This is a genomic window from Amycolatopsis sp. 195334CR (genome assembly GCF_017309385.1).
Taxonomy (GTDB): Bacteria; Actinomycetota; Actinomycetes; order Mycobacteriales; family Pseudonocardiaceae; genus Amycolatopsis.
Map to the genome: position 1 here is coordinate 1,728,694 of NZ_JAFJMJ010000002.1, position 224,462 is coordinate 1,953,155.

Annotated in this window: 220 protein-coding genes and 1 pseudogene (2 of these 221 only partly in view); 120 read left to right on the forward strand and 101 right to left on the reverse strand. The window is 71.5% G+C overall.

What is annotated here, in order from left to right:
* Positions 1-343: pseudogene (locus JYK18_RS31170) on the forward strand (MgtC/SapB family protein) (its annotated part extends 92 nt beyond the left edge of the window); the annotation flags it as partial.
* A gap of 116 nt (positions 344-459) precedes the next feature.
* Here the strand turns inward: JYK18_RS31170 and acnA are convergent.
* The 3 genes from acnA to JYK18_RS31185 all read right to left on the reverse strand — a co-directional run bounded on the left by acnA (position 460) and on the right by JYK18_RS31185 (position 5,633).
* Positions 460-3,267 (reverse strand): aconitate hydratase AcnA, encoded by a 2,808-nt coding sequence (acnA, locus tag JYK18_RS31175; RefSeq protein WP_307796136.1) that lies wholly within the window; start codon positions 3,265-3,267, stop codon positions 460-462.
* Positions 3,268-3,507: 240 nt separating this feature from the next.
* Positions 3,508-5,160, reverse strand: coding sequence for a flagellar basal body protein FliL (locus JYK18_RS31180; RefSeq protein ID WP_242582264.1), 1,653 nt, complete (start codon positions 5,158-5,160; stop codon positions 3,508-3,510).
* Complete coding sequence (locus JYK18_RS31185; protein ID WP_307796137.1) at positions 5,157-5,633, reverse strand: hypothetical protein; 477 nt, start codon at positions 5,631-5,633, stop codon at positions 5,157-5,159. Before JYK18_RS31185 ends, JYK18_RS31180 begins: the two co-directional genes overlap by 4 nt.
* Positions 5,634-5,863: 230 nt before the next feature.
* Here JYK18_RS31185 and JYK18_RS31190 point away from each other — a divergent pair, with 230 nt between their 5' ends.
* From JYK18_RS31190 to JYK18_RS31220, 7 genes are all read left to right on the forward strand, one after another.
* Positions 5,864-7,213, forward strand: a complete 1,350-nt coding sequence (locus JYK18_RS31190) for an NlpC/P60 family protein (protein WP_206807005.1) — start codon at positions 5,864-5,866, stop codon at positions 7,211-7,213.
* Positions 7,214-7,285: 72 nt separating this feature from the next.
* Positions 7,286-7,618 carry an MmcQ/YjbR family DNA-binding protein gene (locus tag JYK18_RS31195; protein WP_206807006.1) on the forward strand — a complete coding sequence of 111 codons (333 nt, stop codon included), beginning with the start codon at positions 7,286-7,288 and terminating at the stop codon, positions 7,616-7,618.
* 331 nt (positions 7,619-7,949) lie between these two features.
* Positions 7,950-9,032: an IS110 family transposase gene (locus JYK18_RS31200; protein ID WP_206807007.1), complete on the forward strand. Its 1,083-nt coding sequence runs from the start codon at positions 7,950-7,952 to the stop codon at positions 9,030-9,032.
* A gap of 25 nt (positions 9,033-9,057) precedes the next feature.
* A complete protein-coding gene (locus tag JYK18_RS31205; protein ID WP_307796138.1) occupies positions 9,058-9,651 on the forward strand; it encodes an NTP transferase domain-containing protein in 594 nt (197 codons plus the stop codon).
* A gap of 84 nt (positions 9,652-9,735) precedes the next feature.
* Positions 9,736-10,806, forward strand: a complete 1,071-nt coding sequence (locus tag JYK18_RS31210) for a MoxR family ATPase (RefSeq protein WP_206807008.1) — start codon at positions 9,736-9,738, stop codon at positions 10,804-10,806.
* 12 nt (positions 10,807-10,818) lie between these two features.
* On the forward strand, positions 10,819-11,769 hold the full coding sequence (locus tag JYK18_RS31215) for a DUF58 domain-containing protein (protein ID WP_206807009.1): 951 nt from the start codon (positions 10,819-10,821) through the stop codon (positions 11,767-11,769).
* On the forward strand, positions 11,766-12,749 hold the full coding sequence (locus tag JYK18_RS31220; RefSeq protein WP_206807010.1) for a VWA domain-containing protein: 984 nt from the start codon (positions 11,766-11,768) through the stop codon (positions 12,747-12,749). The genes JYK18_RS31215 and JYK18_RS31220 overlap by 4 nt, the downstream gene beginning before the upstream one ends.
* 139 nt (positions 12,750-12,888) lie before the next feature.
* Here the strand turns inward: JYK18_RS31220 and JYK18_RS31225 are convergent, their stop codons facing one another.
* The 6 genes from JYK18_RS31225 to JYK18_RS31250 form a co-directional block, all read right to left on the reverse strand.
* Entirely contained in the window at positions 12,889-13,350 is a 462-nt protein-coding gene (locus tag JYK18_RS31225; RefSeq protein WP_206807011.1) for a tRNA (cytidine(34)-2'-O)-methyltransferase, read from the reverse strand.
* Positions 13,351-13,568: 218 nt separating this feature from the next.
* Positions 13,569-14,510 (reverse strand): hypothetical protein, encoded by a 942-nt coding sequence (locus JYK18_RS31230; protein WP_206807012.1) that lies wholly within the window; start codon positions 14,508-14,510, stop codon positions 13,569-13,571.
* Positions 14,511-14,620: 110 nt separating this feature from the next.
* A complete protein-coding gene (locus tag JYK18_RS31235; RefSeq protein ID WP_206807013.1) occupies positions 14,621-15,799 on the reverse strand; it encodes a serine hydrolase in 1,179 nt (392 codons plus the stop codon).
* Positions 15,800-15,836: 37 nt separating this feature from the next.
* Positions 15,837-16,814 carry a TAXI family TRAP transporter solute-binding subunit gene (locus JYK18_RS31240; protein ID WP_206807014.1) on the reverse strand — a complete coding sequence of 326 codons (978 nt, stop codon included), beginning with the start codon at positions 16,812-16,814 and terminating at the stop codon, positions 15,837-15,839.
* A complete protein-coding gene (locus tag JYK18_RS31245; RefSeq protein WP_206807015.1) occupies positions 16,811-18,190 on the reverse strand; it encodes a HAMP domain-containing sensor histidine kinase in 1,380 nt (459 codons plus the stop codon). The genes JYK18_RS31240 and JYK18_RS31245 overlap by 4 nt, the downstream gene beginning before the upstream one ends.
* Positions 18,191-18,194: 4 nt before the next feature.
* Entirely contained in the window at positions 18,195-18,848 is a 654-nt protein-coding gene (locus tag JYK18_RS31250) for a response regulator transcription factor (RefSeq protein ID WP_206807016.1), read from the reverse strand.
* Positions 18,849-18,993: 145 nt separating this feature from the next.
* Here JYK18_RS31250 and fabG point away from each other — a divergent pair, with 145 nt between their 5' ends.
* Together fabG and fabI are read left to right on the forward strand one after the other, a co-directional pair.
* Positions 18,994-19,698: a beta-ketoacyl-ACP reductase gene (gene fabG, locus JYK18_RS31255; protein ID WP_206807017.1), complete on the forward strand. Its 705-nt coding sequence runs from the start codon at positions 18,994-18,996 to the stop codon at positions 19,696-19,698.
* A gap of 28 nt (positions 19,699-19,726) precedes the next feature.
* On the forward strand, positions 19,727-20,494 hold the full coding sequence (gene fabI, locus JYK18_RS31260) for an enoyl-ACP reductase FabI (protein ID WP_206807018.1): 768 nt from the start codon (positions 19,727-19,729) through the stop codon (positions 20,492-20,494).
* 65 nt (positions 20,495-20,559) lie between these two features.
* Here fabI and JYK18_RS31265 read toward each other — a convergent pair whose 3' ends face one another.
* The 3 genes from JYK18_RS31265 to JYK18_RS31275 form a co-directional block, all read right to left on the reverse strand.
* A complete protein-coding gene (locus tag JYK18_RS31265) occupies positions 20,560-20,955 on the reverse strand; it encodes a nuclear transport factor 2 family protein (RefSeq protein ID WP_206807019.1) in 396 nt (131 codons plus the stop codon).
* A gap of 8 nt (positions 20,956-20,963) precedes the next feature.
* Complete coding sequence (locus JYK18_RS31270; RefSeq protein ID WP_206807020.1) at positions 20,964-22,127, reverse strand: Cmx/CmrA family chloramphenicol efflux MFS transporter; 1,164 nt, start codon at positions 22,125-22,127, stop codon at positions 20,964-20,966.
* A gap of 75 nt (positions 22,128-22,202) precedes the next feature.
* Positions 22,203-22,778 (reverse strand): TetR/AcrR family transcriptional regulator, encoded by a 576-nt coding sequence (locus tag JYK18_RS31275; RefSeq protein ID WP_206807021.1) that lies wholly within the window; start codon positions 22,776-22,778, stop codon positions 22,203-22,205.
* A gap of 84 nt (positions 22,779-22,862) precedes the next feature.
* On the opposite strand from JYK18_RS31275, the gene JYK18_RS31280 reads away from it, so the two are divergent.
* From JYK18_RS31280 to JYK18_RS31290, 3 genes are all read left to right on the forward strand, one after another.
* Entirely contained in the window at positions 22,863-23,912 is a 1,050-nt protein-coding gene (locus JYK18_RS31280) for a ferrochelatase (RefSeq protein ID WP_206808226.1), read from the forward strand.
* 71 nt (positions 23,913-23,983) lie between these two features.
* Positions 23,984-24,526 (forward strand): RNA polymerase sigma factor, encoded by a 543-nt coding sequence (locus tag JYK18_RS31285; RefSeq protein WP_206807022.1) that lies wholly within the window; start codon positions 23,984-23,986, stop codon positions 24,524-24,526.
* A 10-nt stretch (positions 24,527-24,536) separates the two neighbouring features.
* The gene (locus tag JYK18_RS31290) at positions 24,537-24,995 is read left to right on the forward strand and encodes a peroxiredoxin (RefSeq protein WP_206807023.1); all 459 of its coding nucleotides are present in this window, start codon (positions 24,537-24,539) and stop codon (positions 24,993-24,995) included.
* Here JYK18_RS31290 and JYK18_RS31295 read toward each other — a convergent pair.
* Positions 24,979-25,716: a metallophosphoesterase gene (locus tag JYK18_RS31295; protein WP_206807024.1), complete on the reverse strand. Its 738-nt coding sequence runs from the start codon at positions 25,714-25,716 to the stop codon at positions 24,979-24,981. The two genes, JYK18_RS31290 and JYK18_RS31295, sit on opposite strands and share 17 nt — an antisense overlap.
* The gene (locus JYK18_RS31300; protein ID WP_206807025.1) at positions 25,713-26,510 is read right to left on the reverse strand and encodes a hypothetical protein; all 798 of its coding nucleotides are present in this window, start codon (positions 26,508-26,510) and stop codon (positions 25,713-25,715) included. Before JYK18_RS31300 ends, JYK18_RS31295 begins: the two co-directional genes overlap by 4 nt.
* Before the next feature lie 73 nt (positions 26,511-26,583).
* On the opposite strand from JYK18_RS31300, the gene JYK18_RS31305 reads away from it, so the two are divergent.
* Both JYK18_RS31305 and JYK18_RS31310 read left to right on the forward strand, forming a co-directional pair.
* Positions 26,584-27,981, forward strand: coding sequence for a sigma 54-interacting transcriptional regulator (locus JYK18_RS31305; RefSeq protein ID WP_206807026.1), 1,398 nt, complete (start codon positions 26,584-26,586; stop codon positions 27,979-27,981).
* Positions 27,978-29,918, forward strand: a complete 1,941-nt coding sequence (locus tag JYK18_RS31310; RefSeq protein WP_206807027.1) for a VWA domain-containing protein — start codon at positions 27,978-27,980, stop codon at positions 29,916-29,918. The genes JYK18_RS31305 and JYK18_RS31310 overlap by 4 nt, the downstream gene beginning before the upstream one ends.
* A 64-nt stretch (positions 29,919-29,982) precedes the next feature.
* Here JYK18_RS31310 and JYK18_RS31315 read toward each other — a convergent pair whose 3' ends face one another.
* The 3 genes from JYK18_RS31315 to JYK18_RS31325 all read right to left on the reverse strand — a co-directional run bounded on the left by JYK18_RS31315 (position 29,983) and on the right by JYK18_RS31325 (position 32,835).
* The gene (locus JYK18_RS31315; RefSeq protein WP_206807028.1) at positions 29,983-30,204 is read right to left on the reverse strand and encodes a hypothetical protein; all 222 of its coding nucleotides are present in this window, start codon (positions 30,202-30,204) and stop codon (positions 29,983-29,985) included.
* 25 nt (positions 30,205-30,229) lie between these two features.
* Positions 30,230-31,414 (reverse strand): S8 family serine peptidase, encoded by a 1,185-nt coding sequence (locus JYK18_RS31320; RefSeq protein ID WP_206807029.1) that lies wholly within the window; start codon positions 31,412-31,414, stop codon positions 30,230-30,232.
* A gap of 92 nt (positions 31,415-31,506) precedes the next feature.
* Complete coding sequence (locus JYK18_RS31325; protein ID WP_206807030.1) at positions 31,507-32,835, reverse strand: cytochrome P450; 1,329 nt, start codon at positions 32,833-32,835, stop codon at positions 31,507-31,509.
* Positions 32,836-32,918: 83 nt separating this feature from the next.
* Between JYK18_RS31325 and JYK18_RS31330 the strand changes: the two genes are divergently transcribed.
* The 3 genes from JYK18_RS31330 to mshC all read left to right on the forward strand — a co-directional run bounded on the left by JYK18_RS31330 (position 32,919) and on the right by mshC (position 35,715).
* Positions 32,919-33,569 carry a TetR/AcrR family transcriptional regulator gene (locus JYK18_RS31330; RefSeq protein ID WP_206807031.1) on the forward strand — a complete coding sequence of 217 codons (651 nt, stop codon included), beginning with the start codon at positions 32,919-32,921 and terminating at the stop codon, positions 33,567-33,569.
* 64 nt (positions 33,570-33,633) lie between these two features.
* Complete coding sequence (locus JYK18_RS31335; RefSeq protein ID WP_206807032.1) at positions 33,634-34,404, forward strand: MerR family transcriptional regulator; 771 nt, start codon at positions 33,634-33,636, stop codon at positions 34,402-34,404.
* A gap of 72 nt (positions 34,405-34,476) precedes the next feature.
* Positions 34,477-35,715 (forward strand): cysteine--1-D-myo-inosityl 2-amino-2-deoxy-alpha-D-glucopyranoside ligase, encoded by a 1,239-nt coding sequence (gene mshC / locus JYK18_RS31340; RefSeq protein WP_206807033.1) that lies wholly within the window; start codon positions 34,477-34,479, stop codon positions 35,713-35,715.
* On the opposite strand, the gene JYK18_RS31345 is transcribed toward mshC, so the two are convergent.
* Entirely contained in the window at positions 35,695-37,353 is a 1,659-nt protein-coding gene (locus JYK18_RS31345) for an ABC-F family ATP-binding cassette domain-containing protein (RefSeq protein WP_374195088.1), read from the reverse strand. The genes mshC and JYK18_RS31345 overlap by 21 nt on opposite strands.
* Positions 37,353-39,023 (reverse strand): ABC-F family ATP-binding cassette domain-containing protein, encoded by a 1,671-nt coding sequence (locus JYK18_RS31350; protein ID WP_206807034.1) that lies wholly within the window; start codon positions 39,021-39,023, stop codon positions 37,353-37,355. The genes JYK18_RS31345 and JYK18_RS31350 overlap by 1 nt, the downstream gene beginning before the upstream one ends.
* Positions 39,024-39,229: 206 nt before the next feature.
* Here JYK18_RS31350 and JYK18_RS31355 point away from each other — a divergent pair, with 206 nt between their 5' ends.
* The 3 genes from JYK18_RS31355 to JYK18_RS31365 are packed head-to-tail and all read left to right on the forward strand — an operon-like array spanning position 39,230 to position 41,843.
* Positions 39,230-39,817: a helix-turn-helix transcriptional regulator gene (locus JYK18_RS31355; RefSeq protein WP_206807035.1), complete on the forward strand. Its 588-nt coding sequence runs from the start codon at positions 39,230-39,232 to the stop codon at positions 39,815-39,817.
* Positions 39,814-41,013 carry an MFS transporter gene (locus tag JYK18_RS31360; protein WP_206807036.1) on the forward strand — a complete coding sequence of 400 codons (1,200 nt, stop codon included), beginning with the start codon at positions 39,814-39,816 and terminating at the stop codon, positions 41,011-41,013. Before JYK18_RS31355 ends, JYK18_RS31360 begins: the two co-directional genes overlap by 4 nt.
* A 5-nt stretch (positions 41,014-41,018) precedes the next feature.
* Positions 41,019-41,843, forward strand: coding sequence for a metallophosphoesterase (locus JYK18_RS31365; RefSeq protein ID WP_206807037.1), 825 nt, complete (start codon positions 41,019-41,021; stop codon positions 41,841-41,843).
* An 18-nt stretch (positions 41,844-41,861) separates the two neighbouring features.
* Here the strand turns inward: JYK18_RS31365 and JYK18_RS31370 are convergent, their stop codons facing one another.
* The 3 genes from JYK18_RS31370 to JYK18_RS31380 all read right to left on the reverse strand — a co-directional run bounded on the left by JYK18_RS31370 (position 41,862) and on the right by JYK18_RS31380 (position 46,629).
* Positions 41,862-44,384 carry a LuxR family transcriptional regulator gene (locus JYK18_RS31370; protein ID WP_206807038.1) on the reverse strand — a complete coding sequence of 841 codons (2,523 nt, stop codon included), beginning with the start codon at positions 44,382-44,384 and terminating at the stop codon, positions 41,862-41,864.
* A complete protein-coding gene (locus JYK18_RS31375) occupies positions 44,381-45,940 on the reverse strand; it encodes a class I adenylate-forming enzyme family protein (protein ID WP_206807039.1) in 1,560 nt (519 codons plus the stop codon). Before JYK18_RS31375 ends, JYK18_RS31370 begins: the two co-directional genes overlap by 4 nt.
* A gap of 98 nt (positions 45,941-46,038) precedes the next feature.
* Positions 46,039-46,629 carry a QsdR family transcriptional regulator gene (locus JYK18_RS31380; protein ID WP_206807040.1) on the reverse strand — a complete coding sequence of 197 codons (591 nt, stop codon included), beginning with the start codon at positions 46,627-46,629 and terminating at the stop codon, positions 46,039-46,041.
* A 148-nt stretch (positions 46,630-46,777) separates the two neighbouring features.
* Between JYK18_RS31380 and JYK18_RS31385 the strand changes: the two genes are divergently transcribed.
* On the forward strand, positions 46,778-47,644 hold the full coding sequence (locus JYK18_RS31385) for an alpha/beta hydrolase (RefSeq protein ID WP_206807041.1): 867 nt from the start codon (positions 46,778-46,780) through the stop codon (positions 47,642-47,644).
* 64 nt (positions 47,645-47,708) lie between these two features.
* The gene (locus tag JYK18_RS31390) at positions 47,709-50,321 is read left to right on the forward strand and encodes a P-loop NTPase fold protein (RefSeq protein WP_206807042.1); all 2,613 of its coding nucleotides are present in this window, start codon (positions 47,709-47,711) and stop codon (positions 50,319-50,321) included.
* On the opposite strand, the gene JYK18_RS31395 is transcribed toward JYK18_RS31390, so the two are convergent.
* The 4 genes from JYK18_RS31395 to JYK18_RS31410 all read right to left on the reverse strand — a co-directional run bounded on the left by JYK18_RS31395 (position 50,309) and on the right by JYK18_RS31410 (position 54,607).
* Entirely contained in the window at positions 50,309-50,881 is a 573-nt protein-coding gene (locus JYK18_RS31395; protein WP_206807043.1) for a class I SAM-dependent methyltransferase, read from the reverse strand. The two genes, JYK18_RS31390 and JYK18_RS31395, sit on opposite strands and share 13 nt — an antisense overlap.
* A complete protein-coding gene (locus JYK18_RS31400; protein ID WP_206807044.1) occupies positions 50,878-52,392 on the reverse strand; it encodes an MFS transporter in 1,515 nt (504 codons plus the stop codon). The genes JYK18_RS31395 and JYK18_RS31400 overlap by 4 nt, the downstream gene beginning before the upstream one ends.
* 93 nt (positions 52,393-52,485) lie before the next feature.
* On the reverse strand, positions 52,486-53,571 hold the full coding sequence (locus JYK18_RS31405) for an MFS transporter (protein ID WP_374195075.1): 1,086 nt from the start codon (positions 53,569-53,571) through the stop codon (positions 52,486-52,488).
* A 148-nt stretch (positions 53,572-53,719) separates the two neighbouring features.
* Positions 53,720-54,607 carry a PAC2 family protein gene (locus JYK18_RS31410; protein WP_206807045.1) on the reverse strand — a complete coding sequence of 296 codons (888 nt, stop codon included), beginning with the start codon at positions 54,605-54,607 and terminating at the stop codon, positions 53,720-53,722.
* A 51-nt stretch (positions 54,608-54,658) separates the two neighbouring features.
* Between JYK18_RS31410 and metH the strand changes: the two genes are divergently transcribed.
* Both metH and JYK18_RS31420 read left to right on the forward strand, forming a co-directional pair.
* Entirely contained in the window at positions 54,659-58,219 is a 3,561-nt protein-coding gene (gene metH, locus JYK18_RS31415) for a methionine synthase (protein WP_206807046.1), read from the forward strand.
* 8 nt (positions 58,220-58,227) lie between these two features.
* Positions 58,228-58,929, forward strand: a complete 702-nt coding sequence (locus JYK18_RS31420) for an HAD family phosphatase (RefSeq protein WP_307796139.1) — start codon at positions 58,228-58,230, stop codon at positions 58,927-58,929.
* A gap of 72 nt (positions 58,930-59,001) precedes the next feature.
* On the opposite strand, the gene JYK18_RS31425 is transcribed toward JYK18_RS31420, so the two are convergent.
* Positions 59,002-59,781 carry a class I SAM-dependent methyltransferase gene (locus JYK18_RS31425; RefSeq protein WP_206807047.1) on the reverse strand — a complete coding sequence of 260 codons (780 nt, stop codon included), beginning with the start codon at positions 59,779-59,781 and terminating at the stop codon, positions 59,002-59,004.
* 174 nt (positions 59,782-59,955) lie between these two features.
* Here JYK18_RS31425 and JYK18_RS31430 point away from each other — a divergent pair, with 174 nt between their 5' ends.
* The 3 genes from JYK18_RS31430 to JYK18_RS48090 are packed head-to-tail and all read left to right on the forward strand — an operon-like array spanning position 59,956 to position 62,044.
* A complete protein-coding gene (locus tag JYK18_RS31430; RefSeq protein WP_206807048.1) occupies positions 59,956-60,219 on the forward strand; it encodes a phosphoribosyl-ATP diphosphatase in 264 nt (87 codons plus the stop codon).
* A 28-nt stretch (positions 60,220-60,247) separates the two neighbouring features.
* Complete coding sequence (hisG, locus tag JYK18_RS31435) at positions 60,248-61,093, forward strand: ATP phosphoribosyltransferase (protein ID WP_206807049.1); 846 nt, start codon at positions 60,248-60,250, stop codon at positions 61,091-61,093.
* 6 nt (positions 61,094-61,099) lie between these two features.
* Entirely contained in the window at positions 61,100-62,044 is a 945-nt protein-coding gene (locus JYK18_RS48090) for an AEC family transporter (RefSeq protein ID WP_206807050.1), read from the forward strand.
* A gap of 164 nt (positions 62,045-62,208) precedes the next feature.
* Here JYK18_RS48090 and JYK18_RS31445 read toward each other — a convergent pair whose 3' ends face one another.
* The 3 genes from JYK18_RS31445 to JYK18_RS31455 form a co-directional block, all read right to left on the reverse strand.
* A complete protein-coding gene (locus JYK18_RS31445) occupies positions 62,209-63,144 on the reverse strand; it encodes a ParA family protein (RefSeq protein WP_206807051.1) in 936 nt (311 codons plus the stop codon).
* Positions 63,145-63,247: 103 nt separating this feature from the next.
* Complete coding sequence (locus tag JYK18_RS31450) at positions 63,248-64,033, reverse strand: thioesterase family protein (protein ID WP_206807052.1); 786 nt, start codon at positions 64,031-64,033, stop codon at positions 63,248-63,250.
* The gene (locus JYK18_RS31455) at positions 64,034-64,921 is read right to left on the reverse strand and encodes a RecB family exonuclease (RefSeq protein WP_206807053.1); all 888 of its coding nucleotides are present in this window, start codon (positions 64,919-64,921) and stop codon (positions 64,034-64,036) included.
* A 164-nt stretch (positions 64,922-65,085) separates the two neighbouring features.
* Between JYK18_RS31455 and JYK18_RS31460 the strand changes: the two genes are divergently transcribed.
* The gene (locus JYK18_RS31460; protein WP_242583412.1) at positions 65,086-66,177 is read left to right on the forward strand and encodes a site-2 protease family protein; all 1,092 of its coding nucleotides are present in this window, start codon (positions 65,086-65,088) and stop codon (positions 66,175-66,177) included.
* A 64-nt stretch (positions 66,178-66,241) separates the two neighbouring features.
* Positions 66,242-67,069, forward strand: a complete 828-nt coding sequence (locus tag JYK18_RS31465; RefSeq protein ID WP_206807054.1) for a tRNA (adenine-N1)-methyltransferase — start codon at positions 66,242-66,244, stop codon at positions 67,067-67,069.
* Between the two features lie 26 nt (positions 67,070-67,095).
* Here the strand turns inward: JYK18_RS31465 and JYK18_RS31470 are convergent, their stop codons facing one another.
* The gene (locus tag JYK18_RS31470) at positions 67,096-67,701 is read right to left on the reverse strand and encodes a hypothetical protein (RefSeq protein WP_206807055.1); all 606 of its coding nucleotides are present in this window, start codon (positions 67,699-67,701) and stop codon (positions 67,096-67,098) included.
* Positions 67,702-67,732: 31 nt separating this feature from the next.
* The gene (locus tag JYK18_RS31475) at positions 67,733-68,527 is read right to left on the reverse strand and encodes a hypothetical protein (protein WP_206807056.1); all 795 of its coding nucleotides are present in this window, start codon (positions 68,525-68,527) and stop codon (positions 67,733-67,735) included.
* Positions 68,528-68,760: 233 nt separating this feature from the next.
* On the opposite strand from JYK18_RS31475, the gene arc reads away from it, so the two are divergent.
* The 6 genes from arc to JYK18_RS31505 all read left to right on the forward strand — a co-directional run bounded on the left by arc (position 68,761) and on the right by JYK18_RS31505 (position 74,938).
* The gene (arc, locus tag JYK18_RS31480; protein WP_206807057.1) at positions 68,761-70,575 is read left to right on the forward strand and encodes a proteasome ATPase; all 1,815 of its coding nucleotides are present in this window, start codon (positions 68,761-68,763) and stop codon (positions 70,573-70,575) included.
* 128 nt (positions 70,576-70,703) lie between these two features.
* Entirely contained in the window at positions 70,704-71,051 is a 348-nt protein-coding gene (locus JYK18_RS31485; protein WP_206807058.1) for a hypothetical protein, read from the forward strand.
* A 29-nt stretch (positions 71,052-71,080) separates the two neighbouring features.
* A complete protein-coding gene (locus JYK18_RS31490; protein WP_206807059.1) occupies positions 71,081-72,097 on the forward strand; it encodes a hypothetical protein in 1,017 nt (338 codons plus the stop codon).
* Between the two features lie 118 nt (positions 72,098-72,215).
* Positions 72,216-73,280: a glycoside hydrolase family 5 protein gene (locus JYK18_RS31495; protein WP_206807060.1), complete on the forward strand. Its 1,065-nt coding sequence runs from the start codon at positions 72,216-72,218 to the stop codon at positions 73,278-73,280.
* Between the two features lie 37 nt (positions 73,281-73,317).
* Positions 73,318-74,262, forward strand: a complete 945-nt coding sequence (locus JYK18_RS31500; protein ID WP_242583414.1) for an aldo/keto reductase — start codon at positions 73,318-73,320, stop codon at positions 74,260-74,262.
* Between the two features lie 55 nt (positions 74,263-74,317).
* Positions 74,318-74,938, forward strand: a complete 621-nt coding sequence (locus JYK18_RS31505; protein ID WP_307796230.1) for a hypothetical protein — start codon at positions 74,318-74,320, stop codon at positions 74,936-74,938.
* A gap of 6 nt (positions 74,939-74,944) precedes the next feature.
* On the opposite strand, the gene JYK18_RS31510 is transcribed toward JYK18_RS31505, so the two are convergent.
* The gene (locus tag JYK18_RS31510; protein WP_307796140.1) at positions 74,945-75,454 is read right to left on the reverse strand and encodes an NUDIX domain-containing protein; all 510 of its coding nucleotides are present in this window, start codon (positions 75,452-75,454) and stop codon (positions 74,945-74,947) included.
* Positions 75,455-75,519: 65 nt separating this feature from the next.
* Between JYK18_RS31510 and dop the strand changes: the two genes are divergently transcribed.
* The 4 genes from dop (at position 75,520) to prcA (ending at position 79,059) form a co-directional block, all read left to right on the forward strand.
* Positions 75,520-77,022, forward strand: a complete 1,503-nt coding sequence (dop, locus tag JYK18_RS31515) for a depupylase/deamidase Dop (protein WP_206807062.1) — start codon at positions 75,520-75,522, stop codon at positions 77,020-77,022.
* 87 nt (positions 77,023-77,109) lie between these two features.
* Complete coding sequence (locus JYK18_RS31520; protein ID WP_113692219.1) at positions 77,110-77,304, forward strand: ubiquitin-like protein Pup; 195 nt, start codon at positions 77,110-77,112, stop codon at positions 77,302-77,304.
* A gap of 56 nt (positions 77,305-77,360) precedes the next feature.
* The gene (gene prcB / locus JYK18_RS31525) at positions 77,361-78,215 is read left to right on the forward strand and encodes a proteasome subunit beta (RefSeq protein ID WP_206807063.1); all 855 of its coding nucleotides are present in this window, start codon (positions 77,361-77,363) and stop codon (positions 78,213-78,215) included.
* Between the two features lie 37 nt (positions 78,216-78,252).
* Positions 78,253-79,059, forward strand: coding sequence for a proteasome subunit alpha (gene prcA, locus JYK18_RS31530; RefSeq protein ID WP_206807064.1), 807 nt, complete (start codon positions 78,253-78,255; stop codon positions 79,057-79,059).
* 68 nt (positions 79,060-79,127) lie between these two features.
* Here prcA and JYK18_RS31535 read toward each other — a convergent pair whose 3' ends face one another.
* On the reverse strand, positions 79,128-80,504 hold the full coding sequence (locus JYK18_RS31535; RefSeq protein ID WP_374195089.1) for a bifunctional phosphatase PAP2/diacylglycerol kinase family protein: 1,377 nt from the start codon (positions 80,502-80,504) through the stop codon (positions 79,128-79,130).
* Between the two features lie 183 nt (positions 80,505-80,687).
* Here JYK18_RS31535 and pafA point away from each other — a divergent pair, with 183 nt between their 5' ends.
* A complete protein-coding gene (pafA, locus tag JYK18_RS31540) occupies positions 80,688-82,046 on the forward strand; it encodes a Pup--protein ligase (RefSeq protein ID WP_153033014.1) in 1,359 nt (452 codons plus the stop codon).
* Between the two features lie 110 nt (positions 82,047-82,156).
* Here the strand turns inward: pafA and JYK18_RS31545 are convergent, their stop codons facing one another.
* The gene (locus JYK18_RS31545) at positions 82,157-82,567 is read right to left on the reverse strand and encodes a DUF6069 family protein (RefSeq protein ID WP_206807066.1); all 411 of its coding nucleotides are present in this window, start codon (positions 82,565-82,567) and stop codon (positions 82,157-82,159) included.
* 149 nt (positions 82,568-82,716) lie between these two features.
* Here JYK18_RS31545 and JYK18_RS31550 point away from each other — a divergent pair, with 149 nt between their 5' ends.
* From JYK18_RS31550 to JYK18_RS31580, 7 genes are all read left to right on the forward strand, one after another.
* Positions 82,717-83,751: an oxidoreductase gene (locus JYK18_RS31550; RefSeq protein ID WP_206807067.1), complete on the forward strand. Its 1,035-nt coding sequence runs from the start codon at positions 82,717-82,719 to the stop codon at positions 83,749-83,751.
* Positions 83,752-83,825: 74 nt separating this feature from the next.
* Complete coding sequence (locus JYK18_RS31555) at positions 83,826-84,809, forward strand: YafY family protein (protein ID WP_206807068.1); 984 nt, start codon at positions 83,826-83,828, stop codon at positions 84,807-84,809.
* A gap of 20 nt (positions 84,810-84,829) precedes the next feature.
* A complete protein-coding gene (locus JYK18_RS31560; protein ID WP_206808233.1) occupies positions 84,830-85,780 on the forward strand; it encodes a YafY family protein in 951 nt (316 codons plus the stop codon).
* Between the two features lie 28 nt (positions 85,781-85,808).
* Complete coding sequence (locus JYK18_RS31565) at positions 85,809-86,024, forward strand: bacteriophage holin (protein WP_242583425.1); 216 nt, start codon at positions 85,809-85,811, stop codon at positions 86,022-86,024.
* Between the two features lie 11 nt (positions 86,025-86,035).
* Entirely contained in the window at positions 86,036-86,359 is a 324-nt protein-coding gene (tatA, locus tag JYK18_RS31570) for a Sec-independent protein translocase subunit TatA (RefSeq protein WP_206807069.1), read from the forward strand.
* A gap of 107 nt (positions 86,360-86,466) precedes the next feature.
* A complete protein-coding gene (tatC, locus tag JYK18_RS31575; protein WP_307796141.1) occupies positions 86,467-87,435 on the forward strand; it encodes a twin-arginine translocase subunit TatC in 969 nt (322 codons plus the stop codon).
* The gene (locus tag JYK18_RS31580) at positions 87,435-88,313 is read left to right on the forward strand and encodes a diacylglycerol kinase family protein (protein WP_206807070.1); all 879 of its coding nucleotides are present in this window, start codon (positions 87,435-87,437) and stop codon (positions 88,311-88,313) included. Before tatC ends, JYK18_RS31580 begins: the two co-directional genes overlap by 1 nt.
* On the opposite strand, the gene JYK18_RS31585 is transcribed toward JYK18_RS31580, so the two are convergent.
* Positions 88,301-88,900 carry a hypothetical protein gene (locus JYK18_RS31585; protein WP_206807071.1) on the reverse strand — a complete coding sequence of 200 codons (600 nt, stop codon included), beginning with the start codon at positions 88,898-88,900 and terminating at the stop codon, positions 88,301-88,303. The two genes, JYK18_RS31580 and JYK18_RS31585, sit on opposite strands and share 13 nt — an antisense overlap.
* 81 nt (positions 88,901-88,981) lie before the next feature.
* Between JYK18_RS31585 and JYK18_RS31590 the strand changes: the two genes are divergently transcribed.
* From JYK18_RS31590 to JYK18_RS31610, 5 genes are all read left to right on the forward strand, one after another.
* Positions 88,982-91,744: an RNA helicase gene (locus tag JYK18_RS31590; RefSeq protein ID WP_206807072.1), complete on the forward strand. Its 2,763-nt coding sequence runs from the start codon at positions 88,982-88,984 to the stop codon at positions 91,742-91,744.
* Between the two features lie 101 nt (positions 91,745-91,845).
* The gene (locus JYK18_RS31595; RefSeq protein ID WP_206807073.1) at positions 91,846-92,586 is read left to right on the forward strand and encodes a DUF4333 domain-containing protein; all 741 of its coding nucleotides are present in this window, start codon (positions 91,846-91,848) and stop codon (positions 92,584-92,586) included.
* A gap of 61 nt (positions 92,587-92,647) precedes the next feature.
* Entirely contained in the window at positions 92,648-93,856 is a 1,209-nt protein-coding gene (locus JYK18_RS31600) for a GNAT family N-acetyltransferase (protein ID WP_206807074.1), read from the forward strand.
* A 33-nt stretch (positions 93,857-93,889) separates the two neighbouring features.
* Entirely contained in the window at positions 93,890-94,279 is a 390-nt protein-coding gene (locus tag JYK18_RS31605) for a DUF4333 domain-containing protein (protein WP_206807075.1), read from the forward strand.
* Positions 94,280-94,450: 171 nt separating this feature from the next.
* The gene (locus JYK18_RS31610) at positions 94,451-95,671 is read left to right on the forward strand and encodes a GNAT family N-acetyltransferase (RefSeq protein WP_206807076.1); all 1,221 of its coding nucleotides are present in this window, start codon (positions 94,451-94,453) and stop codon (positions 95,669-95,671) included.
* A 9-nt stretch (positions 95,672-95,680) separates the two neighbouring features.
* On the opposite strand, the gene JYK18_RS31615 is transcribed toward JYK18_RS31610, so the two are convergent.
* On the reverse strand, positions 95,681-96,628 hold the full coding sequence (locus tag JYK18_RS31615; RefSeq protein WP_206807077.1) for a 5'-3' exonuclease: 948 nt from the start codon (positions 96,626-96,628) through the stop codon (positions 95,681-95,683).
* Between the two features lie 104 nt (positions 96,629-96,732).
* Here JYK18_RS31615 and JYK18_RS31620 point away from each other — a divergent pair, with 104 nt between their 5' ends.
* From JYK18_RS31620 to JYK18_RS31645, 6 genes are read left to right on the forward strand one after another with little or no spacing between them, the layout of a single operon-like run.
* On the forward strand, positions 96,733-97,302 hold the full coding sequence (locus JYK18_RS31620; RefSeq protein WP_242582296.1) for a helix-turn-helix domain-containing protein: 570 nt from the start codon (positions 96,733-96,735) through the stop codon (positions 97,300-97,302).
* Complete coding sequence (locus JYK18_RS31625; protein ID WP_206807079.1) at positions 97,299-98,519, forward strand: MFS transporter; 1,221 nt, start codon at positions 97,299-97,301, stop codon at positions 98,517-98,519. Before JYK18_RS31620 ends, JYK18_RS31625 begins: the two co-directional genes overlap by 4 nt.
* Before the next feature lie 10 nt (positions 98,520-98,529).
* Complete coding sequence (locus JYK18_RS31630) at positions 98,530-99,666, forward strand: Xaa-Pro peptidase family protein (RefSeq protein WP_206807080.1); 1,137 nt, start codon at positions 98,530-98,532, stop codon at positions 99,664-99,666.
* On the forward strand, positions 99,663-100,115 hold the full coding sequence (locus tag JYK18_RS31635) for an Lrp/AsnC family transcriptional regulator (protein WP_206807081.1): 453 nt from the start codon (positions 99,663-99,665) through the stop codon (positions 100,113-100,115). The genes JYK18_RS31630 and JYK18_RS31635 overlap by 4 nt, the downstream gene beginning before the upstream one ends.
* Before the next feature lie 31 nt (positions 100,116-100,146).
* Positions 100,147-100,401, forward strand: a complete 255-nt coding sequence (locus JYK18_RS31640) for a hypothetical protein (RefSeq protein ID WP_206807082.1) — start codon at positions 100,147-100,149, stop codon at positions 100,399-100,401.
* Positions 100,388-100,687, forward strand: coding sequence for a hypothetical protein (locus JYK18_RS31645; protein ID WP_206807083.1), 300 nt, complete (start codon positions 100,388-100,390; stop codon positions 100,685-100,687). Before JYK18_RS31640 ends, JYK18_RS31645 begins: the two co-directional genes overlap by 14 nt.
* Here the strand turns inward: JYK18_RS31645 and JYK18_RS31650 are convergent.
* Together JYK18_RS31650 and JYK18_RS31655 are read right to left on the reverse strand one after the other, a co-directional pair.
* On the reverse strand, positions 100,684-101,034 hold the full coding sequence (locus JYK18_RS31650) for an MmcQ/YjbR family DNA-binding protein (protein ID WP_206808235.1): 351 nt from the start codon (positions 101,032-101,034) through the stop codon (positions 100,684-100,686). The two genes, JYK18_RS31645 and JYK18_RS31650, sit on opposite strands and share 4 nt — an antisense overlap.
* A gap of 41 nt (positions 101,035-101,075) precedes the next feature.
* Entirely contained in the window at positions 101,076-101,675 is a 600-nt protein-coding gene (locus JYK18_RS31655) for a TetR/AcrR family transcriptional regulator (RefSeq protein WP_206807084.1), read from the reverse strand.
* Between the two features lie 61 nt (positions 101,676-101,736).
* Between JYK18_RS31655 and JYK18_RS31660 the strand changes: the two genes are divergently transcribed.
* Entirely contained in the window at positions 101,737-102,399 is a 663-nt protein-coding gene (locus JYK18_RS31660; RefSeq protein ID WP_206807085.1) for an SGNH/GDSL hydrolase family protein, read from the forward strand.
* A 38-nt stretch (positions 102,400-102,437) separates the two neighbouring features.
* Here JYK18_RS31660 and JYK18_RS31665 read toward each other — a convergent pair whose 3' ends face one another.
* Positions 102,438-103,316: a MurR/RpiR family transcriptional regulator gene (locus JYK18_RS31665; RefSeq protein ID WP_206807086.1), complete on the reverse strand. Its 879-nt coding sequence runs from the start codon at positions 103,314-103,316 to the stop codon at positions 102,438-102,440.
* 100 nt (positions 103,317-103,416) lie between these two features.
* Here JYK18_RS31665 and JYK18_RS31670 point away from each other — a divergent pair, with 100 nt between their 5' ends.
* The 4 genes from JYK18_RS31670 (at position 103,417) to JYK18_RS31685 (ending at position 109,546) form a co-directional block, all read left to right on the forward strand.
* Positions 103,417-104,808: an MFS transporter gene (locus JYK18_RS31670; protein ID WP_206807087.1), complete on the forward strand. Its 1,392-nt coding sequence runs from the start codon at positions 103,417-103,419 to the stop codon at positions 104,806-104,808.
* A complete protein-coding gene (locus JYK18_RS31675) occupies positions 104,805-105,239 on the forward strand; it encodes a GAF domain-containing protein (RefSeq protein ID WP_206807088.1) in 435 nt (144 codons plus the stop codon). The genes JYK18_RS31670 and JYK18_RS31675 overlap by 4 nt, the downstream gene beginning before the upstream one ends.
* Positions 105,236-106,441: an amidohydrolase family protein gene (locus JYK18_RS31680; protein ID WP_206807089.1), complete on the forward strand. Its 1,206-nt coding sequence runs from the start codon at positions 105,236-105,238 to the stop codon at positions 106,439-106,441. Before JYK18_RS31675 ends, JYK18_RS31680 begins: the two co-directional genes overlap by 4 nt.
* A gap of 138 nt (positions 106,442-106,579) precedes the next feature.
* On the forward strand, positions 106,580-109,546 hold the full coding sequence (locus JYK18_RS31685) for a family 16 glycoside hydrolase (protein ID WP_206807090.1): 2,967 nt from the start codon (positions 106,580-106,582) through the stop codon (positions 109,544-109,546).
* Between the two features lie 66 nt (positions 109,547-109,612).
* Here JYK18_RS31685 and JYK18_RS31690 read toward each other — a convergent pair whose 3' ends face one another.
* The gene (locus JYK18_RS31690) at positions 109,613-109,987 is read right to left on the reverse strand and encodes a VOC family protein (RefSeq protein ID WP_206807091.1); all 375 of its coding nucleotides are present in this window, start codon (positions 109,985-109,987) and stop codon (positions 109,613-109,615) included.
* A gap of 65 nt (positions 109,988-110,052) precedes the next feature.
* Here JYK18_RS31690 and JYK18_RS31695 point away from each other — a divergent pair, with 65 nt between their 5' ends.
* Positions 110,053-110,400 (forward strand): helix-turn-helix domain-containing protein, encoded by a 348-nt coding sequence (locus tag JYK18_RS31695; protein ID WP_206807092.1) that lies wholly within the window; start codon positions 110,053-110,055, stop codon positions 110,398-110,400.
* 1 nt (position 110,401) lies between these two features.
* On the opposite strand, the gene ssuE is transcribed toward JYK18_RS31695, so the two are convergent.
* The 4 genes from ssuE to JYK18_RS31715 form a co-directional block, all read right to left on the reverse strand.
* Positions 110,402-110,941: an NADPH-dependent FMN reductase gene (gene ssuE, locus JYK18_RS31700; protein ID WP_206807093.1), complete on the reverse strand. Its 540-nt coding sequence runs from the start codon at positions 110,939-110,941 to the stop codon at positions 110,402-110,404.
* A gap of 15 nt (positions 110,942-110,956) precedes the next feature.
* On the reverse strand, positions 110,957-112,177 hold the full coding sequence (locus tag JYK18_RS31705) for an acyl-CoA dehydrogenase family protein (protein ID WP_206807094.1): 1,221 nt from the start codon (positions 112,175-112,177) through the stop codon (positions 110,957-110,959).
* The gene (sfnG, locus tag JYK18_RS31710; protein WP_206807095.1) at positions 112,174-113,298 is read right to left on the reverse strand and encodes a dimethylsulfone monooxygenase SfnG; all 1,125 of its coding nucleotides are present in this window, start codon (positions 113,296-113,298) and stop codon (positions 112,174-112,176) included. Before sfnG ends, JYK18_RS31705 begins: the two co-directional genes overlap by 4 nt.
* 224 nt (positions 113,299-113,522) lie before the next feature.
* Positions 113,523-115,199, reverse strand: coding sequence for a hypothetical protein (locus JYK18_RS31715; RefSeq protein ID WP_206807096.1), 1,677 nt, complete (start codon positions 115,197-115,199; stop codon positions 113,523-113,525).
* Positions 115,200-115,447: 248 nt separating this feature from the next.
* On the opposite strand from JYK18_RS31715, the gene JYK18_RS47045 reads away from it, so the two are divergent.
* The gene (locus JYK18_RS47045; RefSeq protein WP_242582298.1) at positions 115,448-116,311 is read left to right on the forward strand and encodes a thermonuclease family protein; all 864 of its coding nucleotides are present in this window, start codon (positions 115,448-115,450) and stop codon (positions 116,309-116,311) included.
* Here JYK18_RS47045 and JYK18_RS31725 read toward each other — a convergent pair whose 3' ends face one another.
* From JYK18_RS31725 to JYK18_RS31735, 3 genes are all read right to left on the reverse strand, one after another.
* Positions 116,312-117,115, reverse strand: a complete 804-nt coding sequence (locus JYK18_RS31725; RefSeq protein WP_206807097.1) for a family 16 glycosylhydrolase — start codon at positions 117,113-117,115, stop codon at positions 116,312-116,314. It lies immediately after the preceding gene.
* Positions 117,116-117,238: 123 nt separating this feature from the next.
* A complete protein-coding gene (locus tag JYK18_RS31730; RefSeq protein ID WP_206808237.1) occupies positions 117,239-117,889 on the reverse strand; it encodes an SUMF1/EgtB/PvdO family nonheme iron enzyme in 651 nt (216 codons plus the stop codon).
* Positions 117,890-118,074: 185 nt separating this feature from the next.
* On the reverse strand, positions 118,075-118,560 hold the full coding sequence (locus JYK18_RS31735; protein ID WP_206807098.1) for a GNAT family N-acetyltransferase: 486 nt from the start codon (positions 118,558-118,560) through the stop codon (positions 118,075-118,077).
* Between the two features lie 60 nt (positions 118,561-118,620).
* Here JYK18_RS31735 and JYK18_RS31740 point away from each other — a divergent pair, with 60 nt between their 5' ends.
* The 4 genes from JYK18_RS31740 to JYK18_RS31755 all read left to right on the forward strand — a co-directional run bounded on the left by JYK18_RS31740 (position 118,621) and on the right by JYK18_RS31755 (position 122,823).
* On the forward strand, positions 118,621-119,112 hold the full coding sequence (locus tag JYK18_RS31740) for a VOC family protein (protein ID WP_206807099.1): 492 nt from the start codon (positions 118,621-118,623) through the stop codon (positions 119,110-119,112).
* Between the two features lie 32 nt (positions 119,113-119,144).
* A complete protein-coding gene (locus tag JYK18_RS31745) occupies positions 119,145-119,954 on the forward strand; it encodes a MerR family transcriptional regulator (RefSeq protein ID WP_206807100.1) in 810 nt (269 codons plus the stop codon).
* 87 nt (positions 119,955-120,041) lie between these two features.
* On the forward strand, positions 120,042-120,386 hold the full coding sequence (locus JYK18_RS31750; protein WP_242582301.1) for a VOC family protein: 345 nt from the start codon (positions 120,042-120,044) through the stop codon (positions 120,384-120,386).
* Between the two features lie 76 nt (positions 120,387-120,462).
* On the forward strand, positions 120,463-122,823 hold the full coding sequence (locus JYK18_RS31755) for an excinuclease ABC subunit UvrA (protein ID WP_242582304.1): 2,361 nt from the start codon (positions 120,463-120,465) through the stop codon (positions 122,821-122,823).
* Positions 122,824-123,456: 633 nt separating this feature from the next.
* On the opposite strand, the gene JYK18_RS31760 is transcribed toward JYK18_RS31755, so the two are convergent.
* The 3 genes from JYK18_RS31760 to JYK18_RS31770 all read right to left on the reverse strand — a co-directional run bounded on the left by JYK18_RS31760 (position 123,457) and on the right by JYK18_RS31770 (position 125,658).
* Positions 123,457-124,272 (reverse strand): SAM-dependent methyltransferase, encoded by an 816-nt coding sequence (locus JYK18_RS31760; protein ID WP_206807102.1) that lies wholly within the window; start codon positions 124,270-124,272, stop codon positions 123,457-123,459.
* Between the two features lie 98 nt (positions 124,273-124,370).
* Positions 124,371-125,135 carry a hypothetical protein gene (locus tag JYK18_RS31765; protein WP_206807103.1) on the reverse strand — a complete coding sequence of 255 codons (765 nt, stop codon included), beginning with the start codon at positions 125,133-125,135 and terminating at the stop codon, positions 124,371-124,373.
* On the reverse strand, positions 125,125-125,658 hold the full coding sequence (locus tag JYK18_RS31770; RefSeq protein WP_307796142.1) for a SigE family RNA polymerase sigma factor: 534 nt from the start codon (positions 125,656-125,658) through the stop codon (positions 125,125-125,127). The genes JYK18_RS31765 and JYK18_RS31770 overlap by 11 nt, the downstream gene beginning before the upstream one ends.
* Positions 125,659-125,749: 91 nt before the next feature.
* Here JYK18_RS31770 and JYK18_RS31775 point away from each other — a divergent pair, with 91 nt between their 5' ends.
* Positions 125,750-126,169 (forward strand): nuclear transport factor 2 family protein, encoded by a 420-nt coding sequence (locus JYK18_RS31775; RefSeq protein WP_242582305.1) that lies wholly within the window; start codon positions 125,750-125,752, stop codon positions 126,167-126,169.
* Here JYK18_RS31775 and JYK18_RS31780 read toward each other — a convergent pair.
* From JYK18_RS31780 to JYK18_RS31790, 3 genes are read right to left on the reverse strand one after another with little or no spacing between them, the layout of a single operon-like run.
* Complete coding sequence (locus JYK18_RS31780; RefSeq protein WP_307796143.1) at positions 126,166-128,169, reverse strand: acyltransferase family protein; 2,004 nt, start codon at positions 128,167-128,169, stop codon at positions 126,166-126,168. The two genes, JYK18_RS31775 and JYK18_RS31780, sit on opposite strands and share 4 nt — an antisense overlap.
* Entirely contained in the window at positions 128,166-128,813 is a 648-nt protein-coding gene (locus tag JYK18_RS31785; RefSeq protein ID WP_242582307.1) for a response regulator transcription factor, read from the reverse strand. The genes JYK18_RS31780 and JYK18_RS31785 overlap by 4 nt, the downstream gene beginning before the upstream one ends.
* Entirely contained in the window at positions 128,810-129,778 is a 969-nt protein-coding gene (locus JYK18_RS31790) for a histidine kinase (RefSeq protein ID WP_206807105.1), read from the reverse strand. Before JYK18_RS31790 ends, JYK18_RS31785 begins: the two co-directional genes overlap by 4 nt.
* Before the next feature lie 139 nt (positions 129,779-129,917).
* Between JYK18_RS31790 and JYK18_RS31795 the strand changes: the two genes are divergently transcribed.
* Complete coding sequence (locus JYK18_RS31795; protein WP_206807106.1) at positions 129,918-130,376, forward strand: CBS domain-containing protein; 459 nt, start codon at positions 129,918-129,920, stop codon at positions 130,374-130,376.
* 2 nt (positions 130,377-130,378) lie between these two features.
* Positions 130,379-131,665, forward strand: a complete 1,287-nt coding sequence (locus JYK18_RS31800; RefSeq protein WP_206807107.1) for an SLC13 family permease — start codon at positions 130,379-130,381, stop codon at positions 131,663-131,665.
* Here the strand turns inward: JYK18_RS31800 and JYK18_RS31805 are convergent.
* Positions 131,653-132,303 (reverse strand): sterol desaturase family protein, encoded by a 651-nt coding sequence (locus tag JYK18_RS31805; protein ID WP_206807108.1) that lies wholly within the window; start codon positions 132,301-132,303, stop codon positions 131,653-131,655. The genes JYK18_RS31800 and JYK18_RS31805 overlap by 13 nt on opposite strands.
* 94 nt (positions 132,304-132,397) lie before the next feature.
* Between JYK18_RS31805 and JYK18_RS31810 the strand changes: the two genes are divergently transcribed.
* Positions 132,398-133,129 (forward strand): FadR/GntR family transcriptional regulator, encoded by a 732-nt coding sequence (locus JYK18_RS31810; protein ID WP_206807109.1) that lies wholly within the window; start codon positions 132,398-132,400, stop codon positions 133,127-133,129.
* Positions 133,130-133,413: 284 nt separating this feature from the next.
* Here JYK18_RS31810 and JYK18_RS31815 read toward each other — a convergent pair whose 3' ends face one another.
* From JYK18_RS31815 to JYK18_RS31825, 3 genes are read right to left on the reverse strand one after another with little or no spacing between them, the layout of a single operon-like run.
* Positions 133,414-133,764 (reverse strand): MmcQ/YjbR family DNA-binding protein, encoded by a 351-nt coding sequence (locus JYK18_RS31815; RefSeq protein WP_206807110.1) that lies wholly within the window; start codon positions 133,762-133,764, stop codon positions 133,414-133,416.
* An 11-nt stretch (positions 133,765-133,775) separates the two neighbouring features.
* Positions 133,776-134,942 (reverse strand): AAA family ATPase, encoded by a 1,167-nt coding sequence (locus JYK18_RS31820; RefSeq protein ID WP_206807111.1) that lies wholly within the window; start codon positions 134,940-134,942, stop codon positions 133,776-133,778.
* A gap of 37 nt (positions 134,943-134,979) precedes the next feature.
* A complete protein-coding gene (locus JYK18_RS31825; protein WP_206807112.1) occupies positions 134,980-136,299 on the reverse strand; it encodes an SLC13 family permease in 1,320 nt (439 codons plus the stop codon).
* Between the two features lie 214 nt (positions 136,300-136,513).
* Between JYK18_RS31825 and JYK18_RS31830 the strand changes: the two genes are divergently transcribed.
* From JYK18_RS31830 to JYK18_RS31840, 3 genes are all read left to right on the forward strand, one after another.
* A complete protein-coding gene (locus JYK18_RS31830; RefSeq protein ID WP_206807113.1) occupies positions 136,514-137,680 on the forward strand; it encodes an alanine--glyoxylate aminotransferase family protein in 1,167 nt (388 codons plus the stop codon).
* Between the two features lie 130 nt (positions 137,681-137,810).
* Positions 137,811-139,739, forward strand: a complete 1,929-nt coding sequence (locus JYK18_RS31835; protein ID WP_206807114.1) for an enoyl-CoA hydratase — start codon at positions 137,811-137,813, stop codon at positions 139,737-139,739.
* 52 nt (positions 139,740-139,791) lie between these two features.
* Positions 139,792-141,066, forward strand: a complete 1,275-nt coding sequence (locus JYK18_RS31840) for a serine/threonine-protein kinase (RefSeq protein ID WP_206807115.1) — start codon at positions 139,792-139,794, stop codon at positions 141,064-141,066.
* Here the strand turns inward: JYK18_RS31840 and JYK18_RS31845 are convergent.
* Positions 141,057-141,536, reverse strand: coding sequence for a hypothetical protein (locus JYK18_RS31845; protein ID WP_206807116.1), 480 nt, complete (start codon positions 141,534-141,536; stop codon positions 141,057-141,059). The two genes, JYK18_RS31840 and JYK18_RS31845, sit on opposite strands and share 10 nt — an antisense overlap.
* A gap of 7 nt (positions 141,537-141,543) precedes the next feature.
* A complete protein-coding gene (locus JYK18_RS31850; RefSeq protein ID WP_374195076.1) occupies positions 141,544-141,885 on the reverse strand; it encodes a winged helix-turn-helix transcriptional regulator in 342 nt (113 codons plus the stop codon).
* A 109-nt stretch (positions 141,886-141,994) separates the two neighbouring features.
* Between JYK18_RS31850 and JYK18_RS31855 the strand changes: the two genes are divergently transcribed.
* On the forward strand, positions 141,995-143,158 hold the full coding sequence (locus JYK18_RS31855; RefSeq protein ID WP_206807117.1) for an MFS transporter: 1,164 nt from the start codon (positions 141,995-141,997) through the stop codon (positions 143,156-143,158).
* On the opposite strand, the gene JYK18_RS31860 is transcribed toward JYK18_RS31855, so the two are convergent.
* Positions 143,130-143,693, reverse strand: a complete 564-nt coding sequence (locus JYK18_RS31860; protein WP_206807118.1) for a dihydrofolate reductase family protein — start codon at positions 143,691-143,693, stop codon at positions 143,130-143,132. The two genes, JYK18_RS31855 and JYK18_RS31860, sit on opposite strands and share 29 nt — an antisense overlap.
* 82 nt (positions 143,694-143,775) lie before the next feature.
* On the opposite strand from JYK18_RS31860, the gene JYK18_RS31865 reads away from it, so the two are divergent.
* The 3 genes from JYK18_RS31865 to JYK18_RS31875 all read left to right on the forward strand — a co-directional run bounded on the left by JYK18_RS31865 (position 143,776) and on the right by JYK18_RS31875 (position 146,075).
* Entirely contained in the window at positions 143,776-144,612 is an 837-nt protein-coding gene (locus JYK18_RS31865) for a patatin-like phospholipase family protein (protein ID WP_206807119.1), read from the forward strand.
* A 13-nt stretch (positions 144,613-144,625) separates the two neighbouring features.
* Complete coding sequence (locus JYK18_RS31870) at positions 144,626-145,351, forward strand: GAF and ANTAR domain-containing protein (protein WP_206807120.1); 726 nt, start codon at positions 144,626-144,628, stop codon at positions 145,349-145,351.
* Positions 145,352-145,430: 79 nt separating this feature from the next.
* Positions 145,431-146,075: a DUF998 domain-containing protein gene (locus JYK18_RS31875; protein ID WP_206807121.1), complete on the forward strand. Its 645-nt coding sequence runs from the start codon at positions 145,431-145,433 to the stop codon at positions 146,073-146,075.
* Here JYK18_RS31875 and JYK18_RS31880 read toward each other — a convergent pair.
* Positions 146,044-147,234 carry an MFS transporter gene (locus JYK18_RS31880; protein WP_242582309.1) on the reverse strand — a complete coding sequence of 397 codons (1,191 nt, stop codon included), beginning with the start codon at positions 147,232-147,234 and terminating at the stop codon, positions 146,044-146,046. The genes JYK18_RS31875 and JYK18_RS31880 overlap by 32 nt on opposite strands.
* Complete coding sequence (locus JYK18_RS31885) at positions 147,231-147,788, reverse strand: TetR/AcrR family transcriptional regulator (protein ID WP_206807122.1); 558 nt, start codon at positions 147,786-147,788, stop codon at positions 147,231-147,233. The genes JYK18_RS31880 and JYK18_RS31885 overlap by 4 nt, the downstream gene beginning before the upstream one ends.
* Before the next feature lie 152 nt (positions 147,789-147,940).
* Here JYK18_RS31885 and JYK18_RS31890 point away from each other — a divergent pair, with 152 nt between their 5' ends.
* Together JYK18_RS31890 and clpX are read left to right on the forward strand one after the other, a co-directional pair.
* Positions 147,941-149,578, forward strand: a complete 1,638-nt coding sequence (locus JYK18_RS31890) for a sulfatase (RefSeq protein WP_307796144.1) — start codon at positions 147,941-147,943, stop codon at positions 149,576-149,578.
* A gap of 82 nt (positions 149,579-149,660) precedes the next feature.
* Positions 149,661-150,893, forward strand: a complete 1,233-nt coding sequence (gene clpX, locus JYK18_RS31895; protein ID WP_206807123.1) for an ATP-dependent Clp protease ATP-binding subunit ClpX — start codon at positions 149,661-149,663, stop codon at positions 150,891-150,893.
* A 3-nt stretch (positions 150,894-150,896) separates the two neighbouring features.
* On the opposite strand, the gene JYK18_RS31900 is transcribed toward clpX, so the two are convergent.
* Genes JYK18_RS31900 through JYK18_RS31930 form a run of 7 tightly spaced genes read right to left on the reverse strand, consistent with a single transcriptional unit; the run spans position 150,897 to position 156,469 of the window.
* A complete protein-coding gene (locus tag JYK18_RS31900; RefSeq protein ID WP_206807124.1) occupies positions 150,897-151,355 on the reverse strand; it encodes a DUF1232 domain-containing protein in 459 nt (152 codons plus the stop codon).
* Between the two features lie 10 nt (positions 151,356-151,365).
* Positions 151,366-151,935, reverse strand: a complete 570-nt coding sequence (locus JYK18_RS31905) for a hypothetical protein (protein ID WP_206807125.1) — start codon at positions 151,933-151,935, stop codon at positions 151,366-151,368.
* Positions 151,936-151,987: 52 nt separating this feature from the next.
* Positions 151,988-152,407 carry a DUF4326 domain-containing protein gene (locus tag JYK18_RS31910; protein WP_206807126.1) on the reverse strand — a complete coding sequence of 140 codons (420 nt, stop codon included), beginning with the start codon at positions 152,405-152,407 and terminating at the stop codon, positions 151,988-151,990.
* 39 nt (positions 152,408-152,446) lie between these two features.
* A complete protein-coding gene (locus JYK18_RS31915; RefSeq protein ID WP_206807127.1) occupies positions 152,447-153,616 on the reverse strand; it encodes an epoxide hydrolase family protein in 1,170 nt (389 codons plus the stop codon).
* Between the two features lie 16 nt (positions 153,617-153,632).
* Positions 153,633-154,778 carry a serine hydrolase gene (locus JYK18_RS31920; protein WP_206807128.1) on the reverse strand — a complete coding sequence of 382 codons (1,146 nt, stop codon included), beginning with the start codon at positions 154,776-154,778 and terminating at the stop codon, positions 153,633-153,635.
* A gap of 37 nt (positions 154,779-154,815) precedes the next feature.
* A complete protein-coding gene (locus JYK18_RS31925) occupies positions 154,816-155,148 on the reverse strand; it encodes a hypothetical protein (protein WP_206807129.1) in 333 nt (110 codons plus the stop codon).
* Between the two features lie 19 nt (positions 155,149-155,167).
* On the reverse strand, positions 155,168-156,469 hold the full coding sequence (locus JYK18_RS31930) for an MFS transporter (protein ID WP_242582310.1): 1,302 nt from the start codon (positions 156,467-156,469) through the stop codon (positions 155,168-155,170).
* A gap of 360 nt (positions 156,470-156,829) precedes the next feature.
* Here JYK18_RS31930 and JYK18_RS31935 point away from each other — a divergent pair, with 360 nt between their 5' ends.
* Positions 156,830-159,304, forward strand: a complete 2,475-nt coding sequence (locus tag JYK18_RS31935; protein ID WP_307796145.1) for an alpha-L-arabinofuranosidase C-terminal domain-containing protein — start codon at positions 156,830-156,832, stop codon at positions 159,302-159,304.
* Between the two features lie 6 nt (positions 159,305-159,310).
* Here the strand turns inward: JYK18_RS31935 and JYK18_RS31940 are convergent, their stop codons facing one another.
* Positions 159,311-160,330: a glycoside hydrolase family 43 protein gene (locus JYK18_RS31940; RefSeq protein WP_206807130.1), complete on the reverse strand. Its 1,020-nt coding sequence runs from the start codon at positions 160,328-160,330 to the stop codon at positions 159,311-159,313.
* 135 nt (positions 160,331-160,465) lie between these two features.
* On the opposite strand from JYK18_RS31940, the gene JYK18_RS31945 reads away from it, so the two are divergent.
* The 8 genes from JYK18_RS31945 to JYK18_RS31980 all read left to right on the forward strand — a co-directional run bounded on the left by JYK18_RS31945 (position 160,466) and on the right by JYK18_RS31980 (position 169,182).
* Entirely contained in the window at positions 160,466-161,488 is a 1,023-nt protein-coding gene (locus tag JYK18_RS31945; protein WP_307796146.1) for a LacI family DNA-binding transcriptional regulator, read from the forward strand.
* Positions 161,489-161,527: 39 nt separating this feature from the next.
* Positions 161,528-162,562 carry an ABC transporter substrate-binding protein gene (locus JYK18_RS31950; RefSeq protein WP_242582313.1) on the forward strand — a complete coding sequence of 345 codons (1,035 nt, stop codon included), beginning with the start codon at positions 161,528-161,530 and terminating at the stop codon, positions 162,560-162,562.
* A gap of 65 nt (positions 162,563-162,627) precedes the next feature.
* Positions 162,628-164,142, forward strand: coding sequence for a sugar ABC transporter ATP-binding protein (locus JYK18_RS31955; protein ID WP_242582314.1), 1,515 nt, complete (start codon positions 162,628-162,630; stop codon positions 164,140-164,142).
* Positions 164,139-165,176, forward strand: coding sequence for an ABC transporter permease (locus tag JYK18_RS31960; protein WP_206807133.1), 1,038 nt, complete (start codon positions 164,139-164,141; stop codon positions 165,174-165,176). Before JYK18_RS31955 ends, JYK18_RS31960 begins: the two co-directional genes overlap by 4 nt.
* Positions 165,173-166,153, forward strand: a complete 981-nt coding sequence (gene yjfF, locus JYK18_RS31965; RefSeq protein ID WP_206807134.1) for a galactofuranose ABC transporter, permease protein YjfF — start codon at positions 165,173-165,175, stop codon at positions 166,151-166,153. Before JYK18_RS31960 ends, yjfF begins: the two co-directional genes overlap by 4 nt.
* Entirely contained in the window at positions 166,150-167,160 is a 1,011-nt protein-coding gene (locus JYK18_RS31970) for a zinc-binding dehydrogenase (protein WP_206807135.1), read from the forward strand. Before yjfF ends, JYK18_RS31970 begins: the two co-directional genes overlap by 4 nt.
* Before the next feature lie 79 nt (positions 167,161-167,239).
* Positions 167,240-168,010, forward strand: coding sequence for an IclR family transcriptional regulator (locus JYK18_RS31975; protein ID WP_206807136.1), 771 nt, complete (start codon positions 167,240-167,242; stop codon positions 168,008-168,010).
* Between the two features lie 104 nt (positions 168,011-168,114).
* Positions 168,115-169,182 (forward strand): family 43 glycosylhydrolase, encoded by a 1,068-nt coding sequence (locus JYK18_RS31980; protein ID WP_206807137.1) that lies wholly within the window; start codon positions 168,115-168,117, stop codon positions 169,180-169,182.
* Here JYK18_RS31980 and JYK18_RS31985 read toward each other — a convergent pair.
* On the reverse strand, positions 169,179-170,102 hold the full coding sequence (locus JYK18_RS31985) for an aldose 1-epimerase family protein (RefSeq protein ID WP_242582316.1): 924 nt from the start codon (positions 170,100-170,102) through the stop codon (positions 169,179-169,181). The two genes, JYK18_RS31980 and JYK18_RS31985, sit on opposite strands and share 4 nt — an antisense overlap.
* A gap of 106 nt (positions 170,103-170,208) precedes the next feature.
* Here JYK18_RS31985 and JYK18_RS31990 point away from each other — a divergent pair, with 106 nt between their 5' ends.
* The 6 genes from JYK18_RS31990 to JYK18_RS32015 all read left to right on the forward strand — a co-directional run bounded on the left by JYK18_RS31990 (position 170,209) and on the right by JYK18_RS32015 (position 176,093).
* Entirely contained in the window at positions 170,209-170,811 is a 603-nt protein-coding gene (locus tag JYK18_RS31990) for a helix-turn-helix domain-containing protein (RefSeq protein ID WP_206807138.1), read from the forward strand.
* A gap of 39 nt (positions 170,812-170,850) precedes the next feature.
* Positions 170,851-172,239, forward strand: coding sequence for an aldehyde dehydrogenase (NADP(+)) (locus JYK18_RS31995; protein WP_206807139.1), 1,389 nt, complete (start codon positions 170,851-170,853; stop codon positions 172,237-172,239).
* On the forward strand, positions 172,232-173,065 hold the full coding sequence (locus JYK18_RS32000; RefSeq protein ID WP_206807140.1) for an SMP-30/gluconolactonase/LRE family protein: 834 nt from the start codon (positions 172,232-172,234) through the stop codon (positions 173,063-173,065). Before JYK18_RS31995 ends, JYK18_RS32000 begins: the two co-directional genes overlap by 8 nt.
* A 39-nt stretch (positions 173,066-173,104) precedes the next feature.
* Positions 173,105-174,052, forward strand: coding sequence for a U32 family peptidase (locus JYK18_RS32005; protein WP_206807141.1), 948 nt, complete (start codon positions 173,105-173,107; stop codon positions 174,050-174,052).
* Positions 174,049-175,197 carry a mandelate racemase/muconate lactonizing enzyme family protein gene (locus tag JYK18_RS32010; RefSeq protein WP_206807142.1) on the forward strand — a complete coding sequence of 383 codons (1,149 nt, stop codon included), beginning with the start codon at positions 174,049-174,051 and terminating at the stop codon, positions 175,195-175,197. The genes JYK18_RS32005 and JYK18_RS32010 overlap by 4 nt, the downstream gene beginning before the upstream one ends.
* Positions 175,198-175,394: 197 nt before the next feature.
* Positions 175,395-176,093, forward strand: a complete 699-nt coding sequence (locus JYK18_RS32015; RefSeq protein ID WP_242582320.1) for a glycoside hydrolase family 11 protein — start codon at positions 175,395-175,397, stop codon at positions 176,091-176,093.
* On the opposite strand, the gene JYK18_RS32020 is transcribed toward JYK18_RS32015, so the two are convergent.
* Positions 176,094-176,918: an intradiol ring-cleavage dioxygenase gene (locus JYK18_RS32020; protein WP_206807143.1), complete on the reverse strand. Its 825-nt coding sequence runs from the start codon at positions 176,916-176,918 to the stop codon at positions 176,094-176,096.
* Positions 176,919-176,984: 66 nt separating this feature from the next.
* Positions 176,985-177,623 carry a LysE family translocator gene (locus JYK18_RS32025; RefSeq protein ID WP_206807144.1) on the reverse strand — a complete coding sequence of 213 codons (639 nt, stop codon included), beginning with the start codon at positions 177,621-177,623 and terminating at the stop codon, positions 176,985-176,987.
* Positions 177,624-177,763: 140 nt separating this feature from the next.
* Between JYK18_RS32025 and JYK18_RS32030 the strand changes: the two genes are divergently transcribed.
* Positions 177,764-178,900, forward strand: coding sequence for a CdaR family transcriptional regulator (locus JYK18_RS32030; RefSeq protein ID WP_206807145.1), 1,137 nt, complete (start codon positions 177,764-177,766; stop codon positions 178,898-178,900).
* A 79-nt stretch (positions 178,901-178,979) separates the two neighbouring features.
* Here JYK18_RS32030 and JYK18_RS32035 read toward each other — a convergent pair whose 3' ends face one another.
* Positions 178,980-179,387 carry an organic hydroperoxide resistance protein gene (locus JYK18_RS32035; RefSeq protein ID WP_206807146.1) on the reverse strand — a complete coding sequence of 136 codons (408 nt, stop codon included), beginning with the start codon at positions 179,385-179,387 and terminating at the stop codon, positions 178,980-178,982.
* A gap of 84 nt (positions 179,388-179,471) precedes the next feature.
* Here JYK18_RS32035 and JYK18_RS32040 point away from each other — a divergent pair, with 84 nt between their 5' ends.
* Positions 179,472-179,954 (forward strand): MarR family winged helix-turn-helix transcriptional regulator, encoded by a 483-nt coding sequence (locus tag JYK18_RS32040; RefSeq protein ID WP_206807147.1) that lies wholly within the window; start codon positions 179,472-179,474, stop codon positions 179,952-179,954.
* On the opposite strand, the gene JYK18_RS32045 is transcribed toward JYK18_RS32040, so the two are convergent.
* The 6 genes from JYK18_RS32045 to JYK18_RS32070 are packed head-to-tail and all read right to left on the reverse strand — an operon-like array spanning position 179,951 to position 185,221.
* Positions 179,951-181,228, reverse strand: a complete 1,278-nt coding sequence (locus JYK18_RS32045; RefSeq protein ID WP_206807148.1) for an MFS transporter — start codon at positions 181,226-181,228, stop codon at positions 179,951-179,953. The two genes, JYK18_RS32040 and JYK18_RS32045, sit on opposite strands and share 4 nt — an antisense overlap.
* Positions 181,229-181,233: 5 nt before the next feature.
* Entirely contained in the window at positions 181,234-182,262 is a 1,029-nt protein-coding gene (locus JYK18_RS32050; protein WP_206807149.1) for an Ldh family oxidoreductase, read from the reverse strand.
* A 51-nt stretch (positions 182,263-182,313) separates the two neighbouring features.
* Positions 182,314-183,069: an IclR family transcriptional regulator gene (locus JYK18_RS32055; protein ID WP_206807150.1), complete on the reverse strand. Its 756-nt coding sequence runs from the start codon at positions 183,067-183,069 to the stop codon at positions 182,314-182,316.
* A gap of 55 nt (positions 183,070-183,124) precedes the next feature.
* Positions 183,125-183,652 (reverse strand): dihydrofolate reductase family protein, encoded by a 528-nt coding sequence (locus JYK18_RS32060; RefSeq protein ID WP_206807151.1) that lies wholly within the window; start codon positions 183,650-183,652, stop codon positions 183,125-183,127.
* Between the two features lie 23 nt (positions 183,653-183,675).
* Complete coding sequence (locus JYK18_RS32065; protein WP_206807152.1) at positions 183,676-184,695, reverse strand: RNA polymerase subunit sigma-70; 1,020 nt, start codon at positions 184,693-184,695, stop codon at positions 183,676-183,678.
* Positions 184,685-185,221, reverse strand: a complete 537-nt coding sequence (locus JYK18_RS32070) for a helix-turn-helix domain-containing protein (protein ID WP_206807153.1) — start codon at positions 185,219-185,221, stop codon at positions 184,685-184,687. Before JYK18_RS32070 ends, JYK18_RS32065 begins: the two co-directional genes overlap by 11 nt.
* A gap of 56 nt (positions 185,222-185,277) precedes the next feature.
* Here JYK18_RS32070 and JYK18_RS32075 point away from each other — a divergent pair, with 56 nt between their 5' ends.
* Both JYK18_RS32075 and JYK18_RS32080 read left to right on the forward strand, forming a co-directional pair.
* A complete protein-coding gene (locus tag JYK18_RS32075; RefSeq protein WP_307796147.1) occupies positions 185,278-186,207 on the forward strand; it encodes an alpha/beta hydrolase in 930 nt (309 codons plus the stop codon).
* Positions 186,204-186,923, forward strand: coding sequence for a TylF/MycF/NovP-related O-methyltransferase (locus JYK18_RS32080; RefSeq protein ID WP_206807155.1), 720 nt, complete (start codon positions 186,204-186,206; stop codon positions 186,921-186,923). The genes JYK18_RS32075 and JYK18_RS32080 overlap by 4 nt, the downstream gene beginning before the upstream one ends.
* A 66-nt stretch (positions 186,924-186,989) precedes the next feature.
* Here the strand turns inward: JYK18_RS32080 and JYK18_RS32085 are convergent, their stop codons facing one another.
* Positions 186,990-187,787 (reverse strand): SDR family NAD(P)-dependent oxidoreductase, encoded by a 798-nt coding sequence (locus JYK18_RS32085; protein ID WP_206807156.1) that lies wholly within the window; start codon positions 187,785-187,787, stop codon positions 186,990-186,992.
* Between the two features lie 233 nt (positions 187,788-188,020).
* On the opposite strand from JYK18_RS32085, the gene JYK18_RS32090 reads away from it, so the two are divergent.
* Entirely contained in the window at positions 188,021-189,289 is a 1,269-nt protein-coding gene (locus JYK18_RS32090; RefSeq protein ID WP_206807157.1) for an acetyl-CoA carboxylase biotin carboxylase subunit family protein, read from the forward strand.
* On the opposite strand, the gene JYK18_RS32095 is transcribed toward JYK18_RS32090, so the two are convergent.
* The 3 genes from JYK18_RS32095 to JYK18_RS32105 all read right to left on the reverse strand — a co-directional run bounded on the left by JYK18_RS32095 (position 189,290) and on the right by JYK18_RS32105 (position 191,683).
* Positions 189,290-190,147, reverse strand: a complete 858-nt coding sequence (locus tag JYK18_RS32095; protein ID WP_242582323.1) for an alpha/beta hydrolase fold domain-containing protein — start codon at positions 190,145-190,147, stop codon at positions 189,290-189,292.
* 79 nt (positions 190,148-190,226) lie between these two features.
* Positions 190,227-191,204 carry a DNA topoisomerase IB gene (locus JYK18_RS32100; protein WP_206807159.1) on the reverse strand — a complete coding sequence of 326 codons (978 nt, stop codon included), beginning with the start codon at positions 191,202-191,204 and terminating at the stop codon, positions 190,227-190,229.
* A 71-nt stretch (positions 191,205-191,275) separates the two neighbouring features.
* Positions 191,276-191,683 carry a nitroreductase family deazaflavin-dependent oxidoreductase gene (locus JYK18_RS32105; protein WP_206807160.1) on the reverse strand — a complete coding sequence of 136 codons (408 nt, stop codon included), beginning with the start codon at positions 191,681-191,683 and terminating at the stop codon, positions 191,276-191,278.
* Between the two features lie 94 nt (positions 191,684-191,777).
* On the opposite strand from JYK18_RS32105, the gene JYK18_RS32110 reads away from it, so the two are divergent.
* A complete protein-coding gene (locus JYK18_RS32110; RefSeq protein ID WP_206807161.1) occupies positions 191,778-192,965 on the forward strand; it encodes a glycosyltransferase in 1,188 nt (395 codons plus the stop codon).
* On the opposite strand, the gene JYK18_RS32115 is transcribed toward JYK18_RS32110, so the two are convergent.
* Positions 192,962-193,423 carry a hypothetical protein gene (locus JYK18_RS32115; RefSeq protein WP_206807162.1) on the reverse strand — a complete coding sequence of 154 codons (462 nt, stop codon included), beginning with the start codon at positions 193,421-193,423 and terminating at the stop codon, positions 192,962-192,964. The two genes, JYK18_RS32110 and JYK18_RS32115, sit on opposite strands and share 4 nt — an antisense overlap.
* A 90-nt stretch (positions 193,424-193,513) precedes the next feature.
* On the opposite strand from JYK18_RS32115, the gene JYK18_RS32120 reads away from it, so the two are divergent.
* Entirely contained in the window at positions 193,514-194,104 is a 591-nt protein-coding gene (locus tag JYK18_RS32120; RefSeq protein ID WP_206807163.1) for a DUF6506 family protein, read from the forward strand.
* Positions 194,105-194,145: 41 nt separating this feature from the next.
* On the opposite strand, the gene JYK18_RS32125 is transcribed toward JYK18_RS32120, so the two are convergent.
* Complete coding sequence (locus JYK18_RS32125; protein ID WP_206807164.1) at positions 194,146-194,643, reverse strand: MarR family winged helix-turn-helix transcriptional regulator; 498 nt, start codon at positions 194,641-194,643, stop codon at positions 194,146-194,148.
* A 30-nt stretch (positions 194,644-194,673) separates the two neighbouring features.
* On the reverse strand, positions 194,674-195,135 hold the full coding sequence (locus JYK18_RS32130) for a DUF6194 family protein (protein WP_206807165.1): 462 nt from the start codon (positions 195,133-195,135) through the stop codon (positions 194,674-194,676).
* A gap of 63 nt (positions 195,136-195,198) precedes the next feature.
* Here JYK18_RS32130 and JYK18_RS48095 point away from each other — a divergent pair, with 63 nt between their 5' ends.
* Positions 195,199-195,906 carry a MerR family transcriptional regulator gene (locus JYK18_RS48095; protein WP_206807166.1) on the forward strand — a complete coding sequence of 236 codons (708 nt, stop codon included), beginning with the start codon at positions 195,199-195,201 and terminating at the stop codon, positions 195,904-195,906.
* On the opposite strand, the gene JYK18_RS32140 is transcribed toward JYK18_RS48095, so the two are convergent.
* The 3 genes from JYK18_RS32140 to otnK are packed head-to-tail and all read right to left on the reverse strand — an operon-like array spanning position 195,892 to position 198,572.
* A complete protein-coding gene (locus tag JYK18_RS32140) occupies positions 195,892-196,692 on the reverse strand; it encodes a DeoR/GlpR family DNA-binding transcription regulator (protein WP_206807167.1) in 801 nt (266 codons plus the stop codon). The genes JYK18_RS48095 and JYK18_RS32140 overlap by 15 nt on opposite strands.
* Before the next feature lie 3 nt (positions 196,693-196,695).
* Positions 196,696-197,352 carry a class II aldolase/adducin family protein gene (locus tag JYK18_RS32145; RefSeq protein WP_206807168.1) on the reverse strand — a complete coding sequence of 219 codons (657 nt, stop codon included), beginning with the start codon at positions 197,350-197,352 and terminating at the stop codon, positions 196,696-196,698.
* The gene (gene otnK / locus JYK18_RS32150) at positions 197,349-198,572 is read right to left on the reverse strand and encodes a 3-oxo-tetronate kinase (RefSeq protein WP_206807169.1); all 1,224 of its coding nucleotides are present in this window, start codon (positions 198,570-198,572) and stop codon (positions 197,349-197,351) included. The genes JYK18_RS32145 and otnK overlap by 4 nt, the downstream gene beginning before the upstream one ends.
* Before the next feature lie 89 nt (positions 198,573-198,661).
* On the opposite strand from otnK, the gene JYK18_RS32155 reads away from it, so the two are divergent.
* The 5 genes from JYK18_RS32155 (at position 198,662) to JYK18_RS32175 (ending at position 204,317) form a co-directional block, all read left to right on the forward strand.
* The gene (locus tag JYK18_RS32155; protein ID WP_206807170.1) at positions 198,662-199,963 is read left to right on the forward strand and encodes a homoserine dehydrogenase; all 1,302 of its coding nucleotides are present in this window, start codon (positions 198,662-198,664) and stop codon (positions 199,961-199,963) included.
* Positions 199,960-201,249: an SLC13 family permease gene (locus tag JYK18_RS32160; RefSeq protein ID WP_206807171.1), complete on the forward strand. Its 1,290-nt coding sequence runs from the start codon at positions 199,960-199,962 to the stop codon at positions 201,247-201,249. Before JYK18_RS32155 ends, JYK18_RS32160 begins: the two co-directional genes overlap by 4 nt.
* Positions 201,250-201,296: 47 nt before the next feature.
* Positions 201,297-202,174, forward strand: a protein-coding gene (locus JYK18_RS32165) for an IS5 family transposase (protein WP_374195077.1) whose coding sequence is annotated in 2 segments (ribosomal slippage) — positions 201,297-201,689 and positions 201,692-202,174 — 876 coding nt in all. Because the reading frame shifts where the segments join, the coding sequence is not laid out codon by codon here.
* A 51-nt stretch (positions 202,175-202,225) separates the two neighbouring features.
* A complete protein-coding gene (locus JYK18_RS32170) occupies positions 202,226-202,876 on the forward strand; it encodes a response regulator transcription factor (protein ID WP_206807172.1) in 651 nt (216 codons plus the stop codon).
* Positions 202,877-202,991: 115 nt separating this feature from the next.
* A complete protein-coding gene (locus tag JYK18_RS32175) occupies positions 202,992-204,317 on the forward strand; it encodes an Nramp family divalent metal transporter (RefSeq protein ID WP_206807173.1) in 1,326 nt (441 codons plus the stop codon).
* Here the strand turns inward: JYK18_RS32175 and JYK18_RS32180 are convergent.
* The 5 genes from JYK18_RS32180 to JYK18_RS32200 form a co-directional block, all read right to left on the reverse strand.
* Positions 204,289-205,353, reverse strand: a complete 1,065-nt coding sequence (locus JYK18_RS32180; protein WP_206807174.1) for an MAB_1171c family putative transporter — start codon at positions 205,351-205,353, stop codon at positions 204,289-204,291. The genes JYK18_RS32175 and JYK18_RS32180 overlap by 29 nt on opposite strands.
* Positions 205,346-205,822, reverse strand: a complete 477-nt coding sequence (locus tag JYK18_RS32185) for a hypothetical protein (RefSeq protein WP_307796149.1) — start codon at positions 205,820-205,822, stop codon at positions 205,346-205,348. Before JYK18_RS32185 ends, JYK18_RS32180 begins: the two co-directional genes overlap by 8 nt.
* Positions 205,819-206,247, reverse strand: a complete 429-nt coding sequence (locus tag JYK18_RS32190; RefSeq protein ID WP_206807175.1) for a helix-turn-helix domain-containing protein — start codon at positions 206,245-206,247, stop codon at positions 205,819-205,821. The genes JYK18_RS32185 and JYK18_RS32190 overlap by 4 nt, the downstream gene beginning before the upstream one ends.
* Positions 206,248-206,370: 123 nt before the next feature.
* The gene (locus tag JYK18_RS32195; protein ID WP_206807176.1) at positions 206,371-208,833 is read right to left on the reverse strand and encodes an ABC transporter permease; all 2,463 of its coding nucleotides are present in this window, start codon (positions 208,831-208,833) and stop codon (positions 206,371-206,373) included.
* 5 nt (positions 208,834-208,838) lie between these two features.
* Complete coding sequence (locus JYK18_RS32200; RefSeq protein ID WP_206807177.1) at positions 208,839-209,588, reverse strand: ABC transporter ATP-binding protein; 750 nt, start codon at positions 209,586-209,588, stop codon at positions 208,839-208,841.
* 171 nt (positions 209,589-209,759) lie between these two features.
* Here JYK18_RS32200 and JYK18_RS32205 point away from each other — a divergent pair, with 171 nt between their 5' ends.
* Entirely contained in the window at positions 209,760-210,266 is a 507-nt protein-coding gene (locus tag JYK18_RS32205) for a GNAT family N-acetyltransferase (protein ID WP_206807178.1), read from the forward strand.
* Here the strand turns inward: JYK18_RS32205 and JYK18_RS32210 are convergent.
* Positions 210,235-211,359, reverse strand: a complete 1,125-nt coding sequence (locus JYK18_RS32210; RefSeq protein WP_206807179.1) for a hypothetical protein — start codon at positions 211,357-211,359, stop codon at positions 210,235-210,237. The genes JYK18_RS32205 and JYK18_RS32210 overlap by 32 nt on opposite strands.
* A gap of 29 nt (positions 211,360-211,388) precedes the next feature.
* Positions 211,389-212,465 (reverse strand): helix-turn-helix transcriptional regulator, encoded by a 1,077-nt coding sequence (locus JYK18_RS32215; protein WP_307796150.1) that lies wholly within the window; start codon positions 212,463-212,465, stop codon positions 211,389-211,391.
* Positions 212,466-212,815: 350 nt separating this feature from the next.
* Between JYK18_RS32215 and JYK18_RS32220 the strand changes: the two genes are divergently transcribed.
* Positions 212,816-213,574, forward strand: a complete 759-nt coding sequence (locus JYK18_RS32220; protein WP_206807181.1) for a hypothetical protein — start codon at positions 212,816-212,818, stop codon at positions 213,572-213,574.
* 3 nt (positions 213,575-213,577) lie between these two features.
* Here the strand turns inward: JYK18_RS32220 and JYK18_RS32225 are convergent, their stop codons facing one another.
* Both JYK18_RS32225 and JYK18_RS32230 read right to left on the reverse strand, forming a co-directional pair.
* Positions 213,578-214,444: a dihydrodipicolinate synthase family protein gene (locus JYK18_RS32225; RefSeq protein WP_206807182.1), complete on the reverse strand. Its 867-nt coding sequence runs from the start codon at positions 214,442-214,444 to the stop codon at positions 213,578-213,580.
* Between the two features lie 10 nt (positions 214,445-214,454).
* Positions 214,455-215,381 carry a DMT family transporter gene (locus JYK18_RS32230; protein WP_206807183.1) on the reverse strand — a complete coding sequence of 309 codons (927 nt, stop codon included), beginning with the start codon at positions 215,379-215,381 and terminating at the stop codon, positions 214,455-214,457.
* Here JYK18_RS32230 and JYK18_RS32235 point away from each other — a divergent pair.
* A complete protein-coding gene (locus JYK18_RS32235) occupies positions 215,380-216,780 on the forward strand; it encodes a PLP-dependent aminotransferase family protein (protein ID WP_206807184.1) in 1,401 nt (466 codons plus the stop codon). The two genes, JYK18_RS32230 and JYK18_RS32235, sit on opposite strands and share 2 nt — an antisense overlap.
* Positions 216,781-216,838: 58 nt before the next feature.
* Here JYK18_RS32235 and JYK18_RS32240 read toward each other — a convergent pair whose 3' ends face one another.
* On the reverse strand, positions 216,839-217,363 hold the full coding sequence (locus JYK18_RS32240; protein ID WP_242582327.1) for a hypothetical protein: 525 nt from the start codon (positions 217,361-217,363) through the stop codon (positions 216,839-216,841).
* Positions 217,364-217,507: 144 nt separating this feature from the next.
* Here JYK18_RS32240 and JYK18_RS32245 point away from each other — a divergent pair, with 144 nt between their 5' ends.
* From JYK18_RS32245 to JYK18_RS32270, 6 genes are all read left to right on the forward strand, one after another.
* Positions 217,508-218,566 carry an ABC transporter substrate-binding protein gene (locus tag JYK18_RS32245; RefSeq protein ID WP_307796151.1) on the forward strand — a complete coding sequence of 353 codons (1,059 nt, stop codon included), beginning with the start codon at positions 217,508-217,510 and terminating at the stop codon, positions 218,564-218,566.
* Between the two features lie 53 nt (positions 218,567-218,619).
* Positions 218,620-219,642: an iron ABC transporter permease gene (locus JYK18_RS32250; protein WP_307796152.1), complete on the forward strand. Its 1,023-nt coding sequence runs from the start codon at positions 218,620-218,622 to the stop codon at positions 219,640-219,642.
* Positions 219,639-220,412, forward strand: a complete 774-nt coding sequence (locus JYK18_RS32255) for a heme ABC transporter ATP-binding protein (RefSeq protein ID WP_206807187.1) — start codon at positions 219,639-219,641, stop codon at positions 220,410-220,412. The genes JYK18_RS32250 and JYK18_RS32255 overlap by 4 nt, the downstream gene beginning before the upstream one ends.
* Positions 220,413-220,425: 13 nt before the next feature.
* A complete protein-coding gene (locus tag JYK18_RS32260; protein ID WP_206807188.1) occupies positions 220,426-221,505 on the forward strand; it encodes a hypothetical protein in 1,080 nt (359 codons plus the stop codon).
* Between the two features lie 4 nt (positions 221,506-221,509).
* Entirely contained in the window at positions 221,510-223,837 is a 2,328-nt protein-coding gene (locus JYK18_RS32265) for an HtaA domain-containing protein (RefSeq protein WP_206807189.1), read from the forward strand.
* A gap of 74 nt (positions 223,838-223,911) precedes the next feature.
* Positions 223,912-224,462: the 5' portion of a TerC family protein gene (locus JYK18_RS32270; protein ID WP_206807190.1), read on the forward strand. It continues 448 nt past the right edge of the window; the window shows 551 of its 999 coding nt (coding positions 1-551); it begins with the start codon at positions 223,912-223,914; the stop codon falls past the right edge of the window.

A 224,462-nucleotide genomic window follows, 5' to 3' on the forward strand; every position in this document is an offset into this window, starting at 1 on the left:
CGGCCTGCGCACGAACACGCTGGTGGCCGTCGGCTCGACGCTGTTCGTGCTGCTGTCGGCACACGGGTTCGACGGTCTCGGCAACGCGGACCCGACCAGGGTCGCCGCGCAGATCGTGTCCGGCATCGGCTTTCTCGGGGCCGGCGTGATCCTGCGCGACGGCGCCAACATCCGCGGGCTGAACACCGCGGCCACGCTGTGGTGCTCGGCCGCGGTGGGCGCGCTCGCCGGGGCCGGGCTCTACGGCGTCGCGGCCGCCGGGGCGGGCGTCGTGGTGCTGGTCAACGTGGCGCTGCGGGCGCTCGGCCACGCCGTCGACCGCCGCCCGGACGAGGGCCGCGACTGCGCCACCTCACCCGAGGAGTGACCCCAATGCAATGAGTGGGGCATTACTTGCAATCAACGCAAGTAATGCCCCACTCATAGCGGTCAGCCGGGGCGGGCGGAGGCCCGCGTGGCTCAGGCGGTCATCTTGCGCAGCACGTACTGCAGGATGCCACCGTTGCGGTAGTAGTCGGCCTCACCGGGGGTGTCGATGCGGACCACCGCGTCGAACTCCACCTTCGAGCCGTCCTCCTTGGTGGCGGTGACCTTGACCGTGCGCGGGGTCTCGCCGTCGTTCAGCGCGGTGATGCCCTCGATGTCGAAGGTCTCCGTGCCGTCCAGGTGCAGCGTCGAAGCCGACTCGCCCTCCGGGAACTGCAGCGGGATCACGCCCATGCCGATCAGGTTCGACCGGTGGATGCGCTCGAACGACTCGGTGATCACCGCGCGCACGCCCAGCAGCGAGGTGCCCTTGGCCGCCCAGTCACGGGACGAGCCCGAGCCGTACTCCTTGCCGCCGAGCACCACCAGCGGGGTGCCCGCCGCCGCGTAGTTCTGCGCCGCGTCGTAGATGAACGCCTGCGGCGCGCCCTCCTGGGTGAAGTCGCGGGTGTAGCCGCCCTGCACGTCGTCCAGCAGCTGGTTGCGCAGCCGGATGTTGGCGAAGGTGCCGCGGATCATCACCTCGTGGTTGCCGCGCCGGGAACCGTAGGAGTTGAAGTCCTTCTTGTCCACGCCGTTCTCGGTCAGGTACTGCGCGGCCGGGGTGCCCGGCTTGATCGCGCCGGCCGGGGAGATGTGGTCGGTGGTGACCGAGTCGCCCAGCTTGGCCAGCACGCGCGCGCCCGAGATGTCGGTGACCGGCGACGGCTCGGCGGCCATGCCGTCGAAGTACGGCGGCTTCCGCACGTAGGTGGACCGCGCGTCCCAGTCGAAGGTCTTGCCCTCGGGGGTGGGCAGCGACTTCCACCGGTCACCGCCGTCGAACACGTCGGCGTAGTCCTTGGTGAACATCTCCTGCGTGATGGCGAAGTCGATGGTGTCCTGGATCTCCTTGGTGGAGGGCCAGATGTCCTTGAGGAACACGTCGTTGCCGTCACCGTCGGTGCCCAGCGGCTGCGCCTCGAAGTCGAAGTCCATCGTGCCCGCCAGCGCGTAGGCGATCACCAGCGGCGGCGAGGCCAGGTAGTTCATCTTCACGTCCGGGTTGATCCGGCCCTCGAAGTTCCGGTTGCCCGAGAGCACCGACACCACGGTCAGGTCGTTCTCGTTCACCGCCGCGGAGATGTCCTCGGGCAGCGGGCCCGAGTTGCCGATGCAGGTGGTGCAGCCGTAGCCGACCAGGTGGTAGCCGAGCTTCTCCAGGTACGGCCAGAGACCGGCCTTCTCGTAGTAGTCGGTGACCACCTGGGAGCCGGGCGCCATCGAGGTCTTCACCCACGGCTTGACGGTCAGGCCCTTCTCCACCGCGTTGCGGGCGAGCAGGGCCGCGCCCAGCATCACCGACGGGTTGGAGGTGTTGGTGCACGAGGTGATCGAGGCGATCACCACGGCGCCGTGGTCGAGCACGAACTCACCGCGGTCGTCGGACTTGACCCGGACCGGCTTGCTCGGGCGGCCGGAGGCGCCGTTCGCCGCGGAGACCAGGCTGACCGCGTCCTCGTCGGCGAACGACAGCGCCGCCGGGTCGCTGGCCGGGAAGGACTCCTCGACCGCCTCGTCCACGTTGGTGTGCGGGGCGACCTGCTCGCCGTCGACGTAGTCGTGCACCGACTTGCGGAACGAGGACTTCGCGTCGGTCAGCTCGATGCGGTCCTGCGGGCGCTTCGGGCCGGCGATCGAGGGCACCACGGTGGACAGGTCCAGCTCGAGGTACTCGGAGAACTCCGGCTCGTGCGCCGGGTCGTGCCAGAGGCCCTGCTCCTTGGCGTAGGCCTCGACCAGCGCGACCTGCTCGGCGGAGCGGCCGGTCAGCTTGAGGTAGCGCACGGTCTCGTCGTCGATCGGGAAGATCGCCGCGGTGGAGCCGAACTCGGGGCTCATGTTGCCGATGGTGGCGCGGTTGGCCAGCGGCACCTCGGCCACGCTCTCGCCGTAGAACTCGACGAACTTGCCGACCACGCCGTGGCGGCGCAGCATCTCGGTGATGGTGAGCACCACGTCGGTGGCGGTCACGCCGGCCGGGATCTCGCCGGTGAGCTTGAAGCCGACCACGCGGGGGATGAGCATGGAGACCGGCTGGCCCAGCATGGCCGCCTCGGCCTCGATGCCGCCGACGCCCCAGCCCAGCACGCCGAGGCCGTTGACCATGGTGGTGTGCGAGTCGGTGCCCACGCAGGAGTCGGGGTAGGCCTGGCCGTTGCGGGCCATCACCGTGCGGGCCAGGTGCTCGATGTTGACCTGGTGCACGATGCCGGTGCCCGGCGGGACCACCTTGAACTCGTCGAAGGCGCCCTGGCCCCAGCGCAGGAACTGGTAGCGCTCCTTGTTGCGGCCGTACTCGAACTCGACGTTGCGCTCGAAGGCGTCGGCGCTGCCGAACACGTCGATGATCACCGAGTGGTCGATCACCAGCTCGGCCGGGGCCAGCGGGTTGACCTTGTCCGGGTCGCCGCCGAGGTCGGTGACCGCCTCGCGCATGGTGGCCAGGTCCACCACGCAGGGCACGCCGGTGAAGTCCTGCATGATCACCCGGGCGGGGGTGAACTGGATCTCGGTGGACGGGTCGGCCTTCGGGTCCCAGCCGCCGAGCGCGCGGATGTGGTCGGCGGTGATGTTCGCGCCGTCCTCGGTGCGGAGCAGGTTCTCCAGGAGAACCTTCAGGCTGTAGGGCAGGCGCTTCGAGCCGTCGACCTTGTCCAGGCGGAAGATCTCGTACGAGGCGTCGCCGACCTTCAGCGTGTCACGCGCGCCGAAGCTGTCCTTGCTGGCTGGTGCAGTCACGTCTAACTCCATGGGCATGGACGGACCTGTGAGTCGTCCCGGGTCAGTTCGGTGTGTTCGGTGCGGTCGTTCGGGTCGACCACCGCCGAGTCTTGCGTACCGGCGCCGCGCCCGCAGCGGCAGGCTGGCATCGGTGTCCGCCACAAACAGTACGCTTGTCCTTTTTTTGGTTCAAGCCGCCACGCCGGTGGAACGCGAAAAAGCCCCCGCGAGGCTCGCGGGGGCTTTTTCGCGGGAGGCCTACTTGGCCAGGTCGAGCAGCGCCTTGATGTCCTCGGGCTGGAGGCTGCGCAGGATGGTCATGCCCTGCTCGTTCAGCGTGCGGATCGGGCTGACGTAGTGCTTGCCGGAGACCTCGGTGGTGATCACGCCGACGCCCTGCTTGAGGATGCCGGTGCCGAGGCTGGTCAGCGCCTGCTTGACCGCGGGCGGCATCGAGCCGTCGGCCTCGCTCTCGATCAGGTCGGCCAGCTCGGAGGCGCACATCCGCTCGGTGCGGCCCTCCATGGTCACCGAGTAGCAGTCGCTGTCCTTGGACAGCTTGAAGTCCTCGCCGTCGGGGCCCTGCAGTTCGAGCGCGGTCAGCGTGGCGCGCGTCCCGCCGCCGACACTGCTGCTCTCGGTCTCCAGCTTCAGCACCTTGGCGCCGCTGGGCCGCTCCTTGCCCGCGGCTTCGAGGATCGCCGGGCCGGCGTCCTGCAGCGCGCCCATCTCGTCCGGCGGCAGCAGTTCGATCACGCGCTTGATGTCGGCGTCGAGCGCGGCCTGCAGCAGCTCCTTGACCGCGTCGTTCGAGCTGGCCGCGCCGTTGGCCGCGATGCCCTGCGCGGGCCACTCGGTCTTCTCCTCGAGCAGCGCGTAGTCGGCGATCGTGTAGAGCAGGCTGGGGTACCAGGCGTCGTCGACCTTGACCGTGGCGATCCGCACCGGCTCGCCCTTGTTCTTGCGGACCTCCTCGGCGATGTCGATCGTCTCGGTCTCCGGGCCTGAGGGCACGTCGTCGGCGTCGAGCGCGGCGTCGAGGAAGTCCTTGGTCAGCGGGATCTTGGTGAAGTCCGCGGTGACGGTGATCTTGCCGCCGGTCAGCTTGGTGATGGTCAGGTGGTCGTTGACCTGCTGCTGCTGGGACTCGTCGAAGACCAGGTTCTCGGTCTTGATCTCCATGCCGGACAGCGCCTTGGGGTCGGCCTCCGGGCGGATGATCTCCAGCCGCTTGAGCTCGGCGGCGGCCTCTTCGATCGGGTCGGTGAACAGCGAGGCCTCGGCGGGGGCGAGCGTGCCGAGCAGGCCCACCACGTCACCGGAGCTGATCGTGTTGGCCAGGTTCTGCGCGGCCAGGGTGGGCGTCTCGGCGCCACCGGAGGAGCTCTGCGCCAGCGCGAACCAGGTCACCCCGCCGCCGACCGCCACCACCAGGGCGATCACCAGGCCGATGATCAGGCCCTTCTTGGGCTTGGCCGCGCCGGGTCCGCCGGGGCCGCCCGCCGGTGGCACCGGGTAGCCGCCGCTGGCCTGCTGGCCGTAGTACTGCTCCTGGGCGTGCTGCTGGTACTGGCCCTGCTGGGCGTACTGCTCCTGGCCGTACTGCTGGTACGGCTGCTGCCCGGTGGCGTACGGCTGCTGGGCGTACGGCTGCTCGGCCGTCTGCGGCTGCTGGGCGTACTGCTGCTCGGCCGTGTGCTGGTACTGCTGCTGCTCGGCCGTCTGCGGCGGCTGCTGCTGGTACTGCTGCTGCGGCTGCTCACCGGTCTGCGGCGCGTAGAACTGCTGCTCCCCGGTCTGCGGGTAGAAATGCTGTGCCGTCGGCGGGTACTGCTGCGGGTGTTCCTGACCGCCCTGCTGCCCTTCGCCGCCCTGTTGCGGCCACTGGCCGCCCTGTCCTGGACTGGTCACGAGACCCCTCGATTCCTCTGTACCTGGCGCCGGCCCACCGCGGCCGTGATGACCGCGCCGAGCGCCCCGATGACGGCGACCAGCGTGCCGATGGTAGTCGTGACGGGTCCCAGCGGTGTTACGCCGATGGGTCCGCCCTCATCACCCCCTTGGACGGCGGCGAACCCCGCCGCGGTTCCCACGAATATCGCCAGCACCACGGTCACCACCGCGCCGGTGCGGGTGGCCCCGAGCACCAGCAGCGCGATCGCCGCCGCGGCCAGCAGCGGGACCACGATCCACACCCGCAGCGCGAGCAGCACGAAGGTGTTCTCGGTCAGGTCGAACCGGTCGATCAGACCCACCAGCTGGTAGCTGCTGCGGTTCACCGAGCCCGAGCGGAACCAGCTGAGGAAGCTGCCCACCACGGCGAGCACCAGGCCCGCGGCGGCGGAGGCGGCCAGCACCTTGGTGGCCATCGAGCGGTTCGGCACGGGATCTCTCCTCGGGTTCACGGTCGGTGCGGCTTGGACGCGCGAGACCGGGTCCTGGTTCACCCCCGTCCGGGTTCGGCGCATCCCCGGATCGGGGGAAAAGTGATCAACGAGACCCAAGTTTCGCGTGTGACTGGTGGTCATTGTGGGGCTCAGGTGGCACAGTGCTCGCGGGGGCCTGCGTAAGCGCAGGTCACCGGGTGTCGTTTGAGGACGGTCGGAGGTGGCGGGTGAAACGCAGCGGGCGCGCGCGGGCGGGTTGGGCCGCCATCGGCTCACTCAGCGTGGTGCTTTTGCTCGGCGGGACCGGAACGGCCGTGGCCGTGCCGCCGCCCCCGCCGAACCCGAGCGACTCCGAGCTCGACAGCAGCCGCGACGAGGCCGACGCCAGGGCCGGTGAGGTCGGCAAGCTGACCAACCGGCTCGCCGAGGCCGAGTCCCGCCTCGGCGAGCTGCAGGCCGACGTCGAGCTCAAGATGGAGGACGCGAACAAGGCCCGCGTCGACATGGAGACCGCGCAGGACGAGGCGAGCGCGGCCCAGCGGGACGCCGAGTCCGCCGGCGCCGAAGCCGACGCGGCCGCCTCCTCGGTGGACAACGCGCGGGCCGACCTCGACAAGTTCGTCGGCGCGAGCTACCAGCAGGGCAGCACCATCGGCTCGGTCTCGGCCTACATCGGCTCGGACAGCCCGAAGGACCTGCTCGCCCGCGCCCAGTTGCTCGACGCGGTCGGCGGCAGCCAGGTCGACGCGCTGGAGGGCATGCAGCGCGCGCAGACCGACAAGTCCAACAAGGACGCCGAGGCGCGCAAGAAGCTCGAAGTCGCCCGCGAGAAGCAGGAGGCCGCCGAGCGCGCCAAGAGCAACGCCGACGCCGCGCAGAACGAGGCGGTCCGCGCCCAGCAGGACCAGGAAGCCGAGAACGGGCGCCTGGAGTCCGAGAAGTCCGGCGTGGAGAAGCAGCTCTACGAGGCGCAGTCCAAGGTCAGCGGCCTGGAGGGGCAGCGCCAGCGGTACGAGGACTGGCAGGCGCAGAAGAAGGCCGAGGAAGAGGAGCAGGCCCGCAAGGCGGCGCTGGCCCAGCAGCCGGCGCCCGGTGGCGGGTCGAAGAAGAACGGTGGTTCGGCGGGCAGGCCGTCGGCGCCGTCCGCACCCGCCGGGCGGGGCGTCGAATCGGTGGTCGCGCGGGCGATGTCGCAGCTGGGCGTGGTCTACGCCTGGGGCGGTGGCAACCAGAGCGGGCCGACCAGGGGCATCCGCGACGGCGGGGTCGCCGACGCGCACGGCGACTACCGCAAGATCGGCTTCGACTGCTCCGGGCTGATGATCTACGCCTTCGCCGGGGTCAAGGGGCTGCCGCACTACAGCGGGTACCAGTACAACGCCGGGCCCAAGGTGCCGCTGTCGCAGATGCGCCGCGGCGACATGCTGTTCTGGGGCCGCGGTGGCCGGATCCACCACGTGGCCCTCTACCTGGGCAACGGCCAGATGGTCGAGGCACCGCACTCGGGTTCGGTGGTCAAGGTCTCGCCGGTGCGCTACGGCGGCATCATGCCCTACGCCACCCGGCTCATCGGCTGAGCTGTCGATTCCGGGTCTCCCCGTTCGACGTCCGGGCATACGTTGCCCGACCGTGTCGACAGGGGAGATCGAATGCTGGGACCAGCAGAGGTGCGCCGGATCGCGATGGCGCTGCCCGAGGTGACCGAGGCGGGGCAGGGGACCACGCCGAGCTTCCAGGTCCGGGGGCGGACCTTCGCCGCGGTGGTCGCCGACGGCACCCGCGCCCAGCTGCACCTGAAGGAGGCCGACGTCCGCGCCGCGGTGGAGGAGGACCCGGCCGTGTTCAGCGGCCTGCTCCGCCAGCGGCGGCTGCTGCTCGAAGTCGACCTGGCCGCGGTCGACCCGGCGCTGTTCGCCCGGCTCACCGAACGGGCGTGGGCGTGGCGGGCCCCGCGCCGCCTCGCCGACACCGGCGGCCGCTAGCGTCCGGCCCCCGGCCCCCAGCCCCGGCCAAGTGGTGTGAATGTGGCTTTCACAGCGGAATCGGCAGTGAAAGCCACAGTGATGATGGTGTGTATGGACGGGGGCTGCCCCGGGGCTTGGCCCGGAAAGCCACTGATGCCCTGGCCGGGGTTGTCTTGCGAATGATCTGCCGGTTCCGGGGTGGTCTCCGTTCGTGCACGTCACCAGGCCAGGGGATGTGACTTGATAGGAGCCTGTGCCACCAGGACACCCATCACTGTGCTGTCCACCCCTGCTGGCCCGGTACGTGCCCTCCCTGACCACTGAACACCACGGGACGGCAGAGACCAGGATGACTGATCAGCACACCGGCGTCGACACTGCCCAGCACACCGCGGTGATCGCCGGGGTCGATACCCATAAAGACACCCACACCGCCGCCGCGCTCGATCCTGTCGGCCGGGTACTGGGCACGCACACCTTCCCGGCCACCACCGCCGGCTACACCGCGCTGCGCACCTGGCTGGCCGGGTTCGGCACGGTGTCCGCGGCCGGTGTCGAGGGCACCGGTTCCTACGGCGCGGGCCTGGCCCGCTACCTGGCCGGCGAGGGTGTCACGGTGGTGGAGGTCAACCAGCCCGACCGGCATGCCCGCCGCCGCAAGGGAAAGACCGACACCCAGGACGCGATCAACACCGCCCGCGCCGTCCTGGCCGGCCACGCCGAGGCCACCCCCAAAGCCGGCACCGGGCCCGCCGCCGCGATCACCGCCCTGCGCACCGCGCTGACCAGCGCGGTCAAATCCCGCACCGCCGCGCTCAACCAGCTCCACGCCCTGATCGTCACCGCCCCCGCCCCGCTACGCGAATCCTTGTCCGGCCTGACCGGCACAACCCTGATCAGGGCCTGCGCCCGGCTGCGCCCCGGCACCGACCTCACCAGCCCCGTCAACGCCACGAAAACCGCGCTCCGCCGCCTCGCCCGGCGCATCACCGACCTCACCACCGAGATCACCGACGCCAAAACCGACCTGAACACCCTGACCCGCCAGGTCCTGCCCGCCACCACCGCCGTGTTCGGCGTCGGCCCCGACACCGCCGCCCAGCTCCTGGCCACCGCCGGAGACAACCCCGACCGCATCACCACCGAAGCCCAGTTCGCCCACCTCTGCGGCACCGCCCCGATCGACGCCAGCAGCGGCCGCAACAACCGCCACCGCCTCAACCGCGGCGGCGACCGCCACGCCAACGCCGCCCTCCACCGAATAGTGATCGTCCGCCTGCGCCACTGCCCCCGCACCCGCGCCTACCTCGAACGACGCACCCGCGAAGGCCTCCCCAAACGACACATCATCCGCTGCCTCAAACGCTACGTCGCACGCGAAATCCACCGAACCATCACCACAGACATGGCCAACCTCACAACAACCCCTTGACCTCAATAGGAGCATCATTCACAGCGTGCGCCGGGGGCGGTGGGGGCTGTGGCATGCTGGGCCGGTGTTCGCCGGGATCGTGCTCGCGGGTGGTGAAGCCCGGCGCCTGGGGGGCGTGGACAAACCCATGCTCGAGGTCGGCGGCCGGTCGCTGCTCGGCGGCGTGCTGGCCGCGCTCGGCGACGCCGGCGCAGCGGACACCGTGGTCGTCGGACCGCCGCGCGACGGCCTGCCCGGGGTCCGCTGGGCGAGGGAGGACCCGCCCGGCGGTGGTCCCGTCGCGGCGCTCGCGGCCGGGCTCGCCCTGCTCCCGGACGCCACCGAGATCGCCTTGCTGGCCGGGGACCTGACCGGCATCACCTCGTCCACAGTGGACCGGCTGCGCACCGCCCGCGGTGCCGCCGACGGGGCGCTGCTGGTCGACTGCGGGCACCGCCAGTGGCTGGCCGGGGTGTGGCGCGCGGCGGCGCTGCGGGCCGCGGTCCCGGCCGAACCCGCCGGCGCCGCGCTGCGCCGGGCACTGGGCGATTTGTCCATTGTGGAGGTTGCCGCCGCGCCGGGCGAGGCGGCCGACGTGGACACCCCCGAAGACCTGCGCCGGCTGCGCGGCACGCGGTGATCGCGTCTTCACAGCCGTCATACCGCCACCCGGGTTGACTACGGTGGCGGCACCATCTGCAGAGAACTCGTCTAGGAGGCACCCGTGACCGATCCCGGCTACGCCGAGGGCGTGCCCGGTCAGCAACCAGGAACCCCCGCGCGGGACGCCCAGTTGCTGGAGCGCACCGTGTTCGAGGTGAAGCGGATCATCGTCGGGCAGGACCGCCTGGTCGAGCGCATGCTGGTGGGCCTGCTGGCGAAGGGGCACCTGCTGCTCGAAGGCGTGCCGGGCGTGGCCAAGACGCTCGCCGTGGAGACCTTCGCGCGGGTGGTCGGCGGGTCCTTCTCCCGCGTCCAGTTCACCCCCGACCTGGTGCCCGCCGACATCCTCGGCACCCGGATCTACCGCCAGGGCGCCGAGCGCTTCGACGTCGAGCTCGGCCCGGTGGTGGCGAACTTCGTGCTCGCCGACGAGATCAACCGCGCGCCGGCCAAGGTGCAGTCGGCGATGCTCGAGGTGATGGCCGAGCGGCACGTCTCCATCGGCGGCAAGACCTTCCCGATGCCCGACCCGTTCCTGGTGCTGGCCACCCAGAACCCGATCGAGAACGAGGGCGTCTACCCGCTGCCCGAGGCCCAGCGCGACCGCTTCCTGTTCAAGATCGTGGTGGAGTACCCCAGCGCGGAGGAGGAGCGCGAGATCGTCTACCGGATGGGCGTGACCCCGCCGGAACCGCACGAGGTGCTCAGCCCGGCCGAGCTGGTCCGCCTGCAGGGCGTGGCCTCGCAGGTCTTCGTGCACCACGCGCTGGTCGACTACGTGGTCCGGCTGGTGCTGACCACCCGCACCCCGGCCGAGCACGGCCTGACCGACGTGGCCGGCTGGGTGTCCTACGGCGCCTCGCCGCGCGCCAGCCTCGGCATCATCGCCGCCTCGCGGGCGCTCGCGCTGGTCCGTGGCCGCGACTACGTGCTGCCGCAGGACGTGGTGGACGTGGTGCCGGACGTGCTGCGCCACCGGCTGGTGCTCTCCTACGACGCGTTGGCCGACGGCGTGCCGCTGGACCACATCATCACCCGCGTGCTGCAGACGGTGCCGCTGCCGCAGGTCTCGGCCCGGCCGCAGGGCGGCCCGCCGCAGCAGCCGGTGCCGGCGGGCGCGCCGGTCAGGTAAGCGGCGAGGTCGATGTTTTCGGCGAAGGAGACCAACGACGACCGCCCGCGCTGGGCGCCCCCGATCCTCACCGGCGACCGGCTCGAAGCGGGCCTGCGCACGCTGGAGCTGGACGTGCGGCGGCGGCTCGACGGGCTGATGCAGGGCAACCACCTCGGGCTGGTGCCCGGGCCGGGGTCCGAGCCCGGCGAGGCGCGGCCCTACCAGCCCGGTGACGACGTGCGCCGGATGGACTGGGCGGTCACCGCGCGCACCACCGTGCCGCACATCCGCGAGACCGTCGCGGACCGCGAGCTGGAGACCTGGGTGGTGGCCGACCTGTCGGCCAGCCTGGACTTCGGCACCGCGCTGTGCGAGAAGCGGGACCTGGTGGTCTGCGCGATGGCCGCGATCGCGCACCTGACCGGCGGTGGCGGCAACCGGATCGGCGCCATCGTCTCCACCGGCGCGCAGACCCAGCGCATCCCGGCGCGCGGCGGGCTGGCCCACGCGCGCGGCCTGGTCCGCAAGGTGGCCGAGACGCCGCGCGCGGGCGAGGGCACCCGGGGTGACCTGCCCGGCGCGATCGAGCAGTTGCGGCGCCCGCCCCGCCGGCGCGGGCTGGTGGTGGTGATCTCGGACTTCCTCGGCGGGACCGAGTGGCAGCGGCCGCTGCGGGGGCTGTCCGCGCGGCACGAGCTGATCGCGGTCGAGGTGCTCGACCCGCGTGACCTCGACCTGCCGGAGGTGGGCACCGTGGTGCTGGCCGACCCGGAGTCGGGGCGGCAGCGCGAGGTGCACGCGACCCCGTTGCTGCGCAAGGAGTTCGGCGCGGCGGCCAGGGCGCACCGGGCCGAGGTGGCCGCCGGGATCCGGCGGGCCGGGGCCGGGCACCTGGTGCTGCGCACCGATTCGGACTGGATCGCGGACATGGTCCGCTTCGTCGTGGCCCGCAAGCGCGGATGGTCGGGAGGTGTCGCATGAGCTTGACCGGATTCGCCGCGCCGTGGTGGTTCCTGCTGCTGATCGCGGTGGCCGGGGTGGTCGCCGGGTACGTGGTGGTGCAGCGCCTGCGCCGCCGCCGCACGCTGCGGTTCTCCAACCTGGAACTGCTGGAGAAGGTGGCGCCGAAGAGCGAGCGCCGGGTCCGGCACGTGCCCGCCGCGCTGATCACCGTGGCGCTGATCCTGTTCACCGTGGCGCTGGCCGGGCCGACCGCCGAGGCCAAGGTGCCGCGCAACCGCGCCACGGTGATGCTGGTGATCGACGTGTCGCTGTCGATGGAGGCCACCGACGTCGAGCCGAGCCGGATCAAGGCGGCGCAGGAGGCGGCGCGCTCGTTCGCCCAGGGGCTCACGCCCGGGGTGAACCTGGGGCTGATCTCGTTCGCCGGCACCGCGACCGTGCTGGTGGCGCCGACCACCGAGCGGGTCAACGTGGTCAAGTCGATCGACAACCTCAAGCTCGCGCAGTCCACCGCCACCGGCGAGGGCGTGTTCGCCGCGCTGCAGTCGATCGAGGGCTTCTCGTCGGTGATCGCGGGGGCGGAGGGGCCGCCGCCGGCGCGCATCGTGCTGATGACCGACGGCAAGCAGACCGTGCCGACCGACGACCCGTACGGGCCGCGGGGCGGGTTCACCGCCGCACAGGCCGCGCGGCAGGCGCAGGTGCCGATCTCCAGCATCTCGTTCGGCACCTCGCGGGGGACCGTGGAGATCGAGGGCGAGCAGGTCCCGGTCGAGGTGGACGACGAGTCCATGCGGGAGATCGCCAAGCTCTCCGGCGGCGAGTTCTACAAGGCGGCGACGGCCGAGGAACTCAAGCAGGTCTACGCGAACCTCGGTGAGCAGATCGGCTACGAGACCAAGGACGCCGACGCGAGCAGGCCGTGGGTGGTGCTGGGCACGCTGGTGCTCTTCGCCGGGGTGGGCAGTTCACTGTTCATCGGCCAGCGCCTGCCGTAGCCGTCAAGCGGGGAACCCGGGCTGGTGGCTGGCAGGCCCCCGGCCCGGTCGCCCGGCTGCCGTGGCGATGAAGCGCGCGGCCCGGTCCGGGGCCGACCCGAGCCGGTGGATCCACGACCACCGACGAGCCCGCCGTGGTCTAGGAACCGGCGAAGTCGTGCTGGCGCCAGGCTTCGTAGACGGCGATGGCCGCGCTGTTGGACAGGTTGAGCGACCGGTTCGCCGGTCGCATCGGCAGGCGGACGCGGTCGGTGATCTCCGGCGCGTCCCGCACCTCCGGCGGCAGCCCGGCCGACTCCGGCCCGAACATCAGCACGTCACCGGCGGCGAAGTCGACCTGGGTGTGGAGCCTGCTGCCCGCGGTGGTGAAGGCGTACACCTTCGCGGGCAGCAGCGCCGCCCACGCCGCGTCGAGATCGGGGTGCACCCGGACCACCGCCAGATCGTGGTAGTCCAGCCCGGCGCGGCGCAGGTGGCTTTCCTCGAAGTTGAACCCGAGCGGCTCCACCAGGTGCAGCTCGCACCCGGTGTTCGCCGCCAGCCGGATGGCGTTGCCGGTGTTGGGCGGGATCTCCGGCCGGTAGAACAGAATGCGGAACACCCGCCCACCCTAGAGAGTGCTGGACAGTGGTTTGCGTGGCGGTGCGGGTGGCGGAACCTCAGGCGTCTTCTCGCTCCGGGATCTCCACCTCATGAATAACCGATTCACCACGGTGAAGCTGTCCTCGCGAGGAGCCGCCTGAGAACCCGCTGCGGTGCGAGCTGGCGGCCCACAGCAAGCGGCTCCGCCGCTTGAACCGCTTGACTCGCGCCCCGCGATCAGGAGTTGTACGGCATGTTCGGCCACCACAGCACGCCCGCGCGGTAGCCCAGTTTCACGCCCCAGTAGAAGACGAAGAACGTGCCGACGAGGATGAAGGCCGCCGCCGAGATGCGGGCCGCGCGGCCCGGGGAGCGGGTCAGCCACCGCTGGAACCGGCCCCGCGTGGCAAGGGTGACCACCAGGAACAACACCGCCACCCCGGCGATGTTGCCCGCCGACTGCAGCGCGAAGGTCAGGAAACCCAGCAGCGGGTTGTCGGTCGACGCCGCGTACTCGTACAGCTTGCGGAACGGCGGGTACGGCCGCCCGATCAGGAACGCGCCCATCAGCGCGCCGAGGAACACCAGTTCGGCGCCGGGACGGCGGGCGAACAGCCCGGCCAGCGGGTTGCGCGCCATCCCGGCGTAGCTCAGCCCGCGCCACACCATGATCAGCCCGATCAGGCTGAACACGATCCCCGCCTGCAGGATCCGGACCGCCAGCCCGGTCTCCGGGTCCCCGAGCCTGGCCGACGACAACTGCGGCATGCCGTCGCTGAACAGCACGCCGATCGCCCCGTAGAGCCCCGAGACCACCACCGCGCCCGCCAGCAGCAGGCCGATCGGGCGCAGCAGCGCCAAGGCCCGGCTCCGGGTGTCACCCGGCTGCGTGGCCAGCGGCGCGAGCGCGCTGAACACCGCCACGTTGCACGCGGTGAACATGCCCGCGATCCCGGTGACGAAGGCGAACGCGATGGCCATGCCGGACCCGGAGATGGTCACCGCGCCGAGGTCCTCGCCGAAGATCGGGCCGGCGATGCCGCCCGCGATCACCTTGTCCACCAGGTGCGGCGACCACAGCACGGCGAGCACCACCCCGGCCAGCCCGGACAGCAGCACCAGCCGCCACGGTTTCGCTCGGGTCGAGGTGGGATCGGACAGCGGGATCGACTGGGTCATCGCGGTTCCTCCGTGGCCGGTGTGGAATTGTGCCCGGAATACAACCGCCTCCGTTGACCGCTGATCAAGATGCGATCGGCGCAACAGGGGTTGCTCGCCGGGCGCACCCCCTACCCGAGCACGGCCTCGCGCTCCTCGGCGATGATCGCCTCGACGTCGAGGTCGTAGTTGCACAGCACCACACCGGTCCAGTCGCGGTCGAGGTAGATCGACCAGTTCGTGCTGCCACCCGCGATCCCGCCGCCGTGCCCGAGCACGCGTTGCTTGCGGTACAACCCCGCGACCGGGCCGTAAGCGTGGAAACTCTCGCCCCGCAACGGATCCACTGGTCCCATCGGCGCAGCGCTGATCTTCCCGTTGACGTACAGCTCGTGGTACGCGCGGCCGAGCAGCTTGCCCTCGCGCAGCGCGCGGGCGAACGAAAGCAGGTCGGGTGCGGTGGAGAAACCGTTGCCACCGCCCGATCCGATGAACCCGCGAGCCGAGTTCGAACCGGGGGCGCCGCCGAGCACCGCGCCCTTGTCGAGGTGGCGCACACAGTCCACACGCGACCCGTCGGCCTGGAGCGCGTAGGGGTGGGCGATGCGCGGATCGCTGAGCCATTCGGGCCGGGTGTGGTAGGCGGAACGGCCCATCCCCGCCGGGGTGAAGATGTGGTCGAGAACGTAGGTGTGGAACGGTTTCCCGGACACCGTGGCGACGAGCTCGCCGAGGAGGTCGTAGGCCGGGCTGTTGTAGGCCTTCGTGGTGCCGGGCGCGTCCTTGAGCACCATCTCGCGCGTGCGCCGCGCCAGGTACGCGGTGCGTTCCTCGACGCTGGTGAAGATGTGCTCGGGCCCGGCGGGGCCGGGGTGGGCCAGGCCGGAGGTGTGCGTGAGCAGGTGGTGGACGGTGACCTTCCCGGCCACGTCGGCGGCGAACCCGCCGAGGTGCATGCCCAGCGTGTCGTGGAAGCGCAGCTTGTCCTGTTCGGCCAGTTGCACCACGGCCAGTCCGGTGAACGGTTTCGAGGCCGACGCCAGCGCGTACACGGTGTCCGTCCGATTCGGAATGCCCTGCTCCTTATCGGCCATGCCGTAGGAGCGCGTGAGCACCGGGTGGTCCCGGTAGGCGACCTGGACGGTGCCGGAGAACTGGTCGGCGTCGGCGAGCCGGCGCAGGTAGCGGTCGTAGCGGCCACCGGGCAGCATGGCACCGGGAACGGGCGTGGCCGCCGCGGTACCGGGCAGGGCGAGAGCGCCGCCGACGGCGGCCGCCATGCCGAAGAGGGCACGTCGTGAGGGGTTCATGCGGCGATCGAACCGAAGGGCGTGTTTCCCCGGCGTTTCAGCCGTGCAGTTCGCGGTAGGTCCGCACGGCACCGGGGTGCAGCGGGACCTCGCCGGTGCCGATCAGCGTGCGGACGTCGAGGAACTGCGCGCCGACGGCTTCGGCGGGCACCAGGTCGGCGGCGTGGTTGACCAGCACGCGCACCACGGCGGCGGCCACGTCGTCGGGCAGCGCGGGGGAGCAGGCGAGCAGGTTCGCGGTGCCGATGGTGGGCACGTCGCCGACGCCCTCGTAGGCACTGGCCGGGACGCGCACCTGTTCGTAGACCGGGCCGTGCACCGAGCGCAGCACCGGCAGCGCGCGGTCGAGGGCCAGCAGCCGGATCGGGGTTTCGCGGTCGAGTTCGGCGATCGCGGGGGTCGGCACGCCGCCGGACCAGACCAGGGCGTCGACCCGGCGCTCGCGCAGCGCGGCGAGCGCGTCGTCGAGCAGGAGCGTGCTCGGCTGGACCTCGATGCCGGACACGGTGAGCAGGCGCTGTGCGAGGAAGGCGGCGCCGGAAAACCGCGAGCCGATGGCCACCGGGCGCCCGGCGAGTCCGGCCAGGTCGCGGACCGGGCCGTCGGCGCGGACGACGACCTGGAGGTAGTTCTCGTAGACCCGGCCGAGCGCGTGCAGCGGCACGGGGGCGGTGAAGGGCTCCTGCCCGAGCACCGCGGACTGCGCCACGTCGGCCAGCACGAGGCCCAGGTCGACGGTGCCCTCGCGAAGCTGGGTCACGTTGGCGACGCTGGCTTCGGTCACCACCGCTTCACAGTGCAGGTCGGGTTCGGCCTTGGTGATCTCGGCGGCGAGCAACTGCGCGAAGGCGAGGTAGAAGCCACCACGCTCCCCGGCGGCGATGGTCACCTTGCGCTCGGGGCCGCGGTACCCGCCGGTCGCACACCCGGCGGCGAGCAGGGCCACCCCGCCGAGCAGCACGCTGCGGCGCCCGATGGGGCTACCCCCGGCGAGCGGCAGGTCGTGGCGCCTCATGGGGTCACCACCGGAAACTCCACTCGTACCGTCAGGCCGTGCGGGTCGGTGGCGTGCAGGCTCAAGACGCCCCCGTGCGCGGAGGTGAGCCGTTCCGCTATGGCGAGGCCGAGGCCCGTTCCACGCGGGGCGCCGTCGCCGCCGCGGCGCCAGAAGCGTTCGGTGGCCTTCGCCCGCTCCTCTTCGGACAGTCCGGGACCGTTGTCGCGCACCAGGAGTACCGCGCGGTCATCGTGCACCGACGCGCTCAGCGCCACTTCGGGACCACCGTGGCCGATAGCGTTGTCCAGCAGCACGTCCAGGATCTGCGCCAGATCCGATTCGGGACAGCGCAACAACACCGGCGGCAGCACACCCACCTTGATGTCCACATCGGACTGATCGGCCGACGGCCGCCAGGTGTCCACCCGTTCGGCGACCACGTTCCCCAGATCGGCGTGCTCCGGCGAACCCGCGGCCGCCGCCCTCGTCGCCGTGCTTTCGGCGACGGCCAGCGCGAGCAGACCGTCCAACAAGGACTCCAGTCGCTCCACTTCGGTCACCGTGGCGTGGTACGCGCGCTGCCCCTGCTCGTCGACCCGCGGTGCCAGTGAATCCACCCGCAGGCGCAGCGCCGCCATCGGGTTCCGCAGCTGGTGCGAGGCGTCGGCGACCATCCGCCGTTGCTGCTCGGCGGATTCGAGCACGGCGTCGGACATCTGGTTGAACTCCCCGGCCAGCACCCGCAGTTCCTTCGGCCCGGTGCGGGCCGGGACCTGGGCGCGCCGCCCACCGGTCACCGCCAGCACCCCGTCCTCCAGCTGCCGCAACGGTTTGAGCACCCACCGGGCGAACAGCCAGGCGAGCGCCGCGAAGGCGAGTGCGGCGGCGACCGCGCCGAGCCCGGTCAGCAGCCACCGCCGGCCGACGTCGGCCGCGGCGATGTCCACCGACGCCCGCAGCAGCACTACCCCGGCCACCCGCGTGCTCGGGCCGACCGGCCGCGCGAACATCACCGGATCGGCCGACCACGGGCTCAGCGTCTCCGGTGCCGGGGTGGCCTGGTTCCGCAGGGTGGCTTCGACCAGCTCGCGCACCGGCGGCTGGTCGAGGCCCAGGTCCGGGCTCTCCACCAGCGGCCGCCGGTGCGCGTCGACCACCAGCACCGGTTCGTTGTATAACGTCCTATACGCTTCGGCTTCGGTGCGCAGCATGGCCGTGTCGCCGGATTCGACGGCCTGTTGCGCGAGCAGAACGAAGCGGTCGACGTCGGCGTTGCGGCTGATCACCAGCTGCTGCGTGCGCTGCTCGGCGGTCGCCGACAGCAGGGGCACGGCGAAGCCGGCGACCGCGACCAGCGCGAACACCAGCAGCGCGACGAGCAGGCGGGCACGCACCGGCTCAGTCCCCGAGCCGGTAGCCGAAGCCGCGGATGGTGGTGAGCAGGCCGGGCCGGTCGAGCTTCGCGCGCACCTGGGTCAGGTGCACGTCGAGCGAACGCGACACGGCGAGGCTGGCGTCGCCCCACACCTCGTCCATCAGCTGCTGGCGGCTGACCGCCGTGCCCCGGTGCCCGGCGAGCACGGCCAGCAGGGCGAACTCCTTCGTGGTCAGCGTGACCTCGGCACCGCCCGCCCGCACCCGCCGCGCGGCCAGGTCGATCTCCACGTCGGCGACCAGGACCACCTCCGGCCCGGCACCCTCGCGGGCCCGCCGGAGCACCGCGTCGATGCGCGCGAGCAGTTCGGCGAGCCGCACGGGCTTGGTGAGGTAGTCGTCCGCGCCGAGGCGCAGGCCCTGGACCACGGACCGCTCGTCGTCACGGGCGGTGAGCACCACCACCGGGACCGCGGAGACCTGGCGGATCCGGTGCAGCACCTCCAGCCCGTCGGTGTCCGGCAGGCCGAGGTCCAGCAGCAACAGGTCGGCGCCGGCGTGCCGGTCGAGCGCGTCGGCACCGCACGCGGCCCTGGTCACCACGTGCCCGCGGGCGTCGAGCGACTCGGCCAGGGCGTCGGCCATCCCGTCGTCGTCTTCGACGAGCAGCACACGCACGGCCGGTCCCTCCACCTCGAGCTTTCCCGCGCATTGTGCCGTACGGCGGCTACCAGCGAGTAGAGGTGGCGCGGCTGCGGGCGGCGGATCGCGGCTGGATAACCTTCGTGCGTCAGCAACGGCACGAGGGCTAGGGAGTGCATACGTGGGACGGTCCGTTCTGGTCACCGGGGGTAATCGCGGCATCGGCCTGGCGATCGCGCGCGATCTCGCGGCGCAGGGGCACAAGGTCGCGGTGACCCACCGCGGCTCGGGAGCTCCCGACGGCCTGTTCGGCGTGCGCGCCGACGTCACCGACACCGAGCAGGTCGACGCGGCGTTCAAGGAGGTCGAGGAGCACCAGGGCCCGGTCGAGGTGCTGGTGTCGAACGCGGGCATGACCGACGACACGCTGCTCATGCGGATGAGCGAGGAGCAGTTCACCCGGGTGGTCGACGCGAACCTGACCGGCGCGTACCGCGTCGCGAAGCGCGCCAGCCGCGCCATGCTGAAGGCGCGCTGGGGCCGGTTCGTGTTCATCTCCTCGGTGGTGGGGCTGACCGGTTCGGCCGGTCAGGTGAACTACGCGGCGAGCAAGGCGGGGCTGGTCGGCCTGTCCCGGTCGCTGGCCAGGGAGCTGGGTTCGCGCAACATCACCGCCAACGTGATCGCGCCGGGCTTCGTCACCACGGACATGACCGACGAACTGCCCGAGGACCGCCGCAAGGAGATCCTCGCCACGATCCCCTCCGGCCGCTACGCCGAGCCTGCTGAAATCGCCGCGGCGGTGCGCTTCCTCGCGTCCGACGAAGCGGGGTACGTCAACGGTGCGGTGCTGCCCGTCGACGGCGGCCTCGGCATGGGCCACTGACTCTCTTCCCACCAACCTGGAGGTATTTGTGACCGGACTGCTCGAAGGCAAGCGCCTGCTGATCACCGGGGTGATCACCGACGGCTCGATCGCCTTCCACGCCGCGAAGGTGGCGCAGGAGCAGGGCGCGAAGGTGGTGCTCACCGGGTTCGGGCGGATGTCGCTGGTCGAGCGCATCGCCAAGCGCCTGCCCGAGCCCGCGCCGGTGATCGAGCTGGACGTGCAGGACAACGAGCACCTGGCCACCCTGGCCGACCGGGTCCGCGAGCACGTCGACGGGCTGGACGGGGTGCTGCACTCGATCGGGTTCGCGCCGCAGACCTGCCTGGGCGCGCCGTTCCTGGACGCCCCGCGCGAGGACGTCTCGGTGGCGGTGGAGGTCTCGGCGTACTCGTTCAAGTCGCTGACCGCCGCGGTGCTGCCGCTGCTCGGCGAGGGTTCGTCGGTGGTCGGCATGGACTTCGACGCGCGCGTGGCGTGGCCCGCCTACAACTGGATGGGCGTGGCGAAGGCGGCGCTGGAGTCGGTCAACCGCTACCTGGCGCGGGACCTGGGGCCGAAGGGCATCCGGGTGAACCTGGTCTCGGCCGGTCCGGTGAAGACCATGGCGGCGAAGTCGATCCCGGGCTTCGGCGAGCTGGAGGACTCGTGGGGCGAGCGCGCCCCGCTCGGCTGGAACACCGAGGACCCGACGCCGGTGGCGAAGTCCATCTGCGCGGTGCTCTCGGACTGGCTGCCGGCCACCACCGGCTCGATGATCATGGTCGACGGCGGCGTGCACGCACTGGGCCTCTGACCCGACTGTCACGAATGTGGCTTTCGAGACGTTGTGCGTCTCGAAAGCCACATTCGTGACATGGGTCAGGTGCGGGCGGCGTCGGCGACGTGCCAGCTGTCCTCGTGCAGGTGGTACCGGGTGATCCGGCCGTCCACCACGGTCAGTTCGATGGCGAACCGGGTCTCGATCCAGTGGTCGTTCGCCCGGATGCGGGAACGCAGGTGCCCGGTGCGCACCGCTTCCTGACCGTCCACAAAGGTCCGCTCCACTTCGTACACGTCCCGCTCCAGGTAGCGGTCCAGGTCGGCGAAGAACTCGCGGACCTCGGCGCGCGTGGTGCGCTTGCCGATCCACGGCACGGCCGCGGTGTCGCCGGGGATGTCCCAGTCCACGGTGTCCGCGAACAGTCCGGCGATCCGGGCCGGGTCGTAGTCGGCCATCCGGCGGTCCAGTTCCGCCAGCACCTCACGCGTGTTCATCGTTCTCCTCATCCGATCGATACCAGAACTCGTTGCCGCATACGGGAAGCGAGGGCGACCCCGCCGAGGGCCAGCACACCGAGCGCGATGCTCACCCAGGTGACGCTGAGATAACCCAGCCCGGCGTCGATGATCAGCCCGCCCAGCCACGGCGCCAGCACGATGCCCACGTTGAACGCGGACACGTTGCTCGCCCCGGCCAGCGTCGGTGCCGAGGACGCCAGCGCGAACACCCGGACGTTGAGCGCGGGATTGGTGACAAAACTGGTCAATCCCAGCAGGAACGCGGCGGCCACCGCCACCGGCACCGAGGTACCGGCGACCGCGAGCGCGGCGAACACCACCACCGCCGCGCCGAACCCGCCCGCGAGTGTCCTCAGTGGATGGACGTCGGCGAACCGCCCGCCCAGGGTGATGCCGATGACCGCGCCGACGCCGTACAGGCCGAGCACCGCGGGCAGCCAGTCCACCGGCAGCCCGCTCACCTCGGTGAGCAGTGGCGCCAGGTAGCTGAAGGTGGCCATCGCCATCGCGGTGCTGGCCGAGGTGATGCCGAAAGCCAGCCACAGCTCGGGATCGCGGTACGAGCGCAGTTCACCGCGCAGGCTCGGGCGTTCGGCGGACGGCCGGACCGCGGGCACCAGCAGCAGCACACCGATCATCGCCACCGCGGTCAGCGCCGCCACCGCCCAGAACGCCGAGCGCCAGCCCGCGAGCTGGCCCAGCCAGGTGCCCGCCGGCACGCCCAGCACGTTGGCCACGGTCAGCCCGCCCGCCATCACCGCCAGCGCCCGGCCGCGCCGCCGCTCGGGCACCATCGCCACGGTGGTCACCGCGGCGACCGCCCAGAACCCGGCCGCCGCCGCGGCGCTGACCACCCGCGAGGCGAACAGCAGGCCGTAGCCGGGGGAGACCGCGCCGGCCAGGTTGCCCAGCAGGAACACCGCGAGCATGCCGAGCAGGGTGAGCTTGTGCGGCAGCCGGAGCGTGGCCGCGGCCAGCAGCGGCGCGGCGACCAGCATGCCCACCGCGAACGCGGAGATCAGCAGCCCGGCGTCCGGGATGCTCACGCCGAGATCGGCGGCGATCGGCGGCAGCAGCCCGGAGAGCATGAACTCCGAGGTGCCGAGCGCGAAGATGCTCAGCGCCAGCACGTAGACGGCGATCGGCATCGGCGTCCCCTTCGTTTTGGATCGGGCAGTGCAAAATATGGGCAGCAGGAAACCGCCGGGGGCGGGGGAGCGGGGTCAGAGCGTGCTGAGCGCCAGTTCGGCGACGCGTTCGAGAGTGGGGCGATCGGTACCGCTGCGCGCGCTCAGCCGGATCGCGCCGATCTGGCTGTGCACGAAACGGGCGAGCACGGCCGGGTCGTGGTCCGGGCCGATCTCGCCGGCGCGCTGGCCTTCGGTCACCACGGCGTGGATCGCGGCGACGTAGCGTTCGTTGTCCTTTGCCAGCTGCGCGCTAATCTCCGCGTCCTTGCCGCCGAGTTCGGCGACCGTGTTCACCGCGAGGCAGCCGTGGTTGTCGCTGGTGAACTCGTCCTCGACGGTGGACAGCAGCAGGGTGCGCAGCTTCTCGCGCGGCGAGCCCGGCTGCTCGAGGAAGTCGATCTGGTGCTGGGTCGCGGTGTCGCAGTAGTGCTGCAGCGCCCGGACGAACAGCGCGCGCTTGCTGCTGAAGGTGTTGTAGATGCTGCTGCGCCCGAGGCCGGTGGCCTCGCACAGCTGCTGGGTCGACGTGCCTTCGTAGCCGCCTCGCCAGAACGCGTGCATCGCGCGGTCGACGGCGGCGCGCTCGTCGAATTCTCGGGGGCGGGCCATGCCGAGCACCGTACCTGTTTTGGATCGACCGATGCAAAACCCCCGGGCAAGCGTGGCCGGGATCACCGGGGGAAGATGGACACCGTGGGTTACGACGCGCTGTTGTGGTTGTCCTTCGGTGGTCCGGAAGGGCCGGACGAGGTCATGCCGTTCCTGGAGAACGTGACGCGTGGCCGGGGTGTGCCGCGCGAGCGGCTCGAAGAGGTCGCCGAGCACTACCAGCACTTCGGCGGGGTGTCGCCGATCAACCGGCTCAACCGCGACGCGATCGCCGCGGTGGAGAAGGAACTCGCGGCCCAGGGCGTCGGCCTGCCGGTGTACTTCGGCAACCGCAACTGGCGGCCGATGGTGGAGGACACGCTGGCGCGGATGCGGGCCGACGGCGTGCAGCGCGCCTTGGTGTTCCCGACCAGCGCCTACGGTGGTTACTCCGCGTGCCGCCAGTACGACGAGGACATCGAGCGCGCGCGGGCCGCGGTCGGCGAGGACGCGCCGGAACTGACCAAGCTGCGCCAGTTCTTCGACCACCCGCTGTTCATCGGCGCCTTCGCCGACGCCGTGCGCACCGCCATCGCCGGACTCGACGACCCGGCGGGCGCGCGGATCGTGTTCGTGGCGCATTCGGTCCCGGTCAGCGCGGACAAGGCGGCCGGGCCGCCGGAAGAGGGCGGGCACCGGTACTCGCGCCAGATCGCCGAAGCGGCGCGCCTGGTGGCGGCCGAGGTGGGCGTGGCGACCTACGACGTGGTGTGGCAGTCGCGGTCCGGCCCGCCGCAGGTGCCGTGGCTGGAGCCGGACATCGTCGACCACATCGACGCGCTGCACGCCGAGGGCGTGCCCTCGGTGGTCGTCTGCCCGGTGGGCTTTGTCTCCGACCACCTCGAAGTGATCTGGGACCTGGACAACGAAGCCGCCGAACGCGCGCAGGAGCTCGGCATGGGCTTCGCCCGCGCGGCCACGCCCGGCACCGATCCGCGGTTCGCCGAGCTGGTGGTGGAACTGGTCCGCGAGCACGTCGCCACCGCACCGGCGCGCAAGCTGTCGGAGTTCCCGTCGGCGGGCTGCACGGTCAACGGCGCGCCCTGCGCGATCGCCTGCTGCGAACCGGCGAAGCGCCCGGCTCGACAGGGCTGAATCCTTTTCGCCGCACGCCGCCTCTAGTAGGGGCCGGGACGTTCCCGGCGCTGGAGTAGTGGGGGTGGCTCATGACCGAGGCAGGCTGGCCACGGGAAACCCTGGTCGTCGCCGCGCAGGGCGGGGATCCGGAGGCGATCGCCGCCCTGGTCTCCGGTTCGCACCCGCACGTGCAGCGCTTCGCGCGTTCGCTGTGCGCGTCGCCGGAGGACGCGGAGGACTCGGCGCAGGAGGCGCTGATCATCCTGTACCGCAAGATCGGCACGCTGCGGGCGTCCGGGGCGCTTGCGTCGTGGATGTTCCGGATCGTGCGCAACGAGTGCCTCCGCCGGGCGCGCCGGGCGTGGCGCGGCGACGACCTGGTCCGGGCCGGGGCGATGGATTCGGCGGAGGACGACGTCCTGCGCGGGCTGGAGGCGCAACGGGTGGCCGCGGCGATCGCCGAGCTGCCCGCCGACCAGCGGCGCGTGCTGATCATGCGGGACATCCAGGGTTATCCCGGCCGGGCCGTCGCCGACGCGCTCGGCCTGAGCACTGCGGCGATGAAGTCCCGGCTCCACCGGGCCAGGGCCACGGTCCGCGAACTGCTGCTGCTCCGGCTCGACGACCACTAGGAGTTCCCTCGTGCTCGAAACCGGAACCACCGTGCCCGACCTCGCGCTGGAAGACACCGCCGGACGGCCGGTCGACCTCGCGGACTACCGGGGCGCGGACCACGTGCTGCTCTACTTCGCGCGCTCGACCACCTGCCCGGTGTGCAACCTCCACCTCAAGGACCTCACCGGGCGGGCCGCCGAACTGGCGGACGCCGGGGTGCGGCTCCTGGTCGTGGTGCCCGAGGGCCGGGCCGAAGCGGCGGCCTGGCAGGCCAAGCGCGCACTGCCGTTCCCGGTGGTCACCGGACGGCGCGGCAGCCCGCACGAGGCCGTCGGCCTGGTGCGGAAGGTGTTCGGCGCGCTGCAGCAGTCCGGCAGCCTGCTGATCGACCGCGACGGGGTCATCCGCCACGCCCACGCGGCGACCATGCCGGTCAACAGCTACGACCGGAAGGGGATCACCCAGGCCCTCAGCCGGCTGGGATGACGCGGTAGTGCGTGGTCAGCCGCCCGTCGTCGGCCAGGACGTGGAAGGCGATGGCGGGCGGCGCGGCCAGGTCGACGACCTGCTCGCTCTCCCACGGCAGCAGGATCGTCGACACCACACCCGGCGCGACGAGCAGCGGCAGGCCCGCGAACGTGCTCGCCGCGGCGGTGTGCGCGTGGCCGCACAGGATCGCGACCACGTTGGGGTGGCGGGAAAGCAGGGCGGCGAGCCGGTCCTCACCGGACTGCCGGATGCCGTCGACGTACGGGATGTGCAGGTCCACCGGCGGATGGTGGAAGCAGACAAAAACCGGGGCGCCGGCGGCGCCGGTGAGGACCGATTCGAGCCAGGCGAGCGTTTCGTCGTCGAGGTGACCGTCGTCGCGGCCGGGGATGGTCGAGTCGCACAGGGCGAACACGGCACCGCCCACGCGGTGCACCTGGTTGATCGGCTCCTCGGACGCGGGTTCGCCGAGCAGGACCTCGCGGTACGGCCCGCGTGCGTCGTGGTTTCCGGGGCAGTGCAGCGGCCGGCCGCCGAAGAACTTGGCGACGGTGTTGTACTCCTCGGCCAGCCCGTGGTCGGCGAGGTCGCCGGTGACCAGGACCGCGTCGATCTCGTCCCGCAAGCCGTCGAGGTAGGCGAACACGCGGGCCGCCCGCGCCTGGCTGCGCTCGCCGGCGTCGAGGTGGAGGTCGCTCAGGTGGGCCAGGACGATCACGGCAGCGGGTCCGGCTGGTCGGCGAAGACCCGGATGGTCTCGTTGACCGCGGCGAACCGGGCGGTGCGGACGGCGTCGTGCAGCGGGCGGAGCGCGTCCGCGCGGCGGATCGCGGCCGACGCCGACAGCGCGCCACCGGGGTCGTCGGCGTGGGCGATGGCGAGAATGGCGCCGATCTCCTCGGCCCGTTGCAGGACTCGCAGCGCGCGGCCGGGCGTGCCCGACGGCCAGCTCACGTGCGCGGTCCGGCGCAGGCGCTCGGACAGCTCGGCCCGCACGCCGGGCCGGTCCCTGGCCACGTCGAGCTCCTGCAGCGCGCCCGCGCTGCTCCGGGTCGCGCTGGTCAGCGCGTGCTCGGCCTCGCCGAGCGCGATGTACTCCATCGGGGCCGCGGTGGTGATCCGGTGAACCGTCCAGCGGAACAGGCCCTCGGCGATCGCCTCCGGCACCACGCCGTAGCCGATCTCGGCGAACACCACGGCCTCACCCGAGCGCAGCGCGGCTTCGGTCAGCGAGCCGCCACCGCCCAGCCCGCGCACGTCGCCGGGCACCGGGAGGACGAACCGCGCCGGTCCGGCCCCGAGGCGGCGCAACGCGGTGAGGAAACCGGCGAGCCCGGCCGGGCGCTCACCGGCGACCGGGATGTCGAAGGCGTCGGCGCCGAACGGGTCGGCGGCGACCACCTCGTGGTCCTCGCCCCACACGCGCAAGGCGTCGAGGGCGTCGTCGGAGGCCGCGGCACCGTGGAGCCACGCCGAGGACCAGACCGCGAGGGACGCACTGGGACAGCACACGGAGTACAAGCGTACCGGGCCCTGGAGCTGGTCCACGTCGACGCCGGGCCCACGGGTCAGTAGCGTCGGGGAGGTGAACTCCGCACCAGCACACCTTCCCCGCACCGCGGGGGAGCTCCGCGCCGCCGGGTACACCCCGCGCGGCGTGAAAACCGAGATCCACGACAACCTGCTCACCGCCCTGCGGGCCGGGAAAGATCCGTGGCCGGGCATCGTCGGGTTCGGCCGCACCGTGCTGCCGCAGCTGGAGCGCGCGCTGCTGGCGGGCCACGACGTGGTCCTGCTCGGCGAGCGCGGGCAGGGCAAGACCCGGCTCCTGCGCACCCTGGCCGGCCTGCTCGACGAGTGGACGCCGGTGATCGAGGGCGCCGAACTGCCCGAGCACCCGCTCGACCCGATCACCCCGGCCTCGCGGCGCCGGGCTGCCGAACTCGGCGACGCGCTGCCCGTGGCCTGGCTGCACCGCGGCGAGCGCTACACCGAGAAGCTGGCCACGCCGGACACCTCCGTCGGTGACCTCATCGGCGACGTCGACCCGGTGAAGGTGGCCGAGGGCCGCAGCCTGGGCGATCCCGAGACCATCCACTTCGGACTGGTGCCGCGCGCGCACCGCGGCATCGTCGCGGTCAACGAGCTGCCGGACCTGGCCGAGCGCATCCAGGTGGCGCTGCTCAACGTGATGGAGGAGCGCGACATCCAGGTCCGCGGCTACACCCTGCGGCTGCCGCTGGACGTGCTCGTGGTGGCCACCGCGAACCCCGAGGACTACACCAACCGCGGCCGGATCATCACCCCGCTGAAGGACCGCTTCGGCGCCGAGATCCGCACGCACTACCCGCTGGAACTCGATGCCGAGGTCGGCGTCGTCCGCCAGGAGGCCCAGCTGGTCGCCGAAGTGGGTGACCCGCTGCTGGAGGTGCTCGCCCGGTTCGTCCGGAACCTGCGCGAGGCCAGCGTGATCGACCAGCGCTCCGGGGTGTCCGCCCGGTTCGCGGTCGCGGCGGCGGAGACCGTGGCCGCTGCGGCGCTGCGGCGGGCCGCGCTGACCGGCGAGGAGCCCGCGGTCGCCCGCCCGATCGACCTGGAGGCCGTGCCCGCCGTGCTGCGCGGCAAGCTCGAGTTCGAGCCCGGCGAGGAGGGCCGTGAGACCGAGCACCTGGTGCACCTGCTGCGCCGGGCGGTCGCCGAGACCGCGCGCGAGCGGTTCGCCGGTCTCGACCTGCGCCCGCTCGCCGACGTGGTGGCCGACGGCCACCTGGTGGCCACCGGTGACCGCGTCCCGGGCGCCGACGTGCTCGCCGCGCTGCCGGAACTGCCGGTCCTGCACGAGGTCGCCCACCGCGCCGGGGTGTCCGCCGACGACTCGCCCGGCCGCATCGCCGCCGCGGTGGAGCTGGCGCTGGAATCGCTGTACCTCGCCCGCCGGCTGGCCAAGGACGAGGACGGCACCAGCACGGTGTACGGGCCATGACCTACGCGTACGGGCCGTGGCACGACGGTCCCGATCCGCTGGCCCCACCGGCTGATCTCCGCGACGCGCTCGACGAGATCGGCCGGGACGTGCTGGGCGGCTCGTCGCCCCGCGCGGCGCTGGAGGAACTGCTGCGGCGCGGTACCCGGTCCACCACCGGTCTCGACGAGCTGACCCGCCGCGTCTGGCAGCGGCGCTCGGAGATCCAGCGGCGCAACAACCTCGACGGCACGCTCAACGAGGTCCGCCGTCTGCTGGACGAAGCGCTGGACGCGGAGAAGCGCGCCTTGTTCCCGGATCCGTCCGACGACGCGCGCTTCGACGAGGCCCGGCTCGACGCGCTGCCGCCCGGGACCGCCGCGGCGGTGCGTGAGCTGGCCGAGTACTCGTGGCGGTCCGAGCAGGGCCGGGAGAACTACGAGAAGATCCAGGAGCTGCTCGGCAAGGAGCTGCTCGACTCCCGGTTCGAGGGCATGAAGGAGGCCCTGCAGAGCACACGGCCCGAGGACGTCGAGCGGGTCCGGCAGATGCTGGCCGACCTCAACGCGCTGCTCGCCGCGCACGCGCAGGGCTTCTCCGACGTCCACGAGCGCTTCACCGAGTTCATGCGGCGCCACGGCGAGTTCTTCCCGGAGAACCCGAAGAACATCGACGAGCTGATCGACGCGCTGGCCGCCCGTGCCGCGGCCGCCCAGCGCATGCTCAACTCGATGACCCCGGAACAGCGCGCCGAGCTGGCCGAGCTCTCGCAGCAGGCGTTCGGCAGCCCGGAACTGGCCCAGCAGCTGTCCAATTTGGACTCCCAGCTGCGGGCGCTGCGGCCGGGCGAGGACTGGGAGTCGGCGGGCCGGTTCCGCGGGGACAACCCGATGGGGCTCGGCGAGGGCGCGCAGGCGATGGCGGACCTGGCCGAGCTGGACGCGCTGGCCGAGCAGCTCGCGCAGTCCTATCCCGGGGCCAGCATGGACGACCTCGACCTGGAGGCGCTGACCCGGCAGCTCGGCGAGGACGCCGCGGTGGACGCGCGGCGACTGTCCGAACTGGAGCGTGAACTCCGCGGCCAGGGCTTGTTCGAGCGGGCGCCGGACGGTTCGCTTCGCTTGTCGCCCAAGGCATTGCGGCGACTCGGGGAGACCGCGCTGTCGGACGTGGTGCGCACCCTGCGCGGGCGCACCGGCGAACGGGAGACGGCCTCGGCGGGCGCGGCGGGGGAGCCGACCGGCTCGACCCGGCCGTGGCGCTTCGGGGACACCCAGCCGTGGGACGCCTCGCGCACCGTGCGCAACGCCGTGCTGCGGCGGGCTTCCGCCGGTGGCGCGGCGGTGCGGCTGGACGTGTCCGACGTGGAGATCACCGAGACCGAGCACCGGTCGCGGGCGGCGGTCGCGTTGTGCGTGGACACCTCGTGGTCGATGGTGCAGGAGGGGCGCTGGCTGCCGATGAAGCGCACCGCGCTCGCGCTGCACCAGCTGATCTCCACGCGGTTCCGCCACGACGCGCTGCAGCTGATCACCTTCGGGCGCTACGCGGCGCCGGTCGAACTGGGTGACCTGATCGGCCTGGAGGGCACGTGGGAGCAGGGCACCAACGCCCACCACGCGCTGCTGCTGGCCGGACGGCACCTGCGGCGGCACCCCGGCGCGCGGCCGGTGGTGCTGATGGTGACCGACGGGGAGCCGACCGCCCACCTGGAGGCCGACGGGGTGGCGGAGTTCTCCTACCCGCCGCTGCCGCAGACCATCCGCTGGACCATCACCGAGGTGGACCAGCTGGCCAGGCTGGGCGCCGCGGTGACCGTGTTCCGCCTCGGCGACGACCCGCGGCTGACCTCGTTCGTGAACCTGATCGCCCGCCGCTCCGGCGGCCGGGTGGTGGCACCGGACCTGGACGGCCTCGGCGCCGCCGTGGTCGGCGACTACCTGCGCAACCGCGACTGAACACGAATGTGGCTCGGGGGCGTAATCAGCCCCCGAGCCACATTCGTGTCCGGGTCAGAGCGTGTCAGCGTGTATCGACGTCCCGCTGGAGTTCGACGTCCTGGACGCCCGGGATCTCCTGCAGCGCGGCGACATCGCCCTGGCCGATGGAGCCGGTGACGGTGCCGATCGGCTCGAGCACCGAGTCCACCGTGAGCCCCGCTTCCTCCAGTGCGGTCACCACGGCCGGGACCTCGGACAACCGCTCCTCGGCGATGGACACGATCACTTTGCGATTCTCGGTCATCGCGCTCCTCGGGGTCGGGGGCCGCTCAGGGGGCCTGAACCAGTCCAACACCCGAATCCTGCGAAGACAACCCGGTGCGCAGCGAGCACTGCGACAACCTGCCCCACAGCTCCCACCCGCGCGCGCCGTACTTCTGCGCGACCAGCGCGGCCAGCCCGGACACGTGCGGCGTGGCCATGCTGGTGCCGCTGATGCTGCGGTACCGCTTCGGCATCGGCCACGCCGAGTGCACGTTCACGCCCGGCCCGCCGATGTCCACGCCGTGCCCGGGATCCACCGAACCCGAGGAGAAGTCCGCGATCGCGCCCGCCGAGTCCACCGCGCCGACCGCGAGGATCGACGGGCAGTTCGCCGGGTGCCCGATCGGGGCGATCCGGCCGTCGGCACGTTCGCTGGCGTTGCCCGCCGCGGCGATGATCAGCGTGCCGCGGCCGAGCGCGCGCTGGGCGACCTGCTCGTAGACCGGCGAGAACGGGTCGCCCGGGCTGGTGTCCGCGCCCAGCGACATGGAGATGATCGCGCAGCCGTTGCCGATGGCCCAGGAGATCCCGGCCAGGATGCCGCCGTCGGAACCGGAACCGGAGTTGCCGAGCACCTTGCCCGCGTAGATCTCGGCCTCGTAGGCGATCCCGTACCCGGGCCCGCCGTCGACCTTGCGCGGCCCGCACGAGGTGCCGATGCAGTGCGTGCCGTGGCCGTTGCCGTCCTGGACGTCCTCCCCCTCGACGAACGAGTTCGTCACCACGGTGCGCCCGGCGAAGTCCGGGTGGTTGACGTCGAACCCGGTGTCCAGCACGGCCACCCGGATCCCCTTGCCGCTCAGCTGGCTCTCGTGCGCGCGGGTGGCCTGCAGCCCCCAGGTGAACAGCGACTCGTCGACCTGCGCCTGCTCGACCGTCGGTGTGGCGGGCGAGATGGCGAAGACCGTGCGCTCGGCCTCGATCCGCGAGATCGGGCCCGGTGCGTCGGCCGCCGCGGTGAGCGCGGCGACCTGGTCCTCGGCCGCGGTCACCACCGCGACCCCGAGTTCGTGGAACAGCAGCCCGTCGGCGCCGCCGAGCGAACTCGCGCTCGACGCGTCGTACAGATCGGCTGTGCTCGCCGTGCGCAGTCCGGCGACGTCGGCCATGCTCCGGGCCCCCGCCACGGCTGAATCCTCTTCCAGCAGAACCAGATACCGCCCCGTGGTCCTGCTCGCCGCGTCCGTCATGTCGTACCCCTCGTGCTCGTAACTGTGCCTTCTAGGTCAATCGGCATACGGGCACGAGTTGCAACACCGGGGACATCACCGTTTGGTCGCGATCAATTCCGCTCAGTGACAAGGATTTTCGCTCCGCGGGCGGGAACCATGGTGATGTGCCGGGCTTTCGGCTGTTCCGCGCTGAGCCGTTCGGGGGACAGGTGGTAGCGCCGCAGCACCTCGCCCAGCACGACATTGGCTTCCATCAAGGAGAATCCGGCACCGAGGCACCGCCGGACCCCGCCGCCGAACGGGAACCAGGTGCCCGCCGGCGGCGCGCCGTCGACGAACCGCTCCGGCGAGAACCGCTCCGGCTCCGGGAAGTGCTCGGGATCCGACTGCACCAGCGCGATCGACGGCTGCACGGTGAACCCGGCGGGCAGCAGGTAACCACCGACCTCGACGTCCTCGGTGAGCCGGCGGGCGACCTCGTGGATCACCGGGTGCAGCCGCATCGCTTCCTTCGTCACCGCTTCGAGGTATTTTTCGTCGTGGTTGTCGGCCGCCTCGGTCGCGGAGCGCAAGCACCCGGGATCGCGCGCGAGTTCGTGGAAGGCCCAGCCGAGCGTGGTCGCGGTGGTCTCGTGCCCGGCCAGCAGCAGGGTGATCAGCTGGTCGCGCAGTTCCGCGTCGGTCAGCGGATCGTCACCCGGCACGGTGAGCAGGCGGGAGAGCACGTCACCGCGGTCGGCCAGGTCGTCGGCGCGGCGGCGGTCGGCGATCTCGGCGTAGATCAGCTCGTCGATCTCGCGCTGGCGCTGGGCGTTGCGCTTCCACGGGCCGATCTTCTGCAGGTTCGCGTTGTGCCAGCCGAAGATGTCGAGCGGGCCGATGTCGAGCAGGCGGCGCAGCAGCACGCGCAGCCGGTCCAGGCGGGGCCCGTCGGTCACGCCGAAGACCACCCGCAGGATCACCTCCAGGGTGAGCACCTGCATCCGTTCGTGTGACCGGAAAACCCGGCCGGTCGGCCAGCGCTCGACCTCGGCCACGGTCAGTTCGGTGACCATCTCGCGGTAGCCGCGCAGGGCCGAGCCGTTGAACGCGGGCATCAGCAGCTTGCGCGCCCGCATGTGCTCGTCCTCGTCGGTGAGCAGCACCGAGTGCTCGCCCATCAGCGGCTTGAGGATGGCGTTGCCCTCGCCGGCGTGGAAGGTGGTGACCGGGCCGGTGAACACCGCCTTGATGTGCTCGGGGTCCGACAGCGAGACCACGTCCCGCTCGGGGTAGATGCGCAACCGCACCACGTCGCCGTAACGGCGGCGGGCCAGCGGCAGCAGGAACTGGCGGAAGCTGCCGAAGAGCACGGTCTGCACCGCGACCGGCAGGCGCGGGCCGGGTGGCAGCGCCGCGGCCGGGCGGGCGCTGGGACGGGTCGGTGCGGTGCTGGTCATGGCTGGTCCCTCCCGAGGCGTCTGCCCCGATTTATACGCGCGTATAGATCGGCTGTCCAGGAGCGGGGGACTACGCTGTCGGGGTGGGTCACCGCGAAGAACTGCTGGCCGCCGCGCGCCGGCTGCTCGAGGACAAGGGCTACGCGCACATCACCGCGCGCGACCTGGTGGCCGCGTCGGGCACCAACCTGGCCTCGATCGGCTACCACTTCGGCTCCAAGGCGGGCCTGCTCAACGCCGCGATCGGCGAGGTGTTCGAGGAGTGGACCAACCAGCTCGCCGACATCGCGATGGCCGAGCCGGGCGTGCCGCCGATCGAACGCGGGCGGCTGACCTGGGCGACGATGCTGGAGAACCTGGACTCCCGCCGCGCGCTGCTGCTGTCCTATGTGGAGGCTCTGGCGCAGGCCGAGCGCACGCCGTCGCTGCGCGAGCAGTTCGCCGCGCAGTACCGCCGCTGCCGGGTCAGGGTGGCCGGGCTGGTGGCGCAGTCGCTGGGGGAGGGCTGGTCGGCCGACGACCCGCGGTGCGCGGCGGTGGCCAGTTTTGTCATCGCCGTCTGCGACGGGCTTTCCGTGCAGTGGCTGCTCGACCCGGAAGGCTCGCCCAGTGGGGACGACCTGACCGCGGGATTGATCGCGTTGTGGTCCGCGTCCGCAGACTGGACAGCGCGCAGCTCCGTTGAGGGTGGTGGTGGGCCGGCGGGCGGGAGGGTTGACCCTCACGCGACGTGAGGAACCACAGTGGTTCCCGTCAGGGCCGGGAACACACCGGCCGAAGGGAAAAAAGGGGGAAGTCGTGAGCTTTCCGGTCGGCCGGGTGGCCGAACTCGCCGGGGTGACCGTGCGCACGCTGCACCACTACGACGAGATCGGCCTGCTCACCCCGAGCGGCCGCAGCGCCGCCGGGTACCGCCGCTACAGCGACGCGGACCTGGACCGCCTGCAGCGCATCCTGCTGTACCGGGAGCTGGGCTTCCCCCTGGAGACGATCGCGGCCATTGTGGACGAACCGTCGACCGATCCGATCGGGCACCTCAAGCGGCAGCGCGACCTGCTGCACGAGCGGATCGAGCGGTTGCGGCGGATGGCCGCCTCCGTCGAGCACGTGCTGGAGGCGAAGATCATGGGCGAAGCGCTGACCCCGGAGGAGAAGCTGGAGGTGTTCGGCGGCTTCCGCGAGCCGGAGGGCTACGCCGAGCAGGCCGCCGCGCGCTGGGGCGACACGCCCGAGTGGCAGTGGGCCCAGCGGAACCGCAAGCCGATGGGCAAGCAGGACTGGGCCGAGGCCGAGCGGGTCCGCCGGGACTGGGTCGACCGGCTGCTGGCGCTGCTGGACGCGGGGGCGTCCCCCGGTGACGAGGCCGCGATGGACCTGGCCGAGGAGCACCGGCGGATGCTGGGCGCGTTCATGGGGGAGTGCGGGTATGAGATGCATCGCAACGTGACCGCGCTCTACGTGACCGAACCGGTACAGCTGGGCTTCCTGGTGCGCGAACCGGACCAGCGGCCGGGCCTGGCCGAGTTCATCCGGGACGCCGCGGTGGCCAACTCGGCACGGGGGGAGTAGCGGACTCGCCTTCCCGCCCGCACATCCCACCGGGCGGGAAGGCACTCGGCCGGGGAGCTTACGCTGGTGCGTATGCATACTTGGTCTTCGATCGACGTGCCCCGGGTGCCTGGGAGCCCTCGTCCGCTGCGGCTCCACGACACCTCGACCGGCCTGCTGCGGCCGACGGCGCCCGGATCGACGGCCCGGTTGTACGTCTGCGGCATCACCCCGTACGACGCCACCCACCTCGGGCACGCGGCCACCTACCTGGCCTTCGACCTGGTGCACCGGCTGTGGCTGGACGCCGGGCACGAGGTCCACTATGTACAGAACGTGACCGACATCGACGACCCGCTGCTGGAGCGCGCCGAGCGCGACCAGGACGACTGGGTGGTGCTCGGCATGCGGGAGACCGCGTTGTTCCGCGAGGACATGGAGGCGCTGCGCGTGCTGCCGCCCCGCGACTTCGTCGGCGCGGTGGAGAGCATCCCGGAGATCGTCGAGGTGATCGGGAAGCTGCTGGCCAGCGGCCTGGCCTACCGGGTGGACGACCCGGAGTACCCGGACATCTACTTCGCCAAGGACGGCAGCGGCCGGTTCGGCTACGAGTCCGGGTACGACGCCGAGACCATGGCGAAGTTCTTCGCCGAACGCGGCGGGGACCCCGACCGGGCGGGCAAGCGGGATCCGCTGGACGCGCTGCTGTGGCGGATGGCGCGTCCCGGCGAGCCGTCGTGGGAGTCCGAACTGGGCGCGGGCCGCCCCGGCTGGCACATCGAATGCAGCGCGATCGCGGTGAACCGGCTGGGCATGGGCTTCGACGTCCAGGGCGGTGGCTCCGACCTCGCCTTCCCGCACCACGAGTACAGCGCCGCGCACGCGGAGGCGCTGTCGGGCGAGCACCCGTTCGCCCGGCACTACGTGCACGCGGGCATGATCGGGCTCGACGGGGAGAAGATGTCGAAGTCCAAGGGGAACCTGGTGTTCGTTTCCCGGCTGCGGGCGGACAAGGTGGACCCGGGCGCGATCCGGCTCGGGTTGTTCGCCGGGCACTACCGCAGCGATCGCTCGTGGACGGACGAGGTGCTGGAGACCGCGGAGGCGCGGCTGTCGAAGTGGCGCGAGGCCATCTCGCTGCCGGCCGGTCCGGCCGCCGGGAGCACGGTGGACCGGCTGCGCGAGCACCTCGCCGACGACCTCGACACGCCGAAGGCGCTGGCCGCGGTGGACGCCTGGGCGGACGAGGCGCTGACCCGCCGGGGCACCGACAGCGCCGCGCCCGGACTGGTGCGCGACGCCGTCGACGCCCTACTGGGGATCGCCCTGTAGCCGTCCGCCGGAGACGGTCAGCTCCCGGCAGTGTGCTTCGCGGAAGCGGCGCTGCCACAGGCGGTCGTGGGAAACCGTCACGACGGCACCCCGGTAGTCGCGCAGCGCGGCTTCCAGCTGCTCGACGAGCACCGGCGAGAAGTGGTTCGTCGGCTCGTCGAGCAGCAGCACGTCGACCGGGTTCTCCAGCAGCCGGGCGAGCCGGGTCCGCCTGCGCTGCCCGACCGAGAGCGGGCCGCCGCAGCCCGCTTCGTCCTGCGGCAGGTACCTGACACCACCGGTGTCCGGTTCGTTCTGCGGCAGGTACCCGGCACCACCGGTGCCCGCTTCGTCCTGCGGCAGGTACCCGGCACCACCGGTGTCCGGTTCGTCCTGCAGCAGGTAGCCGACACGGCCGGTGTCCGGTTCGTCCTGCGGCAGGTATCCGACGCGCCCGTGTGCCCGCACCGCGCCCGGTGCCAGCTCGCCGGCGAGCACCCGCAGCAGGCTCGACTTGCCCGCCCCGTTCGGCCCGGTGACCAGCAGCCGGTCACCCGGGCGCAAGCTCAGCCCGGACAACGCGATCCGGCCCGGGACGTCCACTTCGGACACTTCGAGCAGTGGTCCGGCCACCGCACCGGTGGTCCGGGCGCTGGTGGTGAACCGCGGTGGGTCGGGCGGCTTCGGCACCGGTTTCGCCCGCAGGCGGGCGAGTCGTTCCCGCGCCGAGCGGGTGCGGGTGGTGATCGACTGCTGCACCCGGCGGCCGTCCCCGTGGTACTTGCACTTGTTGTGGTCGGCCATCGGCCGTCCCGGGGCCACCCGATAGGCGGTGTGCTCGGCGAACTCGGTCCAGCGGGCGATTTCTCCCTTCCAGTCGTCGTACGCCTGCTCCCAGCGCAACCGGGCGGCGCGGCGTTCGGCCAGGTAGCCGTCGTACCCGGTGCCGTACCGCCGCACCGCGCCGGACTCCACTTCCAGCAGGGTGGTGGTGATCGCGGTGAGGAACAGCCGGTCGTGCGAGACGGCCACCACCGTGCCGCGATGCCGCCGGAGGCGGTTCTCCAGCCACGCCAGCGCTTGCGCGTCGAGGTGGTTCGTCGGCTCGTCGAGCAGTAGTAGCTCCGGATCGGCGGCCAGCACCGCCGCTAATGCCAGTCGCGCCCGCTCGCCACCGGACAGCTCACCGAGCCGCCGGTCCGAGGGGAGCCCGGAAAGACCGAGCGTGTCCAGGGTTTCGGCCAGTCGGGCGTCCACTGTGTACCCGTCGCGGCGTTCGAACTCGGCCAGCAGTGCGCCGTACCTCGGCAGGTCCTCTTCGGACAGATCCCGCTCGGCTCGCCGGAGTTCGGCTTCGAGCCAGCGGAGATCGGCCAGCGCGCTGTCGGCCGCATCGGCCACGGTGGCCTCCGGTGGCAGCGCGAGCACCTGGTCGAGGTACCCGACGCCACCGGGGAACCGCACGGTGACCTCACCGGCATCCGGCCGCGTCGTGCCCGCCATCAGCCGGAGCAGGGTCGACTTGCCGGAGCCGTTCTCGCCGACGATCCCGGCGCGTTCGCCGGGGCGCACGGTGAGCGTGACGTCGTGCAGTACGCGGTGGCCGGGAAAGCCCTTCGAGACCGCGTGCAGGCTCAGTTGCGCGATATCGGTGCGTATCAAGCGCTTTCCTCCTTTCCGTTGCGCAGCCTCAGTTCCCGGCCGGTCCAGCCGCGGCGGAGCCAGCGGTCGTGCGAGGCGATCACCACCGCGCCCGGCGCGGTGCCCAGCGCGGCGAACAGTTCCTCGGCCAGGGTGAGGGAGATGTGGTTGGTCGGTTCGTCGAGCAGCAGCACGTGCGGCGGCTCGGTGAGCAGCAGGGCCAGCGCCACCCGGCGGCGCTGCCCGACCGACAGGTGCCCCACCGGCCGATCCAGGTCGCGACGCGCGATCAGCCCGAGCTCGGTCAGAGCGAGCGCGCCGGCGCGGCCAGCGGCGCCGGGAATGGCGCCACCCGAACTGGCGTGGGCAGCGGCGCCGGCGTCGCGGGCTGCGGCCAGTTGGCGGGGGGTGTGGGCCGGGTCCGGGAAGACCACGTCCTGGTCCAGCAGGCCGATGTTGATCCCGCGTCCGCCGCTGACCGTGCCGCGGTCCGGGGTCAGCCGCCCGGCCAGCACGCTGAGCAGGGTGGACTTCCCCGCGCCGTTGCCGCCGGTGATCAGCAGGCGGTCGTCGGTGGTCAGGTCGAGTTGTCCAATGTGGAGCCTCCCGGGGATTTCGATGCCGCGCGCGGTCAGCGCGAGCTTGTCCTCGACCGCGGCCGCGGTCAGGTGCGCCGCGAACCGCAGTGGTACCGGCGGTTTCCGGACCTGGTCGCGCCGCAGTTCCTCGTAGCGCAGCTGCGCGTTGCGCACCCGCCGCGAGATCTGCTTCTGCACGCGCCCGCCCTTGAAGTCGTAGAGCATCTTGGCGTTGTCGCGCTGCGGTCGGTTGTGCGCGACGTTCCGCGCGGTCACCGCGACCGCCTCCTTCAGCTGCTTGAGTTCGTCCTGTTCCTCCGCGTACCGCTGTTCCCAGCGCGCCCGCTCGGCCTTCTTCTGGACCAGGTAGTCGGAATAGGTCCCGCCGTACCGCGTCGGCCCGCCGAGCGCCGGATCGAGGTCGACGATGTCGGTGCACACCGCGTCGAGGAACACGCGGTCGTGCGAGGACAGCACGATCACCCCGGGCAGCACCGCGAGGTGGCGTTCCAGGAACTCCATGCCCGCGTCGTCGAGGTGGTTCGTCGGTTCGTCCAGCAGCAGGGTCTCCGGCTGCCGGATGAGCAACGCGGCCAGGCCCAGCCGCGACCGCTGACCGCCCGAAAGCGTGCCGAGCGGGCGGTCGGGGGAGATCCCGGCCAGGCCGAGCCCGTCGCAGACCAGCTTGGCGCGGCGGTCGGCGTCCCACAGGTCGTGTGCCTGCGCCCACTCCAGCACCCGGCCGTACTCGTCGAGCACCTCGGTGTCCTCCGGCGCCACGGCCAGCTGTGCGGTCAGCCGGTCGAGACGGGCGGCGGCGTCGCGGATCTCGCTGAGCGCGTCGTCGATGACGTCGGAGAACCGGGCGTCGCCGGGGAAGGGCAGTTCCTGCACCAGGAACCCGAGGTCGGCACCGCGCCGCACGCTGCCCGCGTGCGGCTCTTCGAGTCCGGCGAGCAGGCGCAGCAGGGTGGACTTGCCGACGCCGTTCTCGCCGACCAGCCCGAGCCGCTGTCCCGCACTGGCGGTCAGGTCGAGCCCGTCGAACACGACGCGGTCGCCGTAGCTGAAGGTGAGATCCCTGGCTTGCAGGGACAAGGAAACAGACATGGAGCATCACCGGCCCAGGAGCGGAAAGCGGAACACCCGCCGGGCACAGGAGCCTCGGACGCGGATGGGGGCTGGGATCAGTTGTCCATGATGCGACGAGGTTAACGCAACTGGAGTTGGATTAGCAACCCCCTCTTGGTTTTCGGTCCGCGACGTGCAACTCTGAAAGAGAACTTTCGAAAGAAACCTTTCAGAGTGGAGGGCCGATGGCCGAACTGCCGCCGCGCACCCGGGTCCGCGAGGTCGCGCTGCTCAAGGCGCTGGCCCATCCGCTGCGCTCGGAGCTGCTGAACTACCTGATGTCGGTCGGCCCGCGCACGGCCAGCGAATGCGCGGTCGCGATCGGCTCCTCGGCGTCGAACTGCAGCTGGCACCTGCGCCAGCTCGCCGAGTTCGGCCTGGTCGAGCGCGTCGACGGCGGGGACGGGCGCGAACGGCCGTGGCGCGCGAAGCACGTCGGCCTCGACTTCGGCGAACTCGACGACGAGCCGTCCACGCGGTCGGCCCAGCTGGCCGCGTTCGGCACCCGCCTGCGCGAGGAGGAGTTGCTGACCCAGCGCTACCTGGAGACCGCCGAGCAGGCCGAGCCCGAATGGCTCGACGCCTCCGCGATCAGCTTCTACGGCCTGCGGATCACCGCCGCCGAGATGAAAGAGCTGGTGGAAGCGGTGGACGCGCTGATCCGGCCGTACGTCGGCAGCATCCGCCAGGACGCCCCGCCCGACGCGCGCCCGGTGCACGCGAGCCTGCGTGCCTTCCTCCGGATCGAAGCGGACGGGAAGCCGAGCAGATGAACCTGTTGCGGGAACCCAAGTTCGCCCGATTGTCGGCCGCCTCGCTGTTGTCCGAGATCGCCGAGTGGATCCTCCAGGTCTCGCTGCCGCTGTCGCTGTACCAGTTGACCGGCTCGGCGGCGTCCACCGCGGTGATGATGATCATCGGGCTCGTGCCCGCGGTGGTGCTCAGCCCGCTCGCCGGTCCGCTGGCCGACCGCGGCGACCGGCACCGGGTGCTGTGCGCGGTCTCGTTCGCGCAGGCCGCGGTGGCGCTGCCGCTGCTGCTGGCCGAGCACGTCGCCGTGCTGTACGTGGTGATGGCGGCGCAGGCCGGGCTCGCCGCGATCGCCGAACCCGCCCGCAACGCCCTCGTGCCGCAGGTCGTCGGCCAGGACCAGCTCACCGCCGCGAACGGGCTGATGAGCGTGAACGCGAACGTGGCCAGGCTGGCGGGCGGCTGGGCCGGTGGCTGGCTGCTCGGCGCCGGCGGGTTCGGGCTGACCGTCCCCGTCTACGCCGGGGTGCTCGTCCTGGCCGCCGTGTTGTTCGCGCGGCGGTTCTCGATCGACCCGCCGGAGCCGGCGGAGCGGCCGCACGTGCTGCGGCAGTGGGTCGAGGGGCTGGCCGAGGTCCGGCGCAACCCGGCACTGCGGACCATCTCGGTCGCGGTGGTCCTGCTGCAGCTCGCGCAGGGCATGTTCCTGGTGCTTTTCCTGGTTTTCGTGCTCCGGACCCTGGGCGGCGACGAGGCCGACACCGGGTTGCTCCGGGGGGTGCAGGCCGTCGGCGGGCTGGCCGCGGGCGTGCTGGTGGCCACCGCGGCGCGGCGCGTGGACCCGGCGAAGCTGCTCGGCTGGGGCGCGCTGGTGATGGGCCTGTACTCGGCGCTGACCTGGAACGCCGCGCACCTGACCACGTCGATGGCGGTGTTCGCCGGACTGTTCGCGGTGGCCGGTGGGCCCGGGGTGTTTGTCGGCAGCGGGCTGCTGTCGGTGATCCAGCGGGTCACCCCGCCCGAGCTGACCGGGCGGGTGCTGAGCACCGCGTTCGCCGGCATGGCCGCGGCGAACGCGGCCGGGATGCTGGTGGCGGGCGCGCTGGCCGACCGGATCGGGCTGGAGATCTTGCTCGGCGTTCAAGCCGCGCTGTTCCTGCCCGCCGGGCTGGTGGTGCTGCTGCGCTTGGCCCGGCGGCGGGAACCGGCGCTAACGTAGGGGACGTGCCCACCCTTTTCGCCACCAGTGACCTGCACGTGACCCACGAAGGCAATGCCGAGGTCGTCGACACCATCCAGCCGGACGGACCGGAGGACTGGCTGCTGGTGGCCGGGGACGTCGGCGAACAGGTCCCGGCGATCATGAAGACGCTCAAGATGCTGCGCGACCGGTTCGCGAAGGTGATCTGGGTGCCGGGCAACCACGAGCTGTGGACCACCGAACGCGATCCGGTGCAGCTGCGCGGGCAGGCGCGCTACGACGAGCTGGTGCGCCGGTGCCGGGAGATCGACGTGCTCACCCCGGAGGACGAGTTCGCCGTGTGGGAGCACGGGAGCGAGCCGCTGACCATCGCGCCGATGTTCCTGCTCTACGACTACAGCTGGCGCACGCCCGCCGCGCACGGGCGGCCGCTGTCGGTGGCGATGGACCAGGCGCGCGAGGCCGGGGTCATCTGCACCGACGAGTACTTCCTGCACCCGGACCCGTACCCGACGCGCCAGGAGTGGTGCGCGCAGCGGCTGAAGGTGACCGAGCAGCGGCTGCAGGAGATCCCGGCCGACCGCAAGACGATCCTGATGTCGCACTGGCCGCTGCACCGCCACCCGACCGAGCCGCTGTACTGGCCGGAGTTCGCGATGTGGTGCGGGACCACCGAAACCGAGGACTGGCACCTCCGGTTCCGCGCGGAGATCGCGGTGTACGGCCACCTGCACATCCCGCGCTCCACCCAGGCCGACGGCGTCCGGTTCGAGGAGGTCTCGCTCGGTTACCCGCGTGAGTGGCGCAAGCGCGCCCGCGGCCCGGTCCCGCTGCACCGCCTGCTCTGACCGGCGGTCGCGCGGACCTCAGGAGAACCTGACCGTGCCGTCGCCCGGTGGCGCGGTGGCCCGCCTCGCCAGCAGCGCGGCCAGTTCGACGCGGGACCGGACGCCCAGCTTGGTGTAGATGTTGCGCAAGTGGTGGTCCACCGTGCGGTGGCTGATCACCAGCCGCCGCGCGATCTCGCGGTTGGTCTTGCCTCCGGCGACCAGCAGCGAGATCTGCGCCTGCTGCGGGGTGAGCGAGGGCAGGTCGCCGTCGGCCGGTTCGGCCGGATCACCGCCCGCCGCGCGGAGTTCGGCGCGGGCGCGCCCGGCCCAGAACTCGGCGCCATGCCGGTCGAACAGGCGGGCCGCGTCGCCGAGCAGTTCGCGCGCGTCGCGGAACCGGCGGTCGCGGCGCAGGCGCATTGCTTGGCACAGCTGGGTTTTCGCCAGTTCCAGCGGGGTGCGGGCGAGCCGGTGCAGGTCCACCGCGGTGGTGAAGTGCTTGTCCGCGGCGTCCGGGTCGCGGGCCAGCAGGCCGTGGCAGCGCTGGGCCAGTGCCCGCCACTGCACGCTGCCGGTCGCTTCGGCCCAGCCGTCGAGCACGCGCAGCCCGCGCACCGCCTCTTCCGGTTCCTCGCAGCGCACCGCCGCCTCGACCAGCAGCGGGGTGGCGAGCACGGCGATCGCCGGTTGCGCGTAACCGGTGTCGGCGGACAGCGTGCGGAAGCGGGCCAGCGCGTCGGCGGGCCGGTCGGTGGCGAGGTCGACGCACACCTCGGCCCAGGCGGCGATCGCGCGCGGCCGCCCGAGCGACCGGCGGTCGAGATCGGCTTCGTCGAGCCACTTCCGCGCGGCCTTGGTGTCGCCGAGCCGGGCGGCGGACAGCGCGAGCACGGTCATGTTCTCCGCGGCGCAGGTGCGCTGGCCCGTGCTTTCGGCCAGTCCTTCGGTGGCCGCCGCGACGGCGGCGCGGTGCCGGTCGAGCAGCGCCGCGGACATGCCGAGGTGGATCAGCGCCCACGGCAGCGTGGTGACCGCGCCGATCCGCGCGCGGGCCACCGCGGCGGCGGCGTACTCGTGGGCGAGCGCAGTCCGTCCCAGCGCGAGTGCCGCCTCCGCGGCCCAGACCTGGCTGCGCACGTCACCGGGCGCGACACGCAGCGCCTCCTCCAGCGCCGGGATCGCTTCCTCGTGCCGTCCGGCGAAGGTCGCGGCCAGCCCGCGGGTGTGCGCCGCGGCGAGGCGGACCTCCGGTACGCCGGAATCGCGGGCCAGCTGGGCGGTGCGCGCGGCGATGGCGGCGAACCCGCGGAGGTCCCCGCTGATCCGGCGGGCCTCCCCGGCCAGCATCAGCGCGACCGAGGTTTCGGCGGGTGGCAGGGTTTCCGCGGCGGTCAGCAGTTCGTGCGCGGCGACGGCCGGTTCCCCGTCGCGCAGCTCGATCTCGCCCTGCAGCAGCCGATCCCCGGCGCGGCGCAGCAACTGCCGCGCCCAGGTGGTGCGCCCGAGCTCCCAGGCGCCGCGGGCGGCCGGGATCAGCCACTGTGGACCGTCCTCGCCGAGTTCGGCCGCGCGTTCGAAGGCGTGCACGGCTTCCTCGGTGACGCCCGCGCGCAGGGCCGCTTCGGCGAGCGCGGTGGCCATCGCGGGGGCGGCGTCCTCGCGGAGCGTGGCACGCACGGCCGGGCTCGCGAGCAGTCCCGACGCGAGCGCCTCGTCGCGGGCGAGTACGCCGCACCGGTCGAATTCGGCTTGGCTGAGCGGTGTTTCCGCCGCGGCGAGCAACACGAACCGGCGCGCGGCGGCGGAAAGCCCTGCCAGGACACGGCGATAGGCGGCGCGCTGGTGACCGTCGTCGGGCAGGGTTTCGGTGCCGGATGCGGCCAGCTCCAGCAGATCGCGGGGATTGCCGGCGGCTCGCGTGAGCAGCCGGGCCCGCTCGTCGGGAGGCAGGTCCGGCGGGAGCAGGCTCGCCGCCGCGTGGTCGTCGAGCGGGGACAGGCGGAGGGTGGGCAGGCCGTCGAGCGGGTCCGGTCCCGGCGAGGCCGGTGGGCCGGTCGCGAACACCATCACCACCGGCAGTCCGGTGAGCCGCCGGGCCGCGAAGGCCATCGCCTTCAGGGACGGCTGGTCCCACCACTGGGTGTCGTCGGCCCAGCAGAGCACCGGGCCGAGCTCGGCGAGGAGGCGGTGGAGCGCCGCGCAGAGCGCGAATTCCTCCGGTTCTGCCCCGCCCCGCCCGGCGGCGAAGCGCAGTTCCTCCGGCAGGTCGGTGAGGGGGTGGAGGAACCGGTGCAGGGCGCCGAACCGGAGAGACCGCTCGGCCGGGACACCAGCCGCGCCGAGCTTCCGGGGCCGCCCGGCTGGGGAAGCGGTCGTGCCAAGTTGCTCGGCCGGTGAAGCCCTCGTGCCGAAGTGCCGGAGGCCGGTCACCGCGGCGTGGTCGAGCAGCCGGGTTTTGCCGATGCCCGGCGCGCCGGTGACCCGCACGGCCCCACCGCCGGTGGTCAGCAGGCCGCCGAGCACCGCCAGCTCGTGCGCCCGCCCGACCGGGCCGGTCATGTCAGCTGTTCGCGCAGGGCCCGCTTGAGGATCTTCCCGGCGGCGGAAACCGGCAGCTCCGGCACGAACCGCAGCTCCCGCACCCGCTTGTACCCGGGCACCTGCGCGTTCACCGCGTCCAGCACGTCCGCGTCGGACACCGACGCCTTCGCGGGCACCACGAACGCCACCGGCAGCTCGCCGACCGCCGGGTCGGGGCGGCCGACCACCGCGGCCGCGGCCACCTCCGGCAGCGCGACCAGCAGCTCCTCCAGCTCCCGCGGGTAGACGTTGTACCCCTTGTACAGCAGCATGTCCTTCTTGCGGTCCACAATGGACAAGTAGCCGTCGTCGTCGAGCACGCCGATGTCACCGGTGTGCAGCCAGCCGTCCCGCAGCACTTCGGCGGTGGCTTCGGGCCGGTTGTGGTAACCGCGCATCACCTGCGGGCCGCGGACGCAGACCTCCCCGCGTTCCCCCGCCGGCACGGGCGCGTCGTCACCGTCGAGCGAGGCCAGGCGGACCTCGGTGTCGAACACCGGGCGCCCGACCGCGCCCGCCTTGTGCAGTCCCGAACGGTGTGACGGGGTGCTGGTGGCGCCCATGGTCACCTCGGTCAGGCCGTAGCCCTCCAGGATCGGCGCGCCCGGCAGCAGTTCGTTCAGCTGGTGGATCATCTCCAGCGGCATCGGGGCGGCACCCGAACTGATCGAACGGACCGAGCTGAGGTCGCGCGTGCGGACGTCCGGGCACATCAGCAACGCGGCGAACAACGCGGGCGCGCCACCCATCGAGGTGACGCCGAGGCGTTCGACGTCGGCCAGGTAGGCGGCCGGGTCCAGCCGCGAGTGCAGCACGACGGTGAGCCCGCTCAGCACCGGCACGTTCAGCCCGCCGATCGTGCCCATCGCGTGGAACCACGGCGTCAGGTTGATCGCGATCCCGGTACCCAGCCGGGTCGGCCACTCCTCGGGGCCGCCGATCTGGTCGAGCACCAGCCCGCCGTGCTCGTCGAGCGCGGGCATCGAGCCGGTGGCCCAGCAGGCGTACTGGAGGGAGTTCACCACCACGTTGCGGTGCGGCAGCTCGACGCCCTTCGACACGCCGGTGGTGCCGCCGGTGTAGGCGAGGTGGGCCAGGTGGTCGTACAGGTCGACCTCGACCTCCGGCGGCGCCTCGCTCTGCCCGGCGCACAGCTTCGGCACGTCGGCGGCGGTGATCGAGCGCACCGCGCCCGCGTCGGTCAGCTGGGCCCGCGCGGCCGGCTCCGGCAGCAGCGGGCTGACCGGCACGAAGGTGCCCCCGGCCAGCAGCGTGCCGTAGTAGGCGACCGGGTAGGCCAGGCAGTTCGGCATGCGCAGGGCCACCGGGTCGCCGGGGGAGAGGCCGTCGGCGAGCAGGCCGTTGGCGAAGGCGGCGGCCGCCTGGCCGAGTTCGCGGAAGGTGATCCGCTCGCCCTCGTGGACGAAGGCGGGGCGGTCGCCGAAGCGGCGGGCCGAGCCGGCCAGGATGGCGGGCACGCCCACCTCGGGGTAGTCCAGCGACGGGCCGAATCCGGGCAGCCAGGTGTCGGGCATGGGGACACTCCTTTGTGGACAACACCGTCCGGGGAGGCACACACGAGCCTGACCGCATGAAACACCACGGCGATCTGTTTCACAACCACCGCGCCGGCCTACCGGACCGCGACCGGTGTCCCTTCGACGAGGACTCCCAGCAGCTTGGCCGCCGCTTCCAGGTTCGGTTTCCCGGCCGCGACCACGTCGGAGTAGAGGAAGGATTCGCCCAGACGCACCAACGCGAAGCTGAGCGAGTCGAGGTCGACCACCGGGGTGAACCCGCCGTCGGCGACGTCGCGGGCGAGCAGGTCCCGGTAGGCGGCGATCACCCTGGGCTGGACCCGGCCGTGCGGGTCGGTGAGCACCCGGATCGCCGTGGTCGGCTCGTTGTCCAGCAGCACGTGCAGCCCGCTCGCGGTGGCCACGTCCGAGCGGTACCAGCCCATCACGGTCAGGCAGCGCAGGCGGCCCCCGGCGTCGCGCACCACCGGGCCCTCGGTCTGCTCCCACCGGCGGACCGCCCTGGCCAGGGTGCGCTCGGACATCCGCCAGAGCGCGTCGCCGAGCAGGTCCTCGCGGTTGCCGACGCGGCGGAACAGGGTGGCCCGGGAGATGCCCGCCTCGGCGGCGAGCGCGCCCAGGTCCAGCCGTTCCCCGCGCGCCAGCTTGCGCGCGGCCAGGCGGACGAGCTCCTCGGGTGCGGTCACGACCGGAAAGCGTAACCGGCTGCCCGTGCCGGGGCGCGCCGCCGGAAGCCGGGTGGCGGGCTGGCGATTTCACCGATGCCGGGCGGGCGCGCCGGGTGCCACAGTCAGCACGGTCCGTCACCGATCCACCCCGAAGGAGCACAACGAAGTGCGCAGACGACTCACCGGTGCCGCGCTCGCCCTCGCGCTGGGCGCCGCGGCGTTCGCCGCCCCCGCCGCGGGCGCCGCCGAGAACCCGTACGAACGCGGTCCCGCCCCGACCAACTCCAGCATCGAGGCCACCACCGGCCCGTTCGCCACCGCCGAGAGCAGCGTGTCCAGCCTGGTCACCGGGTTCGGCGGCGGCACCGTCTACTACCCGACGAGCACCAGCGAGGGCACCTACGGCGCGCTCGCCATCTCGCCGGGGTTCACCGCCACCCAGTCCAGCATCTCGTGGATGGGCAGGCGGCTGGCCTCGCAGGGGTTCGTGGTGATCACCATCGACACGAACACCATCTACGACCAGCCGGACAGCCGTGGTGACCAGCTGCTCGCCGCGCTGGACTACCTGACCCAGCAGAGCCCCACCACGGTGCGCAGCAAGATCGACCCGACGCGGCTGGCCGTGGCCGGGCACTCGATGGGCGGCGGCGGGTCGCTGGAGGCCTCGGTCAAGCGCCCGAGCCTGCAGGCGGCGATCCCGCTCGCGCCGTGGAACACCGACAAGACGTGGAACACCGACCAGGTGCCCACCTTCATCGTCGGCGGGGAGTCGGACTCGGTGGCGCCGGTGTCCAGCCACGCCGAGCCGTTCTACACCTCGCTGAGCAGTGCGCCGGACAAGGCGTACCTGGAGCTGAACAACGCGAGCCACTTCTTCCCGAACACGCCGAACACCACGCAGGCGAAGTACATGATCTCGTGGCTGAAGCGGTTCGTGGACAACGACACCCGGTACGAGCAGTTCCTCTGCCCCGGCCCGTCGAAGTCCACCCTGGTCGAGGAGTTCCGGAGCAGCTGCCCGAACGGCTGACCGGATCGGCGGGGCCGTGGGCGCGCTCACGGCCCCGCCGGCGTGCCGCTAGAGTTCCTGGCTCATGACCGATCCGAACGAGCACGAGTACCGGCGGCTCGGGGTGATTGGTTCCGTCGCGTGCTCGGTGGCCACGACGAGCCGCCCCTGGGCGCTCAAGATCGATGCGATCGTGGTGCCGGTCGGCGAAGGGCTCGGCGAACTCGGCCAGGCACTCGAGGAGCAGTATCCCACCGCGGCGTGGAGCACCGTCTCGTTCGACAGCGTTGTCCCGCAGCTGCCGAGGGCGATCGAGCTGCCTGGTCCCGGCCCGAGGCTGGCGATCCTGGTTTCGTCGATGTCGGCGGAGGAACAGGACGCCGCGACAGCGGTGATGGGGGCTGTTTCGCTCGCGATCCGCACCGGCGTCACCGCTCTGGGAATGCCGTTGCTCACCGCCGGGCTGATGGGCAATTCGGCGGCGGTGGCGGCCGGGGCGGTGGTGCCCGCGGCCATTGCCTCGCTCGACGGGATGACCGGAACCGTGCTGCGGCGGCTGGTGTTCTTCGCGAAGAGCCGGGAAGACACCGAAGCGATCCGCACCGCGTTCGCCGGCGGTGAACCGGCTGAAGCCGCGCTCGAGCTGGAAGGCGGGGTGAGCCGGGACCTCGTCGACCCCAATCGGAGCATTCCGCTCGAAGACGATCAGCTGGACGTCGCGCCCTACGTTTCGATGCTGGCGACGGTGATCGCCGATCCGGCTACGCCGTTACCGTTGTCGGTGGGGGTGTTCGGCGAATGGGGCAGCGGCAAGAGCTACTTCATGGGCCTGCTCCGCGGCGAGGTGGAACGCCTGACCAGCCAGGACATCGTGCAGATCGGCTTCAACGCCTGGCACTACGCCGACAGCAACCTCTGGGCCAGCCTCGGCGACGAGATCTTCCGGCAGCTCGCCGGCGTCGACGCGAAGTCACCGGAACGCGCCGAGCGGATCCGCGCCGAACTCGCCGAGCGGCTCGACCAGCGACGCCGGCTGGAGGCGGAAACCCAGGAGGCACGCGAAGCCGCGGCCACCCTGCAGTCCGAAGTGGACGCTGCCGCGGCCGGGCGGGAGCGCAGCGCCGAGGTGCTCGTCGCGGCGTTGCGGAACTCCACCGCCTTCCGCGACCGCGTCGACCGGCTGTGGCACCGGCTCGGCGTCACCGCGGAAGCCGAACAGGGGCGGCTGCTGGCCGAGCAGATGCGCGGCTCGCTCGACGACGCGGCCGTGTTGCGGCGGCTGCCCGGCGAACGGCACGGCAAGATCGCGCTCGCCCTGGCCGCAGTGATCCTGGTCGTCGGGCTGGTGGCGCCGCTGGCCCGCGAGTGGCTCGCCGGGGTCGCCGCGTTGTTCACCGTGTTCGCCGGGACCGGCATCACCGTGCTCGCCCGCGTCCGCTCCGGGATGCGCGGCCTGCGCGAACTGAGCGAGGACCTCCACACCGGCATCACCCAGGCCGCCGAGGCCGAACTGCCGGAGAAGCTGGAGGCCCTGCGCGCGGCCGAGGCGCAGCAACGGGTCGCCGAGGCGCAGCTCGCGGAAGTCGTTTCCCAGGTGGGAGAACTCGGCAGGCAGCTCACCCAGCTCACCCCGGGACGGCGCCTGTACACCTTTCTCGCCGACCGCGCGCGCAGCGAGTCCTACGCCGGCAACCTCGGCATCATCTCCACCATCCGCAAGGATTTCGAGCAGCTGGTCAAGCTGATGGCCGAGTGGCGCGAGCACCCGGACGAGGGGAACCCGCGCCCGGTCGACCGGATCGTGCTCTACATCGACGACCTGGACCGCTGCAGCCCGCGGCAGGTGGCCGAGGTGCTGCAGGCGGTGCACCTGCTGCTCGCCTTCGAACTCTTCGTCGTGGTCGTCGGGGTCGACCCGCGCTGGCTGCTGCGCGCGCTGCGGAGCCACTACGCGGAGATACTGGACGACGGGGTCACGCCCGAGGACTACTTGGAGAAGATCGTCAACATCCCGCTGGTGCTGCCGGGCCTGGCCGCGGACGGGATGACCCGGCTGCTCCGGTCGATGGTGCGGACCACGCCGCGCGAGCCGGTGACCTGGTCCTCGCCGAAGCCCGCCGGGGCCGACCAGGCCGCCATCCAGATCGAGGCCGGGTCCGAAGTGGACAGCCAGCGCACGTCGGCGCGCCCGGTGGAACCCCGGCCGCTCACCGAACCCGAGCTGAAACTGCTGTCCACTCTGGACTCGCTGGTGGCCACCCCGCGCGAGGCGAAGCGGCTGGTGAACCTGTACCGCATGGTGCGCTCCACGCGTGACCTCTCGGTGGCTTCCCGGTTCCTCGGCCAGGACGGCGAACCGGGGGAGTACCAGGCCGTCGTGCTGCTGCTGGCCCTGCTCACCGCGCACGCGCGCCTGCTGTGCGACGTGCTCGACACCCGGCCCGACCCGGAAAACGCCATCACCGGCGGGCTGGTGCACCGCGACCCGTCGAGCAGCTGGTACGAGTTCGTCGACGACCTCGAACCGCGTGACGGGCGCAACCGGGTCGCCGGTGCGGTCGGACGGCTCGGGGACTGGCGGCGGCTGCACGCCGGGCTGGTCCGGGTCTCCGCCGAGGTGGACCTGCCCGACGTGTCGGCGTTGCAGCGGTGGGAGCCGCGCATCCGGCGGTTCTCCTACCTGCTTCAGCGGCGGTAGGACAGGCGGATGTTCTGCGGCCCGGCCGAAACCCGCTCCCTGGTGAAGGTCGACTCCAGCAGCTCGAGCACCGGCGCCCGGCGGCGGCGCCCGATCACCGGCCGCCACAGGAACAGGACCAGCTGCCCGCCGGGCCGCAGGACCCGGTGCGCGTCGTGGATGGCGGCCAGCGGGTCGCTGAACTCCTCCAGGCTGTAGCCGTAGAACAACGCGTCCACACTGGACTCCGGCAGCGGCAGGGCGCAGCCGTCCCCGGCCTGGTAGCGCATCCGCGCGCCCGGCGCGCCGGTCAGCCGCTCGCGCAGCACTTCGAGGCTGCCCGCGTCGGGGTCGAGCGCGATCAGCTCGCTGCCCGCGCCGAGGTGCCCGGCCAGCGCGCGGGTGTAGAACCCGCCGCCGCTGCCGACTTCGAGGCAGGTCATGCCCTCGACCGGGCGCACCCAGCGGACGTCGCGGGAGCGCAGGTCCCAGCCGAACGCCGCCCGCAGCGCGGGCGAGCTGATCAGCCGGTAGAACGCCGCCGGGGTGCGCCAGCCCGCCCTGATCTCGGTCGTGGTCATCGTGCGACTCCTGTCTTCGGTAGCAGCCGGGCCGCGGCGATGGCGGCGACGGCGAAGGTGATGAAGCCGGTGGCGAGCGCGACGGTCATGCCGTCGACGAACGCGCCGCGCGCCGCTTCGAGCAGCTGCCCGGCGACCGGCTCCGGAAGGCCCGACGCGGCCTCGGCCGCATCGGTCAGCCCGCGTCCGGCGAGTTCCGCCTCGTGCGGTGGAACGCCCGCGACGGCGGGGAAAGCGGCGGTGTAGACACCGGCGGCGATGCTGCCCAGCACCGCCACGCCGAGCCCGGCACCCAGTTCGTACGCGGTCTCCTCGACCGCCGAGGCGGCACCGGCCTGTTCGGCCGGCGCGGCGGCCAGCAGCGCGTCGGAGGCGGCCGTGAGCGCCACCGAGATGCCGAAGCCGACCGCGACCAGCACCGGCCCGAGCAGCCACAGGTTCTCCGTGGTGTCCAGCCACAGCGCCGCCGCGCCGAGCGCCAGCCCGACCACGGCGAACCCGCCGACGGTCACCGCGCGGCCCTCGAACCAGCGCAGCATCGGGGCCGCGACCAGGCTGCCGACCACCGCCGCGACCATCACGAACAGCAGCCGCAGCGCGGCCTCCATCGGTTCGAGCACCAGCACCAGTTGCAGGTACTGGGCGAACAGCAGGCCGAGCCCGACCAGCGACAGCATCACCAGCAGCACGCTGCCGACCGCCACGCTGAACGCGCGCCGCCGGAACAGCGCGAGGTCGAGCAGCGGCGAGACCAGCCGCCGCTGCCGCCGGACGAACACCACCAGCAGCGCCACCCCGGCCAGCCCGGCCGCCGGGCCGAGCACGGACATCGAACCGCCGTGCGGGGTCTGCTTGATCGCGAACGCCACGCCGAGCACGCCGCCCGCCGCGAGCAGCGCGCTGAGCAGGTCCCACCGGCCCTCGGGCGGATCGGCGGACTCCGGGATCAGCCAGTAGGTCAGCGGCAGCGCGGCCAGCATCACCGGCACGTTGATGGCGAACGCGGCGTGCCAGCTGAACTCCTGCACCAGGAAACCGCCGAGCAGCGGGCCCAGCACCGCGCCGGACCCGGCCACCCCGCTCCAGACGCCGATGGCGGTGCGCCGCTCGGCGCGATCGGGGAAGGCCTGCCGCAGGATGGACAGCGTGGCGGGCATGATCATCGCGCCGCCGACGCCGAGCAGCGCCCGCGCGGCGATCAGCATCGGCACGTTCACCGAGAACACCGCGGCGAACGACGCCAGCCCGAACACCACGTAGCCGAGCACCAGCACGCGCCGCCTGCCGTAGTGGTCGCCGAGCGTGCCGAAGGCCAGCAGCAGCGGCGCGGCCAGCAGCGAGTACACCGCGATGATCCACAGCTGCTCGGTGGCGTCCGGGCGCAGGTCCTCGGCGATCGCGGGCAGCGCCATGTGCAGCACGGTCGCGTCGATCGAGACCAGCAGCAGGCTGGCGCACAGGATCGCGAGCACCGCCCAGCGACGGCGCACCAGCGCCTCGGTCCTCCCCATGCTGATCATCCTCGCTGTTCGGCGCGGTCCGCACGACGGCGTGAAGGCGGATTCGAAGTCATCCTCAAGTCGGACAACCCCTGAGGGGGATGCTCATCGGGCGCGTACCAGGATCGGGGTGGCGAGCACGAGCACCGCCGCCGGCACGAGGAAGCCCAGGCGCGGATCGGCGTGGTAGAGGCCGGTGAAGGCCAGCGGGGAACAGGCCATGCCGAGGAACCGCAGTGCCTGGACCACCGAGATCGCGCCGTTGCGCGCGGTGCCCGCCCGGGTGATCACCAGCGTGTTCGTGCCGACCGAGATCAGCTGGGCGACCACGCCGCCGATCGCCCAGGCCGCGACGAGCACCGGCAGCGACCCGGCCAGCCCGAGCAGCGCGACCACGGCCCCGCCGCCGAGCAGCCCGGTGACCAGCGCGACCACCGGCCCGAACCGGTCGGCGAACGCCCCGCTCAGCCGGGCGGTGAGGAACCCGGCCGCGCCGAACGCGGTGAGCGCGAGCCCGCGCGGCCCCGAGCTGAGCCCGAAGACGTCCTCCAGCCGGAACGCGACCAGGAAGGACAACCCGGCCAGGCAGCCCCAGCCGACGAGCACCAGCACACCCGGCACCACCGACGGCCGGACCACGGACCGCCAGTCCGCGCGGGGACCGGCTTCGGCCTGGCCGGGGGCGGCGGGCAGGGGAGCGGCGGCCAGCGCGAGCGCGGTGACCGCGATCCCGGCGAAGGCCCAGGGCCACGACAGCTCCGCGGCCAGCCCGCCGACCAGCGGCGCGGTGGTGTGCCCGAGCGCCTGCATCGCGGCGAACAGCCCGAGCGAACGGCCCAGCCGGTCACGCGGGGTGACCGCGGCCAGTTGGGCGAGGAGCAGCGGGGTGATGAACGCGTTGGCAGCGCCCTGCAGCCCGCGTGCCGTCAGGAACAGCCAGAACCAGGGCGCGACCAGTGCCAGCAGGGCGGTCGCCGCGTAGGCCGCATAGGCGACGCGCAGGGTGCGGACCACGCCCCAACGCTCACCGAGCGTGCCCGAGACCAGCATGATGGCCGCGAACGGCACGAGGTACACCGTCAGCGAGGAGGCCGCCCCGGCCGGGCTGGTGCCGTAGGTGGCGGCGAGCTCGGGCAGCATCGCCACCACCACACCCGCCCCGAACGGCCCGAGGAGCCCGCCCAGATACACCCCGATCGAACCGTGAGGTCGCGCCGGTGTTCGGGGGTGCGCTGGAAACGGCCCCCCAGGCCGTTTCCAGCGTGCGCCCGAACACCGGCTCAAAAGCGACCTCACCGTTTCGGCGGAGCCGAAACCAACATTACGGAGCCGAAACCAATTAGCCGAGGCCGCCGGGGCGGCGGCGCCGGAGGTAGCGTTCGAACTCGGCGGCGATCTTGTCGCCGCTGGCCTCGTCCACGGTGAGCTCGGTGTCCCGCTCCTCCAGCGACCGCACGTAGTCGCGGATCTCCTCGTCCTCGTCGGCCATCTCCGAGACCGTCCGCTGCCACTCCTCGGCCTGCTCGGGCAGCGCCCCGAGCGGGATCTCCACGTCGAGGATGTCCTCGAGCTTGTGCAGCAGCGCCAGCGTGGCCTTCGGCGACGGCGGGTGCGAGACGTAGTGCGGCACCGCGGCCCACACCGACACCGCCGGGATCCCCGCCTGCACGCACGCGTCCTGCAGCACGCCGACGATGCCGGTCGGGCCCTGGTAGCGGTTGCGCTCCAGGCCGAAGCGCGCGGCGGCGGCCGCGTCGTAGGCCGTGCCGGTGACCGGGACCGGCCGCGTGTGCGGGGTGTCGGCCAGCAGCGCGCCCAGCGTCACCACGGTGGACACCTGGAGGTGCTCCATGTGCTCGAGCAACTCGGTGCAGAACGCGCGCCAGCGCATGTTCGGCTCGGGCCCCTGCACCAGCACCACGTCGCGGCCGAAACCCTCCGGGTGGCATACCGCCAGGCGGGTGGTCGGCCATTCCACCCTTCGAGTGACGCCGTCCACCATGCGGACAGTGGGCCTGCTCACCTGGAAGTCGTAGTACTCGTCGGGGTTGAGCTCGACCAGCGGGGTCGCGTCCCAGTTCAGCTGCAGGTGCTCGATCGCGGTGCTGGCCGCGTCACCTGCGTCGTTCCAGCCCTCGAAGGCGACCACCATGACGGGTTTGCCGTCGTCGGCGGCTTCCGGGGCCGGCTCGGCGTGCGGGCTGTTCGGCTGTTCGGGCTCACTCACTGTGCCAGCCTACGACCTGGCCGAGGCCGCGCTGACCGTAGGCTAAGGAGCATGGCCGAACGACTCTCTTCGCCCTTGCTGGACGCCCTCGCCGAACGGGTTGTGGTGGCCGACGGTGCGATGGGCACCGCGCTTCAGGCCCACGACCTGTCCCTCGACGACTTCGACGGTCTCGAAGGCTGCAACGAGATCCTCAACGTCACCCGCCCCGACGTGGTGCGCGAGATCCACCGCGGCTACCTGGAGGCGGGTGCGGACGCGGTCGAGACCAACACCTTCGGCTGCAACTTCGCCAACCTCGCCGAGTACGACATCGAGGACCGCATCTTCGAGCTGTCCGAGATCGGCGCCCGCCTCGCGCGGGAAACCGCCGACGAGTTCGCCACCCCGGACCAGCCGCGGTTCGTGCTCGGCTCGGTCGGTCCCGGCACCAAGCTGCCCACACTGGGACACGCCCCCTACGCCCGCCTGCGCGACGCCTACGTGCAGGAAGTGCGCGGGCTGCTGGCCGGCGGCGCCGACGCGGTGCTGGTCGAGACCACCCAGGACATCCTCCAGACCAAGGCCTCGATCGTGGCCGCGCACCGCGCGATGGCCGCCGAGGGCAGGCGGGTGCCGATCATCGCCTCGATCACCGTCGAGACCACCGGCACCATGCTGCTCGGCACCGAGGTGGGCGCCGCGCTGCAGGCGCTCGAACCGCTCGGCATCGACCTGATCGGGCTGAACTGCGCCACCGGCCCGGCCGAGATGAGCGAGCACCTGCGCCAGCTGTCCAAGCACGCGAAGGTGCCGCTGACCGTGATGCCGAACGCCGGGCTGCCCGAGCTGGGCCCGAACGGCGCGGTCTACCCGCTCGGCCCGGAGGGGCTCGCCGAGGCGCTGGCCGGGTTCGTCCGGGAGTTCGGCGTCGGCCTGGTCGGCGGCTGCTGCGGCACCACCGACGAGCACATCCGCCAGCTGGTCGCCGCGGTCCGCGAGACCGAGCGCGCCCAGCGCCGCCCGCGCCCCGAGCCCGGCGTGTCCTCGCTGTACCAGGCGGTGCCGTTCGAGCAGGACGCCAGCGTGCTGATGATCGGCGAGCGGACCAACGCCAACGGCTCGAAGGCCTTCCGCGAGGCGATGCTGGAGGGCCGCTGGGAGGACTGCGTCGCGATCGCCCGCGACCAGACCCGCGACGGCGCGCACATGCTCGACGTCTGCGTGGACTACGTGGGCCGCGACGGCGCGGCGGACATGGCCGAGATCGCCTCCCGCTTCGCCACCGCCTCCACCCTGCCGATCATGCTCGACTCCACCGAGATCGACGTGATCCGGACCGGCCTGGAGCACCTCGGCGGGCGCTGCGCGGTCAACTCGGTCAACTACGAGGACGGCGACGGCCCGGAGTCCCGCTTCACCAAGGTGATGGAGCTGGTCGCCGAGTTCGGCGCGGCGGTGGTCGCGCTGACCATCGACGAGGAGGGCCAGGCCCGCACGGCCGAGCACAAGGTGGCCATCGCCGACCGGCTGATCACCGACATCACCACCAACTACGGGCTGGCCGAGTCCGACATCATCATCGACACGCTGACCTTCACCATCGCCACCGGGCAGGAGGAGTCGCGCCGGGACGCCATCGAGACCATCGAGGCCATCCGCGAGCTCAAGCGCCGCCACCCCGAGGTACAGACCACGCTGGGCCTGTCGAACATCTCCTTCGGCCTGAACGCGGCCGCGCGGCAGGTGCTGAACTCGGTGTTCCTGCACGAGTGCGTGCAGGCCGGGCTGGGCACCGCGATCGTGCACGCCTCGAAGATCCTGCCGATGTCGAAGATCCCGGACGAGCAGCGCAAGGTCGCGCTCGACCTGGTCTACGACCGCCGCGCCGACGGCTACGACCCGCTGCAGGCGTTCATGGCGCTGTTCGAGGGCGTCACGGCGTCCTCGTCGAAGGAGTCGCGCGCGCAGGAGCTGGCCAAGCTGCCGCTGTTCGACCGGCTGGAGCGGCGGATCGTCGACGGCGAGCGCAACGGCCTCGACGAGGACCTCGCGGAGGCGCTGCAAACACGCCCGGCGCTGGAGATCATCAACAACACGCTGCTGTCCGGCATGAAGACCGTCGGCGAGCTGTTCGGCTCCGGCCAGATGCAGCTGCCGTTCGTGCTGCAGTCCGCCGAGGTGATGAAGGCGGCGGTGGCCTACCTCGAACCACACATGGAGAAGGACGACTCCGGCGGCAAGGGCCGGATCGTGCTGGCCACGGTCAAGGGCGACGTGCACGACATCGGCAAGAACCTGGTCGACATCATCCTGTCGAACAACGGCTACGAGGTGGTGAACCTGGGCATCAAGCAGCCCATCACCTCGATCCTGGACGCCGCCGAGGAGAACAAGGCCGACGCCATCGGCATGTCCGGCCTGCTGGTCAAGTCCACGGTGATCATGAAGGAGAACCTGGAGGAGATGAACTCCCGCGGGGTCTCCGCCCGCTGGCCGGTGCTGCTCGGCGGCGCCGCGCTGACCAGGTCCTACGTGGAGAACGACCTCACCGAGATGTACCTCGGGGACGTCCGCTACGCCAGGGACGCCTTCGAGGGCCTGCGGCTGATGGACGCGATCATGGCCGCCAAGCGCGGCGAGTCGCCGGTGCTCGACGAGGAGGAGCAGGCCAAGCGCGCCGAGCGCAAGGCGCGGCGCGAACGGTCCCTGCGCATCGCCGAGGCCCGCCGCGCCAAGCAGGAGGCGGCCGAGGAGGAGCCGCCGCCCGCGCGCTCGGACGTGGCCGCCGACGTGGCGCTGCCGACCCCGCCGTTCTGGGGCAGCCGGGTGATCAAGGGCGTGCCGCTGGCCGAGTACTCGGCGATGCTGGACGAGCGCGCCACCTTCATGGGGCAGTGGGGGCTCAAGGGCGCCCGCGGCGGCAGCGGCCCGACCTACGACGAGCTGGTGGAGTCCGAGGGCAGGCCGCGCCTGCGGTACTGGCTGGACAAGCTGACCGCGGACGGCGTGCTGGCGCACGCGGCGGTGGTCTACGGCTACTTTCCGTGCGTGGCCGACGGCGACGACCTGGTGGTGCTCGCCGACGCGAAGCCGGACGCGCCCGAGCGCACCCGGTTCACCTTCCCGCGCCAGCGCCGTGACCGGCGGCTGTGCCTGGCCGACTTCTACCGCCCGCGGGAGCTGGCGCTCGCCGCCGGTGAGGTCGACGTGGTGCCGTTCACCCTGGTCACCATGGGCCAGCCGATCGCCGACTACGCCAACGAGCTGTTCGCGGCGAACGCCTACCGCGACTACCTCGAGGTCCACGGCCTCGGCGTGCAGCTGACCGAGGCGCTGGCCGAGTACTGGCACCGGCGGATCCGCGAGGAGCTGCACTTCGCCAGCGGGGCCGCGGTGGCCGAGGAGGACCCCGAGGAGATCGAGCGGTACTTCAAGCTCGAGTACCGTGGGGCGCGGTTCTCCCTCGGTTACGGCGCCTGCCCCGAGCTGGAGGACCGGTCGAAGATCGTGGAGCTGCTCGGCGCGGAGCGCATCGGGGTCAAGCTGTCCGAGGAGTACCAGTTGCACCCGGAGCAGTCCACCGACGCGATCGTCTGCCACCACCCGGAAGCAAAGTACTTCAACACCTAGGAGAACACGTGACTCACGCGTCCACAGTGGACGGTGCGGTGGCCGGAACCGGGATCGCCGCGGTGCTCTGGGACATGGACGGCACCCTGGTCGACACCGAGAAGCTGTGGGACGTCGCGCTGTACGAGGTGGCCCAGTGGCTCGGCGGCACCCTGACCGAGGCGCAGCGGCTGACCCTGGTGGGGTCCAACATGGAGACCACCACCGGGTTCCTGCTGGGCGCACTGGGCAAACCGGACACCCCGGAGCTGCGCGCGGAGATCGCGCGGTGGATCCGCACCCGCACCGCCGAGCTGTTCGGCGACGCGCTGCCGTGGCGGCCGGGGGCGCACGAGGCGCTGACCGCGGTGCGCGCGGCCGGCATCCCGTCGGCGCTGGTCACCTCCACCGAGCGGGAGCTGACCGAACTCGCGCTGAACACCATCGGCCGCGAGTTCTTCGACGTCACCGTGTGCGGGGACGAGGTCGGCGGCCGCAACAAACCGGACCCGGAGCCGTACCTGCTGGCCGCGCGACTGCTCGAAGTGGACCCCGCGCGCTGCGTGGCCGTGGAGGACTCGCCGCCGGGCACCGAATCCGCGGTGGCCGCCGGCTGCACGGTGCTGGTGGTGCCGAACGACGTCGAGGTCGCCCCGGGACCGCGCCGGGTGTTCAAGGACTCGCTGGTCGGCGTGGAGCCCGCCGCGCTGGTGGCGCTGCTGGCGCCTTGACCTGCCGCGAACGGTCCGTTCCGGTGCCGGTTCTCGCCGCGGAACGGACCGTTCGTGGCCGTACCGGTGGTGCTAGGGGAATTCGGTGAATTCAGCGGGGATGTCGGCGTGCTTGGTGCCGACCACGGCCACGTAGTGCAGTGGCTCGCCGCTGATGTTGAGCCGGTGCCGGTAGCGCTCCGTCGCGCGGACCTCGAGGACGCCGTTGTCCTGGCAGGTCTGGATGAACCCGGCGAAACCGGAGGTGTCCTCTTCGGTGAGGAACCTGTCCTTGATCGTGAAGGCGATCCAGCCGCCGTCGGAGACCAAGTTGAACGCCGCGCGGAACGCGCTCGGCGGGATGTCCGCGTAACCCAGTGCGGCCACGCAGACCAGGGTGTTGAACTTCGCCGCCGCCAGCGCGGCCGCGGTCTCTTCGGACGGAGCGGTCACGTCGCCGACGTGGTAGGCGTCGTAGACCTCGGGCCGTTCCCGGCGCGCGGCCTCGGCCGCCTCCGGGATGATGTCGGCGCCGACCAGGTGGCCGACCCCGATCGTGCGCAACTGCTCGCCGACGAGGCCGTTGCCCGCGCCGAGGTCGAGCACGCGCAGCCCCTCGGCGTCGTAACCGTCGCGCTGCAACTGCTCCTTCAGCAGCTTGGCGATGACGTCGGGGGACCGGCAATCGAGAATTTCGTGGAACAACTGCTCGTACAGCCCGTTAATGCGGTAGATACGGTGGTAGTCGTGAAAGCGGATGTCGACCCATTCACCGTCCAGCAGAACCGAGCAGTACTCGGCGTCCTGGTCGATTTCCTCGGGTCGCTCCGGCAACCTGATCTGCGGCTTGCCCAGTGATCGCTGGTTCTCCATATCACTTCTTCCCGTTGTCTCCCATGTACCGAGGACCATTTGAGATAAGTGGACCCGGCGCCGAACGTCAACATCGACTGGACCATTCGGAGCAGGCTCGCGGTGTGACCGGTCTGGCACCCGGGGCGGCCCCGGTCGGCGGGCGCGCACCTGGGGTGGAAGGATCTGCAGACCGTGAAGACCTTCGATGAGCTGTTCGCGGAGCTGGCCGATCGCGCGCGCACGCGGCCCGCCGGATCGGGCACGGTGACCGCTTTGGACGCCGGTGTGCACGCCCAGGGCAAGAAGGTGCTCGAGGAGGCGGGCGAGGTGTGGATCGCCGCCGAGCACGAGTCCGACGAGCGGCTCGCCGAGGAGATCTCGCAGCTGCTGTACCGCGTCCAGGTGCTGATGCTGGGCCGCGGACTGTCCACTGAGGACGTCTACCGGTACCTGTAGGGCCGGTCCCGCTACAAAGGAGTCGAAAGTGCTGCGTGTCGCTGTGCCGAACAAGGGAGCGCTGGCCGGGGCTGCCTCGGAGATGCTCGGTGAGGCGGGGTACCGGCAGCGACATGAGCAGCGCGACCTGACCGTGCTCGACCCGGCCAACGAGGTCGAGTTCTTCTTCCTCCGCCCGAAGGACATCCCGATCTACGTCGGGTCCGGCGAGCTGGACCTCGGCATCACCGGCCGGGACCTGGCGCTGGACTCGGGCGCGCCGGTGGAGGAGAAGCTGGCGCTCGGCTTCGGCGGGTCGACCTTCCGCTACGCCGCGCCGGCCGGTCGCGACTGGAAGCCCGCCGACCTGCACGGCAAGCGGCTGGCCACCTCCTACCCGCGCCTGGTCCGCGACGACCTGGCCCGCCAGGGCATCGAGGCGCAGGTGATCCGGCTCGACGGCGCGGTGGAGATCTCCATCCAGCTCGGCGTGGCCGACGCGGTGGCCGACGTGGTCGGCTCCGGCCGCACCCTGCGCCAGCACAACCTGGTGGCCTTCGGTGACCCGATCTGCGTGTCCGAGGCGGTGCTGGTGCAGCGCACCGGCGCGGAGGTCACCCGGGCGAAGGACCAGCTGGCGGCCCGGCTGCGCGGGGTGGTCTTCGCCCAGCACTACATGATGCTGGACTACGACTGCCCGCGGACGCTGCTGGAGACCGCGATCGCGATCACCCCCGGCCTGGAGTCGCCGACCGTGGCGCCGCTGGCCGACCAGGACTGGGTGGCGGTGCGCGCGATGGTGCCGCGCAAGGAGGTCAACCTGATCATGGACGAGCTGGCCGAGGCCGGGGCCAAGGCGGTACTGGCCTCGGACATCCGCTCCTGCCGGCTGTAGCCGCGGGTGGGGGGAGCGCTCACCGCGTTCGCGCCGATCTGGGCCCTGACCGGGCTCGGCTACCTGCTGAGCCGGTTCGGGGTGCTCGGTGACCGCGCGGACGCGGTGCTCACCAGGCTCGCCTTCCAGGTGGCGATGCCCGCGGTGCTGTTCAGCACGCTGATCGGCACGCCGTTCTCGGCGCTGGCCGACCGCGGGCTGCTCGCCTTCGTGCTCGGCACGGTGCTGGTCGCGCTGCTCGCGTTCTCGCTGTCGACCTGGGTGTTCAAGCGCCGCCGCGCCGAGCGCACGCTGTCCGCGGCGGCGGCCAGCTACGTCAACGCGGGCAACCTGGGCATCCCGGTGGCGTTGCAGGTGCTGGGCAACTCGTCGTTCATCGTCGCGGTGCTGCTGTTCCAGTCGCTGCTGATGATGCCGTCGATGCTGGCCGCGATCGAGTCGGACGTGCCGCGCGACGACGGCCCGCGCTGGCGGCGGCTGGTCCTGCTGCCGGTGCGGAACCCGGTGATCGCCGCGTCCATGCTCGGCCTGCTGGTCGGCGGGATCGGCCTCGACCTGCCGTCGGTGGTGCTGGAGCCGATCCACACCCTCGGCGACGCCGGGGTGGCGTGCGCGCTGCTGGTGCTGGGCATGTCGCTGCGCGGCGACCAGGTCGCCGCGGGCCCGGCGGGGGAGCGCCGCCGCGCGGAGGCGGTCGTGGTGGTGGTGCTCAAGGCGCTGGTGCAGCCCGGCGTGACGCTCGGGTTCGGGCTGCTGCTCGGGCTGAGCGGGCCGTCGCTGTTCGCCGCGGTGCTCTGCTCGGCGCTGCCCACCGCGCAGAACGTGTTCATCGCGTCGAGCCAGTACACGGTCGACGTCCGGTTCGTCCGGAACTGCGTACTGGTCTCCACGCTGCTGTCGATGGGCTCGCTGACCCTGATCGCCTGGCTGCTCGGTGGAGCCGTGGCCTAGAGGCCTGCGTGGCGGTGCGGGTGGCGGAACCTCAGGCGTCTTCTCGCTCCGGGATCTCCACCTCATGAATGGCCAATTCACCACGGTGAAGCTGTCCTCGCGAGAAGCCGCCTGAGAACCCGCTGCGGTGCGAATGGGCGGCCCACAGCAAGCGGCTTCGCCGCTTAGCGGGGTGGCCTCGGCCGCTTCGGCATCAGGTCGTAGAGCTTCTTCCGCGCGCCGTTGTCGTTGACGCTGCGCGTGTGCGCCACCTCGGTGATGAAGTCCTCGAAGACGAACTCCGTCTCGGCGGGCACCAGCTGGGTCACCGGCTGGCTCTGCCGCCGCTGTTCCAGCGCCCTGGCGATCTGGTGGAACGCCACCGCCTGCGCGGTCTCCGGCGCGAAGGTGGTCACCGGCACGCCGCGGATGGCGGCCTCGTTCATCACCACGCCGAGCGGCACGTGCGCCAGCATCGGGATGCCGAAGGTCTGCAGCTCCTGCATCGCGGTCACCGCGTAGGTCGACATCGGCCGCCGGTACAGGCCCGGGACCAGGCCGAAGTAGGTGATCGGGCCGCGGCCGACGGTCTGCTGCACGTAGTTGAGCTGGTCGTTGAGCAGGCGCAGGGCGCGGATGCTGGTGCGGTCGGGCTGGACCGGCACCAGGATGCCGTGGGTGGCGGTGAGCGCGTTGTTGGTCAGCACGTCCAGCGCCGGCGGGCAGTCGATGATCACGTGCTCGTAGTTGGCGAACTGGATCACCCTGGCCAGCTGCCAGCCCGGCACCCGGAACTGGTCGAGCCGCCGGATCAGGTCGAACATGCCCGGCGAGGTCGGGATGACGTCGAAGGCACCGCCGCGGCCGATGTTGCTGCGCGGGTGGCTGACGATCAGGTCCTCGACCGGGCCCTTCCACATCTTGGTCAGCGCTCTGGCCATGCTCGGCAGGTGGCCCGGCGTCTCGGGCAGCCCCAGCATCTCCGTGGTGGCGTGTCCCTGCGGGTCGAGGTCGATGAGCAGGACCCGGCGGCCCTGCTCGGCGAGCGCGGCCGCCGCGCCGACACTGAGCGCGGTCTTGCCGACCCCGCCTTTCTGGTTGACCACCGAGGTGATCTGCATGCCAGGGGACTCCCGCGTGCTCGTGGTTGGCTCGATGAGGCAGGCTATTGGATCCGCAGGTCCAGCGGTGGGATATCGGCCCCGACCGTGGTGGTGTCGGCGGTCAGCGCGGCCGCACCAGCAGTGCCTGCGCCCCGGTGGCCACCTGCCCGCCCCGGTCGTGCAGGTCGCTGGTGGCGGTGCCGATGCCGTCCGGCCCGACCACCGTGCGCGCGTCCAGCCCGATCCACTCACCAGCGGGTTCGCGCTGGAGGTGCACGGTCAGCTCGGTGTTGATGAACCACCACCGGCGCGGGTCGAGGTAGTTCGACACGCCGTTGCCGGAGTCGGCCACCGCGAACAGCCGCTGCAGCGGGCTCGGCTTCTCCCCGCCGACCAGGTCGACACGCTGGCGGACCCAGACCGCGGCCGGGCCGGGGTCGACCATCGAGCCGCGCACCGCCCGCCACTCGGTGGCCGCGAGGTAACCGCGGTCCGCCCCCAGCCAGTGCTCCGGCCAGGGCGCGGGCTCGGCCTCCTCGGGCGGCACCGGCAGCGGTTCGGCGCCACCGGCGATCACCTCGGTGCTGTCGGAGGTGACCAGCCGCCACGCCGACGCCCTGGCCACCACCTTCCCGCCCGCGCTCAGCTCCGCGGAGAGCAGTTCGACCGAGCGGCCGGGCCGCTCCACCCGCGCCCGCGTGGTCAGCTCGGTCAGCGGCGCCGGGCCGAGGATCTCCACGGTCACCCTGGCCAGCCTGCTCTCGCGGGTGGCTGGCACCTCTTCGAGCGAGCGCACCAGCAGCGCCGACGGCGGCCCGAAGTGCTGCGCGTCGGGCGACCACGGCCCGGCGGTGTGCTCGGTGGGGGCGAAGCGCCCGCCGCCGAGCGGCTCGTAGAACGCCGTCATTCAGTCCGCCCGATCCAACGCCGACTCCTCCCCGGGGTCCGGTTCCGGCCAGCCCGGGTACGCCGGGGGAGTACCGCCGAACTCCGGGCAGTGTGCCTGATGATCGCACCAGGCGCAGAGCTTGCTCGGGTTCGGCCGGAAGTCCCCGGTCTTGCCCGCCTTGAGGATGGCCTGCCAGATGGCCTCCAGCGTGCGCTCGAACCGGCGCAGCTCCGGCTCGTCCGGCGCGTAGGCCAGCGACTGCCCGTCGGTCAGGTACATCAGCTTGAGCTGGCGCGGCACCACCCCGCGCAGCCGCCACAGCACCACGGCGTAGAACTTCATCTGGAACAGGGCCTTGGCCTCGCCGATCTCGCGCGGCGCCGCGCCGGTCTTGTAGTCGACCACCCGGATCTCGCCGGTCGGTGCCACGTCGAGCCGGTCGATGTAACCGCGCAGCAGCACCCCGGAGCCCAGCTCGGTCTCCACGTGCAGCTCGCAGGCCTCCGGTTCGAGCCGGGTCGGGTCCTCCAGCTGGAAGTAGGCGTCGACCAGCTTGCCCGCCGAGCGCAGCCAGGCGTCGACGTCCTTCTGGTCCTCGCCGAACAGCTCCATCCACTCCGGACGCAGCTGCTCGGACACCTCGGTCCAGGCCGGGCCGAGCAGTTCCTGCGCCCGGTCGCGCCGGCGTTCCTCCTGCGGCAGCGCGAACAGCTTTTCCAGCACCGAGTGCACCAGCGTGCCCCGCAACTGGGCTTTGGTCGGCGTCTCCGGCAGCTTGTCCACCGCGCGGAAGCGGTAGAGCAGCGGGCACTGCTTGAAGTCGCTGGCTCTGGACGGGGACAGCGCGGGACGGCGGCGGACCTCGGGTTCGGCTTCGGCGTTCGCGGTCGGCAGGGGCGCTGACATACCCCGCACCCTAGGACAGGGGTACGACAACCTGGGGAACGGGCGCGCGGGAGGGCCCCGGATCACCGCTTTCCCACACCGGGCGTTCTAGGCTGTCCGGCGTGACCACCAACAGCGGTTCGGTGCGGCCGTCCCCGCGCCGCGAGTCGGCGCTGGACGGCGGCCTGCTGCTGTTCCGCGTGGACGGCGTGCCGGTGCTGCTGGCGCCGTCGTGGTGGGTCGGCTCGCTGCTGGTCGTGGTGCTCTACGCGCCGCTGGTCGGGCGGCTGCTGCCGGGCGCGGGCCCGGTCACCTCGTGGACGCTGGCCGCGGCCTTCGCCGTGTTGCTGGGGCTGTCCGTGCTGGCCCACGAACTGGGGCACTGCGTGGTCGCGCTGCGGCTGGGCATCCCGGTCCGGCGGCTGCGGCTGTTCCTGCTCGGCGGGCTGTCCGAAGTGGCCAGGACCCCGCGCAAACCGGGGCAGGAGGGCCTGGTCGCCGCGGCCGGCCCGGTGGTCTCGGTGCTGCTGGCCGGGTTCTGCGCGCTGCTGCTGCTCGCCGTGCCCGAGGGCGGCGCGGCCTGGCTGCTGGTGGCGCAGTGCGCGGTGGCCAACCTCGCGGTCGCGGTGTTCAACCTGCTGCCCGGCCTGCCGCTGGACGGCGGGCGCATGCTGCGCGCCGGGGTCTGGGCGGTCACCGGCACCCGGTCCACCGGCACCAAGGCCGCGGTCTTCGGCGGCGGCGCGGTGGCGGTCGGCCTGCTGGTCTGGGCGATCTGGGGACTGGCGGGCGACAGCGACGACAAGTGGCTGCGGCTGGGCGTGTGCGTGGTGACGGCGTGGTTCGTCGCGATGGGCGCCAGCGCGGAGCTGGCCGCGGAGAGCCGCCGCGGCTGGCCGGACGGGCTGGAGATCGCCGACCTGGTGCGCCCGGTGCTCCAACTGCCCGCGGAGAGCCCGGTGTCCGACGCGCTGGCCGCCTCGGCCGGGCGCGGCGTGGTGCTGGTGCGGGCGGACGGCGTGGCCGCCGGGCTGCTCGACGCGGGTGCCGCCGAGCGGCTGGCCCAGCAGTCACCGCAGTCGCCCGCCGAACTGGCCGCCGAGCCGATCCGGGCCGAGTCGGTGCTGCTGATGTCCGAGCCGGGCGACGACATCGCCGAGCGCGTGCGGGAGACCGCGGCCTGGCAGTTCCTGGTGGTCGACGACGAGGGCAGGCCGGCGGGCGTGCTGCGCCGCGAGGACCTGCGCGCGGCGATGAGCGGGCGGCGTCCCGGCTGATCGCCCGCGGGCGGGGTCTGAAAGGATCTGGCTTCCGCTCTGGGGTGATCAGGAGGTTCGCACGTTGGCGTCGGCAGGGGGCCCGTTTCGGGTTGGTGATCGGGTACAGCTGACGGACCCGAAGGGGCGGCACTACACCATGGTGCTGACCGAGGGCGGCGAGTACCACACCCATCGCGGCGGGCTGGCGCACGACCAGCTCATCGGGCAGCCGGAGGGGTCCATCGTGGTCTCCGCCGGCGGGACCTCGTACCTGGCGCTGCGGCCGCTGCTGCCGGACTACGTGCTGTCCATGCCGCGGGGCGCGCAGGTGATCTACCCGAAGGACGCCGCGCAGATCGTGATGTGGGGCGACATCTTCCCGGGCGCGCGCGTGCTGGAGGCCGGTGCCGGTTCCGGCGCGCTGACCTGCTCGCTGCTGCGCGCCGTCGGGCCGGAGGGCAGCGTCACCTCGTTCGAGGTGCGCGACGACCACGCCGAGCACGCGGTGAAGAACGTCGAGCGGTTCTTCGGGGAGCGCCCGGCGAACTGGCACCTGACCATCGGGGACGTGGCCGGGCACACCGGCGAGGTGGACCGGGTGGTGCTGGACATGCTGGCGCCGTGGGACGTGCTGCCCTCGGTACAGGAGAACCTGGTGCCCGGCGGCGTGCTCACGGTCTACGTGGCCACGGTGACGCAGCTTTCGCGGATCACCGAGGCGCTGCGGGAGCAGCAGTGCTGGACCGAGCCGGAGTCGTGGGAGACGCTGATGCGGCCGTGGCACGTGGTCGGGCTGGCGGTGCGGCCGGACCACCGGATGGTCGCGCACACCGCGTTCCTGCTCACCGCGCGCCGCCTGGCGGACGGCGTCACCCCGCTGAAGCTGAAGCGCCGCCCCAGCAAGGGCTGAGGCGGCGCGGTCCGGTGCGTCCGGGTTCAGCCGGGGATGCACCACTTCTCGCGCTGCTTGACCAGCTTGAACGGGGTCTCCTTGAAGTTGCCCCCGCCTTCCACGCGGACCGTCACGGTGGCGCTGTCGCCGTTGGTCTCCACCGGCTTGGCCAGTTTGGCCGAGATGTCCCCGGCGCGGTCCCAGGTGTCCTGCAGGCCCTTGACGTCGGCTTCCTTCTGGACGTTGCAGGCGATCGTGGCGTACTTCTGCGCGTCCTTGGTGTTCAGCGCCTCGATCACCACCTCACCGGCTTCCTCCGGCGTCTCCGAGCCCCGCCCGGTCGCCGCGCTCGACGACGGCGCGGGCTTCGACGGGGCAGCCGACGAAGACGCGGGCGGCGGCAGCGCGGGAGGCTGCTGCGCCGCGGGCGGCTCCTCCTCGCCACCGGTGAGCACCACGACGAGCGTGACCGCCACGCCGACGAGGAGCACCGCGCCGATCACCAGTCCCGCGATCAAACCGCGGTTCTTCTGCTTTGCGGAGTTCGGTTCGCCGGGCCAGCCGCCGGGCGCCGGATACGGCTGCTGCGGCGGATACTGTCCGTAACCACCGTAGGGCTGCTGCCCGTACGGGTCGTGGGGTTGGTTCATGTCGTTCCCCTGCTCGTCGCGCGGCGACGGCTCAGCTGCCCACGCACCACCGCGAGGCTTCCTTCTTCAGCTTGATCGGCGACTTCTCCGACTGCCCCTGGTAGGACAGTTCGGCGTCGAGGGTAGCGGTGTCCCCGGTGACCACCGGCTCGCCGACGATCTTCGCCTCGACCCCCTGCGGCATCTCGTCGATGTCGGACTGCGAGACCGTTTCCGGGCTGCAGGCGACCTCCTTGGCGAGGTTCACGTCGCGGTCGTTGATCGCGTCGACCGCCTTCTGGCCGGCCGCCTTCACCTCCGACTTGTCCGCCGCGGAACCGGAGTCGCCGGAGTTGCCGCCCGGCTTGCTCGCGCTCGGCTTGCCGGAGTTCGGCGGCGGCACCTGGCCACCCGGCTCCGGCGGCGCTGACGTGGGGTTCTGCTGGGCGACCTGGCTCGGCTCGTCGTCGCCGGTGAGCAGCACGACGGCCGCCACGGCCCCGCCGATCACCACCACCGCGCCGATCACCAGGCCGACGATCAGGCCCGTTTTCTTCTTTTTGGGCGGTTCCTCGCCGAACCCGCCGGGCTGCTGCGGCGCGCCGCCGAAGGCGTCCCACCCCTGTTGCTGCTGCGCGTAGGGGTCGGGTGCCTGCTGCCACCCCTGCTGTCCCCAGCCACCCTGCTGCGGTTGCTGCTGCCCCCCGTCGAAGGCGTTCCAGCCGCCCTGCTGCGGGTACTGCTGGGGCTGCGGTCCGCTCTGCGGGTAGCCCCCGCCCGGTTGTCCCTGGTAGCCCGGCTGGCCGTACGGTCCGGGGCCGCCGGGGTGCTGCGGTGGATAGGTCATTGTTGCCCCCTAGTGTCCTGCGCCGAAGTCCGTGCACCTGGCGGATCGCGGAGCGAGCGATGTAGACGCACGGTAGCGGTTGGGCATCTTTCGCCTTTACCGGGTTGGACCATTGCGCATCGGGGAACCCCGTGATCCCGGTGCGACGCGCCGATCCTGTGATGCGGATAGGGCTTCTCAAGTCGGTGATCGCCGGTACCGTGGACTGAAAAGCACTCCGAGGAGGTGCCGACATGCAACACGACCTTCCCGGAGGTCGGCCGGAGGACGCCGACCCATCAGAAACGAGTGGAGCTGGGAACACGTCGGATGAGCAGGCACGACAGGTCCGTTTCCTGGAAGAGGAAGTCGCCCTGCTGCGCCGTAAGCTGACCGATTCGCCACGGCAGAACCGGGTGCTCGAGCAGCGGCTCGCCGAGGCATCGGAACGGGTCAGTCAGCTGACCGAACGAAATAACAAACTGGTTGAGACGCTTCGTGAAGCGCGCGGCCAGTTGCTCGCTCTCCGTGAGGAGGTCGACAGGCTGGCGCAGCCGCCGAGCGGATATGGAGTATTCCTGGCCGCGTTCGAGGACGGCACGGTCGACGTGTTCACCTCCGGCCGGAAGATGCGCGTGTCGGTTTCCCCCGCGGTCGAGGTGGAAACGCTGCGGCGCGGGCAGGCGCTGCGCCTGAACGAGGCGCTGACCGTGGTCGAGGGCGGCGGCTTCGAGCAGACCGGTGAGGTGTGCGCGCTCCGCGAGGTGCTCGCCCCCGAGGTCACCGGTGGCAGCTCGCGGGCGCTGGTGGTCGGGCACGCGGACGAGGAGCGGGTGGTCTACCTCTCCGACCCGCTGGCCGAGCAGACGCTCAAGCCGGGTGATTCCCTGCTGGTCGACTCCAAGGCCGGCTACGCCTACGAGCGGGTGCCGAAGGCCGAGGTCGAGGACCTCGTGCTGGAGGAGGTCCCCGATGTCAGCTACGAGGACATCGGCGGGCTCGGGCGGCAGATCGAGCAGATCCGCGACGCGGTGGAACTGCCCTTCCTGCACTCGGATCTGTACCTGGAGTACCAGTTGCGGCCGCCGAAGGGCGTGCTGCTCTACGGCCCGCCGGGCTGCGGGAAGACGCTCATCGCCAAGGCGGTGGCGAACTCGCTGGCCAAGAAGGTCGCGCTGGCCAGGGGCGACGATCCGGGCGACGGCTCGGAGGCGAAGTCCTACTTCCTCAACATCAAGGGCCCGGAGCTGCTCAACAAGTTCGTCGGGGAGACCGAGCGGCACATCCGCCTGATCTTCCAGCGGGCGCGCGAGAAGGCCTCCGAGGGCACCCCGGTGATCGTGTTCTTCGACGAGATGGACTCGATCTTCCGCACCCGCGGTTCGGGCGTGTCCTCCGACGTGGAGACCACCATCGTGCCGCAGCTGCTCTCCGAGATCGACGGGGTGGAGGGGCTGGAGAACGTCATCGTCATCGGCGCCTCCAACCGCGAGGACATGATCGACCCGGCGATCCTGCGGCCGGGCCGGCTGGACGTGAAGATCAAGATCGAGCGTCCGGACGCCGAGGGTGCCAAGGACATCTTCTCGAAGTACCTGGCCGAGGGCCTGCCGATCCACGCCGACGACCTGGCGGAGTTCGGCGGCGACCCGAAGGCCACCTTCGACGCGATGATCCAGCACACCGTCGAGCGCATGTACGAGGAGAGCGACGAGAACCGCTTCCTCGAGGTCACCTACGCCAACGGGGACAAGGAGGTGCTCTACTTCCGCGACTTCAACTCGGGCGCGATGATCCAGAACATCGTGGACCGGGCGAAGAAGGCGGCGATCAAGTCGGTGCTGGAGACCAAACAGCCCGGTCTGCGCGTGCAGCACCTGCTGGACGCGATCGTCGACGAGTTCGCGGAGAACGAGGACCTGCCCAACACCACCAACCCGGACGACTGGGCCCGGATCTCCGGCAAGAAGGGCGAGCGGATCGTCTACATCCGCACGCTGGTCACCGGCAAGAACCAGGACTCCGGCCGGGCGATCGACACGGCGACCAACACCGGGCAGTATCTGTAGGGAACTTGCGGTAGCGAAGCTTCCCACCAAGGGCGGTGCCCCCGGAGCGATCCGGGGGCACCGCCCGTCCACGTGTCCGGCGTGTCCGAACCGCCGGATGTTCGTATAACGACCTATACTTCCGGGCCATGAGCGGTGAGGAGTACCCGTCCCCGGAACCACCCGTCACGCCCCGCCAGATCAACGAATGGCTGCGGACGGTAGCCGAATCCGCCCGTCGCGGGGAGTTGAGCGCGGACGAGCTGATCGGCCTTCTCGGCCAGCTGCGGGCCGCCTCCACGGCCTGTGCGAACGCCTCCGACTGGGCCCTGCTGGCGGCCAGGGAAGCGGGCGCGAGCCTGCGTCAGATCGCACCGGTGTTCGGCAAGGGTTATGTTCGCGCGCCCGCCGCGCGGCTGGAAAAACTGCACCGCCAGGTGCTCGACTCCGACCAGTTCCTCGAGCTGATGCGGCGGAAAGAAAGCGGGGAGGCCTGACGCTCGCGCGTTCGAGTGGCGGGCACGGAATGGGAAACTTCTACGAACGCGATCACCGCGACTGGACCGGCGGCCCGGTCGACGCGCGCCGCCGCGAGGGGGTGCGGTCGCTCCCGGGCCGCTTCGCCGCGACCGGGGAGGAACTTCGGCTGACCGTGCCCGGGCGGTGGTCGCTGCTGGTGGCGCCGGACGGCGAGGTGCTGGCCTACGACGGTCCGGTCGCGTCGCTGCCGCCCGGGGCCGATCCGGTGGCGTGGGTGCGCGAGGTCGCCGGCGAGCCGGTCGTGGAGCGCGTGCGCCGGGTGGTGCTGCCGGAGCCGCGTGGCCCGCTTTTCGCCCGTGGTCCCGGGTTCACGGCCGAACTCGACCGCTACGGCCTGCTGCGCCACACCGGCGAACTGGACGTCGAGCCCGACCTGTTCGACCGGCTGCGCGCCCGTCCCGGCGTGGAGCTGACCGAGGGCTGGGTCCTGAAGCCGGGGGAGACCGTGCGGAAGCAGTCGCAACTCGGCGTCGACGCGTCCCGGGGCACCGTCGACGCGCCGCGCTTGCCCGAGCCGGCGGGGGAGCGGCGGGTGGCCCCGCCCGGCCGCGAGGTCCTGATCTCGATGCACGAGCGCGGTTCGACACGCTGGACGGTCCACGTCGGCGCGAACGGCGAGTTCGACGGCCCGCTGCCCGGGGACGGCTTCGCCGAGGCGCCGGAGGCGTGGGCCCGAGCCGAAGCCGCCCGGTTGCGGGACGCCGAGTTCTGGACCTCGGTGCAGGAGGTCGGCAGGTTCCGGATTCCACCGCCCGGCGCGGAGATCGCCGCGCGCGTCGGCGAGTACGTGCTGGAGTTCGCGCGGATCGGCGTCACCGCCGCGGGCGAGGTGACGGTGCTCGGCCGCTACGGGCACGAGGTGACCGCCCTGATGCGCGAGTCGGCCGCCTTCGCCGGGGATCCGGCGCACTGGCTGCGGTACCTGCCCGAACACCTGGTGGACGCGGGCAGCGCGAACTTCCGGCCCGCGCACGACCACCTGTTGCTGACCCACCGCCGCTAGGCCAGACGGGGTGAACTCTTGACGCCCTGTGAAGCAGATCACTACAGTCGGCCTCGCCGTATTAGTAAAGAAAGTTTCCTGTCTATTTCCGCCGCCCTGGTCAGAGAGGAAATCCCGTATGCGTTGGGACAGAATCCGGCTCCGCGTCGCGGCGGTCGCCGCGGCTGCCTTCCTGTTGCCGGTGTCGGTGGCCGGTGGGGCGCAGGCGGCGCCGGAACCGGCGGCGATCACCGCGCTGCCCCCCGGCTCGCCCGCGGCGGTCAACGGCCAGCTCAAGGTCTGCGGCCTGCAGCTGTGCAACCAGTACGGCAAGCCGATCCAGTTGCGCGGCATGAGCACGCACGGCATCCAGTGGTACGCCCAGTGCGTGAAGACCGCCTCGCTGGACGCGCTGGCCAACGACTGGAAGGCCGACGTCCTGCGGATCTCGATGTACATCCAGGAAGGTGGCTACGAGAGCGATCCGGCGAAGTTCACCAACCTGGTGAACAACTACATCGAGGAGGCGACCAAGCGGGGCATGTACGCGCTGGTCGACTGGCACCAGCTCAGCCCCGGTGACCCGAACTACAACCTGGGCCGCGCCAAGACCTTCTTCACCGAGATCGCCAAGCGGCACAAGGACAAGACCAACATCATCTACGACATCGCGAACGAGCCGAACGGGGTGAGCTGGGCCGGCATCAAGAGCTACGCCGAGCAGATGATCCCGGTCATCCGCGCGCAGGACCCGGACGGCGTGGTGCTCGTGGGCACGCACGGCTGGGGCTCGCTGGGCATCTCCGACGGCCGCACCGAGGCCGACATCGTGAACAACCCGATCAAGGCCAGCAACTTCATGTACACGTTCCACTTCTACGCGGCCTCCCACCAGGACGAGTACTTCAACGCGCTCACGCGGGCCGCGTCGAAGCTGCCGCTGTTCGTCACCGAGTTCGGCACCCAGACCTACACCGGCGACGGCGGGAACGACTTCAGCTACTCGCAGAAGTACCTGGACTTCCTGGCCAGCAAGAAGATCAGCTGGACGAACTGGAACTTCTCCGACGACTTCCGGTCGGGCGCGGTGTTCAAGCAGGGCACCTGCGCGGGCAGCAGCTTCACCGGCACCGGTCCGCTGAAGCCGGCCGGGGTGTGGATCCGCGACCGCATCCGGTCCGCGGACAACTTCCCCACCTCATAAGGCGCACCGAGCCCCACCGCGATCTCCGGGTTACCGTCTGACCGTGGCGGAGACACCGGAGATCGCAGTGGGGCTGGCCGCGCTCGGCAGGCCCGCGTACATCAACCTCGGCCGTGAGGGCGCGCTGCCGCCCGAGCGCGACGTGGCGTCCATGCGCGCGGCCACCTGGGAGGTGCTCGACGCGGCCTACGCGGCGGGGGTGCGCTGGGTGGACGTGGCGCGGTCCTACGGCCGTTCCGAGGAGTTCCTGGCCGGGTGGCTCGGCGAACGCGGGCACCAGGACGTCACGGTGTCCAGCAAGTGGGGTTATGCCTACGTCGGTGGCTGGCGCCTCGACGCGCAGGTGCACGAGGAGAAGGAGCATTCGCTCGCCCGCTTCGACCAGCAGGAGGCGGAGAGCGCCGGGCTGCTCGGCTTGTGGATTTCGCTCTACCAGGTGCATTCGCTGACCATCGACAGTCCACTGTTCACCGATGGCGCGCTGCTGGACCGGCTCGCCGAGTACGCCGCCGGCGGGGTCCGCGTCGGGTTCACCACCTCCGGCCCGGCGCAGGCGGAGACCGTGCGCCGCGCGTTCGAGCTGGAGCGTTCGGGGCAGCGGGTGTTCACCGCCGTGCAGTCGACCTGGAACCTGCTGGAGTCCTCGGTCGGCGAGGTGCTCGGTGAAGCCCGCGCGGCGGGAAACCTGGTGATGCTGAAGGAAACCCTGGCGAACGGGCGGCTGGTCGCCGAGCCGCCGGCGCCGGTGGCCGAACTGGCCGCCGCGCGCGGGGTCACCGCCGACGCGGTGGCGATCGCGGCCGCACTGGCGCAGCCGTTCGCCGACGCGGTGCTCGCCGGCCCGGCGAGCGTCGGCCAACTCCGGTCGAACCTCGACGCCACAACACTTTCCCTCGACGACGCCGAACTCGCGCACCTGAGCACCTCGCGCGAATCCCCGGCCGAGTACTGGGCCCACCGCTCCCGCCTCGACTGGAACTAGATAGAGTCTCGCCGGTCACGAACAGCGAACCCGAGGGGGTTGCAGGTTGCGTCAGGTGCAGGTGGCCGCGCTGGCGGCCACGGCGGTCGCGTTCGCCGGGCTGGCGGGGTGCGCCGACCGGCCGAACGACCTCGACACCTACTACGACGACCCGGCTCCCTCGTCGGCGCCGGTCACGCCGTCCGCGCCGCCGCCGTCCACCGCGGCGGCCGCGCCGGCGCCCCAGGCGCGGACCGCGACCACGCCCGCGCTGCTGACCGACGGCGACGTCGCCGCCGAGGAGGTCCGCAAGGCCACCAAGCCCGCCACGCCGTCGAAGTGCCTGGCGCCGCTGGTCGAGCGGATCCCGGAAGACCAGCGCAAGCGGGCCGACTGGCAGTACCCCTCCGGCGCCTCGCTGAGCCACCAGGTGCTGACCAGCAAGGGCGCGGCCGAGGCGGTCAACCGGCTGATCTGCTCGGGCGCCACCCCGGTCCAGCTCACCCCGACCGGCGCCGAGGCGCAGCGGGCGTGGTGCGAGACGGACAAGGGCGCCGCGGTCTGCACCGTGCTGCTCGCCCGCGGGGACGTCATCTCCGCGGTGCAGGTGGCCGCGAGCACCCAGGCCCGCGCCACCGACGCGGCGAAGCGGCTGGCCCCCATCAGCGCCGCCGCGCTGGTCCGCGTGTCCTCCTGAACCCCGTCACGGGTCGAACCGGCGGAACCACTCGAGCACGCCCAGCCTGCCGTCCGGGATGAGCGGGCTGGCCGGGTCCTCGGCCATCCGCCGCAGTTCGGCCAGTTCGATCCACTCGCCGGAGACGATCTCCTCCGGCTGGTGCGTGATCGGCCCGTCCCACCTGGCCTCGAAGGCGAAGTTGTGGCAGCGCATCGGCGGCTGGTCGTAGACGTGGACGAACAGCGGCTCCAGTGGCACGTCCCGGATGCCCAGCTCCTCGGCCAGCTCCCGCCGCGCGCACTCGACCGGCGTCTCACCGGCGGCGATCAGCCCGCCCGCCCAGCAGTCGTAGGTGCCGGGGAAGACGTCCTTGGTGTCCGTGCGCAGGTGCAGGTACACCTTCGCGCCGTCCGGCGAGCGCACCAGGACCACGCCCGCCGCGTGCCACAGCCCCTCGGCCCGCACCCGCGAGCGCGTCGCCTCGCCGACCGCCGCGCCCGACTCGTCGTACACCGCTACCAGTTCGTCGTTCACGACACCCATCCAATCGCGGCCACCTGGGAGGTGTCACGCCGTCCCGTCCCCGTAGGGTGGACGGTATGAGGCGGATCATGGGAACCGAGGTCGAGTACGGCATCGCGGTGCCTGGCGATGCGACGGCCAACCCGGTGTTGACCTCCACCCAGGTGGTGCTGGCCTACGCGGCCGCGGCGGACATCCCGCGCGCCCGGCGGGCCAGGTGGGACTACGAGGTGGAGTCGCCGCTGCGCGACGCCAGGGGGTTCGACCTCGCCGGGCCGGGCACCCCCGGCCACGACCCCGACGTGGAGGACCTCGGCGCGGCCAACGTCATCCTGACCAACGGCGCCCGGCTCTACGTCGACCACGCGCACCCGGAGTACTCCGCGCCCGAGGTCACCAACGCGCGGGACGCGGTCATCTGGGACAAGGCCGGCGAACGGGTGATGGAGGAGGCCGCGATGCGCGCGGCCACCGTGCCCGGCCAGCCCGCGCTGCAGCTGTACAAGAACAACGTCGACGGCAAGGGCGCCAGCTACGGCACCCACGAGAACTACCTGATGGCCCGGTCCACCCCGTTCACCTCGGTGATCTCCGGGCTGACCCCGTTCTTCGTCTCGCGCCAGGTGGTCACCGGCTCCGGCCGGGTGGGCATCGGCCCGCAGGGCGAGGACGCCGGGTTCCAGCTCTCGCAGCGGTCGGACTACATCGAGGTCGAGGTCGGCCTGGAGACCACGCTCAAGCGCGGCATCATCAACACCCGCGACGAGCCGCACGCCGACGCGGACAAGTACCGCAGGCTGCACGTGATCATCGGCGACGCGAACCTGGCCGAGTACTCCACCTACCTCAAGCTCGGCACCACCGCGATCGTGCTGGACATGATCGAGTCCGGGATGCGCTTCGACCAGCTGAAACTGGACGAGCCGGTGCGCGCGGTGCACCAGATCAGCCACGACCCGACGCTCAAGACCAAGGTCGAGGTGGCCGGCGGGCGCAAGTTCACCGGGCTGGACCTCCAGTTCGCCTACCACGAGCTGGCCTCGGAGTTCCTCGACCGCACCGGCGGCGACACCCAGTCCAAGGACGTGCTGCGGATCTGGGGCGAGGTGCTCGACGCGCTGGCCCGCGACCCCGCCGAGTGCGCCGACCGGCTGGACTGGCCGGCCAAGCTGCGCCTGCTGGAGGGCTACCGCGCCCGCGACCAGCTCAACTGGGGCGCGCCGCGCCTGCACCTGGTCGACCTGCAGTACTCGGACGTGCGGCTGGACAAGGGCCTGTACAACCGCCTGGTCACCCGCGGCTCGATGAAGCGGCTGGTCACCGAGGAGGAGGTGCGCGCGGCGATCACCACCCCGCCGTCCGACACGCGGGCCTACTTCCGCGGCCGCACCCTGGAGAAGTACGCGACCTCGATCGCGGCGGCCTCGTGGGATTCGGTGATCTTCGACGTCGGCCGCGAGTCGCTGGTGCGTATTCCCACGCTGGAGCCCCTGCGCGGGACGAAAGCACACGTCGGGAAGCTCCTGGACGACTCGGCCACCGCTGAAGAACTGGTCGAGGCGCTCACCGGTTCGGACTAGAGCGCGACCCAGGAGTGATCCAGTGGTGGCACCGAATGTCGGTTCGAACGGATAGGCTTGAGAACAACGGCCACACCGGGAGGCGAGATGGCTCAGGAAAAGATCGAGCGGCACGGCGGCGGTGACTCCGACGAAGAGGTCGAGGGCGGTGCCCCGGCCGGTCAGGAACGCCGCGAAAAGCTCGGCGAGGACGTGGACACCATCCTCGACGAGATCGACGACGTGCTGGAGGAGAACGCCGAGGACTTCGTCCGCGCCTATGTGCAGAAGGGCGGGGAGTAGTCTCCCGCGCGCACACCGGTCCCGCTGATCTTCGTTGATGGGAAAAACGAGCACGTATGGACAACACCTCGAACCACTCGGGCTTCGCGCTGCCCGCGTCGTACCTGACGACGACCACCTCGTCGTTCACCGACTTCCTGCGCGCGGAGGCCCCGGACCTGCTCCCCGGCCGCCGGGGAGCCGGTGCCCAGCCGGGCGGGCTGGACGTGCCGCACGGCACCACGATCGTCGCGGTGACCTTCGCCGGCGGCGTGCTGATCGCCGGTGACCGGCGGGCGACCACCGGCAACCTGATCGCCACGCGGGACATGGACAAGGTCTACGTCACCGACGAGTACTCCGCGGTCGGCATCGCCGGTACCGCGGGCCTGGCGCTGGAGATGGTCCGGCTGTACGCGGTGGAGCTGGCCCACTACGAGAAGCTCGAGGGCGTCTCGCTGTCGCTGGACGGCAAGACGAACAAGCTGTCGATGATGGTGAAGGCCAACCTGGACGTGGCCATGGCCGGGCTCGCGGTGCTGCCGCTGTTCGTCGGCTACGACACCGAGGCCGCCGACCCCAAGCGCGGCGGGCGCATCGTGTCCTACGACGTCACCGGCGGGCGGTACGAGGAGCACGGCGGGTACCACGCCATCGGCTCCGGGTCGCTGTTCGCCAAGTCGTCGCTGAAGAAGCTGCACGACCCGGACGCGGACCTGGAAGGGGCCGTGCGGGTGGCGGTGGAGGCGCTCTACGACGCCGCCGACGACGACACCGCGACCGGCGGGCCCGACCTGGTGCGCCGGATCTTCCCGACCGCGGTGACCATCACCGCCGAGCACGGCGCGGTGCGGTTGCCCGCCGAGCAGGCCGAGGCCGTGGCCGAAGCGGTGGTCAACGACCGCGCGCAGCGCCCAGGGCGCCAGGGCTGAGTAAGACTTCCAAGCACGAGAGAGTGGAGCCACCGCAGTGACGATGCCGCTGTACGCGTCGCCCGAGCAGCTGATGCGCGAGCGTTCCGAGCTCGCGCGCAAGGGCATTGCCAGGGGACGCAGTGTCGTGGTGCTGAAGTACGCCGGTGGCGTGCTGTTCGTGGCCGAGAACCCGTCGACGACGCTGCACAAGGTGTCCGAGATCTACGACCGCATCGGCTTCGCCGCGGTCGGCCGGTACAGCGAGTTCGAGAGCCTGCGCCGGGGCGGGATCAAGTACGTGGACCTGCAGGGGTACCAGTACGACCGGCGTGACGTGAACTCGCGGGCGCTGGCGAACGTCTACGCCCAGACCCTCGGCGCGATCTTCACCGACCAGCTCAAGCCGTACGAGGTGGAGATCTGCGTGGCCGAGGTGGGCGCGAGCCCGACCGAGGACCAGCTCTACCGGCTGACCTACGACGGGTCCATCGGCGACGAGCCGCGCTTCGTGGCGATGGGCGGCCAGACCGACCCGATCACCTCGAAGCTGAAGGACACCTACGAGGAGGGCCTCGAGCTGTCCGCCGCGGTGGCGGTGGCGGTGGCGGCCCTGCAGGCGAGCGCGCCGAACGCCTCGTCCTCGTCCTCGGCCACCAACGGTGGCGGCGGTGAGGTCGGCAAGCTGGAGGTCGCGGTGCTCGAGCGCGAGCGGCCGGGCCGGGCGTTCCGCCGGATCACCGGGGCCGCGCTGGAAGCACTGCTGCCCAAGCCGGAGCTGGCCGAGGAGTCCGAATCGGACCAGGCCGGGAAGTCCGATGAGGACGGCAAGCCGGACGAGCCAGGCGACGCCCCCAAGAAGTAGCCCGCTCACGCTGTGAATGTGGCTTTCACCGCGTCAGGCGCAGTGAAAGCCACATTCACAGCGTGCTGCTAGAGGCGGTACAACGCCAGCGCGCTCGGCTGCGACTTGAAGACGAAGTGCGAGCCGAGCGGGCCGACCTCGCCGTCGGTGGCCACGCGGCGGTTGCCGTTGAGCAGCTTGACCTCCAGCTCCGGCACGTCGAACTCGCGGTAGACGTGGCTGGTGCCGAGCGTGTTGGTCAGCGCGGCGGCGAGGAACCGGGCGCGCGAGTACGGCACGTCGGCGCGCAGGTACCGCACGTCGAGCAGGCCGGTGTCCAGCGCGGGCCGGTGGGCCGGGGCGAAGCCCTTGGGGATGTACGGGCCGTTGCCGACGAAGATCAGCCAGACCGAGGTCCGCTGCCCGTTCAGCTCCACCTCCAGCGGCCTGGCCTTGCGCAGGCTGCGGGCCATGGCGATGGCCGCGGCGGGCCACTTCGGCAGCTTGTCCTGCAGCTTCTCGCGCATCCGGACCATCTCGGGGTACCCGCCGATGCTGGCCGTGTTGACGAACCAGCGGCGGTCGCTGCCGGTCACCCCGTCCACGGTGACCTCGCCGAGGTCCATGCCGACCGCGGCACCCGCCTCGGTGGCCGCGTCGGCGTCCGGCATGGACCGCACCCCGACGTCGCGGGCGAAGTGGTTGAGCGTGCCCGCCGGGATGAGCGCCAGCGGCAGCTTGTGCTCGGCGGCCACCGAGGCGACCGCGGCCACCGTGCCGTCACCACCGGCCACGCCGAGCGCGCGCACGGTGCCGCGGCGCTCGATCTCGGTGGCGAGCTGCTCGCGGATGTCGCGGTCGGCGTCCGGGTAGATGATGGTCGCCTTGGGCCAGGCGTACCGGACGTCCTCGGTGGGGTCCTGCCCGTCGATCCCGGACCGGGGGTTGACCAGTGCGAGCATGTCCTCGCCGTCCACCATCACCGGGGCTTCGGCGGGGTGCGCGGTGTCGCCGGGCACGGTCGGGTGCACCGGCCACCAGTGCCGGGTGGCGAAGGCCGCGCCGACGCCGATCAGCGCGCCCGCGCCGACGTCGCTTGGCCAGTGCACGCCGGTGTGCACGCGTGAGTAGGCCACCGCCGCCGCCACCGGCGCGATGGCCAGGCCGAGCACGGGGGACTCCATCGCCACGGCGGCGGTGAACGCGGCGGCCGAGGCGGAATGCCCGGACGGGAACGAGGACGACGTGGGCCGCTTGACCAGCCGCCGGTGCTCGGGCACCTCCTCGGCGGCCGGGCGGCGGCGCGGGAACAGCGGCTTGCCGATCAGGTTGGCGGTGAGGCTGGCGCCGCCGATGGCGACCACGCCGCGCATCGCCGCGCGCCTGCCGGTGCCCTTGCGGGAGGCGAGGACGGCCGCGACCACCCACCACAACCTGCCCTTGTTGGCGGACCGGGTCAGCGCCATCAGGGCGTGATCGGCGGAGGACCTGGGGAGCGCGGCGCTGCGGCGGACGAGGGCGCGGTCGGTCTCGCCGACCTGGCGCAGGGGGCGCTTGATGTGCCTGAACACGTGGTGCAACGTAACCGACGCAACGCCGACGCCCGAACGGCGCACCGACTTGGGGGCACTTGCGCATACCCTGGGGGCATGCAGCGGCGGATCTTTGGGATCGAGACAGAGTTCGGGGTGACCTGCACCTTCCACGGACAGCGCAGGTTGTCGCCGGACGAAGTGGCCAGGTACCTGTTCCGGCGGGTGGTTTCGTGGGGGCGTTCGTCCAACGTGTTCCTGTCGAACGGCTCGCGGCTCTACCTGGACGTCGGGTCCCACCCGGAGTACGCGACGGCCGAGTGCGACGACCTCACGCAGCTGGTCACGCACGACAAGGCGGGCGAGCGCATCCTCGAGGACCTGCTGGTCGACGCCGAGCGCAGGCTGGGTGACGAGGGCATCGGCGGCGACATCTTCCTGTTCAAGAACAACACCGACTCGGCGGGCAACTCCTACGGCTGCCACGAGAACTACCTGGTCACCCGGGCCGGGGAGTTCTCCAGGATCGCCGACGTGCTGCTGCCGTTCCTGGTCACCCGGCAGCTGATCTGCGGGGCGGGCAAGGTGCTGCAGACCCCGCGGGGCGCGGTGTACTGCCTGTCCCAGCGCGCCGAGCACATCTGGGAGGGTGTGTCGAGCGCCACAACGCGGTCGCGGCCGATCATCAACACCCGCGACGAGCCGCACGCCGACGCCGAGCGCTACCGCAGGCTGCACGTCATCGTCGGCGACTCCAACATGGCCGAGCCGACCACCCTGCTCAAGGTGGGCGCGGCGAACCTGGTGCTGGAGATGATCGAGCAGGGGGTGCAGTTCCGCGACTTCACCCTGGACAACCCGATCCGGGCGATCCGCGAGATCAGCCACGACCTGACCGGGCGGCGCCAGGTGCGCCTGGCCGGCGGGCGCGAGGCCTCGGCGCTGGAGATCCAGCGCGAGTACTACGCGCGGGCGGCCCAGCACGTGAAGACCAACGGCTCGGGCGCCACCGCCGAGCGCGTGGTGGAGCTGTGGGGCCGCGCGCTGGACGCGGTCGAGACGCAGGACTTCTCGAAGATCGACACCGAGATCGACTGGGCGATCAAGCACCGGCTGGTGGAGCGGTACCGGGCCAAGCACGACCTGGACCTGTCCAGCCCGCGGATCGCCCAGCTCGACCTGGCCTACCACGACATCCGGCGCGGTCGCGGCATCTTCGACCTGCTGCAGCGCAAGGGCCTGGTCCGCCGGGTGACCGACGACGGCGAGATCGAGCTGGCCAAGGACACCCCGCCGCAGACCACCCGGGCCAAGCTGCGCGGGGACTTCATCGCCGCCGCGCAGGCCGCCCAGCGCGACTTCACCGTGGACTGGGTGCACCTGAAGCTGAACGACCAGGCGCAGCGGACCGTGCTGTGCAAGGACCCGTTCCGCGCGGTGGACGAGCGGGTGGAACGGCTCATTAGTTCGCTGTGACAGCACGATGAGCGGGGCCGGGCTCGCCGGGCAAGCGAGCGCGGCCCCGCTCATCGGTAACGGCGACGGCCGGGCGGGGGCGCGGGATGAGCGGGCCCGGCCGCGCCGGGTCAGGCGCCGCGGCGGAACGCGGGGATGACCACGGCGCCGACCACGATGTGCAGCAGGGCGAGCGTGACGCGCGCGTCCACCGGTCCGCTCGCGAGCAGCGGGCTGGCCAGCGAAAGCACCATCACCGCGGCCGCGACGAACGTCCACACCCGGCCCTTGCCGCGGCGTTCGAGCAGGGCCAGCAGGCCCCAGCCGACCAGGGATACCGCCACCGTGGCGATCAGGATGGCCACCAGGTCCACGGTCTGCGGCGCGGTGCCGCCGATGCTGGTCACGGTCAGGTCCACGCCGAGCACCGGGACGGCGAGCGTCCAGACCAGCGACACGGCGATGGCGGCGGCGGCGATCCCGCCGGCCCGGGTGAGCGCCTTGGACCCGCTCCGGGTCGGCTGCGCGGCGGAAGTGGTCATCACGGCCTCCTGAGGGGTAACGCCGGGTTCATTTCGCACCATATGGCCGTCGCGGCGGCCGCACTTCAACTGTTTGGTTGATGCCGCCCGCTTTGCGCGGGCCGTGGTGATCTGGTAACCACCTACCGCCGATCCGATGGGGGTCCCGCATGCGCAAGTCCCGCCTGGCCGTTCTCGCCGCTCTCGTCTTGACCGTCTCGGGGGCGCCCGCCGCCGTCGCCGACGGGCCGCCGGCCTGGCGGCTGACCCCAACGGGCGTGACCGCCCAGCTGCGCGGCCTCGACGCGGTCAGCGCGAAGGTGGCCTGGGCCAGCGGCAGCAAGGGCACCGTGCTGCGCACCACCGACGGTGGCGGTTCGTGGCAGCAGGTCGCGCCCCCGGGCACGGCGACGCTGGACTTCCGCGACATCGAGGCCTTCGACGAGCGGCGCGCGGTGGTGATGTCGGCGGGCACCGGCCCGGCGGCGAAGATCTACCGCACCGACGACGGGGGCGCGAGCTGGCGGTTGTCCTTCGACAACCCCGACGAGCGCGCCTTCTACGACTGCGTCTCGTTCTTCGACCACCGGCGCGGGCTGGCGATGAGCGATCCGGTGGACGGGCGCTTCCGCATCCTGTCCACTGAGGACGGTGGACGGAGCTGGGCCGAGGTGCCGCCGGAAGGCCTGCCGCCCGCGTTGCCCGCCGAGGCCGGGTTCGCCGCGAGCGGCCAGTGCCTGACCACCGAGGGACCGAAGGACGCCTGGTTCGGCACCGGCGGGGACGCCGCGGCGCGGGTGTTCCACTCGCGCGACGGCGGCCGGACGTGGTCGGTCAGCGAGACGCCGTTGCTGAGCAGCCCGTCGGCCGGGGTGTTCGCGCTCGGCTTCCGTGACCGGCTGCGCGGCGTCGCGATCGGCGGCGACTACGCCAAGCCGGGCGATCCGGTGCCCGCGCTGGCGCTGACCGGGGACGGCGGGCGCAGCTGGGAGCGGCCGGTCGCGCCGCCGGTGGGGTACCGCTCGGGCGTGGCGTGGCGGCACCACACGCTGCTGGCCGTCGGCCCAACGGGCAGCGACTACAGCACCGACGGCGGCAGGCACTGGACTTCGTTCGACAGCGGCAGCTTCGACACCGTCGACTGCACGCCGCGCGGAGCCTGCTGGGCCTCGGGCGCCGGCGGCCGCGCCGCCAAACTCGGCTGACGCCCACACGGCGCGCGGGGCGCGAGGGGGCGGACCTCACCAACGGGTGCCGGGCGGCGGGCTACTGTGTCCGGGTGTCCACCGCCCGCGCCGAGCGCCTGGTGAATCTGGTGCTCGCCCTGCTCGCCACCCGGCAGTACCTGACCGCCGAGCGGATTCGCGGCATCGTGCCCGGTTACGCCGATGCCGCGACCGAAGACGCCTTCTTCCGGATGTTCGAGCGGGACAAGACCGAACTGCGCGAGCTGGGCATCCCGCTGGAGACCGGGCGCAACTCCGGGTTCGACCCGGTCGAGGGCTACCGGATCGCCCGCCGCGACTACGAGCTCGGCGAGATCGACCTCGCCCCGGACGAGGCCGCCGCGGTGGCGCTCGCGGTGCGCCTGTGGGACTCCCCGGAGCTGACCGGCCAGGCGCAGGCCGCGCTGGTGAAGCTGCGGGCCGCCGGGGTCGAGGTGGACCAGCAGGCGCAGCCGGTGGTCGAGCCGCGCGTGCGCACCGAGCCCGCGTTCTCCCCGCTGCTGGCCGCGGTGCAGGCCGGGCGGCCGGTGAAGTTCGAGTACCGCCGCAGCGACTCCCCGGAACGCCTGCTGCGCACCGTCGAACCGTGGGGCGTGATCTCCTGGAAGGCGCGCTGGTACGTGGTCGGGTTCGACCGCGACCGCCGCGCCACCCGCTGCTTCCGGCTGTCCAGGATCAGCGGTGAGGTGCGGGCCTTCGGCAAGGCGGGCGAGGTCCGCCGCCCGGAGAACGTGAACCTGCTGGAGTACGTGGCCGGTTCGGCCGGTCCGGAGCCGAGCCCGACCACCCCGGCGCTGCTGTGGGTGGCCGACCAGCGCGCCGCCGGGGTGCGGCGGCGGGCGAAGCCGGTGGACCGGATGACCGTGGACGGCATCGACGGCGACGTGATGGAGATCGAGCTGTACTACCCGGAAAGCGCCGCCGACTGGATCGCCGGGCACGCGCCCGACGTGCTGGTGCTCGAACCGGACGTGCTGGCCAAGGCGGTCCGGGGCAGGCTGGAGGCGATCGCGCACGGGATCGGGGCGGGCCGGTGAGCCGGGGTTCCACCGAGCGCATGCCGCGGCTGCTGGCGCTGGTCCCGTACCTGCTGGCCCGGCCGGGCATCGAGATCGCCGAGGCCGCGCGCGACTTCGGGGTCAGCCCCCGCCAGCTGCGCAAGGACCTCGAACTGCTGTGGATGTGCGGGCTGCCCGGCTACGGCCCCGGCGACCTGATCGACCTGTCCTTCGCCGGCGAGACGGTCACCGTCACCTTCGACGCGGGCATGCGCCGCCCGCTGCGGCTGACCGGGTCCGAGGCCACCTCGATGCTGGTCGCCCTGCGTGCGCTGGCGGAAACCCCCGGGGTGGTCGATAGCGACGCGGTCAACCGCGCCATCGCCAAGATCGAGGCGGCGGCGGGGGAGGCCCGGCCGTCCGGCGTGGTGGTCGGCACCGGGGTGCGCGAGGCGGAGAACACCGCCCGCGCCCGCCGCACGGTCAGCGAGGCGCTCAAGGCGCGCAAGGCGCTGCGGCTGCGCTACTACACCGCGTCGAAGGACCAGATCACCGAGCGCACGGTCGACCCGATGCGCGTGCTGATCGTGCAGACCTTCGGCTACCTGGAGGCCTGGTGCCGCCGCGCCGAGGGCGTGCGGTTGTTCCGGCTGGACCGCATCGACGGCGCCGAGGTGCTCGACGAGCCGGCGGCGCCGCCGCCGGAGGCCCGGCCCACCGACCTCTCGCACGGCGTGTTCGCCGAACGGCCCGGCCAGGGCGAGGCCGATCTGGTGCTCGACCGCGACCTGCGCTGGGTGGCCGAGTACTACCCGTGCGAGGAGCTGGCGGAGCTGGACGGCGGCAGGCTGCGCGTCCGGATGCGCTACGGCGACGAGTCCTGGATGGTGCGCCTGGTGCTCGGCCTCGGCGGCGGGGCGCGGGTGGAGCGGCCGGAGGAACTCGCTTCAGCTGTTCGCCGCCGCGCCGCCGAAGGGCTGGCCAGGGCGCGTCACCTGCCGGCCACCTGATTCCAGTACGGTTGTCCTCGTGTCCTACATGCTGAGCATCGTGCTCGTGGTGATCGGGCTCGTCCTGCTCGCGGCCGTGGCGATTCGCCTGCGTCGAGGCTTGCGCACGCTCCGTCGCACCACCAGCATGGTGACTACGGCTGCCGGTGACCGTGCTGGTTTGCTGCGGGCGCGGTCGGCCGCGCTCGGAGTCGCCTTCGCGCAAAGGCGAGGCCCGCGTAAGATCCACACGATAGAGCGATAGGGAGGCCAGAGATGAACGCTCTGCAGCCGTGGCACCTGATCATCCTGGTTTTGGTCGTCGTCCTGCTGTTCGGTGCCAAGCGCCTGCCGGACGCGGCGCGGTCGATCGGCAAGTCGATGAAGATCTTCAAGGCCGAGACCAAGGACCTCAAGGACAAGGACGCGCCGGAGGCGCAGGCCGAGACCGCCACCCCGGCCACCGAGGCCAAGGCGCTGCCGCAGACCCCGGCGGGCACCGACAAGCAGGTCGCCGACCTGCAGCGGCAGCTCGACGAGCTGAAGAAGCAGCAGCCGGCCACCACCCCGTCGGACAACACGCCGAAGAGCGCGGGCTGACGCCGCGCGCGCGTGGCACCGGCGGAGGCCGCCGTTCGCGGTGCCACGCCGGTGCTGTCCCGTACTTTCTCCAGTCCCTGTTGTAGCGCAGAAGAACGGACCCCGTAGTGGCGGACGAGGGCACCACCCGCAGGAGCAAGCGGCGCCGGCGGAGCCGCCGGCACAACCCCGACGGCACGATGACGCTCATCGAGCACATCTACGAGTTCCGCAGGCGGCTCGGGTACGCGCTGCTGGCCATCCTCGGCGGCGGTGTCTTCGGGTTCATCTGGTTCGCGGTCAAGCTCGGGCCGATCCCGTCCCTCGGTGACATCATCACCGCCCCGTACTGCGCATTGCCCGCCGACGTGCGGATCGAGTTCCAGGACCGCGGCTGCACGCTGCTGCAGACCCAGCCGTTCGAAGCCTTCATGATCCAGTTGAAGGTGGGCATCGTGGCCGGCATGGTGCTGGTCGCGCCGCTGTGGCTGTACCAGCTGTGGGCGTTCATCGCGCCGGGCCTGTACTCGAAGGAACGCAAGTACGCGATGACCTTCGTCGGCTTCGCGAGCATCCTGTTCGCGGCCGGCGCCTACCTCGCGTTCTTCCTCATCCCCGGGGCGCTGGCGCTGCTCGTCGGCTTCGGTGGCGACGAGTTCGCCACCGCGCTGGCCGGTGACAAGTACATCTCGTTCGTGCTCTCGCTGCTGCTCATCTTCGGCGTCAGCTTCGAACTGCCGCTGCTGATCGTGATGCTGAACCAGGTGGGCGTGCTCAAGTACGCCCAGCTGAAGAAGTGGCGCCGCGGCATCATCTTCGCCTTGTTCGTCTTCGCCGCCTTCGCCACGCCGGGCAACGACCCGTTCTCCATGCTGGCGCTGGCCGGGGCGCTGACCCTGCTCTGCGAGGTGGCCATCCAGATCTCGCGGTTCCACGACCGCAAGCTGGACAAGGTCCGCCAGGACGAGGGCTGGGACCAGCTCGACGACGACGAGGCCGCGCCCTTCGAGTACACGCCGAGCAGCATCGACGAGCCGGAGCCGGTGCCCGCCGACAAGGGCAAGCGCGGCAAGTCGGCCACGGACGACATCACGTAGTGGCCGGGCACGCGGCGCTGGCCGTGCACCCGGCCTCCGGTCACGGCGCCGCCGCGCGCATCGCGGGCCGGGTGGCCGAGCGCCTGCGCGCCGGGGTCGACCGGCTGGACCTGCTGGTGGCGACCACGGTCGAGGAGTCGCGGGCGCTGATGCACTCGTCGGCCGCGGCCGGGCTCGACCTGCTGGTGGTGCTCGGCGGGGACGGTGCCGCGCACCAGGGCGTGCAGTTCTGCGCCGGGCGTGAGGTGCGGCTCGGCCTGGTCCCGGCGGGTACCGGCAACGACTTCGCCCGCGCGCTCGGCGTCCCGGACGATCCGCTGGCCGCCGCCGACGCGGTGGTCAGCGGGGGAGAGCGGCGCGTCGACCTCGGCCGGGTGGATGACGCGTGGTTCGGCACGGTGCTGTGCGCCGGGTTCGACGCGCTGGTCAGCGAACGGGCCAACCGGCTGCGCTGGCCGGACGGGCCGCGCCGCTACGACCTGGCGATCGTCGCCGAACTGGCCGCGTTCCGGCCGAAACCGCTCCGGGTGCGCACCGAGCACGTCACGCTGGAGCTCGAAGCGACCATGGTGGCCATCGGCAACACGCCGTTCTACGGCGGCGGCATCCCGATCTGCCCGGATGCGCGGCCGGACGACGGCCTGTTCGACGTGACCGTGGTGGGCCGCGCGAGCCGCGTCGAGCTGGTGCGCATGCTGCCGAAGCTGCGGGCGGGCAAGCACGTCGACCACCCGGCGGTGCAGACACTGCGGGCGAGCGAGGTGGTGCTCGACGGCACGGACTGGCCCGCCTACGCCGACGGGGAACCCCAGGGCGCGCTGCCGCGCACCGTGCGCTGCGTCCCCGGCGCGCTGCGGCTGGCCGGTCAGACGCGGTAGTCGCCGATCTGCCACAGGTACGCGCGGAACGCGTGCAGCGGGATGACCTGGTCGGTCTCCGGGAAGAAGACCATGCCGCAGCGGTGGCAGAACCAGGCGCGCGACCACACGTCGAGCACCCGCTGCGAACCCTGGCGCATCTGCGTGTTCGCCCGGCTTCGGTGGGCGTACTGGAGGAAGCCTAGTACCGACATGCCCAGGCCGAGCGCGGGCCAGATCCAGGTCCAGAACTGGCCGATGACGCTGATGTGCTCGGAGGCCACGGTGAGCGAGAGCGCGACGATGCCGGCCAGGCCGGTGAAGATGGTGGCGAGCACGGCCAGCACCAGGTACCCGCTGGCCCCGCGGATCGGTGGCGCGGGGTTCAGCGCGGACGACACCGCGCTGGTCGCCACCCCGTGGTACGGCGTGGCGTAGCCGGTGGTCCCGGTGTAGGCCGGGCCGAGCCCCTGGTAGGAGACCCGGCCGCCCTGGTGCACCGCGGGCACGTGCTGGACCTGGTCCACCTCGCGGCACTGCGGGCAGGCGAGTGGTGACTGCGCGGTTTCCCCGGTGTCCATCGCGGCGGCCCCTCTCGAAGCGATCATGCCGATGAGATGTCGCGACCCCGCTCCCGGTTCCCGGCCTGCCGAATGCGCGCCGGCCGGGTGGTGTGAAACGCTGAGATCGTGTCCGACAGCTCCGCTCTCTCGCCCGCCGAAGCCTACGGCCGGGCCAGGCGCCGTTCCAGCTTTCCGCAGCTGACCAGGTTCGCCGCAGATTCCGCGTTCGTCTTCGACGACTTCCAGCTCCGCGGCTGCGAAGCACTGGAGGAGGGCCACGGCGTGCTGGTCTGCGCGCCGACCGGGGCCGGGAAGACGGTGGTCGGCGAGTTCGCTGTGCACCTGGCCCTCGCCGAGGGCCGCAAGTGCTTCTACACCACGCCGATCAAGGCGCTGTCGAACCAGAAGTACGCCGACCTGGTGGCCCGGCACGGCAGCGACGCGGTCGGCCTGCTCACCGGCGACACCGCGATCAACGGCAGCGCGCAGATCGTGGTGATGACCACCGAGGTCCTGCGCAACATGCTCTACGCCGGGTCGTCGACCATCGACGAGCTGGCCTACGTGGTGATGGACGAGGTGCACTACCTCGCCGACCGGTTTCGCGGCGCGGTCTGGGAGGAGGTCATCCTGCACCTGCCCGAGCACGTGCGCGTGGTCGGGCTGTCCGCGACGGTGAGCAACGCCGAGGAGTTCGGCGAGTGGCTGGTCGCGGTGCGCGGGGACACCACCGTGGTGGTCGACGAGCACCGCCCGGTGCCGCTGTGGCAGCACATGCTGGTCGGCGGCCGGATGCTGGACCTGTTCGCCGGCGACAGCGGGCGCGACACCGAACTGCAGATGAACCCGACGCTGCTGCGCCGCGTGGAGGACGTCGGCGCGCGGTTCTCCACGCCGTACGCGCTGCGGCACGGACGCGGCCGCCGTGGCGCGCCGCCGCGCGGGCCGCGGTTCCGGCCGCCGTCGCGGGTCGAGGTGGTCGAGCAGCTCGACGGCGCCGGCCTGCTCCCGGCGATCGTGTTCATCTTCTCGCGCGCGGGCTGCGACGCCGCGGTGGCGCAGTGCGCCCGCTCCGGCCTGCGGCTGAACACCCCCGAGGAGGCCGCCGAGGTCCGCCGGGTGATCTCCGCGCGCACCGGCGACCTGCCCGAGGGCGATCTGGGCGTGCTCGGTTTCTGGGAGTGGCGCGAGGCGCTGGAACAGGGCATCGCCGCCCACCACGCGGGCCTGCTCCCGGCGTTCAAGGAAACCGTCGAGGAGCTGTTCGTCCGCGGCCTGGTCAAGGTCGTGTTCGCCACCGAGACGCTGGCGCTGGGCATCAACATGCCCGCGCGCACGGTGGTGCTGGAGAAGCTGGTCAAGTACAACGGCGAAGCCCACGTCGACCTCACGCCCGGCGAGTACACGCAGCTGACCGGCCGCGCCGGCCGCCGCGGGATCGACGTCGAGGGGCACGCGGTGGTGGTGTGGCAGCCCGGCGTGGACCCGAAGCAGGTCGCCGGACTCGCCTCGACCCGGACCTACCCGCTGCGGTCCTCGTTCCGGCCCGGCTACAACATGGCCATCAACCTGGTCGCCCAGCTCGGCGCCGAGGACGCCCGCGCGCTGCTGGAGCAGTCGTTCGCGCAGTTCCAGGCGGACCGGTCGGTGGTCGGCACGGCCCGGCGGATCGAGAAGAACACCGAGGCGCTCAAGGGCTACCGCGAGGCGATCACCGGCGACTTCGACGAGATGCTGTCCTATGTGGAGCTTCGGAAGAAGATCTCCGACCGGGAGAAGGCGCTGGTCCGGCAGAACACCTCGGCCCGTCGCGCGCAAACCACCGCCTCGCTGGAGAAACTGCGCAAGGGCGACGTGATCGCGGTGCCGCAGGGCCGCCGCGCCGGACTGGCCGTGGTGGTCGATCCGGGGCTCGACCCGCTGCGGGAACCGCGGCCGGTGGTGGTCACCGAGGACCGCTGGTCCGGTCCGCTGTCGGTGGCCGACTTCCCGGCGCCGGTGGAGGCGCTGGGCCGGATCCGGCTGCCCAAGCACGTCGAGCTGCGCTCGCCGAAGACCCGCCGCGACATCGCCTCCAGCCTGCGCAACGCCGGGATTTCCCCGCCGGGGCGCGGAAAGCGGCGCGCGGGAGCGAACGACGACGGTGAGCTGGCCGCGTTGCGCCGGGCCCTGCGCGCGCACCCGAGCCACGGTCTCGCCGAGCGCGAGGCGAACCTGCGCTGGGTCGAGCGCTACCAGCGGCTCGCCGCGGAGAACACCCAGCTGGAGCGGAAGGTCGCGGCCACGACGCACTCGCTGGCCCGTGCCTTCGACCGGATCCTGCGGCTGCTCTCGGAACGCGGTTACCTCAGCGACGACAAGGAAGCGCCGGTCAACGAGCACGGCAGGCGGCTGGCGCGGCTCTACAGCGAGTCCGACCTGCTCGCCGCGGAGTGCATCCGCCACGACGTGTGGTCCGGGCTCAACCCGGCCGAACTGGCCGCGGTGGTCTCCACGCTGGTCTTCGAGGCGCGCCGCGATTCCGCCGGTGAGCCGAGGCTGCCGCAGGGCGCGGTGACCAAGGCCTGGCAGGAGACCGTCCGCCTGTGGTCGGACCTGGCCGAGGACGAGCGCAGGCACCGGCTCGACCGCACGCGCGAGCCGGACGCCGGGTTCGCCTGGCCGGTCTACCGGTGGGCGCGCGGGGAATCGCTGGAGAAGGTGCTGACCTCGGCCGAGGCCAACGGCCAGGAACTCTCCGCCGGGGACTTCGTGCGCTGGTCACGGCAGGTCATCGACATCCTGGACCAGATCAGGGTGGTGCTCGGCAAGTCCGATCCGGTGGGCGCCACGGCGGCCGAGGCGGTGCGCGCGGTGCGCCGCGGGGTGGTCGCGGCGGGCGCGGGCTGAGCTCCGGCCTGATCGAGGGGGCCATTCGTTACGTGAATTGCACCCCGGCCTGTGGTTGGATCGCCGGGGACAGGCACACCGGAATTTCGCGGAGGCGAGAGATGAGCACGCCGTACGGCGGCAACGACCCCCAGCAGTGGGCCCAGCAGCAGCCGGGCTATGGCGGGGGAGCACCGCAGGGCACGCCATCGGGCGGCTTCCCCGCCCAGCCACCGCAGCAGCCCGGTTACCCGCAGCAGGGCGGCTACCCGCAGCAGCCCGCCTACGACCCGAACCAGCAGCAGGGCTACCCGCCGCAGTACGGGCAGCAGCCGGGTGGTTATCCGCAGCAGCAGCCCGGGTACGACCCGAACCAGCAGCAACAGCAGCAGCAGCCGTACGACCCGAACCAGCAGCAGTACGCCCAGCCGCAGCAGCCGGGCTACCCGCAGACCGGGCCGCAGCCGCAGTACGGGCAGACCGCGCAGTACGACTTCCAGCAGCAGGGCTACCCCGGCCAGCCGCAGCCGGAGGGGCCGAAGAAGAAGTCCGGCAAGGGCCTGTGGATCGGCCTCGGCGCGGTGGTGGTGATCGCGCTGGTCGCGGTGGCGCTGCTGGTCTGGCCCGCGCCGTTCAACAAGAAGGTCTTCGACAACGTCGCCATGCAGGACGCGGTGAAGAAGGTGCTCACCGACAACTACCAGGTGCAGGGCGTCGAAGGGGTGACCTGCCCGGAGAGCAAGGAAGTCAAGAACGGCACCGGGTTCGACTGCGAGGCCAAGATCGGCGGGGACACCAAGACGGTGCCGATCAAGGTGGTCAACGAGGAGGACGGCACCTACGAGGTCGGCACGCCCAAGTAGCCGGGTGGCGCACGTCTAATTGGGTGGCACCGGCCGCCCGGTGACGACGAGGATCGACCCCATGAGTGACTTCACCCCGCGCGTGCTCGGCGCGGACGAACTGCGGGCGGCGAACCAGCTGTTCCGCGCGGCACTGCACCTGCCACCCTCCGGTGACGAGGAGTGGGAGCGCACCGGGTCCCGGGTCTACCAGCCCGGTCGCACGCTCGGCGTGTTCGGCGCCGGTGACGAGCGGCCGGTCGGCACCGCGCGCTCGATGGACGCCGAGCTGACCGTGCCGGGCGGGCGGCGGCTGCCGTGTGCCGCGGTCACCGGCGTCGGGGTGCGGCAGGACCGCACGCGCCGCGGGGTGCTCAGCGAGCTGATCCGCACGCAGTTCGAGGACTTCACCGCGCGCGGCGTGCCGTTCGCCGGGTTGTACGCCACCGAAGGCCGCATCTACGGCCGGTACGGCTACGGCGTGACCACCGTGGCCCGTTCGTACACAGTGGACACGAAGCGGGCGGCGCTGCGCCAGGAAGTGCCGCGTGGCGGGGAAATCGAGCTGCTGGACGTGGACGCGGCGATCGAGCGCCTGCCGGGGATCTACGCGTCGCTGCCCGCGCACGGGGCCGGGCACCTGACCAGGGGCGACGCGTGGTGGGCCGGTTGCGAGGCCGGTTTCCGCCGCAGTGAGAAGCCGATCGTCACCGTGGTGCACCACGGCGAATCCGGTCCGGACGGGTTCGCCAGCTACTACGCCGACCGCGCCTTCGACAGCGAAAGCGTGCTGCACCTGGAAATGCTGCACGCGGGGAACGACGCGGCGCGCGGCGGGCTCTGGCGCTACCTGACCGGCGTGGACCTGATCGACCAGATCGACGCGCCGTACCGGGGTGCGGGCGATCCGCTGCCGCTGCTGTTCGAGGATCCCCGCAGTGCCAAGGTTTCCGCCGCGCCGGACGAGCTGTGGCTGCGGCTGGTCGACGTGCCCGCCGCGCTGGCCGCGCGGGCCTACGGGCCGGGTTCGCTGGTGCTCGAGGTGACCGACGCGGTGCTCCCGGCGAACGCCGGCCGGTACCTGATCGACGGCGGGGAGGTCACCCGCACCGACCGCCCGGCGCAGCTGCGCGTCGGGGTGGCGGAGCTGGCGATGCTCTACCTCGGCACGTGGACGGCCACCGCGCTCGCGGCGGCGGGCCGGGCCGAGGCGCTGGACGCGACCGGCCCCGCGCTCGCGGACGACCTCTTCGGCACGCGGACCGCCGCCTGGTGCGGTACTTTCTTCTGACCTTGCCGATCATCGAACAGCGGGGGTGCGTGCGTGCGGTTGCGCCTACTCGGATGGGGTCTCGCGGCGGTGCTGCTGGCCGGATCGCAGGCGGGCTGTGAAAGCGCACCCGAGTTACCGCCGACGCCGACCGCCGGCTCGTCCGTTCCACCCGCGGCCGTCACCACCACCTCGCCCACCCCGGTGAGCTTCAGCCCGCAGCCGAAGCTCTTCGACCACGGCGCGGTGGCGCAGGGCGTGCGCCAGGTGCTCACGCAGAGCTTCGAGGTGACCGACCTCGGCGCGGTGATCTGCCCGCCCGCCCAGCCGGTGCGGGCCGGGCACACCTTCGACTGCCAGGCCCAGATCGGTGCGGAACAGCGGACCGTCCCGATCACCGTGAAGACCGACGAGGGCGAATATGAAGTTGGTGCCCCCGGCTAGGCGCAGTCCGGCGAGTCCCGCTCGCGGTCTCCGCGCCCAGGCGGCCCCTGGCGGCACGGGCGGATCGGCCGAGTACGGCCAGTACGAGGCCGACCCGCCCGCACCGCCAGGAACCACCTGGATCACGAAGCCCATCGACCGGACTCACCAGACAGCGCCTAGATTCGGATCATGAACGATCTGAACGTCCGGGCGATCACCGAGGCGGAGCGGCGGGTGGTCTACGGCCTGCTGGTCGAGGCACTGCACGCCGCCCCGCCCGATGACGCCACCTGGGGCAAGGTCGAGGGCTCGTTCCCGGCCGACCGCAAGCTGGCCGCCTTCGACGGCGAAACCCCCGTCGGCTTGACCAGTTCGTTCGCCACCTCGATCGCCGTGCCCGGCGGGAAGACGCTGCCCGCGGCGGCGGTCGACGGGGTGGCCGTGCGGGCCGACCACACCCGCCGCGGGGTGGTCACCTCGCTGCTGACCGAGCAGCTGCGCGACTGCCTGCGCCGCGGTGACCTGATCGCCGCGCTGCACGCCAGCGAGGCGACCATCTACGGGCGGTTCGGCTACGGCGCGGCCGTGCTCGGCCAGAGCCTGCGGATCGTCAACGCCCGGGCGTCCCTGCGCCCCGAAGCGCCGTCCAGCGGCCGGGTGCGGTTGCTCGACGGGGACGAGGCGATCACCCGGATCCCGGAGCTGTACCGGCGGATCGGACCACACCGGCCGGGCATGATCGAGCGCCCGGACCTGTGGTGGCCCGCCTACCACAACCGCCTGGTGCGCGCGGGCGGCGGAGAACACCGCGTCGCCGTGCACACCGGGCCCGGCGGCGAGGACGGCTTCGTCGTCTTCCGCACCAGCAACCAGCAGGCCTACGACGAGCCCGACTTCAAGGTCGTGCTCGAGGTCCGCGACCTGCACGCCGCCGATCCCGCCGCCACGACGGACCTGTGGCGGTTCCTGATCGGCATGGACCTCGTCGCCGAGATCCGCGCGCCGGCGCGTCCGGTCGACGAACCCCTGCGCGCACTCCTCACCGACGCCCGCGCGGTGCAGACGACCGGCGTGGAGGACCACAACTGGCTTCGCCTGCTGGACGCGGGCGCGGCGCTGAACGCGCGTACCTACCGCGACGCGCCGCCCGTGGTGCTCGGCCTCGAAGACAGGCTGCTGCCGGAGAACACCGGCGCTTACCGGATCTCCGCTGACGGCGTCACCAGGACCGATGCCCCCGCGCAGCTCCAGCTGACCGCCGAGGCGCTGGCGATGCTGTACCTGGGGGAGTGGACGGCGAGCGCGCTCGCCGGGGCGGGCCGGATCACCGTCACCGATCCGGCCGCGCTGCCCGCCGCGGACGAACTCTTCCGCGTCGGCGTCCGCCCCTGGTGCGGTACGTACTTCTGACCCGGGGGCCTACTCCTGGCCGGCGGCCACCGGCAGCGCCTTGAGCAGGCGGTCCACCGAGGTGCCCAGGCCCCACCGCTCCGCCAGCTCGGCGACCCTGGCCGGGTCGGCGGGCTCGGCGGGCACGCGGTCCGGGCGCGACATCTTCACCGGCGCGTCCGCGGCCACGCGCACCACGGTCGGCGCGGCGGCCAGGTACTCGGCCGACTCGGTCAGCCGGATGCGGGTCTTGAGCGGCAGGCCCTTGTCCGCGGTGCGCCCGGCCTCGATCAGCGCTTCGAGCGAGCCGTACTGGGTGATCAGCTTCGCCGCGGTCTTCTCGCCGATGCCGGGCACGCCGGGCAGGCCGTCGGACGGGTCGCCGCGCAGGGCGGCCATGTCGGCGTAGGCCGCGCCCGCGTTCTCCACCGGCACGTTGTACTTCGCCGCCAGCGCCGCCGGGTCGAGGATCTCCTTCTTCATCCAGCCGCGCCCGACGTAGACCACCTTCGCCGGGGTCGGCTCGTCGCGCACCAGCTGGAACAGGTCGCGGTCGCCGGTGATCACCTCGACCGGTGACTCGCTCTCGTGCACGGTCAGCGCGCCGATCACGTCGTCGGCCTCGTAACCCGCCGCCTCGGCGGTGGCCAGGCCGACCGCCTCCAGCAGGTCGAGGATGATCGGTACCTGCGGGCTGAGCGTGTCCGGCACCTCCTCGGCGTTGACCTCCTCGTCGGCCACCCGGTGCGTCTTGTAGGTGGGCAGCAGGTCCACCCGGAACTGGGGCCGCCAGTCGGCGTCGAGGCAGGCGACCAGCCGTGACGGCTTCCGCTCGGTCAGGATGCGCGCGACGGTGTCGGTGAACCCGCGCACGGCGTTCACCGGGGTGCCGTCCGGCGCGGTCATCGACTCGGGAACGCCGTAGAAGGCGCGGAAGTAGAGGCTGGCGGAGTCCAGCAGGGCCAGGGGTGCGGTCACCCGCAACAGCCTGCCACGAAACCGCGGCCGGGGTTCTCCCGGATTGCCCGGTTGATCGCAGAGAACTCTTTGCAGAGAATCCTCTGCGGTCTAGCATGGGGCCCATGCCGAGGAAGACCACCGAGCTGACCGCGCGGACGCTGCGCGCGCTGGCGCACCCGCTGCGGATGCGCCTGCTCGAACTGCTCCGCGTCGACGGCCCCGCGACCGCCTCCGGGCTGGGCAAGCGGCTGGGGGAGAGCTCGGGCACCACGAGCTGGCACCTGCGCCAGCTCGCCGAGCACGGGTTCGTCGAGGAGGACACCGAACGCGGCAACCGCCGTGAACGCTGGTGGCGCGCGGTCCACGAGAGCCACCGCCTCAACGCGAACCAGTTCGCCGGCGACCCCGAACTCGCCGGGCCGCTGAACGCGTACCTGATGACTGCGCTCGAACGCCGCTACGAACGGGAGGTCCGCTTCTTCGGCGAGGCCGACAAGTGGCGCGAATCCTGGGGCGACGCACCGAATTTCAGCGACTACAACCTCTCGCTCACCCCGGACGAGGCGCAGGCGCTGTCCGCCGAGGTGGACGCGCTGATCGACCGCTACCGGCGCGAACCGAGGGAGGGCGACAGCACCGCGGTCGCGCACTGGGCCGTCTTCCCGCGCGACCACCACCCGGAGCAGCCGTGAATCGGCCGCTCATCGCGCTGGTCGCGGCCACCGCGGTCTCCTCGGCGGGCGCGGCGATGACCCTGGTCGCCGTGCCGTGGTTCGTGCTGCACACCACCGGCAGCGGCGCGCAGACCGGCATGGTGGCCGCGGCCGAGGCGCTCGGCCTGCTGCTCTCGGTCGCGCTGGCCGGGCCGCTGGTCGACCGGTACGGCGCCCGCCGGATGAGCGCGCTGGCCGACCTGTTCACCGCGGTCTCGGTGGCCGCGATCCCGGTGGTGCACGGCACGCTGGGACTCTCGTTACCGGTGCTGATGTTGCTCTCGCTGGCGATCGGCGCGGGACGGGCCCCGGCGCGCACGGCCAAGCAGGTGCTGCTGCCCGTGACCGGCGCGTCGATCGCACGCGGGGCGAGCGCGCAGGAAGCGGTGCAGCGGCTCGGTGATCTGCTCGGCGCGCCCGCCGGCGGGGTGCTGATCGCCCTGCTGAGCCCGCCGCCGGTGCTGCTGCTCGACGCCGCCACGCTGGTCGCCGCCTCCGCGCTGGTCGGTTTCTTCGTCCCAAAAGGACGGTCGAACGGCACGCGTGACCAACCCGGTTATCTGCGGGAACTGCGGGAATCCGCGGTCGCCCTCCGGCGGGACCGGCTGCTGCTGTCGCTGTGCCTGCTGTGCGCGGGCACGAACGCGCTCGGCATCGGCCTGTTCACCGTGCTGCTGCCCGCCTACGGCACGATGGTGTGGCACGACAGCACGATCGTGGGCCTGGTGATCGCCGCGAGCGGGGCCGGTGGCCTGCTCGGCTCGCTGCTGTTCGGCTGGCTCGGCCCGCGCTGGCGCCGGTGGCCCACCTTCACCGCCTGCTTCCTGCTCTGCGGCCCGCCCGCGTTCGTGCTGGTGGCCGCGGACCTGCCGCCCGCGTTGCTGGTGGCCGCGATCGGGCTGACCGCGCTGGCGAACGGCCCGCTGAACCCGTTGATCGCCGGGGTGAAGTTCGACCGGGTGGCGCCCGAACTGCGCGGCCGGGTGTTCGGCGCGATCAGTTCGGTGGCGCTGGCCGCGATGCCGCTGGGCAACCTGCTCGCCGGCGTGCTGCTCGACGCCGCCGGGCTGCGGACCGCGCTGCTCGTGCTCGGCGGCGCGTACCTGCTGCTCACCTTGTGCCCGTTGCTGTTCCGGGTCTGGCGTCAGCTCGACGCGCCACCGCTGGTGAGCGGTCCGCCGGGTCCCGCAGGATAGGATCCGGGCCATGGCACGCCGATCCCTGCACACCCCAGCCCCCGACGCCCCCGCCCTGCGAGCCCGCCTCGACCGGGCGAAGCGAGCCGCGGCCGCCGCGGACACCGACGCACTGGTGATCGCGCCCGGATCGGACCTGCGGTACCTGATCGGCCAGGCGGGCGGCTCGTTCGAGCGGCTGACCGCGCTCGTGGTGCCCGCCGAGGGCACCCCGGCGCTGGTGGTGCCGAAGCTCGAGGCGCCGGGTTACGCCGACGTGCCCACCGACGCGCTGGGCGTCGAGGTGCACACCTGGGTCGACGGCGAGGACGCCTACCGGCTGGTGGCCGGCCTGCTCGGCAAGCCGGGCCGGGTCGCGGTCAGCGACTTCACCCCGGCGCTGCACGTGCTGGGCCTGCGCGAGGCGATCGCCGGGGCCGACCAGGTGCTGGCCGGTCCGGTGGTCCGCGAGCTGCGGATGCGCAAGGACGCCGCCGAGATCGCGTCGCTGCGCGAGGCGGGCGCGGCGATCGACCGCGTGCACGCGCGGATGGACGAATGGCTCAAGCCGGGCCGGACCGAGGCCGAGGTCGGCGCGGACATCGCCGCGGCGATCGTGGAGGAGGGGCACACCGAGGCGGCGTTCGTCATCGTCGGCTCCGGGCCGAACGGCGCCAGCCCGCACCACGACGTGTCGGACAAGGTGCTCGAGAACGGCGACGTGGTGGTCGTCGACATCGGCGGCCCGCTGCCCGACGGCTACAACTCCGACTCCACCCGCACCTACGTGCTCGGCAAGCCGCGTGACGCCGACGTCGCCGAGACCTACGCGGTGCTGCAGCGGGCGCAGCGGGCGGCCGTCGAAGCGGTGCGCCCCGGCGCGACCGCCGAGTCGATCGACGCCGCGGCCCGCGACCTGATCGCCGACGCCGGGTTCGGCGAGTACTTCATCCACCGCACCGGGCACGGCATCGGGCTCGACGTGCACGAGGAGCCGTACATCATCAAGGGCAACGCGCTGCCGCTGGAGCCGGGCATGGCCTTCAGCGTGGAGCCGGGCATCTACCAGTCCGGCCGCTGGGGCGCGCGCATCGAGGACATCGTGGTGGTCACCGAGACCGGGGTGGAGGCGGTGAACAACCGGCCGCACGAGCTGGTCGTGCTTTGACCGCCCCGCTGGAGCCGCTCGACCAGGCGATCGCGCGCGAACTGGCGGCCGACGGCCGGTGCAGCTTCACCGATCTCGCCGAGCGGGTCGGGTTGTCGGTGTCCGCGGTGCACCAGCGCGTCAAGCGGCTGGAGCAGCGCGGGGTGATCCGGGGGTACTCGGCGCGGCTGGACGGTGAGCAGATCGGCCTGCCGCTGACCGCGCTGATCTCGCTCACCCCGAACGACCCGGCCGCGCCGGACGACTACCCGACCCGCCTGCAGCACATCACCGAGATCGAGTCCTGCTACTCGGTGGCCGGCGACGAGTCCTACATCCTGCTGGTGCGGGTGGCCTCGCCGCTGGGGCTGGAGGACCTGTTGCGCCGGATCCGCGAGTCGGCGAAGGTGTCCACGCGGACCACGGTGGTGCTGTCCACCCCGTTCGAGGGCCGCTCGCCGACGCTATGACCGCCGCCCGCGGGCTGGTACGGTAAAAGGTATGGCAACACGTAAGGTCACCTTGTCGCTCGATGCCGGGGCGCTCGAGTTCGCCGAACGGGCCGCGAAGGCCCACGGCATCTCGGTCTCGTCCTGGCTGTCCAAAGCCGCCCGCCGGGAGGCCGTCCGCACCGGGTACACCCCGCACAGGCCGGCTGATCCGCAGGCCACCCCGACGAACGAGAACGAGGCACTGGCGCTGGCCGACGAGCTGGAGCGCGCCCGTGCGGAGGAGGACCTGCGTGCGGAGGGGTGAAGTCTGGACGTACCACCCCCCGACCGAACCGGCTCGTCAGCGCAACGTCCTGCTGCTGTCCTCGGACGGCGTGAACGACTCCGAGCGGCCGTGGCTGCTCGGCACCGAGCTGCTCGACCGCGATCCCCAGGACATCCTGGGTGTGGCGGTGGACGGGCGGTACTGGATCTCCACGCTCAACCTGACCCGGCTCTACCGGCCCTGGCTCGACGAACGCGTCGCCGAAGTGGGCTTGGACGTGCAGGAGCGCATCGACATCGCCCTGCGAGCCGCGCTGGACCTCTAACCCGCGGTGGGCCAGGGGGTCGCCTCGACGAGTTCCTCGGGGGCGGACAGGCGCCACGCCTCGTAGACCAGCTCGGCCAGCTCGTCGGCCTCGATCCCGGCCAGGTACACCACCACCCAGCCGAAGCCGCCGGTGGTGAACTGCACCTCGAACACCTCCGGCCGCTCGGCGACCAGCGCCTGCTGCTCGGACAGCGTCTGCTTCAGCCCGACCGTCTGCGTGCGCGGCCAGTAGTAACCGAACCGCTTGCCGCGCACGCTGTACGAGGTGTACTCGCTGCCCTTGCCACGCTGGATCTCGGCCAGCGCGTCCACCATGCGCTGGAACTCCTCGCTGCGCACACCCACGTCCCACACACCCCCAATGTCCAAGGGGGACCAGTCTAGGGTCAGGGCGCCTTCAGCAGGCCCGCCACCACCCGGCGGACCTTGTCCACCGCGTCCTCGTCGCCCAGGCGGAGCGCGGTGTTCGCGGCGCAGAGCACGGCGTCGAGCTGGAAGGCGGCGAGATCGGCGTCGAGCTCCTGGATCTCCCCGGCTTCGACGGCGGTCCGGAGTTCGCCGGCGAGCAGGTTCTGCCAGTCGCGCTGGTCGCGGAAGAGCGCGTCGCGGACCGGGCCCGGTTTGCTGTCGAACTCGGCCACGTTCGCGGCGCGGAAGCAGCCGCCGGGGAAGAGCGGCACGGTCACGTACCGGATCCACTGGTCGATCAGCGCCCGCAGCCGGTCGGCGCCCGGGGTGTGCCCGTCGGTGGGGCGGACCACGGCGTCAAGGAACGCTTTCCTGGCTGTCTCGACCGCGGCCAGTTGGAGCTTTTCCTTGGTGCCGAACAGGGTTTGCACCCCGCTCTTGCTCAGCCCGAGCCCGGTGGCGATGCGCCCGATGCTCATCGCGCCGAGCCCGTCGAGCGAGGCCATGTCCACCGCGTGGCGCACGATCATCTGCCGGGTGCGGGTGCCGCGGCGGAGCCGGCCGTCGGAGCTGGTCATCGGCTCATCCTGGCACAAAGCCCCTTGAGGAAACAATACGACCGGTCGTATGTTTAGTTTCATGACCGCCACGCTCACCGAGGGCACCGACCCCTTCTGCCTGTCCACCCCCGACGCGGCACGCCTGCTCGCCGGGGCGCCCTGGCGCCGGTTCGCCGCACTCGGCGACAGCCTGGCCGCGGGCACCGGCGGCCCGACCCCGGGTTACGCGCCCCTGCCCTGGCCCGACCGCGTGGCGGCCGCGCTGCGCGAGGTCCAGCCGTACCTCGTCTACCGCAACACCGGCACGGTCGGCGCCACCACCGGCCGGACGCTCGCGCGCCAACTCGGTGGCCTGCTGGCATTCGAGCCCGATTTGGTTCACCTTTCCTGCGGTGCCAACGATCTGTGGCGCCCGGAGCTGGATTTCGCCGCCGTCGAAGGAAATCTGCGGCAGTTGTTCGAGGCCGCCGCCGGAACCGGTGCGCGCCTGACCACGTTCACGCTCGGCCGAGCCTTCACCGTGCCGGGCGTTCCCGACTTCCCGGACCGAGTCGTGGCGCTCAACGCCCTGACCCGCACCATCGCCACCGACCACGACGCGCTGGTCATCGACATGTGGGACCACCCGGTGAACGACCGGCCCGACCTGCTCAGTGCCGATGGCATCCACTTCGCCGCCGCCGGACAGGCGGTGCTGGCCGCCGAAGTGATCCGAGCCCTGGCGGACCGGGGCTGGGCATGAAGCCGTTTCGCCTTGAAGCGCCGCTGCGAAAGCGCCGCCTAACCCTTGCTGGGCCGCCGGTGTAGTAGGTCGAAGCGGGACCACATGGCCTCCGCCGCTTCGATGGACTCGCTGGTCCGCGCGGCGTCCACCGCCGCCAGCTGGGCGACGATCGCTTGCACCAGCGCCATGCCGGCGGTCAGCGACGGGAAGAAGGTGACCCCCTCCGCCGGCACCATCAGCACCTGGTCCGCCGCCCCCGCCAGGGCCGGGCTCGCCGCGTCGGTGACCGCCAAAACCTTGGCACCGCGCCGTTTCGCCTCGTCGGCGGCGAGCACCGTACTCTCGTACAGGCGCCAGAAGCTGATCGCGACCAGTACATCCTCGGAACTCAGCTTCGCCGTGTGGTTGGCCAGTTCGGCGTCACCCGCCGTCACCGCCTGCACGTCGTAACCGGCGAGCCGCGCGTTGTGCGCGAAGGCGATCCCGACCGCCGCGTAGCTGCCGTCGGCGATGACGACGGTCCGCCGTGCGGCGGCGATCGAAGAAGCCACCGCCTTGATGGCCTCCTCGTCGAACCGGCGGTTCAGCAAAGCCAAACTGTCCAGGTCGCGACGCAACGAAGCCGAAGCGGGCGAGCCGACGCCGTTGTGCTCCTCGGCGACCTGCGGCGCGCTCAACGACGACAGGTACCGCGCCCGCAACTCCTGTTGCAGCGCGGGCCAGCCCGCGAAACCCAGCGCCTGCGCCGTCCGCGTCACCGTGGCCACGTTGACCCCGGCGAGCTGGGCCAGCTCGCCGGTCGAACCGAACGAAGCCCGGCGCGGCTGGGACACCAGGAGTTCCAGCACCGCCGCCGAGCGCGGGCGCAGGCCGCGCTCGGGCAGGCGCCCGCGGAGCCAGCTCTCCAGGCCGTCGTCGGCTTCGGTGTCCGTCACGCTGCCCACGGTAACGCACCGTAGGTTACATGCAACGACCCTTGCAAATATCGAGATATGCAGTATAGCTTGTCGGCACCTCGGACATGAAGGGCGCGCGATGACGCTCCTGGCACGACTCGACCGGCTCCCGCTGAGCCGTCCCCACTACGCGCTGCTGCTGATCGGCGGCCTCGGTTACACCTTCGACGGCATGGACTCGGCCGTGGTCGCCTTCCTGCTGCCGTCGGTCAAGGAGGTCTGGGACCTCACCAACGGCCAACTCGGGCTGATCGGCTCGGCCACCCCGTTCGGCTTCCTCTTCGGTGCGATCGCGGCCGGCCTGCTCGGCGACCGCATCGGCCGCAAGAAGGTGATGATGTACGCGCTCGCCTTCTACGCGGTGTTCTCCGTGGTCGCGGCGTTCTCGCCGAACTACGAGATCTTCCTCGGCGCGCGCGTGCTGGCCGGGATGGGCGCGGGCGCGGAGAGCGCGATCATCGCGCCGTTCCTGTCCGAGTTCGTCCCGGCGAAGCGACGCGGCTGGTTCGTCGGCGCGCTGGCCGGGTTCTTCTCGTTCGGCTTCGTCGCCGCCGCGCTGATCGGCCGGTTCGTCGTGTCGGCCTCACCGGAGGGCTGGCGGATCGCGCAGGTGATCACCGCGCTGCCGATCGTGATGCTGCTGTGGTGGCGGCGGTCCCTGCCGGAATCCCCGCGGTTCCTGATGATCCAGGGCCGCGAGGCCGAAGCCGAGCAGGTGGTGGCCAAGCTCGAACGCGACGTGGAACGCGCCACCGGCCGCCCGCTGCCGCCGCCGGAGGTCACCGAACTGCGGCCCGCCACCGAAACGCCGAAGGTCAACCTGGTCACCGCGCTGCGCTTCCTGTGGAGCAAGGCGATGCGCCGCCGGACGGCGGTGATCTGGACCGTCTGGTTCGTGATCACCTTCTCCTACTACGGCTTCTTCTCCTGGATCCCGACGCTGCTGGTCGAGCGCGGCATCACGGTCACCAAGAGCTTCGAGTTCTCCATCATCATCTACCTGGCCCAGATCCCCGGGTACTTCTCCGCCGCCTGGCTGTCCGAGCGGCTGGACCGCAAGCGCACCATCGCGCTGTACCTGACCGGCTCGGCGGTCAGCGCGTTCTGGCTGAGCCAGATGGACGCGCCGTGGGCGATCACGCTGGCCGGCGCGGTGCTGTCGTTCTTCCTCAACGGCACCTACGCCGGCGTCTACTCCTACACCCCCGAGGTGTTCCCGACCTGGATCCGCGCCACCGGCACCGGGCTGTCCAGCGCCTTCGGCCGGGTCGGCAGCATCCTGGCGCCGACCATCATCGGCCTGTCCGCGGCCAGCCTCGGCTTCGGCGGGGTGTTCGGCCTGACCACCGCGGTGCTCGCGGCCGGGGTGCTGTGCGTGCTGGTGTTCGGGCTGTCCACCGCCGGGCGCTCGCTGGAAGAACTGACCGAGCACGGCGCCGCCGTGTCGACCGCCGAGGAGATGACGAAGTGAGCACACTGTCCACTGTGGAGGAGCGCGTGCGGGCCGCGGTGGGGGTGAAGCTGTTCACCGTGCTGGCCTGGGTGCCCGAGCGGCAGGCGCTGCGGCGGGTGCACAGCAGCCATCCCGGGCAGTACCCGGTCGGCGGGGAGAAGACCGTGGAGGTCGCGCGCGGCTGGCTCGACGAGTGCATCACCGGGCAGCGGCCGTTCTTCGGACCGGACGCGGCTGCCGTGCGCGAGATCTTCGCCGACCACGCACTGATCGAGGAACTCGGCTGCGGCGCGGTGATCAACGTGCCGGTGGTCGACGACGAAGGGACGACGCTCGGCGTGCTCAACCTCCTTGACGCGGAAGGAAGTTACGACCGGTACTCGGTGGAGAAGGCGGTATCGCTGGCTCCGCTGGCGGTGGCCGCGCTGCGTGACGAGGTGGTCCGGTGAGCGCGCTGCTGCTCCGCAACGCCCGCCTGCTCGACCCGGCGGCGGGCGAGTACGTCGAGGGCGACCTGCGCTGCGCCGACGGCCGGATCGTCGAGACCGGCACCGGGCTCAAGGCCGACGACGTGCGGACCATCGACGTGCGCGGCGGCGTGGTGGTGCCGGGCCTGGTCGACGCCCACGTGCACGTCACCGCCTCGACCGCGGACCTCGGTTCGCTGCCCGCGCAGTCACCGTCCTATGTGGCCGCGCACAGCGTGAACATCATGGGGCGCATGCTCGATCGCGGGTTCACCACCGTGCGCGACGCCTCCGGGGCCGACTTCGGCCTCGCCGACGCGCAGGCGGAGGGGCTCTTCCGCGGTCCGCGCCTGCTGTTCTGCGGCCGGGCGCTGAGCCAGACCGGCGGGCACGGCGACAGCCGGGGCCGGGGCACGCACCGCCACGACGACCACCCGTGCTGCGCCGGGCTCGGCCGGATCGCCGACGGCGTGGACGCGGTCCGCGCGGCGGCGCGGGACGAACTCCGCAAGGGCGCGCACCACCTCAAGGTGATGGCGTCCGGGGGAGTGGCCTCACCGACCGACCGGATCGACTCCGTGCAGTACTCCGCCGAGGAACTCCGCGCCATCGTGGAAGAGGCCGAGGGCGCGAACCGGTACGTGGCCGCGCACGCCTACACCGCGCGTGCCGTGAACCGGGCGCTGGAGCTGGGCATCCGGTCGATCGAACACGGCAACCTGCTCGACGACCGCAGCGTGGAGCTGTTCCTCGAACACGACGCTTTCCTGGTGCCCACGCTGGTCACCTACTGGGCGCTCAAGGAGGAGGGCCGCGAGCACGGGTTGCCGGAATCGAGCTGGCGCAAGGTGGACGAGGTGCTCGGCGCCGGGCTGGCGGCGCTGGAGCGCGCGGCCCGCGGCGGGGTGAAGATCGTCTACGGCTCGGACCTGCTCGGCGGCATGCACCGGCACCAGAACCACGAGTTCCGGCTGCGGGCCGAGGTGCAGCGCCCGCTCGACGTGCTGCGGTCGGCCACCTCGGTGGCGGCCGAACTGGTCGGCATGACCGGCGAGATCGGCACGCTGACCCCCGGCGCGCACGCCGACCTGCTGGTGCTCGACGGTGATCCGCTGACCGACATCGGCGTGCTGGCCTCGCCCGAGCGGTTCCGCGCGGTCGTCCAGGGCGGCGTCCCGGTCTGAACAGCCCAGCCCGCTACCGCCGTTCGGCGCACTTTCAACGAGAACGCGCACACTTTCGTTGACTTGTGACGAAAGCTCTCCCTAGTGTCGGCAGGGTCGTGTGACCTGCGCTACACCGGTCCCCAGGGGAGTGAACCCATGCGCCTGTCAGTGCTGTTCGCCGCGTTGCTCGTGGCCGGTTCGGGGCCGTTGCTGGTTCCCGAACCGGCCGCGGCGCAGATCCCGCCCCAGGAACCGGGGGTGACCCTGCGCGTGTACGACGTGCAGGTCGGGCTGAGCAAGTTGTGCGTGCTCAAGGCCGGGCAGACGCCCAACGTGGACAAGCTGATGCCGTCCATCGACTGGTCCACCACGGACCAGTTCGGCATCGCCGACAACTTCGTCTCCGAGGTGACGGCGAACCTCAACGTCCCCGCCGATGGCACCTACAAGTTCCGCCTGACCAGCGACGACGGTTCGCGGTTGAAGATCGGCGACACCGTCGTCGTCGATCACGACGGGCTGCACGAGCCGACCGCCAAGGAAGGCACGGCCGAGCTGACCGCCGGGTACCAGCCCCTGCGCATCGACCACTTCGACGCCTCCTACGACCAGGTGGTCAAGCTCGAATGGCAGCCGCCCGGCGCGGCAGGCTACACCGTGGTGCCGAACTCCGTGCTGAGCACCGACGCCGACGTGGTCAGGGTGACCGCGCCCGGCCGCAAGGAGTGCGAAGCGGGCACCGACTCGCCCGGCGACGGCCTGCCGCTGACCGCCGTGCACCCCGGCCTCACGCTCACCAACCTGCGCCCCGACGGCTTCGAGCCGCAGGTCAGCGCGATGGACTGGCTGCCGGACGGCAGGCTGGCGATCGCCACCTGGGGCGGTACGGACAACGAACTCGGTGAGGTCCACCTGCTCAGCGGCGTCACCGGCACCACCGACCCGTCGAAGGTGCGGACGCAGAAGGTCGCCGAGGGCCTCCGGGAACCGATGGGCATCAAGTTCGTCGACGGCAAGCTCTACGTGTCCGAAAAGGACGGTCTGACCGAGCTGAACGACACCAACGGGGACGGGGTCACCGACGACTACCGGACGGTGGCGACCTGGCCGTACGGCGGCAACTTCCACGAGTTCGCCTTCGGCTTGCTGTACCGGGACGGGGACTTCTACCTCAACCTGTCCGTGGCGATCAACTACGGCGGCGCCACCACCGATCCGCAGCCCGCGCCCAACCGCGGCACCACGATCAAGGTGAACAAGAACACCGGGCAGGTGTCCTACCTGGCCGGTGGGCTGCGCACCCCGCACGGCATCGGCTGGGGCCCCGACGGCGACATCTTCGTCACCGACAACCAGGGCGGCTGGCTGCCCTCGTCGAAGCTGCTGCACGTCAAGCAGGACCGGTTCTTCAACCACTACATGAACCCCGACGGCCCGTTCGACGACCGCGCGGTGACCCAGCCGGTGCTGTGGCTGCCGCAGAACGAGATCGCGAACTCGCCGAGCAACCTGCTGACGCTGCCGGACGGCCCGTTCGCCGGCCAGCTGGTGTTCGGTGACGTGACCTACGGCGGGCTGCAGCGCGCGCACCTGGAGAAGGTCAACGGCGAGTACCAGGGCGCGGTGTTCCGGATGACGCAGGGGCTGGAAGCCGGGGTGAGCCGGATCAGCCTCGGGCCGGACGGCGCCATCTACACCGGCGGCATCGGCGCGGGCGGCAACTGGGGCCAGCCCGGCAAGCTCAGCCACGGCCTGCAGAAGCTGACGCCCAACGGCGAGGCGGGTTTCGACATCCTCGCCATGCGCGCCGTCGAGGGCGGCTTCGAGATGGAGTACACGCAGCCGCTGTCGGCCGAGACCGCGCAGGAACTCGCCTCGAAGTACCAGGCCACGCAATGGCGTTACGTGCCGACCGCGGACTACGGCGGCCCGAAGGTCGACGAGCAGAAGCTGACCGTGTCCTCGGCGACGCTGTCCGCGGACGGCAAGAAGGTCACGCTGGGGATCCCCGGCCTGAAGGCGGGGCACGTGGTGCACGTGCGCTCGCCCCGGCCGTTCGCGGCGGAGTCCGGCGCTCCACTGTGGAGCACCGAGGCGTGGTACACGCTGAACTCGCTGGTCGGCGGTACCGGCCAGGTCACCGAGTACGAGGCGGAGACGGCGGGCCTGAGCGGTGGCGCGGCGGCGAACACCAATCACCCCGGCTACTCCGGCACCGGTTTCGTGGACGGGTACTGGAACCAGGGCGCGTCCACCGCGTTCACCGTGAACGTGCCCGCCGCCGGTGCACACAACGTCGGCCTGCGATACTCGAACGGCCCGGATCCCTTCTCCGGCAGCAAAACCGTGAGCGTTTACGTCAACGGCACGAAAGTCCGGCAGACGAGGCTGGCCAGCACGGTCGACTGGGACACCTGGGCCACGCACACCGAATCGCTTCCGCTCCAGGCGGGGAACAACACGGTGACCTATAAGTTCGACAGCGGCGACGACGGCAACGTCAACCTGGACAAGATCAGCGTCACGCCGGTGCAGCGGATCTCGCTGTTCGACGGGTCCGGACTGGGCGCGTGGGAAGCGAAGTCCGGCGGCGCGGCGACCTGGCCGGTGGCGAACGGTTCGGTGGAATCGCTGGGCGGGGACATCCGCACCAAGCAGAAGTTCGGCGACTTCAAGCTGCACGCGGAATGGCTGGAGCCGCAGTACCCGCCGGAGGTGACCGGGCAGGCCCGCGGCAACAGCGGGGTGTTCCTGCAGGAGCGGTACGAGGTGCAGGTGCTGGATTCCTTCGGTGACACCACCCTGGCGGCGGACGAGGCCGGGGCGATCTACTCGAAGCGGGCACCGGACAGCAACCGGGCGACCGCGCCGAACACCTGGCAGAGCTACGACATCACCTTCCGCGCGGCCCGGTTCGACGGGGCCGGGAACAAGATCGCGAACGCGCGGGTGACGGTGGTGTGGAACGGCGTCGTGGTGCACAACGACGTGGAGATCGACGGGATCACCGGTGGCAACAGCCTGCCGGAGGGCCCGTCGCCGGAATCGGTGCTGCTGCAGGACCACGGGGACGCGGGGGAGAACCCGCGCTTCCGGAACCTGTGGATAGAGCCGCTCGGCTGACCCCGGGCAATGCTATGAGTGGGGCATTACTTGCATTCAACGCAAGTAATGCCCCACTCATAGCATTCAGCTGGCGATCCGCTCGACCAGTTCTGGTGTCCATTCCACGTACTCGACCTCGGCGCCGTCGCGGTGCCGGGCGTAGAGGAAGCGGCCGGTGGGCCCGGCGGTTTCCGGGGTGGTGATGGTGGCCCCCGCCGCGGCCAGGGTGCGTTGCAGTGCGTCGAGATCGGCGACCACCACGGTCGCGCTCGCGTGCGCGTACTTCGCGCGTTCGCGCTCGGGACCGGCGATGACCAGGAAGTCCCCGATCGCGGCCAGTTCCACGGCGTGGAACGCCAGCCGGAGATCGGGTTCGGCGCCGGTAAGTTCGCGCAGCAGGGGCAGGGCTTCGTCGAGGTCCTCGGCCCAGAGGCGGGCGTAGGTTTTCCGGATGCTCACCAGCCCACGGTAGGAACCGGGCGCCGGGCGCGGAAGAACGCACTTTTTGGTGAGAGGGGTGCTCGATGGGAACCGAGCAGGACACAGTGGACACCGTGGCGTACGAGATCTTCCACGGTGTGTCCGGGAAGTGGGCCCTGCCGGTGATGAACCTGCTCGGCGAGCGCACCCTGCGCTTCTCCGAAGTGCACACCGCGATCGAGGGCGTCAGCCACAAGATGCTCACCCAGACGCTGCGGGGTCTCGAACGGGACGGTGTGGTGCACCGGCGCGTACACCCCACCGTCCCGCCGAGAGTCGAGTACTCGCTGACCGAGGCCGGGCAGGCGCTGCGCGGCACGATCAACGGGTTGTGCGGCTGGACCCGCCGCTACCTCGAACAGATCGAGGCCGCCCGCGCCCGCTTCGGCTGACTCACGACGCGCGCACCAGCGTGCGGCCCACCGCGGTCGAGAACCCGTCCACCAGCCGGTACAGCTCGGTGGCCGATTCGAGCCGGACCCCGTCCGGGGTGAGTTCGATGTGCTGGTCCAGCACGAACCAGCCGGGCACGATGTGCGACGCGCCGAGCGAGGACAGCACCGGGCGCAGCGCGTAGTCGATGGCGAGCACGTGCGCGGTGGTGCCGCCGGTGACCACCGGCAGCACCACCTTCCCCGCGAGCGCGAACTGCGGCAGCAGGTCGAGCAGCAGTTTCAGCAACCCGCTGTAGGCCGCCTTGTACACCGGGGAGGCCACCACCAGCCCGTCCGCGGCGGCGATCGCGTCGACCACGCGGGCGATCGCCGGATGCGCCGCGTCCGCGTGCGCCAGCGGTTCGGCGGGCAGGTCGCGGACCCGGACCGCGCCGACCGCGTGCCCGTGGGCCCGCAGCCGGTCGGCGAGGTGGTCGGACAGCGCGGCGGTGCGCGAGGTGGCCGACGGACTGCCGGACAGCACGAGGATCGACGACATGACGGACCCCTCCGCTCAGGTGTACCAGGTGGGCTCGGGCAGTTCGCCGAGCAGTGCGTACCGCCCGACCTCGGCGCGCTTGTAGGCCACCGGGTCGTGCAGGCTGTGCGTGCGGATGTTGCGCCAGAACACGTCCAGCCCGACCGAGTTCGCGCTGGCTCTGGCCCCGGTCACCTCGAACACCCGGCTGCCGATCTCCAGGCCGGTGTCGATGGCCCGCTGCTTGGCCGCGGCGATCAGCACCGCGGCCTCCCCGCGTTCGGCCTCGGTGACCGAGTCGGCGTGCGCGTTGATCGCCTCGATCGCCACCGCCGCGCGTTCGGCCAGCGCCTCGGCGGCCCACAGCTTGGCCTGCAGGTCCCCGTAGGTGTCGAGGATGTAGAACTCCTCGGTGGCCGACTCCTTGTTGTCCCCGCCGTAGGGCCACGGCCGGGTGCGCTCGCGGGTGTAGGCGGTGGCCGTGGTCAGCGCGCCGCGGGCGATGCCGAGGTAGAAGTTGGTGAACACCAACTGGATCAGCGGCACGTTGAGGGTGTTGTAGGTGCGGGGCCGGAACTCCTTGTCCACGTACCCCGCGGCCTGCGCCCACGGCACCCGGACCCCGCGGATCTCCACGCTGCCGCTCTCGGTGAGCCGCTGCCCGAGGTTGTCCCAGTCGTCGTTGAACACGATGCCCTCCTGCGCGGACGGCACGATCGCGAAGATGTGCTTGTCCGTGCCGGTGAGCACGCCCTCCAGCACGGTCACGTCGGAGACCTTGCTGCCGGTGGAGAAGGACTTGCGGCCGGTGAAGACGAGCTCGTCGCCTTCGTCGGTGATGGTGAGGTCGTTGTCGCGCGGGTTGACCGCGCCGCCGAAGAACCAGCGCTCGCGGGTGGCCTGCTCCTCGACCGCGGCGATCTGCGCCGGGGTGGCGACCAGGCGCGCCGCCCACGCCCACAGGTAGTGGTACCCGATGAGCTGGCCGATCGAGCCGTCACCGGCGGCGATCTCGCGGATCACCCGGTAGGCGGTGGTCCAGTCCTGCCCGCCGCCCCCGTGCTCGGCCGGGCCGAGCAGGGTGACCAGTCCGGCGTCCTTGAGCAACCGGACCTCGGCGTGCGGGGTGCGGCCCGCGCGCTCGCGTTCCACCGCGTCGGCGGCGAGTACGGCGGCGACCTCGCTCGCCCTGGCCACCCAGCCGGCGGAGTCGGCCGGTGGCGTGCTCCAGTCGGTGCTGTGCTCGGTGGTGGTCATCGGAGTCCTCCCACGGGTTCCGGGGTGCCCGCGCCGGGCACCAGCTCGGCCTCCAGCGCGCGGACGATGGGCAGCACGTGCGTGCCGAAGTACTCGACCTCTTCGAGGTAGTGCAGGAAACCGAGCAGCAGCAGGTTCACCCCGCGCCGCTTGTACTCGACGATCCGGTGGGCGATCTGCTCCGGGGTGCCGATCAGCTTGCTGCGGAAGCCGTCGTTGTACTGCACCAGGTCCTCGAACGCCGAATCCGCCCACATCCCGCGTTTGTCCGAAGTGGAGCTCCCGGCCTGGCGGACCGCGTCGCGGAACCCGTGCACCGCGTCGACGTCGGCCTTGGCGACGATCTCGCGCAGCGTGTCCTTGGCCTCGGTCTCGCTGTCCCTGGCGATCAGGAAGGCGTTGAGTCCGAATCGGACGGTCCGGCCGTGTTCCCGCGCGGTCCGGCCGACCTCGTCGATCTGCTCGGTGACGCCGTCGAAGTCCTTGCCGTTGCTGAAGTACCAGTCGGAGACCCGGCCGGCCATCGCCCTGGCCGCGGTGGAGTTGCCGCCCTGGAAGACCTCAGGAGTGGAAAGCGGTTTCGGCTTCAGGTCGTACCCGCGCAGGCGGTAGAAGTCGCCGGCGAACTCGGCGTTGGCCTCGGTCCAGCTGGCGCGGAGCACCCGGATGAACTCCTCGGCGCGGCGGTAGCGCTCGTCGTGCTCCAGCCAGTGCTCGCCGAGCGCGGTGAACTCGCCCTTGAACCAGCCGCTGACCACGTTCACCGCGGCGCGGCCGCCGGAGAGGTGGTCGGCGGTGGTGAGCAGTTTGGCCAGTACCGCGGGGTGCCAGAGGCCGGGGTGCACCGCGGCGATCACCTTCAGCCGTTCGGTGGCGAGCAGCAGGGCGAGGCTGAAGCTGGTGGACTCCTGCTGGTAGGCCGCGCCGTAGCTGGCCATGTAGCGGACTTGGGAGAGGGCGTAGTCGAAGCCGTGGTGCTCGGCGAGCACGGCGAGGCGCTTGTTGTAGTCGTAGCTCCAGTCGGTGCGCTGTTCGATCTTGCTGGTGACCAGGCCGCCGCTGACGTTGGGGACCCAGTAGGCGAACCGGAGCGGTTCGTCGAGGTGGTGTGGTGCGGACATGCTGCTCCCGGGTGGCAGGGGTGAAGGGCTGAGCGCTGGGTCAGCGCGGACAACCCTGTCCGGCGATGCGCGCGAAATCGAGGTGGCGCCGCCGGGTGAAGTTCCACCGGTGCAAGGGCATGGGCGGAGTCTAAGCACGCGGGCGGGCGGCGGGCACCGTCCGTCCACGTCCCGGGACGGCGGTATGCGGGGACCGTTCCGGCGCGTACGATTCCGGGCGCGCGTCAGTCCACAGTGGAATGAGTGGCGTCGTGCACGCGCCAGCCGAACAGCAGGGCGCCGACCGCCACCGCACCGAACAACAGGCCGAAGACCGGGCCCGCGCCGCTGAACAAGGCCACCACGGTAACCACCATCAGACACAGGCCGACGACCATCGTCGCGGTACCGGCCCACACCTGCCGCTCACCCACCGATGCCGTCCCGGCAGCCGCTTCGCGAGCCGCCGGAGCCTCCACGATTTCAGGTGGAGCGACGGGTGCCGGGTGGCTCACCCGCCGAGGAGGTGGCTGCGTGGCCGGTACCGGCCGAGGCCGCAGCGCGGGCGGCGTCGGCCCCGCGACCTGAGGCCGCGGCGCAGGCACCGTCCGAGGACGCGGCGTTGGCACCGTCCGTGGACGTGGCGCTGGCACCGTCCGGGGATGTGGCGCAGGCACCGGCCGCGGCGAGGGCACCGTCGACCGCCCGGCTTTCGGCCGCGCCACTTCCGGTCGTGGCACGGGGATCACCGCCGGGGTCTTGGCGCCGGTGGGACCGTCGAGCGAAAGCGGGGGAGTGGTGAGCAGCGAGGCGGCCTCCGCGATCGGGAGCACCTTCGCGCCCAGCTCCCGCGCGCGACCGAGCCGTGGCTCGGCCGGGGGCACACCGTCATCGTGCACCAGGTGGGTCACCGAAGCCGTCAGCTTCCGCGCCAGCTGCACCCCGGCGTCCAGGATCGCCGCCCGCAGGGCATCGGCGTCCGGGGTGGTGCCCAGGACCAGGATCCGCCGCGGCTGCCCGGTGGGCCGCAGGTCCCGCACCGCTTCGGGCACGCCGAGCAGTGTCGCCAGCTGCTTGAGGTCGCGTTCCTCCGCCGCGGTGACCACGCCGTCGGCCTTGGCCAGCGCGACCATCGACTCGACGAAGTCCAGGTGGATCCTGGCCAGCACCGGGCCGGTCAGCCCGGCGGCCGAGGCCTGCCCGGTCAGGATCGCCGCCTCGTCCGGCGAGAGCTGGTGATCGGCGAAGGCGTCGGCGAGCAGGCCGGCGTACGACCGCTCCAGCGCGTCACCGGTCGGCGACGGCAGCCGTTCGACCAGGTCGCCCTCCCAGCCCTGCACGCTCGGCGCGGTGTCCGCCCGCGGCCGCGGCCGTCCCGGCGCGATGATCGGCAGGCGCCGGAAACGCGGCTGCTCACCCAGCGCGAGCCGGTGCCTGTCCAGCAGCGAAACCAGGATCCGGCCGCACAGCCGGGCGCTGCCGAGCGCGGTCTGCGAACCGTCGCTGTCGAGGCCGAGTGCGTGCGCCACGGTGGCCGGCCGGTAGTTCGGCAACCGCAGTGCGCTGCGTGCCGCGTCGAGCGTGCAGACACCGGGCAGCATCGGCATCGGCACGCCGGCCTTGCTCAGCTCGATGGCCAGCAACCGCGTCTCGTGCGAGAGGTCGTGCGTGACCAGCACGCTGCCGCGGCACAGCTCGACGAAGTTCCCGGCGATCTCACTCAGCGTGGGCGCGGGGGCCGCGCCGACGAGCGTGGACAGCTCGCCGAGCACGGTGCCGTCCGCACGCAGCCGCACCGCGGCGAATTCGACGATCCGGCCGGGCAGGCCGGTGCTGGTGAAACCGAGCGCGGTGAATTCGCCGGAATCCGCGGGAAAATGGCCTGACCGGGTCAGCCGGATCGGTTTGACCAGTTCGGACATCATGCCACCGCCTTCCGTCTGTGGAGAGATCGAGCGGTGCCGGAAAACGTGACGGCATTCCCCGCCTTGTCACCCGTTCGCGTCCGCAGGTGTGACTGAGTGCAGAAATATGCCGTGATATGGGGCGAACGGGTGAAGGGGCGGTGATATCGCCCCGGAGCGTAACGAGAGCGTGCCGCCGGACGAGGAAGTGGAGCACAAGCTCCGCGCCGCACGGCGCGTCCGCACCATTTCGAGGAACGATTCTCATGCGCACCACTCCGGGTATTCCCCAGAGCTCGATGGGCCGCCTGCCGAAATGGCTCAAGGTCACCCTTTCCGGCTTCGGGGTGTTATTCGTTTTCGCCCTCATCTTCGGTGAATCACCCGCGGACGAGAGACCCGCGTCCGCGCCGACGGTCACCGTCGCGCCCACGACGACCACTCCGGCGAGCGCGGTCCCGCAGCCCGCCGAGTACGTGGTCGCCGAGATCAGCAACGGCCACACCGTCAGGCTGACCGGCCCCGCCGGACCGAAAACCGCGCGGATCCTCGGCGTGGAAACCCCGCCGCCCTCCGGTGAGAGCTGCTTCCGCACCGAGGCCTACGACTGGGCGAAGCAGATGCTCGCGGGCAAGGAGGTGGTGGCGGTGGTGGACGACACCCGGGACGTGGTGCTCTCGCTGGTGCTGGCCGACGGCACCGACTACGTGGCCAAGGCGCTCGAAACCGGGCACGCCAAGTACGTCACGGACGTGGCACTCGGCAGCGCGGCCGCCGGCCTGCGCTCGGCCGAAGCGGCGGCCAAGGCGGCCGGGCTCGGGCTGTGGGCGGCGCCCTGCGGCGGGGTGATCACCAGCGCGCCGGTGCCGGAACCGCAGCCGGTGCCAGTGCCCGCGCCGCAGCCCGAACCGAAGCCGCAGCCCGAACCGAAGCCGCAGCCCGCGCCCAAGACCGAGGCCAAGCCCGAGCCGGCGGCCCCGCCCAAGACCACCACCAAGGCGCCGCCCGCCGCCGGGTACTACAAGAACTGCGACGCCGCCCGTGCCGCCGGGGCCGCCCCGCTGCACCGGGGCGAGCCCGGCTACCGGCCGCAGCTCGACCGCGACGACGACGGCGTCGCCTGCGAATGATCAGGCGCGCGACCGGCCGACGTAGACGTCGCGCGCGCGGTAGAAGGTGTCGCCGGACGGCCCCGGCGACCCCGACGAGCCCTCCATCTGGAGGTTCAGGATGAGCCACATCGGCTTGTTCACGAAGTTCGCCGCCCGGTGCTGGCCGACCCAGTTGCCGTCGAGGTAGTAGTGGATGTCCGCGTCGGTCGCGCTGACCTTCGCGATCCACGCGCGGTAGGTGTGCCAGCCGCCCGGGTTGCTCACGTTGACGATCGTGTTGGACCAGCCACCGCCGGCGTTCTTGTAGGTGTTGAACCAGTTCCGCGCGTCCCCCTTGTACTCGAGGATGTCGCTCTCCGGCGGCCAGCTGTTCGCGCCGGTGAGCCAGAACGCGGGCCAGGTGCCGCGGGCCGAGGGGGCCTGGAACTCGCCGCGCACCTCCCACTGCGGGAACTGGTCGCTGATCACCACCTGCTGCTTCGCGTGCAGCGCGCCGGAGTGGTAGCGGATCGGCAGGTACGGGTCCTTGCTACTGGTGCCCTCGTCCCAGGTGATCCGGCTCGCCCGGAGCACCAGCACCCCGGAACCCTCCAGGTAGACGTGGTTGTGGTCGGCCGCGCTGCCGTACATGCGCGCCGTTCCGTTGTGGTCGGAGCCCCACGGATAGCCGTAGTGCCAGGCGGATTCCAGTGCGGGGTAACCGGAGAAGCTGCCGTTGAGCACCGTCTCCCAGGTGGCCGCCGCGGCCCGGGGGAGGCCGACCGCGGCCCCCAGCAGGCCGGCCGAACCGGCGATGAGGAAGCGGCGTCTGTCCGTGACCATGACTCGACCTCTCTGTCGAACAGGCAGGGGAACCAGCGTGCGAAAGCGCTTTCAGCGTTGCCCCGAGCCGGCTCCGGCGCAATCCGCCGGTCAGGTGTTAGCGCTCACAGCGAGATTCCCGCGTCACGACCTGGCCAGCCGGAAGCCGACGTCGTCGACCTGGAAGGTGGGGTGGCTGCGCCGCCGGACCGAGGCGCGGCAGCTCCAGTGCTCGTCGAACCAGCCGCCGCCGCGGAGCACCCGGTAGGTGCCGTAGACCTCGGCGTCGTAGACGTCCCAGCACCACTCCCAGACGTTGCCGAGCGTGTCGTGCAGGCCCCACGCGTTCGGGCGCTTGCCGCCGACCTCGTGCACGCGTTCCCCGGAATTGCCGCGGTACCAGGCGATCTGGTCGATCGGGCCGTAGCGGGGCCCGGTGCTGCCCGCGCGGCAGGCGTGCTCCCACTCGGCCTCGGTCGGGAGCCGGTAACCGTCCGCGCCGGTGTCCCACTCGACGTCCTCGGCGTCGGCGGCGTCGGCTTCGAGGTGGTACACCGGCGCCAGCCCGTCCCGCTCGGACAGCGCGTTGCAGAACCGGACGGCGTCGAGCCACGACACGCTTTCGACCGGCAGCCGGTCCCCGCGGGCGGCGCTCGGCCGGGAGCCGGTCACCGCCGCGTACAGCTCCTGGGTCACCGGGACCGCCGAGATCCGGTAGGCCGCCAGCACCACGGCCCAGCTGCGCTGGGTCCGCCGGTCGGACAGGGTCACCCGGCCGGGCGGGATCGCGATCATCGGCTCCACGGGCGGCGACTCTAGTGGTTGCCACCGGGGGTCCTTCGCGGGTATCGGCGGATTCAGGTTTCCGGTGGGTGTGCCGCGCCGAGGCCCTCGTACCGAGTTGTACTCGGGACTTGGCGCGGTGCGTCCACCGGGAAGCTGAATCCGCCGATACCCCGGGGGACTCCCGGTGGTGACCACTAGCGCTCGAGTCGGCGGAAGTAGCGGGCGATGGGGAGTTGGGTGAACCCGGCGTGCTCGTAGGCCGCCCGCGCCGGGGCGTGGCCCGGATCGCCGCCGGTTTCGACCATCGCCAGGGTCATCCCGTTGTCGGTGAACCACCGGAGGGCGTGCTCGGTCAGCGCGGCCGCGATGCCCCGGCGCTGGTGGTCCGGGTCGACCGCGATCATGTGGATCTCGCCCATCCGCTCCTCGTGGTCGAGCTTGACCGTGGCGAACCCCGCCACCACCGAGTCCGCCTCGGCCACCCACGTGGTCAGGTGCTCGTCCGCGCACGCGGCCTCCACCGCCCGCCGCTGGTCACCCCGCCAGTCCTGGTGCATGGTGGCGAAGATCCCGCCGAGCACCTGTTCGAGTGACGCGAACACCGGCGCCCACGCCCGCAGGGCCAGGTCGGTCACCGCGGGCTGGTCGGCCGGTTCGAAGGTCCGGATGCTGAGGTCCATGGCCCCAGCCTCGCATCCCGGCTTGACCCTGACCCCGCAGGAGGCTTGACGATCACGGACATGAGTGAGTACCGCAGTCCCGTGCCCCTGCCCGGTCCCGGGGTGACCCCGCCGGAGGTCTACCGGGAGATCTACCCCATGCCCATGTTCGTCATCCTGCCCACGGCCGATCTCGAGGCCTCGAAGGACTTCTGGATCCGCGGGCTCGGCTTCATCGACCTGTTCTCCGCCCCCGGCCAGGTGACCCACCTGCGGCGGTGGGCGTTCCAGGACGTGCTGCTGGTGCCCGGCGACCAGCCCGCCGAGGCGCCGGGGATGAGCACCAGCTTCTCCTGCGTGCTCGACGAGATCGACCAGATCGCCCGGCGGTGCGAGGACCTCCGGCCGGGCAGCACCGCCGAGCCGGTGGTGAAGCCGTGGAACTCGCTGGAACTGGAGGTGATCACCCCGGAGCACGCGCGCGTGGTGATGACCGCGGCCCGCGTGTTCGATCCCGACGGCCCGGAGGCGGCGAACGTGCGCGCGATGGGCATCGAGGTGCCACGCGGGTGAGCACGTGGTCCGGTGTGCGCGACACTGGGCTGATGATCGATCTGGAACCGCCCGGCCCCGGTGGGCTCACCGTGGGCCGGGCGGCCTCGCTGGTCGGGGTCAGCGTGAAGACGCTGCACCACTGGGACGGCATCGGCCTGGTGCGGCCGAGCGGGCGCACCTACGCCGGTTACCGGGTGTATTCGGACGAGGACATCGCCCGCATCCACCGGGTGCTGGTCTACCGGGAGATCGGCCTGCCGCTCGCCGAGATCGGCCGCATCCTCGACGACCCCGGCGCCGACGCGCGGGAGCACCTGCGCCGCCAGCGCGGGCAGCTGGTCGAGCGCATGGACCGGCTGCGGGAGATGGTCACCGCGGTGGACCGGATGATGTCGGCGTCGGTCAACGGGATGCGGTTGACCGCCGAGGAACAGGTCGAGATCTTCGGCGACCACTGGGAGCCGTCGTGGGCCGAGGAGGCCGAGGAACGCTGGGGCGAGAGCGAGCAGTGGGCGCAGTACGCCGAGCGGGCCGCGGAGCGGACTCCCCAGCAGTGGAAGGAGATCACCGCCGCGGTCAACGCGCTCCACGCCGATCTCGCCGAGGCGAAGCGCGCCGGGATGGAGCCCGGTTCCGAGGCGGCGAACGCGCTCGCCGAACGGCACCGCGCCCAGCAGTCGGAGTACTTCGACTGCACGCTGTCGATGCACGTCTGCCTCGGTCGCACCTTCGCCGGCGACCCCGGGTTCGCCGCGTACTACGACGGGCTCACCCCGGGACTGGCGACCTGGCTGCGTGACGTGATCTTCGCGAACGCCGAGGCGAACGGGGTCGATCCGGCCACGGCCGAGTGGCGTTGAGGGACTGATCAGGAATCGAGAAGCGCGGCGCGCCGGTGCTCACCTAGCGTTACCGGCATCGAGTTCGCCACGACTTCCGGAGTGATCATGACCGAAGGCATCAAGACCGTCCTGCACCCCGTCTCCGACCTGGCCGCGGCCAAGGCCGTCTACACCGCCCTGCTCGGCACCGAGCCCTCGGCCGACTCGGAGTACTACGTCGGTTACGACGTCGCGGGCCAGCACATCGGGCTCGTTCCCGGCGGTGGCCCGCAGGGGATGAAGTCGCCGGTGGCCTACTGGCACGTGCCCGACATCGAGGCGAAGCTGGCCGAGGTGACCGCCGCCGGGGCCACCGTGACCGAGGCCGCGCACAACGTGGGCGGCGGACGCCTGGTGGCGAGCTTCACCGACGCCGACGGCAACGTGCTCGGGCTCGTCCAGGACCAGTAGCACCGGTGCCCCGACCCGGACGTACTGTGTGATCCGCCGGACCAGGCCGGTCGGCAGCAAGATGGAGACAGGAACGATGAGCGAGCACGTTGCCGACAGCCATGACCTGATCCGCGTGCACGGCGCGCGGGTGAACAACCTTCGTGACGTCACGGTGGAGATCCCGAAGCGCCGGTTGACCGTTTTCACCGGAGTTTCGGGGTCTGGCAAGAGTTCACTGGTGTTCAGCACGATCGCCGCCGAGTCGCAGCGGATGATCAACGAGACCTACAGCACCTTCGTCCAGGGCTTCATGCCGACGCTGGCGCGGCCCGAGGTCGACGTGCTGGAGGGCCTCACCACGGCGATCATCGTCGACCAGGAGCGGATGGGGACGAACAACCCGCGGTCCACTGTGGGCACCGCGACCGATGCGAACGCGTTGCTGCGCATCCTGTTCAGCCGACTTGGCAAACCGCACATCGGTTCACCGAACGCGTATTCGTTCAACACGCCGTCGGTGACGGCCAGCGGCGCGATCACCGTCGAACGCGGGAACAAGAAGACCGTGCGGGCCACGTTCAGCCGCACCGGCGGGATGTGCCCGCGTTGTGAGGGCAGGGGAGCGGTGTCCGACATCGACCTCGCCCAGATCTTCGACGACTCCAAGTCCTTGCGCGAGGGCGCCATCACCGTGCCAGGGTACAAAGTGGACGGATGGTGGACGGTCGGCATCTTCATCGAGTCGGGTTTCCTCGACGCGGACAAGCCGATCCGGAAGTACACGAAGCGGGAGATGCAGGACTTCCTGTACAAGGAGCCGACGAAGGTCAAGGTCAACGGGGTCAACCTGACCTACGAGGGGCTGATCCCGAAGATCCAGAAGTCGTTCCTGTCCAAGGACAAGGAAGCGATGCAGCCCCACATCCGCGCCTTCGTCGAGCGGGCGGTCACCTTCACCACCTGCCCGGAATGCGACGGCACGCGGTTAAGCGAGGCCGCGCGGTCGTCGAAGATCAACGGCAAGAGCATCGCGGACCTGTGCGCCATGCAAATCAGCGACCTCGCCGAATGGGTGCGTTCCCTGAAAAAGCCGACCGTCGCACCACTGCTTTCGACGCTGCAACACACTCTCGACTCGTTCACCGAAATCGGCCTGGGTTACCTGTCGCTGGACCGCCCGGCCGGAACCCTGTCCGGCGGTGAAGCCCAGCGCACCAAACTCATCCGCCACCTCGGCTCCGCGCTGACCGACGTCACCTACGTCTTCGACGAACCCACCATCGGCCTGCACCCCCACGACATCCAGCAAATGAACGACCTGCTGCTCCGCCTGCGCGACAAAGGCAACACCGTGCTCGTCGTCGAACACAAACCCGAAACCATCGCCATCGCCGACCACGTCATCGACCTCGGCCCCGGCGCCGGCAGCAACGGCGGCACCATCACCTACCAAGGCCCCCTGAACGGCCTGCGCGCCAGCAACACCCTCACCGGCCGCCACCTCGACGACCGCGCCACCCTCAAACCCGAGGTCCGCCACCCCACCGGCGCCCTCGAAATCCGCAACGCCACCACCCACAACCTCCAGAACGTCAACGTCGACATCCCCCTCGGCGTGCTCTGCGTCATCACCGGCGTCGCCGGCTCCGGCAAAAGCTCCCTCCTGCACCGCTCCCTGCCCGCCGACGCCGGAGTCATCACCGTCGACCAAACCCCCATCCGCGGCTCCCGCCGCAGCAACCCCGCCACCTACACCGGCCTGCTCGACCCCATCCGCAAAGCCTTCGCCAAAACCAACAACGTCAAACCCGCCCTCTTCAGCGCCAACTCCGAAGGCGCCTGCCAAGTCTGCAACGGCGCCGGCGTCCTCTACACCGACCTCGGCATCATGGCCAGCATCACCACCACCTGCGAAGAATGCGACGGCAAACGCTTCCAACCCGCCGTCCTCGACTACCACCTCGCCGGCCGCGACATCAGCGAAGTCCTCGCCATGTCCACCGCCGAAGCCCTCGACTTCTTCGGCGATGGGGAGGCCCGCACCCCCGCCGCCCACACCATCCTCACCCGCCTGGTCGACGTCGGCCTCGGCTACCTCAAACTCGGCCAACCCCTCACCACGCTGTCCGGCGGCGAACGCCAACGCCTCAAACTCGCCACCCACATGAGCGACAACGGCGGCACCTACCTCCTCGACGAACCCACCACCGGCCTCCACCTCGCCGACGTCGAACAACTGCTCGGCCTACTCGACCGCCTCGTCGACAGCGGCAAATCCGTCATCGTCATCGAACACCACCAAGCCGTCATGGCCCACGCCGACTGGCTCATCGACCTAGGCCCCGGCGCCGGCCACGACGGCGGCCGCATCACCTACGAAGGCACCCCCGCCACCCTGGTCGCCAACCCCACCACCCTCACCGGCAAACACCTCGCCGACTACGTCAGCGCCTGAGGGGCCACCGTGCAGTGAATGTGGCTTTCACTGCGGAATCCGCCGTGAAAGCCACATTCACTGCACACGGGCCGAGGCGGCAGGGCTCGAAGGTGGCAGAGGAGGCGGCAACGCCGCGAAAGCCGCCTACGCGTCTTGGTAGCCCGGCTGGGCGGGGCTCCACCGTCACCGTGCTGTGAAAGCCACTTTCACTGCCGAATCCGCCGTGAAAGCGGCTTTCACAGCACCCGGGTTGGGCCGACCACCGGGCGGGCTGGTCCAGACCTCACCAAACCCAGGTCGCCGCGGGCGGGCCGGGGTGATTACTGTGGACAGCGCGTCCGAGGCCTCCTAGCCCGGGCACTGGTCTCCGGTCGCGCTCGCTGCTGGACCCGCCGAACCCCACTGGCGGGTCCAGCAGTCCGGACTCACTGGCGGTCCAGCAGTTCGGGCTCATTGGCGGTCCAGCGGTCCGGGCTCGTTGGCGGTCCAGCGGTCCGGGCTCATTGGCGGTCCAGCAGTTCGGGCTCGTTGGCGGTCCAGCGGTCCGGACTCACTGGCGGTCCAGCAGTCCGGGCTCATTGGCGGTCCAGCGGTCCGGGCTCATTGGCGGGTCCAGCAGGCCGGACTCGCTGGCGGTCCACCAGTCCGGGCTCAGTTCTTCCTGGCCACGCCACCGGTCATGAACCGCACGCCGATGGTGGTGGCGTCGGTGACGATGGTGTCCGGCCGCCACAGCGGCAGCGGCACGATCCCCGGCGCGAGCAGCTCCATGCCGTCGAAGTAGGCGGCCAGCTCGGCCGGGGTGCGCACGCGGCCGGTGCCCAGCTGCGAGAGCAGCACCTCCTCCAGCTGCGCGCTCTCCGGGCTGTCGCTGAGCCGGGTGAAGTTCGTGATGAAGAAGTACGAACCGGGTGCCACCGCGTCACGCAGCGTGCGCACGATGCCGGCCGGGTCCTCCTCGTCGAGCAGGTGGTGCAGGATGCCCACCAGCATCACGCAGACCGGCTTCGAGAAGTCGATCATGGCGTTGACCTCGGGGTGCTCCAGCACCTCACGGGGCTTGCGCAGATCGGCGGTGATCACCCGGGTGTTGTCGTTGTCCTGCAGCAGGGCCCGGCCGTGCGCCAGCACGATCGGGTCGATGTCGACGTAGACCACGCGAGCGTCCGGGTTGGCCTCCTGGGCCACCTCGTGCGTGTTGCGCGCGGTCGGCAGGCCGGAGCCGAGGTCGAGGAACTGGGTGATGCCCTGCTCGGCGGCGAGGTGGGTGACCACCCGGTGCAGGATCGCGCGGTTGTGCGCGGCGATCTCCTTGAGCTCCGGCATCACGCCGAGGCTCGCGTGGGCCACCTGGCGATCGATCTCGTAGTGGTCCTTGCCGTCGAGCATCACGTCGTACACGCGGGCGGCGGTCGGTACCCCGTCGTCGAGGATGACGACATCGGATTCGGTCGACTCGGCAGACATGTGGTGGTCGCACTCCTCACCGCTGGTCGGGAAACGCACCCAGGATAGTCACTCGGGCACATCCTGTCACAGAACGCGAACGTCCATCTGGCGGGGCGTCAATAGCCCAGGCGCACGAAGTCCGCCGGTACCTGGTGGGTGAGCAGGGCCCGGTTCTCCGGGGTGGCGGGCAGCCAGTCGAGGTCGGCGGACCGCCCGGCCGTGCCGACCCGGACCGGCAGGTGGGTGCCGGTGTCCACCCAGATCTCGAACGGTTCGTCCGCCGGACCGTAGAAGCCGGTGAGGTGGTAGGTGTCGCGGTCGCGGACGCGCTCGATCCGGCCGTCCCAGAGTGTGGTGGCGCTGTTCAGCTGCACCTTCGGGTCGAACATGCCCCACGGCATCGCGTAGTGGGCCAGCAGTCCCTCGCTGATCGGGCGGTCGTAGGCCTCCACCGTGCGGTTCCGGTAGTTCACCGCCTCTCGTCGTGAGCCGGTGTAGACCGTGTCGATCGTTTCGTCCCGGGCGTGCTGGCGGGCACGCAGCAGGCGCTCGCCACGGAGGAACCAGGTTTCCCTGCCCTCGTCCCGGATGCGCAGGATCATCCCGTCCGCGGCGTCGAAGGCGGCCCTGGCCTGCGGGACCACCCGGTCCAGCACCGGGGGAGCGGCGGGCGGGGCGGCCGGTCGCACCAGCAGGAACATCGCCGAGAGCAGCGCCGCCACCACCACGACGGCGGTCACGCCGGTGACGATCCGCCCGCGCCGGACGCGGGCGTCGTGCCGCGCGCGGAGGGTGTCGAACAGGTCCTCGCGTGGTTCGAGGTCCTCGGTGCCCAGGTGCAGTTCACGCCGGAGCAGCTCGGGGAACGGGTCATTCGGCATGGTGCACCTCGCGGTCTTCCGCCGCGCCGAGCAGGGCGCGGAGGCGGTTCAGCGCGCGGCTGGTGTGGGATTTGACCACGCCCTCCGAGCAGCCCATGGCCAGTGCGGTCTCGGCCACCGGGAGATCGGCGTAGTACCGCAGCACCACCACCTCGCGCTGGCGTTCCGGAAGCTGCCGCAACGCCGTGAGCAGTGCTTCCCGGTCGGCGATCCGCTGCACGGCGTCGCCGACGGCCGGTGGTTCGGCGGGCGCGGCCTCCTCCCGGACGCGGCGGCCGAGGTTGCGCCGCCGGTCCCGGGACAGGTTGACCAGCACGCGGCGGGCGTAGGCCTCCGGTTGCGCCGACGCTGCCTGCCAGCGCCACGCGGTGCGCAGCAACGTGGTCTGCAGAAGGTCTTCGGCATGCCCGCGGTCGCCGGTGAGCAGGTATGCCGTGCGCAGCAGGGCGGCCGAGCGGGCCGCGACGAAGTCCTCGAACACCGTGTCCAGCTCGTTCCTGGGGCCATTCCCGAACAGGCTCACACCAGCTAGAACTCCACCCGGCCGGCACCGGTTGTCCTGCCACGGCCGATTTCCGCCAGCATCCGGGGGAAAACCGCGGCAGGGTGACGGCATGACCACATCGACCACCCCGGCGCTGGACGTGCTGCGGGGCATGTACGCCGCGGAAGCCGAGTACCTCGCGGCCGGCGGTACCTCCTTCGAGCCACTGGCCCCGTTCTTCGCCCCGGACGTGGTGCTGCACCAGGCCGACGGACTGCCCTACGGCGGAACCTGGCGCGGCCACGACGGCCTGGCCGCCTTCTTCCGGGCGATGGGCCGGACCTGGGCCGCCTTCGACCTGGCCGAGCAGGAGTTCTTGGCCACCACCAGCCCGCTCGTCGTGCTGACCAGGGTGCGAGCCCGGGCCAGGGCGACCGGCCGCGAACTGGAGTTCCCGATCCTGCAGACGATCACCGTGGCGGACGGCCGGATCACCGAGGTCCGGCCGTTCTACTGGGACACCGCGGCCATCGCGGCCGCCTGCGCCTAGGACGGGGCGTCGGCGGTGGCCCAGCCGAGCGCGGTCTCCACCGCCTCCTCGACCATCGGCGCCATGGTGGACATGTAGGTGGCGGTGACGTGGTTGTCGTCCAGGTACAGCAACACGTTGCCGATCACCGGCGGGCACACCACCGGATCGCAGAAGTAGTCGCTGAAGTCGAGGAACGACACCTCCGGCGGCACGTCGTCGAGGCCGAGGTACGGCGGCTCCGGGGCGAAGAGGTCGGCTCGCGGGGTGGCGCATTCGGGTGCGGCCGGGCCGTTGGCGTCCACGCAGGCCGACGGCGAGAAGTTGTACCGCGGGTTGTCCCGCACGGCCAGCACCGGGATGCCCGCCGCGGCGATCTTGCGCCACTGCGCCACGTACCCCGGCGGGGTCCATTCGACCAGGCCCGGCCGCGCGTCCCTGGTTCCGACGGTGAACACCGCGTCCGGGCCGATCTCGGTGATCTCCTCGGCCACCGCGGCGTTCCAGTCCATGCACGGCTGGTCGCCCGGTACGCTCTCGGAGTCGGTGGAGAACGGGCAGCCGCCGCGCAGCATCGAGATGATCTGCCAGTTCTTCTGCTCCGCCACCGGCCGCAGCGCGGCGATGAACTGCTGCGAGTGGGAGTCCCCGGCGACCACGATCCGCTTCGACGGCGGATCGTGGAACTCCGTCGAGCAGACCGACAGCTCCTCGTGCCGGGGTGAGGTCTCGCAGTCGCCGGTGGCCGCGTACTCCTCGGGCAGGGAAAGGAAAGCCGGGGTCAGCGGCGGGTCGGGCGCGCCCCAGTACTCGAAGCCCGGCGTGTGCGCGCGGGCACCGGGATAGTCGGGATCACCGGCGGAAAGCGCGTACGAGTCGGCTTTCCAGCGGGCCGCGACCTGCCAGCCGCCGGTGGCCAGCAGCACCGGCACCATCGCGATCGCGGCGAACCGGTAGGTGCGCACCCGCACCTGGCGAGCCGGGTTCTCGACGAAGTGGTAGGTCAGCACGGCGAGCCCGGCCGACAGGGCGATGATGCCCAGCCCACCGGCGATGCCGATCTCCGTGCGCCCGCGCGCGACCAGGTAGAACACCAGGATCGGCCAGTGCCACAGGTAGAGCGCGTAGCTGATGTCCCCGACGTAGGTCATCGGGCGCGAGGCGAGGAACCGGTCGGCGCCGACGCTGCTGCCGCTCGCCCCGGCCAGCAGCACGGCCACCGCCGACAGCAGCGGCCACAGCGCCACGTACCCGGGGAACTGCTCGCCGACGGTCAGCACCAGACCGCACGAGATCAGCCCGGCGATGCCCAGCCAGCCCAGCAGCACCCGGGCCCACCTGTGCAGCGGCACCTTGTCGATGACCAACGCGAGCAGGCCGCCGAGCGCGAACTCCCACACGCGCGTCAGCGAGTGGAAGTACGCCAGCGGCTGGTCGATCGCGGTGAGCACCACCGAGAAGGCCAGCGAACCGGCGAACACCACGACCAGCGTGGTGGTCAGGAACCGCCGCGCCACCAGCGCGATCAGCAGCGGCCACACCAGGTAGAACTGCCCCTGGATGGACAGCGACCAGAAGTGCTGCACCACGCTGGACTGGTCGTGCTGGGTGAAGTAGTCGGCCGAATCGATCGCCAGGCGCCAGTTCTCCAGGAACAGCGCGCTGGCGAAGACCTCGCGAATGGTCTGGAACCAGCGGGCCTCCGGCAGCAGCAGCACCGAGGCGGCGATCACCGCCAGCAGCACGGTCAGCGCGGCGGGCAGCAGGCGCTTGAGCACCTTGCCCCAGAACTGCCGGAAGCGCACCGGCCCGCGTGCCCGCGCGCGCACCAGCTGGCCGGTCAGCAGGAACCCGGAGATCAGGAAGAACACGTCCACGCCGCCGGAGATGCGGCCGAGCCAGACGTGGTAGACCACCACCAGCACCACGGCGATCGCCCGGAGCCCCTGGAGTTCGGGACGATAACGCCGGGGGGACGCCCCCCGGGCCCCGGCTGGCAGGCGGTCAGGCCGTTCGGTCACAGTTCCACCAGCCCCGCCCTGATCGCGTACCTGGTCAGCGCCACCCGGTCGCGCATGCCGAGCTTCTGCAGGATGTTCGCGCGGTGGCGGTCGACCGTCTTCACGCTGATCACCAGCGTCTCGGCGATCTCCTTGGCGGAATGGCCCTCGGCGATCAGCTTGACGATCTCCTCCTCGCGCGGGGTGAGGATGCTGTCGGGCAGCCGGTCGCCCTGGCGGTCGCGGCGCAGGTAGTCGCGCACCAGCGCGGTCACCGCGCCCTGGTACAGGAACGGTTCCCCGCGCATGGCCGCCCGGCAGGCCTCCATCAGGTCCTGGTCGGCCACCGACTTGAGCACGTACCCCGAGGCCCCGGCCTTGAGCGCCTCGAAGAAGTACCGCTCGTTGTCGTACATCGACAGCATCAGGATGCGGATCTCCGGGGCGCGGCGGGAGATCTCGCGCGCGGCCTGGATGCCGGTCATCCTCGGCATCGCGATGTCCAGGATGGCCAGGTCGACCTCGCCGGCCACGGCCGCGTCGATCGCCTCGGCGCCGTCGGCGGCCTCGGCGACCACGGTCAGATCGGGTTCGGCGTCGAGGATCAGCCGGAGTCCGCGCCGCACCAGTGCGTGGTCGTCGGCGAGCAGGATGCGCGTGGTCAACGGGGCACCCGCAGGCAGACGTCGGTTCCGTCCGGTGTGGACTCCACGGTGAGTTTCGCGCCGATCAGCAGTGCCCGTTCCCGCATCCCGCGGATCCCCGCTCCTTCGTGGTCGATGCCGCCCCGGCCGTTGTCGGTCACGCGCAGCGTCAGCTCGCCGCGGCGGGCGGTCAGTGAAAGGTCCACTTCGGACGCCCCGGCGTGCCTGGCCACGTTGGTCAGGCTCTCCTGGGCGATCCGGTACAGCACCAGCTCGACGTCCGGGCTCAGCTCCGGCAGGTCGTGGTCCACCCACCGGTTCACCCGCAGCTCGCCGAACTCGCCGCTGAGCGAGTGCAGCGCGCTCTGCAGGCCGAGATCGGCCAGCACGCCGGGCCGCAGCCGCCGGGCGACCTGGCGGACCTCGTCCAGGCTGTCCCGCACGGTCTCCTGCATCGCGTGCAGTTCCTCCCGCAGTTCGGCAGGCGCGCGGTCGACGGTGCGCTTGAGCCCGAGCAGCACCACGGTCAGGCTCTGCCCGATCTCGTCGTGCAGTTCGCGGGCGATGCGCTGGCGTTCGGCCTCCTGCGCGGCGAGCGCGTGCGCGCTGCTCTCGCTGCGTTCGGCCTCCAGCCGGTCGAGCATGGTGTTGAAGGTGTGCACGAGGTGCGTCACGTCGCCGTTGCCGCGTTCGCTGAGCCGGTCGCTGGCGCGCAGCAGGTCCACCCGCTGCATCAGCGTGGCCAGCGCGTCGAGCGGGGCGAGGCTGGTCCGCACCAGCACCGCGTTGGCGGCCAGGATCAGCAGCAGGCCGATCACCAGCACCGGCAGCTCGGTGATCTGCACCGGGGAGGACACGGTGGCGGGGGAGAGGGCGAGCACCAGGGTGCCCGCGGTGAACAGCAGCCCGTTGATCACCAGCAGCCGCCGGAACAGAGCCTGGGTGGGGCGCAGTGATCCCTCAGTCGCCACACTGCGGTCGATCATCCCCTCACCCTGACCCGCGGTGGGGCGCCTGTCCATGGGAGTCAACACCCATTCGGGCTAGGGCCGGGCCCGCACCGGTGGCCCCGAATGGGTGCTCGCCCCGATGTTCTTCGCGCGCTGACCAGCGAAAACTCTGGGCATGCAGGTCAAGGACATCGCCGTGAACGTGCCCACGGTCACCGTGGCCGATCCGGTGGCGAAAGCGGTCCGGGTGATGGCGGTGGCCCGCCTCCCCGGCCTCATCGTGGTGGACAACCACGGCCGCCCGCGGATCGTACTGCCGGGGACCCAGGTGCTGCGGCTCGCCGTACCGGGCAGCTACCAGGAGGACCCGGCGCTGGCCAGGGCGGTGGACGAGGACCACGCCGACCGGTTCTGGCAGGAACTGGGCAACCTCACCGTCGGCGACTGCCTGCCCCGGCAGGCGGTCAAACCGGTCACCGTGCCGGAGAACGCCACCCTGCTGGAGGCCGCCGCGCTGATGGCGCGCCTGCACAGCCCGCTGCTGGCGGTGATCGTCCGCGACGGCACGCTGTCCGGCGCGATCACCCTGGAACGACTGCTGACCAGCCTCGCGCTGTCCGGATTCGGGGACTGATCTTGGGGCCCATCCTCGCACTGGCGATCTTCGGGGTCGCCTACTTCTTTATCGCCACCGAGAAGATCAACAAGGTCGCGGTGGTGCTCACCGCGGCGGGCGCGATGGCCGTGCTCGGGCTGATCCCCGGCTCGCAGGTGTTCTACTCCGAGCACGAGGGCATCGACTGGAACGTCATCTTCCTGCTGCTCGGCATGATGGTCATCGTCGGGGTGATCAAGCAGACCGGGCTGTTCGACTACCTGGGCATCTGGGCGGCGAAGAAGTCCAAGGGCAAGCCGTACCGGCTGATGGTGATGCTGATGGGCATCACCGCGGTGGCCTCGCCGTTCCTGGACAACGTCACCACGATCATGCTGGTCGCCCCGGTCACCGTGGTGGTCTGCAACCGGCTGCGCATCGCCGCCCAGCCGTACCTGATCGCCGAGATCCTGGCCTCGAACATCGGCGGCGCGGCCACCCTGATCGGCGACCCGCCGAACATCATCATCGGCAGCCGCGCCGGGCTGACCTTCAACGACTTCCTGGTGCACATGGCGCCGATCGTGGTGGTCATCTTCTTCGTCTTCGTGCTGCTGACCAAGGTGCTGTTCCGCCGGTCCTTCGAGTACCACCCGGAGCGGGTGGCCGAGGTGATGGCGTTGCAGGAGAAGCGCGCCATCACCGACTCGAAGCTGCTGGTGCGGTGCCTGGTGGTGCTGACCGGCGTGGTCGCCGGGTTCTCCCTGCACGCGGTGGTGCACGTGGACCCGTCGATCGTGGCGCTGGTCGGCGCCGGGGTGATGCTGCTGGTCTCGCGGGCCGACGTCGGTGACGCGCTGCGCGAGGTCGAATGGCCCACGCTGGTGTTCTTCATGGGCCTGTTCGTGATGGTGGCGGGCCTGACCCACACCGGGGTCATCTCGACGGTGGGCACCTGGGCGGTGGACGCGCTCGGCGACAACTACTTCGCCGCGGCGACCGCGCTGCTGTTCGGGTCGAGCGTGCTGGGCGCGTTCTTCGACAACATCCCGTACGTGGCCACGATGACGCCGATCGTGGAGGGCGTGGTCGCGCAGGTGCCGGACCCGGCCACCGGGCAGGCGCTGTGGTGGGCGTTCGCGCTCGGCGCCGACTTCGGCGGCAACGGCACGGCGGTGGCGGCCAGCGCGAACGTGGTGGCGATCGGCATCGCCGCGCGCACCGGGCACCGGATCAGCTTCTGGCAGTTCACCAAGTACGGCATCGTGGTGACCCTGCTGAGCACGGTGATGGCCTGGGTCTACGTCTGGCTGCGTTACTTCATGTAGCGGGCGTGGAGTGCTTTGACGGTGGGGGAGCTGGGCACGCCGGCCGGATCCGGGTACGTGCCCAGCACCCGGTCGGCGGTGCCCGAGCTGGTCACGGTGAACCAGTAGTGCTCGTTCTTGAAGTGGTGCAGCCGGTGGTTGCGCCAGATCGCGCGGTAGAGCCGGGTGCGCGGCTTGTAGTCGCTGTGCACCAGGTAGTGCGTCCACTCGTAGCCGAGCCCGAGCAGGCCGAGGCAGGTCAGGAAGGTCAGCCCGGTCTCGAGGCGGGGGAAGGCGAACAGGCCGATCGCGGTGGCCGCGGGCAGCAGCCAGCACAGGGTCTGCCACGGGATGAAGATCAGCGGCACGTCGCGGGGGTCGCCGTGGTGCTCGCGGTGCTTGCGGGCGAGTAGCGAGTCCAGGGTGAGCCCGCCGATCCGGCGTGGCCGCCAGTGCAGCACGGTCACGTGCACCACCCACTCGAACAGCGGGAACACCGCGATCATCAGCGCCGGGACCAGCAGGTCGCTGAGCCGCCAGTCGCCGAGGGTTGCGCGAGTGACCGCGGCGGCGAGCAGCAGCGCGCCGATCATCCACGGCGACGGGCGGCGGCGGAACACGCGGGCGGCGTCGGTGAGCGTCATCTGTTCGCGGGGCATCGGTGACCTCCTCGGCGATGGGCCCCGAACGTAGGTCGCTGATTGGTCAGAGGTCAAGTGGTAAGACCAATTAACCTTTTGCTAGGGTGGCGGCATGACCGCGTTCAAACGGGTGGAACGCCGCTCGGTGCCCGACGAGGTGTTCCAGCAGCTGGTGGACGGGGTGGTCGGCGGTGAGCTGGGGGCGGGCGCCAGCCTGCCCGCCGAACGGCAGCTCGCCGAGGTGCTCGGGGTTTCCCGGCCCGCGGTCCGCGAAGCGTTGCAGCGGCTCGCGCAGACGGGCTTGGTGGAAGTGCGCCAGGGCGGTGGCACCACCGTGCGCGACTACCGCAGTCACGCCGGGCTGGATCTGTTGCCGCGCCTGCTGATCCGCGGCGGTCAGCTCGACACGGCGGTGGTCAGGAGCATCATGGAGGCGCGGCTGGCGGTGGGGCAGGAGGTCGCCGCCCTGGCCGCGACGCGAGCCGGTGCGCGCCTGGAAAGCGTGCTGGGGGAAGCCATTTCGGCGCTTTCGGTGACCGAGGACCCGGTGGAGCAGCAGCGGCACGCGCTGGAGTTCTGGAGCCACGTGGTCGATGGCGCCGACTCGATCGTCTTCCGGTTGATGTTCAACAACCTGCGCGCCGCCTACGAGCCGGCGCTGGACGCACTGTCCACTGTGCTCGGTGCCGAAGTCGGGCGGGTGGGCCACTACCGGTCGGTCGCCGCTGCGATCGTGGCGGGGGAGGCGGCGGGAGCCAAGCAGCGGGCGGCGGAGTTGCTGCAGTTGGCTACCGATGAGATGGATGGGGTGTTGCGGGCGCTCGAAGCGTCAGCCGAGGCGTAGGCGGACGGCTTTGGGCAAACCGGCGAGGACGCGTTAGTAGGGTGGTCGATCAGGTCGCGCACCCGCCGGTCGCTCGTTGACGCGGTCGTGGTGGGGGAGGCCGTGGCGGGGGAAGTTGCGGCGGCTAAGTGGCGGGCGGCGGAGTTGTTGCAGTTGGCTACCGATGAGATGGATGGGGTGTTGCGGGCGCTCGAAGCGTCAGCCGAGGTGTAGGCGGACGGCTTTGGGCAGGCCGGTGACCACGTGTTCGTTGGCGTGGCGGGTGGGCCCGCGCGCTCGAAGCGTCAGCCGAGGCGTAGGCGCACCGCCTTGGGGAGGCCGGCGACTACGCGTTCGTAGGAGTGGTCGATCAGGTCGCGTACCTCGTCGTCCGGGACGGTGCCGTCGAGGACGATGGTGTTCCAGTGCCGTTTGTTCAGGTGGTAGCCCGGCGTGATGGCGGGGTGTTCGTGCCGCAGGTGCAGGGCCAGCTCCGGCTCGCACTTGAGCGAGACCGCGGCGGTTCTGTCCCGTGTGGACAACAGGGCGAAGATCTTGCCCTCCACCTTGTAGACGTCCAGGTCCGGGCCGAACGGGTGGTCCTCCACGGCAGCGGGCAGCGACAGCGCGTGCTCGCTCACCTCCTGTGGTCCCACGTGCTCTCCTTTCAGCGCTTCGGCCAGTGCCAGGCCGGGCGGTCCAGCCTGCCCTGCCCTTCCAGCACGGTCGCCCCGAATTCCTTCTCCAGTTCGAGCGAAGCCACGTCCCCGGAGATCTGCTCCAGTGCGCGCACCAGCGGCTGGGCGTGCGAGACCACCACGATCTGCGCTTCCTTCGCGGCGGTGGCGACCAGCGCGGCGAGCGCGGGCAGCAGCTCCGGGTGCAGGCTCGTCTCGGGTTCGTTGAGCACCAGCAGTTCCGGCGGGCGCGGGCTGAGCAGGGCGGCCACCCAGAGCAGGTAACGCAGCGTGCCGTCGGACAGTTCGGCGGCGCTGAGCGGGCGCAGCAGCCCGTGCTGGTGGAAGCGCAGCTCGAAGCGGCCGTCGGTGTTGTGCACGCTCAACGTCGAGCCCGGGAACGCGTCGTCGATGGCGGTGGCCAGTGCGGTGGCGTCGCCGAACTCCTGGATGGTGCGCAACGCGGCGGCCAGGTCACCACCGTCGTGGTCGAGCACCGGGGTCCGCGTGCCGATGCGCGGCTGTCGCGCCGGGGCGTCGGCGTCGGTGCGGAAGTGGTCGTAGAACCGCCACGACCGGATGCGCTCGCGCACCAGCAGCAGTTCGGGGCAGGCCCGGGGATCGGCGTACTCGCTGAGCATGCTGTCGGTCAGCCCGATGCGGTGCGGGTCCTCGGTCCAGCCACCACCCGGCTCGCGGGTGCGCACCACCGGCCCGGCGCGATCGGCCAGCAGCGCCGCCGGGCGCAGCACCGGACCGTGCCAGACGGCTTCCCGCTTGAACTCCGGGTCCAGGTTGAACGCCGATTCGCCGGGCACCGGCAGGCCGAGGTCGAGCGCGTACCCGAACTCGTCCCCGGCGAACCCGAGCCGCAACCCGACCGGCTTCGTGCGGCGCGTGCCCTGCACCGGCGCGCGCCCTTCGCGGACCGCCTTGCCGTGCACCTCCGGCCCCGCCCACAACGTGGACGGCAACCCGCCCTCGCGCGCGAGCGCGGCCACGGCACCGTTGCGCGCGGTGTCGGCGAGCAACCGCAGCGCGCGGTACAAACTGGACTTGCCGCTGCCGTTGGCGCCGGTGACCACGGTCAGCTTGGCCAGCGGCAGCACCAGGTCCCGCAGCGAGCGGTAGTTCTCGACGGCCAAGGTGGTGAGCACACCCCGACGCTAACCCACACCCCCGACAGAATCGGCGCTACAGCCACCCGGGGGCCACGAAGATCAGCCAGGTCAGCACGGGCGCCACCAGGATCATGCTGAACCCCCACCGCATGAGCTTGCCGAACACCTGCTCCCGCGTGTCTTCGGTGGCGTTGGCGACCACCAGCGCCCCACTGGTCGAGAACGGCGAAGAGTCGACCACCGACGAGGACAGCGACAGCGCGATGATCAGCCCGACCGCGCCCACCTCACCGGCCAGCAGGAACGGCACGGCCAGCGGGATCAGCGCGCCGAGGATGCCGGTGGTGGAAGCGAAAGCCGAGACCGCGGCGCCGATCAGGCAGATGATCATCGCGGCCAGCAGCGGGATGCCGATCCCGGCCACCTGGTCGCCGAGGAAGGTGATCGTGCCCGCGCGTTCCATCAGGCTGACGAAGGTGACGATGCCGCAGATCAGCAACACGGTCGGCCACGCGACCTGGGCCACCGCGCCCTTCGCGCTCTTCGGCGAGGCCAGCGAGAGCAGGACCGCCACGGTGATCGCGGTGAACCCGACGTCCAGGTCGAAGAACAGCACGCCGACGGTCAGCGCGACCAGTCCGGCCAGGGTGAGCGCGCGGTCCACGGTGAGGCGACCGGCCTCCTCGGCTTCGGCGTCGGTGGTGCCGGTGCCGCCGGTGGCCGGCGGCGGGGTGTCGCCGGTGGACGGACCGCCGACCGCCGCCAGTTCCGCCGTTTCCCGGCCGCGCGCGAGCAGTTTCCGCCCGCCGAAGAGGAAGAACACCACCACGCTGAGCGCCACGTTGAACACGAACGAGCTGACGAACAGCAGGAACGGGTTGCCCGGCAGGTTGTTCCGGGTGACCACGCCGTTGACGATGCCGCCGAAGATGCTCATCGGGGAGAACCCACCGGCACTGGCACCGTTGATGATGAACAAGCCCATCATCGCCGGGTTGATCCGGTACCGGATGGCGAAGCCCATGCCGATCGGCGCGATGATCGCCACCGCCGCGGGCACCACCGCGCCGACCGCCGTCAGCACCGCGGTGACCAGGAACATCATCCACGGCACCAGCGCGATCCGGCCCTGCACCAGCCGGACCGCGCGGTGCACCAGCCAGGTGACCGTGCCGTTGTTGGTGGCGATGGCGAACAGGTAGGTGACGCCGACCAGGATGACGAAGAGGTCGCCGGGGAAGCCGCCGACGATGTCGTCGCTGGACTCGCCGAGCACCAGGGTGCCGACCGCGAACGCGGCGACGAAGGCGAGCGCGCCCATGTGCACCGGGAGCACCGTGGCGATCAGGAACACCGCCACCAGCGTGGCGATCATGATGAGCTGGACCGACATGCGTACTCCCAGTGATCGGTGAGGACAGCCGGGCATTAGTTCCGCATTACGGAATCTCGGTTCCGTAAGGAGCGAGTATGGTCTCGGTCACACTGGTCGTCAAGGCTTGGCGGGTGTGGGACTTCTCGACTCGACCCCACCACCGCGGCCGGGCTAGAGTTCACATGGCGGTAGCTGGATTCCGGTATGCGGACACGTCCGAGAGGACCTGCCAATGAGTTTCGCGGGCGGCAGGCATTTCCTGCAGATCCCCGGCCCCACCAACGTGCCCGACTCGGTGCTCCGGGCGATGGCCGCGCCGACGATCGACCACAGAGGACCGGAGTTCGGCGAACTCGGCCGCGCCGTGCTCGCCGGGCTGAAGCCGGTTTTCGGCACCACGAACCCGGTGGTGATCTACCCGGCGTCCGGCACCGGCGCCTGGGAAGCCGCGCTGGTCAACACGCTCAGCCCCGGCGATCGGGTGCTCTGCTTCGAAACCGGGCACTTCGCCACGCTGTGGCAGGACATGGCGCGCAAGCTCGGGCTGACCGTCGACTTCGTGCCGGGGGACTGGCGCCACGGCGTCGATCCGGCGGAGGTGGCCGACCGGCTCGGCCGCGACACCGCACACGAGATCCAGGCCGTTTGCGTGGTGCACAACGAAACCTCGACCGGGGTGACCAGCCGGATCGCCGAGATCCGCGCGGCGATCGACGCCGCCGGGCACCCGGCGCTGCTGCTCGTGGACACCATCTCCTCACTCGGTTCCATCGACTACCGGCACGACGAATGGGGTGTCGACGTCACCGTCGCCGGTTCGCAGAAGGGACTGATGCTGCCACCGGGCCTGAGCTTCACCGCGATCAGCGACAAAGCCCTTGCCGCGTCGGAGAAAGCGAAGTTGCCACGGTCCTTCTGGGACTGGCGGCCGATGCTCGATGCCGGTGCTCGCGGCTACTTTCCCTACACCCCGGCCACCAACCTGCTCTACGGTCTGCGGGAAGCGTTGCGGTTGCTGGAAGCCGAGGGCCTGCCGAACGTCTTCGCGCGCCACATCCGCCACGCCGAGGCGACGCGTGCGGCGGTGGCGGGCTGGGGGCTGGAGGTGCTGTGCGCCGACGAACGCGAGCACTCCGCCGCGCTGACCGCGGTGATCGTGCCCGAAGGCCATGACGCGGACAAGATCCGCGCGCTCATCCTGGACCGCTTCGACATGTCGCTCGGCGCCGGGCTGGGCAAGCTCGCCGGGCGCGTCTTCCGGATCGGGCACCTCGGCTCGTTCAACGACCTGAGCCTGGCGGGCACGCTCTCGGGCGTGCAGATGGGCTTGGCCCTGTCCGGCGTGCCGATCCGGCCCGAGGGCGTCAACGCCGCGCTCGACCGGCTTTCGGTGGCGTGATGGTGCCTGTACTCGATCACGCCGCGAGCGGTGGTGTTCCCGAAGCACACCGCGGACGTGGTGGCCGGCAGATTTTCCACGGAGCCCGCCGCACGGCGTGGCATCCGGTCGAACTGATCGGGGAGGCAAGGTGACGGGCCCGCTCCACGGCATCACGGTGCTCGAGGTCGGTGTGTTCATGGCGGCGCCGTTCGCCACGGCGCAGCTGGCCGATCTGGGTGCCAGGGTGATCAAGGTCGAATCCCGCGAGGCCCGTGACCCGGTGCGCGCCACCGGACCGTTCGTCGGCGGGGTGAGCAGCACCTTCCTGCGGCTCAACCGGAACAAGGAAGCCGTCGAACTGGATCTGAAGTCCGAAGCCGGGCGGACGGCGTTCCTCCGGCTGGCCGCCGCGGCGGACGTGGTGGTGGAGAACCTGCGCCCGGGCGCGATGCGGCGGCTGGGCCTCGGGCCGGACGAGCTGCTCGCCGAGAACCCCGGGCTGGTCTACGCCTCGGCGTCGGGATGGGGGCAGGACGGTCCGCTGGCCGACCAGCCGGGGCTGGACATCATGGCGCAGGCCCGGTCCGGGCTGATGTCGGTGACCGGCGACCCCGGCGCGGGGCCGGCGAAGGTCGGCGTGCCGGTGTGCGACCTGACCTGCGGGCTGTACGTGGCGCTGGCCGTGACCGCCGCGCTGCGTCACCGCGACCGGACCGGTGAAGGCCAGCACGTGGACGTTTCCCTGCTGGAGTCCGGGGTTTCACTCGCGGTCTGGGAGGTCGGGCGCTACTTCGCCACCGGCGAGGCGGGGGAGCGGCACGGCACCGCGCACCAGTCGCAGGCGCCGTACCAGGCGGTGGCGGCGGCCGACGGCTGGGTGACCGTCGGCGCGATCACGCCGAACACCTGGGCCGCGTTCACCAAGGCGCTCGGCCGCGAGGACCTGTACGACGACCCGCGGTACGAGAGCAGCACCTCGCGGCTGGAATTGCGTGGCGAGCTGATCCCGGACATCGAGCGCACGACGCGCGAGCACACCACGGCGGACCTGGTGGCGACGCTGACCGCGGCCGGGGTGCCGTGCGCGCCGATCTCCGATTACACCGAGGTGTTCACCGACGACCACCTCACCCAGCGCGAGTTCTTCTGGGACACCGAGCACCCGGTCGCCGGGCCGGTGCGCCAGCTCGGCTCGCCCATGCGCTTCTCCCGCACCCCGGCGCGGCGGGACACCGCCGGACCGGATTTCGGGCAGCACACGGAAAAGGTGCTCGCGGAGTTCGCGCCGGAGCCGGTGGCCGACCCCGGCGACGACCTCCTCGTCGAACTCGAGGACGACGTGCTGACGGTGACGTTCAACCGGCCGGAGTCCCGCAACGCGCTCACCTTCGCCATGTACGAGGGCCTGTACGCGGCCTGCGAACGGGCGGACGCCGATCCGGCCGTCCGGGTGCTGGTGCTGCGGGGAACCGGGGACAAGGCGTTCGTCGCGGGCACGGACATCCGGCAGTTCGCCGAATTCCGCACGGGCCAGGACGGGGTGGACTACGAGGCTTCGATCGCGCGAGTGGTGGACCGGCTGGAAGCGGTCCGGAAACCGACGGTGGCGGTGGTGCGCGGAGCCTGCACGGGTGGCGGGCTGGCGCTCGCGGCGGCGTGCGATCTGCGGGTCGCGGACACCAGGGCCCGGTTCGGCGTGCCGATCGCCAGGACGCTCGGGAACTGCTTGTCCGCCAACACGATCTCCCTCCTGGTGGGCCACGTGGGCCCGGGCCCGGCGCTGGACCTGCTGTTGCGCGGCCGTCTGCTCGACGCGGAGGCGGCCCAGCGCGCCGGGTTGCTGAGCGAACTCGTGGCTCCGGAGGAACTGGACGAGGCGGTTCAAGGTGTGCTGGCGGATCTCCGGCGGAACGCGCCGCTGACCCAGTGGGCGAGCAAGGAGATCGTCCGCCGGATGCGGCGGCGGATGCTGGTGCCCGACGAGGACGTGGTGGCGAAGGTGTGGGGCAGCGAGGATTTCGCCTGCGGCGTGCGCTCGTTCGTGGCCGGGGAGAAGCCCACCTGGACGGGCCGCTGAGAAATCCCGAGATCGGGTTGAACCATTCCGTGTGCTGATCCGTGTGCCCGGCGTGACGGACAGCGGAGTGGTGATCGCGGGACGCTACCGGCTGGCGGACCGTGCGGGTGAAGGTGCGATGGGCGCGGTGTGGCGCGCCACGGACGAGCGGCTGGGCCGGGTGGTCGCCGTCAAGCAACTGGGGACCGATGATCCCCGTGCGATGCGCGAGGCGCGCGTCGCGGCCAGGCTGCGGCACCCCCACGCGGTGACCGTGCACGACGTGGTGGACAGCCCCGAGGGCACCTACCTGGTGATGGAGTACGTGCCGTTGAGCCTGGCCACGCTGCTGCGGGGCGGGCGGCGGCCCGCGGTGGCGCAGGTGGCCAGGATCGGCGCGCAGGTGGCGTCGGCACTGGCCGCGGCGCACGAACTCGGCATCGTGCACCGGGATGTCACCCCGGGCAACATCCTGCTCGGGCCGGGGCAGACCGCGAAGATCGCCGACTTCGGGATTTCACGGGCGCCGGGGGAGGAGATGGTGACCGCGGCCGGGTTCATCGCGGGCACCCCGGCCTACCTCGCGCCGGAGGTCGCCGCGGGCGGGCAGGCCACGCCGGCCTCCGACGTGTTCTCGCTGGGCGCGACGCTGTACACGGCGATGGAGGGAAAACCGCCGTACGGCAAGGAACCGACGACGCTGGCGATGCTGATGCGGATCGTCGAGGGCGAGCTGGAGCCGCCGCGCCGCAGCGGGCCGCTGACCGGGATCCTGCTGCACATGCTCCGGCGAGACCCGGGCGAACGGCCGACCATGGCGCAGGTGCACGCGGAACTCTCCCCGCCACGGCCGCGTCCGGTGGCGTTGCCGGTCCTTTCGCCGGTGGCGGCTTCGGGTGCCGGGGACCCGTGGCAGCCCGCGCGGCGTCCTCGGTGGCGCGTGGCGGTGGTGCTGGGGCTGGCGGCGGCGGGGTTGGCCGGCGGGGGTGTGCTGGCCGGGTACGCGACGAGCGGGGGTGGGGCGGTGACCGGGTCGGCGGAGCTGGTCGCCGCGCCCAGCGCCTGCGAGGCCCGGCTGGAGGTGACCAACTCGTGGCCCGGCGGCTACCAGGCGCGGGTGGTGGTGCGGAACGTGCACCCGGCCGCCATCGACGGCTGGGCGGTGCACTGGGCGCAGCCCGCCGGGCACGCGCTGAACGACCTGTGGAACGGCCGCCTGGACCAACGCGGTGACGAGATCACCGTGACGGGCGGGGTGCTCGGTGCCGGGAGCAGCACGGATTTCGGCTTGATCGCGGGGGTGCACTCCGACAACCCGGTGCTGCCCGCGGTGACCTGTCAGGCCTGAAGCGTGCTGGGCATGCTCACCGAGAGCAGCACGACCACCTCCCCGGGCGGCACGTTCCGGGGATGGCTGGTCCCGCCTTGGCAGGTGATCCTGGCGACGCCCGTTCTCGCGAAGTAGACCGACAGCTCGCGCGCCCCGTCGTGGGCGGCGAGCTTGCTCAGGCCGGGGTGCCCCGGATCCTGGAAGGCGTTTTGGACGCGGTAGGGGTTCGGGTCCACGGGCTCGAGGCGGAATCCCACCCGCGCGGCCGCGTCGCGCAACACGGGTTCGGGGTCCGGGACGAGCGGCAGGGTGAAGGTGACCTCGTGCCACGGCCGGTCGTTGTCCATGCCGTAGCCGCTGTCCCCGTTGTCGCACCAGATGTTGGGGGTCAGCTGGTCCAGCACGGAGGCGGTCACCGGCTTGGCCGCGTTCGCGCAGCCGGTGGCCAGCAGCAGCACCGGCGCCGGCCAGAGCCATTTCCCGCGCATCGCGGCATTATCCCGCGCCGCGGATTTCTTCGAGGCGCTCTTTTCGGTCACAACCCCACGCGCCGAGCGGGCGGAGTGCTTCGATCAGCGTGGTGCCCGAGCCGGTCAGCGAGTATTCCACCTTGGGCGGCACGACGTGGTGGACCTCCCGGTGCACCACCTCATCGCGTTCCAGTTCGCGCAGGTGCTGGATGAGCATCTTCTCGCTCACCCCGGTCAGTTCGCGCTTGAGCTGCCCGAACCGGCGCGGGCCCTGCCCGAGCGCCCACAGGATGAGCACCTTCCACTTCCCGCCGACCACGTCGATCCCGGCGTCCAGTCCGGACACGAACTTCTGGCAGGAGGCCACCGCGCACACACCTTCCGGTAAGTACCCCACAAAATAGTGGGTTCTTGATCATCGGTAACCGGGGAACGACGATCGAAGTGCTGGTATTCCCCCATTCCCGGACGTGAACATGCACCTGTTCCCCTTGCTGCTGGTCGTTTTCGGCCTCACCACCGGCGAGTTCGTCATCGCCGGGCTCCTGCCCGACGTGGCCGCCGGGCTGACCGTGCCGATCCCGTCGGCGGGCCTGCTGGTCAGCGCCTACGCGCTGGGCATGATCGTCGGCGGGCCGGTGGTCACCGTGCTCACCGCCCGCGTCGCGCGCAAACCGCTGATCACCGGGTTGATCGTGGTCGCCGTGCTGGGCAACCTCGGTTCGGCGGTGGCCCCCGGTTACGCCCTCCTGCTGTTCTCCCGCTTCGTCGCCGGGCTGGTGGTGGCCACCTTCTTCGCGGTGGGCATCGCGATCGCGGTGTCGCTGGCCGAACCCGGCAAGCAGGCCTCGGCGGTGGCGAAGCTGACCCTGGGCCTGAACCTCGGCATCGTGCTGGGCACCCCGCTGGGCACCTTCGTCGGGCACCACTTCGGCTGGCGGGCCACCTTCGCCGCGGTGGCCCTGATCAGCCTGGTCGCGCTGCCCTTGGTACTGCGGTTCGTGCCCGCGCAACCCGCCGCCGCCACCGGCTCCGTGCTCGGCGAACTCCGCGTCTTCGCCAGTCGCGAGCTGCGCTGGGCGTTACTGCTCACCGCAGCCGGAAACCTCGGTGTGGTCACGGTTTTTGTCTACATCACCCCGTTGCTCACCGAACTCAGCGGCTTCGGCACCGAGGCCGTGCCGTGGCTGCTGCTGGTCTACGGCGCCGGCGCGGTCGCGGGCAACTTCCTCGGCGGGCGGCTGGCGGACCGGGCGCTGCTGCCCTCGGTGGCCGCCCTGCTCGCCGCGCTCGCGGGTGTGCTCGTGGTGTGCTGGCTGCTCAGCGCGCACCGCCCGGCCGCGGCGGTGCTCACCTTCGTGCTCGGCCTGCTGGCCTTCGCGATCATTCCCGGGATGCAGACCCGGGTGGTGACCACCGCCGGTGCCGCGCCGACGCTCGCCGTCGCGGTCAACGCCTCGGGGTTCCAGCTCGCCTCCGCGTTCGCGGGCTGGCTCGGCGGCTGGCTCATCGAGGACGGGCCGGGGCTGGGCTCGCTCTACCTCGTCGGCGCCGCGCTGACCGTGGCGGGCCTGGGCGTCGCCCTCCACTCGCTGCGCCGGGACCGGGCGCTCACCCCCGCCCCACCGGCCGGTACCTGAGGTCCACCGACAGCGCCGGGTCGCCGTCACCGATCCGTTGCCAGAGCACGGGTTTCACCCCCGGAGCGTCGAACAGCCGGACCCCGTCGCCGAGCATGACCGGCACCAGGTGCACGAAGAACTCGTCGATCAGGTCGAGTTCGAGGCACTGACGGGCCAGGTCGGCACCGAAGACCTCCAGGTTCTTGCCCCGCGCGGCGGCCAACCCGGTGGCCACCGCCGAGCCGAGGTCGCAGTCGAGAAAGGTGAGGCCCGGTTCGGGCACGGTGTCTTCGGGGTGGTGGGTCAGCACGAAGACCGGGCCGTCGAACGCGCCGCCGTAGGCCTGTTTGGCGGTGTTGCCCGCGCCGACCTGCTTCACCCCAGCGTCGTACCCGCGGCGGCCGGAGAGAATGGCGCCGGTCGCCGCGACCATCTCCTCGAACAGCCCCGGCCGCAGCGCCGCCCCGGTCGCCCAGCCCATGCCGTGCCCGGTGTCGGCGATGAACCCGTCCAGCGACATCGTCACGTGCCAAAGGACCTTGCCGTCGGTCATCTCGTTCTCCTCGCCCTCGTGCGTACTGCCGTTGAGACGACGGGGTGCGGCGAAACTCATCGGTGCGCGGCATGATGGGCCGATGACGCGGCGCGCACTGGTCCTCGGCGGCGGTGGGATCACCGGGATCGCCTGGGAATGGGGAATGCTGACGGGGCTGGCCGAGGCCGGCGTGGACCTCACCGGGGCGGATCTGGTGGTCGGCACCTCGGCCGGTTCGGTGGTGGGTGCGCAGGTCGCGGCCGGGATCGAGCCCGCGGTCCGGTACCGCGCCCAGCTCGAACCGCCGGACGGTGAACTCGCCGCGACGCTCGGCCGCGGGCTGATGCTGCGCTTCGCGCTGGCCCTGCTCGGCCCGCCGTCGGGGGAGCGGTTCCGCGCCCGCGTCGGCCGGGTCGCGCTGCGGGCCCGCACCGAGGCGACCGAGGCGGATCGCATCGCGGTGATCGAATCGCGGCTGCCGGTCCACGACTGGCCGGAGCGGCAACTGCTGATCACCGCGGTGGACGCGGTCACCGGCCGGTTCCGCGTGTTCGACCGGCACGACGGCGTGCCGCTGGTGCACGCGGTCGCGGCGAGCTGCGCGGTGCCGGGGGTTTGGCCGCCGGTGACCATCGACGGCCGCCGCTACATCGACGGCGGCGTGCGCTCCGGCTCGAACGCGGACCTGGCCGCCGGTGCGGACCGGGTGGTGGTGCTCGCGCCGCTGCCCCGCGGGGTCGGCCCGATGACCCCGGTCGCCAAGCAGGTCGAGGCGCTGAAGGAAGAGGCGGAGGCCGTGCTGGTGAGCCCGGACCGGGCCGCGCTCGAGGCGTTCGGGCGCAACGTGCTCGATCCGGCGGCCCGCGCGTCGGCCGCGCGCGCCGGTTACGCGCAGGCGGGATCGGCGGTCGACCGGATCCGGTCGGTCTGGGGTTAGGGTCGGTGGTCTGATGGCTGAAACCGAGAACGTGGACTTCGCGAAGCTGACCCGGCTCCTGATGGACGCCGACACCACCGCGGGCGTGCTGGAACGGGTGGTCGAGGCGGCACACCGGGTGGTGCCGGGCGCCGAACTGGTGTCGATCACCCTGCGCTCCCCGGACGGGCGGTTCCACACCCCGATCGAGACCGCGCCGATCGCGCTCGAACTCGACCAGGTGCAGTACGACACCGGCGAAGGACCGTGCCTGGACGCCGCGCGTCCCGAAGGACCCGCGTACGCGCACAGCGCCGACCTCGCCAAGAACTCGCCGTGGCCCCGGTTCGGCCCGGCGGCGGCCCGGCACGGCTACCACGCCGTGCTGTCCACCGCGCTGGTGCCGGACGCCAAGCCCCCTCGGCTTTCCGGCGCGCTCAACATCTACCGCACTTCCGACGGCGATTTCGGCGACGACGCGTGGCGGATGGCGCTGCTGCTCGCGACCCACGGGTCGCTGGCGCTGGCGCGCACCGAGGCCGTCACCCGCGCTGAACTCGAAGCCGCCCAACTGCGCGACGCGATCGCCACCCGTGACGTGATCGGCCAGGCGAAGGGCATCCTGATGGAGCGACGCGGGATGTCGGCCGACGAGGCCTTCGGCTTCCTTCGCGGCGCCTCGCAGTCACTCAACGTGAGGTTGGCGGAATTGGCGGAAACGCTGGTCACGCGGCGATCGGAGCTGGATCCGCCGCGTTGATCGCACGGAGGGTCAGCGTTCGGCAACAATTCGTGTTCGCGTCGCTCGGTCGCCCGTTCGGGGTGTTTCACTGATCTGCATGCACCCGACGGCTTCGGTCCAGACGCCCCAGATGAGCTTCGTGCACTCCTACCTGTTCCTCCGCCGGGCGGTCGGGGTGATCGGGCTGGCGCTCCCGGTGGTGCTCATCGTCGGGAAGATCGTGCTGGAGGGCGGTGGCACGCTCTCCTCGATCAGCGGCTACTACCACAGCGTGATGCGCGGCGTTTTCGTCGGCAGCATGTGCGCGGTCGGCACCTTCCTGCTGTCCTACCGCGGGTACAACCGGCTGGACGACATCTGCGGCGACATCGCCGCCGTGGCCGCGATCGGCGTCGGGCTGTTCCCGGTCGCCGGGCCCGATCCCACGCCGACCCAGCGCCTGGTGGAAACCGTGCACGTGGCCTGCGCCGCGGTGTTCTTCGTGACGCTGGCGGTGTTCTGCCTGTTCCTGTTCACCAGGACCGGCGGGGAGCCGACGCGGCACAAGACCTGGCGCAACCGGGTCTACCGCACCTGCGGTCTGGTCATGCTGGCCTGCCTGGTGCTCATCGCGGCCGAGGGCCTGTGGCTGGCCGACGAGCTGGCCGCGCTGAATCCCGTGCTGTGGCTGGAATCCGCGGCCATCTTCGCCTTCGGGGTGGCGTGGTGGATCAAGGGCGAGACGCTGCTGCGCGATCCCTGACCGCCGGCGCGCAGGCACCGGCGACCGCCAGCATCACCAGCACCACAACGAGCGCGTTGCGCAGCCCGGCGTACTCGCCGAGCAGGCCCAGCAGCGGCGGCCCGACCAGGAACGCCAGGTACCCGATGGTCGCCACCGCGCTGACCCGCGCCGCCGCGTTCTCCGGTTCGTCCCCGGCGGCCGACAACGCGACCGGGAAGCCCAGCGAGGTGCCGAGTCCCCACAGCACCACGCCCACCGCGGCGAGTTCGATGCCGGGCGCGAGCACCACCAGCGCGACCCCGGCGGTGGCGATCACCGCACTGCCGCGCATCGCGGTGGTGCGGCCGAACCGGTCGAGCACCCGGCTCCCGCTGAACCGGCCGACCGACATCGCCAGGCCGAACAGGGCGTAGGCGACCGAGCCGATGGTCGCGGTGGCGCTGAAGCCGTCCACGGTGATCAGCGGCAGCCAGTCGTTGGCCGAGCCCTCGGCCAGCGCCATGCCCAGGACGATCACGCCGATCAGCACCACGCGGGGTTCCCGCCACACCTTCGTTTTCGCCGTCGACGCGCTCTCGTCCTCGGCGGCGGCGTGTGCCGGGATGCCGCGCACCGCCCAGACCGACACCGCCGCCATCAACGCGGCCGAGGTGCCCACGTGCAGGGCCACCGGCACGGCCAGCGCGTTCAGCGCGATCCCGGCCAGTGCCCCGGCGAAGGTGCCGATGCTGAAGCAGCCGTGCATCGCGGGCAGGACCGAAGCCGCCAGCGCGCGTTCGATCTCCGCGCCTTCGACGTTCTGCGCGACCTCCGAGGCACCCATGCCCAGGCCGAAGAACGCCAGCCCGCCGCAGACCAGCCAGCCCGCGCCGATCGCCGCGCCCGCCGCGATCAGCAGCAGCCCGCCGACCATGGCCGCGGCACCGAGCGCGATCACGAACCGCCCGCCCCTGGCCACCACGAGCTTCCCGGCGACCGCGATGCCGAACAGCGAGCCCACCGACAACCCGGCGATGATCACGCCCATCTGCGCGGTGGAGGCACCGACCGAGTCGCGGATCGCCGGGGTCCTGGTCACCCAGGACGCGAAGGTGATGCCGGTGAGCAGGAACATCGCGAACAGGGCAGCCCGCCACCGCCGGATCTCCGGGGTCGCCACCATCGGCCGCGCGGTCATCGGGCGGTGATCCGGTGCACCGCGCGCCGCACCCGGTCGGCGTCGAAGGGTTCGGTGGACAGGTGGCTGTGCAGCACCATGCCCTCGATCAACGCGTCGATCTCCGGCGCCGTGTCCTCGGGGAAGTGCCGCGCCAGCGACCGGCGGCTGGCGTTCATCCAGTCCTGGATCAGTTCGCGGAAGGCGGGCTTGCGGATGGCGAGCACGTACAACTCGACCATCAGCAGCAGATCGCGGTCGAAGCCGAGACCCTCGTCGCAGATGATCCGGACCACGCCCTCGCGGCCGTCGCCGCCTTCTCCGATCGCGGCGAGCGCGGCGTCGAACCGGCCGTGCATGCGCTCGGCGAGCCGGGTGAAGGCGAGGCGCAGCAGTTCGTCGAGGCTCTCGAAGTGGTAGGTGAGCGAGCCGAGCGGCACGTCGGCGGCCTCGGCCACGGTCCGGTGGGAGGTACCGGCGACCCCGCGTTCGGCGATCACGTCGATGGCCGCTTCGATGATGCGCTCGCGCCGCTCCGGGTCGAACCGCCTGCGGCGCGCGGGTTGTGCGGTCATGCTGCTCCACTGTCCGGGGCCGGGTGATCACTGCGGTCGATGCGTACGACTGTACACATCGACGCGGGCGAAGGTGAACCACCGGCGGCCCCGGGCCGTGTAACCCGGAGAAGACCCCGAAGATTCCGCCACAGGAAAGGACTTCCGGTCACGTGAGCGAGGAAACGGTGCACCCCGCGCGCCCGGTGCGGCGGGTGCTGGCCCGCGCCGGGCTGGTGCTGGGCGCGGTGCTGGTGTTCGCCGCGCTGGTGGTGCCGGACGAACTGGACCGGCTGACGCCCGGCGCGTTCGCCCGGCTCCCGGTCGAGGCGCTGGCCGGGGTCGCGCTGGTGCTCGTGCTGCCGCCGCGCCCGCGCCGCGTGCTCGCCGCGCTGGCCGGTGCCGTGCTCGGGCTGCTGACCATCGTGAAGCTGATCAACATGGGCTTCCGGGTCGCGCTCGACCGGCCGTTCAACCCGGTGTTCGACTGGGACCTGTTCGGTCCGGCGCAGGACCTGCTGGCCACCTCGATCGGCGAAGCGGGCGCGATCGCCGCGGTCTGCGGCATCGTGCTGGCGGCACTGGCGCTGGTGGTGTCGCTGACATTGTCGGCCGTGCGCCTGGCCCGGCTGGTGGCCGGGCACCGCACCACCTCGACCCGCGTGGTCGCGGTGCTCGGCGTGGTCTGGATCGCGTGCGCGGCGCTCGGCGTGCAGTTCGTGCCGAACGTGCCGGTGGCGGCCAACAGCGCGGTCGCGTTCGCCTACGAGGACCTGCGGAAGGTGCGGGCGGATCTGCTCGACCAGGACGTCTTCGCCGCCGAACTGGCCGCGCCGGACCCGTTCGCCGCGGTGCCCGGCGACCAGCTGCTGACCGCGTTGCGCGGCAAGGACGTGGTGCTCACCTTCGTCGAGAGCTACGGCCGGTTCGCCGTGCAGGGTTCCGACGTCGCCGCCCGGATCGGCCCGTTGCTCGACCAGGGCACCGAGCGGCTGCGCGCGGCCGGGTTCGGCGCCCGCAGCGCGTACCTCACCTCGCCGACCACTGGCGGCGGCAGCTGGCTCGCGCACTCGACCCTGCAGTCCGGGCTGGAGGTCAAGAACGAGCAGCGCTACGACACCGCGCTCGCGAGCGACCGGCTCACCCTCGGCGGCGCGTTCGGACGAGCGGGCTGGCGCACGGTCGGTGACGTCCCGGCGCACACGAAGGACTGGCCGGAGGGCGCCTTCTACGGTTACGAGGGCTACTACGACGCGCGCAACGTCGGGTACCAGGGCCCGTCCGCGTCGTACGTGACCATGCCCGACCAGTTCACCCTGTCCGCCTTCCACCGCAACGAGCGCGCGGTCCCCGGCGACCGCCCGGTGATGGCGGAGATCGACCTGGTGTCGAGCCACTTCCCGTGGGCACCACCGCCCCCGGTGCTGGACTGGAACGCGGTCGGCGACGGTTCGGTCTACCACTCGCTGGGCCGGCCGCCGGTGCCGGGCATGTGGTCGGACCCGGCGCTGATCCGCGGTGCCTACGCCGAATCCGTGGAGTACTCGCTGGCCACGCTGCTGTCCTATGTGGAGACCCACGGCGGCGACGACCTGGTGCTGGTCTTCCTCGGTGACCACCAGCCCTCGACCATGGTCACCGGCGAAGGGGCCGACTGGGACGTGCCGGTGACCATCGTGGCGCGGGACCAGGCGGTGCTCGACCGGGTCGCGGGCTGGGGCTGGGACGAGGGCCTGCGGCCGGGACCGCAGGCGCCGGTGAAGCCCATGCAGGAGTTCCGCGACCAGTTCCTGACCGCGTTCTCGAGGTGACCTCCTTGCCGAGCACGGCCGATTCGACATACTCTCATCATCGAGATGGTGGGAACATTTGAAATGCGGGGAGTACTTCCGGATGGCAGCCGGTGAGCAGGCACCGAGGTGCTCCTTCTGCGGGCGCGCGCAGCACCTGGTCGGACGGCTGATCGCCGGCCCGTCCGGGGTCTACATCTGCGACGAGTGCGTCGGGGAGTGCACCGAACTGATCGAGGAACCCGAGACCAGGGAAACCGCCGAACTCCCGCGCCCGCGGGAGATCTGCGCCTACCTCGACCGGTACGTGGTCGGCCAGCCCGGTGCGAAGCGGGCGCTGTCGGTGGCGGTCTACAACCACTACAAGCGGATCGAGCGCGGGGGAGCGGGCACCGGGCGCCACGCCAGGGAAACCGAGGAGCCGGTCGAACTGGGCAAGTCGAACGTCCTGCTGCTGGGGCCGACCGGCTGCGGCAAGACCCACCTCGCCCGCACCCTCGCGCGGATGCTGGACGTGCCGTTCGCGATCGCCGACGCGACCACGCTGACCGAGGCCGGGTACGTCGGCGAGGACGTGGAGAACATCCTGCTCAAGCTGATCCAGGCGGCCGACTACGACCTGGCCCGCGCCCAGACCGGCATCATCTACCTCGACGAGGTGGACAAGATCGCGCGCAAGTCGGAGCACCCGTCGATCACCAGGGACGTCTCGGGTGAGGGCGTGCAGCAGGCGCTGCTGAAGATCCTCGAAGGCAACGTCGTCTCGGTGCCGCCGCAGGGCGGGCGCAAGCACCCGCACCAGGAAGCGCTGCGGTTCGACACGACGAACGTGCTGTTCATCGCCGCGGGCGCGTTCGACGGGCTGGACCGGCTCGCCGGGGACCGGGCCGCCCGGCGCGGCATCGGCTTCGGCGCGGAACCGCGGGCGGCCGTGGTGCCGCGGGTGCAGCCCCAGGACCTGGTGCGGTACGGGCTGATCCCGGAGTTCGTCGGCAGGCTGCCGGTGGTTTCCGCGGTGCGGCCGCTCGACCGGGCGACGCTGGCGCGCATCCTCACCGAACCGCGGGACGCGCTGATCAAGCAGTACCGGCGGCTGCTCGCGCTCGACGGCGTCGAACTCCGGTTCACCGACGACGCGGTCGACGCGATCGCCGAGCAGGCGCTGCTCCGCGGCACCGGGGCGCGCGCGGCGCGTGCCGTGCTCGAAACGGTGCTGCTGCCGGTGATGTACGAGGTGCCCAGCCGCGACGACATCGCCGAGGTGATCATCGGCCGCGAGACCGTGCTGGACCGCGTGCGCCCGATCGTGGTGCCGCGGGAGAGCCGGTCGGCCTGAGCGTCAGGACCGCACGCGGTCGCGTTCCCAGCGCAGGAACAACCCCGACGCCGAGGAAACGCTGGAGAACAGCCAGACCAGCACCCCGGCGTCGTCGGTGACACCGAGCAGCGGCAGCAGTTCGGGCAGCAGGTCGATCGGCGAGACCAGGTACACCAGTGCCAGCGCCCACAACGCGATCCGGCTCTTCGGGAGCCCGGTGTAGCCCTCGCGGCGGGCACGCAGCAGGCGGGGCAGCGCGCGGACGCGGTCCACGGGATTCCCGACCGGCACCGGCTCACCGGCGGCGATCCGGCGCTTCCGGCGAGCCGCCCGCCAGGCGATCCCGCCCGCGAACACCAGCACGCCGAGCACGATCAGCCCGACGCCCAGCCCGGTCGCCGGGATGCCGAGCACGTCGGCGTCCCGGAACAACAGGGTCGAGATCCCCAGTACCGCCAGCATCACACCGAGTACGAACACCAGCCCGAGTTTAGGTGCGCCGGGCGAAGGTGGCCGCGTTGATGTAGGCCGAGGCGGACGGGTGGTGGGCCACCACCACGAACGCGGCCATGCCGACGATGACCACCGTCGCCTGCGCGTAGCCCAGCGGCAGGAGGCTGGCCGGGATGTGCATGGTGTAGATCCCGGCGAAGTACTTGTCCAAGGAGGACAGCGCGGAGGAGCCGCCGACCGCGGCGAGCGCCCCGGTCACCAGCCACAGCACGGCGAACACGGTGAGCGTGGTCCGCGCGCCGGAGCTGCCCTTGCGCAGGAACACGCCGAGCACCACCCACAGCACCGTCAGCAGCGCGAAAGTCACCAGGACACCGGCGAAAAAGGCGAGCAGGTACGGGGAAACCGCCGCGGCCCAATCCCGCTTGGCCTGGGTCACCGGGGTGCCGTCGACGGTCATGGCGGTACCGTCGGCCACCTCGCCGAGCCAGCTCATCGTGCGGTGGCAGGCGGCCGCGGTCAGCCCGAGCGCCGCGAGCGGCACCAGCACGGCCATCAGGAAGGCGGCGGTCAGCGAAGCGGGCCGCGCGGCCGGGAGCGAGGTCACGCCGGGACCTTAGGAACCCGGCCTGCTCGCCACCCGCCGGACCTGGGCAGCGTTACCGGATCGAGATCAGCGGGCCGCGGTGCCGCCCGGCGAGCACGTCGCCGTGGCACTGGCTCGGCGCGCACCAGCAGCCGAGCGCGCGTCCGCGCAGCTCACCGAGCCCGAGCCGGCGGAGCAGGCCCGGCTGCTGGTCCAGCCACTCCTCGTACAACCGGACCGCCAGCGCCCGGTCGGTCCTGGCCTCGGTGACGAACGGGCTGGCGAAGTCCGACTCGGGCCAGGCGTGCCGGGTGCCGGCGTGCCCGATGTAGACCAGCAGGCCCGCCTCGGTCAGCCACGGCACCAGCCGCCGGTGCGGCCCGTTCTTGCGGACGTTGACCACGGTCGCCTGCCCGCCGAGCACCAGGGCGGCGCGTTCCTGCTCGTCCTCGGTCCACCGGGACGCCTGCTCCGGCAGTCCGCTGCACGTCATGGCCCCACCCTAGGTGCGGGGCCGCGCGTGGCAACTTGATCAAGCCAAATCGGTGCAGAATTTCCGCAGGTCATCGACGAGCAGGCCGGGGACCTCCATGGCCGGGAAGTGGCCGCCCCGGTCGAATTCCGACCAGTGGGAGACCCGGCCCGCCGGATCGGTCAGCGCGCGGATCGTGTGGTCGCCGGCGAACACGGCGTACCCGACCGGCGGTCCCGGCGGCAGGTCCGCCGGCGGTTCGTGCGCGGCCATCTGCCGGTAGACCTGCATGCCCTCGTAGACCGCGTGCGCCGACGACAGCCCGGCCCCGGTGAACCAGAACACGCTGATCGCGGTGAGCAGCTGGTCGCGGTCGACCGCCTGCTCCGGCAGGTCGTGGGCGGGATCGGTCCACTCGCGGAACTTCTCGGCGATCCAGGCGAGCTGCGCCACCGGCGAGTCGTGCAGCCCGTACCCGACGGTCTGCGGCCGGGTCGCCTGGATGTGCAGGTAGCCGAGCCCGTCGAGCTGGGACTGGTTGAACCGCTCGGCCCGCGTCCGGTCGGCCGGGGCCAGCCCGTCGGTCGAGATCGGCGGGCCGAACGGCATGGCCGCCGCCGTCCCGGTCACGTGCACGCCCCGCACGTGTTCGGCGTCGATCATGGCGAGCACCTGCGCCACCCCCGCGCCGGCGTCGGTGCCCTGCACGACGTACTCCGAGTAGTCCAGCCGCCGCATCACCTCCGCCCACGCCTGCGCCACGCGGAACAGATTGCCCCAGCCCGCACCGGCCATCGGCGTGGAGAAGCCGTACCCGGGCAGCGTCGGGATCACCAGGTCGAACGCCTGCGCCGGGTCACCGCCGTGTGCCCGCGGATCGGTCAGCGGGCCGATCACCCGCAGGAACTCGATCGGCGAACTGGGCCAGCCGTGGATCATCAGCAGCGGCCGCGCGCCCGGCTCCGGCGAGCGGACGTGCAGGAAGTGGATCCGCTGGCCGTCGATCTCGGTGGTGAACTGCGGGATCTCGTTGAGCCGCGCCTCCTGCTCGCGCCAGTCGAACTCCTCGGCCCAGTAGGTGGCCAGTTCACGCAGGTAGTCGACCGGCACGCCGCGCTCCCACCCGGTGCCGTCCACGGCCCGGGGCCAGCGGGTGCGGGCGAGGCGGTCGCGGAGGTCGTCGAGCTCGGCCTGCGGGATGTCGATGCGGAAGGGCTGGATTTCGGTCATGGGAGGAGATTAGGAACTATTGCGGAAGGGTTCGTTCCGCGTTTGCCAGCGACCAGAAATCCCGCATGGATTCCGGTGTCACCGGGCCGTCGGAGGCCACCTGGGTGAGCAGGATGGCGATCGTGCCGGTCGACGGGATCAGGTGCGCCGTGGTGCCGGTGCCGCCGACCCAGCCGTAGCGGCCCGGCACGGTCCACGGGTCCACCGGCTCGACGTCCACCGCCCCGCCGTAACCCCAGCTCTGCCCTTCGAGGAACAGCTCGCTGCCCTCGCGCTGCGCGGGGGTGAGCCGGTCGGTGATCATCTGCCGCACCGACTCCGCCGAGAGCACGTGCTCCCCGCCCGCGAGCAGCATGCGGGCGAACCGGTGCCAGTCGCGGGCGGTGGAGACCAGCCCGCCCGCACCGGACGGGAAGGCGGGGAGGTGGCTCCACTGCCCGTCGGGACCGTCGGCGCGCTCGAAGCCGCCGGGCGAGTGCCGGTAGTAGGTGGTGAGGCGGTGGAGTTTCCCGGGTGGCACGGCGAAACCGGTGTCGGTCATGCCCAGCGGCTCGAACAGGCGCTCGGCCAGGAACTCCGGCAGCGGCCGCCCGCTCGCCCTGGCGATCAGCACGCCCTGGAGATCGGAGGTGGTGTTGTAGAGCCAGCCCTCGCCCGGCTGGTGGACGAGCGGGATGCGGGCCAGCGCGGCCAGCCACTCGTCCGGCGGCGGCACGTGCTGCGGTTCGCGCCCGTCCTTCTGCACGGTGAACAGTGCCTGCACGGCGGGCCGGGAGAAGTCGGAGGAGAAGCCGTACCCGGCGGTGGAGGTGAGCAGGTGCGCCACGGTGATCGGCCGGACCGCGGGCACCAGGTCGTCGACCGGCCCGTCCGGCGTGCGCACCACCTTCGGCGAAGCCAGTTCCGGCAACCACTTCGCGACGGGGTCGTCGAGCGCGAGCACGCCGTCCTCGATGAGCACCAGCACCGCGGCGGCGACGATCGGCTTGGTGATCGACGCGAGCCGGAAGATCGAGTCGGCCGCCATCGGCGTCCCGGATTCGACGTCGGCGAACCCGGCGGTCCGCACCTCGACCCGGTCCCCGTGCGCCACCAGCGCCACCGCGCCGGGCACGGTCCCGGCCGCCACGTGGGTGTCCAGCAGTTCCTGCAACTCGTCCATGCCCGGGTAGACCGGCCGCGAGCCCGGAACTCATCGCTCAGTCCGAGTTCGACTTGAGCAACCGGGCCGGGACGTCGACGAAACCGGTCGGCAGCGACCGCGGTCCCCAGTGGCCAGGGTACGCGGGGTGCCCCGGATAGCCGGGAAAACCGGGGAAACCCGGATAACCGCGGTAGGGCTGGTGGTGCCGGTGCAGCAGCCGGTCGCCGATGACGGTGCCGAGGTAGTCGCCGGTGGTGGTCACCGCGTCGTTGTCACGCCACGGGAACCAGCCGATCCACTCGGCGTGCGCGTTGAACAGGTACCGGTCGGCTTCCTTGCGGCGGAAGGCGATCCACAGTCCGGACGAGTCGTAGTAGTGGATCGCCATACCGTGCCTCCCAGGTTCGTCAGCGACGCGCCACGGGCTCCCGGGCCGGTTCCGGGCGAAGCACGCGTCGCAGGACGAAGGTGCCCATTATGCCCAGTACCGAGACGGCGATGAGGAAGATGAGCCCGGTCAGCGCCGAACCGGTGGCGTCGACGACCGCGGCGATGCCCATCGGCCCGAAACCGCCGCCGAGGTTGCCGATCCCGTTGATCGCGCCGATCCCGGCGGCCGCGGCCGCGCCGGAGAGGAACTTCGGCACGATGCCCCACATCACCGGCTGGGCGGCGTACCCGCCGACCGAGGCCACGCAGATGCCGATCATCTGCAACCACGGGCTGCCGGAGACCGCCGCGAGCGTGAAGCCGCCCGCGCTCAGCCCGAGCATCAGCGCGAGCCAGCCGAACGGCGTGCCGCGCGTCTTCGCCAGTTTCGGCACCACCACCAGTCCGGCCATCACGCAGAGGTAGGGGACCGCGGACAGCAGGCCGACCGAAAAACCCGACAGATCCCCGAAACCGTCGACGATCGTGGGCAGCCAGAACGCCAGACCGTAGGTGGCCAACGGGAAGCAGAGGAAGAACACGGCCAGCGAGACCACCCGGCGGTCCTTGAGCACCGCCCACGGGTTGTGCGGCTGCGATCCGGCGACGGCGGCTTCCTCGTCGAGCCGCGTGCGCACCCAGCCGCGTTCGGCGGGGGTGAGCCAGGCGGCGGTGTCCGGTTCGCGCGGCAGCAGCCAGAGCACCAGCGGCGCGGCGAGCACCGCGGGCACGCCGGTGGCCAGGAAGATCCACTGCCAGCCGTCGAGGCCCCACACGCCGTGCAGATCGTTGAGCCCGCCCATCAGCGGGTTGCCGATGATGAACGAGACCGGGCCGGCCAGCATGAACAGCCCGATCGCGGTGCCGCGGTGCGCCGAGGGGAACCAGCGGGTCAGGTAGTAGAGCACGCCGGGGAAGAAGCCGGCCTCGGCCGCGCCGAGCAGGAACCGCGCGAGGTAGAACTGCCAGGTCTCGGTGACCAGCGCGGTGGCCAGGGTGACCAGGCCCCAGGTGAGCATGATCCGGGCGATCCAGCGGTGCGCGCCGAACCGGTGCAGCGCGAGGTTGCTCGGCACCTCCAGCAGCGCGTACGCGACGAAGAAGAACACCTGCCCGAGCGTGAACACCGTCGCCGAGAGGCCGAGTTCGGCCTGCAGGGTCAGCTTCGCGAAGCCGACGTTGGACCGGTCGATGTAGGCGATCACGTACAGCACGGCGAGCAGGGGCAGCAACCGCAGGGTGATCTTGCGGATCGCCCCGCGGGAGATGTCGGCTTCCAAGGTGCGACCCCATCTCTGGATGTTCGAAATCTCGAACAACGTCCGGCAGGTGAGCGAACGGTAGGGCCAAGATCAGCCGGGTGTCAACGCCGCACTTGTGCGGCCCGCTGGACCCCGGTTGACACCGCGTGACGGCGGCCAGCTGAATGTTAGCGCTCACATACCTCGCGAGAGAGGACAGCGGTGTCCAGACGATCACTGAGGTTCGGCCCAGGACGTGTCTCACCAGTCTTGTTCGCGGTCTTCGCGCCCAGGCGGCCCCTGGCGGCACCGGGCCTTCGGCCGAGTACGGCCAGTACGAGGCCGAACGCCCGGCACCGCCAGGAACCACCTGGATCACGAAGCCCATCGAACAGACTGGTGAGACACGCCCTGGCCTTCGCCGCGCTGACCGCGCTCACGGTCGCGCCCCTGCCGGTGGCCGCGCAGGCCGCGCCCGCCTACCGGCTCGAGATCGACGCGGCGGCCAGCGGGCCCGAACTGCCGCGCAGCATGTACGGGGTCTTCTTCGAGGACATCAACCACGCCGCCGACGGCGGGCTGTACGGCGAGCTGGTGCGGAACCGCTCGTTCGAGTTCGACCGCGCCGACAACGCCTCGTTCACCGGCCTGACCGCGTGGACCCCGGCCACCACCGGCGGCACGGCCACGGTCGCCGACGACGGCGGCAGGCTCAACGAACGCAACCGGCGCTACCTGAAGCTGGACGTGACCGGCGATTCGTTCGCCGTGACCAACGTCGGCTACAACGCGGGAATCGCGGTGGAGCGCGGGAAGCGGTACGACTTCTCGTTGTGGGCACGCGGAAACGCCCCGATCACCGCGAGCCTCACCGACGCGGCGGGCGTTTCGCTGGCACGACCGGTACTGGTGACGTCGAAGGGGGAGTGGGCCAAGTACACCGGCAGCTTCACCGCACGGGAATCCAGCACGACCGGGCGGCTCACCGTGAGCGCGGGTGCTTCGGTCGGCCTGGACATGGCCTCGCTGTTCCCGCGGGACACGTTCATGAACCGCCCCAACGGTTTGCGACGCGATCTCGCGGAGAAGATCGCCGCGCTGAAGCCCGGTTTCGTGCGCTTCCCGGGCGGTTGCCTGGTGAACACCGGCAGCCACGAGGCCTACGAAGCCCCGGGCTGGGAGCGCCGCCGCTCGTACCAGTGGAAGGACACCATCGGCCCGGTCGAGGAACGCGCCACCAACGCGAACTTCTGGGGTTACAACCAGTCCTACGGGCTCGGCTACTTCGAGTACTTCCAGTTCGCCGAGGACATCGGCGCGATGCCGCTGCCCGTGGTGCCCGCGCTGGTCACCGGCTGCGGGCAGAACCAGGCCACCGACGACCCGGAACTGCTGCGGCGGCACATCCAGGACACCCTGGACCTGATCGAGTTCGCCAACGGGCCCGCCGATTCCCCGTGGGGCGCGCGGCGTGCGCAGATGGGGCACCCGGAACCGTTCGGCCTGACCCACCTGGGCGTCGGCAACGAGGAGAACCTGCCGGACGCGTTCTTCGAGCGGTTCACCGAGTTCCGCAAGGCGATCAACGCGAAGTACCCGGGGATCACCGTGATCAGCAACTCCGGGCCGGACGACGCGGGCGCCACCTTCGACCGCGCCTGGGAGCTGAACCGGGCGGCGAAGGTGGACATGGTCGACGAGCACTACTACAACAGTCCACAGTGGTTCCTGGAGAACAACAACCGGTACGACACCTACGACCGCAACGGCCCCAAGGTGTTCCTGGGGGAGTACGCCTCACAGGACAACAGGTTCGCGAACTCGCTCGCCGAAGCCGCGTTCATGACCGGGCTGGAGCGCAACGCCGACGTGGTGCGGCTGGCCTCCTACGCGCCGCTGCTCGCCGACCGGGACAACAACCAGTGGCGGCCGGACATGATCTGGTTCACCAACTCCGCGTCCTGGGGCTCGACCAGCTACGAGACGCAGAAGCTGTTCATGACCAACGTCGGTGACCGTGTGGTGCCCAGCACCGCCACGCCGACCCCGATCGTGAACGGCCCGATCACCGGCGCCGTCGGCCTTTCGACGTGGCTGACCAGCGCGCGCTACGACGACGTCGAGGTGACCTCCGCCGACGGAACCGGCCTGTTCGCCGACGACTTCTCGGCCGGCGCGCAGCAGTGGACGAACATCAGCGGGCGCGGCAACTGGTCCGTGGACAACGGTGCCTACCTCCAGTCCGACGTGACCGCGGAGAACACCATGGTCACCGCCGGGGATCCGGGCTGGCAGAACTACGACCTGTCGGTGAAGGCGACGAAGCAGGCCGGCGCGGAGGGTTTCCTGATCGGCTTCGGCGTGCGGGGCAGCGGGGACTACTACTGGTGGAACCTGGGCGGCTGGGCCAACACCCGCTCGGCCGTGGAGAAGGCGACCGGGGGCGCGAAGCAGACCCTGGTGGAGAACGGCACCCGGATCGAGGCGGGCCGGACCTACGACCTCCGCGTCGAGGTCCGGGACCGCCACGTCGCCCTGTTCCTGGACGGCGTCAAGTGGGGCGAGTTCACCGACGACAAGGTGGCCGAGCCCTTCCGTCAGGTGGTCACCCGCGACCCGGCGACCGGTGAGCTGATCGTCAAGGTGGTCAACGCCCAGCCGGTGGCCGCCCCGACGCGGGTGGATCTCGGCGGCACCCGGATCGCCCCGCAGGGCAAGGTGACCACCCTGTCGGGCGCCCCGGACGCGGTGAACACCGAAACCAGCACCCCGATCCGTCCCGTGAACTCCACAGTGGACGGACTGGCTCCGGTGTTCGACCACACCTTCCCACCCCACTCGATCACCTTCCTCCGCCTGCGCCCCCTCCCGTAGGCGGATTCAGCGGAAGGTGCGCAGGACCCGGTGGTGCTCCGCCGGGTTCAGCGGCAGCACCGTGCCGTGGCGCGGGGAGGTGGGCAGGTCGAACTCCGGCGACCTCGCCCACCTCCCCGAGGCCAGGTCCGTGGTTTCGAAGGGCACGTAGCCGCGCCCGCCGAACTCGTCGATGAACAGGTACCACTTGTCCCCGGTGTTCGCCTTGAACACGGTGGGGCCCTCACCCCGGCTGATCGCGCCCTTCCCGATGCAGTCGGCGGTGAAGTCCCACGACGGCGCGAGCAGGTCCGCCGAGCTCTCCTGCAGGACGAACTTGCTGCACGGCGTGGACGAGGACGGGTTCCGCTCGTCCTTGGTGAAGCGGTGGTACACCCCGTCCGAAGCGATCACCGTGGAGTCGATGACCGAATAGCCCGGATCGTTCCACACCCGCGCTTCGCTGAAGTGCACGAAGTCCGTGGTGGTCGCGTACATCATCCGGTTGTAGCTGTCGCCGAGGTGCTGCGGATCGTTTTCCGCGTACAGCTTCGACGCCCAGAAAACCACGTACGAACCGGTCGCCGCGTTCCAGTACGCCTCGGGCGCCCAGGTGTTGCCCGCGGTCGGCGGGGACACCAAGGCCGAGCGCTGCGCGGACCAGTGCACCAGGTCGGTGGACTCCCAGACCATGATCGACCGGCTCCCGGTGCGCTGCACCTGGTCCCAGTTCCCGTTGCCGTGCATCTTGAGATCGGTGGCCAGCAGGTAGAACCGGCGCCCGTCCGGCGAGCGCAGCAGGAACGGGTCCCGCACCCCGCGATCGCCCAGCGTGGAGGCGAGCACCGGCTTGCCGCCGTTGAGCTCGTCCCAGGCCAGCGGGTTGTCGCCGCGGCTGGCGGCGAAGTAGATCTGTTCGCCGTCCGGCGTGCCCTCGCCGGTGAAGTAGGCGAACAGGTACCCGGAATTCGGCGTGGCGGCAACGGCTTGCGGGGATATGGCAAGTCCTAACAGGACGGACACGCTGAGCAGCAGTCGGGTCAGCATCTTCGGCGATCCTTTCGGCAGCGGTGCGCGGTGATGGATCCGAGACTTGACGCGCTCAGTGTTATCGCTAACACTTGCCCGTGTCGAGTAGGGTTCCCTCCGGACGAGCCCGTCCGGGGACCCAGAGGAGGAAGCGTGGCCAAGCGGACCGAAGCGGCCGAGCCCGCCGTGCGGCTGCCCGCGCTCACCGACGTCGCCTCCCTGGCCGGTGTCTCGCACATGACCGTCTCCCGGGTGATCAACGAGACCGGGCCGGTCCGCGCGGAAACCCGGGAGAAGGTGCTCGCCGCGATCCAGGAACTGGGCTACCGGCCCAATTCCACCGCCCGCGCGCTGGCCACCGGCCGCTCGCGCAACCTCGGCGTGGTCGCGCTGGACTCCACCCTGTTCGGCCCGGCCAGCACCCTGTTCGGGGTGGAGCACGCCGCGCGCGAGGCGGGCTACGGCATTTCCATCGCCAGCGTCAGCGATCCGCGGCGGGACTCCATCGCCGCCGCGGTGGAGAGCCTGCGCCGCCAAGCCGTCGAAGGGGTGGTGGTGATCGCCCCGCACGTGGTGGCCAAACCGGCGCTGCGGGCGGTGCCGGGCGGGGTGCCGATGGTCGCGGTGGCCGACACCGACCGGGCCTCGATCCCGGTGATCTCGGTGGATCAGCGCGACGGCGCCCGGCAGATCACCGAGCACCTCCTCGGCCTCGGCCACCGCACGGTCTGGCACGTCGCGGGCCCGGCGGACTGGCTGGAGGCGCGGGCCCGCGAGCAGGCGTGGCGGCGCACGCTCAAGCGGCACGACGCGGAACCGCCGCCGGTGCTGCGGGGCGACTGGAGCCCGCGCTCGGGGTACGAGGCGGGCCGCGAGCTGGCCGGCGAACGCGGGGTCACCGCCGTGTTCGTGGCCAACGACCAGATGGCGCTCGGCCTGCTGCGGGCGTTCGCCGAGGCGGGCCGGTCGGTGCCCGGCGAGGTGCACGTGGCCGGGTTCGACGACGTGCCGGAGGCCGCCTTCTTCAACCCGCCGCTGACCACCGTGCGGCAGGACTTCATCGAGGTGGGCAGGCGCACCTTCGGCCTGCTCCAGGAACAGATCGAGGGGGCGGCCGCACCGGCGCGCTCCCTGGTGCCCGCGGAGCTGGTCGTCCGCGAGAGCACGGGCGGATAACCCACCGGGAGCAGTGCGCTGCTCCGTTCGACCGCGCAGATGTTAGCGATAACAGTTCCCGTATCAGTGTGGATCCGAGGAGTGAGTGCCGTGAAGCGAAGGACGTGGGCCGCGTGGTCGGCGGCGATACTGGGGCTGGGCCTGCTGGCCGGCTGCGCGTCCGGGGGTGGTGGGACGCAGGCCGCCGGCGGGGACGGGAAGCTGACCATCGGCTTCTCCCAGGTGGGCGCCGAGAGCGGCTGGCGCACCGCGAACACCCAGTCGATCCAGGAGGCCGCGGCCGCCGCCGGGGTGGACCTGAAGTTCTCCGACGCGCAGCAGAAGCAGGAGAACCAGATCAAGGCGATCCGCTCGTTCATCCAGCAGCGGGTGGACGTGATCGCCTTCTCACCGGTGGTCGAGTCCGGCTGGGACACCGTGCTCAAGGAGGCCAAGACGGCCAACATCCCGGTGATCCTCACCGACCGCGCGGTGGACTCGCCCGACACCACGCTCTACAAGACCTTCCTCGGCTCCGACTTCGTCGCCGAGGGCCGCAAGTCCGGTGAGTGGCTGGCCAAGGAGTTCGCCGCGGCCACCGAGCCGGTGCGGATCGTGGAACTGCAGGGCACCACCGGTTCGGCGCCGGCCAACGACCGCAAGGCCGGTTTCGCCGAGGTGATCGGCAAGGATCCGAAGTTCCAGGTGGTCGCCTCCCAGACCGGGGAGTTCACCCGGTCCAAGGGCAAGGAGGTGATGGAGGCCTTCCTCAAGTCGCAGGGCAAGATCGACGTGCTCTACGCGCACAACGACGACATGGCGCTCGGCGCGATCGAGGCGATCGAGGGCGCCGGCCTCAAGCCGGGCACCGACATCAAGATCGTCTCGGTGGACGGGGTGCGCGACGCGCTGCAGGCACTGGCCGACGGCAAGATCAACTTCGTGGTGGAGTGCAACCCGCTGCTCGGCACCCAGCTGATGGACCTGGCCAAGAAGGTGGCCGCCGGGGAAGCGGTGCCGCCGCGGGTGGAGACCGAGGAGACGGTCTTCGACCAGCAGGCCGCCAAGGCCGCGCTGCCCCAGCGCAAGTACTGAGTCCTCCCGGCGCCGGCCGCCGTCCGGCGCCGGGATCTCCACTCCCACGAAGAGGGGCACGCGAAATGGACAGTGCGCCGATCCTGACCATGACCGGCATCCGCAAGCAGTTCCCCGGGGTCGTCGCTCTCGACGACGTCGGTTTCCGCCTGTTCCCCGGCGAGGTGCACGCGCTGATGGGCGAGAACGGCGCCGGGAAGTCCACGTTGATCAAGGTGCTCACCGGGGTGTACGAGATCGATGCCGGGGCGATCGAACTGGGCGGGGAGCCGGTGGCCTTCAGCGGTCCGGCGCAGGCCCAGCGGCACGGCGTCAGCACGGTGTACCAGGAGGTGAACCTCTGCCCGAACCTGTCGGTGGCGGAGAACATCTTCCTCGGCCGCGAACCCCGGAAGTTCGGCCGCATCCAGTGGGGCCTGATGCGCAAGCGCGCCCAGGAGCTGGTGCGGCGCCTCGATCTCGACCTCGACGTGACCAGCGAACTGGGCGGGCACTCGATCGCCGTGCAGCAGCTGGTGGCCATCGCGCGGGCGATGGAGGTGTCCGCGCGGGTGCTGGTGCTCGACGAGCCGACGTCCAGTTTGGACACCGGCGAGGTGGACAAGCTGCTCGGCGTGATCCGCTCGCTGCGCGCCGAGGGCGTGGCGATCCTGTTCGTTTCGCACTTCATCGACCAGGTCTTCGCCATCGCCGACCGGATGACCGTGCTGCGCAACGGGAAACTGGTCGGGGAATATCTGGCCGGGGAGATCACCCCGGTGGCGCTGGTGACCAAGATGATCGGCCGCGAACTGGACACCCTGGAGGAGCTGGAGGAACCCCGCCGCGACTGGGATCCGGCGGAGAAGACACCGTTCGCCACGGCGACCGGACTCGGCCGCAAGGGCGCCATCGAGCCGTTCTCGCTGACCATCCGCGAGGGCGAGGTGGTCGGCCTCGCCGGGTTGCTGGGTTCCGGGCGCACCGAGCTTGCGCGCCTGTTCTTCGGCGCCGACCACAGTGACACCGGCACGCTCGAACTGGACGGCCGCTCCTCGGCCCCGCGCACGCCGAGAGCGGCGATGGCCGCCGGGGTCGCTTTCTGCTCGGAGAACCGCAAGGCCGAGGGCCTGATCGAAGACCTCACCGTGCGGGAGAACATCATTCTCGCGTTGCAGGCCACCCGCGGCTGGACCCGGCCGATCTCCCGGCGGCGCCAGGACGAACTGGCCAAGAAGTACATCTCGGCACTGGGCATCCGCCCGGCCGACCCGGACGTCCCGGTCGGCACGCTGTCCGGCGGCAACCAGCAGAAGGTGCTGCTCGCGCGGTGGCTGATCACCGAACCGCGGCTGCTCATCCTGGACGAGCCCACCCGCGGCATCGACGTCGGCGCGAAGGCGGAGATCCAGAAGCTGGTCGCCGAGCTGGCCGACGGCGGCATGGCCGTGTTGTTCGTCTCGGCCGAACTGGAGGAGGTGCTGCGGTTGAGCCACCAGGTGGCGGTGCTGCGCGACCACCGGATGGTCGACTGCCTGCCGAACTCCGGGCTGACCCCGGAGGCCATCATGCGCACGATCGCCGAAGGAGCGCCGTCATGAGCAAGTACCGGCTGTTCTGGCCGGCCGCCGCGCTGGTCGCGCTGCTGCTGGTGAACCTCGCGATCTCGCCGTCGTTCTTCGCCATCCAGATCCGCGACGGGCACCTGTACGGCACGCTGATCGACATCCTGCGCTTCGGCGCGCCGCTGGTGCTGGTCGCGCTCGGCATGACGCTGGTGGTGGCCACCGGCGGCATCGACCTGTCGGTGGGCTCGGTGGTCGCCATCGGGGCGGCGATCGCCTGCGCGCAGATCAGCACGCTGCCGGACCAGAACGCCGCGGGCGGGGTGTTCGGCGCCCTCGGCGTCGCGCTCGCGCTGTGCCTGCTCTTGGGGCTGTGCAACGGTTTCCTGGTATCGGTGATCGGGATCCAGCCGATCATCGCCACGCTCATCCTGATGGTCGCCGGGCGCGGACTGGCGCAGCTGGTCACCGGCGGGCAGATCATCACCGTGGACTCCGACCCGTTCCGGGTGCTCGGCGGCGGGTACTGGCTCGGCCTGCCCGCGCCGATCCTGATCGCGCTCGGCGTGGTGGCGGCGACCGCGCTGGTGGTCCGCCGGTCCGCGCTCGGGCTGCTGGTCGAGTCCGTCGGCGGCAATCCCGAGGCGAGCAGGCTGGCCGGGGTGCGGGCCCGCGGCCTGCTGGTCCTCGTGTACGTCTTCTGCGGCCTGTGCGCCGGGCTGGCCGGGTTGATGGTCAGCTCGAACGTCTCCAGCGCCGACGGCAACAACGCCGGGCTGTGGATCGAGCTGGACGCGATCCTGGCCGTGGTCATCGGCGGCACGCTGCTCTCGGGCGGCCGCTTCTCGCTCGGCGGCACGGTGCTCGGCGCGCTGCTCATCCAGACGCTGTCCACCACCGTCTACACCGTCGGGGTGCCACCGGAGTCGACGCTGCTGGTCAAGGCGCTGGTGGTGACCGTGGTCTGCCTGGTCCAGTCCCCGGCGTTCCGGGCACGGCTGCGACGGCGGCGAAAACCACCCGCCCCGGTCCCCGCCTCCGCGGAACCGAAGGTGGAGGTGCCCGCATGAGCACGGTGACCGCCACCCCGGTGCGCTGGCGGCAGGCGCGGTACCTGCCGATCGCCGCCTCGCTGGCCCTGCTGATCGTCGCCTACGGGTTCGGCGCCACCCGCTACCCGGCCTTCGGGGACGGGCAGGTGGTGCTGAACATCCTGATCGACAACGCCTTCCTGCTGGTGGTCGCGGCCGGGATGACCTTCGTGATCCTGACCGGCGGCATCGACCTCTCGGTCGGCTCGGTGGTCGCACTGTCCACTGTGCTCTGCGCCGAACTGCTGCGCGCCGGCCTGCCCGCGCCGGTGGTGATGCTCGCGGTGCTGGCCGTCGGCGCGGTGCTCGGCCTCGGCATGGGGTCGATCATCCACTACTTCGAGATCCAGCCGTTCATCGTCACGCTGGCGGGCATGTTCCTGGCGCGCGGGCTGAGCTACACCCTGAGCACGGAGTCGGTCTCGCTGGACGACCCCCTGTTCGTCGCGATCGCGCAGACGCCGGTGGAACTGCCCGGTGGGCTGCGCGTGTCGATCAGCGTGCTGATCGCGGTCGCGGTGTTGCTGGTGGCCGGGTACGTGCTGCACTACACGCGGCTCGGGCGCACGGTCTACGCGATCGGCGGCAGCAACCGGTCCGCGTTGCTGATGGGCCTGCCGGTGGCGCGCACCCGCGTCGGGGTCTACACGATCAGCGGGTTCTGCTCGGCGCTCGGTGGAATCCTGCTCACCTTCTACACGCTGTCCGGGAACTCCCTGCACGCTGTGGGCATGGAACTGGACGCGATCGCGGCCGTGGTGATCGGCGGCACCATTCTCACCGGCGGGTCCGGTTACCTGGCCGGGACCGTGCTCGGCGTGCTGGTGCTGGGCGTGATCCAGACGCTGATCACCTTCGAGGGCACGCTCAGCTCCTGGTGGACGAAGATCGTCATCGGCGCGCTGCTGCTGGTGTTCATCCTGCTGCAGCGGCTCATCGCGGGTCGTGCGCGGTGAACCGGTCGGTGTGGATCGACCGGCCGGGGGAGCTGGTGGTGCGGGAGGCCGAGCCCGCCGAGCCGGGGCCGGGGGAGGCGCTGGTCCGGGTCGCGTGGTCGGGGATCTGCGGGTCGGACCGCGAGATCATGCAGGGCACTCGGCCGGCCGAGTACGTGCGGTACCCGGTGGTGCCGGGGCACGAGTGGTCGGGGCGGGTCGCCGCGGTCGGTGCCGGTGTCGGCGCGGACCTGGTCGGCGCGCCGGTGGTCGGCGAGGGCATCCGGTCGTGCCAGGTGTGCGCGGCCTGCCGTCGCGGGGACACCAACCTGTGCGACGGCCCGTACGAGGAAACCGGGTTCACCCAGCCGGGGGCCTGGTCGGATCACGTCCTGGTGCCCGCGCGCCTGCTGCACCGCCTGCCGGAAACCGCGGACCTGCGCGCGGCGGCGGGCCTCGAACCGGCCGCGTGCGTGGCGGCGGCGTGCCTGAAGCTGGCTGTGCACCCGGGGGAGCGGTGCGCGGTGGTCGGCGCGGGCATGCTCGGGTTGCTGGCGGTGCAGTTGCTGCGGGCGGCCGGGGCGGGGGAGATCGTCGTGGTGCACACGCGCCGGGACCGGTCCGCGCTGGCCGCCCAGTGCGGTGCCGATTCGCTGGTGCTGCCCTCGCAACTGGACTCGCTGGCGGGTTCGTTCGACGCGGTGCTGGAGGCGGCGGGCGCGCCGGGCACGGCCTTCAACGCCGTGAGCCTGTCGCGGCGTGGCGGTCGCGTGGCCCTGACCGGCATCCCGGCCTCGGACGACCAGCCGCTGGACCCGGTTTCCCTGGTGCTGAACGAGATCACCGTGCACACGGTCTTCGGCGCCCCACCACGGGCGTGGACGCACGCGGTCCGGGCGTTCGCCTCGGGCGCGCTGGACCCGGGTCTGCTGGTGACCCACGACGTCGCACTGGAGGACGCACACGAAGCCTTCCGCATCCTGGCCGAGGAACGCCACAAGGCGGTGAAAGTCCTCTTGGCACCTTGATCCTTCGTGGGCTGTTCGAAATTTCGGACGCGGGCGGGTAGAGTCCAGTAGTCCAGGAAGTGCGGTGGTCGGAGGTGCCATGAGTCGTGCGGTTCCGGCGGTCAGCCGCGCTCTCGACATTCTCGAACTGTTCCGCGCGGACGAAGAACTGAGCGCACCGCAGATCGTGGGCAAACTGGGCCTCCCGCGCACCACCGTGCACGAACTGCTGAACACCCTGGCCGACCGCGGTTATCTGAGCCGCCTCGGTGAGGAGGGCACGCGCTACCGCCTCGGCATGCGGTTGTTCGAGCTGGGGGGTGCCTACGAGTCGCGGCTGGACCTGGCGCGCGAGGGGACCGTCGCCGCGGCGGCGGTTTCCGCGCGCAGCCAGGAAACCGTGCACGTGGCCGTGCGCGACGGCGACGAAGTCCTGTACGTGGCCAAAACCGACAGCACCCATTCCGTGCGCATGGTTTCCGCGGTGGGCAGGCGGCTGCCCGCGCACTGCACCGCGGTCGGCAAGATGCTGCTCTCGGCGTTGTCCCGCACCGAGTTCGACGTGCTGTACCCGCCCGCGCGGCAGCTGACCAGGATGACCGCGCGCAGCCTCGCCACGCCCGCCGAACTGTGGCAGGCGCTCGACCGCGTCCGCGCCGACGCGCTGGCGCACGAGTTCTGCGAATCGAACGACGCGGTCAGCTGCGTCGCCGCCCCGGTGCACGACCGCACCGGCGCGATGGTCGCCGCGCTGAGCCTCTCCGTTCCCGTGCACCGCTGGACTTCCGTGCCGGGCACCCAATGGGACGAATGGGCCCGCGAGGGCGCCGAGAACCTCTCCCGAGCACTGGGCGCGCCGAACACGCGTTAGTCCATTCCCGTTCGGTATGCCGGACGCCGTCTGAATGGCTCTTGACCGTGAGGGTGTTAGCGCTCACAGTTGTAAGGCATCGTCGCTGTCGAAGGGACCGTTCAATGCCGAACCCCCATCGCCCCGCCGTTTTCGGCCGCCGTGGCGCGCTGCGCGCGGGAGCGGCCCTCGCCACCGCCGGTCTGTTCGCCACCCCCGCGATGGCCGCGGGCAGCACCCGCCAGACGGTGAACCCGCTCATCAAGCAGCGGGCTGACCCGTTCATCACCCGGCACCGCGGCCGCTACTACTTCACCGCCTCGGTCCCCGAGTACGACCGGCTGATCATCCGCTCCTCGCCCACCATCGGCGGGCTGGCCACCGCCGCGGAGACGGTGGTCTGGCGGAGACCGGCGAGCGGGGTGATGGGCGGGCACATCTGGGCGCCCGAACTGCACCGCATCGACAACCGCTGGTACATCTACTTCGCCGCGGGCAACTCCGACGACGTCTTCCACATCCGCCCGTACGTGCTGACCACCGCGGCCGAGGATCCGCGCACCGGCCCGTGGACGGTGGCCGGGCGGATCAGCCTCCCGCTGGACACCTTCTCCCTCGACGCCACCACCTTCGCCCACCGCGGCAGGCGGTACCTGTGCTGGGCGCAGCACGATCCGGCGCTCGGCCCGGGCACCAGCCTGTACCTGGCCGAGATGTCCTCACCGAAGGCCATCACCGGCACGCCGGTGAAACTGTCCACCCCGACCCACGACTGGGAAACCCGCGGCCACCGCGTCAACGAGGGCGCCGCCGCGCTGATCCGCAGCGGGCGCGTGTTCCTCACCTTCTCGGCCAGCGCCACCGACGCCAACTACTGCATGGGCCTGCTCACCGCGAACGAGTCGGCGAACCTGCTCGACCCGGCGTCCTGGCAGAAGTCGGCGCAGCCGGTGTTCCAGACCAGCCGGGAGAACGGGCAGTTCGGCCCTGGGCACAACAGCTTCACCACCGCCGAGGACGGCGCCGACGTGCTGGTCTACCACGCGCGGCAGTACGAGCAGATCACCGGCGACCCGCTGTACGACCCCAACCGGCACACCCGCGTGCAGCGGTTGCGCTTCGCCGCGGACGGCACGCCGGACTTCGGCGTGCCGGTCGCGGACGGGCCGGTCGACCTGTCCCGGCACGGTTAGTCCGAATGCGACAGTCCCCAGCCACCGCGGAAGATCTCACCCGGCGCCAGCGTGATGAGCCCGTCGCCGGTGTTGAACGCGTCCGGCGCGCAGGTCATCGGCTCGACCGTGATGCCCTGCCGGGCCGGTCGATCGGTGCCCGGCACGTCGTCGGTGTAGACCTGCAGGTAGCGGTGCGCGCCGTCGGCCCACACGGTGACCGTGCGCCCGGACGGCGCGGACAGCCGTACCCGCGTGATGCCGTCCGCGTCGGCGGTCAGTCCGGTGTAGGCGGTGTCCAGCGCGATCGGGCCCAGCTCGCGGCCGCCGCGGAAGTCGAAGTCGGTGCCCGCCACGGACGCGCGGCCGGTCGGGATCAGGTTCGCGTCGGTCGGGTAGTAGGTGTCCGCCGGCAGGTCCACCCGCAACTCGTCGACGGTGTCGGTGAGCCGGATGTACGGGTGGTAGGCGGCCCCGAAGGGCGCCGGGCCGGTCCCGGTGTTGGTGGCCTCGAGCGTGCAGCGCAGTCCGGTCGCGTCCATCGCGTAGGTGAGTCGCAAGTGGAGGCTGAACGGGTAGCCGTACTGCGGGCGCAGCCGGTGCTCGAGGGTGACCGCGTGCTCGCCGTGGTCGGTGATCGTCCACTCGACCCAGGTCAGCAGCCCGTGCAGGGCCGCGTCGCGCGCCGGTTCGGTGATCGCCACCTGGTGCTCGCGGCCGTCGAAGGTGTAGCGCCCGGCGGCGATCCGGTTGGGCCACGGCGCGATGGCCTTGCCCTGGTGGCTGTCCCCGAGCTCGGCGGGGTCGTGGGTGAGCAGCAGTTCGGTGCCGCCGGTCCGCCACGACAGCAGGGTGGCCGCGACCGCGCCGATCACGGCTTTGTCCTCGCCCCAGCCGATCTCGGCGAGCGGCCCGGCGGCGCCGGGCGCGACAACGGTCATCGGAACTCCTTGGGGTGCGGTGATCAGTGGTATTTCGAACAGGCGCCGGGATTTCGCTGCCGGAACGCTATCCGGCGCCGCCCCGCCCGGTCAAAGGGAGGCGCCGGTGGTGCGTGAGATCCCCGCTGTGGCACGAGCGCTCGACGTGCTGGAGTACGCCCTCGCGGAGGGCAGGGTGAGCGCCGGTGAGGTCACCGCGCGGCTCGGGGTGCCCCGGACGACCGCCCACGAACTGCTGGCCACGCTGGCCGATCGCGGTTACCTCGCCCGGCCGGCCAAGCGCGCGGCCTACACGCTCGGCCCCGGGGTGGGCAGGCTGGGGGAGTCGTGGGCGGTCCGGCAGCGGCTGGAGGGCGAGGGCGCGCCGCTGGCCAAGGCGCTGGCGGCCTGGTACGGCCACGAGGTGGCGATCGCGGTGCCCGCCGGTGAGCGGGTGCGGGTGGTCGCCTGCTCCGGGCCGGCCACCGGCGGCACCGAGGTGCTCGGCCGCGTGCTGACCGGAACCGGTGGGGTGGAACGGGAAATCGCCGACGAGGAGGTGCACCTGGCGGCCGGCGTGCGCGGCGCGTGGGGGCCGGTGGCCGCGCTCGGCCTGCGGGTGCCGCGGGATTCCTGGCTCCGCATCCCGGCGGCGCAGTGGGACGCGCGGGTGGCCGCCGGGGCGCTGCGGCTCGGGCGCGTGTTGACGGGCGCGACCACCGGTGTTTAGGATTTCGAACAGCATCCGAAATATCGAACAGGAGGCGGAATGTCGTCCGACCTGCTCCGTGTCGCGACGGTAGCCGCCAGGGAACTGGCCGACTGGCCGCCCGAGCGGCTGGCCACGGCGATGAACCTGGTCGCCGACGCGCTGGCCGCGGCCGGGGACAAGCTGGTGCCGATCGCCGCCAGGGAAAGCAATCTGCCGGTGGCGCGGCTGGAGGGCGAGCTGGCGCGGACGCTGTTCCAGCTCCGCCTGCTCGCCGAAGAGGTCACCGCGCCCGGCTACCGCGAGCCGGTGGTCGATCACGCGGATCCAGACTGGCCCGCCGGTGGCCGTCCGGACCTGCGCCGCCTGCTGCGCCCGATCGGGCCGGTGCTCGTCTTCGGGGCCAGCAACTTCCCGTTCGCCTTCAGCGTCGCGGGTGGGGACACCGCCTCCGCGCTGGCGGCCGGCTGCCCGGTGATCCACAAAGGACACCCAGGTCACCCGGAACTGGCCGAGGCGACCGCCGCCGTGGTCACTGGTGCGCTCGGCCGCGCCGGTGCGCCCGACGGCACGTTCGCCCTGCTGCGCGGGGAAGAAGCGGCGAGGTCGGCCCTGCAGGCGCCGGAGGTGAAGGCCGCCGCGTTCACCGGCTCGCCCGCCGGCGGCCGGGCGCTCTACGCGCTGGCCGCCTCCCGCCCGGACCCGATCCCGTTCTACGCCGAGATGGGCAGCGTGAACCCGGTCTTCGTGACCCCGGCCGCGGCCGCGGCCAGGCAGGCCGAGATCGCCGCCGGCTACAGCGATTCCTATCTGCTCGGCGCCGGGCAGTTCTGCACCAAGCCCGGGGTGCTGTTCTACCCGGCGGCCGCGCTGCCCGAGTTCGAAACCGCGGTGGCCCAACGGGTTCGGGCCAGGGACGCGGCGCCCCTGCTCAACGAGCGCATCGCCGAAGCACACGCGCACCGGCGGGCCGAGCTCGCCGCGCATCCGGCGGTCCGGGTGATCGAAACGGGTATCGACAGCGCCAAACCGGCGTTGCTGGCCACCACCTGGGACCAGTTGCGAACCGCCCCCGACGTGCTGCTGGCCGAGTGCTTCGGCCCCACCTCGCTGCTCGTGTCCTACGACGGTGAACACGAACTGCTCGCCGCCGCCCGGTTGTTCACCGGTGAACTGACCGCGACCGTCCACGGTGAACAGGGGGAGCAGGTGGCCAAACCGCTGGTGCGCCGCCTCGCCGAGTTCGCCGGGCGGGTGGTCTGGAACGGCTGGCCGACCGGCGTCGCGGTCACCCGCGCCCAGCACCACGGCGGCCCGGCCCCGGCCGCCACCGGTACCTTCACCTCGGTGGGCACCGCGGCGATCCGGCGGTTCCAGCGCCCGGTCGCCTACCAGGACCTGCCCGGTGAACTGCTGCCGCCGGCGTTGCGGGACGGCGACCATGACTGAGGCGATCACCGAAGCGCTGGCCTGGCACGGCGAAGGCCCCGTGTGGTGGCAGGACACCCTGGTGTGGGTGGACATGCTCGCCGGCGACGTGCTGTCGCTGGCTCCCTCGGGCCAGGTGACCCGCGTGCACGTCGGATCGGTGGCCGCGGCCCTGCGCCCGCGCCGTTCGGGTGGCTGGGTGCTGGCCACCGAACGCGGATTCGCGCTGACCGACGAACTCGGCGGCCCGATCACCTCACTCGGTCCACTGTGGATCGACGACGGCATCCGGATGAACGAGGGCGGCTGCGACCCCGACGGCCGGTTCTACTGCGGCTCGATGGCCTACGACGCCAGGAAGGGCGCGGGCGCGTTGTTCCGGCTCGCCCCGGACCACGGGGTCGAGCGGGTGTTCGGCGACGTCACCATCTCCAACGGTTTCGCCTTCAGTCCCGACGGTAATACGGCGTATTACGTCGACACCCCCACCGGCCGCATCGACGCGTTCGACTACTCCAGCCACGACGGCCTCACCGAGCGCCGCGAGTTCGCCAAGGTCGAGCCGCCCGGCCAGCCTGACGGCCTCACCGTCGACGCCGAGGGCGGGGTCTGGGTCGCGCTGTGGGGTGGTTCGGCGGTGCGCCGCTACGACTCCGGCGGGGTGCTCGACGCGGTGCTCGAACTGCCGGTGAACCAGGTGACCGCGTGCACCTTCGGCGGCCCCGGCCTGGACCGCCTCTACATCACCACCTCCCAGGTGGACACCGCGCCCGACCACCGCGCCGGGGCCGTGTTCGCCGCCGAACCCGGCGTCGCCGGCCTGCCCGCGCTCACCTTCGCCGGCTGACCCGAACCGCTGGCCGACCCGAACTGAGAGGCACCCACCGTGCAGAGATTCCGCAGCTTGCTCGGCGAACTCGGGTTCGCCGAGTCCGACCACGAACTGCCCGCCAGCACCAAGCGCTTCCCGGACGGCGCCCAGTACCGGGTGGAGATCCCCAGCGTCGAAGGGCCCGAGGTGTTCGAGGCCGTGCTGGCCGAGGCCACCGCGCGCGACGTGCCGGTGCACCGGGTCTCCCAGGGCAGCGGCGGCATGCTGCTGACCAGGGACGAGCTGCGGCGGATGGCGGAGCTCGGCGCCGGCACACGCACCGAGGTGAGCCTGTTCGCGCGGCCGCTGGCCGGCTGGTCCACCGGCGCCGCCGCGCTGGCCTCGGGCGCGGGCGCGCTCGCCGCGCAGGCGCGGGGCACCGAGCAACTCGTGCACAACCTCGCCGACATCGCCCGATCCGCCGACGCGGGCATCCGCAGCGTGCTGATCACCGATCTGGGCACGCTGGAACTGGGCGCCGCCTGCCGGGACCGCGGCCTGCTCCCGGCGAACCTCCAGTTCAAGATCAGTGTCCAGATGGGACTGTCCAACCCGGTCTCGATCCGGCTGGCGCAGCGGGTCGGCGCGGACACCTACAACGTGCCGACCGACCTGAGCCTCGGCCAGCTGGCGGCCGTGCGCGCCGCGGTGGACCTGCCGCTGGACATCTACCTGGAGTCCCCGGACGACCAGGGCGGCTTCGTCCGGCACTTCGAGATCGCCGAGATCGTCCGGGTGGCCGCGCCGGTGTACCTCAAGTTCGGCCTGCGCAACTCGCCGAACATCTACCCCAGCGGCTCGCACCTGACCGACGTGGCCATCCGGCTGGCCCGCGAACGGGTGCGGCGCGCCGAGATCGGCCTGGCGCTGCTGGCCGAGCTGATGCCGGACGCGGTGATGTCCGAGCTGGGGGCCGAAGGAATCGCACTGCCGGAACCGCTGAACCAGGGAGCAGCCCGATGAAGATCACCGCGGTGGACACGTTCGTGCTCGGCACGCCGTGGCGAGACCTCACCTTCGTCCGCGTCACCACCGACGACGGGCTGGCCGGCGTCGGCGAGACGCGCATGCTGGGCCACACCAAGGCATTGCTGGGTTATCTCGCCGAAGCGGTGCCGCGGCACGTGATCGGGCACGACCCGTTCGACACCGAAGCGCTGGTGCAGCGGATGAAGTACGGCGACTACGGCCGTGCGGGCGAGATCGTCATGTCCGGCATCGCCTGCGTGGAGATGGCCTGCTGGGACATCATCGGCAAGGCGCTCGGCCAGCCGGTGTGGCGGCTGCTCGGCGGCAAGGTCCGCGACCGGGTCAAGGCCTACGCCAACGGCTGGTACACAGTGGAGCGGACGCCGGAGGAATTCGCCGCCGCGGCCAGGAAAGTCGTCGAGCGCGGGTACCTGGCGATGAAGTTCGACCCGTTCGGACCGGGGCAGTGGGAGCTGGAACCCGCCGAGCGGCGGCGCTGCGTCTCGCTGGTCGAGGCGGTGCGCGACGCGGTCGGCCCGGACGTCGAGCTGCTGGTGGAGATGCACGGCCGGTTCGCGCCCGCGGAGGCCATCCGGATCGCGCGGATGCTGGAGCCCTACGACCCGGCGTGGATCGAGGAGCCGGTGCCGCCGGCCAACCTCAAGGCGCTGGCCACGGTGGCGGCCAAGGTGAACATCCCGGTGGCCACCGGTGAGCGCATCCACGACCGCGTCGAGTTCCGCGAACTGTTCGAATCCGGTGCCGTGGACGTGATCCAGCCCGACATCGGGCACCTCGGCGGCATCGCCGAGACCCGCAAGCTGGCGGCCACCGCCGAGGCGCACTACGCGCTGATCGCCCCGCACAACGTGGGCGGCCCGGTGCTCACCGCGGCGAACCTGCACCTGGCCGCGTGCACGCCGAACTTCAAGATCCAGGAGCACTTCAACGACTTCGCCGACGAGCACGTGAAGCAGGCGGCGCCGGGCCTGCCGGAGGTGATCGACGGGTACTTCGCGCTGCCGGACGCCCCCGGCCTCGGGGTGGAACTGGACCCGGACTTCATCACCGGGCACCCGTCCACCGGCGCCTTCTTCGACTTGTTCAAGGAGGGCTGGGAGCGGCGCGGCACCAGGTAACGAAACTTTCGGTCTGACTGGCCCAGGCACGTCTCCGCAGTGGGTGAAATGCCCGCTTCGCTCTTCGCGGAAATGGTCTGGGCCAGGCGGGATGGCTTTCGGTATGTTTCCGAAAACTGTTCGAAACTTGTTGACAGCCTCGTGGTGGCCGACCAAGACTCGGAAGGGTCTCCCGCCGGCCTCAACGAGGAGGAAACATGACCAGGGACGACTCGGCCGAAGGCCAGCCCCACCCGATCAACCGCCGGATGTTCCTCGGCGGCACCGGCGCGCTGGCGCTCACGGCCACGTCCGCGCTGGTGCTGCCCGGAACCGCGGGCGCCGACACCACCGTCACCACCAACCAGACCGGTAACCACAACGGGTACTACTTCTCGTTCTGGACCGACGCCCCCGGCACGGTGTCGATGACACTGAGCAACGGCGGGAACTACCGCACCAACTGGAGCAACACCGGCAACTTCGTCTGCGGCAAGGGCTGGAGCAACGGCTCCCGCCGGACGGTCAACTACTCCGGCAGCTTCAACCCCTCCGGCAACGGCTACCTGTGCCTCTACGGCTGGACCTCGAACCCGCTCGTCGAGTACTACATCGTGGAGAGCTGGGGCAACTACCGGCCGACCGGCTCGCACCGGGGCACCGTCTACAGCGACGGCGGCAACTACGACATCTACTACACCATGCGGCACAACGCGCCCTCGGTCGAAGGCACCAAGACCTTCCCGCAGTTCTGGAGCACCCGGCAGTCGAGGCGGGTCGGCGGCTCGATCAACACCGGCGCCCACTTCGACGCCTGGAAGAGCAAGGGGATGAACCTCGGCAACTTCAGCTACTACATGATCATGGCCACCGAGGGGTACCAGAGCAGCGGCAACTCCAACATCACGGTGAGCTGATCACCGCCCGTCCCGGTCCGAGTCGGCGGACAGGACCAGGGCGCCGAGATAGCCGTCCGCCTGCCGGGTCACCTTCAGCAGCATGCTCTCCTCGAAGATGCTGTCGCCTTCGTTGAAGGTGTCCCGGCCGGTGTGCGCGGCGTAGGGCTCGTTCTCGAACACCGCCGAGTTCAGTGCCTCGTCGAACATCAGCTGGCTGGTCAGCACGCGCTCGTTGCTCACGTGCACCATCACGTGGATGTGCACGGTCCGCCCGCGGTACCAGCCGGGCCAGATGGTGGTGAACCCGACGACGCCCTCGGCGTTGGTGACCTGCGCGCCGCGCAGGTATCGCTGGTCATCGGTCGGGGTCAGGTCGGCCATGCCGTCACCGGCACCCGTGCCGCCCGGCGGCGGCCCACCGGCGGGAGGGGCACCCGCGGGCGGGCCGCCGCTTCCGCTGGACCGCGCTTCGGCGCCGGAGTACAGGCCGGCCGCGTCGCAGTGCCAGATCTCGACCACCGCGTTGGGCAGCGCCGCGCAGGTTTCGCTGTCCTGGAGCTTCAGCGCCAGCCGCAGCGTGGTGCCCGGACGCTCCTCACGGATGTCGGCCCGCACCTTGTCGGCGTCGAAGTAGTACGGGCCCTGGGTGGTTTCCGGGGTGAGCACGCAGGTTCCCGCGCCGCTGAACACGTCCTCGGTGGCGGCCGCGGTGGTGCTCGCGGCCGCGGTCTGTTGCGGCTCGCTGGTGGAACAGGCGGCGAGCAGGCCGGTCAGGCTGAGCGAGCTGATCCCGGCGAGCAGGCGACGGCGGCTCACCCGCTGCCCTTCGTGGTGGTCGGTCATGGCAGCCACGCTAGGTACCGCGGATGGCCGCCGCCTGTGCGAACGCTGTGCGTTCCCTATGCGTCGCTAGACGCTCCGGTCGGCCACCAGGCGCACGGCGAGGGCGCCGAAGATTGCCGCGGACACGCGGTCGAGCCAGCGGCGGATCGACGGGCGCCGCAGCAGCAGAGCGGCCAGCGCGCCGGCGGTCAGCCCGACCGAGCCGTCCACCGAGAGCCCGACCGCGATGAACACCGCGCCCAGCACCAGGAACTGCGCCCACAGCGGCCACGCGGCGTCGGCGTGCAGGAACTGCGGGAAGAAGGCGAGGAAGAACAGGATCACCTTGGGATTGGCCAGATTGGTCAGGACCGCCAGCACGTAGGTGCGCCGCAGGCTGCGGTCCGGCACCGGCTCGGGGTCGGTGTTCGCCAGCGCCTGCTTGGACGAACGCAGCGTGGTCACCGCGAGGTAGACGAGGAACGCCGCGCCGGTGATGCGGATCGCGTCCAGCACCGCCGGGACCGCCTGCAGCAGCGCGCCGAGCCCGAGCGCGGCGGCGACGGTGTGCACGGCGAGGCCGGTGGACATGCCGAGTGCCGCGACCACGCCCGCTCGTCGCCCCTTGGCGATCCCGTTGGCGACGATGAACAGCATGTCGGGCCCGGGCACCAGGCTGATGACCAGCGCGGCGGCCACGAAGGCCAGCAGTACGGAAAGATCCACAACGCCATCAGAACACACCGGAACCGGTGGCGGGTAGCGGTTTTCCGGCCCGGGTCGTTGCTGTCGAGCGGAATCGGTGCTTCCGGCCGCGCGGCGGGTTCACTACGCTCTGCCGGTCACCTCTTTTCGAGGGAGCCGGTGTGAGCGATCTGTTCGAAGTGCTGGAAAAACGCGCCGAAGCGAACGCGCGGGCGGAGATCATCGCCTACGGCCGCGAAATCCCGGATTACCGGCGGGAAGCCGCGGATCCGCGCGGGCACGCGGCGATGCTCGACTACGCCATCTGGTTTCGCCGCCATACCGTCGAAATGACGCGCGAGAACACGCAATTGGGCGAGGAAGCGCTTGCTTTCATCGGGGAGATCGGCAGGCAGCGGGCGAGCAACGGGTTCAGCACGCGGTCCGCGGAATCGGTGCTGGTGCTGCACGCGAACCTGATGCTGCACGAGATCCACGACGCGGCGGGCGACGGTGAGGACCTCAACGCGCTGCTCCGGCTGACCGCGTGGTTCGGCACGCAGGGATTGCGCGGAACGGCCGCCTACATGCGCGGCTATCTGGACGAACAGGCGTTGCGCGTCAAATTGGCGCAGCGGGTGAGCAATTTCGCCGAATCGCTGCTGGCGGACGCGGCCACCGCCGGGGAAATCGCGCGGAGTCTCGGGGTGACCGCGCACGAGGAATACGTGGTGGTGGTCCTCCGCTGCCCGGCGACGCCGGAGACTGGGGAAATCGTGGAACTGGCGTTCAAACAACACGGCGTGCCGTTGTTGTGGCGCCAGCCGGACGAGGTGGTGGCGCTGATCCCGGCCGGGCACGGGGACCCGCTGACCGTGGTCAAGGCGCTCGCCGAGCTGACCGGCGGGCCGTGCGCGGTGGGAGCGGCCACCGGGCGCACGGGTTCGCTGGCCGAGGCGCTGGCGGTGGCCGGCCGGGTGGCGCGGGTGGCGCCCCGGGAGCGGGTGCCGCACGCGCTGTACGGGATTCCCGAGGTCTTCGTGGAACTCGGCGTGGCCAGGGTGCCCGAGGTCGACGAGTGGCTCGGCGACCTGGTGCGGTGCCTGGCCAACGGGCCCGACCTGGTGGCCACCCTGGACGCCTACTACCGCAACGACATGAACCGGCTGGTCACCGCGCTCGCGCTGCACATCCACCCGCGAACGCTGGACTACCGGCTGGGCCGGGTGCGCGACCTGGCCGGGGTGGACCCCGGCTCGGTCCGCGGCATCCGCATCCTGAGCAGCGCGGTGGCCCGAGCCCTGCGCGAACCGGACTGAGCTGAATGCTATGAGTGGGGCATTACTTGCGGTGAATGCAAGTAATGCCCCACTCATAGCATTCGAAGGGGTGGGTGGGTTACTCGACGACGAGTTCGACCGGGATGTTGCCCCGCGTGGCCTTCGAGTAGGGGCAGACCTGGTGGGCCTGCTCGACCAGCTTCCGGCCGGTGCTCTCCTCGATCTCGGCGGGCAGCTCCACGCGCAGGGTCACCGCGAGCGCGAAGCTGGTGTCGTCCTTGTCGATGCCGACTTCGGCGGTCACCGAGATGTCCTTGGTGTCCACCTTCTCCTGGCGGCCCACCAGCCCGAGCGCGCTGGCGAAACAGGCGGCGTACCCGGCGGCGAAGAGCTGCTCGGGGTTGGTGCCCTTGCCGCTGCCACCGAGGGCGGGCGGCATGGCCAGGGCCAGGTCGAGCTGGCCGTCGGAGCTGACCGCCTTGCCTTCGCGGCCGTTGGCGGTGGCTGCCGCGGTGTAGAGCGCCATGGGATTCCTTCCGTCGGGATCGAGGTCTGCCCCGAAAGAGTTGCACACAACTGAGTTGTGCGCAACCTAATGTAGGCTGGACGCATGATCGCGAGCCAAGAACCCGTGACGGCGGAGGAGCTGCTGCGCCTGGACAACCAGATCTGCTTCGCGCTGCACGCGGCGTCCCGCGCGTTCGGCACGCTGTACCGGACCGCGTTGCGCGAGCTGGATCTGACCTATCCGCAGTACCTGGTGATGCTGGTGCTGTGGGAGTCCGACGGGGTCCCGGTCAAGGAGATCGGCGCGCGGCTGCGGCTGGACTCCGGCACGCTGTCCCCGCTGCTCAAGCGGCTGGAGGGCGCCGGGCTGATCCGGCGGTTGCGCAGCGAGCAGGACGAGCGCTCGGTGGAGATCCACCTGACCGCGGCCGGGGAGGCGTTGCGCGAGCGGGCGCTGGACGTGCCGCGGCAGATCGGGGCCGCCACCGGGATGCCGGTGGCCGAGCTCAAGGACCTGCGCGCCAGGGTGGCCGCGCTGACCGCCGCCATCGACGGCACCGCCGACACCGAAGCGGGCTGCCCCTAACGCGCGATGTCCACCTCCTTGCTTTCCTTGGACAGCGCGAAGGCGACGAACGAGACCACCGCGGTGAAGATCATCCAGACCGCCACCAGCCAGCCCCTGCCGTCCGCCTGGGCCACCAGCGCGGCGGCGATCAGCGGCGAGAACCCGCCCAGCGCGGCGCCGATCTCCCGTGACGCGGCGAACCCGGTGTAGCGCACCCGCGCGCCGAACAGTTCGGCGTAGAAAGCGGGCTGCACGGCGATCATCGGCGCGAAGCCGAGCGTGGTCGCCACCACCAGCGCCAGCCAGATCAGCGCCGGCTCCCTGGTGTCGAGCAGCAGGAAGAACGGGAACGCGAACGCGGCGGTGAAGACCACGCTGAACAGGTTCAGCGGCCGCCGCCCGATCCGGTCGGACAGCGCGCCGTACACCGGTTGCAGCGCGATCACCGCCACGCTGAACAGGATCACCCCGGTCAGCCCCACCCAGCGCTCCATGCCGAGCGTTTTGGTCAGGTACGTGACGGTGTACGTGGCGTAGATGTAGACGACCGCGGTGTCGCAGATGTGCGCGCCGATGCCGATGCCGAAGTTGCGCGGATACCGCCGCAGCGCGTCGAAAACCGGCAGCGACACGGTGCTCTGCTTCGCCGACAGCTCGCGGAACACCGGCGATTCGGCGACGCGCAGCCGGACGTAGAGCGCGACCCCGATGAGCACGAAGCTGAACCAGAACGGGATCCGCCACGCCCAGGCGAGCACGGTCTCCCGGCCCAGCTGCTCGACCAGCAGGAACACCACCGTGCCTGCCAGCAGTCCGATTTGGACACCGGTCTGCGCGAACGAGGTGAAGAAGCCGCGCCGCCGCGGTGGCGCGTGCTCGGCGAGCAGGGTGGACGCGCCGCCGAACTCGGCGCCGGCGCCGAGGCCCTGGCACATCCGCAGCACGGTGAGCAGGATCGGCGCGGCGATGCCGATGCTGTCGTAGGTGGGCAGCAGGCCGATCAGCCCGGTGGACACGCCCATCACCAGCGTGGTCACCACCAGCGTGGACCGGCGGCCGATGCGGTCGCCGAGGTGGCCGAACAGGAACCCGCCGAGCGGGCGCACCGCGAAGCCGACGCCGAAGGTGGCGAAGCCGACGATGGTGCCCATCGCCGGGTCGGCGGTGCGGAAGAACAGCTCGTTGAACGCCAGCGTGACGGCGAAGCCGTAGATGAAGAAGTCGTACCACTCGAGCGCGGTGCCGACCACGGAGGCACTGACCACGCGGCGCAGCTCGGCGGGGGCGGTCATGATCACTACTCCCTCGGTAGGGCGTGCAGTTCCTGCCAGACGGACTCGGCCAGCGGGATGCCGTCGCGTTCGCGTTCCCGCCGGACGCGGTCCTCGGGTTCACCGGGGACGAGGACCTCGGTGTGCCCCTCGGCCGTCCCGGTCCGGTGCAGTGCGGCGCAGAACTGCTCGGTCCGCTCCCGGAACTCCCGCGGGGCCTGGAAGGCGGCGATGTCGAAGGCGGCCAGCACGGTGCCGAAACCGCCGCGGTAGCCGGGCATGCTGCCGATTCCCGTGCCCGAGATGAGCCCGCCGACGATCTCGATCAGCACGCTCAGGCCGTACCCCTTGTGCCCGCCGAACGGCAGCAGCGCGCCGCCGGTGTAGAAGTCGCGGGGATCGGTGGTCGCGCGGCCGTCCCGGTCGAGCACCAGGCCCTCGCGAATGCCCTCACCGCGATCGCGGGCGACGGCGAGCTTGCCCTCGGCCACTCCGGAAGTCGCCCAGTCCATCACCACGGGCGGCGCGCCTTCGGCCCGCGGGACGGCCCAGGCCAGGGGATTGGTGCCGAGGCGGCGTTCGGCGCCGCCGTGCGGGGCGACGGTCGGATCGGCGTTGCCGAAGGCGATGCCGATGAGGTCGTGCTCGGCCAGGAGGGCGACGTACTCGCCGAGCCTGCCGACGTGGTTGCAGTCGCGGATGGTGGCGATGGCGGAACCGGCGCTCGTGGTTGTCCGCCGGAGTTCGCGCACGGCCCGGTAGGCGGCGAGCTGGCCGAACGCCTGCCTGCCGTGCACGACCACCGCCCCGGGTCGGACCTGCTCGGCTTCGGGCCGGGCACGGGGGTCGATCCGCCCGGCGCGGATCTGCTGGAGGTAGGCGGGCAGGCGCCGCACGCCGTGGGAATCGTGGCCGAGCAGATCGGACCGCACCAGCGAGGCCGCCACCCGCCGCGCGTCCACTACGGACACCCCGGCGCGGTGCAGGATGCTCGCCGCGAGGTTCTCCAGCGCGGGTGCCGCCACGCGTCGCCGTTCCGTCTGACGGAACGTCATTTCACCACCATCACCCGATGGTGGCAGAAACCCCCTGGTTTGTGAACCAGGTCACAGTGAGTGAGGAGCGCCCAGCGCCCGGGAGGCCGCCGAAGCGGCTTCGGCGACCAGGGCGGCGACGTGGTCGTCCGGCTCGGCCAGGTGGACCAGCGTCGCGGCGGAGAGGGCGCCCAGTGGTTGCCCGGTGTGGTCGTGGACCACCGCGCCCACCGCGCGCACGCCCGGTTCGTTCTCCTCGTGGTCCTCGGCGTACCCGCGAGCACGCACGGTGGCGAGTTCGGCCAGCAGTGCGTCGACCTCGGTGATGGTGTGCGAGGTCCGCGCGGCCAGGCCGGTCCGCGCGGTCAGCGCGCGCACCTCCGGATCCGGCAGGCTCGCCAGGATCGCCTTGCCGATCGACGTGCAGTGCAGCGGCAGGCTCATGCCCACCCGCGACGCCAGGTGGTACGGCTTCGCGCCCTCCAGCTTCGCCACGTACACCGCCTCGTCCCCGGACCACAGCGCCAGGTGCACCGTCCAGCCGGTGCGTTCCTGCAGCTCACGCAGCACCGGCCGGACCTGCTCGGCCACGTCGAGCCGCTGCAGGAACCGGCCGGCCAGGCTGAGCAGCCGCGGCCCGCCGACGTAGCTGCCGTGCCCGTCCGGGCGGGCGAACCCGTGGCGCACCAGGGTCTGCAGGATGCGGTGCACGGTCGGCTTCGGCAGCCCGGCGGACGCGGCGATGTCGGCGATGCGCGAGTGGTCGGCGAGCGCTTCGAGCACGCTCAGCGTTTTGTCCGCCGCCGACAGCGGAGCCTGACCTGCCATGGCACCAATGTAGGCGAGCGACGATCACCACGCCCCGCTCTCAGGGGACGGGACGTCAGCGGACCACCCGGAACCACAGTTCGTCCTCGCGGATCCGGTCCAGCCGGACGTTCGTGCCGCCCGGGTGGTCGAACAGGCGGACCCCGTCGCCGAGCAGCACAGGGACGGCGAAGACCAGGATCTCGTCCAGTTCATCGGCGGCCAGGCACTGCCGGGCCACGTCGGCGCCGAGCACGTTGACGTACTTGCCCCCGGCCGCGGCCTTCGCCAGCGCGACGGCCTTGGCCAGGTCGTCGACGAAGGTGACGCCGGGGACGGGGACCGCGGGCGCGTGGTGGGTCAGCACGAACTGCGGGCCCGACCAGCCCCCGCCGAAGGCCTCGCCCGCCTTCTCCGGGTCGTCGCGGTACGGGTCGTCACCGCCGTAGCTCCGGTTCCCGGCCAGGATCGCGCCGATCCGGGGGATCAGCTCGTCCACGGCCGGTGCCGGGCCGAGGTGCTCGGTCAGCCAGGACATGTCGCCGCCGGGACCGGCGATGAACCCGTCCAGCGACATGCTGGCCGAGTACAGGAGCTTGCTCACGGACTGCCTCCTCGTTGGTGGGCCTACCCGTGTTGTGACGCCGAGGAAACCGGAAACTCATCGGTCCACGTCCCGGGCAGCCCGAACAGCGGGAACAACGCCGGGTCGTGGAAGGCGTGGGCCTCGGCGACCAGGTCGTGCTCGACCCGCACCAGCGAGATCGCGAACGCCCGGAACTCGTCGTCGCCGGGGCGCTGGACGTAGCCCGCCACGGCGAGCTGGTGGTTGGCGGCGATCGGGTGCATCCGGAACCGGCCGACGTAGTCCGGTGAGCTGGTGTCCCAACTGGACGTCAGCGCGGCGACCACCGCGTCGCGGCCCTGGAACCACAACGGCCACGGCGGCATCGTGGTCCGCACGTCCTCGGCCAGCAGCGCGCCGACCGCGGCCAGATCGGCCCGTTCCATCGCCTCGATGTACTTGCGCAGCACGGCCCGCTCGGCTTCGGTCGGGCTCGGCCAGTCGAGCCGCCGTTCGGGCAGGTGCTCGCGCAGCGTCGCCCGTGCCCGCTGGAGCGCGCTGTTGACCGAGGCCACGCCGGTGTCGAGCTGCCGCGCGACCTGTTGGGCGGGCCAGCCGAGCAGGTCGCGCAGCAGCAACGCGGCCCGCTGGCGCGGCGGCAGGTGCTGCAACGCGGCCAGGAACGCGAGTTCGATCGTCTCGCCCGCGATGACCTCGGCGTCCGGTTCGGCGTCGACGGGCGCGGCGGGTTCCCAGAGGTGGTCGGGGAACGGTTGCAGCCACGGGATGTCCTCGCGCGGCTCCTGCGGCGTCCGCGGGTCCGACGGGCCGGTGCGGAGGTGGGGGAGGACCCGCCGGGACCGGCCCGCCAGCACGTCGAGGCAGGCGTTGGTGGCGATCTTGTACAGCCACGCGCGCGGGGTGGAGCGTCCCTCGAAGCCGTCGATGGCCCGCCACGCGCGCAGGAATGTCTCCTGCACCAGGTCTTCGGCCTCGTCGAACGAACCGAGCATGCGGTAGCAGTGCACGCGCAGTTCCCGCCGGTGCTGTTCGGCCAGTGCGGCGAATTCGTCAGCGTCCATCGTCGTTTTCCGGCTTCTCGGTGGGGAAGAGGATCGGGCTGAGCAGGTACTGCGCGCGGCCGGGGGCTGGTTCGTTGCGCAGGTGCGGCACGATCGCCTCGCGCAGGCCCTCGATCAGCGCGGCGAGTTCGGCCGGGTCGAGCCAGAGCGCGTGCTGGCGGTAGCCGACGAGGTCCTCGGCCGGGTCGGCGTTCTCCCGGTCGAGGTAGGCGTTGAACTCCGCGATCAGGATGGTCATCGCGACGCCGAACCCCCGCCGGTGCTCGTCGGGGGAGACCACGGCGTCGATCACCGCGCGCTCGCGGTTGAGCCGGTACCGCCGCTCGACGGCGCCGCGGACCCGCTGTTCACCGTCCACTTCGAGCACTCCGGCGTCGGCGAGCAGGCCGACGTGGCGGTAGACGGTGGCTTTCGAGACGTCGGGCGCGCGATCGCACAGCTCGGCGGTGGTCAGCGCGCGATCGCCGGTGAGGGCGTGCACGAGGCGCAGCCGGACCGGGTGCACCAGCAGTTCCAAGGTGTCCACGCGGAAACGGTCTCACATCGTGCTACCGTTCTCAAAAGATGCGAAAGGTGGTCGTTGTGACGGACGAAGCCGGAAAGCCGCCGCTCGGGCGGCGCTACGAGATCAACGGGAAGCGGCTGGCCCTGTACCGGGACGGCGAGGGCGGGCCCGCGGTGGTGTTCCTCCCGGGCGCGGGACTGGTGGGGCTGGAGTTCCTGAACCTGCGCGAACGTGCCGCCGAGCTGACCACGAGCGTGCTCTACGACCGCGGTGGCACCGGCTGGAGCGACGCGACGGAACTGCCGCGCAGTGCCGAGGCGGTCGCGGTGGAACTGCGCGAACTCCTGCGGGCCGCGGAAATCCCGGCGCCGTACGTGCTGGCCGGCCATTCGCTGGGCGCGTTCTACGCCCGCCGGTACGCGCAGTTGTTCCCCGGCGACGTGGCGGGCCTGCTCCTGCTCGATCCCGGCCACGAGGACATCTACGACTACCTGCCCGCCGAGGCGGCGGCGTTGAACGAGCAGATGTCCGCCGACGTGCCCGAAGTGACCGCGGAGCAACTGGAACAGTCGCGGGTCGCGCTCGCCGAGTTGTACGCCGCCTGGCCGGATTCCGTGCTGGGGCCGCTGATCGAGAACAGGCTGGCGCTCTGGCGGACCGGCCTGGACGAGACGGCCAATTTCGAAAGCGAGCTGTACGGCGAACTCCGGGCCGGCGGCGCGCTGCCCGACGTGCCGCTGATCGTGTACACCGCGATGGGCCGCAACCCGTACTGGGCGCAGTTCGTTTCCGGTGACCTCGAACGGCGGTTGCACGAGGGCCTGCACTCGATGCACGCCGCGCTCGCCGCGTCGGTGCCGCGGGGGGTGCACCGGACGCTCGACGACGCGTCGCACCAGTACCTCCACGTGGGGCACACCGACGAGCTGGCCACCGCGATCGGGGAACTGGTCGGCAATTCCAGGAGAAGAGGATCCGGGGCAGGAATTGATAATCTCGGTGAATGACAGCATGGTATGAATCGCAGCGATTTCTCCGCAAACTCCGGCGATTCTCCGCCGGGGCGTCGGCCGGGGCCGAACACGCCGAGCACCTCGAACTGTTCCGCCGGTTCTCCCCGTACAGCCTGATCACCGAAGACCTTTTCTGCGACAACCTGGCACTGGTCCGGGAACGGCTGCGCGACCTCGACGGCGCCGTGGTCGAATGCGGGACGTGGAAGGGCGGCATGGCCGCGGCCATGATGCAGCTCGGCGGGCCAGGGCGCTCCTACCACTTCTACGACTCCTTCGAAGGCGGGCTGCCGCAGGCCACCCCCACCGACGGGGAGGACGCGATGACCTGGCAGGCCGCCACCGACGACCCGCTGTACTTCGACAACCTGCGCACCCGGGCGGAGGATTTCCGGGCGCTGGTGGGCGAAGCGGGCTTCCCGGCGGTGCACGTCCACGAAGGCTGGTTCGAGGACACCGTGCCGCGCTACGACGGCGAGCCGATCGCCGTGCTGCGGCTCGACGGCGACTGGTACGACTCGACCATGGTCTGCCTGGACCACCTCTACCCGCACGTGAAGGCCGACGGCATCATCATCCTCGACGACTACGACGCCTGGGACGGCTGCAGCCGCGCGGTGCACGATTACCTTTCCCGGACGAAATCCACCGCGCGCCTGCGCCGGTTCGGCGACACCGGGATCACCCTGCTGCACAAAGTGGACGACTGAGCCGGAAAACGCACAAGGCGGATTTCCCGGGGAAACGGGAAATCCGCCTTTTTGGTGCGGGACGAATCAGTCGGGCACCGAGCCGCAGGTCATGTTCGTGATCGTGCCGGTCATCGCGGCCGCACGATCCGACGCGAGGAAAACCGCCACCGCGGTCATTTCGGCCACGGTCGGCGTGCGCTGCAGCATGGTCCGCTCCGCCAGCACGTTCGCGTGGCCCTCCGGGTCGAGCCCGTCGGTGGCTTCGACCGGGGTGTCGAAGACGTTGGTGTGCCAGTCCTCCGCCCAGGCCCCGGGAATGCCCTCGGAGCGCAGCCCGAGCACGCGCACCCCGTGGAGGCCGACTTCCGCGGCGAGGCACCGGGTGAAGGTCTCCACCGCCGCCTCGGCCACCGCCGTGCCGCCCATCAGCGGGCCGACCAGCTTGGCCGGGGGCGAGGTCAGCGTGAGGATGACCCCGGACTGCTGCTTGACCATGCGGCGCGCGGCCGAGCGCATGGTGTGGAAGTTTCCCACCGTCGCGATCTCGATCGGCCGGGCGAAGTCCTCGGCGCTGATGTCGAGCAGCGGCACCCCGTGCACGTCACCGTGCGAGATGAGGTTGAAGGACACGTCGATCCGCCCGGCCTCGGCGGCGACGGCGTCGAGGTGGTCGTCCACCGCCCGCTCGTCCAGCGCGTCGACCACGGCCGTGTGCGCGGTGCCGCCGGCCCCGGTGATCTCGGCCGCGACCGCTTCGAGCGGGGCCGCGGTGCGTCCCGCGAGGTACACCGTGGCGCCGTCCTCGGCGAAGGCGCGGGCGACCGCCCGGCCGAGGGCGCCACCGGCGCCGTAGACGACGGCGGTTTTGTTCGCAAGCAACATGGGGCTCTCCTCCAGCGCCGCCCTGACCGGATGTCATCAAGACGTTACCGGCCGGGAGCGCCTTCGGGCGTATCGGATATTGCTCGGTGTTCAACCGGTGCGGTTGGTTTTTCCCCGCGATCACGCCGATCGGGTAGCCGAAGTGGCGCACGCCGGTGCCCGGTCCGGAGTAGTCCCGCCGCCACCTGGCGGGCAGCCGGTTTCAACGGCCGATCAGCGGGTACCGCTTTTCCATGGTTATGGATGTTTTTGTGGTGGGACTGGACGAAGAGAACGAGCGGACCCTGCACCGGATACCGGGTGCCGACGAGCTCCGCTTCCACGGGCTGCTGACCATTGAGGACATCCAGCACGGCGAGATACCCATCGAGGAGTTGCTGGAGAAGGCACAACGGGAGCTGGACGCCTTCGACGGCGAGATCGGCGCCATCATCGGGTACTGGGACTTCCCGGTCAGCACCATGGTGCCGCTGCTCTGCCGCCGGTACGGCCTGCCGTCGGCGCCGCTCGAAGCCATCGTCAAGTGCGAGCACAAGTACTGGTCGAGACTGGAACAGGCGAAGGTGATCGACGAGTTCCCCGAGTTCGACATCGTGGATCTGGCCGGTCAGCCGGAAAAGCCGGAGAAGATCGACTATCCACTGTGGCTCAAACCGGTGAAGTCGTTCTCCTCGGAACTGGCCTTCAAGGTGACCGACGACGAGACCTTCGACGAAGCGGTGCGGGAGATCCGCGACGGCATCAGCCGCGTGGGCAAGCCGTTCCAGTTCGTCATGGACCAGCTGCGGCTGCCGCCGGAGATCGCCGACATCGGCGGTGAGGCCTGCCTCGCCGAGTCGGCCTTGAGCGGGGTCCAAGCCGCCGTCGAGGGCTACGCCTACAACGGCGACGTGGTGGTCTACGGCGCGCTCGACTCGATCAACTACGAGGGCACCACCTCGTTCCTGCGCCACCAGTACCCCTCGCAGCTGCCCGACGAGGCGCAGACCAGGATGAGTGAGATCGCGCAACGGGTGATCAAGCAGATGGGGCTGGACCACGGCACCTTCAGCGTCGAGTTCTTCGTGCACCCGGAGAGCAACCAGGTGTGCCTGCTGGAGATCAACCCGCGGCACTCGCAGTCCCACGCGGAGCTGTTCGAAGACGTCGACGGCGTGCCGAACCACTACCGCGTGGTGCAGCTGGGCCTCGGCCGCGACCCGTCCACCCCGGCGCGGCGCGGGAAGTGGGGCATCTCGGCGAAGTGGTACCACCGCCGGTTCGAGGACGGGGTGGTGGAACGCGTGCCGACCGCCGAGGAGATCGCCGAAATCGAGCAGCGGATCCCCGGCGTGCAGATCGAACTGGTGGTGGAGGAGGGCCAGCGGCTGTCCGACCTGCCCGCGCAGGACTCCTACAGCTTCGAACTGGCCGACGTGGTGATCGGCGCGGCCAGCGAGAAGGAAATGGCCGAGAAGTTCGACCGGGTGGTCGAGGCGCTGGACTTCCGGTTCTCGGCGTGATCAGCGCAGGACGAGGTGCACGATCCGGCGGGTGGCGTCCTCCGCCTCCCGCAGCGTGGTCAGCATCCACGCGTGGAACATGCCCTCGTACTCCCAGTACTCCAGGTCGACGCCGCGCTCGGCGGTGACCGTGCGGAACCGCCGGGCGTCGGCCAGGAGCACGTCGCGGGTGCCGGTGAACAGGCTCAGCCTGCCCAGGCCGGTGAGCTTGCCGTTGACCGGGCTCAGCCACGGGTCGTCCAGCGGCAGGTCGCCCGCGTAGAGGTGCGCGGCCTCGGACAGGCCCGGCACGCTGAGGTACGGGTCCAGCCGATCCAGCGCGGGCAGACCCGGATGGGTCATGGTGGCGTCCAGCCAAGGGGAGAGCAGGACGATCTCCTTGGGCTGCGGCCGGTCCGCGTCGCGCAGGCGTTCGGCGAGCACGAGCGAGAGCGCGCCACCGGCGGAGTCGCCCATCAGCACCCGGCTGTGCGGTTCGAGGTCGCCGAGGAACCGGTCGTGGATGCGCTCGATCAGCGGCACCGTTTCGGCGGCGGTCGAACCGGGCGCGAGCGGGTAGACCGGCACGGTGACCGTGCCGCCGGTGCGCAGGGCCAGCCGCCGCGCGAACTGCCAGTGGTCGCGCTGGATCTGGTGCACGTAGGCGCCGCCGTGCAGGTAGAGCACGTGCTTCGCGCTGGTCGGGGCGGTCGGCCGGATCGTGTAGCACGGCGTGCCGTCGACGTCGGTGCGCACGACGCTGGTACCGCGGTGGACCGGCGGCGGTGGCTCCTCCCGGTCGTGGCGGCGGCCGCTGTCGACGCTTTCCCGTAGCTTCTCCCGGTCGGCGAACACCTGCTTGCGGCGCAGCACGCGCATGCCGGCGATCAGGGCTCTGGCTCGAAAGCTCGGTGCGGAACGCATACCGGTGCATACCCGATCGGCTCGCTGGGTAACCTCAGCCGTCCGCGCGGGAGAGCAGCCGGATGACCGCGCGTTCCAGTGTCTCGCGCCGCTGCTCGTCGCCGAGGTCGCGGGCGCGGCGCACGGCCCGCTCGATGGTGTCGCCCGCCTCGGCCGCCCGCACCACCCGCGGGTCCACATAGGACGCCCTGGTCACCGCCGGGGTGTTGCCCAGTGCTTCGGCCACTTCCTTCATCACTGTCTTCTCGCCCGCCTCGCGGCCGAACGCCGCGGCGGCCAGCACGGTGGCGTTCCAGGTGCGCAGGTCCTTCGCGGTGAACTCGTCACCCGCCAGGTCCTTGAACCGGTCGTTGATGTCCTCGGCCCGCACCTCGTGCCAGCCGCGTCCGGATCGGTGGACCAGCAGGCGTTCGCTGCCGGAGTCGTTGCGCCGCAGTGCTTTCACCGCCTTGGCCAGCAGCGGGTCGCGCACCGAGACGGCCCGGTCGGCGCCGCCCTTGGCGGTGTAGCGGAACCGGAGTTCGTCGCCGCTGAGCCGGACGTGCTCGCGCAGGAGGGTGGCCACGCCGTGCGAGCCGTTCTCCTCGGCGTACTCCTCGCCGCCGGTGCGGAAGATCCCCCGGTCGAGCAGGCGCAACGCCGCCGCGAGCACGCGCTCGCGGCCGAGACCCGTCCGGGCGAGGTCGTCGGCGACGGCCTGGCGCACCTTGGGCAGCCGCCGGGCCAGGTCGAGCACCCGGTCGTGTTTTTCCTCGTCCCGTTCACGGCGCCACTGCTCGTGGTAGAGGTACTGGCGGCGGCCCGCGTCGTCGACGCCCACGGCCTGGATGTGCCCGTCGGGTTCGGCGCAGATCCACACGTCGCGCCAGGCGGGCGGGATGACCAGCTCGCGGATCCGCGTCAGCGTCGCCTTGTCCTCGACCTTGGCGCCGTCCTCGGTCCGGTACCCGAACCCGCGCCCGCGACGGACCCGGCGAATGCCCGGCCCGTCGACCTCACTCCGGACCAGCAACGAACCTCCCCGCGCAGTGGACTCCCGGCAGCGAATACCCGTTCCGGCAGCCAGTACACAGGTGAGCTCGGCTACGCCCCCTTGCCCGGCACGAGCGCTACCACCGGAATGACGCGGCTGGTGCCCTCCTGGTACTTCGCGAAGCCGGGATAGAGCGCGGCTTGGCGGGCGTACAGGTCGTCGTGCTCGGTGCCGGTGATCTCCTCGGCCCGCACGGCCAGGGTGTCCGAGCCGACCTCGATGATGGTGTCCGGCTTCGCCTTGAGGTTGTGGTACCAGGCCGGGTGGCGGTCGGCGCCACCGTTGGAGGCGAACACCACGTACCGCCCGGCGTCCGGCAGGTACATCACCGGGCTGATCTGCGCGCGGCCACTGCGGGCGCCCACGTGGTGCAGCAGCAGGAGCGGGGCGCCCTCGAAGGGCCCGCCGACGCGGCCGTCGTTCTCGCGGAACTCGGTGTCCGAACGGGCCCGTCCCACGCGCTATTCCGACGCGGAGCTTTTCTTCCCACTTCAACGTATAGCGGGTACCGGGGCTTGCGGCAAGACCCCGGGGCGGGTCCAGAATCCGGCAATGCGAATTCTGCTGTCCACCATCGGATCACGCGGTGACGTCCAGCCGATGCTGGCGCTGGCCGTCGCGCTGCGGGAGCTCGGCCGGGAGGCCAGGCTGTGCGCGCCACCGGATTTCCGGGCCTCCGCGGAAAACCTCGGCATTCCCTTCACCCCGGTCGGGCCGGAATTGCGGAGCACCGCGAAAGCCGCGGTGCCGGTCACCGAGGTGAGTCCCGAGGTGCGCCGGAAAATGATCGAAGGCACGGTCACCGCGCAATTCGAGGCGATCACCGAAGCGGCCGAGGGCTGCGACACGATCGTGGCGGGCGGTGCCCTGCAGGTCGCCGCGCGTTCGGTGGCCGAGCGGCTCGGCCTCGCCTACTCCTACTCGAGCTACTGCCCGATCACGTTGCCGTCGCCGTACCACGCACCACCGCCGACGCCGATGGAACGGCCGGACGGCGCGAGCAACCGCGAGCTGTGGGATCTCGACGCCGCGTACTTCAACGACCTGTTCGGCGCGAAGCTCAACGAGCACCGCGTGGCCGTCGGACTGCCGCCGATCGACGACGTCCGCGGGCACATGTTCACCGGAAAACCCCTGCTGGCCGCGGACCCGGTTCTCGGGCCGTGGCCGGAACCGGCGGAGCTGGAGGTGTTGCAGACCGGGGCGTGGATCCTGCCCGACGAGCGTCCGCTGCCGCCAGCGGTGGAGGAGTTCCTCGACGCCGGGGAAGCGCCGGTCTACTTCGGTTTCGGCAGCATGCGCGCGCCGGACGGGCTGGCCGCGTCGATGATCGACGCCGCCCGTGCCCTCGGCCGACGGGCAATCCTCCTGCACGGCTGGGCGGACCTGGTGCTGCCGGACGACGCGCCGGACTGCCTGGCCATCGGGGAGGTCAACCAGCAGGCGCTCTTCGGCCGGGTCGCCGCCGTCGTGCACCACGGCGGCGCGGGCACCACCACGGCGGCCGCGCGTGCCGGTGCACCGCAGGTGGTGGTGCCGCAGACCTACGACCAGCGGTACTGGGCGCAGCGGGTGGCGGAACTCGGCATCGGCGCCGCCCACGCGCCGGGTGCCCCGGACGCCGATTCGCTGACCCGCGCACTGGCGGCGGCGCTCCGGCCGGAGGTGCCGCCCCGCGCCAAGTCCGTGGCGAACGAGATGCGCGGGGACGGTGCCGCGGTGGCGGCGAAACTGCTCTAGCGGAGCACCCAGGGCCGCCACCGGTCGAAGTGCCCGGCGAAGATCGTGGTGTCCGGCGGGAACTCGTGCAGGCCGGCGGGCGGCAACCACGACGCGCCCAGGCCGCACGAGCCGAGGGTGAGCAGCATCGGGGTCGACGGCCGCGCGGCGATCAGCCGGTCGAACAGGTGCCGGGCTTCGCGGCGCTGGTCGTCGGAATCCCGGCGCCGGTACCAGAACTCGATCTCGACGCCGTAGGCCTCGATGGCCTCGGTCTCGTCGGGGGCCGCGGAGTGGTTGCGGCACAACGCCAGCCCGACCAGACCGTCCACAGTGGCCGCCGGCCCGCGGAGGCCGATTTCCTCGGGGTCGCCGCCCTGCACCGGGATCAGCTCGAAGCCGAGTACGCGGATGAACCAGTCGGCCTCCTCGGCGATCGGCGCGGTGCTGGCGAGGTAGAGGTACTCGTAGTGGCCCACGGGTCAGCCTAACCCGCGGGGAATAGGGAGGCGGGCCCCGTGGTTAACCTTGGCATCAAGTAGTTCAATGGCAAGCTAACTGGAGGTGTCATGGACGAGCTGTTCCTCTTCCTCGAGGCCGGGGCGGATCCGGAACGCGACCGCGTGGTGCAGGACTTCGGCGGCTCCGAATCGCTGCTGGTGTGGGTGCTGGACGGGGCGGCCGCCGCGCGCGTGGCCGCCGAACAGGTCGCCGCCGGGGTGCGCCTGATCGAGCTGTACCGCGGGTTCGACCTGGTCACGGCCGGGCTGGTGATCGAAGCGGTGGACGGCCGGGCGGCGGTCGGCGTGGCCGGGTTCGGCTTCGGCGGCGGACCGGCCGAGCCGGTCGGGGACACCGCGACCGTGTTCGTCGGCCATCCGGAGGCCGATCCGGCCGTGCACCGGGTGGTGCGCGAACACGGTGACGGCAGGCGCACCACCGCGGTCGCGGTTCCGGATTCCGCCGCGGCCGTGGCGGTGGCGCGGGCACTGACCGAGCAGGGCACCGAGCTGATCGAGGTCTGCGGTGGTGCTTCGCTGACCGCCGCCCGTGACGTGGCGGTGGCGCTGGCCGGGCGGGTGCCGGTGAGCCTGGTCAGCTGGCCGGTCGACTCGATCGAGCGCGCGGCCGCGTTCAAGGCGGAGTTCGACGCCGCCTGATCAGCGGCGCCGGTTCCTCGCGGAGCACGACGGTGTCCTGGTCAGCGCGCGGATTCGGTGTGCAGCAACAGTTCCTTGAGCAGGGCGGCGAGGGTTTCCCGTTGGTCGGCGCCCAGCGGCGCGAGGAACTCCTCGTCGGCGGCGAGCACCGCGTCGAGGGCCTTCTCCGCGAGTTCGGTCCCGGCCTCGGTGAGCCGGATGCGCACCGCGCGCCGGTCCGCCGGGTCGGGATCGCGCGCGACCAGGCCGCCGCGCTCCAGCCGGTCCAGCCGCGCGGTCATCGCACCCGAGGTGATCAGCGCGGTTTCGGCGAGCGCCCGCGGGTGGGTCCCGCCGGGATCGGCCCGCCGCCGCAGCGTGTTCAGCACGTCGAAGTCGCCGTAGCTCAGGCCGAGCGGGCGCAGCGCGCCGACCACGGCCGCCTGGCCGTGGCCGGCGCAGCGGAACAACCGGCCGATCACCTGCAACGCGCTGACGTCGAGCCCGGTCCCGTGAGCGGTCCACTCGTCGACCATCTGATCGATGGAATCCTTCGGCACGCTCCGAGCGTAACCGGGCTCGACGCGCGGTCACGCTCGGCGTTCGTAGCGGGCACGCGCCAGTTCGTACGCCGTGTGCAGGAGTTCCCGCGTGTCGGCCTCGGTCCGTGGACCGGGGTTCACCACGGCGAGCCAGCCCACGGTGCCGTAGACGGGATGCGCCATCAGGGTGTCGGCGGCGCTGTGATCGACCTCCCCGGCGGGGTTGTCCCGCGGGGCGTGGCCGGTCCACTTGACGAAGTTCTCCTTGCCCGCGGCGATGTTGACCCGGAAGGCGTCCGGCCGGTCCAATCGCGACAGGGTGTCCTCGGGGTAGTCCTTGGTCACGATCGTGGCGAACGGCTGGGTGTTCGTCGGCATCACCCCATCGGGTGCGTAGAAGAAGAACGTGTCGCCCCAGGCCACCTCCGGCGATCCGTCGCCCTCGGCGGGCTGAACGGTCAGCACCCCGTCGAGGCCGTCCACGTATTCGATGATCTCTTCTGGCTTCATGTGTTCCAGCGTTTCATTAAGGTGCTTGTGGAGACTTCAACCGGCAAAACGTAAGGTCGGCGCGTGTCAACCCTCAACACGGCCACCGTGGCACGGCGGGCCGGCTGCTCGGTGCAGCAGGTCCGCAACCTCGAACGGGACGGGGTGCTGCCCCCGGCCGCGCGCACCGACTCCGGGTACCGGCTCTACCGCGAGGTGCACGTCCGGTGCGCGCTGGCCTACCGCGCGCTGGCCGCCGGCTCGGGCCCGGTCGAGGCGAAGAAGATCATGCGGGCGGCACACCGCGACCCCGGCGACGCGCTGGCCCGGCTCGACGCTGCCCACGCGCGGCTGCACACCGAGCGCCTGGACCTCCGCCTCGCCGAGGAAGCCGCCGAAGCCATCTCCGCCGAACCGCTGCTGGACGTCCGCGCGGCGGACGCGATGAGCGTGTCCGAACTCGCCGCCGCGCTGGGCGTGCGCCCGTCGACCCTGCGGCACTGGGACGCCGAGGGGCTGGTCGTGCCGGATCGGGACGAGACCAGGGGAGCGCGACGGGTGTACTCACCCGCGCAGGTGCGCGACGCCCGGATCGTGCACCAGTTGCGCGGCGCCGGTTACCGCGTCGGTCCATTGCGGACACTCATGCCGCAGATCCGGCTCGGCCGCCGGGGCGAGGACCTCCGCGCGGTGCTCGCGGCCAGGCAGACGGCAATCACCGCCCGGTCGCGGGCGCTGCTCGACGGGGCCGCCGCGCTGAGCGCCGCGATGGCCGATTCAGGCGACGTCTGAGCTGTCGAGCCCGGCGCGCACCAGCGGGACGCCGGTTCCGGCGATCTCCGCGACCGCCTCGTCGTCCAGCTCGCCGTCGGTGATGATCTTGTCGATCTCGTCCAGCCGCAGCACCCGGTACCGCGCGAACCGGCCGAACTTCGCACTGCCCGCGACCAGCACCGAGGTGGTCGCCGCGGCCAGCGCCGCCCGCTTGACCTCGACCTTCGCCTCGACCGGCGTGGTGACACCGTGCCCGACGTCCCACGAACTCGACGACAGGAAGGCGATGTCCAGCGACAGCTCGCGCAGCGCGAGCGTGGCGAGCCTGCCCGCGGTGGACCGGTTCTCCTTCTCCACCCGGCCGCCGACGCAGATCAGGTCGACCCCCGGGTGGTCGCCGAAGTCCGCCACGGTGGCCAGGTCGTTGCTCACCACGGTCAGGTCGCGCACCTCGCCGAGGAACGGGCGCATGGCCTGGATGGTGGTCCCGGCGTCGAGGTAGACCGTCATCGAGTCGGTGACCAGCGCGGCCGCGGCCCGGGCCATCGCGGTCTTCTCGGCCCGGTCGGCGCCCGCCTTCTCGGTGCGGTCGGGTTCGCGCAGCAGCCGGGTGGCGATCTTCGCGCCGCCCGGCGTGGCCTCCACGCTGCCCTGCTTCTCCAGGGCGGCGATGTCGCGCCGGATGGTCATGTGGCTGACCCCGAGCAGTTCGGTGAGCTGGTGGTAGCTCAGGACCTGCGCGTGCCGCAGGTGACGCAGGATCTCCTGCCGTCGCTGCTCGGGGATGAGCGGCGGGCTCGCCATGGACTACCTCCTCGGGGCGCTCAGTGTAGTTCGCCACGGGCTGGACCATTGGCGCGCCAGCGCGGCGGCCGCGTCGGCGTCGAGTTCCCGGCGCGCGAGGCCGGTGGTCAGCAGGGTGATCCGGCAGGCTTCCTCGAGTTCGACGGCCCGGTCGACGGCCTCGTCGAGGTTCGCTCCGGCCAGCACCGAACCGTGGTTGGCCAGCAACGCCGCCCGCAGCTCCCACGGGCTTTCGCGCAGGTCGTCACCGAGGCCGGGATCGCCCGGCGGGCGGTAGGGGAGCAGCGGCGTCTGCCCGACGCGCATCACGAAGTACGGGGTGAGCGGCGGGACCGCGCTGTGCTCGGCCCACGGTTCCAGGCAGGACACCGCCACGGTGGACGGCGAATGCACGTGGACCACCGCGCGGTGGCGGTCGTCGCGGCGGTAGAAGGCGACGTGCAGAGGCCATTCCTTCGACGGCTTCGCGCCGTCGAGCAGGCGGCCGTCGAGGTCGAGCACGGCGATGTTCTCCGCCCGCATCCGCCCGAGCGACACCCCGGTCCCGCTGAGCAGGATGCGGTCGCCGTCGCGCACGCTGATGTTGCCGCTGGTCCCGGGGCTGAGGCCCTCGTCGACCACGCGGATCCCGGCGGCGATCAGGTCTTCGGCCGCGCTCACGCGAGCCGCTCCCAGGCCGAGGTGAACAGGTCGTCGGGCCCGAAGTTGCCGCTCTTGAGGGCCAGCGCGAGGTCGCCGGCGGTGGTGGTGGCACCGCTCCAGCAGATGCCGGGCGCGATCTCCGGCCCGATCCGCAGCAGGCCGATGCCGAGCGCACGCACGATCGCGCCGCTGGTCTCCCCGCCCGCCGCGAGCAGGCGGGTGATCCCGGCTTCGGCGACGAGCCGCCGCGCCGCCCCGGCCAGCACCTCTTCGACCGCGGGCGCGACCGGTCGACCGTCTACTTCGGACACGACGTCCGCGGTTTCACCCGTCGCGTAGACGACGGGTGCGGCGCCCGCCGCCTGCGCGCGGACCCAGTCGACGAGGCGGCCGATCTCGGCACCGGGTTCGTGGACGGCTGCCCGCGGGTCGACGCGGCGCACCGGCTGCGTGCGGGCAGCGTCGGCGATCTGCCGGCGGGTGGTCGCGGACGCGCTACCGCACAGCACCACCCGGCCGGTGTCCGGAATGGACTGCCAGTCGTCGTCCGGGGTGCCGGGGCTGCGCAGGCCGCGGGCGAGGCCGGAACCCCCGCTGACCACCGGGCTGTCGGCGACCGCGGCACCCAGCACGCGCAGGTCCTCGTCGTCGATCGTGTCGACCACCACGTACCGCGCCGGTGCGGCCGCGATGGCCGCGCGCACGGCGTCCGCGCCCTGGCGGATGGTGCCGTGGTGGAGTTCCGCGACCGCGTGCGGGGTCTGCGGGCGAAGGAGGTCCGCGACCCGGGAACGGGTCATCGGGGTGAGCGGGTGGTGCCGCATCGACGAGTGTTCGAGCAGGTCGGCGCCGACGAAGAGGTGTCCGAGGTAGACGGTGCGGCCGTTGGCGGGCAGCGCGGGCGCGACGACCACCTTCTCCGCGCCCAGTTCGTCCGCGACCACGTCCAGCACCGGGCCGATGTTGCCCGCGTCGGTGGAGTCGAAGGTGGAGCAGTACTTCACGTAGACCTGGTCCGCGCCCCAGTCGCGCAGGCGGTGCAGCGCCGCCCGCGAGGTGTCCACCGCCTCGGCGACGGGTGCGGTCCGGGTCTTGAGCGCGATCACGACGGCGTCCAGGCCCGCGGTGGTGCCGGGGTCGTGGTCCTCGATCGTGACCGCGACCCGGTATCCGTTGCGGCGCAACATGATCGCCAGATCGGTGGCGCCGGTGAAGTCGTCGGCGATGGCTCCCAGCATGGGTCCATCACACCGCATGTGAAGATTTGGTGCAAGTTTGTAAAAATCTAGATCGTGTGTCACAGTGCTGTCCTCAGATTGGAGCAACGGTGATCCACTCCCATGCCGCGCGAGACCGCGAGCCGGTCCGCATCGCGCTGACCGGCGCCAACGGCGGTTACGGCCGCACGCTGCTCGCCCAGTTGCGGCGCACCCCCGAGCTGATCCCGGCCGTGCTCGTCGAGCCCGACGCGGACGGGATGCGGCGCACGCTGGCCGAACTGGGCCTCGGCGACACGACCGTGGTGGCCGGCGGCGCCGGCCTGGACTGGAACGGGGTCGACGTGCTCGTCGAGGCCACCGGCCAGGTCGCCGTCGGCACCGAGTACGCGGAGTCCGCTTTGGACCACGGCGTGCACGTGGTGATGGTCAGCAAGGAGGTGGACACCGTGGCCGGGGTCGCGCTGGCGGCGAAGGCCGAGGCGGCCGGGCTCCGCTACCTGCCCGGCGACGGTGACCAGCCGGCCAACCTGCTCCGCCTGGTCGACTGGGTGTCCGCGACCGGGCTGGAGCTCGTCGCGATCGGCAAGTCGGGGGAGTACGACCTGGTCTTCGACCCGGCCACCGGCACCGTCACCCAGGCCGGGGTGAGCGTCGATGCGCCCGGCCTGGCCGACCTGCTCGACCTCGGCCCGGACCCGCGGGCCACGGTGGACCGCCGCGCCGCACTGGTCGGCGGGCTCAAGCGCTCGGCCGCCGCCGACCTGTGCGAGATGACCGTGGTCGCGATGCGCACCGGCGCCGTGCCCGATGTGGAGGGCCTGCACTACCCGGTCGCCCGCATCGCCGAACTCGCCGACATCTACGCCGCCCGCGAGGACGGCGGCATCCTGAGCCGGGACGGCGTGGTCGACGTGTTCTCCGCGCTGCGCCTGCCGGGTGAAGCGAGCTTCGCCGGCGGGGTGTTCGCGGTGGTGCGGACCGGCGACCCGGTGACCTGGGAACTGTTGCGCGGCAAGGGACACGTGGTCAGCCGGAACGGCAGGTACGCGTGCTTCTACTGGCCGTACCACGCGATGGGCGTGGAAACCCCGCTCACCATCCACGCCGCGGTGGACGGTACCGGCGTCGCGCCGCGGCCCGGGCTGTCGACGTTGCTGGCCGCCAGGGCGGCGACCGCGCTCGAACCCGGCACCCCGTTCCAGGTGACCGGCCACCACCACGAGATCGACGGCGTCGCGCCGGTGATGGTGCCGCCGTCGGCCGGGATCGCGCCCTACTACCTGCTCGGCGGCGCGCGGTTGCGCCGTGCGGTCGCCGAAGGTGAGCTGGTGCGCCTGGACGACCTCGACGGCGTCGCCCCCGGCCCGCTCGCCGCGCACACCTCCAGCCGAAGGGAGCCGGGCGCATGAACGCCGAAGTCATCGCGTTGATCGTGTTCGCCGCGGTGTTCGCGATTTCCGCGATCCGCAACGTCCACATGGGAGCGCTGGCGCTGGTCGCCGCGTTCATCGTGGGCATCGGCGTGGTCGGGGAGGGCCTCGACGAGATCCTCGAGGCGTTCCCGGTGGACGCGCTGCTGATCCTGCTCGGCATCACCTACCTGTTCGGCATGGCCAGGGAGACCGGCACCATCGACTGGCTGGTCGACCGCTCGATCCGGCTGGTCGGGCCGCGGGTGGCGCTGCTGCCGTGGGCGATGTGGCTGATCGGCACCGGGGTGGCCTGCCTCGGCACCTCGCACGCGGCGTTCGCGGTGGTGCCGATCGCGATGTCGCTGGCCACCACGCACCGGATCAGCCCGACGCTGATGGGCATCGCGATGAGCTCCGCGATCGTCGGTGGTGCGCTGGCGCCGACCAGCATCAACGGCATCACCGTGGCGACCATCGCCGAGGACGCGGGCCTGCCCTACAACGCGGCGCTGATGTTCGGCCTGTCGGTCGGGGTGAACGCGCTGGTGGTGCTGGTGGCGTTCCTGATGTTCGGCGGCCCGGAACTGGTGCGGCGGTCGCGGTCCGAAGTGGCCGCGCCGGGTGAGGGTGGTGGCACCGCGGTGCTCACCGAGGCGCCGCCGATCAACCGGACCCAGGTGACCGTGCTGGTGGCGTTGTTCCTGCTGGTGGCGGGGTTCTTCACGCTGACCGTGCTCGATGTGGACGTCAACCTCGGGGTGGTCGCGCTGACCCTGGCGGTGTTCCTGTCGCTGCTGGTGCCCGACGTCGGCCGCAAGGCGATCTCGAAGGTCGACTGGGGCACGATCCTGCTGCTGGGCGGCATTCTGACCTATGTCGGGGTGCTGACCCGGCTGGGCGCGATCGACCAGCTCGGCGAGCTGGCGCGGTCGGTGAACGTGCCGCTGATCGCGGCGGTGGTGATCTGCGTGATCGCCGGTCTGGTCTCGGCCTTCGCGTCGACGATCGGCATCCTCGGTGCGCTGATCCCGCTGGCCGTGCCGCTGCTGGTCGCCGGTGGCGGGCTGGAGGTGACCGGGTTCATCTACGCACTGGCCATCTCGGCGTCCCTTGTGGACTGCGCCCCCTTCTCCACAACGGGCGCCACGATCGTCGCCTCCGCGGCGGAGCCCGAACGCCCCCTGCTGTCCAAACGCCTGACGGCGTGGGGCTTCGCCATGGTGCTGATCGGACCGGCCTTCACCATCCTGACGATGGTGCTGCCGCAGCTCCTCCTGGCCTAGGGCGTGTCCTGCGGATCTTTCTCATGATCGTGTGCAGATGATGGTGTGTGGTCGGACGTGGTGAGCTGACGGACAAGGCCTGGGCGGGGATCGCGCCGTTGCTGCCCGTGCAGAGTGGGCAGCGCGGTGGCCGGTGGCGCAGCCACCGGCAGGTGATCAACGCGATCCTGTGGAAGCAACGCACCGGCGCGCCCTGGCGTGACCTGCCCGAACGGTACGGGCCGTGGAAGACCGCGCATGAGCGGCTGCGCAAGTGGACCGCGGACGGGACAGGGGACCGGATCCTGGAGCACGTGATCGTCAAAGACGACTCGCTCGGGACGCTGGAGGACAACGTCGCGTTCGTGGTCAGCGTTGACTCCACGAGTGTGCGGGCGCACCAGCACGCGGCCGGTGCCCGGAAAAAGGGGGCTGCGCGGACTGGATCGAAGCGCTCGCCGTCGACGGTGAATGCCTCGGACGCTCCCGCGGAGGGCTGACCACCAAGCTCCACCTGGCCGTCAACACAGCGGGCCTGCCGCTGGCGGTGATCCTCACACCCGGCCAGGCTGGCGACAACCCGCAATTGCTGCCGCTGCTCGACGACATCCACGACATCGACGTCGACGGGCAGCGAGTGCGGGTCGGGCGGGTCATCGCAGGCAAAGCCTACGCCCACCCAAGCACCCGCACCGCGTTACGGCAGCGGCGAATCAAGGCCACCATTCCCGAACGCATCGACCAGATCGACCGACGCAAAGCCCTGGGCTCGGCCGGTGGCAGGCCACCAGCCTACGACCCTGGCCTTTACAAGCTGCGCAACGTGGTCGAGCGCTGCTTCAACCGTCTCAAGCAGTTCCGCGGCCTGGCCACCAGATTCGCCAAACGAGCCGCCTACCACCGCGCCGAGATCATCCTGGCCTGCATCGTCCTCCACCTGAAGTGAAGATCCCCAGGACACGCCCTAGGTGCCCAGCCGGGTCAGTAGGCTGCGGGCGTGCGGGTTCTGGTGGTGGAGGACGACGACGGCGTGGCCGCCGCGGTGGTGGACGCGCTGGTTTCCGCCGGGCACGGGGCGGTCCGGGCGCGGCTCGCCGCCGAGGTGGCGGGGTTGCGCCAGGACGCCGACCTCGTCCTCCTCGATCTCGGGCTGCCCGACGCCGACGGGCTCACCGTGCTCCGCGACCTCCGCCGCGCCGGTGACCAGCCGGTGCTGGTGATGACCGCCCGCGACGCCGAGCGCGACATCGTCCGCACGCTCCGCCTCGGCGCCGACGACTACCTGGTCAAACCCGTCCGCCTGCCCGAACTCCTGGCACGCATCGACGCCGTCGCCCGGCGGCGGCCGAAAACCCGGAAGGCCCCCGAGGTCGTCGAGCTCGGTGACGTGCGGATCGATCTGGCCGCGCGCCAGGTCACCGCGGGCGGCACCGAACTCGCGCTGACCGGCAAGGAGTTCGACATCCTCGCCGCGCTCGCGCGGAACCCCGGCACCGCGGTGAGCAGGCAGGCGCTGGTCGAGCAGGTCTGGGGCGAGGCCACCGGCCCGCGCACGCTCGACGCGCACGTGATGACCTTGCGTGGCAAGCTGGACCGGCCCGGCCTGCTGGCCACCGTGCGCGGCTTCGGCTACCGGCTGGGCAGCTGAGTCCGATTCGTTACGGCCCACCGTCCTAAGAAACGGTGAAGACCGGCGACGGCGAGCGCCCGGCGTTCCTACGGTCGTCGGCACACATCTCCGGCGCAACGAGGAGCAGGAGCCCATGAACACTTCCGCCACGCGGCTGGAACCACAGCTGACCCCGCCGACCGGGAAGGCGCGGTTCCGCGGACTGGGACCAGGCCTGCTGGCCGCGGCCACCGGCGTCGGGGCGGGAGACCTCGTCGCCACCATGGTCGCCGGCGCGCAGTACGGCACCCTGCTGCTGTGGGCGGCGCTCATCGGCACCGTGCTCAAACTGGCCCTCGGCGAGGGCGTCGGCCGCTGGCACCTGGCCTCGGGCACCACCCTGCTCGACGGCTGGCGACGGCTGGGCCGCTGGGCCACCGGCTTTTTCGGCCTCTACATCGTCATCTGGGGCTTCGTCTACGGCGCCACCGCCATGTCCGCGGTCGGCTTGCCGCTGAACGCGCTGTTCGGCGGCCTGCCGGTGCGCGGCTGGGCGATGATCGCCGGCGTGGTCGGCCTGGCGCTGGTCTGGGCGCAGCGCTACCACTTCTTCGAGAAGTTCATGACCGTGCTGGTGCTGATCAAGTTCGCCTCGGTGGTCGCGGTGGCCGTGCTGGTCACCCCGGACCTGGCCGAACTGGCCAAGGGCCTGACCTTCCAGCTGCCCGCCGGATCCACGGTCTACGTGCTCGGCCTGATCGGCGGGGTCGGCGGCACCATCACCATGGCCGCCTACGGCTACTGGATGTTCGCCAAGGGCTGGAAGGGCACCGGCTGGCTGTCGATGATGCGGCTGGACAACGCGGTCGGCTACCTCATGACCGGCATCTTCGTGGTGGCCATGCTGATCGTCGGCTCGACCATCCTCTTCGGACAGAAGCTGACCCAGTCCGACAGCGGCCTGCTGATCCTCGGCAACGAGCTGGGGGAGCGGTACGGCCAGTGGGCGCGCATCCTGTTCCTGGTCGGCTTCCTCGCCGTGACCACCACCTCGCTGCTGGGCGTGTGGAACGGCGTGAGCCTGCTGTTCGCCGACTGGACGCGCACCATCCGGCTGCCGCACGGCCGCAAGGCGGAACTGCCTGCCGCCGAGGTGCCCGGTGAGGACAAGGGCGACACCACGGCCTACCGCGCCACCGCGGTGGAAAAGTCCCTGCCGTTCCGCGGTTACCTGCTCTGGCTGACCTTCCCGCCGATGATCCTGCTGTTCCTGGACAAGCCGTTCGGGCTCACCCTGGTCTACGGCGTGCTGGGCTCGGTGTTCATGCCATTCCTGGCGATCACCCTGATGCTGCTGCTGAACTCCAAGCGCGTCGAACGCGACGGCCGGTCCGGCTGGCTGTCCAACGGCCTGCTCGGCGCGGCCTCGTTGCTGTTCCTGTTCCTGCTGATCACCGACCTGGTCGAGCGCTTCGGCTGAGCCTTCGGTACACATCGGACACTTCGGCGAGGAACTCGGTGTCCTCGGCCAGATCCGTCCCGCCGGTGACGCCGGCGGGACGGTTCACCGGGGTCGCACCATCGGCTCGGGCCGTCAGCGCCGCGGCGATCACGGCGGCTTCGGCCGCCGCAGCGCCGTCCGCCTCGGTGCGGGCGGCGACCTCGGGACAGCGGTAGGGCTGCAACGCCAGCAGCCCGTCGCGGATCTCGATCACCCGGCGGTACAACCGCAGCCGGAGATCGCGCAGCACCAGCACATCCGGCCCGCCGGGCGGATCGAGCGCGATCGACGGATCGGCCCGGTACAGCGCCTGCCACAGCGGGCCGAGCCGCCGGAACTGCCGGTGGCGGCGCCGCCAGCCGACCACCGCGGGCAGCGCCGCGCCGATCAGCACCAGCAGGTACGCGGTGGTGGGCAGGATCTTGCTCGGCAGCACGGTCCGCCCGAAGCCGAACGTGGTGCCGAGGCGCGGGGCCACCGCCAGTGCCGACTTGTTCAGCAGGTACAGCAGGGCCAACGCGGTTCCGGCGACCACCAGCCACAGGCTCGCCCTGATCGCCGCGTCCCCCGCCGCACGCGCATACCGTGCACCCAGGCCGATCACGGTGAGCAGGGCGGGCAGCTGCGCGGCCGCGTAGACCAGGCAGTACTCCATCACCCAGGCCGACTGCGGCCGCAGGTCCGGCATGAGCGCGAACAGCAGGCACATCACCCCGAACGTCCCGCCCGCCCACCACGCCTGCCACCGCGCGCCACGCGGGTGTCCGGTGAGGACGGACATGAACTCCTGCCCGGCCCACGCGGCGAACACCATGCCCGCGTGGCTGAGCAGGCGCGCGAGGTGCCCGTCGCCCAACGCCGCGTAGATCAACGGGATCTGGGCGGTCAGGGAGCAGGCCAGTCCGAAAAGGACCCACCGGACGCGGCGGCGGGCCGGGCTCCCGCCCAGGCCACGGCTGGCCAGCACCACCCACGCGAGCAGCGCCGGGCCCCACTCGCGCAGGGCCTCAGCCATGACCGTCGCCGTCGAGCGCCCCGCGCAACCGCCCGGTGAGCGTTCCGGCCGGCGCGGCTCGCTGCCGGATCAGCGACGCCAGCAGCTCGGCTTCTCGTTCCTCGGCGGACGAGTAGCCCGCGCGGCCGAGCACCCGCCGCACCATCGCCGGGTCGAGGCCGGGCAGCAGCATCGCGGCCCGCTCGGCGGCGTCCAGCGAAACCGGGTAGTGGTCGCAGAGCAGGTGCGCCAGCTCGTGCAGGATGATGTGGTCCCGGTGCGGCGGCGTGGTTTCGCTCTCGTGGAAGATCAGATCGCTGTGGTCGGTGGCGATCCACAGCCCGCAGATCCCGGTCAGCCCGCTCATCGGCAGCAGCCGGATCGGCCTGCCGCGCCGCTCGGCCACCTGCTCGCACAGGGCGTGCACGTCGAACGGCACGGGCAGCGGGAGGTCGCGCAGCAGGGCGGCGTGCCGTCGTCGCACGCTCACGGCTCGGGAGGCGTGGGCTGGGGGAGTCCCTCCAGTTCCCGCACGCGGTCGACCATGTCCGCGATCGCCTCCAGGCTCTTCGGCGACAACCCGCTGGCACGCAGGGCGATCTGCCGGACCGGCGCGTCCCGCAACGCGGTGAGCAGGGTGAGTTCGGCGTCGATGCGCCGGGTCTCCTCGTCGTCGAAGAAGTACGCGGCAGGCACGCCGAAGAAGCCGGCGAGCGCTTCGAGGTGGCGTTTGGTCGGGTTGTCGCGGACGCCCTTGCGGAGCTGCCAGAGGTAGGTCGCCGAGATGGTCGGCCCGCCGCGGGCACGCAGGGCCTCGGCGACCTCTTCGAACGAGTACTCGCCGCCGTCGCGGGGGCGGACCGTGCGGAACAGGTGGTCCACCTTCGCCGCCAGGGCGCCCACGTCGTCGGACATGGCGCGGAGTCTACCGATTGACCGTCGTCTCACTTGTGCTTATGATTGCGCCCGCTTCATCAACTGAGATGAAGAACCCATCGCGGGCAAAGGGAGGGGGCCCGCGATGGGTACTCGGGTGCGCTAGTCGGCCACGCGCATCGCCGCGACCGGGGCCGGGCGCATCGCGATCCGGGCGGGGATGGCGATCGAGGCCCAGCCGAACACCGCGGCCGCGGCGACGATGCCCAGGTAGACCAGCGGTGGCACAGTCGGCAGCGCGGAACCGGTCAGGCCGAGGCTGACCCCGACCAGCGGCGGCAGCGCGGCCAGCGAGCCGAGCCCGACCGCGGCCACCACCACGACCGCCGCCTCCCCGCGCATCATCGCCCGCACCTGCCGCGGTTTCGCGCCGACCAGCCGCAGCAGCGCGAACTCGCGGGCGCGGGCGGCGGTGGCCAGCACCAGGATGTTCACCACCGCGATGGCGATGAACCCGAGCAGGAGCAGGTTCAGCAGGAGGTTGACCGCGGACTCCGCAGCGGCGGTGGTTCGCGCGGCGGTGAACGAGGTCCCGTCGGCGAGTTCCAGGCCGGGGTGGACCCGTAACGCCTCGCGCAGCGCGGCCGGATCGGTGCCCGGCGCGGTGGCGAGCAGGAGTTCGTCGTTGAGGCGGCTTCCGGTGTGCGCGAGGACGACGTCGTTCGGCAGCGTGATGTCGCCGAAGCCGAGCCCGCTGGCGTAGACGGCAACCACGGTGGCGCTGTGCGAGGTGCCGTCGCCGAGGCTCATGGTGAGCGGACCGCCGACGTCGACGCCGAAGCTGTCGGCCGCGAGTTCGCTCAACGCCACCGTTTTCCCGGTGAGCGCGGTCAGGTCACCGCGCTGGAGATCGAGGTCCATCACCTCGCCGAGCCGGTCGGCGGTGACGCCCTGGGCGGCGTAGGCGTTTGTCATGGGTTCGCCGAGTTCCTGGTGGGTGACCAGCACCGAGGTGCGCGCGACCGGGGTCACGGAGTCGACGCCGGGGAGTTGCCGCACGGCGTCGGCGACGGCGGGCGCGATGCCGGCGCCCGCGGTGATCACCAGGTCCGCGCGGATTCCTTGCGCCACCTGGTCTTTCGCCGCCGCGTCGGTGGTGGTGGCGGTGAAGATCTGCACCGCGGCCAGCGCCACACCCATGATCAGCGGGGTGGCGGCGGAGCCGAGCCGTCGCGAGCGCGCCCGGGTGTTGGCTCCCGCCAGGTGACCCGAGGTCGACCGCAGCAGGCCGATCCGGCCGAGCAGCGCGGCGGTGGCGGTGAGCAAGCGCGGTCCGAGCAGTGCCACGGCGATCACCAGCAGCAACGCCGAACTGGCCGCGCCCGCGACCGCCGCGTTCCCGGAAGCCACCAGGGGCAGCGTGATCCCGGCGGCCGCGCCGACCGCGGCGAGCACCCAGCCGACGAGCTGGCGGACGCGGCCGAGCCGCGGTGGTTCCACGGCGGCTTCCCCGAGTGCCGCGGCCGGGCTGATCCGCGCGGCCCGCCGTCCCGCGATCAAGCCCGCGCCCAAGGCGGTGAGCAGGCACGCGAGCACGGCCGCGACCACCGGCAGCGGGCCGATGGTGAAGCGGAATTCGGCGGGTACCGCGCCGAAACCGGCCAGCGCGTCCTGCAGCACCAGTGCCAGCCCGAGACCGGGCAACGCGCCGAGCACCGCGGCGACGGCGGCCAGCGTCACCGACTCGGCCGCGATCAGCTTGTAGACCTGGCGCGGGGTGGCCGCGATGGCCCGCAGCAGGGCGAATTCGCGGCGGCGCTGCTGGATCGACAGGCCGAGCGTGCTGGCCACCACCAGCAACACGATCATCAGCATGGTGCCGCCGAACGCGGTCGACATCACCACGAGGAACTGCCGTGCGGCGCCGACGTCGAGGAACTCCGCCTCGGCGCGGTCGTCACCGACCGCGGTGGTCACCCCGGGCACGGCCTGCGCGATGCGGGCGGCCAGGTCGTCCTCGTCGACGCCGGGTTCGGTGAGCACGGCGACGGCGTCGACCTGGTCCGGGCGGCCGGAAACCTGCCGGACCTGCGCGTCGGTGAGGAAGGCGGCGTCGGTGGCGGTCGTGCCGACCACGCGGTAGGCGGTACCGACCGCGCCGAGCTCCAGTTCGACCCGGTCGCCGACCCGTGCGTTGCCGAGCACGATCTCGTCCGGTGCGGCAGGAGCCCGGCCGCTTTCCAGCGCGACCGGTCCGAGCTGGACCGACGACCAGCCGTGCACCACCAGCGGCCGGGTTCCGCCGTCGAGCGAAGCGTCGACGCTGACGTCACCGACCGCCGCGCGCACGCCCGGCACGGCGGCGATCCGGTCGGCGGTGGCGGCCGGGAGCGGGACGCGGTCACCGAACCGCTGGCTCAGCCCGTCCGGTGTGGGCACTTCCTGCACGGCGGTGGCCACCACCGGCGCGGTGGCGTAGCGCTGCGGCGGGACTCCCGCGCGCAGCCCGGATTCGAGCAGCACGCCGCTCGCGGTGATCAGCGCGGAACCGAAGAACACCGCGACGAACGCGGCGGCGAAGGACCCGCGGCGCGCGCGGATCGTGCGCCAGGCCAGTGACGGCATCGGGTTCACCACTCCCCGAGATGGGTCATGCGCTCGGCGATCCGCTCCGGCGTGGTGTGCCCGAGTTCGCCCGCGATGCGGCCGTCGGCGAGGAAGACCACGGAATCGGCGTAGGAGGCCGCGACCGGGTCGTGGGTGACCATCAGCGCGGTCTGGCCCCAGCGGTCGACCGCGTGGCGCAGGGTGGTGAGCACCTGGCGCGCGGTGCGGGTGTCGAGCGCGCCGGTTGGCTCGTCGAGGAACATCACGTCGGGCCGGGTGACCAGCGCGCGGGCGATCGCGACCCGCTGCTGCTGACCGCCGGAAAGCTTGCTGGGGCGGCGATCCAGCGGGACGTCGAGTTCCACCGAGCGCACCACCTCGGCGAGGAAGCCCGGCTCGGCGGGCCGCCCGGCCAGTTTCAGCGGCAGCAGGATGTTCTCCTCGACGGTCAGCGCGTCGAGCAGGTTGTAGGCCTGGAAGACGAACCCGATCCGCGACCGGCGCAGCTCGGTGAGGGCGGCTTCGCGCTGCCCGGTCAGCTCGGTCCCGCCGAGCAGGACGCGGCCTTCGCTCGGCCGGTCGAGCCCGGCGGCGCAGTGGAGGAAGGTGCTCTTGCCCGAGCCGGAGGGGCCCATCAGCGCGGTGAAGCTGCCCTGGCGGAGGCTGATCGTCACCCCGTCGAGCGCCCGCACGGCGGCTGGGCCCGTGCCGTAGGTCTTGCTGACGGATTCCAGCCGCACCGCGCTGGCGAGGCCGTCCGTGACTGTGGTCATCTGTTGTTCCCTCCGGATCTTTCGGCAGGAACGACGCTATTGACGGGCGGGCACGGCCACAGTGGCGCGCGACCCCGGACCGGGGGTGTAGCCCGCTACACCGCGCGCCGGGCCGCATTCGGCCAAGTGCCAGCGCGGCGCCCGGTCGCTTCGGTAACCTGGGCCCGGATCATGGGCGAGCTGCGGATACGAGAGGCCGGGTCGGCGGACCTGCCCCAGCTGACGCACGTCATGGGGCAGGAGCCGTACTTCACCGACCGCCTCTCGCGGCAGAAGGACGGGCTGGGCAGGCTGCTGGTCGCCTGGCAGGACGAACGCCCGGTCGGCGTGGTCTACCTGTGGCTCGAACCGGCCGAAGAGGACGAGCTGCGCGAGCACCTGCCGGACACCCCGCTGCTCACCCACCTGGAAACCCACGTCGAGCACCGCGCCCGCGGCATCGGCACCAGCCTGGTGCGCGCCGCCGAGCAGTGGCTGACCGACAAGGGCTACGACCGGGTGGCGCTGGCCGTGGAGACCACGAACGACCGCGCCGCCCGGCTCTACGCCCGCCTCGGCTACCGGGAGTGGGCGCACTCCACGGTCCGGTGCCTCTCCCTGACCGACAGCGCGGGCCGCCGGAACGTGGAGATCTGCCGGATCATGGTCAAGCCGCTGGTCGGCCGGCCACGAAGGTAGTCATCGAGTCCAGGCCCAGCGCCTTCACCGCCGGTCGCAGGCCCGGCCGGTTCTTCACCTGGCGGTAGAACTCGTTGGAGTGCACCCGCCACTCGTGACGGTCCTCCCGCCACGCCTCCACGTAGTCGACGCAGCGCTCGGGCTCGATCGACAGGCAACGGCCACGCGCCGCCTTCAGCGACTTGAGCATCCGCTCGCGCCGGTCGTCTTCGGGCAGGCCGCCCACCATGGTGAGCACCTCGGTGATGAACTTCTGGCGCTTGTCCAGGAAGCCCTGCCAGTAATCCGGCCTGCGCGCCCTCTCGTAGGTGCGTTCGTTGTCCAGCAGCCAGAACAGCCCTTCGGCCAGGCAGTCGCCGAGTTCCTCCAGCCTGGCCCGGATTTCGTGGGCGAACGGGTCGTAGGGACGTTGCACCGCCTCGCCGGTGATCGTGGTCGGGCGCAGGCCGTGGTCCCCGAGCAGGAAGAACCAGTCCTCGTTGTAGATGTTGGGGAAGAACGAGGTCATCGAGTTCCGGCCCACCGCCAGCGCCCCGCCGCCGACGAAGGTGTCCTGGTCGCCGCCCGCTTCGCGGTACGCGTGGCAGACCACGGAGTTGTCGGGGAAACCGCCGATGGCGAGGCCGACCCCGGCGTACCGGTCGGTGAGCGCGGCGGCCCGTTCGAGGTCGGTCGCCTCGGGCACGAGGATGTCGTCGTCCAGGAAGACGATGCGTTTCCAGCCGGCCAGCCGGGCGAGCAGAAGGCCGAGGTTGCGCTTCGCGCTGGTGTCCTCGCGGCGTTCGAACATCGTGTTAGCGAGCAGTTTCGTGGTCCGGAACACGGGCAGCACGCCCGGCCGCAGCCTTTCGGTCTCCAGCGCGATGAGTTCGGCGCCGCGTGCTTCGGCGAGTCCGGCGATGGTGTCGGCCGAGGACCACTTGCTGGAAAGCGTGACGAGCGTGCAACCGAGCCGCGCGGCGAGGTCGATCGCCGGCAGGAGCGCTTTGCCGTGCCGTGCGGTGGGCACCACGATGGCGTCGACCGGCGCGGTGCGGTGCTCGGTGTCCGTCGGCGTGCGAAGCAGGTGGCGGTGGGACCCGTGGTGGGCCATCGCCGCTCCCGGACGCTCGGTATTTTTAGTCAAGTGGTGCTCACCGGCCATTCGTGCAATTTGGACTGGGGCGAGGTCCAGTCCGGGGTGACCACCAGTCCGTTGATCACGTGGATCCGGCTGATGATGGCGAACTCTTTCGATCCGGCGAACCGGGTGCGCAGGTGGGTGGCGTTGCGGTCCCGGAACCGGGCGTCGGTCAGCGCGCGGACCACGCCGTAGGTGCCGCGGCCGAAGGTGCCGTTGCAGATCGTCACGGTCCGCTTGGCGTTGAAGGGGTTCACCGCCCGGTAGAACAACGCGACGTCCTCGAGCAGCAGCAGGTTCTCGCCCTCCCGCCGGACCTTCGGCAGGAAGCTCTGCACGGTGTCGCCGGTGCCGATCTCGAACCGGCTGAGGTCGTCGTCCTCCGGCCGGACCAGCTGGCGCACCGGGAGCTCGGCCCGCTCGAGCAGGTCACGGGTGACGAAGTTCCAGTCCACCCCGCCGAGCAGGATCAGGTGACTGGTGTAGTCGTCGGTGACCAGTTCGGCGGGGGTGCGCAGGTGCACGTCACTGGTCGGGTTCGCGGCCCGGACGTGCCCGTGCAACTCGACCAGCGCGTCGAGGTCCGCATACTTGTACAGGTCCACGAAATCGGAACCATCGGGGTCGGCGTGCGGCATCTTGCGCTTCAGGCGCTGCGGCAGCTCGGAGCCGATGATGGTGACGATCTCGCCGGGCTTGAAGCGCCACGGGCTCTCCGCGTACGGATCCTTGGCCGCCGGGCCCGCGGTGGCGGGGGAGTCCTCCCGGAGCGCGGTCAGCTCGCCGAGCAGCCGCTCCCGCCGGGCCAGCTCGTCCTCGGTCAGCTGCTGGCGGTCGAGCAACCGGAACGGGGATTCGGCGACCGACCGCTCGGTGGCGAAGAAGGTGGCGTACGCGTCGATCTTCGGCCGGGGCGGCTTGGCCTTCGTCCTCGGGTTCTCCCAGGACGAGACGGACGGGACGCTGGTGCCCAGCGCGGCGGCCAGCTCCGCCTGCGTGATGTACTTGCCCGGCCAGGCGCCACCCTCGCGCAGTTCGCGCAGCCGCCGCGCGAGCGGCTGGCCTTCAGGTGAGTTCACCTCATCCACGCCTTTCAGCAAACTTCAGGCAACGGCCCGAAGAACCGGAACTATACCGTTGATCTCTTGGCTCACGCTTGGGGGGTCTTGAAGTTGACGGCTCTCGCCCAGTCGGCTCAGCCGGTCAGGTATTCCTTGCACTCACGCTGTCGGCACCTTAGTCTGAACTCCGCAGTACTTCGGCAAGTATAGCTGAATTTTTCTGAAGTTGCCAGCTGGAGATTCGGGTAAAGGAGCCAATGATGAATTCCGTGTCATCCGACCTCCGACCGGCCGGCTTGTCCTGGTGCGAGCGTGCGCGCTTCACCGCGACGGTCGGTCGCACCTGAGCGGCAGGCGAGGTGGTCATGGTGAGCGTACTGACACCGATACCACTGCAGCGCACGATGATCGTGGTGGACATCGAGGGATCCACCCTCCGGAACAACTCGGCCACCGCGGTGCTGCGCCACGACCTGTACGAGCTGTTCGAGGCGGCGTTGCTGGAATGCGACATCACCGAGAAGCTGCGGGACCCCTTCACCGACCGCGGGGACGGCCTGATGGCCTTCGTGCACGCGGTGGACCAGGCTCCGAAGACGCTCATGGTGAACAAGTTCATCCCGGTGCTGGCCCGCCTTCTCGGTGAGCACGGGGCGAAGCGGCCCGACCGGAAGTTCCGCATCCGGGCCGCGATGCACGCCGGCGACGTGCACTTCGACCTGCGCGGCCCGTTCGGTGAGGACGTCACCCTCACCACGCGCCTGGTCGACGCCCCGGAGCTGAAGGTGGCGCTGCGCCGGACCACCGCGCCGCTGGTGCTCGCGGTCTCCGAGCAGTTCCACCGCTCGGTCATCCGGCACGGCTACGAGGGCATCGACGAGGAACGGTTCGAGCAGGCGATCGAGCTGGACATCGGCGGGCAGCCCGCCCGCGGCTGGGTGCAGGCACCCGAGAACCGCGTGCCGGGCAAGCCGATCCCGCTGCGCGACCGCGTCTCGCAGCGCACGAGATCCGCGGCCCGGTTCCCGGTGCGCACCCCGTTGCCGCGCCGCCTCCGGCGTGACGTACCGGAGGAGGGCGGGACCAACGGGAGCGACCCCGCCGCGGAGAGACGGATCTCGTCCTGAGGCTCAGTCCCGGGCGGTGAGGGAGTTCAGCGCGGTGACGACCTCCTGCCGTCCGGTTTCGTCCAGTGGGCGGACCGGGCGGGGCAGGTTCGGCGAGGCCAGCAGCCCGAGTTCGACGGCGATCGCCGACACCACGCGGTAGCTGCCGTACCGGGCGAACAGGGTCCACAGTGGAGCGAGATCCGCCGAACGCGAGCCGTCGCGGAGGATGGTCAGGCAGGTCTTGGGGAACAGGCCGCCCAGGACGCTGTACCAGGCATCCGCGCCCGCGGCGAGGCCCCCGGCGGCGAGGGCGTCACCGCTGACGCCGATGGTCACCGTCTCCGGAACCACCGCGCGCAGTGCGTCGATCCGGGCGCGGGCCTCGGCCGGATCCGTTGACACGCCGGGGATCTTGATCGACGCCACGTTCGGCAGGTGCGCGATCCGGCCGTGCAGCTCGTCCGAGAACGTCACGTGCGTGGTGCCCGGATTGTCGTAGACCACCAGCGGTACCGACAACGAGGCCGTGACTTCCTCGTACAGACCGAAAACCTCGTCGTCGGTGAGTGCCTGGTAGGTCATCGCCGGCAGCAGGACGCCCGCGGCCCCCGCCTCCTGTGCGTCTTCCACGCAGGCCAGCACGTCCCGCGTCCGCAGGGCACCGACCCCGATGATCACCGGTACCGGCCCGGCGCTCTTCACCGCCAGCCGAGCGGCGAGGGCCCGTTCCTTCCGGTTCAGATAGGGATAACTCCCGGTCGAGCCGAGCGCGCCGATCGAATCGACGCCCGCGTCGGCGAGCCGCCCGACGAGCCGTTCGTACCCCGCTTCGTCGATCCCGTCGTCGGTGATCGGGGTGAGCGGGAACGCGCTGAGTCCGGTGAACACCACAAGCCTCCTATTTCACGGTGCGGTCGAGACGGATGCGCACGGCGACCCCGGCACAGAGGACCACGGCGAGCCCGCCGAGCACGGTCGGCCAGGTCAGCTCCTCGCCCAGCAGCAGCGCCGCCCAGAGAATGGTCAGCACGGGCTGGACCAGCTGAACCTGGCTCACCTGCGCCATCGGCCCGATGGCCAGCCCGCGGTACCAGGCGAAGAAGCCGAGGAACATGCTCACCGCGGCGAGGTAACCGAACGCCGCCCACTGCCCGGCGGTGCCGACCGGCGCCTCCTGCACCACCGCGGTCACGGTCAGCGCGAGCATCAGCGGCGAGGCCAGTACCAGCGCCCACGACACCGTCTGCCACGAGCCGAGTTCCCTGGCGAGCAGCCCGCCCTCGGCATAGCCGGCCGCGGCCGCCAGCACGGCGCCGAACAGCAGCAGGTCCGCCCAGTGCAGTCGCCCGAAACCGCCGCCCTGCACGGAAGCGAAGCCCAGTGCGGCCAGCGCGCCGATCCCGGCCATGAGCCAGAACGAGCGCGGTGGCCGTTCCCCGGTGCGCAGCACGGCCAGCACCGCGGTCGCCGCGGGCAGCAGCGCGATCACCACCGCGCTGTGACTGGCCGGGGCCGTGGTGAGCGCGTACGAGGTCAGCATGGGGAAGCCGACCACCACGCCACCGGCCACCACGGCGAGCCGGGCCCACTGGCGGCCGCGCGGCAGGCGCTGCCGGGTGACGGCCAGCGCCGCGGCGGCGAGCAGTGCGGCGATGACCGCCCGCGCCGAGCCGATGAACAGCGGGGAGAGGCCGCCGACGGCGACCCGCGTGAACGGCACGGTGAACGAGAACGCCGCGACACCCAGCAGTCCCCATCCCAGCCCCGCCCGCGACGGCGATAACGTTGCCGTCGACTCCTGGATAACGCTACTCTTCCCTGACATGGCCAACGATAGCACCACGCGGATCATGCAGGGCCTGCGCGCGTGGATCGCCGAAGCGCCCCCGGGTGCGCGCGTGCCGTCCAACCGCGCGCTGGTGGCCGAGTACGGGGCCAGCCCGATCACCGTGCAGAAGGCGATGCGCGCGCTCGGCGCGCTCGGGTTGATCGAAAGCCGGCCGGGGGTGGGCACCTTCGTCCGTGCCGTGCGTCAGGCCCGCCCGCTCGACTTCGGCTGGCAGACCGCCGCGCTGCGGTCCCCGCAGGCGCCGATCCCGGCCCTGTCGACCCCGTTGCGCAGCATCTCGCCGGACGCGATCGGCCTGCACGCCGGTTTCCCGGACCGGGCGCTGCTGCCGGAACGCCTGGTCCGGAGCGCGCTCACCCGCGCCGCGCGCACCGACGCGGCGCTGACCCGGCCCGCCACCGCCGGCCTGCTCGAACTGCGGACCTGGTTCGCCACCGAACTCGCCGAGGCCACCCCCGCCGGGCTGACCCCGCCCGCCGCCCGCGACGTGGTGATCCTGCCCGGCAGCCAGAGCGGGCTCAGCTCGATCTTCCGCGCGCTGGTCGGCTTCGGGCAGCCACTGCTGCTCGAATCGCCGACCTACTGGGGCGCGATCCTCGCCGCCGCACAGGCCGGGGTGCACGTGGTCCCGGTGCCGAGCGGGCCGGCCGGGCCCGATCCGGACGAACTCGCGCGTGCCTTCGACGAAACCGGGGCGCGCGTGTTCTACGCCCAGCCCAACTTCGCCAATCCGACCGGCGCGCAGTGGCCCGCCGAACGCGGCGAGCGGATCCTCGACGTCGTCCGCGCCCGCGGTGCTTTCCTGGTCGAGGACGACTGGGCCCACGACTTCGGCATCGACGCCACCGTGCGCCCGCTCGCCACACTGGACGACAACGGCCACGTGGTCTACCTGCGGTCGCTGACCAAGAGCGTGTCACCGACCATGCGGGTCGCCGCGGTGATCGCCCGCGGCCCGGCCCGCGACCGCGTGCTCGCCGACCGGGGCGCGGAATCCATGTACGTCAGCGGTTTGCTGCAGGCCGCCGCGCTGGACGTGGTCACCCAGCCGGGCTGGCACACGCACCTGCGCGCGTTGCGCCAGCAGTTGCGGGCCCGGCGTGACCTGCTCGTCGGCTGCCTGGCCGAGCACGTTCCGCAGGCCCACCTCGAGCACGTGCCGCGCGGTGGTCTGCACCTGTGGGCCCGGCTGCCCGACGAGACCGATCTCGACCGGCTGGCCAGGGAGTGCGAAGCCGACGGCGTGATGATCGCGCCGGGCAACGAATGGTTCCCCGCCGAGCCGTCCGGCCCGTTCATCCGGCTCAACTACTCCGGCCCGGACCCCGACCGCTTCGCCGACGGCGCCCGGGTGCTCGGCCGCGCGCTCGCCTGAGTTCTCGCGGAAGGGCCTGGGGTGCCCGGCCGGTCGCCGGACACCCCAGGCGGGGAGGTCAGCCGAAGGAGACCGGGATGAACACGTCCGCGGTGCGGTCGTTGGTGGCGAAGTGGTCCCGGCGGCTGACGATGGCGCAGGTGACGGTCGCGCAGTCGAGGCCGGTGGTGGCTTCCTTGACGTGGATCTGCGCGGTGAAGCTGCCGTCCGCGCCGATCGGGTAGGCGGCGTTCCCGCCCAGCGGGGAGTTGGTCACCCACGCCGAGGGACCGACCCCGGTCGAGCCCTGGCCGTCACCGCCGGCGCAGGGCGCGGGGCGCACGCCGTAGCTGTAGTCGTCCGGAACCTGGCACAACGCCACGTAGTACCCGTTCGCCGGGTTGTACCCGGTGCCGGTGACCGTGACGACCTCCCCGGCCACCGCGAGCCCGGTGGCGTTGGACGCGCTGAGGGTGTGGCCGTTGCGGCTCGCGCTGCCGGGTGCGGCGGACGCGGTGCCGGCGATCGTGAGCAGGGAGGCCGCGGTGGCGGCGATGGCCACCGCCGAGCGGGTCAGGTTCCGGCGGGATCTGGCTGACGACATGGGGGAGTCCCTTCGTTCGTGCGCTGTGACCAGCGACAAGCGAAGTGAGCCTAACCTTACTTAGGCAAGGCACGCTATGGTTACCCTCACCTAAGTTCGTGTGATCTTGATGGGGGCCTGATGCGAGTGCGGTGTGCTGCCCTGGTGCTCTGCGTCCTGGCGGTGATCGCCGGGTGCGCGGCCCCCGCGAAACCGGCGGCCGGTCCGGCGGCGGGCACGCAGAAGCCGTTGAGCGAACTCACCCCGCTCGCCGATCCCCGTGCCTTCGACGGCCCGTCGACCGCGGTGCTCGACCAGGCGGATGTCGTTCCGGTGGAACGGAACCCGGTGTCGCGACTGCCGGTGACGGTGACCGATCACCAGGGCACCTCGGTCACCGTGACCGACACCAGCCGCATCCTGGCCTTCGACATGTCGGGCACGCTCGCCGCCACGGTCTTCGCGCTCGGCCTCGGCGACCGGGTGGTCGGCCGCGACGTGTCCACCGCCTTCCCGGCCGCCGCGGACCTGCCGCTGGTCACGGTGAACGGCCACCAGCTCAACGCCGAGGCCACCCTGCGGCTGCGCCCGAGCGTGGTCATCACCGACACCACGCTCGGCCCGTGGGACGTGGTGCTCCAGCTGCGCGAGGTCGGCGTGCCGGTGGTCGTGGTGGATTCCCGGCGCGGCATGGACAACAACGGCGCGCTGGTCCGGCAGATCGCCACCGCGTTGGGCGTGCCGGAGGCGGGGGAGCGGGTCGCCACGCGGCTGGACGAGGAGATCTCGGCGAAGAAGGCGGAGATCGCGCGCTTCATCCCGGCCGATCCCGCGAAGCGCCCGCGCGTGGCTTTCCTGTACCTGCGCGGGCAGGCCGGGGTGTACTACCTCTTCGGCCCCGGGTCCGGAGTGGACTCACTGCTGTCGGCGCTGGGCGCGGTCGACGTCGCCGCCGAGCTGGGCTTGTCGGGGATGCGCCCGCTCAACGCCGAAGCGCTGGCGAAGGCCAAACCCGACGTGCTCCTGGTGATGTCCAAGGGATTGGCTTCGGTTGGCGGGGTGGAGGGCGCGCTGCGGGTGCCGGGCATCGCGCAGACCCCGGCGGGACTGCACAAGCGGTTCGTGGACATGGCCGACCACCAGGTGCTCAGCTTCGGGCCCCACACCGCCGGGGTGCTCGACGCGCTCGCCCGCGCCCTCTACGTCCCGGCGGCGGGCCGGTGACCGCCACCTCCGTCAGACCCGGGACACCCGTGGTCCCGGTGCACCGGCCGCGGGTGCGCGCGACGCTCGTGTTTGTGCTGCTGGCCGCCGGTGCCGTGGTGGTCAGTCTCTTTTCCGCCGCGTCCGGCCAGTTCGGCATCCCGGTCGCGGACGTGGTGAACTCGGTGCTGCACCGGGTCGGGCTGGGCTCGCCACCGGCCGACCCGTTCGCCGAGGGCACGCTGTGGGAGGTCCGGTTCCCGCGCGTGGTGATGGCGTTGCTGGTCGGCGGTGTGCTGGGGGTCAGCGGCGCGCTGATGCAGGGGCTGTTCGGCAACCCGCTGGCGGAACCGGCGGTGGTCGGGGTTTCCTCCGGGGCCGCGGTCGGCGCGTGTCTGTCCATTGTGTTCGGCTGGACCTTCTTCGGCGAGTTCACCACCCCGGCACTGGCGTTCGCCGCCGGGCTGGTCACCACGCTGTCGGTGTACCTGCTCTCGCGGTCGCGTGGCCGCGCGGAGGTGGTGACGCTGCTGCTCACCGGGGTCGCGGTGAACGCGGTGGCCGGGGCCGGGATCGCCTTCCTGACCTTTCTCGGCGACCAGGCCTCCCGTGAGCAGATCGTGTTCTGGCAACTGGGTTCGCTGGCGTCGAGCCGGTGGTCCTTCGTGGCCACCGCCGGCCCGCCCGCGCTGGCCGCGGTGCTGGTCGCGCTGGTGCTGGCGCCGAAACTGGACCTGCTCGCGCTCGGCGACCGGCAGGCCAGGCACCTCGGGGTGAACGTGGAGGTGCTGCGGCTGGTGGCGATCGTCGCGGTGGCGCTGTCGGTGTCGGCCGCGGTGTCCTACTCGGGCATCATCGGCTTCGTCGGACTCGTCGTACCGCACCTGCTCCGGATGGTCCTCGGGCCCGGTCACCGCGTACTGGTGCCCGCGAGCCTGCTCGGTGGTGCACTGCTGCTCGCCGCCGCCGACCTGTTCGCCCGCACCCTGATCGAGTACGCGGACCTGCCCATCGGCATGCTCACCGCGCTGGTCGGCGGGCCGTTCTTCTTCTGGCTGCTGCTGCGAACGCGGCAGCGATCGGGGGGCTGGGCATGAGCGTGGTCGCCGAAGCGCGGTCGATCCGGGTGGTCGCGGGCGGGAAAGCTTTGCTGGACAGGGTTTCCCTGGCCGTGCGGGCCGGGGAGGTGCTGGCGCTGGTCGGGCCGAACGGGGCCGGGAAGTCGACCGCGCTGGGTGTGCTCGCCGGGGACATCCGGCCGTCGGACGGCGAGGTCCGCATCGACGGCCGTGCCATCGGCGAATGGTCCACAAAGGAGCTCGCCCGGCGCCGATCGGTGCTGCCGCAGCACAATCCGCTGTCGTTCCCGTTCGACGTCGATTCCGTGGTGCGCATGGGCAGGGTGCCGTGGGCGGGCACGGAGGCCGAAGCCGAGGACGACGTCGTGGTCGCCGACGCGCTGCGGGCCACCGACGTGACGCACCTGGTGACGCGCCGGTACCCGACGCTGTCCGGTGGTGAGCAGGCCCGCGTCGCGCTGGCCAGGGTCTTCGCGCAGAACACCGATCTGCTGCTGCTCGACGAACCGACCGCCGCGCTGGACCTGCGGCACCAGGAGGAGGTCCTCCGCCTGGCCCGCCTCCGGGCGCGAGCGGGCGCGGCGGTGCTGGTGGTGCTGCACGACCTCGGCCTGGCGGCGGCCTATGCGGACCGGATTGCCGTGCTCGACCGCGGCCGCCTCGCCGCGCTCGGCCCGCCCGGTCAGGTCTGCACCGGCGAACTGCTGAGCGAGGTCTACCACCACCCGGTCGAGGTGGTGGCCCACCCGCGAACCGGCCTGCCCCTGATCCTTCCGCTGCGAGACTGATTCTGGAGTGACCATGCGATCATCCGTGTCCCGGCTGCGCGAGCCGGCCTGCCTGGCGGTGGCGGCCGCCTTGCTGAGTCCGTTACCGGCCCAGGCCGCGGGCGCCACCGTGTCGGTGTCACCGGGCTCGGCCGACCCCGACTACGCCACCGTGCTCACCCTGCGCGGCACCGGTTTCCAGTCCATCCCCCAGGGCCACGGCGGGATCTACGTGGTCTTCGGCTGGGTGTCGAACCCGGGTGGCGGCTGGCAGCCGAGCCAGGGCGGGTCGACCGGCGAGACCTACCGCTACGTCCAGGACAGCGAAGCCAAGGACAACAACGGGTTCCAGCGCTTCGTCTCGTTCCCGGGCAGTGACACCGCGACCTCGGCGAACGGCGGGGTGGTCGCCGCCGACGGCACCTGGAGCACCCAGCTGGTGGTGCCCGGCGCCCGGTTCAAGACGGTGGACCGGGCGGGCGGGGTGGTCGACGTCGACTGCACGAAGGTCCAATGTGGAGTGATAACGGTCGGCGCGCACGGCGTGGTGAACACCTCGAACGAGACCTTCACCCCGGTGAACTTCGCGGTACCGCACCAACAGCAAGCGCCACCGCCTTCCGCGCCACCGCCTTCCGCGCCACCGACGCAGGCGGCTCCGCCGAGCGCGGCCCCGGCCCCGGTGGTGAAGGCGGCGCGCACCGAACTGGTCGCCGGCGAATCCGTCGTGGTGCAGGGGAGCGGGTTCACCGCCGGTGAGGACGTCGCCGTGGTGCTGCACTCCGATCCGGTGACCCTGCCGCCGGTCAAGGCCGACGCGAACGGCGCGTTCAGCTACACCGCGGTGCTTCCCGCGCAGCTGCCCGAGGGCGCGCACCGGCTGGTGTTCACCGGTGCCCGGTCCACAGTGGAGTCGGCGGCGGAGCTGACCGTGCGGGCGGCCGCGCCGCCGATCGTGGTGACCACCGAGGCGAGCGTCCCGGTGGCGCAGGAGGACGGCGGCGACCGGGGCTGGATCCCGGTGCTGGTCACCGGAGCGGTGCTGCTGATCGTGGCGGGAACGGCGATTCTTCTGGTGCTGCGCAAGCGCGCGGCCGCGGCGAAGGGGAACTGAAGCGATGTCCGGAACGAGACGGCTCCTCGCCGCCGCGCTGTGCCTGGCCCTGTCGGCCGTCGCGGTACCGGCGGTGGCGCAGGCGCAGGCCGCGCCGAAGGTCACCGTCACCCCGTCGGCCGAACTGGATCCGGCGGGGACCACGGTGACGATCCGCGGTACCGGGTTCGACCCGGCCGCCAACGACGGCGCGGGGTACGGCGTGCGCGTCGGCCCGGCGCTGGCCACGCTGAAGGACCCGGGGACCGCACACGGCTTCCAGGTGGCGAAGCTGGTCAAGAAGGGCGCGGTCGGGGCGCAGGTCCCGCTGGTCGACGACGGGAGCTTCGAGTTCACCGCGACGGTGAAGTCCGCCTACGACGGCAGCGACGGCATCCGCCACGACGCCGCGCGCGAGGTGTTCTCCGTGCACACCTTCGGCTGGCGTTCGCCGGAAACCACCTGGGACGTGAGCGTGCCGCTGGCCTTCAAGGGCATCGTGGTCACCCCGCCGCCGACCCCGGGTGGGCCGGGGTTGTACTGGGGGTTCAAGAAGAGCTGGCGTGGTTACGTGAAGCAGTTCGCCGGGAGTACCGCGCTCGACGGCGGGGTGATCGCCGATCCGGATCCACGGTGGACCGAACCGCGGCCGCACCTGTGGCCGGTGTCCGGGGTCGCCTACGACCCGGGCACGGGCGGCGGCTCGGTCTCGTTCGCCGGTTCCGTGCACTATTCGGTGCCGTCCCACTTCATCTGGGACATCGGCATCGCGAACCCGAAGGTGACCTTCGGTGGCAACGGCAAGGGCACGCTGACCGCCACCGTCAACTACGCGCTCCACGGCACGAAGGAGGCACCGCAGAAGGTCCAGCCCCCGACCGAGGCCGTGCTCGCCGACCTGAGCTTCGCCGGTGCACCCGTGCCCGACGGCGCGAACCTGCGCGCGACGATCACCGCGGCGACGTTGACCGAGGCGGGCGCGAGCGCGTTCGACGGCTTTTACCAGCCGGGTGCCGAACTCGACGCGGGTGCGGTGGTGTTCGAGAGCGCCAAGGCACCGTCGGTGAACCTGGGTGCGGCCTCGGTCGCTCGGGGCGGATCGCTCGCCGTCGCCGGATCGGGCTTCGCGCCGGGGGAGTCCGTGGCGCTCACTTCGGAGGCGCCGGCGGTGACCGCGACAGCCGACGCGGCCGGTGCGTTCGCCGCGCAGGTGGCCATCCCGGCCGGGCTGCGGCTGGGGGAGCACTCGCTGACGGCGACCGGTGCGGTGTCGCAGAAACCGGCGTCGGGCAAGTTCACCGTGACCGACGCCGCTGCACCGGCGCTGACGCTGAGCGCGGACTCGGTGGTGCAGGGCGGTTCCCTCACCGCCAACGGCACCGGGTTCGCGCCCGGTGAATCGGTGGCGCTCACTTCGGAAGCACCGGAAGTGACCGCGGTGGCCGACGCGACGGGTGCTTTCTCCGCCACCATCATCATTCCGCCGAGCGTGGGTGTCGGGGCCCATCTGGTCACCGCGACCGGTGCGGTGTCGCAGAAGCCGGTCACCGCCGCGTTCACCGTGACCGCGGCGGATTCCGCCTGCGTGCTGGAACCCGGCGCGATCGCGAAGGGCGAGCTGGTGTGGGGCTTCAAGAAGAGCTTCCGCCAGTACCTTGGCAACGGCGCGGGCAACAGCATCACCGCCGCGAACGGCGCCGAGATCACCTCGATCGACGCCGGTGGCAGCCCGCACGGCGTGGCCACCGGCGCGCACCGGTACGCCTTCGGCTCCGGGACCCTCGGCTCGACGACCGACTTCACCGCGCAGTACCAGGGCAGCGTCACCTTCGCCTACCCGTCGCACCACTTCACGCTGATCCTGGGCAATCCCAAGGTGGTGCGCGCCGGCGACAGCGGCACGCTGTTCATGGACGTCGAGCTGAAGACCACCGACCCGTCCGCGCCGGGCAAGCCGACGAACCAGCCCGGCGTGGCGCTGGCGGACCTGGACTTCGGCGCGGCTCAGAGCGAGACTCCGGCCGGTGCGCTGAGCCTGAGCGGGGTGAAGGTCACGCTGACCGCCGCGGACGCCTTCGCCGGCTTCTACCAGCAGGGCACCGAACTGGACGAGCTGAGCGTGAGCGTCGGTGCGGCGTGCTCCACGCTGCCCTCGGCGGGCGGTGGCACCGGTGGCGGGCAGCCCGGCACCGGGGGCGGTGGGCAGAACCTGGTCCCGCCGGTGGCGTTCCGCCCCTCGCTGGCCTCGACCGGCTTCCCCGGCGCACTGCTGGCGGGCGGTGGCCTCCTGCTCCTCCTGCTCGGCGCGGCGCTGCTGGTGCTCAGCCGGAAACGCGGCCGGGTGGTGCGCTGAGCGGCCGGGTGGCGCAGCCGGGATACGTCCGTAAGGTGTAAATCAGACATCCCGAACCTTCCCCCGGAGTGTGCATGCTCGACATCGGTTTGGTCACCTGGCTGGTGACGGTCGGCTTCGTGGTCGCCCTGCTGGCGGTCGACCTGGTGCTGGCGGCCGTGCGCCCGCACCGGGTCGGCTTCGCCGAGGCGACCGCGTGGTCGGTGTTCTACGTGCTGGTCGCGATCGGGTTCGGCGTGTGGTTCCTGCTCGCCTACGGGGGGCAGGCGGGGACCGAGTACTTCGCCGGGTACATCGTCGAGAAGAGCCTCTCGGTCGACAACCTGTTCGTGTTCGTGATCATCATGACCACCTTCGCGGTGCCGGAGAAGCACCAGCACAAGGTGCTCACCTTCGGCATCGTGCTGGCGCTGCTGATGCGGGCGGCGTTCATCGCGGTCGGCGCGACGCTGCTGTCGCTGTTCTCCTTCATGTTCCTGATCTTCGGGCTGATCCTGATCTTCACCGCGGTGCAGCTGTTCCGGCACCGCGACGAGGATCCCGACGTGGAGAACAACGTCGTGGTCAAGGCCGCGCGCCGGCTGCTGCCGACCACCGAGGACTACGTCGAGGGCAAGCTGGTCAC

What these genes read in the sequence shown, in the direction of transcription:
- JYK18_RS31695 (WP_206807092.1), top strand. Translation starts at nt 110,053, where the DNA reads ATGGGAACCGAGCAGGACACAGTGGACACCGTGGCGTACGAGATCTTC.
- JYK18_RS31915 (WP_206807127.1), bottom strand. Translation starts at nt 153,616, where the DNA reads ATGACCGAAATCCAGCCCTTCCGCATCGACATCCCGCAGGCCGAGCTC.
- JYK18_RS31655 (WP_206807084.1), bottom strand. Translation starts at nt 101,675, where the DNA reads ATGACCAGCTCCGACGGCCGGCTCCGCCGCGGCACCCGCACCCGGCAG.
- JYK18_RS31775 (WP_242582305.1), top strand. Translation starts at nt 125,750, where the DNA reads ATGACCACATCGACCACCCCGGCGCTGGACGTGCTGCGGGGCATGTAC.
- JYK18_RS31455 (WP_206807053.1), bottom strand. Translation starts at nt 64,921, where the DNA reads ATGTCAGCGCCCCTGCCGACCGCGAACGCCGAAGCCGAACCCGAGGTC.
- JYK18_RS31875 (WP_206807121.1), top strand. Translation starts at nt 145,431, where the DNA reads ATGCACCCGACGGCTTCGGTCCAGACGCCCCAGATGAGCTTCGTGCAC.
- JYK18_RS31810 (WP_206807109.1), top strand. Translation starts at nt 132,398, where the DNA reads ATGACCGCGTTCAAACGGGTGGAACGCCGCTCGGTGCCCGACGAGGTG.
- prcB (WP_206807063.1), top strand. Translation starts at nt 77,361, where the DNA reads ATGGACAACACCTCGAACCACTCGGGCTTCGCGCTGCCCGCGTCGTAC.
- sfnG (WP_206807095.1), bottom strand. Translation starts at nt 113,298, where the DNA reads ATGTCCGCACCACACCACCTCGACGAACCGCTCCGGTTCGCCTACTGG.
- JYK18_RS32200 (WP_206807177.1), bottom strand. Translation starts at nt 209,588, where the DNA reads ATGACCACAGTCACGGACGGCCTCGCCAGCGCGGTGCGGCTGGAATCC.
- JYK18_RS32195 (WP_206807176.1), bottom strand. Translation starts at nt 208,833, where the DNA reads ATGCCGTCACTGGCCTGGCGCACGATCCGCGCGCGCCGCGGGTCCTTC.
- metH (WP_206807046.1), top strand. Translation starts at nt 54,659, where the DNA reads ATGGCCGAACGACTCTCTTCGCCCTTGCTGGACGCCCTCGCCGAACGG.
- JYK18_RS31795 (WP_206807106.1), top strand. Translation starts at nt 129,918, where the DNA reads ATGCAGGTCAAGGACATCGCCGTGAACGTGCCCACGGTCACCGTGGCC.
- JYK18_RS31235 (WP_206807013.1), bottom strand. Translation starts at nt 15,799, where the DNA reads ATGAACCCCTCACGACGTGCCCTCTTCGGCATGGCGGCCGCCGTCGGC.
- JYK18_RS31740 (WP_206807099.1), top strand. Translation starts at nt 118,621, where the DNA reads ATGAGTGAGTACCGCAGTCCCGTGCCCCTGCCCGGTCCCGGGGTGACC.
- JYK18_RS32265 (WP_206807189.1), top strand. Translation starts at nt 221,510, where the DNA reads ATGTCCGGAACGAGACGGCTCCTCGCCGCCGCGCTGTGCCTGGCCCTG.
- JYK18_RS31485 (WP_206807058.1), top strand. Translation starts at nt 70,704, where the DNA reads ATGAGCGGTGAGGAGTACCCGTCCCCGGAACCACCCGTCACGCCCCGC.
- JYK18_RS32130 (WP_206807165.1), bottom strand. Translation starts at nt 195,135, where the DNA reads ATGAAGCCAGAAGAGATCATCGAATACGTGGACGGCCTCGACGGGGTG.
- arc (WP_206807057.1), top strand. Translation starts at nt 68,761, where the DNA reads ATGCAACACGACCTTCCCGGAGGTCGGCCGGAGGACGCCGACCCATCA.
- JYK18_RS31765 (WP_206807103.1), bottom strand. Translation starts at nt 125,135, where the DNA reads ATGCCGAATGACCCGTTCCCCGAGCTGCTCCGGCGTGAACTGCACCTG.
- JYK18_RS32000 (WP_206807140.1), top strand. Translation starts at nt 172,232, where the DNA reads ATGACTGAGGCGATCACCGAAGCGCTGGCCTGGCACGGCGAAGGCCCC.
- JYK18_RS31760 (WP_206807102.1), bottom strand. Translation starts at nt 124,272, where the DNA reads ATGTCTGCCGAGTCGACCGAATCCGATGTCGTCATCCTCGACGACGGG.
- JYK18_RS32255 (WP_206807187.1), top strand. Translation starts at nt 219,639, where the DNA reads ATGAGCGTGGTCGCCGAAGCGCGGTCGATCCGGGTGGTCGCGGGCGGG.
- JYK18_RS31565 (WP_242583425.1), top strand. Translation starts at nt 85,809, where the DNA reads ATGCTGAGCATCGTGCTCGTGGTGATCGGGCTCGTCCTGCTCGCGGCC.
- JYK18_RS31725 (WP_206807097.1), bottom strand. Translation starts at nt 117,115, where the DNA reads ATGGTCACGGACAGACGCCGCTTCCTCATCGCCGGTTCGGCCGGCCTG.
- JYK18_RS31955 (WP_242582314.1), top strand. Translation starts at nt 162,628, where the DNA reads ATGGACAGTGCGCCGATCCTGACCATGACCGGCATCCGCAAGCAGTTC.
- JYK18_RS31925 (WP_206807129.1), bottom strand. Translation starts at nt 155,148, where the DNA reads ATGGCGATCCACTACTACGACTCGTCCGGACTGTGGATCGCCTTCCGC.
- JYK18_RS31375 (WP_206807039.1), bottom strand. Translation starts at nt 45,940, where the DNA reads ATGCCCGACACCTGGCTGCCCGGATTCGGCCCGTCGCTGGACTACCCC.
- JYK18_RS31940 (WP_206807130.1), bottom strand. Translation starts at nt 160,330, where the DNA reads ATGCTGACCCGACTGCTGCTCAGCGTGTCCGTCCTGTTAGGACTTGCC.
- JYK18_RS31670 (WP_206807087.1), top strand. Translation starts at nt 103,417, where the DNA reads ATGACGCTCCTGGCACGACTCGACCGGCTCCCGCTGAGCCGTCCCCAC.
- JYK18_RS32050 (WP_206807149.1), bottom strand. Translation starts at nt 182,262, where the DNA reads ATGACGTTCCGTCAGACGGAACGGCGACGCGTGGCGGCACCCGCGCTG.
- JYK18_RS31885 (WP_206807122.1), bottom strand. Translation starts at nt 147,788, where the DNA reads ATGACCGCACAACCCGCGCGCCGCAGGCGGTTCGACCCGGAGCGGCGC.
- otnK (WP_206807169.1), bottom strand. Translation starts at nt 198,572, where the DNA reads ATGCTGGGAGCCATCGCCGACGACTTCACCGGCGCCACCGATCTGGCG.
- JYK18_RS31985 (WP_242582316.1), bottom strand. Translation starts at nt 170,102, where the DNA reads ATGACCGTTGTCGCGCCCGGCGCCGCCGGGCCGCTCGCCGAGATCGGC.
- JYK18_RS31360 (WP_206807036.1), top strand. Translation starts at nt 39,814, where the DNA reads ATGAACCTGTTGCGGGAACCCAAGTTCGCCCGATTGTCGGCCGCCTCG.
- JYK18_RS31560 (WP_206808233.1), top strand. Translation starts at nt 84,830, where the DNA reads ATGCCGCGGCTGCTGGCGCTGGTCCCGTACCTGCTGGCCCGGCCGGGC.
- JYK18_RS31950 (WP_242582313.1), top strand. Translation starts at nt 161,528, where the DNA reads ATGTTAGCGATAACAGTTCCCGTATCAGTGTGGATCCGAGGAGTGAGT.
- JYK18_RS31200 (WP_206807007.1), top strand. Translation starts at nt 7,950, where the DNA reads ATGACTGATCAGCACACCGGCGTCGACACTGCCCAGCACACCGCGGTG.
- JYK18_RS31790 (WP_206807105.1), bottom strand. Translation starts at nt 129,778, where the DNA reads ATGATCGACCGCAGTGTGGCGACTGAGGGATCACTGCGCCCCACCCAG.
- JYK18_RS32055 (WP_206807150.1), bottom strand. Translation starts at nt 183,069, where the DNA reads ATGGCAGGTCAGGCTCCGCTGTCGGCGGCGGACAAAACGCTGAGCGTG.
- JYK18_RS32090 (WP_206807157.1), top strand. Translation starts at nt 188,021, where the DNA reads ATGGTTATGGATGTTTTTGTGGTGGGACTGGACGAAGAGAACGAGCGG.
- JYK18_RS31715 (WP_206807096.1), bottom strand. Translation starts at nt 115,199, where the DNA reads ATGTCCGAACTGGTCAAACCGATCCGGCTGACCCGGTCAGGCCATTTT.
- JYK18_RS31400 (WP_206807044.1), bottom strand. Translation starts at nt 52,392, where the DNA reads ATGGGGAGGACCGAGGCGCTGGTGCGCCGTCGCTGGGCGGTGCTCGCG.
- JYK18_RS31490 (WP_206807059.1), top strand. Translation starts at nt 71,081, where the DNA reads ATGGGAAACTTCTACGAACGCGATCACCGCGACTGGACCGGCGGCCCG.
- JYK18_RS31610 (WP_206807076.1), top strand. Translation starts at nt 94,451, where the DNA reads ATGAACGATCTGAACGTCCGGGCGATCACCGAGGCGGAGCGGCGGGTG.
- JYK18_RS32230 (WP_206807183.1), bottom strand. Translation starts at nt 215,381, where the DNA reads ATGTCAGGGAAGAGTAGCGTTATCCAGGAGTCGACGGCAACGTTATCG.
- JYK18_RS31830 (WP_206807113.1), top strand. Translation starts at nt 136,514, where the DNA reads ATGAGTTTCGCGGGCGGCAGGCATTTCCTGCAGATCCCCGGCCCCACC.
- JYK18_RS31910 (WP_206807126.1), bottom strand. Translation starts at nt 152,407, where the DNA reads ATGACGTGCAGCGGACTGCCGGAGCAGGCGTCCCGGTGGACCGAGGAC.
- JYK18_RS31265 (WP_206807019.1), bottom strand. Translation starts at nt 20,955, where the DNA reads ATGAACACGCGTGAGGTGCTGGCGGAACTGGACCGCCGGATGGCCGAC.
- ssuE (WP_206807093.1), bottom strand. Translation starts at nt 110,941, where the DNA reads ATGTCGTCGATCCTCGTGCTGTCCGGCAGTCCGTCGGCCACCTCGCGC.
- tatA (WP_206807069.1), top strand. Translation starts at nt 86,036, where the DNA reads ATGAACGCTCTGCAGCCGTGGCACCTGATCATCCTGGTTTTGGTCGTC.
- JYK18_RS31960 (WP_206807133.1), top strand. Translation starts at nt 164,139, where the DNA reads ATGAGCAAGTACCGGCTGTTCTGGCCGGCCGCCGCGCTGGTCGCGCTG.
- JYK18_RS31370 (WP_206807038.1), bottom strand. Translation starts at nt 44,384, where the DNA reads ATGACCGGCCCGGTCGGGCGGGCGCACGAGCTGGCGGTGCTCGGCGGC.
- JYK18_RS31745 (WP_206807100.1), top strand. Translation starts at nt 119,145, where the DNA reads ATGATCGATCTGGAACCGCCCGGCCCCGGTGGGCTCACCGTGGGCCGG.
- JYK18_RS31975 (WP_206807136.1), top strand. Translation starts at nt 167,240, where the DNA reads ATGAGTCGTGCGGTTCCGGCGGTCAGCCGCGCTCTCGACATTCTCGAA.
- JYK18_RS31315 (WP_206807028.1), bottom strand. Translation starts at nt 30,204, where the DNA reads ATGACCGAGAATCGCAAAGTGATCGTGTCCATCGCCGAGGAGCGGTTG.
- JYK18_RS31285 (WP_206807022.1), top strand. Translation starts at nt 23,984, where the DNA reads ATGACCGAGGCAGGCTGGCCACGGGAAACCCTGGTCGTCGCCGCGCAG.
- JYK18_RS31660 (WP_206807085.1), top strand. Translation starts at nt 101,737, where the DNA reads ATGACCGCCACGCTCACCGAGGGCACCGACCCCTTCTGCCTGTCCACC.
- JYK18_RS31750 (WP_242582301.1), top strand. Translation starts at nt 120,042, where the DNA reads ATGACCGAAGGCATCAAGACCGTCCTGCACCCCGTCTCCGACCTGGCC.
- JYK18_RS31520 (WP_113692219.1), top strand. Translation starts at nt 77,110, where the DNA reads ATGGCTCAGGAAAAGATCGAGCGGCACGGCGGCGGTGACTCCGACGAA.
- JYK18_RS32080 (WP_206807155.1), top strand. Translation starts at nt 186,204, where the DNA reads ATGACAGCATGGTATGAATCGCAGCGATTTCTCCGCAAACTCCGGCGA.
- JYK18_RS31550 (WP_206807067.1), top strand. Translation starts at nt 82,717, where the DNA reads ATGCGCAAGTCCCGCCTGGCCGTTCTCGCCGCTCTCGTCTTGACCGTC.
- JYK18_RS31870 (WP_206807120.1), top strand. Translation starts at nt 144,626, where the DNA reads ATGGCTGAAACCGAGAACGTGGACTTCGCGAAGCTGACCCGGCTCCTG.
- JYK18_RS32015 (WP_242582320.1), top strand. Translation starts at nt 175,395, where the DNA reads ATGACCAGGGACGACTCGGCCGAAGGCCAGCCCCACCCGATCAACCGC.
- JYK18_RS31450 (WP_206807052.1), bottom strand. Translation starts at nt 64,033, where the DNA reads ATGACGGCGTTCTACGAGCCGCTCGGCGGCGGGCGCTTCGCCCCCACC.
- JYK18_RS31845 (WP_206807116.1), bottom strand. Translation starts at nt 141,536, where the DNA reads ATGCGCGGGAAATGGCTCTGGCCGGCGCCGGTGCTGCTGCTGGCCACC.
- JYK18_RS32175 (WP_206807173.1), top strand. Translation starts at nt 202,992, where the DNA reads ATGAACACTTCCGCCACGCGGCTGGAACCACAGCTGACCCCGCCGACC.
- JYK18_RS31620 (WP_242582296.1), top strand. Translation starts at nt 96,733, where the DNA reads ATGCCGAGGAAGACCACCGAGCTGACCGCGCGGACGCTGCGCGCGCTG.
- JYK18_RS31445 (WP_206807051.1), bottom strand. Translation starts at nt 63,144, where the DNA reads ATGCAGATCACCTCGGTGGTCAACCAGAAAGGCGGGGTCGGCAAGACC.
- JYK18_RS31215 (WP_206807009.1), top strand. Translation starts at nt 10,819, where the DNA reads ATGTTTTCGGCGAAGGAGACCAACGACGACCGCCCGCGCTGGGCGCCC.
- JYK18_RS31585 (WP_206807071.1), bottom strand. Translation starts at nt 88,900, where the DNA reads ATGATCGCTTCGAGAGGGGCCGCCGCGATGGACACCGGGGAAACCGCG.
- JYK18_RS32040 (WP_206807147.1), top strand. Translation starts at nt 179,472, where the DNA reads ATGATCGCGAGCCAAGAACCCGTGACGGCGGAGGAGCTGCTGCGCCTG.
- JYK18_RS32095 (WP_242582323.1), bottom strand. Translation starts at nt 190,147, where the DNA reads ATGCGCGTGCTGCGCCGCAAGCAGGTGTTCGCCGACCGGGAGAAGCTA.
- JYK18_RS31920 (WP_206807128.1), bottom strand. Translation starts at nt 154,778, where the DNA reads ATGGACGAGTTGCAGGAACTGCTGGACACCCACGTGGCGGCCGGGACC.
- JYK18_RS31395 (WP_206807043.1), bottom strand. Translation starts at nt 50,881, where the DNA reads ATGACCACGACCGAGATCAGGGCGGGCTGGCGCACCCCGGCGGCGTTC.
- JYK18_RS31275 (WP_206807021.1), bottom strand. Translation starts at nt 22,778, where the DNA reads ATGGCCCGCCCCCGAGAATTCGACGAGCGCGCCGCCGTCGACCGCGCG.
- JYK18_RS32180 (WP_206807174.1), bottom strand. Translation starts at nt 205,353, where the DNA reads ATGGCTGAGGCCCTGCGCGAGTGGGGCCCGGCGCTGCTCGCGTGGGTG.
- JYK18_RS31685 (WP_206807090.1), top strand. Translation starts at nt 106,580, where the DNA reads ATGCGCCTGTCAGTGCTGTTCGCCGCGTTGCTCGTGGCCGGTTCGGGG.
- JYK18_RS31545 (WP_206807066.1), bottom strand. Translation starts at nt 82,567, where the DNA reads ATGACCACTTCCGCCGCGCAGCCGACCCGGAGCGGGTCCAAGGCGCTC.
- JYK18_RS31355 (WP_206807035.1), top strand. Translation starts at nt 39,230, where the DNA reads ATGGCCGAACTGCCGCCGCGCACCCGGGTCCGCGAGGTCGCGCTGCTC.
- JYK18_RS31320 (WP_206807029.1), bottom strand. Translation starts at nt 31,414, where the DNA reads ATGACGGACGCGGCGAGCAGGACCACGGGGCGGTATCTGGTTCTGCTG.
- JYK18_RS32160 (WP_206807171.1), top strand. Translation starts at nt 199,960, where the DNA reads ATGAACGCCGAAGTCATCGCGTTGATCGTGTTCGCCGCGGTGTTCGCG.
- JYK18_RS31595 (WP_206807073.1), top strand. Translation starts at nt 91,846, where the DNA reads ATGAGCACGCCGTACGGCGGCAACGACCCCCAGCAGTGGGCCCAGCAG.
- JYK18_RS31735 (WP_206807098.1), bottom strand. Translation starts at nt 118,560, where the DNA reads ATGGACCTCAGCATCCGGACCTTCGAACCGGCCGACCAGCCCGCGGTG.
- JYK18_RS31475 (WP_206807056.1), bottom strand. Translation starts at nt 68,527, where the DNA reads ATGACCTATCCACCGCAGCACCCCGGCGGCCCCGGACCGTACGGCCAG.
- JYK18_RS31980 (WP_206807137.1), top strand. Translation starts at nt 168,115, where the DNA reads ATGCCGAACCCCCATCGCCCCGCCGTTTTCGGCCGCCGTGGCGCGCTG.
- JYK18_RS32065 (WP_206807152.1), bottom strand. Translation starts at nt 184,695, where the DNA reads ATGGACGCTGACGAATTCGCCGCACTGGCCGAACAGCACCGGCGGGAA.
- JYK18_RS32020 (WP_206807143.1), bottom strand. Translation starts at nt 176,918, where the DNA reads ATGACCGACCACCACGAAGGGCAGCGGGTGAGCCGCCGTCGCCTGCTC.
- mshC (WP_206807033.1), top strand. Translation starts at nt 34,477, where the DNA reads ATGCATACTTGGTCTTCGATCGACGTGCCCCGGGTGCCTGGGAGCCCT.
- yjfF (WP_206807134.1), top strand. Translation starts at nt 165,173, where the DNA reads ATGAGCACGGTGACCGCCACCCCGGTGCGCTGGCGGCAGGCGCGGTAC.
- JYK18_RS32210 (WP_206807179.1), bottom strand. Translation starts at nt 211,359, where the DNA reads ATGGCCCACCACGGGTCCCACCGCCACCTGCTTCGCACGCCGACGGAC.
- JYK18_RS31425 (WP_206807047.1), bottom strand. Translation starts at nt 59,781, where the DNA reads ATGGAGAACCAGCGATCACTGGGCAAGCCGCAGATCAGGTTGCCGGAG.
- JYK18_RS31535 (WP_374195089.1), bottom strand. Translation starts at nt 80,504, where the DNA reads ATGGCGCTGACCCGGTCCGCCAACAAGGGCAGGTTGTGGTGGGTGGTC.
- JYK18_RS31230 (WP_206807012.1), bottom strand. Translation starts at nt 14,510, where the DNA reads ATGACCCAGTCGATCCCGCTGTCCGATCCCACCTCGACCCGAGCGAAA.
- JYK18_RS32045 (WP_206807148.1), bottom strand. Translation starts at nt 181,228, where the DNA reads ATGACCGCCCCCGCCGAGCTGCGCCGCGTGGTCAGTGCCTCCGTGGTC.
- JYK18_RS31240 (WP_206807014.1), bottom strand. Translation starts at nt 16,814, where the DNA reads ATGAGGCGCCACGACCTGCCGCTCGCCGGGGGTAGCCCCATCGGGCGC.
- JYK18_RS31195 (WP_206807006.1), top strand. Translation starts at nt 7,286, where the DNA reads ATGCTGGGACCAGCAGAGGTGCGCCGGATCGCGATGGCGCTGCCCGAG.
- JYK18_RS31805 (WP_206807108.1), bottom strand. Translation starts at nt 132,303, where the DNA reads ATGCCCCGCGAACAGATGACGCTCACCGACGCCGCCCGCGTGTTCCGC.
- JYK18_RS31350 (WP_206807034.1), bottom strand. Translation starts at nt 39,023, where the DNA reads ATGTCTGTTTCCTTGTCCCTGCAAGCCAGGGATCTCACCTTCAGCTAC.
- JYK18_RS31705 (WP_206807094.1), bottom strand. Translation starts at nt 112,177, where the DNA reads ATGACCACCACCGAGCACAGCACCGACTGGAGCACGCCACCGGCCGAC.
- JYK18_RS31495 (WP_206807060.1), top strand. Translation starts at nt 72,216, where the DNA reads ATGCGTTGGGACAGAATCCGGCTCCGCGTCGCGGCGGTCGCCGCGGCT.
- JYK18_RS32035 (WP_206807146.1), bottom strand. Translation starts at nt 179,387, where the DNA reads ATGGCGCTCTACACCGCGGCAGCCACCGCCAACGGCCGCGAAGGCAAG.
- JYK18_RS32010 (WP_206807142.1), top strand. Translation starts at nt 174,049, where the DNA reads ATGAAGATCACCGCGGTGGACACGTTCGTGCTCGGCACGCCGTGGCGA.
- JYK18_RS47045 (WP_242582298.1), top strand. Translation starts at nt 115,448, where the DNA reads ATGCGCACCACTCCGGGTATTCCCCAGAGCTCGATGGGCCGCCTGCCG.
- JYK18_RS31640 (WP_206807082.1), top strand. Translation starts at nt 100,147, where the DNA reads ATGGCAACACGTAAGGTCACCTTGTCGCTCGATGCCGGGGCGCTCGAG.
- JYK18_RS31730 (WP_206808237.1), bottom strand. Translation starts at nt 117,889, where the DNA reads ATGATCGCGATCCCGCCCGGCCGGGTGACCCTGTCCGACCGGCGGACC.
- JYK18_RS31325 (WP_206807030.1), bottom strand. Translation starts at nt 32,835, where the DNA reads ATGACCAGCACCGCACCGACCCGTCCCAGCGCCCGCCCGGCCGCGGCG.
- JYK18_RS31995 (WP_206807139.1), top strand. Translation starts at nt 170,851, where the DNA reads ATGTCGTCCGACCTGCTCCGTGTCGCGACGGTAGCCGCCAGGGAACTG.
- JYK18_RS31755 (WP_242582304.1), top strand. Translation starts at nt 120,463, where the DNA reads ATGAGCGAGCACGTTGCCGACAGCCATGACCTGATCCGCGTGCACGGC.
- JYK18_RS31860 (WP_206807118.1), bottom strand. Translation starts at nt 143,693, where the DNA reads ATGACCGACGGCAAGGTCCTTTGGCACGTGACGATGTCGCTGGACGGG.
- JYK18_RS31825 (WP_206807112.1), bottom strand. Translation starts at nt 136,299, where the DNA reads ATGTCGGTCCAGCTCATCATGATCGCCACGCTGGTGGCGGTGTTCCTG.
- JYK18_RS31270 (WP_206807020.1), bottom strand. Translation starts at nt 22,127, where the DNA reads ATGCCGATCGCCGTCTACGTGCTGGCGCTGAGCATCTTCGCGCTCGGC.
- JYK18_RS32120 (WP_206807163.1), top strand. Translation starts at nt 193,514, where the DNA reads ATGGACGAGCTGTTCCTCTTCCTCGAGGCCGGGGCGGATCCGGAACGC.
- dop (WP_206807062.1), top strand. Translation starts at nt 75,520, where the DNA reads ATGAGGCGGATCATGGGAACCGAGGTCGAGTACGGCATCGCGGTGCCT.
- JYK18_RS31855 (WP_206807117.1), top strand. Translation starts at nt 141,995, where the DNA reads ATGCACCTGTTCCCCTTGCTGCTGGTCGTTTTCGGCCTCACCACCGGC.
- JYK18_RS32205 (WP_206807178.1), top strand. Translation starts at nt 209,760, where the DNA reads ATGGGCGAGCTGCGGATACGAGAGGCCGGGTCGGCGGACCTGCCCCAG.
- JYK18_RS31630 (WP_206807080.1), top strand. Translation starts at nt 98,530, where the DNA reads ATGGCACGCCGATCCCTGCACACCCCAGCCCCCGACGCCCCCGCCCTG.
- JYK18_RS31600 (WP_206807074.1), top strand. Translation starts at nt 92,648, where the DNA reads ATGAGTGACTTCACCCCGCGCGTGCTCGGCGCGGACGAACTGCGGGCG.
- JYK18_RS31880 (WP_242582309.1), bottom strand. Translation starts at nt 147,234, where the DNA reads ATGACCGCGCGGCCGATGGTGGCGACCCCGGAGATCCGGCGGTGGCGG.
- JYK18_RS31390 (WP_206807042.1), top strand. Translation starts at nt 47,709, where the DNA reads ATGACCGATCCGAACGAGCACGAGTACCGGCGGCTCGGGGTGATTGGT.
- JYK18_RS32190 (WP_206807175.1), bottom strand. Translation starts at nt 206,247, where the DNA reads ATGTCCGACGACGTGGGCGCCCTGGCGGCGAAGGTGGACCACCTGTTC.
- JYK18_RS31865 (WP_206807119.1), top strand. Translation starts at nt 143,776, where the DNA reads ATGACGCGGCGCGCACTGGTCCTCGGCGGCGGTGGGATCACCGGGATC.
- JYK18_RS32260 (WP_206807188.1), top strand. Translation starts at nt 220,426, where the DNA reads ATGCGATCATCCGTGTCCCGGCTGCGCGAGCCGGCCTGCCTGGCGGTG.
- JYK18_RS32140 (WP_206807167.1), bottom strand. Translation starts at nt 196,692, where the DNA reads ATGGCGAGCCCGCCGCTCATCCCCGAGCAGCGACGGCAGGAGATCCTG.
- JYK18_RS32085 (WP_206807156.1), bottom strand. Translation starts at nt 187,787, where the DNA reads ATGTTGCTTGCGAACAAAACCGCCGTCGTCTACGGCGCCGGTGGCGCC.
- JYK18_RS31310 (WP_206807027.1), top strand. Translation starts at nt 27,978, where the DNA reads ATGACCTACGCGTACGGGCCGTGGCACGACGGTCCCGATCCGCTGGCC.
- JYK18_RS32110 (WP_206807161.1), top strand. Translation starts at nt 191,778, where the DNA reads ATGCGAATTCTGCTGTCCACCATCGGATCACGCGGTGACGTCCAGCCG.
- JYK18_RS31470 (WP_206807055.1), bottom strand. Translation starts at nt 67,701, where the DNA reads ATGAACCAACCCCACGACCCGTACGGGCAGCAGCCCTACGGTGGTTAC.
- JYK18_RS31220 (WP_206807010.1), top strand. Translation starts at nt 11,766, where the DNA reads ATGAGCTTGACCGGATTCGCCGCGCCGTGGTGGTTCCTGCTGCTGATC.
- JYK18_RS32235 (WP_206807184.1), top strand. Translation starts at nt 215,380, where the DNA reads ATGGCCAACGATAGCACCACGCGGATCATGCAGGGCCTGCGCGCGTGG.
- JYK18_RS32240 (WP_242582327.1), bottom strand. Translation starts at nt 217,363, where the DNA reads ATGTCGTCAGCCAGATCCCGCCGGAACCTGACCCGCTCGGCGGTGGCC.
- pafA (WP_153033014.1), top strand. Translation starts at nt 80,688, where the DNA reads ATGCAGCGGCGGATCTTTGGGATCGAGACAGAGTTCGGGGTGACCTGC.
- clpX (WP_206807123.1), top strand. Translation starts at nt 149,661, where the DNA reads ATGGCAGCCGGTGAGCAGGCACCGAGGTGCTCCTTCTGCGGGCGCGCG.